The sequence below is a fragment of the Streptomyces sp. NBC_00996 genome (assembly GCF_045162675.1).
GTDB lineage: Bacteria > Actinomycetota > Actinomycetes > Streptomycetales > Streptomycetaceae > Streptomyces.
The window spans coordinates 7,043,389-7,270,663 of sequence record NZ_CP108723.1 but is presented as its reverse complement, the minus strand read 5'-3'; the positions used below and the strand labels follow the sequence as shown (position 1 = coordinate 7,270,663).

207 protein-coding genes and 8 pseudogenes (1 of these 215 cut by a window edge) are annotated in these 227,275 nt (G+C 69.9%); 82 read left to right on the top strand and 133 right to left on the bottom strand.

Annotated elements, in window-relative coordinates; translation table 11 throughout:
- Positions 1–691, bottom strand: the 5' portion of a protein-coding gene (locus OG390_RS34185; protein ID WP_399087461.1) for an SDR family oxidoreductase. 422 nt of this gene lie to the left of the window's left edge; 691 of the gene's 1,113 nt are visible here — the first part of the coding sequence; the start codon lies at positions 689–691; the stop codon falls past the left edge of the window.
- Between the two features lie 191 nt (positions 692–882).
- Between OG390_RS34185 and OG390_RS34180 the strand changes: the two genes are divergently transcribed.
- Together OG390_RS34180 and OG390_RS34175 are read left to right on the top strand one after the other, a co-directional pair.
- Positions 883–2,316, top strand: a complete 1,434-nt coding sequence (locus OG390_RS34180) for a zinc-dependent metalloprotease (RefSeq protein ID WP_406173197.1) — start codon at positions 883–885, stop codon at positions 2,314–2,316.
- Positions 2,313–2,828 carry an NUDIX hydrolase gene (locus OG390_RS34175; protein WP_406173196.1) on the top strand — a complete coding sequence of 172 codons (516 nt, stop codon included), beginning with the start codon at positions 2,313–2,315 and terminating at the stop codon, positions 2,826–2,828. Before OG390_RS34180 ends, OG390_RS34175 begins: the two co-directional genes overlap by 4 nt.
- 63 nt (positions 2,829–2,891) lie before the next feature.
- Here the strand turns inward: OG390_RS34175 and OG390_RS34170 are convergent, their stop codons facing one another.
- The 4 genes from OG390_RS34170 to OG390_RS34155 all read right to left on the bottom strand — a co-directional run bounded on the left by OG390_RS34170 (position 2,892) and on the right by OG390_RS34155 (position 6,798).
- Positions 2,892–3,647 (bottom strand): AIM24 family protein, encoded by a 756-nt coding sequence (locus OG390_RS34170; protein WP_406173195.1) that lies wholly within the window; start codon positions 3,645–3,647, stop codon positions 2,892–2,894.
- Positions 3,648–3,663: 16 nt separating this feature from the next.
- Complete coding sequence (locus tag OG390_RS34165; RefSeq protein WP_189189372.1) at positions 3,664–4,344, bottom strand: AIM24 family protein; 681 nt, start codon at positions 4,342–4,344, stop codon at positions 3,664–3,666.
- Between the two features lie 11 nt (positions 4,345–4,355).
- Positions 4,356–6,080, bottom strand: coding sequence for a TerD family protein (locus tag OG390_RS34160; RefSeq protein ID WP_406173194.1), 1,725 nt, complete (start codon positions 6,078–6,080; stop codon positions 4,356–4,358).
- A gap of 121 nt (positions 6,081–6,201) precedes the next feature.
- Positions 6,202–6,798, bottom strand: coding sequence for a M48 family metallopeptidase (locus OG390_RS34155; protein WP_406173193.1), 597 nt, complete (start codon positions 6,796–6,798; stop codon positions 6,202–6,204).
- Between the two features lie 219 nt (positions 6,799–7,017).
- On the opposite strand from OG390_RS34155, the gene OG390_RS34150 reads away from it, so the two are divergent.
- Positions 7,018–8,223, top strand: a complete 1,206-nt coding sequence (locus tag OG390_RS34150) for a TOMM precursor leader peptide-binding protein (RefSeq protein WP_406173192.1) — start codon at positions 7,018–7,020, stop codon at positions 8,221–8,223.
- Complete coding sequence (locus OG390_RS34145) at positions 8,216–9,580, top strand: ABC1 kinase family protein (protein ID WP_406173191.1); 1,365 nt, start codon at positions 8,216–8,218, stop codon at positions 9,578–9,580. The genes OG390_RS34150 and OG390_RS34145 overlap by 8 nt, the downstream gene beginning before the upstream one ends.
- Positions 9,581–9,598: 18 nt before the next feature.
- On the opposite strand, the gene OG390_RS34140 is transcribed toward OG390_RS34145, so the two are convergent.
- The 5 genes from OG390_RS34140 to OG390_RS34120 all read right to left on the bottom strand — a co-directional run bounded on the left by OG390_RS34140 (position 9,599) and on the right by OG390_RS34120 (position 13,546).
- Positions 9,599–9,823 (bottom strand): hypothetical protein, encoded by a 225-nt coding sequence (locus OG390_RS34140; protein WP_399087445.1) that lies wholly within the window; start codon positions 9,821–9,823, stop codon positions 9,599–9,601.
- Between the two features lie 118 nt (positions 9,824–9,941).
- Positions 9,942–10,265 (bottom strand): hypothetical protein, encoded by a 324-nt coding sequence (locus OG390_RS34135; RefSeq protein WP_406173190.1) that lies wholly within the window; start codon positions 10,263–10,265, stop codon positions 9,942–9,944.
- Positions 10,262–10,630 carry a WhiB family transcriptional regulator gene (locus OG390_RS34130; RefSeq protein ID WP_054228178.1) on the bottom strand — a complete coding sequence of 123 codons (369 nt, stop codon included), beginning with the start codon at positions 10,628–10,630 and terminating at the stop codon, positions 10,262–10,264. Before OG390_RS34130 ends, OG390_RS34135 begins: the two co-directional genes overlap by 4 nt.
- A 174-nt stretch (positions 10,631–10,804) precedes the next feature.
- Positions 10,805–11,131, bottom strand: coding sequence for a hypothetical protein (locus tag OG390_RS34125; RefSeq protein ID WP_406173189.1), 327 nt, complete (start codon positions 11,129–11,131; stop codon positions 10,805–10,807).
- Between the two features lie 162 nt (positions 11,132–11,293).
- Positions 11,294–13,546 (bottom strand): ATP-dependent DNA helicase UvrD2, encoded by a 2,253-nt coding sequence (locus OG390_RS34120; protein WP_406173188.1) that lies wholly within the window; start codon positions 13,544–13,546, stop codon positions 11,294–11,296.
- A gap of 137 nt (positions 13,547–13,683) precedes the next feature.
- Here OG390_RS34120 and OG390_RS34115 point away from each other — a divergent pair, with 137 nt between their 5' ends.
- The 6 genes and pseudogenes from OG390_RS34115 to OG390_RS34090 all read left to right on the top strand — a co-directional run bounded on the left by OG390_RS34115 (position 13,684) and on the right by OG390_RS34090 (position 15,745).
- A complete protein-coding gene (locus tag OG390_RS34115; protein WP_406173187.1) occupies positions 13,684–13,941 on the top strand; it encodes a mycoredoxin in 258 nt (85 codons plus the stop codon).
- 154 nt (positions 13,942–14,095) lie between these two features.
- Positions 14,096–14,311 carry a hypothetical protein gene (locus OG390_RS34110; protein WP_406173186.1) on the top strand — a complete coding sequence of 72 codons (216 nt, stop codon included), beginning with the start codon at positions 14,096–14,098 and terminating at the stop codon, positions 14,309–14,311.
- Positions 14,298–14,570, top strand: a pseudogene (locus tag OG390_RS34105) (DUF6879 family protein); the annotation flags it as partial. The gene OG390_RS34110 and the pseudogene OG390_RS34105, both read left to right, overlap by 14 nt.
- 100 nt (positions 14,571–14,670) lie before the next feature.
- Positions 14,671–14,814, top strand: coding sequence for a hypothetical protein (locus tag OG390_RS34100; protein WP_406173185.1), 144 nt, complete (start codon positions 14,671–14,673; stop codon positions 14,812–14,814).
- The gene (locus OG390_RS34095) at positions 14,796–15,080 is read left to right on the top strand and encodes a helix-turn-helix domain-containing protein (RefSeq protein WP_406178014.1); all 285 of its coding nucleotides are present in this window, start codon (positions 14,796–14,798) and stop codon (positions 15,078–15,080) included. The genes OG390_RS34100 and OG390_RS34095 overlap by 19 nt, the downstream gene beginning before the upstream one ends.
- A gap of 206 nt (positions 15,081–15,286) precedes the next feature.
- Positions 15,287–15,745, top strand: a complete 459-nt coding sequence (locus OG390_RS34090) for a helix-turn-helix domain-containing protein (protein WP_406173184.1) — start codon at positions 15,287–15,289, stop codon at positions 15,743–15,745.
- Positions 15,746–15,941: 196 nt separating this feature from the next.
- On the opposite strand, the gene OG390_RS34085 is transcribed toward OG390_RS34090, so the two are convergent.
- On the bottom strand, positions 15,942–17,645 hold the full coding sequence (locus tag OG390_RS34085) for a recombinase family protein (protein WP_406173183.1): 1,704 nt from the start codon (positions 17,643–17,645) through the stop codon (positions 15,942–15,944).
- A 44-nt stretch (positions 17,646–17,689) separates the two neighbouring features.
- Between OG390_RS34085 and OG390_RS34080 the strand changes: the two are divergent.
- A pseudogene (locus OG390_RS34080) lies at positions 17,690–17,794 on the top strand (NrdH-redoxin); the annotation flags it as partial.
- A 6-nt stretch (positions 17,795–17,800) separates the two neighbouring features.
- Here the strand turns inward: OG390_RS34080 and nudC are convergent.
- From nudC to OG390_RS34055, 5 genes are all read right to left on the bottom strand, one after another.
- Positions 17,801–18,748, bottom strand: coding sequence for an NAD(+) diphosphatase (gene nudC, locus OG390_RS34075; protein ID WP_406173182.1), 948 nt, complete (start codon positions 18,746–18,748; stop codon positions 17,801–17,803).
- 121 nt (positions 18,749–18,869) lie between these two features.
- Complete coding sequence (locus OG390_RS34070; protein WP_406173181.1) at positions 18,870–20,282, bottom strand: dipeptidase; 1,413 nt, start codon at positions 20,280–20,282, stop codon at positions 18,870–18,872.
- A 10-nt stretch (positions 20,283–20,292) separates the two neighbouring features.
- Positions 20,293–23,847 carry an ATP-dependent helicase gene (locus tag OG390_RS34065; RefSeq protein ID WP_406173180.1) on the bottom strand — a complete coding sequence of 1,185 codons (3,555 nt, stop codon included), beginning with the start codon at positions 23,845–23,847 and terminating at the stop codon, positions 20,293–20,295.
- A 122-nt stretch (positions 23,848–23,969) separates the two neighbouring features.
- The gene (locus OG390_RS34060) at positions 23,970–27,464 is read right to left on the bottom strand and encodes an ATP-dependent helicase (protein ID WP_406173179.1); all 3,495 of its coding nucleotides are present in this window, start codon (positions 27,462–27,464) and stop codon (positions 23,970–23,972) included.
- A gap of 302 nt (positions 27,465–27,766) precedes the next feature.
- Positions 27,767–28,132: an MGMT family protein gene (locus tag OG390_RS34055; protein ID WP_399087430.1), complete on the bottom strand. Its 366-nt coding sequence runs from the start codon at positions 28,130–28,132 to the stop codon at positions 27,767–27,769.
- A gap of 186 nt (positions 28,133–28,318) precedes the next feature.
- Between OG390_RS34055 and OG390_RS34050 the strand changes: the two genes are divergently transcribed.
- The 3 genes from OG390_RS34050 to OG390_RS34040 all read left to right on the top strand — a co-directional run bounded on the left by OG390_RS34050 (position 28,319) and on the right by OG390_RS34040 (position 34,524).
- Positions 28,319–31,144 carry a lysylphosphatidylglycerol synthase domain-containing protein gene (locus OG390_RS34050; protein WP_406173178.1) on the top strand — a complete coding sequence of 942 codons (2,826 nt, stop codon included), beginning with the start codon at positions 28,319–28,321 and terminating at the stop codon, positions 31,142–31,144.
- Positions 31,145–31,304: 160 nt separating this feature from the next.
- Positions 31,305–32,852 carry an alpha/beta hydrolase gene (locus OG390_RS34045; protein ID WP_406173177.1) on the top strand — a complete coding sequence of 516 codons (1,548 nt, stop codon included), beginning with the start codon at positions 31,305–31,307 and terminating at the stop codon, positions 32,850–32,852.
- Between the two features lie 115 nt (positions 32,853–32,967).
- Positions 32,968–34,524 carry an alpha/beta hydrolase gene (locus tag OG390_RS34040; protein ID WP_406173176.1) on the top strand — a complete coding sequence of 519 codons (1,557 nt, stop codon included), beginning with the start codon at positions 32,968–32,970 and terminating at the stop codon, positions 34,522–34,524.
- 185 nt (positions 34,525–34,709) lie between these two features.
- Here the strand turns inward: OG390_RS34040 and moeZ are convergent, their stop codons facing one another.
- The 11 genes and pseudogenes from moeZ to OG390_RS33985 form a co-directional block, all read right to left on the bottom strand.
- The gene (moeZ, locus tag OG390_RS34035; RefSeq protein ID WP_406173175.1) at positions 34,710–35,888 is read right to left on the bottom strand and encodes an adenylyltransferase/sulfurtransferase MoeZ; all 1,179 of its coding nucleotides are present in this window, start codon (positions 35,886–35,888) and stop codon (positions 34,710–34,712) included.
- A 63-nt stretch (positions 35,889–35,951) separates the two neighbouring features.
- Positions 35,952–36,701, bottom strand: coding sequence for a spherulation-specific family 4 protein (locus tag OG390_RS34030; protein ID WP_406173174.1), 750 nt, complete (start codon positions 36,699–36,701; stop codon positions 35,952–35,954).
- Positions 36,689–37,648, bottom strand: a complete 960-nt coding sequence (locus OG390_RS34025) for an NAD-dependent epimerase/dehydratase family protein (RefSeq protein WP_399087418.1) — start codon at positions 37,646–37,648, stop codon at positions 36,689–36,691. The genes OG390_RS34030 and OG390_RS34025 overlap by 13 nt, the downstream gene beginning before the upstream one ends.
- 442 nt (positions 37,649–38,090) lie before the next feature.
- Positions 38,091–39,530: a hypothetical protein gene (locus OG390_RS34020; protein ID WP_406173173.1), complete on the bottom strand. Its 1,440-nt coding sequence runs from the start codon at positions 39,528–39,530 to the stop codon at positions 38,091–38,093.
- Positions 39,530–41,302: a DUF3492 domain-containing protein gene (locus OG390_RS34015; RefSeq protein ID WP_406173172.1), complete on the bottom strand. Its 1,773-nt coding sequence runs from the start codon at positions 41,300–41,302 to the stop codon at positions 39,530–39,532. Before OG390_RS34015 ends, OG390_RS34020 begins: the two co-directional genes overlap by 1 nt.
- Before the next feature lie 272 nt (positions 41,303–41,574).
- Positions 41,575–42,739 (bottom strand): annotated as a pseudogene (locus OG390_RS34010) (ATP-binding cassette domain-containing protein); the annotation flags it as partial.
- Positions 42,723–43,448: pseudogene (locus OG390_RS34005) on the bottom strand (ABC transporter permease); the annotation flags it as partial. The pseudogenes OG390_RS34005 and OG390_RS34010, both read right to left, overlap by 17 nt.
- A gap of 283 nt (positions 43,449–43,731) precedes the next feature.
- Positions 43,732–45,180, bottom strand: a pseudogene (locus OG390_RS34000) (ABC transporter substrate-binding protein); the annotation flags it as partial.
- Between the two features lie 190 nt (positions 45,181–45,370).
- On the bottom strand, positions 45,371–45,418 hold the full coding sequence (locus tag OG390_RS33995; protein WP_406178012.1) for an Ms4533A family Cys-rich leader peptide: 48 nt from the start codon (positions 45,416–45,418) through the stop codon (positions 45,371–45,373).
- Between the two features lie 117 nt (positions 45,419–45,535).
- Positions 45,536–47,110 carry a DUF3152 domain-containing protein gene (locus tag OG390_RS33990; RefSeq protein WP_406178010.1) on the bottom strand — a complete coding sequence of 525 codons (1,575 nt, stop codon included), beginning with the start codon at positions 47,108–47,110 and terminating at the stop codon, positions 45,536–45,538.
- A 263-nt stretch (positions 47,111–47,373) separates the two neighbouring features.
- Complete coding sequence (locus tag OG390_RS33985; RefSeq protein WP_406173171.1) at positions 47,374–48,363, bottom strand: alpha/beta fold hydrolase; 990 nt, start codon at positions 48,361–48,363, stop codon at positions 47,374–47,376.
- 158 nt (positions 48,364–48,521) lie between these two features.
- Between OG390_RS33985 and OG390_RS33980 the strand changes: the two genes are divergently transcribed.
- The 4 genes from OG390_RS33980 (at position 48,522) to OG390_RS33965 (ending at position 50,688) form a co-directional block, all read left to right on the top strand.
- The gene (locus tag OG390_RS33980; protein ID WP_406173170.1) at positions 48,522–48,740 is read left to right on the top strand and encodes a hypothetical protein; all 219 of its coding nucleotides are present in this window, start codon (positions 48,522–48,524) and stop codon (positions 48,738–48,740) included.
- Between the two features lie 246 nt (positions 48,741–48,986).
- On the top strand, positions 48,987–49,628 hold the full coding sequence (locus OG390_RS33975) for a TetR/AcrR family transcriptional regulator (RefSeq protein WP_399087397.1): 642 nt from the start codon (positions 48,987–48,989) through the stop codon (positions 49,626–49,628).
- A gap of 135 nt (positions 49,629–49,763) precedes the next feature.
- Positions 49,764–49,991 carry a DUF3107 domain-containing protein gene (locus OG390_RS33970; RefSeq protein ID WP_028801993.1) on the top strand — a complete coding sequence of 76 codons (228 nt, stop codon included), beginning with the start codon at positions 49,764–49,766 and terminating at the stop codon, positions 49,989–49,991.
- A gap of 427 nt (positions 49,992–50,418) precedes the next feature.
- Entirely contained in the window at positions 50,419–50,688 is a 270-nt protein-coding gene (locus tag OG390_RS33965; protein ID WP_406173169.1) for a hypothetical protein, read from the top strand.
- A 95-nt stretch (positions 50,689–50,783) separates the two neighbouring features.
- Here the strand turns inward: OG390_RS33965 and OG390_RS33960 are convergent, their stop codons facing one another.
- Positions 50,784–51,545 carry a ferritin-like fold-containing protein gene (locus tag OG390_RS33960; RefSeq protein ID WP_406173168.1) on the bottom strand — a complete coding sequence of 254 codons (762 nt, stop codon included), beginning with the start codon at positions 51,543–51,545 and terminating at the stop codon, positions 50,784–50,786.
- Positions 51,546–52,021: 476 nt separating this feature from the next.
- Here OG390_RS33960 and OG390_RS33955 point away from each other — a divergent pair, with 476 nt between their 5' ends.
- Positions 52,022–54,358 (top strand): DEAD/DEAH box helicase, encoded by a 2,337-nt coding sequence (locus OG390_RS33955; RefSeq protein ID WP_406173167.1) that lies wholly within the window; start codon positions 52,022–52,024, stop codon positions 54,356–54,358.
- A gap of 248 nt (positions 54,359–54,606) precedes the next feature.
- Positions 54,607–55,473 carry an alpha/beta fold hydrolase gene (locus OG390_RS33950; RefSeq protein WP_406173166.1) on the top strand — a complete coding sequence of 289 codons (867 nt, stop codon included), beginning with the start codon at positions 54,607–54,609 and terminating at the stop codon, positions 55,471–55,473.
- A 413-nt stretch (positions 55,474–55,886) separates the two neighbouring features.
- On the opposite strand, the gene OG390_RS33945 is transcribed toward OG390_RS33950, so the two are convergent.
- Both OG390_RS33945 and OG390_RS33940 read right to left on the bottom strand, forming a co-directional pair.
- Complete coding sequence (locus OG390_RS33945; protein WP_406177445.1) at positions 55,887–56,969, bottom strand: IS630 family transposase; 1,083 nt, start codon at positions 56,967–56,969, stop codon at positions 55,887–55,889.
- A 52-nt stretch (positions 56,970–57,021) separates the two neighbouring features.
- Positions 57,022–57,918, bottom strand: coding sequence for an NYN domain-containing protein (locus tag OG390_RS33940; RefSeq protein ID WP_406173165.1), 897 nt, complete (start codon positions 57,916–57,918; stop codon positions 57,022–57,024).
- Positions 57,919–58,143: 225 nt separating this feature from the next.
- Between OG390_RS33940 and OG390_RS33935 the strand changes: the two genes are divergently transcribed.
- The gene (locus OG390_RS33935) at positions 58,144–58,296 is read left to right on the top strand and encodes a hypothetical protein (protein WP_105968294.1); all 153 of its coding nucleotides are present in this window, start codon (positions 58,144–58,146) and stop codon (positions 58,294–58,296) included.
- A 102-nt stretch (positions 58,297–58,398) separates the two neighbouring features.
- Here OG390_RS33935 and OG390_RS33930 read toward each other — a convergent pair whose 3' ends face one another.
- The 3 genes from OG390_RS33930 to OG390_RS33920 all read right to left on the bottom strand — a co-directional run bounded on the left by OG390_RS33930 (position 58,399) and on the right by OG390_RS33920 (position 60,810).
- The gene (locus tag OG390_RS33930; RefSeq protein ID WP_406173164.1) at positions 58,399–59,004 is read right to left on the bottom strand and encodes a MarC family protein; all 606 of its coding nucleotides are present in this window, start codon (positions 59,002–59,004) and stop codon (positions 58,399–58,401) included.
- Positions 59,005–59,141: 137 nt separating this feature from the next.
- Positions 59,142–60,008 carry a PHP domain-containing protein gene (locus OG390_RS33925; RefSeq protein ID WP_406178008.1) on the bottom strand — a complete coding sequence of 289 codons (867 nt, stop codon included), beginning with the start codon at positions 60,006–60,008 and terminating at the stop codon, positions 59,142–59,144.
- 160 nt (positions 60,009–60,168) lie between these two features.
- Positions 60,169–60,810, bottom strand: coding sequence for a DUF6758 family protein (locus tag OG390_RS33920; RefSeq protein WP_399087381.1), 642 nt, complete (start codon positions 60,808–60,810; stop codon positions 60,169–60,171).
- A 184-nt stretch (positions 60,811–60,994) separates the two neighbouring features.
- Here OG390_RS33920 and OG390_RS33915 point away from each other — a divergent pair, with 184 nt between their 5' ends.
- Complete coding sequence (locus OG390_RS33915) at positions 60,995–62,311, top strand: MFS transporter (RefSeq protein ID WP_406173163.1); 1,317 nt, start codon at positions 60,995–60,997, stop codon at positions 62,309–62,311.
- A 66-nt stretch (positions 62,312–62,377) separates the two neighbouring features.
- On the opposite strand, the gene OG390_RS33910 is transcribed toward OG390_RS33915, so the two are convergent.
- Positions 62,378–62,962: a suppressor of fused domain protein gene (locus OG390_RS33910; protein ID WP_406173162.1), complete on the bottom strand. Its 585-nt coding sequence runs from the start codon at positions 62,960–62,962 to the stop codon at positions 62,378–62,380.
- 562 nt (positions 62,963–63,524) lie between these two features.
- Between OG390_RS33910 and OG390_RS33905 the strand changes: the two genes are divergently transcribed.
- On the top strand, positions 63,525–64,637 hold the full coding sequence (locus OG390_RS33905; protein ID WP_399087377.1) for a magnesium and cobalt transport protein CorA: 1,113 nt from the start codon (positions 63,525–63,527) through the stop codon (positions 64,635–64,637).
- Positions 64,638–64,662: 25 nt separating this feature from the next.
- Positions 64,663–65,199: a hypothetical protein gene (locus OG390_RS33900; protein ID WP_406173161.1), complete on the top strand. Its 537-nt coding sequence runs from the start codon at positions 64,663–64,665 to the stop codon at positions 65,197–65,199.
- A gap of 9 nt (positions 65,200–65,208) precedes the next feature.
- Here OG390_RS33900 and OG390_RS33895 read toward each other — a convergent pair whose 3' ends face one another.
- On the bottom strand, positions 65,209–65,967 hold the full coding sequence (locus tag OG390_RS33895; protein ID WP_406173160.1) for a hypothetical protein: 759 nt from the start codon (positions 65,965–65,967) through the stop codon (positions 65,209–65,211).
- A 239-nt stretch (positions 65,968–66,206) separates the two neighbouring features.
- Between OG390_RS33895 and OG390_RS33890 the strand changes: the two genes are divergently transcribed.
- From OG390_RS33890 to OG390_RS33880, 3 genes are read left to right on the top strand one after another with little or no spacing between them, the layout of a single operon-like run.
- On the top strand, positions 66,207–67,484 hold the full coding sequence (locus tag OG390_RS33890) for a magnesium transporter MgtE N-terminal domain-containing protein (RefSeq protein ID WP_406173159.1): 1,278 nt from the start codon (positions 66,207–66,209) through the stop codon (positions 67,482–67,484).
- Positions 67,474–68,058, top strand: coding sequence for a DUF1003 domain-containing protein (locus OG390_RS33885; protein ID WP_406173158.1), 585 nt, complete (start codon positions 67,474–67,476; stop codon positions 68,056–68,058). The genes OG390_RS33890 and OG390_RS33885 overlap by 11 nt, the downstream gene beginning before the upstream one ends.
- 43 nt (positions 68,059–68,101) lie before the next feature.
- A complete protein-coding gene (locus tag OG390_RS33880) occupies positions 68,102–69,235 on the top strand; it encodes an Mrp/NBP35 family ATP-binding protein (protein ID WP_399087367.1) in 1,134 nt (377 codons plus the stop codon).
- A 335-nt stretch (positions 69,236–69,570) separates the two neighbouring features.
- Here the strand turns inward: OG390_RS33880 and OG390_RS33875 are convergent, their stop codons facing one another.
- From OG390_RS33875 to sigE, 5 genes are all read right to left on the bottom strand, one after another.
- Entirely contained in the window at positions 69,571–70,227 is a 657-nt protein-coding gene (locus tag OG390_RS33875; RefSeq protein WP_406173157.1) for a hypothetical protein, read from the bottom strand.
- A 267-nt stretch (positions 70,228–70,494) separates the two neighbouring features.
- Positions 70,495–70,944 carry a sec-independent translocase gene (locus tag OG390_RS33870; protein WP_406173156.1) on the bottom strand — a complete coding sequence of 150 codons (450 nt, stop codon included), beginning with the start codon at positions 70,942–70,944 and terminating at the stop codon, positions 70,495–70,497.
- Positions 70,945–71,135: 191 nt separating this feature from the next.
- Complete coding sequence (locus OG390_RS33865; protein ID WP_406173155.1) at positions 71,136–73,211, bottom strand: trypsin-like peptidase domain-containing protein; 2,076 nt, start codon at positions 73,209–73,211, stop codon at positions 71,136–71,138.
- 148 nt (positions 73,212–73,359) lie between these two features.
- Positions 73,360–74,334, bottom strand: a complete 975-nt coding sequence (locus tag OG390_RS33860) for an anti-sigma factor family protein (protein ID WP_406173154.1) — start codon at positions 74,332–74,334, stop codon at positions 73,360–73,362.
- A complete protein-coding gene (sigE, locus tag OG390_RS33855) occupies positions 74,331–75,029 on the bottom strand; it encodes an RNA polymerase sigma factor SigE (RefSeq protein WP_399087506.1) in 699 nt (232 codons plus the stop codon). Before sigE ends, OG390_RS33860 begins: the two co-directional genes overlap by 4 nt.
- A gap of 227 nt (positions 75,030–75,256) precedes the next feature.
- On the opposite strand from sigE, the gene OG390_RS33850 reads away from it, so the two are divergent.
- The gene (locus OG390_RS33850) at positions 75,257–75,955 is read left to right on the top strand and encodes an O-methyltransferase (protein ID WP_406178006.1); all 699 of its coding nucleotides are present in this window, start codon (positions 75,257–75,259) and stop codon (positions 75,953–75,955) included.
- 142 nt (positions 75,956–76,097) lie between these two features.
- On the opposite strand, the gene OG390_RS33845 is transcribed toward OG390_RS33850, so the two are convergent.
- On the bottom strand, positions 76,098–76,265 hold the full coding sequence (locus OG390_RS33845) for a DUF3117 domain-containing protein (RefSeq protein WP_003966491.1): 168 nt from the start codon (positions 76,263–76,265) through the stop codon (positions 76,098–76,100).
- A gap of 363 nt (positions 76,266–76,628) precedes the next feature.
- Between OG390_RS33845 and OG390_RS33840 the strand changes: the two genes are divergently transcribed.
- On the top strand, positions 76,629–77,432 hold the full coding sequence (locus tag OG390_RS33840; RefSeq protein WP_406173153.1) for an enoyl-CoA hydratase/isomerase family protein: 804 nt from the start codon (positions 76,629–76,631) through the stop codon (positions 77,430–77,432).
- A gap of 81 nt (positions 77,433–77,513) precedes the next feature.
- Here OG390_RS33840 and OG390_RS33835 read toward each other — a convergent pair whose 3' ends face one another.
- Both OG390_RS33835 and OG390_RS33830 read right to left on the bottom strand, forming a co-directional pair.
- On the bottom strand, positions 77,514–78,095 hold the full coding sequence (locus tag OG390_RS33835) for a DNA-3-methyladenine glycosylase I (RefSeq protein WP_406173152.1): 582 nt from the start codon (positions 78,093–78,095) through the stop codon (positions 77,514–77,516).
- The gene (locus tag OG390_RS33830; RefSeq protein WP_406173151.1) at positions 78,092–78,442 is read right to left on the bottom strand and encodes a DivIVA domain-containing protein; all 351 of its coding nucleotides are present in this window, start codon (positions 78,440–78,442) and stop codon (positions 78,092–78,094) included. The genes OG390_RS33835 and OG390_RS33830 overlap by 4 nt, the downstream gene beginning before the upstream one ends.
- A 152-nt stretch (positions 78,443–78,594) precedes the next feature.
- Between OG390_RS33830 and folP the strand changes: the two genes are divergently transcribed.
- The gene (gene folP, locus OG390_RS33825) at positions 78,595–79,455 is read left to right on the top strand and encodes a dihydropteroate synthase (protein WP_406173150.1); all 861 of its coding nucleotides are present in this window, start codon (positions 78,595–78,597) and stop codon (positions 79,453–79,455) included.
- Between the two features lie 191 nt (positions 79,456–79,646).
- Here the strand turns inward: folP and OG390_RS33820 are convergent, their stop codons facing one another.
- Together OG390_RS33820 and dapE are read right to left on the bottom strand one after the other, a co-directional pair.
- Positions 79,647–80,405, bottom strand: coding sequence for a TIGR00730 family Rossman fold protein (locus OG390_RS33820; RefSeq protein ID WP_399087349.1), 759 nt, complete (start codon positions 80,403–80,405; stop codon positions 79,647–79,649).
- Positions 80,406–80,512: 107 nt separating this feature from the next.
- Positions 80,513–81,592 (bottom strand): succinyl-diaminopimelate desuccinylase, encoded by a 1,080-nt coding sequence (dapE, locus tag OG390_RS33815; RefSeq protein ID WP_406173149.1) that lies wholly within the window; start codon positions 81,590–81,592, stop codon positions 80,513–80,515.
- 208 nt (positions 81,593–81,800) lie between these two features.
- Between dapE and OG390_RS33810 the strand changes: the two genes are divergently transcribed.
- Together OG390_RS33810 and OG390_RS33805 are read left to right on the top strand one after the other, a co-directional pair.
- Positions 81,801–82,784: a heavy metal transporter gene (locus OG390_RS33810; RefSeq protein WP_406173148.1), complete on the top strand. Its 984-nt coding sequence runs from the start codon at positions 81,801–81,803 to the stop codon at positions 82,782–82,784.
- 367 nt (positions 82,785–83,151) lie between these two features.
- Positions 83,152–83,721 carry an ATP-binding protein gene (locus tag OG390_RS33805; RefSeq protein WP_406173147.1) on the top strand — a complete coding sequence of 190 codons (570 nt, stop codon included), beginning with the start codon at positions 83,152–83,154 and terminating at the stop codon, positions 83,719–83,721.
- 83 nt (positions 83,722–83,804) lie between these two features.
- Here the strand turns inward: OG390_RS33805 and OG390_RS33800 are convergent, their stop codons facing one another.
- Positions 83,805–84,902 carry a bifunctional succinyldiaminopimelate transaminase/glutamate-prephenate aminotransferase gene (locus OG390_RS33800; RefSeq protein WP_406173146.1) on the bottom strand — a complete coding sequence of 366 codons (1,098 nt, stop codon included), beginning with the start codon at positions 84,900–84,902 and terminating at the stop codon, positions 83,805–83,807.
- A gap of 106 nt (positions 84,903–85,008) precedes the next feature.
- Complete coding sequence (gene fdxA / locus OG390_RS33795; protein ID WP_018089397.1) at positions 85,009–85,329, bottom strand: ferredoxin; 321 nt, start codon at positions 85,327–85,329, stop codon at positions 85,009–85,011.
- A 140-nt stretch (positions 85,330–85,469) separates the two neighbouring features.
- On the opposite strand from fdxA, the pseudogene OG390_RS33790 reads away from it, so the two are divergent.
- Both OG390_RS33790 and OG390_RS33785 read left to right on the top strand, forming a co-directional pair.
- Positions 85,470–86,450: pseudogene (locus tag OG390_RS33790) on the top strand (GNAT family N-acetyltransferase); the annotation flags it as partial.
- A 224-nt stretch (positions 86,451–86,674) separates the two neighbouring features.
- On the top strand, positions 86,675–87,526 hold the full coding sequence (locus OG390_RS33785; RefSeq protein ID WP_406173145.1) for a tetratricopeptide repeat protein: 852 nt from the start codon (positions 86,675–86,677) through the stop codon (positions 87,524–87,526).
- Positions 87,527–87,792: 266 nt separating this feature from the next.
- On the opposite strand, the gene OG390_RS33780 is transcribed toward OG390_RS33785, so the two are convergent.
- The 8 genes from OG390_RS33780 to OG390_RS33745 form a co-directional block, all read right to left on the bottom strand.
- The gene (locus OG390_RS33780; RefSeq protein ID WP_406173144.1) at positions 87,793–88,407 is read right to left on the bottom strand and encodes a response regulator; all 615 of its coding nucleotides are present in this window, start codon (positions 88,405–88,407) and stop codon (positions 87,793–87,795) included.
- The gene (locus OG390_RS33775; protein ID WP_406178004.1) at positions 88,404–89,615 is read right to left on the bottom strand and encodes a sensor histidine kinase; all 1,212 of its coding nucleotides are present in this window, start codon (positions 89,613–89,615) and stop codon (positions 88,404–88,406) included. The genes OG390_RS33780 and OG390_RS33775 overlap by 4 nt, the downstream gene beginning before the upstream one ends.
- A gap of 5 nt (positions 89,616–89,620) precedes the next feature.
- The gene (locus tag OG390_RS33770; protein WP_406173143.1) at positions 89,621–90,361 is read right to left on the bottom strand and encodes an ABC transporter permease; all 741 of its coding nucleotides are present in this window, start codon (positions 90,359–90,361) and stop codon (positions 89,621–89,623) included.
- Entirely contained in the window at positions 90,358–91,314 is a 957-nt protein-coding gene (locus OG390_RS33765; protein ID WP_406173142.1) for an ABC transporter ATP-binding protein, read from the bottom strand. Before OG390_RS33765 ends, OG390_RS33770 begins: the two co-directional genes overlap by 4 nt.
- A gap of 167 nt (positions 91,315–91,481) precedes the next feature.
- Positions 91,482–93,737, bottom strand: a complete 2,256-nt coding sequence (locus tag OG390_RS33760) for a hypothetical protein (RefSeq protein ID WP_406173141.1) — start codon at positions 93,735–93,737, stop codon at positions 91,482–91,484.
- Positions 93,738–93,897: 160 nt separating this feature from the next.
- Complete coding sequence (locus tag OG390_RS33755) at positions 93,898–94,317, bottom strand: DUF6113 family protein (RefSeq protein WP_406173140.1); 420 nt, start codon at positions 94,315–94,317, stop codon at positions 93,898–93,900.
- 31 nt (positions 94,318–94,348) lie between these two features.
- Positions 94,349–95,257, bottom strand: a complete 909-nt coding sequence (gene mshB / locus OG390_RS33750; RefSeq protein WP_406173139.1) for an N-acetyl-1-D-myo-inositol-2-amino-2-deoxy-alpha-D-glucopyranoside deacetylase — start codon at positions 95,255–95,257, stop codon at positions 94,349–94,351.
- A gap of 48 nt (positions 95,258–95,305) precedes the next feature.
- Entirely contained in the window at positions 95,306–95,500 is a 195-nt protein-coding gene (locus OG390_RS33745) for a hypothetical protein (protein WP_399087326.1), read from the bottom strand.
- A gap of 188 nt (positions 95,501–95,688) precedes the next feature.
- On the opposite strand from OG390_RS33745, the gene OG390_RS33740 reads away from it, so the two are divergent.
- Positions 95,689–97,806: a prolyl oligopeptidase family serine peptidase gene (locus tag OG390_RS33740; RefSeq protein WP_406173138.1), complete on the top strand. Its 2,118-nt coding sequence runs from the start codon at positions 95,689–95,691 to the stop codon at positions 97,804–97,806.
- A gap of 153 nt (positions 97,807–97,959) precedes the next feature.
- Here the strand turns inward: OG390_RS33740 and OG390_RS33735 are convergent, their stop codons facing one another.
- Genes OG390_RS33735 through OG390_RS33715 form a run of 5 tightly spaced genes read right to left on the bottom strand, consistent with a single transcriptional unit; the run spans position 97,960 to position 103,669 of the window.
- The gene (locus tag OG390_RS33735; RefSeq protein WP_406173137.1) at positions 97,960–99,021 is read right to left on the bottom strand and encodes an ABC transporter ATP-binding protein; all 1,062 of its coding nucleotides are present in this window, start codon (positions 99,019–99,021) and stop codon (positions 97,960–97,962) included.
- Complete coding sequence (locus tag OG390_RS33730; RefSeq protein WP_406173136.1) at positions 99,014–100,030, bottom strand: ABC transporter ATP-binding protein; 1,017 nt, start codon at positions 100,028–100,030, stop codon at positions 99,014–99,016. The genes OG390_RS33735 and OG390_RS33730 overlap by 8 nt, the downstream gene beginning before the upstream one ends.
- A gap of 5 nt (positions 100,031–100,035) precedes the next feature.
- On the bottom strand, positions 100,036–101,064 hold the full coding sequence (locus tag OG390_RS33725; RefSeq protein WP_406173135.1) for an ABC transporter permease: 1,029 nt from the start codon (positions 101,062–101,064) through the stop codon (positions 100,036–100,038).
- Entirely contained in the window at positions 101,057–101,980 is a 924-nt protein-coding gene (locus tag OG390_RS33720) for an ABC transporter permease (protein WP_406173134.1), read from the bottom strand. Before OG390_RS33720 ends, OG390_RS33725 begins: the two co-directional genes overlap by 8 nt.
- A gap of 57 nt (positions 101,981–102,037) precedes the next feature.
- Complete coding sequence (locus tag OG390_RS33715) at positions 102,038–103,669, bottom strand: ABC transporter substrate-binding protein (RefSeq protein WP_406173133.1); 1,632 nt, start codon at positions 103,667–103,669, stop codon at positions 102,038–102,040.
- Between the two features lie 490 nt (positions 103,670–104,159).
- On the opposite strand from OG390_RS33715, the gene OG390_RS33710 reads away from it, so the two are divergent.
- The 5 genes from OG390_RS33710 to OG390_RS33690 all read left to right on the top strand — a co-directional run bounded on the left by OG390_RS33710 (position 104,160) and on the right by OG390_RS33690 (position 110,289).
- Positions 104,160–105,191 carry an ABC transporter permease gene (locus OG390_RS33710; RefSeq protein ID WP_406173132.1) on the top strand — a complete coding sequence of 344 codons (1,032 nt, stop codon included), beginning with the start codon at positions 104,160–104,162 and terminating at the stop codon, positions 105,189–105,191.
- A 91-nt stretch (positions 105,192–105,282) separates the two neighbouring features.
- Positions 105,283–107,046: an ABC transporter substrate-binding protein gene (locus OG390_RS33705; protein ID WP_406173131.1), complete on the top strand. Its 1,764-nt coding sequence runs from the start codon at positions 105,283–105,285 to the stop codon at positions 107,044–107,046.
- Between the two features lie 103 nt (positions 107,047–107,149).
- Entirely contained in the window at positions 107,150–108,130 is a 981-nt protein-coding gene (locus tag OG390_RS33700; RefSeq protein ID WP_406173130.1) for an ABC transporter permease, read from the top strand.
- Positions 108,131–108,190: 60 nt separating this feature from the next.
- On the top strand, positions 108,191–109,228 hold the full coding sequence (locus OG390_RS33695; protein ID WP_406173129.1) for an ABC transporter ATP-binding protein: 1,038 nt from the start codon (positions 108,191–108,193) through the stop codon (positions 109,226–109,228).
- Between the two features lie 26 nt (positions 109,229–109,254).
- On the top strand, positions 109,255–110,289 hold the full coding sequence (locus OG390_RS33690; protein ID WP_406173128.1) for an ABC transporter ATP-binding protein: 1,035 nt from the start codon (positions 109,255–109,257) through the stop codon (positions 110,287–110,289).
- A gap of 168 nt (positions 110,290–110,457) precedes the next feature.
- Here OG390_RS33690 and OG390_RS33685 read toward each other — a convergent pair whose 3' ends face one another.
- The 6 genes from OG390_RS33685 to OG390_RS33660 form a co-directional block, all read right to left on the bottom strand.
- Complete coding sequence (locus OG390_RS33685) at positions 110,458–110,838, bottom strand: hypothetical protein (protein WP_406173127.1); 381 nt, start codon at positions 110,836–110,838, stop codon at positions 110,458–110,460.
- Positions 110,835–111,092 (bottom strand): hypothetical protein, encoded by a 258-nt coding sequence (locus OG390_RS33680; protein ID WP_406173126.1) that lies wholly within the window; start codon positions 111,090–111,092, stop codon positions 110,835–110,837. The genes OG390_RS33685 and OG390_RS33680 overlap by 4 nt, the downstream gene beginning before the upstream one ends.
- A gap of 229 nt (positions 111,093–111,321) precedes the next feature.
- Positions 111,322–111,714, bottom strand: a complete 393-nt coding sequence (locus OG390_RS33675; protein ID WP_406173125.1) for a VOC family protein — start codon at positions 111,712–111,714, stop codon at positions 111,322–111,324.
- A 3-nt stretch (positions 111,715–111,717) separates the two neighbouring features.
- A complete protein-coding gene (locus OG390_RS33670) occupies positions 111,718–112,221 on the bottom strand; it encodes a DinB family protein (RefSeq protein ID WP_406173124.1) in 504 nt (167 codons plus the stop codon).
- Between the two features lie 132 nt (positions 112,222–112,353).
- On the bottom strand, positions 112,354–112,740 hold the full coding sequence (locus tag OG390_RS33665; protein WP_406173123.1) for a VOC family protein: 387 nt from the start codon (positions 112,738–112,740) through the stop codon (positions 112,354–112,356).
- Between the two features lie 37 nt (positions 112,741–112,777).
- Positions 112,778–113,446 (bottom strand): HAD family hydrolase, encoded by a 669-nt coding sequence (locus tag OG390_RS33660; RefSeq protein WP_406173122.1) that lies wholly within the window; start codon positions 113,444–113,446, stop codon positions 112,778–112,780.
- A 104-nt stretch (positions 113,447–113,550) separates the two neighbouring features.
- Between OG390_RS33660 and OG390_RS33655 the strand changes: the two genes are divergently transcribed.
- Positions 113,551–114,291: a class I SAM-dependent DNA methyltransferase gene (locus OG390_RS33655; RefSeq protein WP_406173121.1), complete on the top strand. Its 741-nt coding sequence runs from the start codon at positions 113,551–113,553 to the stop codon at positions 114,289–114,291.
- 235 nt (positions 114,292–114,526) lie between these two features.
- On the opposite strand, the gene OG390_RS33650 is transcribed toward OG390_RS33655, so the two are convergent.
- The 7 genes from OG390_RS33650 to OG390_RS33620 form a co-directional block, all read right to left on the bottom strand.
- Positions 114,527–115,570, bottom strand: a complete 1,044-nt coding sequence (locus tag OG390_RS33650) for an ABC transporter ATP-binding protein (RefSeq protein ID WP_406178002.1) — start codon at positions 115,568–115,570, stop codon at positions 114,527–114,529.
- A gap of 98 nt (positions 115,571–115,668) precedes the next feature.
- Positions 115,669–116,733 (bottom strand): ABC transporter ATP-binding protein, encoded by a 1,065-nt coding sequence (locus tag OG390_RS33645; protein ID WP_406173120.1) that lies wholly within the window; start codon positions 116,731–116,733, stop codon positions 115,669–115,671.
- Positions 116,734–116,753: 20 nt separating this feature from the next.
- Positions 116,754–117,731, bottom strand: coding sequence for an ABC transporter permease (locus OG390_RS33640; RefSeq protein ID WP_399087287.1), 978 nt, complete (start codon positions 117,729–117,731; stop codon positions 116,754–116,756).
- Between the two features lie 81 nt (positions 117,732–117,812).
- The gene (locus tag OG390_RS33635; RefSeq protein WP_406173119.1) at positions 117,813–119,609 is read right to left on the bottom strand and encodes an ABC transporter substrate-binding protein; all 1,797 of its coding nucleotides are present in this window, start codon (positions 119,607–119,609) and stop codon (positions 117,813–117,815) included.
- 116 nt (positions 119,610–119,725) lie between these two features.
- Positions 119,726–120,754, bottom strand: a complete 1,029-nt coding sequence (locus tag OG390_RS33630; protein WP_406173118.1) for an ABC transporter permease — start codon at positions 120,752–120,754, stop codon at positions 119,726–119,728.
- Between the two features lie 620 nt (positions 120,755–121,374).
- Positions 121,375–123,282 carry a translational GTPase TypA gene (typA, locus tag OG390_RS33625; protein ID WP_399087281.1) on the bottom strand — a complete coding sequence of 636 codons (1,908 nt, stop codon included), beginning with the start codon at positions 123,280–123,282 and terminating at the stop codon, positions 121,375–121,377.
- A gap of 348 nt (positions 123,283–123,630) precedes the next feature.
- Positions 123,631–125,853 (bottom strand): ABC transporter family substrate-binding protein, encoded by a 2,223-nt coding sequence (locus tag OG390_RS33620; protein WP_406173117.1) that lies wholly within the window; start codon positions 125,851–125,853, stop codon positions 123,631–123,633.
- Between the two features lie 502 nt (positions 125,854–126,355).
- Between OG390_RS33620 and OG390_RS33615 the strand changes: the two genes are divergently transcribed.
- From OG390_RS33615 to OG390_RS33600, 4 genes are all read left to right on the top strand, one after another.
- On the top strand, positions 126,356–126,643 hold the full coding sequence (locus tag OG390_RS33615) for a hypothetical protein (RefSeq protein ID WP_406173116.1): 288 nt from the start codon (positions 126,356–126,358) through the stop codon (positions 126,641–126,643).
- A 110-nt stretch (positions 126,644–126,753) separates the two neighbouring features.
- On the top strand, positions 126,754–127,575 hold the full coding sequence (locus OG390_RS33610) for a hypothetical protein (protein ID WP_406173115.1): 822 nt from the start codon (positions 126,754–126,756) through the stop codon (positions 127,573–127,575).
- Positions 127,575–129,542: a fumarate reductase/succinate dehydrogenase flavoprotein subunit gene (locus tag OG390_RS33605; RefSeq protein ID WP_406173114.1), complete on the top strand. Its 1,968-nt coding sequence runs from the start codon at positions 127,575–127,577 to the stop codon at positions 129,540–129,542. The genes OG390_RS33610 and OG390_RS33605 overlap by 1 nt, the downstream gene beginning before the upstream one ends.
- Positions 129,539–130,309, top strand: coding sequence for a succinate dehydrogenase/fumarate reductase iron-sulfur subunit (locus OG390_RS33600; RefSeq protein ID WP_406173113.1), 771 nt, complete (start codon positions 129,539–129,541; stop codon positions 130,307–130,309). Before OG390_RS33605 ends, OG390_RS33600 begins: the two co-directional genes overlap by 4 nt.
- Here OG390_RS33600 and OG390_RS33595 read toward each other — a convergent pair.
- From OG390_RS33595 to OG390_RS33580, 4 genes are read right to left on the bottom strand one after another with little or no spacing between them, the layout of a single operon-like run.
- Positions 130,290–130,637 (bottom strand): hypothetical protein, encoded by a 348-nt coding sequence (locus OG390_RS33595; RefSeq protein ID WP_406173112.1) that lies wholly within the window; start codon positions 130,635–130,637, stop codon positions 130,290–130,292. The two genes, OG390_RS33600 and OG390_RS33595, sit on opposite strands and share 20 nt — an antisense overlap.
- On the bottom strand, positions 130,634–130,993 hold the full coding sequence (locus tag OG390_RS33590) for a hypothetical protein (protein WP_406173111.1): 360 nt from the start codon (positions 130,991–130,993) through the stop codon (positions 130,634–130,636). The genes OG390_RS33595 and OG390_RS33590 overlap by 4 nt, the downstream gene beginning before the upstream one ends.
- A gap of 9 nt (positions 130,994–131,002) precedes the next feature.
- The gene (locus tag OG390_RS33585; protein WP_406173110.1) at positions 131,003–132,076 is read right to left on the bottom strand and encodes a phosphotransferase family protein; all 1,074 of its coding nucleotides are present in this window, start codon (positions 132,074–132,076) and stop codon (positions 131,003–131,005) included.
- On the bottom strand, positions 132,073–133,278 hold the full coding sequence (locus OG390_RS33580) for a hypothetical protein (protein WP_406173109.1): 1,206 nt from the start codon (positions 133,276–133,278) through the stop codon (positions 132,073–132,075). Before OG390_RS33580 ends, OG390_RS33585 begins: the two co-directional genes overlap by 4 nt.
- 22 nt (positions 133,279–133,300) lie before the next feature.
- Here OG390_RS33580 and OG390_RS33575 point away from each other — a divergent pair, with 22 nt between their 5' ends.
- Positions 133,301–133,705: a hypothetical protein gene (locus OG390_RS33575; protein WP_406173108.1), complete on the top strand. Its 405-nt coding sequence runs from the start codon at positions 133,301–133,303 to the stop codon at positions 133,703–133,705.
- A gap of 252 nt (positions 133,706–133,957) precedes the next feature.
- A complete protein-coding gene (locus OG390_RS33570) occupies positions 133,958–135,553 on the top strand; it encodes a hypothetical protein (protein ID WP_406173107.1) in 1,596 nt (531 codons plus the stop codon).
- A gap of 162 nt (positions 135,554–135,715) precedes the next feature.
- On the opposite strand, the gene OG390_RS33565 is transcribed toward OG390_RS33570, so the two are convergent.
- The 6 genes from OG390_RS33565 to OG390_RS33540 form a co-directional block, all read right to left on the bottom strand.
- The gene (locus OG390_RS33565; RefSeq protein ID WP_406173106.1) at positions 135,716–138,322 is read right to left on the bottom strand and encodes a SpoIIE family protein phosphatase; all 2,607 of its coding nucleotides are present in this window, start codon (positions 138,320–138,322) and stop codon (positions 135,716–135,718) included.
- 244 nt (positions 138,323–138,566) lie between these two features.
- Positions 138,567–138,998 carry an ATP-binding protein gene (locus OG390_RS33560; RefSeq protein WP_406173105.1) on the bottom strand — a complete coding sequence of 144 codons (432 nt, stop codon included), beginning with the start codon at positions 138,996–138,998 and terminating at the stop codon, positions 138,567–138,569.
- Between the two features lie 131 nt (positions 138,999–139,129).
- Positions 139,130–139,537, bottom strand: a complete 408-nt coding sequence (locus OG390_RS33555) for a (deoxy)nucleoside triphosphate pyrophosphohydrolase (protein ID WP_406173104.1) — start codon at positions 139,535–139,537, stop codon at positions 139,130–139,132.
- Between the two features lie 91 nt (positions 139,538–139,628).
- The gene (locus OG390_RS33550) at positions 139,629–139,811 is read right to left on the bottom strand and encodes an SPOR domain-containing protein (protein ID WP_399087252.1); all 183 of its coding nucleotides are present in this window, start codon (positions 139,809–139,811) and stop codon (positions 139,629–139,631) included.
- A 447-nt stretch (positions 139,812–140,258) separates the two neighbouring features.
- Positions 140,259–141,011 (bottom strand): GntR family transcriptional regulator, encoded by a 753-nt coding sequence (locus tag OG390_RS33545; RefSeq protein WP_189190114.1) that lies wholly within the window; start codon positions 141,009–141,011, stop codon positions 140,259–140,261.
- Positions 141,012–141,158: 147 nt separating this feature from the next.
- A complete protein-coding gene (locus tag OG390_RS33540) occupies positions 141,159–142,382 on the bottom strand; it encodes a DUF4190 domain-containing protein (RefSeq protein WP_406173103.1) in 1,224 nt (407 codons plus the stop codon).
- Between the two features lie 350 nt (positions 142,383–142,732).
- Between OG390_RS33540 and OG390_RS33535 the strand changes: the two genes are divergently transcribed.
- Positions 142,733–143,839, top strand: a complete 1,107-nt coding sequence (locus tag OG390_RS33535) for a threonine synthase (RefSeq protein ID WP_406173102.1) — start codon at positions 142,733–142,735, stop codon at positions 143,837–143,839.
- Positions 143,840–144,000: 161 nt separating this feature from the next.
- Here OG390_RS33535 and OG390_RS33530 read toward each other — a convergent pair whose 3' ends face one another.
- Positions 144,001–144,447, bottom strand: coding sequence for a MarR family winged helix-turn-helix transcriptional regulator (locus OG390_RS33530; RefSeq protein ID WP_406173101.1), 447 nt, complete (start codon positions 144,445–144,447; stop codon positions 144,001–144,003).
- Positions 144,448–144,597: 150 nt separating this feature from the next.
- On the opposite strand from OG390_RS33530, the gene OG390_RS33525 reads away from it, so the two are divergent.
- Complete coding sequence (locus OG390_RS33525; protein WP_406173100.1) at positions 144,598–145,581, top strand: SMP-30/gluconolactonase/LRE family protein; 984 nt, start codon at positions 144,598–144,600, stop codon at positions 145,579–145,581.
- Positions 145,582–145,612: 31 nt separating this feature from the next.
- Here OG390_RS33525 and OG390_RS33520 read toward each other — a convergent pair.
- Positions 145,613–145,922, bottom strand: a pseudogene (locus OG390_RS33520) (helicase-related protein); the annotation flags it as partial.
- Here OG390_RS33520 and OG390_RS33515 point away from each other — a divergent pair.
- Together OG390_RS33515 and OG390_RS33510 are read left to right on the top strand one after the other, a co-directional pair.
- Positions 145,815–146,111 carry a hypothetical protein gene (locus OG390_RS33515; protein WP_406178390.1) on the top strand — a complete coding sequence of 99 codons (297 nt, stop codon included), beginning with the start codon at positions 145,815–145,817 and terminating at the stop codon, positions 146,109–146,111. The pseudogene OG390_RS33520 and the gene OG390_RS33515 overlap by 108 nt on opposite strands.
- A 1,381-nt stretch (positions 146,112–147,492) precedes the next feature.
- A complete protein-coding gene (locus OG390_RS33510) occupies positions 147,493–148,968 on the top strand; it encodes an ATP-binding protein (RefSeq protein ID WP_406173099.1) in 1,476 nt (491 codons plus the stop codon).
- Positions 148,969–149,055: 87 nt separating this feature from the next.
- Here the strand turns inward: OG390_RS33510 and OG390_RS33505 are convergent, their stop codons facing one another.
- The 7 genes from OG390_RS33505 to ychF form a co-directional block, all read right to left on the bottom strand.
- A complete protein-coding gene (locus tag OG390_RS33505; protein WP_406173098.1) occupies positions 149,056–149,469 on the bottom strand; it encodes a hypothetical protein in 414 nt (137 codons plus the stop codon).
- A gap of 260 nt (positions 149,470–149,729) precedes the next feature.
- On the bottom strand, positions 149,730–149,936 hold the full coding sequence (locus tag OG390_RS33500) for a hypothetical protein (RefSeq protein WP_406173097.1): 207 nt from the start codon (positions 149,934–149,936) through the stop codon (positions 149,730–149,732).
- A gap of 288 nt (positions 149,937–150,224) precedes the next feature.
- Complete coding sequence (locus tag OG390_RS33495) at positions 150,225–150,470, bottom strand: hypothetical protein (RefSeq protein WP_406173096.1); 246 nt, start codon at positions 150,468–150,470, stop codon at positions 150,225–150,227.
- Between the two features lie 263 nt (positions 150,471–150,733).
- Positions 150,734–151,540, bottom strand: a complete 807-nt coding sequence (locus tag OG390_RS33490) for a helix-turn-helix domain-containing protein (protein ID WP_406178000.1) — start codon at positions 151,538–151,540, stop codon at positions 150,734–150,736.
- 23 nt (positions 151,541–151,563) lie between these two features.
- Positions 151,564–152,073, bottom strand: a complete 510-nt coding sequence (locus tag OG390_RS33485) for a DUF6879 family protein (protein WP_406173095.1) — start codon at positions 152,071–152,073, stop codon at positions 151,564–151,566.
- The gene (locus OG390_RS33480) at positions 152,060–152,275 is read right to left on the bottom strand and encodes a hypothetical protein (RefSeq protein WP_406173094.1); all 216 of its coding nucleotides are present in this window, start codon (positions 152,273–152,275) and stop codon (positions 152,060–152,062) included. Before OG390_RS33480 ends, OG390_RS33485 begins: the two co-directional genes overlap by 14 nt.
- Before the next feature lie 364 nt (positions 152,276–152,639).
- A complete protein-coding gene (gene ychF, locus OG390_RS33475; RefSeq protein ID WP_406173093.1) occupies positions 152,640–153,728 on the bottom strand; it encodes a redox-regulated ATPase YchF in 1,089 nt (362 codons plus the stop codon).
- A gap of 175 nt (positions 153,729–153,903) precedes the next feature.
- On the opposite strand from ychF, the gene OG390_RS33470 reads away from it, so the two are divergent.
- Positions 153,904–154,500 carry a DUF6542 domain-containing protein gene (locus OG390_RS33470; protein ID WP_406173092.1) on the top strand — a complete coding sequence of 199 codons (597 nt, stop codon included), beginning with the start codon at positions 153,904–153,906 and terminating at the stop codon, positions 154,498–154,500.
- 78 nt (positions 154,501–154,578) lie between these two features.
- Here OG390_RS33470 and ppgK read toward each other — a convergent pair whose 3' ends face one another.
- The 3 genes from ppgK to OG390_RS33455 all read right to left on the bottom strand — a co-directional run bounded on the left by ppgK (position 154,579) and on the right by OG390_RS33455 (position 156,974).
- A complete protein-coding gene (gene ppgK / locus OG390_RS33465) occupies positions 154,579–155,328 on the bottom strand; it encodes a polyphosphate--glucose phosphotransferase (RefSeq protein WP_406173091.1) in 750 nt (249 codons plus the stop codon).
- A 29-nt stretch (positions 155,329–155,357) separates the two neighbouring features.
- The gene (locus tag OG390_RS33460) at positions 155,358–156,386 is read right to left on the bottom strand and encodes a 4-hydroxy-3-methylbut-2-enyl diphosphate reductase (RefSeq protein ID WP_406173090.1); all 1,029 of its coding nucleotides are present in this window, start codon (positions 156,384–156,386) and stop codon (positions 155,358–155,360) included.
- A gap of 171 nt (positions 156,387–156,557) precedes the next feature.
- Positions 156,558–156,974 carry a hypothetical protein gene (locus OG390_RS33455; protein WP_406173089.1) on the bottom strand — a complete coding sequence of 139 codons (417 nt, stop codon included), beginning with the start codon at positions 156,972–156,974 and terminating at the stop codon, positions 156,558–156,560.
- Between the two features lie 73 nt (positions 156,975–157,047).
- Here OG390_RS33455 and OG390_RS33450 point away from each other — a divergent pair, with 73 nt between their 5' ends.
- The 4 genes from OG390_RS33450 to OG390_RS33435 all read left to right on the top strand — a co-directional run bounded on the left by OG390_RS33450 (position 157,048) and on the right by OG390_RS33435 (position 159,745).
- Positions 157,048–157,503, top strand: a complete 456-nt coding sequence (locus tag OG390_RS33450) for a MarR family winged helix-turn-helix transcriptional regulator (protein WP_406173088.1) — start codon at positions 157,048–157,050, stop codon at positions 157,501–157,503.
- Between the two features lie 53 nt (positions 157,504–157,556).
- Entirely contained in the window at positions 157,557–158,765 is a 1,209-nt protein-coding gene (xseA, locus tag OG390_RS33445; RefSeq protein ID WP_406173087.1) for an exodeoxyribonuclease VII large subunit, read from the top strand.
- A gap of 9 nt (positions 158,766–158,774) precedes the next feature.
- The gene (locus OG390_RS33440) at positions 158,775–159,014 is read left to right on the top strand and encodes an exodeoxyribonuclease VII small subunit (RefSeq protein WP_406173086.1); all 240 of its coding nucleotides are present in this window, start codon (positions 158,775–158,777) and stop codon (positions 159,012–159,014) included.
- Between the two features lie 140 nt (positions 159,015–159,154).
- The gene (locus OG390_RS33435; protein WP_399087223.1) at positions 159,155–159,745 is read left to right on the top strand and encodes a malonic semialdehyde reductase; all 591 of its coding nucleotides are present in this window, start codon (positions 159,155–159,157) and stop codon (positions 159,743–159,745) included.
- A 76-nt stretch (positions 159,746–159,821) separates the two neighbouring features.
- Here OG390_RS33435 and OG390_RS33430 read toward each other — a convergent pair whose 3' ends face one another.
- Positions 159,822–160,340 (bottom strand): DUF4245 domain-containing protein, encoded by a 519-nt coding sequence (locus tag OG390_RS33430; protein WP_406173085.1) that lies wholly within the window; start codon positions 160,338–160,340, stop codon positions 159,822–159,824.
- A gap of 125 nt (positions 160,341–160,465) precedes the next feature.
- Between OG390_RS33430 and glpX the strand changes: the two genes are divergently transcribed.
- A complete protein-coding gene (gene glpX, locus OG390_RS33425) occupies positions 160,466–161,497 on the top strand; it encodes a class II fructose-bisphosphatase (RefSeq protein WP_406173084.1) in 1,032 nt (343 codons plus the stop codon).
- Between the two features lie 76 nt (positions 161,498–161,573).
- Here glpX and OG390_RS33420 read toward each other — a convergent pair whose 3' ends face one another.
- Together OG390_RS33420 and OG390_RS33415 are read right to left on the bottom strand one after the other, a co-directional pair.
- A complete protein-coding gene (locus OG390_RS33420) occupies positions 161,574–161,945 on the bottom strand; it encodes a WhiB family transcriptional regulator (protein ID WP_099499641.1) in 372 nt (123 codons plus the stop codon).
- 199 nt (positions 161,946–162,144) lie between these two features.
- Entirely contained in the window at positions 162,145–162,897 is a 753-nt protein-coding gene (locus tag OG390_RS33415) for a DUF1707 domain-containing protein (RefSeq protein WP_406173083.1), read from the bottom strand.
- 165 nt (positions 162,898–163,062) lie between these two features.
- Between OG390_RS33415 and OG390_RS33410 the strand changes: the two genes are divergently transcribed.
- The 9 genes from OG390_RS33410 to OG390_RS33370 all read left to right on the top strand — a co-directional run bounded on the left by OG390_RS33410 (position 163,063) and on the right by OG390_RS33370 (position 173,633).
- The gene (locus tag OG390_RS33410) at positions 163,063–164,754 is read left to right on the top strand and encodes a fumarate hydratase (RefSeq protein ID WP_406173082.1); all 1,692 of its coding nucleotides are present in this window, start codon (positions 163,063–163,065) and stop codon (positions 164,752–164,754) included.
- Positions 164,755–164,910: 156 nt separating this feature from the next.
- Positions 164,911–165,456 carry an SH3 domain-containing protein gene (locus OG390_RS33405; RefSeq protein ID WP_406173081.1) on the top strand — a complete coding sequence of 182 codons (546 nt, stop codon included), beginning with the start codon at positions 164,911–164,913 and terminating at the stop codon, positions 165,454–165,456.
- 217 nt (positions 165,457–165,673) lie between these two features.
- On the top strand, positions 165,674–166,483 hold the full coding sequence (locus tag OG390_RS33400; protein ID WP_406173080.1) for a DUF2690 domain-containing protein: 810 nt from the start codon (positions 165,674–165,676) through the stop codon (positions 166,481–166,483).
- A gap of 107 nt (positions 166,484–166,590) precedes the next feature.
- On the top strand, positions 166,591–167,994 hold the full coding sequence (locus OG390_RS33395; protein ID WP_406173079.1) for a class II fumarate hydratase: 1,404 nt from the start codon (positions 166,591–166,593) through the stop codon (positions 167,992–167,994).
- A 116-nt stretch (positions 167,995–168,110) separates the two neighbouring features.
- Positions 168,111–168,803 carry a DUF402 domain-containing protein gene (locus OG390_RS33390; RefSeq protein ID WP_406173078.1) on the top strand — a complete coding sequence of 231 codons (693 nt, stop codon included), beginning with the start codon at positions 168,111–168,113 and terminating at the stop codon, positions 168,801–168,803.
- Positions 168,804–168,922: 119 nt separating this feature from the next.
- The gene (locus OG390_RS33385; RefSeq protein ID WP_406173077.1) at positions 168,923–169,132 is read left to right on the top strand and encodes a hypothetical protein; all 210 of its coding nucleotides are present in this window, start codon (positions 168,923–168,925) and stop codon (positions 169,130–169,132) included.
- On the top strand, positions 169,129–171,321 hold the full coding sequence (locus tag OG390_RS33380) for a SpoIIE family protein phosphatase (RefSeq protein WP_406173076.1): 2,193 nt from the start codon (positions 169,129–169,131) through the stop codon (positions 171,319–171,321). The genes OG390_RS33385 and OG390_RS33380 overlap by 4 nt, the downstream gene beginning before the upstream one ends.
- A gap of 152 nt (positions 171,322–171,473) precedes the next feature.
- A complete protein-coding gene (locus tag OG390_RS33375; protein ID WP_406173075.1) occupies positions 171,474–172,937 on the top strand; it encodes a catalase in 1,464 nt (487 codons plus the stop codon).
- 126 nt (positions 172,938–173,063) lie between these two features.
- A complete protein-coding gene (locus OG390_RS33370) occupies positions 173,064–173,633 on the top strand; it encodes a DUF6461 domain-containing protein (RefSeq protein ID WP_406173074.1) in 570 nt (189 codons plus the stop codon).
- A 110-nt stretch (positions 173,634–173,743) separates the two neighbouring features.
- Here OG390_RS33370 and OG390_RS33365 read toward each other — a convergent pair whose 3' ends face one another.
- Positions 173,744–178,102, bottom strand: coding sequence for a hypothetical protein (locus OG390_RS33365; RefSeq protein WP_406173073.1), 4,359 nt, complete (start codon positions 178,100–178,102; stop codon positions 173,744–173,746).
- 398 nt (positions 178,103–178,500) lie between these two features.
- A complete protein-coding gene (locus OG390_RS33360) occupies positions 178,501–180,825 on the bottom strand; it encodes a transglycosylase domain-containing protein (RefSeq protein ID WP_406173072.1) in 2,325 nt (774 codons plus the stop codon).
- 329 nt (positions 180,826–181,154) lie between these two features.
- Here OG390_RS33360 and OG390_RS33355 point away from each other — a divergent pair, with 329 nt between their 5' ends.
- From OG390_RS33355 to OG390_RS33340, 4 genes are all read left to right on the top strand, one after another.
- Positions 181,155–181,403, top strand: coding sequence for a hypothetical protein (locus tag OG390_RS33355; RefSeq protein ID WP_406173071.1), 249 nt, complete (start codon positions 181,155–181,157; stop codon positions 181,401–181,403).
- A gap of 144 nt (positions 181,404–181,547) precedes the next feature.
- Positions 181,548–182,075 carry a PadR family transcriptional regulator gene (locus OG390_RS33350; protein WP_406173070.1) on the top strand — a complete coding sequence of 176 codons (528 nt, stop codon included), beginning with the start codon at positions 181,548–181,550 and terminating at the stop codon, positions 182,073–182,075.
- The gene (locus tag OG390_RS33345) at positions 182,072–182,761 is read left to right on the top strand and encodes an ABC transporter ATP-binding protein (RefSeq protein ID WP_399088935.1); all 690 of its coding nucleotides are present in this window, start codon (positions 182,072–182,074) and stop codon (positions 182,759–182,761) included. Before OG390_RS33350 ends, OG390_RS33345 begins: the two co-directional genes overlap by 4 nt.
- Positions 182,758–185,145, top strand: a complete 2,388-nt coding sequence (locus OG390_RS33340; protein WP_406173069.1) for an ABC transporter permease — start codon at positions 182,758–182,760, stop codon at positions 185,143–185,145. The genes OG390_RS33345 and OG390_RS33340 overlap by 4 nt, the downstream gene beginning before the upstream one ends.
- Before the next feature lie 80 nt (positions 185,146–185,225).
- Here the strand turns inward: OG390_RS33340 and OG390_RS33335 are convergent, their stop codons facing one another.
- The 4 genes from OG390_RS33335 to OG390_RS33320 all read right to left on the bottom strand — a co-directional run bounded on the left by OG390_RS33335 (position 185,226) and on the right by OG390_RS33320 (position 188,574).
- On the bottom strand, positions 185,226–185,654 hold the full coding sequence (locus OG390_RS33335) for a hypothetical protein (protein ID WP_406173068.1): 429 nt from the start codon (positions 185,652–185,654) through the stop codon (positions 185,226–185,228).
- 4 nt (positions 185,655–185,658) lie between these two features.
- A complete protein-coding gene (locus tag OG390_RS33330) occupies positions 185,659–186,039 on the bottom strand; it encodes a roadblock/LC7 domain-containing protein (RefSeq protein WP_406173067.1) in 381 nt (126 codons plus the stop codon).
- 83 nt (positions 186,040–186,122) lie between these two features.
- Positions 186,123–187,418, bottom strand: coding sequence for a hypothetical protein (locus OG390_RS33325; protein WP_406173066.1), 1,296 nt, complete (start codon positions 187,416–187,418; stop codon positions 186,123–186,125).
- A gap of 178 nt (positions 187,419–187,596) precedes the next feature.
- Positions 187,597–188,574 (bottom strand): LysR substrate-binding domain-containing protein, encoded by a 978-nt coding sequence (locus OG390_RS33320; RefSeq protein WP_406173065.1) that lies wholly within the window; start codon positions 188,572–188,574, stop codon positions 187,597–187,599.
- A gap of 158 nt (positions 188,575–188,732) precedes the next feature.
- Between OG390_RS33320 and OG390_RS33315 the strand changes: the two genes are divergently transcribed.
- A complete protein-coding gene (locus OG390_RS33315) occupies positions 188,733–189,287 on the top strand; it encodes a peroxiredoxin (protein ID WP_028804634.1) in 555 nt (184 codons plus the stop codon).
- Positions 189,288–189,293: 6 nt separating this feature from the next.
- The gene (locus OG390_RS33310) at positions 189,294–189,827 is read left to right on the top strand and encodes an alkyl hydroperoxide reductase (protein WP_406173064.1); all 534 of its coding nucleotides are present in this window, start codon (positions 189,294–189,296) and stop codon (positions 189,825–189,827) included.
- A gap of 237 nt (positions 189,828–190,064) precedes the next feature.
- Here the strand turns inward: OG390_RS33310 and OG390_RS33305 are convergent, their stop codons facing one another.
- From OG390_RS33305 to OG390_RS33290, 4 genes are all read right to left on the bottom strand, one after another.
- Complete coding sequence (locus tag OG390_RS33305; protein ID WP_406173063.1) at positions 190,065–191,498, bottom strand: AI-2E family transporter; 1,434 nt, start codon at positions 191,496–191,498, stop codon at positions 190,065–190,067.
- Positions 191,499–191,634: 136 nt separating this feature from the next.
- Positions 191,635–192,348, bottom strand: a complete 714-nt coding sequence (locus tag OG390_RS33300; RefSeq protein ID WP_399088946.1) for a transglycosylase SLT domain-containing protein — start codon at positions 192,346–192,348, stop codon at positions 191,635–191,637.
- A 439-nt stretch (positions 192,349–192,787) separates the two neighbouring features.
- Positions 192,788–194,113: a PhoH family protein gene (locus OG390_RS33295; RefSeq protein WP_388877841.1), complete on the bottom strand. Its 1,326-nt coding sequence runs from the start codon at positions 194,111–194,113 to the stop codon at positions 192,788–192,790.
- Between the two features lie 298 nt (positions 194,114–194,411).
- Positions 194,412–195,185, bottom strand: a complete 774-nt coding sequence (locus tag OG390_RS33290; protein WP_399088950.1) for an isoprenyl transferase — start codon at positions 195,183–195,185, stop codon at positions 194,412–194,414.
- Positions 195,186–195,360: 175 nt separating this feature from the next.
- On the opposite strand from OG390_RS33290, the gene mgrA reads away from it, so the two are divergent.
- Positions 195,361–196,398, top strand: a complete 1,038-nt coding sequence (gene mgrA, locus OG390_RS33285; protein ID WP_406173062.1) for an L-glyceraldehyde 3-phosphate reductase — start codon at positions 195,361–195,363, stop codon at positions 196,396–196,398.
- A gap of 432 nt (positions 196,399–196,830) precedes the next feature.
- A complete protein-coding gene (locus OG390_RS33280) occupies positions 196,831–197,166 on the top strand; it encodes a DUF192 domain-containing protein (RefSeq protein ID WP_406173061.1) in 336 nt (111 codons plus the stop codon).
- A gap of 204 nt (positions 197,167–197,370) precedes the next feature.
- Here the strand turns inward: OG390_RS33280 and OG390_RS33275 are convergent, their stop codons facing one another.
- On the bottom strand, positions 197,371–197,733 hold the full coding sequence (locus OG390_RS33275; RefSeq protein WP_406173060.1) for a winged helix-turn-helix transcriptional regulator: 363 nt from the start codon (positions 197,731–197,733) through the stop codon (positions 197,371–197,373).
- A gap of 95 nt (positions 197,734–197,828) precedes the next feature.
- Between OG390_RS33275 and OG390_RS33270 the strand changes: the two genes are divergently transcribed.
- Positions 197,829–198,980, top strand: coding sequence for a winged helix DNA-binding domain-containing protein (locus OG390_RS33270; protein ID WP_406173059.1), 1,152 nt, complete (start codon positions 197,829–197,831; stop codon positions 198,978–198,980).
- A 3-nt stretch (positions 198,981–198,983) separates the two neighbouring features.
- Here the strand turns inward: OG390_RS33270 and OG390_RS33265 are convergent, their stop codons facing one another.
- Entirely contained in the window at positions 198,984–199,757 is a 774-nt protein-coding gene (locus OG390_RS33265) for a class I SAM-dependent methyltransferase (RefSeq protein ID WP_406173058.1), read from the bottom strand.
- Positions 199,758–199,843: 86 nt separating this feature from the next.
- On the opposite strand from OG390_RS33265, the gene OG390_RS33260 reads away from it, so the two are divergent.
- The gene (locus OG390_RS33260; RefSeq protein WP_406173057.1) at positions 199,844–200,356 is read left to right on the top strand and encodes a DinB family protein; all 513 of its coding nucleotides are present in this window, start codon (positions 199,844–199,846) and stop codon (positions 200,354–200,356) included.
- A gap of 292 nt (positions 200,357–200,648) precedes the next feature.
- Here the strand turns inward: OG390_RS33260 and OG390_RS33255 are convergent, their stop codons facing one another.
- From OG390_RS33255 to OG390_RS33235, 5 genes are all read right to left on the bottom strand, one after another.
- Positions 200,649–201,521, bottom strand: coding sequence for an LLM class flavin-dependent oxidoreductase (locus tag OG390_RS33255; protein WP_406173056.1), 873 nt, complete (start codon positions 201,519–201,521; stop codon positions 200,649–200,651).
- A gap of 40 nt (positions 201,522–201,561) precedes the next feature.
- Entirely contained in the window at positions 201,562–202,137 is a 576-nt protein-coding gene (locus tag OG390_RS33250; protein WP_406173055.1) for a dihydrofolate reductase family protein, read from the bottom strand.
- Positions 202,138–202,390: 253 nt separating this feature from the next.
- Complete coding sequence (locus OG390_RS33245) at positions 202,391–202,729, bottom strand: helix-turn-helix domain-containing protein (protein WP_406173054.1); 339 nt, start codon at positions 202,727–202,729, stop codon at positions 202,391–202,393.
- Positions 202,726–203,100, bottom strand: coding sequence for a type II toxin-antitoxin system RelE/ParE family toxin (locus tag OG390_RS33240; protein WP_406173053.1), 375 nt, complete (start codon positions 203,098–203,100; stop codon positions 202,726–202,728). The genes OG390_RS33245 and OG390_RS33240 overlap by 4 nt, the downstream gene beginning before the upstream one ends.
- A 52-nt stretch (positions 203,101–203,152) precedes the next feature.
- Positions 203,153–203,656, bottom strand: coding sequence for an ATP-binding protein (locus OG390_RS33235; RefSeq protein WP_406173052.1), 504 nt, complete (start codon positions 203,654–203,656; stop codon positions 203,153–203,155).
- A 295-nt stretch (positions 203,657–203,951) separates the two neighbouring features.
- Between OG390_RS33235 and OG390_RS33230 the strand changes: the two genes are divergently transcribed.
- A complete protein-coding gene (locus OG390_RS33230) occupies positions 203,952–204,803 on the top strand; it encodes a helix-turn-helix domain-containing protein (RefSeq protein ID WP_406173051.1) in 852 nt (283 codons plus the stop codon).
- 10 nt (positions 204,804–204,813) lie between these two features.
- Positions 204,814–205,005, top strand: coding sequence for a hypothetical protein (locus tag OG390_RS33225; RefSeq protein ID WP_406173050.1), 192 nt, complete (start codon positions 204,814–204,816; stop codon positions 205,003–205,005).
- Between the two features lie 66 nt (positions 205,006–205,071).
- Here OG390_RS33225 and OG390_RS33220 read toward each other — a convergent pair whose 3' ends face one another.
- The 15 genes from OG390_RS33220 to OG390_RS33150 form a co-directional block, all read right to left on the bottom strand.
- Positions 205,072–205,980, bottom strand: coding sequence for a hypothetical protein (locus tag OG390_RS33220; RefSeq protein WP_406173049.1), 909 nt, complete (start codon positions 205,978–205,980; stop codon positions 205,072–205,074).
- 70 nt (positions 205,981–206,050) lie between these two features.
- Positions 206,051–206,686 carry a hypothetical protein gene (locus OG390_RS33215; protein ID WP_406173048.1) on the bottom strand — a complete coding sequence of 212 codons (636 nt, stop codon included), beginning with the start codon at positions 206,684–206,686 and terminating at the stop codon, positions 206,051–206,053.
- A 368-nt stretch (positions 206,687–207,054) separates the two neighbouring features.
- Entirely contained in the window at positions 207,055–207,705 is a 651-nt protein-coding gene (locus tag OG390_RS33210; protein WP_406173047.1) for an OmpA family protein, read from the bottom strand.
- A gap of 2 nt (positions 207,706–207,707) precedes the next feature.
- Positions 207,708–208,295: a hypothetical protein gene (locus OG390_RS33205; protein WP_406173046.1), complete on the bottom strand. Its 588-nt coding sequence runs from the start codon at positions 208,293–208,295 to the stop codon at positions 207,708–207,710.
- A 15-nt stretch (positions 208,296–208,310) separates the two neighbouring features.
- A complete protein-coding gene (locus OG390_RS33200) occupies positions 208,311–208,919 on the bottom strand; it encodes a pilus assembly protein TadG-related protein (RefSeq protein WP_406177998.1) in 609 nt (202 codons plus the stop codon).
- Positions 208,916–209,122: a hypothetical protein gene (locus OG390_RS33195; RefSeq protein ID WP_406178388.1), complete on the bottom strand. Its 207-nt coding sequence runs from the start codon at positions 209,120–209,122 to the stop codon at positions 208,916–208,918. The genes OG390_RS33200 and OG390_RS33195 overlap by 4 nt, the downstream gene beginning before the upstream one ends.
- Positions 209,123–209,224: 102 nt before the next feature.
- Positions 209,225–209,968: a response regulator gene (locus OG390_RS33190; protein WP_406173045.1), complete on the bottom strand. Its 744-nt coding sequence runs from the start codon at positions 209,966–209,968 to the stop codon at positions 209,225–209,227.
- Positions 209,961–211,367, bottom strand: coding sequence for a sensor histidine kinase (locus tag OG390_RS33185; protein WP_406173044.1), 1,407 nt, complete (start codon positions 211,365–211,367; stop codon positions 209,961–209,963). Before OG390_RS33185 ends, OG390_RS33190 begins: the two co-directional genes overlap by 8 nt.
- Positions 211,368–211,468: 101 nt before the next feature.
- Positions 211,469–212,359, bottom strand: coding sequence for a DUF5936 domain-containing protein (locus OG390_RS33180; protein ID WP_406173043.1), 891 nt, complete (start codon positions 212,357–212,359; stop codon positions 211,469–211,471).
- Positions 212,360–212,372: 13 nt separating this feature from the next.
- A complete protein-coding gene (locus OG390_RS33175; protein WP_406173042.1) occupies positions 212,373–213,314 on the bottom strand; it encodes a type II secretion system F family protein in 942 nt (313 codons plus the stop codon).
- A gap of 40 nt (positions 213,315–213,354) precedes the next feature.
- Positions 213,355–214,695, bottom strand: a complete 1,341-nt coding sequence (locus OG390_RS33170) for a CpaF family protein (protein ID WP_406173041.1) — start codon at positions 214,693–214,695, stop codon at positions 213,355–213,357.
- A 113-nt stretch (positions 214,696–214,808) separates the two neighbouring features.
- The gene (locus OG390_RS33165) at positions 214,809–215,276 is read right to left on the bottom strand and encodes a TadE/TadG family type IV pilus assembly protein (RefSeq protein ID WP_406173040.1); all 468 of its coding nucleotides are present in this window, start codon (positions 215,274–215,276) and stop codon (positions 214,809–214,811) included.
- A complete protein-coding gene (locus OG390_RS33160) occupies positions 215,273–216,889 on the bottom strand; it encodes a CpaE family protein (protein WP_406173039.1) in 1,617 nt (538 codons plus the stop codon). Before OG390_RS33160 ends, OG390_RS33165 begins: the two co-directional genes overlap by 4 nt.
- A gap of 81 nt (positions 216,890–216,970) precedes the next feature.
- A complete protein-coding gene (gene cpaB / locus OG390_RS33155) occupies positions 216,971–217,684 on the bottom strand; it encodes a Flp pilus assembly protein CpaB (protein WP_406173038.1) in 714 nt (237 codons plus the stop codon).
- A gap of 162 nt (positions 217,685–217,846) precedes the next feature.
- Positions 217,847–218,734 (bottom strand): hypothetical protein, encoded by an 888-nt coding sequence (locus OG390_RS33150; protein ID WP_406173037.1) that lies wholly within the window; start codon positions 218,732–218,734, stop codon positions 217,847–217,849.
- Positions 218,735–219,101: 367 nt separating this feature from the next.
- Between OG390_RS33150 and OG390_RS33145 the strand changes: the two genes are divergently transcribed.
- The 3 genes from OG390_RS33145 to OG390_RS33135 all read left to right on the top strand — a co-directional run bounded on the left by OG390_RS33145 (position 219,102) and on the right by OG390_RS33135 (position 222,756).
- Complete coding sequence (locus tag OG390_RS33145) at positions 219,102–220,793, top strand: chitinase (protein ID WP_406173036.1); 1,692 nt, start codon at positions 219,102–219,104, stop codon at positions 220,791–220,793.
- Positions 220,794–220,908: 115 nt separating this feature from the next.
- A complete protein-coding gene (locus OG390_RS33140) occupies positions 220,909–221,424 on the top strand; it encodes a SigE family RNA polymerase sigma factor (protein WP_369248888.1) in 516 nt (171 codons plus the stop codon).
- Positions 221,425–221,481: 57 nt separating this feature from the next.
- Positions 221,482–222,756: a hypothetical protein gene (locus tag OG390_RS33135; protein ID WP_406173035.1), complete on the top strand. Its 1,275-nt coding sequence runs from the start codon at positions 221,482–221,484 to the stop codon at positions 222,754–222,756.
- Between the two features lie 84 nt (positions 222,757–222,840).
- Here the strand turns inward: OG390_RS33135 and OG390_RS33130 are convergent.
- A pseudogene (locus tag OG390_RS33130) lies at positions 222,841–223,146 on the bottom strand (Nramp family divalent metal transporter); the annotation flags it as partial.
- Between the two features lie 250 nt (positions 223,147–223,396).
- Here OG390_RS33130 and OG390_RS33125 point away from each other — a divergent pair.
- Positions 223,397–224,767 carry a M14 family metallopeptidase gene (locus OG390_RS33125; RefSeq protein ID WP_406173034.1) on the top strand — a complete coding sequence of 457 codons (1,371 nt, stop codon included), beginning with the start codon at positions 223,397–223,399 and terminating at the stop codon, positions 224,765–224,767.
- Positions 224,768–224,851: 84 nt separating this feature from the next.
- On the opposite strand, the gene OG390_RS33120 is transcribed toward OG390_RS33125, so the two are convergent.
- Together OG390_RS33120 and OG390_RS33115 are read right to left on the bottom strand one after the other, a co-directional pair.
- Positions 224,852–225,421 carry a hypothetical protein gene (locus tag OG390_RS33120; RefSeq protein WP_406173033.1) on the bottom strand — a complete coding sequence of 190 codons (570 nt, stop codon included), beginning with the start codon at positions 225,419–225,421 and terminating at the stop codon, positions 224,852–224,854.
- Between the two features lie 229 nt (positions 225,422–225,650).
- A complete protein-coding gene (locus OG390_RS33115; RefSeq protein ID WP_406177996.1) occupies positions 225,651–227,135 on the bottom strand; it encodes a GntP family permease in 1,485 nt (494 codons plus the stop codon).
- Positions 227,136–227,275 lie beyond the last annotated feature (140 nt).

Genomic DNA, 227,275 nt, shown 5'->3' with positions numbered 1-227,275 from the left:
CGTACTCCAGAGCACTGCACAGGTCCTCGACGTGGCAGAACTGCCAGGCGGGCCTCGATCCCGCCACCACAAGCAGCCGAGGCGATTCGAAGTACCTGGTCAGAGCGGTATCGGTGCCACCGACGAGCACGGCGGGCCGCACGACGGTGACATTGAGCCCCGGATGCGCCCGCGGCGCCCGCCGTGCGAGCCGCTCGATCTCCAGGAGGTCGCCGACACCCGTGGCCTCGGCCGTCGCCCGCAATTCGGCGTCTTCGGAGAGGGGCAGTTCGTTGTCGGGCAGCGCCCCGTAGACCATCGCGGACGTGCACAGCACCACCCGGTGGATCCCGGCCGCGGCAGCGGCCGTGAGCACGGTCTGCGTCCCCCGGACGTTGTACGCCGTCCGAGCCGCCGCGTCCGTCTCCAGATCGAGGTCCAGCGCGAGATGCACCACGACGTCCGCCCCGCGCAGCTTCTCGGCGATCGCCGGGTCACGGACGTCCAGGATGTGCCACTGGGCGGCCGCGCACTCGCCGCGCCGCTCGTCGATGGCGATGACCTGCTTGATCTCCTCGCTGGCGGCGAGCCGCTCGGTGAGCAGCGCACCCACGCCGGACGCGGCGCCGGTGACCGCGACGACGGGCCCGCGCGGGGCTGGGCTGGTTGAGTGGTTTCGCGCTGCGCGAACCTGCGGATCTGGGGAACTCACCGGGCGTCTCCAGCGGTTGTCTTCAGTAACGGACGCGCGTGACGCGTGCGTACCAGGTGGCATCCATCCTGCCGCAGGCCAAGAGTCGGCGAAGCACCGAGGCCCAATCGGGCTGTGGTGTCTACGCTGGGTGGTGTTGTCGGGCAGCCGCCGTCGGAAAGAACCGGCGGCCTTACCAGCCGAGGAATCCCGTGAGTGACACCCCATTCGGATTCGGCCTTCCGCCGGAGGAGCCGGAGAACGGCGACGAGGGCAAGAAGAAGGACCAGGAGAGCGGCGGTGGTCAGGGACCGTTCGGTTTCGGGCTGCCCGGCGCCGGTGGTCCCGGAGCCGACAATCCCCTCGCAGCCATGTTCGGTTCCATGAACCCCAATGACCTGGGCGCCGCGTTCCAGCAGCTGGGCCAGATGCTCTCGTACGAGGGCGGACCGGTGAACTGGGACATGGCCAAGCAGATCGCCCGTCAGACGGTCTCCCAGGGCACCCCTGACGGCACCAAGGACGCGAGCATCGGTCCCTCCGAGCGCTCCGGGGTCGAGGAGGCCGTGCGCCTGGCCGACCTGTGGCTGGACGACGCCACGTCGCTGCCGTCCGGCGCCGGCTCCGCCGTGGCCTGGAGCCGCGCGGAGTGGGTCGAGGCGACCCTTCCGGTGTGGAAGGAGCTCGTCGACCCGGTCGCCGAGCGCGTCGGCGCGGCCATGGGCGACGTCCTGCCGGAGGAGATGCAGGCCATGGCGGGACCGCTCATCGGCATGATGCGCTCCATGGGCGGTGCCATGTTCGGCACGCAGATCGGGCAGGCCGTCGGCGTGCTCGCGGGCGAGGTCGTCGGTTCGACCGATATCGGCCTGCCGCTGAGCCCGGCGGGGAAGGCCGCGCTGCTGCCGCTGAACATCGAGTCGTTCGGCAAGGACCTGGGCGTCCCCCAGGACGAGGTGCGGCTCTATCTAGCTCTGCGCGAGGCCGCCCACCAGCGCCTCTTCGCACACGTGCCATGGCTGCGCTCGCACCTGTTCGGCGCGGTCGAGGGCTACGCGCGCGGGATCAAGGTCGACACGGCCAAGCTGGAGGACGTGGTCGGCCAGTTCGACCCGCAGAACCCCGAGGAGCTGCAGCAGGCGCTCCAGCAGGGCATGTTCCAGCCGGAGGACACCCCGGAGCAGAAGGCCGCGCTGGCCCGCCTGGAGACGGCGCTCGCGCTGGTCGAGGGCTGGGTGGACGCGGTCGTACACGCGGCCGCCAAGCCGCGCCTGTCGTCCGCGGACGCGCTGCGTGAGACCCTGCGCCGCCGCCGTGCCACGGGCGGTCCCGCCGAGCAGACGTTCGCCACGCTGATCGGCCTGGAGCTGCGCCCGCGCCGGCTGCGGGACGCCTCGCGTCTGTGGGCCTCGCTCACCGACGCGCGGGGCGTCGACGGCCGCGACGGCCTGTGGGCCCACCCGGACATGCTGCCGACCGCGTCCGACCTGGACGACCCGGACGGCTTCGTACACCGCGAACAGCTGGACTTCTCCGAGATCGACAAGATGCTCGGCGAGGCGGCGAGCGGTTCCGGTTCCGCCGAGAAGCCCAACCTGAAGAAGGACGACGACTCCAAGGACGACAAGGGCGACGGCACCGAGTGAGCCTCCACGACGACGCGGTCCTCGTACTGAAGAGCTACGAGGAGCAGGAAGAGCTGCGCCAGACCTACCTGGACCACCTCGCAGCACACCCCGACGGACTGTGGAAGGCCTGTCAGGACGGGCACATCACGGCGAGTGCCCTGGTGGTCGACCCGGCGCACGGGCGCGTGCTGCTGACCCTCCACAAGAAGCTGCGCATGTGGCTGCAGATGGGCGGCCACTGCGAGCCCGTCGACGCGACGCTGGCGGCGGCTGCCCTGCGCGAGGGCACCGAGGAGTCGGGCATCGAAGGGCTGACACTGCTGCCTGGCGGCCCGGTGCGCCTGGACCGGCATCACACGCCCTGCGCCTGGCACCTCGATGTGCAGTACGCGGCGCTCGCCCCGGCCGGGGCCGAGGAGGCGATCAGCGACGAGTCCCTGGACCTGCGCTGGTTCTCGTACGACGACGTGGCGGACGTGGCCGACGAGTCGGTCGTACGACTCGTGGAGGCGACCCGCGCACGGCTGTGAACGTGTAAGGGGCGTCCGCCAAAGCGGTCGCCCCTTACGTTCGCTTCCTGGACTGACGGGTGGTCAGCTCCAGACGTTGCCCTGGTTCTGCCCGTGCGCGCCGTGCTGGCCCATGCCGTACTGCGCGGCGAGGCCCTGTCCGATCACGGCGTTCTGTGGAGGCAGCAACTCACTGGGCTGGACGAGCGCGTAGCCCTGGCCCAGGAAGCTGAGCTCCCAGCCCTCACCGGTGTTGCCACGGCGCCGGAACACGCCCGAGGAGTGCGTCTGGGCCTGCATCTGCACGCGCAGGCCGGTGGACCACGCGACGATGGCGTCGGCGTCGCAGTTGACGTACTTGTCCGGTGTGACCTGCATCATCAGCGGCATCCCGGAGGTCATCAGCGCGACCTTGCCGCGTCCCGTGATGTTGAGCTGGTACTTGCCGGAGCCGGAGATGCCGTACTGGCTGTCCACGGCGATGACGTCGTAGTGCAGCGAGGAGTCCATCGCGAGCACATAGCTGCTGTCGACAGTGAGGCCGTCCTGCTCCACCTCCATGACGTGCACGTGCTGGGCGAGGTTGGCGAGGTAGACCGTCCCCTGCCCGTGACAGCGCATCAGGTCGAGGCCTTCACCGGTGTACGCGCGCGAGCGCTGCTGACTGGTGTTCTGGTACTCGGCGTCGAACTCGACGAGCCCCTGGTACGCGACCATGGTGCCCTTGCGAGCGAGGATGTCGTCGTGGCCCTCCAGGACGATGCGCAGCATCTGCGAGTTCTGCAGGCTGTAGCGCTCCTGGGTCTGCTGCTCGTTGTAGCCGAAAAGCGGGCTCTGCATGGTGTCGTGCTCCCCCTCAGCCCCGGACTCGGAGGCGGTCGGTGCTGTCCTCGCTGGGCTGGACGACGACGATGCCCTGCCCGGAGAACGCCATCTGGTACGCCTCGCCGCTGCCGCGTCCGATCAGCGACTGCGCCTTGAAGCTGCGCTTGCCCTTCACCTTGAGGTTCGGGGACCAGGCGACGAGCGCGTCCGGGTCGACGTACGTCTCGTCCTCACCGCCGCCGCAGTCGACGACGATCGGCTTGCCGCGGGAGGTCAGCGCGACCCATCCCTGGCCGGAGATCTTGGTGTTCCACAGGCCCTGTCCGGCGAACTTGGCGAGCCCCTTCACCCGCTCGACGCCCCACTGGAGGTGTGCGTCGAAGGCGAGCAGATTGGTGGCGTTGACGGAGATCGCGTCCCCGTTGAGGTTGATGACGACGACGTTCGCCCCGTAGTCGGCGAGGTAGAGCAGGCCGTCACCGGAGCACTTCATCAGCGGCGCGCCCTCGCCGGTGACCCAGTCGCGCGCGATCTGGCGTACGGCGGGCGGGTTGGGCTCGTACTGGACGAACCCTTCGTAGGCGACCATCGACCCCACGCGCGCGAGGAGGTCGTTTCCGGTCTGCATGGCGACCTTCAGCATGTGGTTGCCGTGGTTCTCCATGCGGGCGGTGACGGGTGCCGGGGCGAAGCCCGCGAGTGGCTGGTTCATGACGGGCTCCCTCAGACCTCGTACGGCTGGACGACGATGAAATTGCCGGGCGCGGCGCGGAACTGAAGGTTCACGCTCTCTCCGGTGTCGCCGGGGTAGGCGTTCCGGCGCATCCGCACCTGGCTGGAGACGATCACCTGTGCGGCCGCGGACCAGGCGACGACAGCGTTGCAGTCGGCGAAGGTCGTGGGCGTCACCGGCAGCACGACGGGGGCACCGTGCGTCTTCACGACGATCGTGCCGGTCCCCTGGAACTGCATGGTGAACAGCGCGCCTCCGGGGATGCCGTGTCCCTCGATCCGGCGCACCTCGTACTGGAGCGACTCGTCGAAGGCGAGCACGTTCTCCGCGGAGACACAGATCGCGTCGCCCTGGAGTTCGATGGGGTGCACGTGGGTGGAGTTCTCGGCGAGGAACACCTGCCCCTGGCCCGTACAGCGCATCAGCTGCATCTCCTGGCCCGTCGCATTGCCCACGATCCGCCCGGCAAAGCCGGCGCCCTTGTAGCTGAAGTCGACCTTGCCCTGGTAGAGCACCATGCTGCCCTGGCGGGCCAGTACGGGCTGACCGCCGATGCCGAGGTCCACCCGGATGAGCTTCTTGTTCTGCTGCGTCCACCGCTGGCCGGTGGGCGTCTCCTTGAAGGCCCCCAGCGCGGCGGCCACGCCCGCGCCGCCCTGCGGGGCGCCCTGGGGAGCGCCGTACGGAGAGGGTGCGCCGGGCTGGCCGGGGTACTGTCCGGGCCCCTGGCCCGGGACCTGCCCGTACTGCGGCTGCTGACCGTAGCCCGGAGGCGCGGTCGGCGCCTGCTGCTCGTAACCGGGAGGTGCGGACGGAGCCTGCTGGCCGTAACCGGGCGGCATCGGAGCCGTCCGGCCGGGAGGCTGCTGGCCGTATCCGGGCGGCGGACCGGGCTGCCCGGGCGGCTGCGCGTACGGCGCGGGGCCCGGCGGCGGAACGGGGCCGCCCGGCGGGGTGTGCAGGGGCGCGACGATGGTCGGTGCGGCATGCACAGAGGGCGCGGCGGGCGCCGGAGCGGGCGGCGGCGTGGCTCTCGGGGGCGGCGCGAAGCCCTGCGCGGCGGGCTGCGGCGCGGGCGCCGGGGCGGAGGCGGCCGGGGCACCGAACGCGGGCGGCGCGGTGGCCTGGGCCGGGGGCGCGAAGGACGGTGCGGCCGCGGCCTGCGGCTGCTGCGCGGCGGGCGGCTCCTCGGCGACCTCGCCACCGAAGTTCTTCAGCAGCGCGTCGAGACCGCCGTCGAAGCCCTGTCCCACGGCGGCGAACCGCCAGACGTCCTTCAAGTAGAAGTCGCCCAGCATCACGGCACGTTCCGTGGAGAACTCCGCGCCGCTGAACGAGTAGCGGGCCACCTCCTCGCCACCGGCGACAACGCGGAGGTATCCGGGGGCGATCTGCGACATCTGCCCGGAGCCGTCGATGGTCGCCGTGAAGGACAGCTTCTGGATCTGCGCCGGGATCCGGTCGAGGGTCACACGGAAGGACTCCGTGTCGCCCGACTGGGCGCCGAGGAGTTGGATGGACTCCTCAGGGGTCTTCGGCTGGTTGAAGAAGACGAAGTACCGGTCGTCCGACAGACGTTCGTCGGCGTCCAGACCGAAGCAACTGATGTCGAAGGTCAGTCCGGGGCCGGTGATCTGCACGCCTACGTACAGATCGGTGCCCGCGGTGAGGTCACTGATCTTGGCCTTGTGGCCGCGTTGGAATTCCCTGGCCATGCGTAACGACCGTCCCCCATCCCGAATGCGAGTGCGTCGCGTCAGGCTAACGGCAAACTCTGGGAGTGGACGAAGCCGGTACAGACCCGGTACACAATCGGCCCTTGAGGGCGGACCCGCTCTACTCGTCGCGTGCGGCGGGCAGATGGGGCAGCCGGTCGGCGGCGACCACCCCCTCGAGGTAACCGCGCGCCCGTTCGGTACGCGGATACGCCTCGAGAAGCCGCCAGAAGCGCGGCCCGTGTCCGGGCACGAGCAAGTGGGCGAGTTCGTGGACGAGAACGTAGTCGACGACGTACTCGGGCATGCCCTGCAACCGGTGCGACAGACGGATGCTGCCCTCGGACGGGGTGCACGAGCCCCAGCGCGTGTTCTGATTCGTGACCCAGCGCACCGACGTGGGCCGGGCCCGGCCGTTGAAGTACTGGCCCGACAGGCGCTCCGCACGCTCGGCCAGCTCGGCGTCGCCGAGCACCCTCTTGCTCTCCTGGGCGGCCAGTTTGTCGAGCATGACGGTCACCCAGCGCTGCTCCTCCGCCTCGGACATCCGAGCGGGGATGAGCACGACGGTGCGATCGCCCTCGCGGTACGCGGAGACCGTTCTGCGCCGTCGCGCGCTCCTGCGGACCTCGATCGCGCTCGCCCCCGAACCGCTTGGCGGCGGGCTCGTCGTGCTGCGCTGTGGTTTTCCGGCGCGGTGCAGTGGGTCGGCGGGCACGCCCCGACGTTACCCGCTGCACACGGGGGAAGTCCCGCCCCCGGGACGGTTCGATGCCGATCCGCACTCCGTGCGCTTGATTTGTATGACGAACGGTGCAGCCTGTGGACAACTTTCGGCACCGCTCGGCCCGGACGGGCATGCTGGCATTTGATCGGCGGGCGCAGGAGGCGCACCGCCGGCACACGGGGGACGCTCTATGGGCTACGGGGGTAGGTCATGCATCCGATGGTGAAGCCCGCGCTGCGGCGCGGTTGGCGGGATCTCAACACCGTGCAGTTCGGGATGGCACCGCCCCACGCGATGGTGCTGGGCCCGATGGACACGGCGACGGGCAGTTTCCTGGACCTGCTCAACGGAGCACGCGGGATGCCGCTCCTGCGTGAGGAGGGACGCAGGATGGGGCTGCCCGACGGCCATGTCGACGCCCTCGTGGAGCGGCTGGCCCGATCCGGCCTGCTGGACGACGCGACTGGAGGCGGCCCGGCCGCGGACGCCTTGCGCAAGAAGAAGGCGGTGCTGGAGCGGCTGCGCCCCGACCTCGCCTCCCTCTCCCTCGTCACGCGCGAACCGGGCGACGCCATCGAGCGGCTGGCCGCCCGCCGCTCCCTGCGCGTACAGGTGCGCGGCGCCGGCCGGGTGGGAGTGGTCCTGGCCTCGCTGCTCGCGGGCGCGGGCGTCGGCGAGATCGATGTGCGCGACGTCGGCCGCGTGGAGCCGTGGGACGTGGCACCGGGCGGGCTGCCCGCCGAGTCCATCGGTGAGCGCCGGGAGGAGGCCGCTCGCCGAGCGGTGCGCCGAGCAGCACCGGACCGTCCACCTCGGGCATCCTCGCAGGGGACATCCTCGAACGAGGAGGACAAGGACAAGGAACGGGGACTGGCACTGGTGATCCTCACCCCCCGGGACGGCCTCGGCACCCACGCGCCCGATCCAGCGGCGGCCGAGACTCTGATCGCTTCAGGGACGCCCCATCTCTACGCGGGTGTTGTGGAAGGCACCGGGGTCGTCGGCCCCATGGTCCTGCCCGGCGACACCGGCTGCGCGGGCTGCCTCGACCGGGAACGCGCCGACCGGGATCCGACCTGGCCTCGCCTGGTCGCACAGTGGCGCTCCGGGCGGCAGCGCCAGGTACCGGCGTGCGACCTCACACTGGCGGCAGGCGTCGCCGGTCTGGCCGCCGGACACGCGCTTGCCTTCCTGGACGGCACATTGCCCTCCAGCGCGGGGGCCCGCTGGGAGGTATCGGTACCGGGCCTCGACTGGCACGCGAGACCGGTCTGGCCTCATCCGGCATGCCCCTGCGGCGCAGCGGAGAAAGCTAAGGGGGAGCGCGCCTCGGAGGACGGCGAGCCGCACGAGACAATGGCGGGGCAACAGCCGTACGCGGCACGGCTGTCTGGGACTTGGAGGGCGCATGTCTGATCTTCCCCGGAAGGCGGTCACCCGTACCGCCAAACTCGCCGCGCTACCGCTCGGCTTCGCTGGGCGGGCGACCTGGGGGCTCGGAAAACGTATCGGCGGGAAGTCGGCGGAGATTGTGGGCCGTGAGCTCCAGCAGCGCACGGCGGAGCAGCTGTTCAAGGTGCTCGGCGAGCTCAAGGGCGGCGCGATGAAATTCGGGCAGGCACTGTCCGTCTTCGAGTCGGCGCTGCCCGAGGAGATCGCGGGGCCGTATCGCGCGGCGCTGACGAAGCTTCAGGAAGCAGCGCCTCCCCTGCCGACAAGCAGCGTTCACTCCGCGCTGGAGGAGCGGCTCGGCGAGAACTGGTCCGAGCTGTTCCTGGAGTTCCAGGACAAGCCGTCCGCGGCAGCCTCGATCGGCCAGGTGCACCATGCGGTGTGGCACGACGGGCGCGAGGTCGCCGTCAAGGTGCAGTACCCCGGGGCGGGCGAGGCGCTGCTGTCCGATCTGACCCAGCTCAGCCGATTCGCCAGACTTCTGGGTCCCCTGATCCCCGGCATGGACATCAAGCCGCTTATCGCCGAACTGCGCGACCGGGTGTCCGAGGAACTCGACTACGGACTGGAAGCCCAGGCCCAGACGGCACACGCAGAGGAATTCGCGGGCGACCCGGACGTCCTCGTCCCGGCGGTGGTCCACCAGTGCGACCAGATCCTCGTGACCGAATGGATCGACGGGACACCGCTGTCGGAGGTGATCTCCGACGGTACCCAGGAGCAGCGGGACCGCGCCGGCCAGTTGCTGGCCCGCTTCCTCTTCTCGGGACCGGCTCGCACCGGCCTGCTCCATGCCGATCCGCACCCGGGCAACTTCCGTCTGCTGCCGGACGAGAAGAACGGCTGGCGCCTGGGCGTTCTGGACTTCGGAACGGTCGACCGCCTCCCGGGGGGCCTGCCCCTGCCGATCGGCGACTCCCTCCGCATGACCCTCGACGGCGACGCCGAGGCGGTCTACGAACTGCTCCGCGAGGAGGGCTTCGTCAAGGAGTCCATAGACCTCGAACCCGACGCGGTCCTGGACTACCTCCTGCCGATCATCGAACCGGCCGCGGCGGACGAGTTCGCCTTCACCCGAACCTGGATGCGCAGCCAGGCCGCCCGAGTGGCCGACCCCCGCTCCCCCGCCCACCAGCTGGGCAAGCGGCTCAACCTGCCCCCGGCATACCTCCTGATACATCGCGTGACCCTGAGCACCATCGGCGTCCTGTGCCAACTGGGCGCCACGGTCCGCCTGCGCGATGAACTGGAGGAGTGGCTGCCGGGGTTCCTGCCGGACGAGGAACTGCTGGACGAGGAGGAATCGGCGGTCGAGGCCTGAGTGGACGGGCCTACCGGCCTACCACCACGCCGAGTCCAGGCGGCCCTCGATCGCTCTGAGGTTGGTGCGGGCGCAACTGTCGCAGAAGTAGTTGCGGGTGCCGTTCTCGACCGAACAGGTCCAGGTCGGCTGAGGGCACTCGGCCCGGGTGCCGCAACGGGCGCACACGATGTGCTGGGCCTCGCCCGCGTCACGCCGCGGTGCGGAGCCGGTGCTGTCACTGTCCCCGGGAAGACTCGTCACTCCGCGACGATAACGCCGTGGCCGACGGTTCGCTCGGCACAACGCACCGCGGGGGCCAGTCCGTTCGGACCGACCCCCGCGAGGATTCACTGCCTGGAACTGCCGCGACTGCAATGGGCTACTGCATGACCGCCATGGCCAGCGCGCGCCGGGCTCGCATCGAGGCGCGCTCGGCCCGGCGCTGCATGCGGCGAGCGGTCGCCAGGCGCATGGCCCGACGTTCCTGCTCGGCCTGGTGCAGTCGCTCGTGCATATGCGCACGAGCCAGGGCTTCTGGGATGAGTTGCATCTCTCGGGTCCTGTTCTGACGCGAGTCGTTCGCGCCGGTGGTGGTGAAGTCTGGGATCGCGGAGCCTGCGGGCTCGCTGGTGGACGGCTTCATCGGGGCCTGCTTCTTGGGGTCGTGCGTCAGGGGGCGATCGATCGTTCCTCGGGCGTTCATGCCGCAACCGGGTTCTTGCGCGGGCGGCCACGCGGCCGCTTGCGGGCCACGACAACGCCCTGGACGAAGAGCTCGCCACCCCAGACGCCCCAGGGCTCACGCCGCTCCTTGGCGCCGGCGAGGCAGGCCTCGATCAGCGGGCAGGTGCGGCAGAGGGACTTGGCGTACTCGACATCGGCCGGCGACTCGGCGAAGAAGACCTCCGGGTCGTAGGAGCGGCAGGGAACGGGTACGCCGAGGTTCTCGATGGCGTCGTCGAGCGCGGTGAGCGCAGTGAGCGGGATCAAGGTGGAGTCCTCCGTGAGGCCGGGCGGGGGGATCGTTTCGGAAGGCGGTACGGACGGGGCGTGCGCTTCGAGTTGCACGGTTCGTCTTCCTCGTCTGGTCGTGCCGGCCGGTTGGCCGGTTGGCGGCTGGTACCGGGTTCTTTTCTTGTCCCGAGGCCCCTTCGCTCTGCCGCCCCCGGTCGGGGACAAACAGAAGGGCCGCGGATCCCGGGTGGGGTTCCGCGGCCCTGAAGGCGCCGGCCTGATCGAGAATCAGGCTGGATCACTCCAGGGTTCAGGCCCACGGAAGGCCCACATCGTGTGGTGGTGCTGCGTTGTCTGCTTCAGGGCTCCGGCACCGGCCGCCGCAAAGGCATAGGCCTGCGCCTCTGCCACTACTGCTGCTTCCAGTGCCTGCGTCGGTCGCTCATTGCGCTCACGGATGGGAAGACCCGCGAGAGACAGGGAGGACTCCGGCCGGGCGGCAGGGATGCCGGACAGACCGCTGCCCAGGTTCGAGACGCCGAGCATGCACGTGGAGACGACCGAGCGATCGGTCATTTTGATGGTGCTGATGGAGCTGGTGGTGATGCTGATCACTGGAATCGCCTCCTCTCGGCGTCTAAGGGGACCGGGTGAGCCAGTCCGACGGTTATTAAGTACAGCACGGATCCAGGGCCTTGGAGAAGGCCGCCGTTTCCGTGCTTAGAACCTATGGGGATCGCTGGGGCATGCGCAAACTATTTTTTCGACGAGTTTGAATCAGTCACCATCGTCGCCTGCTCCAAGCTCTTGATCTGCACAGATGGCCAGAACGTCGGCTCCGAAGCGGTTCAGCTTGCGTACTCCGACGCCGGGGATCCGCGCCAGCTCGCGCTCGTCGTCGGGCACGGCCTCGGCGATCGCCATCAGCGTCTTGTCGGTGAAGACGCAGAACGCAGGCTGCCCACTGCGCTGCGCCTGCACCGCGCGCCACTCGCGCAGCCGCTCGTAGAGACCTTCGTCCATGTCGGAGGGGCAGTCCTCACAGCGCATCAGTTTCATCTCGCCCGCGTCGGTCAGCGTGCGGCCGCAGACCCGGCAGCGGGCCGGGGTTCGGCTCGTCCTCCGTACGACGGTGCCGCCGCTGCTTCCGACGCCGCGCTCGATGCCTCCCGAGCCGCCGCCGCTGCTGCGGCCCGCGATGGCGACGGAGCCCGGACGCAGCCCGTCGAGGAATCGGCTGGGCCTGCGGTTGGGCCTGCCGCCGGGCGAGCGGGACAGCGCCCAGGAGACGCACAGGTGCTCTCTGGCGCGGGTGACACCAACATAGAGGAGGCGGCGTTCCTCCTCGATCTGCTCGTCGGTCTTTGCGTAGGTGATCGGCATCATGCCCTCGGCGACGCCGACCAGGAAGACGACGTCCCACTCCAGCCCCTTGGCGGAGTGCAGCGAGGCGAGCGTGACGCCCTGCACGGTCGGGGCATGCTGGGCGCTCGCGCGTTCGTCGAGCTCCGCCACCAGGTCACCGAGAGTGGCGCCGGCCTTGGCGGCGGCGAAGTCCTGTGCGAGGTACACGAGGGCGGCCAGCGACTCCCAGCGCTCTCGGACCGCGCCGGAACCTGCCGGGGGCCGGCTGGTCCATCCTTCGCCGGACAGCACGGCACGGACCTGTGAGGGCAGGTCGACGGCGTCGTCGAGCAGGGAGTCATTGCCCCCGAAGCGAGCCGCGGCACGCAGGGCTGCCCCCGCCTTGCGCACTTCCGGGCGGTCGAAGAACCGCTCGGCGCCGCGCAACTGGTAGGGCACCCCGGCGTCGGCGAGGGCCTGTTCGTAGATCTCGGACTGGGAGTTCGTACGGAAGAGGATCGCGATCTCGCCCGCGGGGACGCCGGAGGCGACGAGGTCGCGGATACGGCGGGCGGCGCCCTCGGCCTCGGCGGGCTCGTCCGTGTACTCGGCGTAGACGGGCTCCGGTCCCGGGGCACGCTGGGAGATCAGCTCCAAGCGGTGCTCGGCGGCCCTGCCGCGGGCCTGGGCGAGCAGTCCGTTGGCGAGGTGGACGACCTGGGGCGAGGAGCGGTAGTCGCGGACGAGCTTGACGACGGTGGCTCCGGGGTGGCGGGTACGGAAGTCGAGAAGGTGGTCGGGAGTTGCACCGGTGAACGAATAGATCGTCTGGCTGGCGTCACCGACGACGCACAGGCTGTCGCGCTCACCGAGCCACAACTCCAGCAGGCGCTGCTGGAGCGGGCTGACGTCCTGGTACTCGTCGACCACGAAGTGCTGGTACTGGGAGCGGACCTGATCGGCGATGTCGTGCCGGTCCTGGAGGATGGCGACCGTCAGCAGCAGGACGTCCTCGAAGTCTATGACCGCGCGATCGCGCTTGAGGTCCTCGTACGTCGAGTAGAGCTGGGCGATCTCGGCCGGATCGCGAGGGGCGTCGCGGCCGGCCTTGGCGGCGGCGGCCGCGTAGTCGGCGGGGATGGTCTGCGTGACCTTGCACCACTCGATCTCGCCGGTGACATCCCGCAGTTCGCCCCGGTCGAGGCGAATGCGGCAGGCGACTGCCGCGTCCGCGACGAGCTGGATCTTGCGATCGACCAGCCGGGGCAGGCTGCCACCGACTGCTTTCGGCCAGAAGTAATGGAGTTGGCGGAGCGCGGCGGAGTGGAAGGTGCGGGCTTGGACTCCGCCCGCGCCGAGCTGACGCAGGCGGCCACGCATCTCGCCCGCGGCGCGGTTGGTGAAGGTGACGGCCAGCACGCTGGAGGGCTGCAGGATCCCGGCGCGCACCCCGTAGGCGATGCGGTGGGTGATGGCCCGCGTCTTGCCCGTGCCGGCGCCCGCCAGCACGCACACCGGACCGTGCAGGGCGGTGGCGACCTCGCGCTGCTCGGGGTCGAGCCCGTCGAGCACCGCGTCGGCCGTGTCCGGAACCTGCGGGAAGAGGGTGGAGTGCGTTGCTGCTGTCACCCCGCCATGCTGCCAGGTCGCAGGAGACGGACGAGCCGGTTGTCCACAGGGAGGCACGTGCAGTCGTACTAATGCGGCAGGCGTCACTTCCCGCCGGGGCACCCGGGGTACCCCCTACGGGAATGGCGGCCAGGTCACATACGTTGCACTGCCAGCGACCACGCACCCCGAAGCCGTGAAGGAGCGCAAACGACATGCAGGGCACTGTGACGATGTACAGCACCACGTGGTGTGGCTACTGCCGTCGGCTGAAGAGCCAGATGGACCGCGAGGGCATCACGTACAACGAGATCAACATCGAGCAGGACCCGCAGTCTGCGGCGTTCGTGGAAAAGGCGAACGGCGGAAACCAGACGGTTCCGACGGTCCAGGTAGTTCCCTCCAGTGGTGGCGCCGAGGTCGTGATGACGAACCCGAGCCTTGCCCAGGTGAAGCAGGCACTCGGCGTCTGATCCCCGCGATACGCAACCCCCGATCGGCCTGGAGCTGATCGGGGGTTTGCGCGCTCCGGGGACTTTCCCGTTTTGGAAAGCCGGGGATCTTGACCGTGCCGGCCGAAGGCCAGAAGCATCGAACGCGACAAGGACCGCCGACCTGAGGGGAAGCGTGGGCACACCGCTGCGGAAGCTGTCGGGAGACCCGGAGTGCAAGAACGGCACGTGCCCGACGCTGTGGGGTACGAACGATGGCAAGGACTACGTGGTGCAGGGTTACGTGATCACCGACCCTGCGCGGCTGGCACAGCTCGATCTCCCCGAGGGAGAGACGGCCGTCATGGTCCCGGCCGCCGCACTTGAGGAGTTCTTCCGTGCTCCGCGGTGAGGAGTTCGGCCGTCTCTTCGAGACCTTCGAGCGGACCGCGTTCCGGCTGGAGACGCTCGACGTGTATCACGTGAAGAAGGAGCGGGAGCAGATCGCTCGGTTCCTCGCGGGTGAGGACATGGGCCCGGAGTGGAGCGACAACCCATGGGTCCGCTCGATGACCGACGAGGGCAAGAGCGTGTCCCGCGTTCATGTCCTGCGCTCCCCTCTGACTGACTACCTGCGTTACGAGCTGTCGGCTTACCCCGGCAACATCAAGGCCGGGGAGTCCATCGGGATCATCGACCTTGCCGAGCAGAAGGTGACCGGCCTGCCCCGATCACGACTTCTGGCTCTTCGACGACCGCGGTGTGTACCGCATGCACTACAACTACACACCCGCCGGCGCGTTCATCGGCGGTCAACTGCTACCTGCCGACCGACTCGCGGAGTACCAGGGTTACCGCGACGTGGCGCTCACTCACGCCGTGCCGTTCGCGAACTACTGGGAGCGGCACCACTGACCACGGACTCGATCGGGAGCGCCCTGCGGGCACTACGTGATGCATCGGGACTGACCGGTGACGCGGTGGCCCGCAGGGCTTCCATGTCCGCCGGGAAACTCTCGAAGATCGAGAACGGCCGAACCCTGCCGACCGTGCAGGACGTCGTGCGCAGCCTGTCAGCCGCTCACGCGGGCGCACAGCCGTTCGCCTGCCATGCGGCACGGGCCGTTGGCCAGCCGCTCGACAACGGACGGAAGGCAACGGCGAAAGGGGGTGGGGTATGACCCCTTGAAGGGTCCTTCCTCGACCGCCGGGTCTTACCGGCTCAAATCCTGCCTCGGTTTCGGGCCCTTCTGAGGGCGCCTCACACCCCGATGACCTGCGCCTTTGCGCGTGGAGACCTGTAGATTTCGTGGTCCCGTGAGAGCTGAGAGAAGGGGAATCCGAGATACAGGAACACGTATGGCGCCGTGCGCTGGTGCGCTCGAACATGAAGCCCGCAGAGAAGTTGGTCGGCGTCGCCATGGCGTTGTACGCGGACTACGAGACGGGCGAGAACGTGTGCCCGTCCAACGGGACCATCGCCAGGGAACTCGGCTACGGTGGGAAGGCTCCAGAGCAGACGGTCAACAAGATCGTCGGCAGGCTGCGTAAGGCCGGCTGGCTCACGAAGACGGGCAAGGTGCCGGACGGCCCGGTGATCTACCGGCTCACGTTGCCGAAGGAGGGCGGTATGGCTGAGGAGCCATACAACCTACATACCTTCAAGAGCGACGGCGATGGAAGTAGCAAGCCGGTAGGCGAAGAGCGGCTCCCGACAGGGGGCCGACAGGGCAAAGACGAAGGGCGCAAGCAGCCAGCGAAAGTGGGCCGCGTGAGCGGCCCCCAGCAGGAGGACATAGGCGCTGGCTCTCTTGGGGGCCTTCGGCCCCCTCCTTGTCCTTCGTAGACCTGGCGACGGTCAAGCAAGAGGAGCGCCGCCGGAAGTGGTTCGGCGAGTCGTACACAGTTCCCCTGCCAGCCGACTTCGACTACGACAACTGAGCCAATCGGCTCCGCGAGGCAGAACACGAGCCGCCGCCCTTCTGACTCGGAACGACAGAAGGCCCCCAAGTCGAGGGCCTTCCTCGCCTGTTCATCCTGCATCAGGCGGACGTCGGAACCACCGTGGCTTCCCCTGCTCCCTGGGCTTCCTCCTGGCCCTTCACCCGCTGTGCTGTCCGCTCCGCTTCGAAGTCCTCCCAGCGGCTGACGATCTCCCACTCCACACCCGTAAGCGGCTTCGGCTTCGCGTACGGCTTTCCGTGCAAGGAGATCGGCGTGATCGGTGAGAGCACCTGAGAAGACTTGGAGGGCACATCCCAGTACGTGATGCCCTGCTGCTTGATGTTCTCGATCAGGTCGCCGGGATCGATGGCCAGGACGTCATGTCCGAAGTGCGCCTTGACCTTGTGCTTCTTCAGCCATTCACGCCGTTCGTCGACGCTCGACCGCTCCCACCACTCCGCGTAGCCCTCGCCCGTGCCCGTCCACACGGTCACCGGCTTCGGCCCTTCCTGGTTGGTGACCTTCTCTCGGTCCTGGGCAAGGCTGGCGACTTGTGAGGCGTACGCGACGGCGCTGATCTCGTCCTGCTGGAGTTCCTTCAGGAGCTGGTTCATCTTGCCGTCGATCACGGCGAGCTTCGCCGCACGACTGTCGTCGATGGTCGTCTTCGACTCCATCCGTTCCAGGTGGCCGATCTCGCCCAACAGGGCCGACTCCAACCAGGGGTACAAGTCCTCTGCCCAGAACCTCTGCTTCGGGCATGCCTGGATGCCCTTGCTCTTGTTGCCGTGACACCGATACCGCTCGCGCTTGCCCTTGGCCGGGTCCCCCTTCACGAAGTAGAGGGAGCTGCCGCACAGCATGCAGAACGTCACGCCCACGGTCGGCGATGTAGAACCCTGCTGCTTCTTGTACTTGACCGAGGCAACGGCGTCCGACAGCTTCGCCCACTCCGCCTCGTTCAGCACCGGCTCAGACCGCATGACGGGGGTGCCGTCGTCGTTGCGGACAACGGCGCCATTGGCGCGCACGTACTCCCCGAGCAGAGAGCGGCTGACCAGTACAGCTTGCACTGTGGTCGGCGTCCACCTGGCTCCCCGAGGCTTCGGGTCGGCCAGCCGAGTCGTGCTCTCGCCTGCCGCCGCGCGGATGCGAGCGATGTCCTGAGCCGTGGGTACACCTTGCTCGTTCAGCCAGTCGGCGACGGCCGAGAAGCTCGGCTTCTCGATGAAGCGCCGGATCATCTCGATCAGCGTCGGGCCGTACTCGGGGTCGAGTTCCAGAGTGAAGCCTGCGTCACCCTTCACCGCTCTGCGCCCGAACGGGACAAGGCCACCCGGCCACCGGCCCGTCTTCCGCATGGTCTCCCGGGAAGCCTTGTTGCGGGCCTTGATGGCGTCCAGTTCGGCTTCTGCGACCACGGCCAGGATCTTGGCGATGGTCTTACCCCACGGCTTCGAGAGGTCGAACCCCTCCTCGCAGGAGATGAGGCCCTTACCATTCGCCTCGCACCACTCGATGATGTCCGAGAGGTGACGGACCGACCGGGCAATGCGGTCGATCTTCAGGATGATGATGTGGTCGAACTGGTCTTTCTTGTTGTTGAGCCAGTCCCCAAGTGACGGGCGCACCCATGGCGAGATGGACGCCGACACGTCGATGTCGACGGCGAAGTCGACCAGCTCCATTTCCTCCGCGTCCGCCCGCTTGCTGATACGGGTCCGCTGCGTTTCCTCGCCCGTCTGGTTCTCGTTGCCTACAGACAGACGGACCACGCCAAGCGCCCTGGGCTTGTCGCTCACCCTTGCCCCTCCCCAAGACATGGGCGGCCTCCCCTGGCCGCCACAAGCAGGAGGGAAGCCTACAGACCGCTCCCACCGTTCTCTTCCCGGACGGTTCGACGCTCACGAAACCTTCGCTGGCACAGGTCAAGCAGAAGATCGGCGTCTGAGCGACGTCAGGCGGCTGCCCCCCGCGTCGGCAGGGGCTTGCCGTACCAGAGCTCGATGAGGCGGGCCGCGATCGAGATTCCGTAGGGAGGCAGCACCTCCCCGGACTCGAAGGCGGCCCGCAGGTCTTCCCGGGAGAACCAGCGGGCTTCGTGGATTTCCTCGCCGTCGACGTTGATCTCGGACGAGGTGGCGCGGGCCATGAAGCCCAGCATGAGGCTGGAGGGGAAGGGCCAGGGCTGGCTGGCGATGTATTCGACCTCGCCGACCGTGACGCCCGCCTCCTCGAAGACCTCGCGGCGCACGGACTGCTCGATGGACTCGCCGGGCTCGACGAAGCCGGCGAGCGTGGAGAAGCGGCCTTCGGGCCAGTGCACCTGGCGGCCGAGCAGGATGCGGTCCTCATCGTCCGTGACAGCCATGATCACGGCAGGATCGGTGCGCGGGTAGTGCTCGGCTCCGCAGGCGGGGCAGCGGCGGATGTGACCGGCGGCCGCGATGACCGTGCGTTCGCCGCAGCGCGAGCAGAAGCGGTGCAGTCGCTGCCAGTTCTCCAGGGCGACCGCGTGCACCATCAGACCCGCGTCACGCGGGGACAGCAGCAGCCCGGCCTCGCGCAGACCTGCGGGGCGCGCGGACTGGTCGATACGGCCAGGAAGCGCGTCCTTCTGAAGTGCGAAATAGCTCACACCGTCGTCGTCCGTGCCAAGGAAGTAGCGGTGCGCCTCGGTGAGCGGGGCCTCGAAGGAGGGGGTCATCACGAGTTCGGTGGTGCCGTCCGCCGTCTCATCGATGAGCACCTGACCGCCGGAGACCACGAAGACACGGGTTGTGGGGTGGCTCCACGCCGCCGCGAGCCAGGCCTCGTCGAGCCGGTGGTGGGCGGCCCGGTCGATGCCGCTCGGAGCGGTGAGCGAGATGGGACGGTCGGCGGTGCGGTCGGTCCAGGTGGTCACGGGTGCTTCCAACTCCCCCGGTGGAACGGTTATTTCGGCGGGCGGTTCAGCAGGACGTACGGCGGTGCGGTGGTGCGGGGCGCTCGTCAGGACGTGGGTCGTCTTCTTCGTGGATGCCTGTTCAGTGTGCCTCGCGCCAGTTTTCGGCCAGATCGCCCCACAGGTGGGCGGTGGTTTCGACGCCCTTCATGAGGAGATCGAGCTCGACTTTCTCGTTGGGGGCGTGCCAGCCGTCCGAGGGGACGGAGATGCCCAGGAAGAGCACGGGGGCACCAAGGACTTCCTGGAGGTCGGCCGCGGGTCCGGAGCCGCCCTCACGGGTGAAGCGGACCGGCTGCTCGAAGGCCCGTCCCATCGCCCGTACGACGGACTGGAGGGCCGGGTGGTCCAGTGGCGTCAGACACGGGCGCGTGGCCGCGCCGAACGTGATCTCGTACCGGATGCCCGCGGGCACCTGCTCGGCGGCCCAGGCGCGTACGGCCTTCTCGATGTGCTCGGGGTCCTGTCCCGCGACCAGCCGGAAGGAGAGCTTCACCATGGCCGAGGACGGGATGATCGTCTTACTGCCGGGGCCCTGGTAGCCGCCGCCGATGCCGTTGACCTCGGCGGTCGGGCGGGCCCAGATGCGCTCCAGGGTGGTGTGTCCGGCCTCTCCGTGGGTGGCTGTCGACTTGGCCGTACGCAGCCACCGCTCCTCGTCGAAGGGCAGCTCGGCGAAGAGCTCGCGCTCCTGGTCGGTGAGTTCGGTGATGCCTTCGTAGAAGCCGGGTACGGCCACGCGCGCGTGCTCGTCGTGCAGGGCCGCGACGAGTCGGGCGGCGACGGTAGCCGGGTTCTGCACGGCACCGCCGAAGGATCCGGAGTGGATGTCCTGGTCGGGGCCGTACAGCTCGATCTCGCACTCCGCGAGGCCGCGCATCCCGGTGCACACCGTGGGGGTGTCCTCGGACCACATGCCGGTGTCGGAGACGATCACGGCGTCGGCGGCCAGCCGCTGCGCCTTCGCTTCGACGAGGTCACGGAAGTGCGGAGAGCCGGATTCCTCCTCGCCCTCGATCAGGAGCTTGAGGTGGACGGCCGGGGCGGTGCGCCCGGTGGCGGCGAGGTGGGCGCGGACGCCGAGTGTGTGGAAGAACACCTGGCCCTTGTCGTCGGAGGCCCCGCGCGCGTAGAGGCGGTTTCCGCGGATCACCGGCTCGAAGGGCTCCGTGTCCCAGCCGTCCTCACGGGCGGCGGGCTGCACGTCGTGGTGCCCGTAGACCAGGACCGTAGGCGCTCCCGGGTCCTGTGAGGGCCACTCGGCGAAGACGGCCGGGGCGCCCGCGGTCGGCCAGACCTCGGTGGTCGGGAAGCCGGTCTCCCGGAGCTTGGCGGCAAGCCAGTCGGCGCTGCGCGCCACGTCCGCGGCGTGGTCGGGCTGCGCCGACACCGAGGGGATGCGCAGCCACTCCGCGAGGTCGTCGAGGAAGGCGGTGCGGTGGTTCTGGATGTACGTGCGGACGGTGCTGACGGCGCTGTCAACGGGCTTGCTCATGCTCACGAGCCTATCCGCCCACAGGGGCGTGTTCGTCCGGCGGTTCCCCGGGAGCCCCTTCTTGTGGGCCTGCTGGGTCTTCGATGAGCAGCCGCTCCAGGGCGGCACGGTCCGGGAGGTGGCCCGGTCGGACGACCTCGCCGCTGCGGACGTACAAGAACGCGGCCTTGACGGACTCCAGGGGCACGCCGTGCTGCTCGGCCCAGGCGAGACGGTAGAGCGCGAGCTGAAGGGGGTCGGCGGTGCGGCCGCGGCCGGTCTTCCAGTCGACGATCTCGTACGTCGTCCCGTCGCCGTCGCCGTTCCGGTAGACGGCGTCGATACGGCCGCGCACGACACGTCCCGCGATCGCGAGCTGGAAGGGCGCCTCGACGCGATACGGAGTCCGGTGCGCGTACGGAGTGCGCTCGAAGGCATCCTTGAGGGCCTCCAGGTCACACTCGTCGGCGATCTCGGCCTCGCTGCCGGGCAGCTCCTCCGGCTCCAGCATGGGCAGCCGCAGCTCTTCGAAGCGGGACTCGACCCAGGCGTGGAAGCGGGTGCCCTGGCGCGCGGCGGGCTGCGGGGGGCGCGGCATGGGGCGGGCCAGCTCCTGCGCGAAGCCGTCCGGGTCGGCGGCCAGGCGCAGCACCTGCGACGCGGTGAGCGACGGTGGCAAGGGTACGTCCGTGACGCTCGCGCGGGCGCGCAGGAGCTCTCCGGTCAGCGCGTCCAGGTCACGGTCCCAGGAGGCGAGGGTGCGGGCCTCTTCGGGGGTGAGGTGTGAGGGCTCCTCGGGCTCCTCGGGATGGGGACGAGCCTCCGGGGCGGGCGCCTGGTGCGGAACCGTCGGGCGGGCGGTCGCGCGGTCCGTCGGGCCGTCCGTCGCGCGGTCCGTGGTCCAGGTGTCCCAGTCGGAGTCGTCTTCGTCGGGGAAGCCGTCCTCCCCGTAGGGGGAATCGTCGTAGGGGAAGTCGTCGCCCTCCGGCGGAGGCGGCCAGTCCGGATCGTCGTACGGGGACGGGTCGTGGGCAGCCCTGGGCCGGCCCCCCGCGGCCCCGGGGTGGGCCTCCTCGTGCGAAGCCACCCGCTCCAGGTGGGCGAGTACGGTCTCCGCGGCCGCGCGGCGGCGCGCGAGTGCCGTGTCGTCGAGCGGGAGCGGCCACGCGTGGTCTGCGGCCGCCTCGCGCAGCGCGGGATTCTCCTCGTCCTCCGCGGGCTCGTCCGCCCAGACCTCGATCTCACCGTGTCCGGCCGCGCAGTGCTCGTGCAGTGCGTGCAGGAAGTCCGAGGGGCCGCGGGGTTTCTTCTGGGAGGGGCCCCACCAGTGGCCGGAGCCGAGCAGGAGCGAGCGGGGGCGGGTGAAGGTGACGTAGCCGAGGCGGAGTTCCTCGGTGCGCTGATGCTCCTTCATGGCCTCGTGGAAGGCCTTGATGCCCTTGGCCTCCCAGACCTCGATGTCGGGCAGCGTGTCGGCGTCGCCGCGCAGCTCGTGCGGCAGGACCTTGCCCTGGGCGGTCCACTTCTCGCGGCCCTGGGTGCTGGGGAAGGTGCCGGTGACGAGGCCGGGGACCGCGACGACGTCCCATTCCAGGCCCTTGGACTTGTGCGCGGTCAGTACCTTGACGGTGTTTTCGCCACCGGGCAAGGCATTGTCGAGGCCCTTCTCGTACTGCGCGGCGGTGCGCAGGAAGCCGAGAAAGGCCAGCAGGGTCGCCTCTCCGTCGCCCGCGGCGAAGGACGCGGCGATGTCCAGGAAGTTCGACAGGGTCTCGCGGCGGCGGGCGGCCAGGGCGTGCGGCGACGCGGAGAGCTCGACCTCCAAGCCGGTGACGCCGAGCACCCGGTGCAGGACGTCCATCAGCGGGTCGGCGAGGGAGCGGCGCAGGTCGCGCAGCTCGGCGGCGAGCCGCGCGAACCGCACCCGGGCGTCCGGGGAGAAGGGCAGCCCGTCGTCGTCCCCTTCGGCCTCGATGGGCATCTCCAGGAACGTGTCGAGCGCGTCGGCGAGCGATATCACCTCCGACGGATCGACCCCTTCGACCGCTGCGGCGAGCCGGCGGTCCGGGTCCTCGTCGGACCCTACGCGCGCGTGGGACACGAGGAGGCGAGCACGCCGCCCCAGCAGGGCGAGGTCGCGCGGGCCGATCCGCCAGCGCGGACCGGTGAGCAGGCGTACCAGGGAGGCGTTGGCTCCCGGGTCCTGGAGGACCTCACAGACTGCGACGAGATCCGCGACCTCGGGAAGGTGCAGCAGCCCGGAGAGGCCCACCACCTCGACCGGGATGTCGCGGGCCACGAGTGCTCCCTGGATTTCGGCGAAGTCGGTGGCCGTGCGGCACAGGACCGCGATCTCGCCGGGCGCCTTTCCCGTGCGCACGAGATGGGCGAGGGAGTCGGCGAGCCAGTCGATCTCCTCGGCATGGGTGCGCAGCAGCGCGCAGCGGACCACGCCGTCGCGCTCGGCTCCAGGGGCGGGGCGCAGGGCCTCCACGCCCGCGTGCATGGCGCGCAGGGGCTCCGCGAGGCCGTTGGCGAGGTCGAGGAGGCGGCCGCCGCTGCGGCGGTTCTCGCTCAGCGCCTGGCGGGTCGCGGGGCGGCCGTCGGGGTGCGCGAAGTGCTCGGGGAAGTCGTCGAGGTTGGCGACGGAGGCACCGCGCCAGCCGTAGATCGCCTGGCAGGGGTCGCCGACCGCGGTCACCGGGTGACCGGTGCCGGCGCCGAAGAGACCGGCGAGCAGGACGCGTTGGGCCACCGAGGTGTCCTGGTACTCGTCCAGCAGGACCACGCGGAACTCGTCGCGCAGGATCTCTCCGACTTCGGACCGGGTGCGGGCGAGGGTGGCCGAAAGGGCGATCTGGTCGCCGAAGTCGAGGAGGTCGCGCTCACGCTTGGCCGTGCGGTAGCGGCCCACCAGCTCGGCGAGTGCACGTCGGGCCGCGGCCGCCTCGGGGACCTTGCGCAGGTCGGCGTTGGTGAGTTTGGCGCCCTCCAGGGAGCGCAGCAGCTCGGCGTCGTACGCGCGCAGGTCCTCGGGGCGTACGAGGTGTTCGGCGAGCTCGGAGTCGAGCGTGAGGAGGTCGCCGACCAGGTCGGGGAAGGAACGGGTCAGCGCCGGGTACGGCCCTGGCGCCTCGCGCAGCACGCGCGCGGCGAGCTGGTAGCGGGTGGCGTCGGCGAGCAGGCGGGACGTCGGTTCGAGTCCTATGCGCAGCCCGTGGTCGGTCAGCAGGCGGCCCGCGAAGGCGTGGTACGTGGAGATGACGGGCTCGCCCGGCGGGTTGTCGGGGTCGATCACGTCCGGGTCGGTGACACCCGCCTTGATGAGCGCTTTGCGGACGCGCTCGGCGAGTTCACCCGCGGCCTTGTTGGTGAACGTCAGGCCGAGCACCTGCTCGGGAGCGACCTGTCCGGTGCCGACCAGCCACACCACACGCGCCGCCATCACCGTGGTCTTGCCCGAACCGGCTCCGGCCACGATCACCTGCGGGGCGGGCGGTGCGGTGATGCAGGCCGTCTGCTCCGGGGTGAACGGGATGCCGAGGAGCTCCTTGAGCTGCTCGGGATCGGTGATACGGGCGGACACCTCAGAGAGGCTAGCGGCGCCCACTGACAGCGGGGGCCACATCGGCCGTCGAGGCGAAAGAACCGCTGGTCAGCACACGTGGTGCCGTACATCACTCGACCACGAGAGGTCCCGCGGGCACCTCAGTCGACCACGTGCCGCCCCTCCGGTCGAGCACTGCACGACGCCCGAAAAGCGCAGTGTGTGCAGTGTTGTCCCGCAGTCGGCGAGAACCGTTCGTCGAGGACCTTGCCGGCGGCCGTGGCCAGGAGATCGCCCACCCACTCGCCCTCCAGGGGCTCCTGGGCCTGCACCTTGGGGAGGGTCTCGCCGCCGTTCTTCTTGGCGGCGCCCTGGCGCAGCTGGACGAGTTCGGCGCCGCCCGGTTCAGGGCGTACGCCGTCGAAGGCGTCGTCGACCGCGCCCTCGCCGACAGCAAGCTGGTAGACGGCGAGCTGCGGGTGGTGCGCCACCTCGGCGGCGCTCGGCGCCTGCTTGCCGGTCTTGAAGTCGACCACGTAGGCGCGGCCTTCGGTGTCCGCCTCGACACGGTCCATGGAGCCGCGGATGCGTACTTCGTATGACCCCGCTTCGAGGGTCACGTCGAAGTCGTGCTCGCTGGCCACCGGCGTACGGCCCGTGCGATCCATGACGTGCCACTTCAGGAAGCGCTCGAGCGCCACGCGCGCGTGCTCCTTCTCCTGCAACGACTTCCAGGGGGCGTCGAAGGCGAGGGCGTTCCACACGGAGTCGAGGCGCTCCATGAGGACGGCGAGGTCGGCGGGGGTGCGTCCGGACGCGACCTCGTCGGCCAGGACGTGCACCACATTGCCGAATCCCTGGGCGGCCGTGGCCGGCGCGTCGGCCTTCACCTCGCGGCCCAGGAACCACTGCAGGGCACAGGTGTTGGCGAGCTGGTCGAGGGCGCTTCCGGAGAGCACGACCGGCTGGTCGCGATTGCGCAGCGGGACCTTGCTCTCGGTCGGCTCGTACATGCCCCACCAGCGGTAGGGGTGCGCGGACGGGACCAGGGGCCGACCGTCCTCGTCGGCGAGCGCGGCGAGCCGGGCGAGGCGCTGTGCCGCGGCCTGCCTGAGGGTGTCCGAGACGCGCGGGTCGACGGTCGTGGCGCGCAGCTCGGCGACCAGCGCGGCGACGGACAGCGGGCGGCGCGGACGGCCGGTCACGTCCTTGGGTTCGACGCCGAGTTCGGTGAGGAAACGGGAGGGCTGGTCGCCGTCGTCGGCAGGAGCCTTCACCGCGGTGACGACGAGGCGTTCTCGCGCGCGCGTGGCGGCCACGTAGAACAAGCGGCGCTCTTCGGAGAGGAGTGCTCCGGGCGTAAGAGGTTCGGCCAGCCCGTCGCGTCCGATGCGGTCCGCCTCCAGCAGGGAGCCGCGGCGACGAAGATCCGGCCACAGGCCCTCCTGGACGCCCGCGACAACGACGAGGCGCCACTCCAGGCCCTTGGAGCGGTGCGCGGTCATCAGGCGTACGGCGTCGGGGCGTACGGCTCTGCGGGTGAGCGTGTCGGCGGCAATGTCCTCGGCCTCGATCTCCTCCAGGAAGTTGAGGGCGCCCCGGCCCCCGGTGCGCTCCTCCGCGCGCGCCGCGGTCGCGAACAGCGCGCACACGGCGTCGAGATCCCGGTCGGCGTTGCGCCCGGCCGCGCCGCCACGGCGGGCGGCCCGCTCCAGGCGCTGCGGCCACGGTGTGCCCTCCCACAGATCCCAGAGCGCCTCCTCGGCCGTCCCGCCACCCGCGAGGCGCTCCCGCGCCTTGCGCAGCAGCGCGCCGAGGCGCTGGGCCCCTCGGGCGTACGCCGGGTCGTGCGCGACGAGCCGCTCCGGCTCGGCCAGCGCGCGGGCGAGCAAAAGGTCGGACGGCGGCGGTACGAGGTTGCCTGCGGCGCGCTCCTCCTCGCGCAGTGCGCGGCCCAGGCGCCGCAGGTCGGCGGCGTCCATGCTCGCGAGGGGCGAGGCGAGCAGGGTCAGCGCGGTTTCGGTGTCGAGCCAGGGTGGCGCTGCGGACGCTTCGGAGTCGGCGCTCTCTTCGGGCTCGTCCACGGCACGGGCACCGGGGCTTTCCGCGAGTACAGCGGGCCCGGCCTCCACCGATGCATCGGGCTCGACCTCCACCGATACGGCGGGCTCGGTGCCGGAGCCCTCACCCGGCTCTGCTCCCTCCCTGGGCTCTGCTTCCTCCCCGGGGGCTGCTTCCTCCCCGGACTCCTTTTGCTCACCCTGCTCTGCTTGTGCCACCGCCCGCAACGCCGTCAGCAGCGGCGCGACCGCGGGCTCGTGTCGCAGCGGCAGATCGTCGCCGTCGATGTCGAGCGGCACCCCCGCCGCGGTGAGCGCCCGCCGGATTGTGGGAATGGTGCGGGAGCCCGCGCGCACCAGGACGGCCATATCTCCCCAGGGAACCTCGTCCTCCAGGTGGGCGCGGCGCAGGATGTCCGCGATGTTGTCGAGCTCCGTGCCGGATGTCGGATACGTGTAGGCCTCGACGCGGCCACCGTCCCGTACCGGAGACAGCTCGCGGTGGGCGCGTACCTTCTCCGCCGGAAGGCGGGTCAGCGGCATGCGCTGGGTGAGCAGGCGGGTGGCGGACAGCAGGGCGGCTCCCGAGCGGCGGGACGTCCGGAGGACCTCGACCGGCGCCGGGCGGCCGTCCGCGCGCGGAAAGGCGTCGGGGAAGTCCAGGATGCCGTTCACATCGGCGCCCCGGAAGGCGTAGATCGACTGGTCGGGATCGCCGAAGGCGACGAGGGTGCGCCCGACGCCCGCGAGGGCTCGCAGCAGCCGTACCTGCGCGGGGTCGGTGTCCTGGTACTCGTCCACGTAGACGGCGTCGTACTGGGCGGCGAGGCGCTCGGCGACCTCGGGACGCCGGGCGAGGAGCACCGCGCGGTGGACCAGCTCCGCGTAGTCGAGCACTCCTTGCATGTCCAGGACGTCGAGGTACTCGGCCAGGAAGGCGGCCGCCGCTCCCCAGTCGGGGCGGCCGATGCGCCTGGCGAAGGCGTCCAGGGCGTCGGGGCTCAGTCCCAGTTCGCGACTGCGGGCGAGCACCGCGCGGACCTCGTCGGCGAAGCCGCGGGTGGTCAGACAGGCGCGCAGCTCGTCCGGCCAGCGCACATGAGCGAGGCCGAGGCGCTCCAGGTCGGGCTGGCCCGCGAGCAGCTCGCGCACCGCCACGTCCTGCTCCGGACCGGACAGCAGTCTCAGGGGCTCCACGAACAGATCGCTGTCCTGGTGGGCGCGGACCAAGGCGTAGCAGAAGGAGTGGAAGGTGGTGGCCTGGGGCGCGCGGGCGGCCCCTATGCGCAGCGCCATGCGGTCGCGCAGCTCGACGGCAGCCTTCCTGCTGAACGTGAGCACCAGGACCCGCTCCGGGTCGCCGTCCCGTGCGATCCGAGCGGCCACGGACTCGACGAGCGTGGTCGTCTTGCCAGTGCCCGGACCTGCGAGAACGAGCAGCGGACCGCTCCTGTGGTCAACCACCGCGCGCTGCCCTGCGTCAAGACGAGGGGGATCCACCCGGGCCGACGGGGTACGCACCAGTCGGTACGCGCCGCGGGCCCCCTGGCGCACCTGGGGGTGCGTCAGGCGCCTGGTGGAAGAAGAGGAGCTCACGTGGTTCGCCGGTCCTGGTGGTTGTGCGGTTTGTCACTGCCGGCGCGGAGCGCCGTGGTTGAGGGGTGGTGGTCGGGCGACGACTGGGAGGACTGCCGCGTGTGGAGGGCGGTGGCCGCGGGGTGAGGAGGATGCGCGTCGACGACGCTACGCCGGTGGGCTTCCTGGAAGGAGGGCTTCCCCTTCTTCCCTCAGGCCACGTGCGTCCCTCGCTCCACGAACGTACGGCATGTCACGGATGTGCCTCATTTCCCTCGTACGGGCCACAGGTTCCCCTTCCGCACGTCCGATGCCGGAAGCTGTCAGGTGTGACCTTCCGCGCGCTCGCCGCCGTCCCATCGCGCCCGTCTCATGTCGACGCGCGGCAGATGCCCCTCGGAGGCCCTGCTCGCCTCCTTCAGAGGCGTGCCCTCGTCGCGGTAGTGGGCCAGCGCCTCCAGTTCGTGGCCCGGGAGCAGCACGCCGTCGGCGCGTATGACACGCCACCAGGGCACCGCTCCTCCGTAGAGGGCCATCACACGGCCCACCTGGCGCGGCCCACCCTCCTCCAGCCATTCGGCGACGTCGCCGTACGTCATGACGCGTCCGGGCGGGATCAGCTCGGCGACCTCAAGCACCCGCTCCGCATACTCCGGCAGGGCGTCCACCGGAAGACTCTCCTCGCTCATCCGCCCCATCCTGCCCCACCCCACCGACAACGTGACGCGGTCACGACTGTGTGCATCCCTCGCCCCGCGGCGACACTTGGGGCAGACTGTGCGCCCCCGCATTTGCACCCTGATGCCCCCGTGTGTCGGTCAGGCATGCCACCATCGTGCGGGCGGTGACTGGTGATACGAGATCAAGAAGAGACGATGAGGCAGCAGGGCGTGCACCCCGAAGACGCGGAGGGCACCTCCAAGGCCTCGTCGCGCCCGGACACCGACGGCGTCGGCGACAAAGACGCGGGCGGGGCGAAGGCCGAGCCCATGACCGCCAAGACGAGCGAGTCCGCCTCCACGGCGTCCACAAAGCGCGCCCCTAAGACGTACGAAAACGAGAAGCAGCAGGTCAAGCAGGGTTCCGATTGTCCCGAGGAAACCCCGGCCGACGAGGTCGAGGGCGACGAACCGCTGCTCCCCGCGCGCGTGCACCGTCCGTCCGACCTGATGCGGCTCCTGGTCGGCTTCCTTGCGATCGTCGTGCTGCTCGCGATCGCCGCGTTCGCGCACGGCACCACCTCGGGGCTCGAACAGGACATCAACAAGGGCACGGGCCAGGCGCCCGATCTGCTGATCAAGATCGCGGGTCTGGCGTCCAGCATCGCGATCCTCCTGGTGCCCGTCGCCTTCGCCATCGAGCGGCTGATCAAGCGGGACGGGCTGCGTATCGCCGACGGTGTCCTCGCCGCGGTGCTGGCGCACGGAGTGACACTCGCCACGGACCTGTGGGTCGCGAAGGCCGCCCCGGACTCCATCCAGGAGGCGCTCACCCAGCCCTCGCCGGGTGACATCCACGCCCTCACCGACCCCGTGCACGGCTATCTCGCGCCGGTCATCGCGTACATGACGGCCGTCGGCATGTCCCGCAGACCGCGCTGGCGCGCGGTTCTGTGGGTGGTGCTGCTCCTGGACGCCTTCTCCATGCTGGTCACCGGCTACACGACGCCGTTCTCGATCATCCTGACGGTGCTGATCGGCTGGACCGTCGCGTACGGGACGCTGTACGCGGTCGGCTCGCCGAACGTGCGACCCACCGGACGGACGCTGATGGCGGGCCTGCGGCATGTGGGCTTCCACCCGGTGAGCGCGGCCCGCGAGGAGGCGCCGGAGTCCACGGAGAGCGGCGACCGCGGCCGACGCTACTTCGTCACCCTGGAGGACGGCCCGCCGCTGGACGTCACGGTGGTCGACCGTGAACAGCAGGCGCAGGGCTTCTTCTACCGTGTGTGGCGCCGGCTGACGCTGCGCGGCATCACCACGCGCCGCAGCCTCCAGTCGCTGCGTCAGGCCCTGGAGCAGGAGGCCCTCCTCGCCTACGCGGCCATCGCGGCCGGGGCGAACGCGCCCAAGCTGATCGCGACCTCCGAACTCGGTCCGGACGCCGTGATGCTCGTCTACGAGCACACCGGTGGCCGCACGCTCGACTCGCTGCCCGACGAGTTCATCACCGACGATCTGCTGCGCGACACCTGGCATCAGGTGCAGGCACTGCAGTCCCGGCGCATCGCACACCGCAGACTCGCGGGCGACGCCATTTTGGTGGATCGTTCCGGCACGGTGGTCCTCACCGAGATGCGCGGCGGCGAGATCGCGGCCGGGGACCTGCTGCTGCGCATGGACGTCGCCCAGCTGGTCACCACGCTCGGACTGCGCGTGGGTGCGGAGCGCGCGGTGGCGTCGGCGGTGGGCGTACTCGGCCCGGACGCGGTCGCCGACTGCCTGCCGATGCTGCAGCCGATCGCGCTCTCGCGCTCCACGCGCGCGACGCTGCGCAAACTGGCCCGGGAGCGCGCACAGCGCGAGCGGGACGCCGTGCTGGAGGCTTCCCGGCAGGACAAGCTCGCTCGAGCCGAGGAAGCCGAGGAAGACACCGCGGTCGCACTGGAAAAGCCTGGCAAGAAGGCCGTACGCGCCGAACAGCGGGCCGAGAAGCGGGCGATCGACGAGGCTCTGGACGAGGCGCGCGAGGAGGATCTGCTCACCCAGATCCGCCACCAGGTACTGCTGATCAGGCCGCAGGCGCCGGTCGAACCGGCCCGCCTGGAGCGCGTCCGGCCGCGCACCCTGATCAGTTTCATCGCCGGCGCGATCGGCGCGTACTTCCTGCTGACGCAGCTCACCCATATCGAGTTCGGGACCCTGTTCGACAGCGCCGAGTGGGGCTGGGTCGCCGCGGCGGTGCTGTTCTCGGCGGTCAGCTACCTAGCGGCGGCGATGAGCCTGCTCGGCTTCGTGCCCGAGCGGGTGCCGTTCCTGCGGACCGTCGCGGCGCAGGTCGCCGGCTCGTTCGTGAAGATCGTGGCCCCCGCGGCGGTCGGCGGCGTCGCCCTGAACACGCGCTTCCTGCAGCGCGCCGGGGTGCGGCCGGGGCTCGCGGTGGCGAGCGTCGGCGCGTCGCAGCTGTTCGGGCTCGGCTGCCACATCCTGATGCTCCTGTCCTTCGGCTATCTGACCGGCACCGAGAAGACGCCGTCCTTGTCGCCGTCCCGCACGGTCATCGCGGGTCTGCTGACGGTCGCAGTGCTGGTTCTCGTGGTGACGTCGGTGCCCTTCCTGCGCAAATTCATCGTCACGCGCGTGAGGTCGCTGTTCGCGGGCGTCGTACCGCGCATGCTCGATGTGCTCCAGCGGCCGCAGAAACTGGTCACCGGCATCGGTGGCATGTTGCTGCTCACCGCCTGCTTCGTGATGTGCCTGGACGCCTCGATCCGAGCGTTCGGCCACGAGGAGACCACCACACTCAGCCTCGCCAGCGTCGCCGTCGTCTTCCTCGCCGGCAATGCGCTGGGCTCGGCGGCGCCGACCCCCGGCGGCGTGGGCGCAGTCGAGGCCAGCCTCACGCTCGGTCTGATCGCCGTCGGCCTTCCCAAGGAGGTCGCGGCGCCCGCGGTGCTCCTTTACCGGCTGCTGACTCTGTGGCTTCCGGTGCTGCCGGGATGGCTGTTCTTCAACCACCTGACACGTAAGGGCGCGCTTTAGGCCGCGCACGGAGCCATTCGCACGAGTCCACGGGCCGTCGTCCGCGTCCACTGGCCATCCCGACGGACCCACTGGCCATCCTGTACGGCTCCACGGCGGGCCCTCACCCACACGGCTCGTGCCCCGAGCGTCCCGCCCCGCACGCCCGCAGGATGGGAACATGCCGAACCCTCCCCAGCTGCGCGCCGCTGCCCTGACCGTCACCGCCGTCGTGCTGTTCACCTTGATGGCGGGTTGCAGCGACGGCAGCTCCAAGGAGGAGGATCTGACGGCTCAGAAGTTGAACTGGAAGGAGTGCCCGGCACCGTCCGAGTCCGAGGGCGGAGGCAACGCTCCCTCACCCCTGCCGGGCGGTACGGAGTGGCAGTGCGCCACCCTGAAAGCGCCTCTGGACTGGGCCAAGCCCAAGGGCAGCACGATCGGGCTCGCGCTGATCCGGGCGAAGACGAGCGGCGACCCCAGCAAGCGCATCGGCTCGCTGATCTTCAACTTCGGCGGGCCGGGCGGCTCGGGCGTCACCACACTGCCCGCCTTCGGCGAGGACTACGCCAAGCTGCGCACCCGCTACGACCTGGTGAGCTTCGACCCGCGGGGGGTCGGCCGCAGCGCAGGCGTGAAGTGCGAGGACGACAGCCAGCTCGACGAGTTCTTCCAGCAGGACGCCACCCCGGACGACACCGCCGAGCAGCAGAAGCTCCTGCAGAACACCAAGACGTTCAACGCGGCCTGCGAGAACAACTCCGGCAAGACGCTCCCCCACGTACGCACGACCGACGCGGCCCGCGACATGGACCTGATGCGGCAGGTGCTCGGCGACCCCAAGCTGTACTACTTCGGTATCTCGTACGGCACCGAACTGGGCGGCGTCTACGCCCACTTGTTCCCCAAGAAGGTGGGACGCGCCGTCTTCGACGCAGTCGTCGACCCGACGCAGAACCCCGAGCAGGGCTCGCTGGGTCAGGCCCAGGGCTTCCAGCTCGCCCTGAACAACTTCGCCGAGGACTGCACCTCGAAGACCGAGGACTGCCCGATCGGCGACACCCCGCAGGACGTCAAGGACCGCATCGCCAAACTGCTGAAGGACCTCGACAGCAAGCCGATCCCCGGTGTCTTCCCCCGCCAGCTCACCCAGACCGCGGCGACGAACGGCATCGCTCAGGCGCTGTACTCCAAGGACTTCTGGGAGTACCTGACGGAGGGCCTTGAGCAGGCGTACGGCGGCGACGGCAAGGTGTTGATGCTGCTGTCCGACTCGATGAACGGCCGCAGCGAGAACGGCCAGTACAGCAACATCGTCCCGGCGAACATCTCCATCAACTGCGCCGACGACAAGCCGCGTTACACCTCGAGCTTCGTGGAGTCGAAGCTTCCGGAGTTCCGGGCCGCCTCGCCGCTGTTCGGCGACTATCTGGCCTGGGGCATGCTCAGCTGCACCGACTGGGCCGTGGCGGGCGCGGCCGACCACCCGAACGTCAGCGCCGCCGGTGCGGCGCCGATCCTCGTCGTCGGCAACACCGGCGACCCGGCCACACCGTACGAGGGTGCGAAGAAGATGGTGGACGCGCTGGGCAAGGGAGTCGGCGTCGAGCTGACGTACAAGGGCCAGGGGCACGGGGCGTACGACAGCAAGAACAAGTGCGTGCAAGGCGCAGTGAACGGCTACCTGCTGGAGGGGACCGTACCGCCGGCCGGGACCGTCTGCCTATAGAAAGATGCAGGTCAAAGCGTTATCCACAGGGCTCGGCGGCGGCTGACCGCCGACGCCTAATATGGCTTGCATGTGATCCGCGACTTCGAGCGGATCACGGGCGAGGGGGAAGCTCATGACACGTTTGGCACGGTGGACAGCCGCGGCGGCCGCCGCATTGCTGGTGGCCGGCTGCGGCAGCGGCTCGTCGGGGGATGGCACGGACGAGGGGAAGAACAGCGATACGCCGTCGGCCGCCGCGCCTTCTTCGGGTACGGCCTCGGGTCTGCCCGCCTCGCTCACCTCGCAGAAGCTCGACTGGGGCCGCTGCAAGGGAAGTTCGAACTCCCCCGCACCGGGCAGCGGCTGGCAGTGCGCCACGCTGAAGGTGCCCCTGGACTACGCGAAACCGGACGGCGGGACGATCGGCCTCGCGCTGATCCGTTCGAACGCCACCGGCGGCCAGAGCAAGCGAATCGGCTCCCTGCTCTTCAATTTCGGCGGCCCCGGCGGCTCGGGCGTCTCCACGATGCCCGCGTACGAAAGCGTCGCGGGTCCGCTCCACGAGCGGTACGACCTGGTGAGCTGGGACCCGCGCGGCGTCGCCGCCAGCGAGGGTGTGCGCTGCCGCGGCGACAAGGCGATCCAGGCAGCCGAGTCGGTGGATGCCACACCGGACGACGCGACCGAGGAAGCGGCGTACTTCAACGACGCCGCCGACTTCGGCAAGGGCTGCGAGAAGGCCGCGGGAAAGCTGCTGTCACACGTCTCGACGACAGACACGGCCCGCGACATGGACCTGATGCGCCAAGTTCTCGGCGACCAGAAGATGCACTACTTCGGCATCTCCTACGGCACCGAACTCGGCGGGGTGTACGCCCACTTGTTCCCCAAGAACGTGGGCCGTCTCATCCTGGACGCCGTCGTCGACCCGAGTGCCGACACGGTGGGCCACGCCAAGAACCAGACCCTGGGCTTCCAGCGCGCACTGGACGACTACCTCAAGTCCACGGGCCAGGACCCGAAGCAGGGTTCCCAGAAGATCGTGGACCTGCTGAACCGGATCGATGCCAAGCCGCTGCCGACATCCAGTGGCCGCAAACTCACTCAGACTCTCGCGCTCACCGGCATCGTCCTGCCGCTGTACAGCAAGGAGGGCTGGCCACGCCTGACCAGCGCCCTCAAGGACGCAGAGGACGGGGACGGTTCGCAGCTGCTGGAATTCGCCGACGGTTACAACGACCGTGACTCCACGGGGCACTACGGCACGACGACGCATGCGCAACGGGTCATATCGTGCTTGGACGACAAGCAGCGGCCGACACCCGAGGAGACGAAGAAGCTGCTTCCCGAGTTCGAGAAGATCTCGCCCGTCTTCGGGGACTTCATGGGCTGGGACACGGCGGGTTGGTGCCACGACTGGCCGGTGGCCGGTCAGTACGACAACCCGGAGGTCAGCGCGCCGGGAGCCGAGCCCATCCTGGTCGTCGGCAACACCGGGGATCCGGCGACGCCGTACGAGGGCGCCCGCAGGATGGCCGACGAGCTGGGCAAGGGCGTCGGAGTCGAGCTCACCTGGAAGGGCGAGGGCCATGGGGCGTACGGGAGCGGCAGCGACTGCGTCGACTCGACCGTGAACAGCTATCTGCTGAAGGGGACGGTGCCGAAGGACGGCAAGGTCTGCGCGTCGTAGCAGTCCCTGCCGGTCGGCGGCACCTGCCCGGAGCCACCCGGATCGCCCCGCGCACAACGGCGCGGGGCGTCGTGCGGGCAGCGCCGCGCGTCGCACGACGGGGCATGGCGCTCATGGCCCCGCGGGCAGCGGAAAAGGGCCCGGCACCTGCAGTGCCGAGCCCCTCCTCCGAAGAAGGTGTACGCCTAGTACACCGGCTTCTCCGGCTCGATCTGGTTGACCCAGCCGATCACGCCGCCGCCGACGTGGACCGCGTCCGAGAAGCCCGCGGACTTCAGGACGGCGAGGACCTCCGCACTGCGGACACCCGTCTTGCAGTGCAGGACGATCTTCTTGTCCTGCGGCAGGGTCTCCAGGGCGGTGCCCATGAGGAACTCGTTCTTCGGGATCAACCTGGCGCCGGGGATCGAGACGATCTCGTACTCGTTGATCTCGCGGACGTCGATGATCTCGATGTTCTCACCGTCGTCGATCCACTCCTTGAGCTGCTTGGGAGTGATCGTCGAGCCGGCGGCCGCCTCCTGAGCCTCCTCGGACACGACACCGCAGAAGGCCTCGTAGTCGATGAGCTCGGTGACGGTGGGGTTCTCGCCGCAGACCGCGCAGTTCGGGTCCTTGCGGACCTTCACCTGGCGGTACTGCATCTCCAGGGCGTCGTAGATCATCAGACGGCCGACGAGCGGCTCGCCCGTCCCGGTGAGGACCTTGATCGCCTCGGTGACCTGGATGGAGCCGATGGACGCGCACAGCACGCCCAGCACGCCGCCCTCGGCGCAGGAGGGAACCATGCCCGGCGGCGGGGGCTCCGGGTAGAGGCAGCGGTAGCAGGGACCGTACTCGGACCAGAAGACCGAGGCCTGACCGTCGAAGCGGTAGATCGAGCCCCACACGTAGGGCTTGTTCAGGAGCACGCACGCGTCGTTGACCAGGTAGCGGGTCGCGAAGTTGTCCGTGCCGTCGACGATCAGGTCGTACTGGCTGAAGATGTCCATCACGTTCTCGGCTTCGAGCCGCTCTTGGTGAAGGATCACGTTCACGTACGGGTTGATGCCCAGCACGGAATCGCGGGCCGACTCGGCCTTGGAGCGGCCGATGTCCGCCTGGCTGTGGATGATCTGGCGCTGCAGGTTCGACTCGTCGACCTCGTCGAACTCCACGATGCCGAGCGTGCCCACGCCAGCGGCGGCCAGGTACATCAGCGCCGGCGATCCGAGGCCGCCGGCGCCCACACAGAGCACCTTGGCGTTCTTCAGCCGCTTCTGCCCGTCCATGCCCACGTCGGGGATGATCAGGTGGCGGGAGTACCTGCGGACCTCGTCTACGGTGAGCTCAGGAGCTGGCTCGACCAGGGGTGGCAGCGACACGGGGGCTCCGTTGGTCGGTCAATCACTACAGTTGTTCTCCCCGTAACACTGCCACGCCCTTCTTCATTCCGAGACACCCGTTCCGATCCGCGAGACGATTTCGTCCCAGTAGCCGGGCATCGTCTCCCAGGGGTCGACTCGACCGCCGTGGTCCGTGCGGTCGGTGAAGTAAATCGTCGAGGCGCCCTGCCAGCGGGCGATGCGCAGCGCCTCGTCCAGGTGGCCGCGCGGCACACCGTGGACAAAGTGGCAGAAGCGCCCGGGCGGATAGTCGGCGGTCCACTCGGCGACCTGCGACCAGCGGTAGTCGCTCCAGGGGCCGGAGAAGGTCACCAACTGGTCGGCGTTCTCCGCATACCCGGGGTAGGGGTGACCGCCGTGGCCCAGCACGATGTGCGCGCCGTCACGGAGCGCACGGAGCGTGGTGATCGTGCGGCGGACCTCGGGGAGCGCGGCCCGCTCGGTGGGGCATCGGCCCAGGAGGAAGCCGTCGGCCCGGTACCAGTCGAGATACCGGTGGGCGTCGGAGATCAGCTCGCCGAAGCTGCGTGCGCCGTAGGTGGTGTCCAGGTGCCCGAGGATCCGCACCCCCGCGTTGCGCAGCCGTCCGGCGGCCTCCAGGCAGTGCGGGTCGGGGCGCGTTCCGGGGCCGCCCGCCACGTTCAGGACGACCCAGTGCAAGGGGGTGCCGGGGCGGGCGAGTTCGCCCCACTCCACGGGAGCGACGAGGGGGTGCGCGTAGCCGGGAATGCCGAAACCGAGGCCTAAGTCGGTGCTCGCGGTGCCTGCTGCGGTGCTGGTCAGATACGGCATGCCGCCTCCATCCAGATGTCGGCGAGGGATTCCTCGAGGTTGATCCGGGGCCGCCAGCCGAGCCGGTCGCGCGCAGTGCGCACGTCGGCCTGCTGCCAGCTGCCACAGCCGTCCGGATAGGGGTACGCGACCGGGGCCGCGTGGTCTGGTTCGGTGCGGGGGTGGCCGATGGATGGCCTCATGGGTCCGGGAGGCCCGTCGAGTTCGTGCAGGGCCCCGCCGTAGCCGGCCACGCGGGCGAGGACGGCAGCGGCGTCGCGGAGACGTACGGCACGGCCCGAGCCGATGTTGATCACGCCTTGTGCGGCGGAGAGCGAGGCGGCATGCACGGCGCGGGCGACGTCGCGTACGTCAATGAAGTCGCGCTGGACGCCGAGGCCGCCGAGCTTGAGTTCGCCGTCGCCCGACTGCATGGCGCGGCGCAGGGCCTCGGCGAGGCGGCCGAGCGGGGATCCGGCGGGGGTGCCGGGACCCGCGGGTGAGAAGACGCGGAGCACGACGGCGTCCAGGCCGGAGCCGAGGACCAGTTCGGTGGCGGCGAGCTTGCTCACGCCATAGGGGCCGCCCGGGCGCGGTACGGCGTCCTCGGCGGTGGAGGAGCCGGGCTGGCTGGGCCCGTACTCTGCGCCGCAGCCGATCTGGACGAGCCGTGCCCCGCAGCCGCTGCGGCGCAGGGCCTCGCAGACGGTGGCGACGGCGACGGTGTTGTGCCGGGTCAGGTCGCGGGCGCCGCCGCGGGTGGCGCCCGCACAGTTGATGACGACTCCGGGGTGCACCGCGTCCAGGAAGCGGGTGAGTGCGCCAGGGCTGCCCGAGGCGAGGTCGAACCGTACGTCGGCGTCGTCGCCCCGGCCGAGCGCGGTGAGCTGTACGGCCGGGTCGGCGAGCAGTCTGTCGGCGACGAATCGGCCCAGATATCCGTTGGCTCCGATCAGCAGGACCCTCATCGGGCGGCTCCCGGGGCGGATTCTCCGGTTCGGGAGGTGATCATCTGGCGTTCTCCTTCGAGGTGTTGCCGTAGGTCGGGGAGAGGGCCCGCGGTGTCGGCCCCGCGGGAGAGGGGTGCGGGCGCCTCCGTGGTGGGCCGCCTGCGAGCTTGTGATTGCGGCCGCCCGGCGTTCCCCCGGCCGTGGTGGGACGCCATGCGGTCGGCTGGGGCATCGTGCGTCCTCGCCGCCCTCGCAGGGTGCGTGCGGGCGGGAGTGGGGCGGGGTCGTGCCGGTACATCCGCCCGTTGTGGGGCGGGCGCTTCTGCCCCGCTCAACTCGGCTGAGGTGAGCAACGGGCACTCGATGTGCCCGCACGGCCCCCTCCGCCGGTTCGATGACTGCGGGTGCGTGGGGCTTGCGTCCGCGGCAACAAGGCGCGTGCCTGCGCTCCGGTGGCCCGTCACAGCGGCTCGCCCGGCCGCGTCGCGTGGGCCGAGGCCCGGGTCAGGGTGCGCGTCGAGTGGATGAGGAGGACGAGCGCTGCCGCGCCGCACACCAGGGCCGGTACGGCGCCCGGCCCCCAGGCGCCGACGACGGTGTCGACGGGGGTGACCAGGAATGAGCAGCCGGGGAGGCGGCCCGCGAAGACCGTGGCCAGGGCCGTCGCCTCGGCCGCGCCCGCTACGGCGAGCACGACCGCCGGGGCGTGCGTGAAGCCTCGCGCTGTGAGCAGCCGGGCGAGCAGGAGCAGTGCGCCGAGGGCACCGGCTCCGGCGTACGCCGCGGGCTCGCCCAGCGCGGCGCCGCACAGCGCGAGCAGCCCGACGAGGGCGCACAGGAACAGGCCGAACACCCCGAGGAGCAGGGGCTGTACGGAGGCGGCGAACTCCTCGAGGCCGCGGCTCGCGGTCAGTCGTCGGCTCGCGCGTACGGCGAAGAGATGGGCGCACCAGGCTGCCGGGGCACAGGCCAGTGCGAGGGCCAGTACCGGTGCGGTGGCCAGGGGCCAGGGGCCGTCGGGGCCGCCGTCGAGGCCGGCGCTCAGCAGTCCGTCACCGAGGAGGGCGTATGCCATGAGCCAGCACGTCCACGCGCGCGTGGCACCCGTTGTGCGGTGGCCGGAGCTCAGGGGGCCGCGACGGAGGGCGCCCCGGAGGCCGAACGCCACGGCCAGGGCACCGACCGCTGCGACCGCGAGGCGCGGTCGGCCGTCGGTGATCCGCAGCCCCACCTCGACTGCCACGCAGAGGGCGCCCGGCACCAGAGCGAGCACCGCCCAGTCGGCGCGCGCGCCGGGGAGCTCCGGGGTGTCCGGGCGGGGCGCGGGCTCCCCGTCGCGTGCCACGCGCGCGTACATCTCCTCGGCGAGCGAGAACACGTCCCGGTGCCGGAAGCGCGCGGCGGTCCTGTCGGTCACCCCGTGCGCCTCCAGGCCCGCCGCGATCTCCAACGGGTCCACGGCCCGCTCGCAGAGCTCACGGTGTCGATGCATCAGGGCTTTCACGGGGTCCACGGCACCACGACGCCCCGGGGAGGCCGGAGAGGAGGAGGGAGAGGTAGTGGGGGCGGGAAAGCCGGTGGAGGCGGTGGGCTTGCGGGCGCCATCACCAGTGCGGCCCGCACCACCAGCTCCACCTGCATCGCCCGTATCGCCCGAGCTACCCGCACCGGCGTGTCGACCACCCGCGCCACCCGCGCCGGCATGCACAGCCTCCACATCGTCGCTCGCCTCTCGGGACGGGGCCCCGGCCCGGCCTGCGATGCCGGCCCCCTCGAACATCCCTTCCGCCGCTGCGTCCATCTCCCCGACCCCCGTCACAAGCCACTCCTGCGATCGCGCGTCCCAGGCGCCGGGGCTGTTCGGCCTCCCTGGGTGGTCCAGTGCTCCGAGTTCGCTCATCACGCGCCCTCCCCCGCGACCTGGGGAACCGTGGCCCGCACCGGCGCCCCGGCCGCCCAGCGCGGTCGGCCCGCGGTCATGAGGCGGGTCTCGGTCCAGCGGCCCGGGATGTGGGCCTCGGCCGGCACTCCGAAGGGCAGCGGCTCACCCCCGTCGTCCACGACCTCCCGGCGTACCGGGGAGTGCGAGACGATCTCCAGGTAAATGCTGTGAAATGCCGCGATGTTCTGCTCGACCGTGAAGAGTTCGAGGGCGCGTGCGCGGGCAGCCGCACCCAGGCGCTCACGGCGCTCCGGGTCGCGCAGCAGCGCCACGCACGCCTCGGCGAGCGCCCGCGGATTGCGTGGCGGTACGACAAGACCCGTACCGCCGATGACTTCGACGACGGCGCCCACGTCCGTGGAGACCGTGGCGCGGCCGCAGAACATGGCCTCGACGAGGCTGATCGGAAAACCCTCGACCACGCTGGACAGGACGATCACCGCTCCGGAGGCGTACGCCTCCGCGAGGCTCGGGACCTCCGGGCCGCCGATCTCCTCGAAGGACACCGGGTTGTCGCCGACCGCGTGCACGCCCTCCGCCTCGTCGGGGAAGAGTTGAGCGGCCAGCGCCTTGCAGTGAGCCAGATAGGTCGCGCCCTCCGGCCCGTCGGCGGGCGCGCCGACGATCCGCAGCCGGGTCTTCGGTTCCTCCTTGCGGATCTCCGCGAAGGAGTGCAGCAGCGAGATCAGGTCCTTGGCCGGTTCGATGCGGCCGACCCACACCAGCGTGTCCGGGTCCGCGCACCTGCTGCCCTCCGCGCTCTCCCCCACCTCCGCGAAGCGGGACGCCTCCATGCCGGGATAGACGATGCGCAGTTTGGCGCGGTCGGCGCCGCAGCGCTCCTGCCAGCGACGGGCGTGCGTGTTGCCGGGTGTGATGAGCGCGGCCGCTCGGTAGACCTCGGCGGCGAGCCTGCCGTGGAACGCGGCGAGCAGCGCCCGCACGGCGGGGACCTCCCCGACTGTGGCGGCGGCCAGGTAGTGCGCCCGCAACTGCACCCCGTACTCCGTGACCACCAGTGGTACGCCGGAGAAGTGCCGGGCGAGAAGGCCGGGCAGCGCCGCCGCGCCGCCGGCCGCGGCGTGGCACAGGTCGACCGAGTCGAGCCCGTCGTCCTCGTACCAGTCCAGCGAGAGGGGGCGCAGCGCGCGCTCGACATGGGAGGCGACGGCGAGCAAATCGGGTACGCGCGCGGTGCGGGCGGCGCGTTGTGCGCCGGGCGCGCGACAGGCGCGCTCCAACGCGCGCACGGCTCCCTCGGAGCGCAGCGCTCCGACCAGGCCGCCCTCGTCCCGGGCTAGTTCGGCGAGCCCGTACAGCGCACTGCCGAAACGGTCCGCCTCAACACCGCCGGATGCCGCCGAGCCGCCAGGAGCTCCCGCACGACCCGAAACCCCCGGTCCGCCGGGTGCCCTCACGTCGGCGTCGGAAGTCCCCGGACCCTCGCAGATCGCCGCGGCCAGCTCCCCGTACGCGTCGGCGAACCGCCTGCGCGCCCGCCGCCCGTACACCACCCCGTCGCCCTCGGCGGTCCACAGCGGTGCCGTCCGCACCCGGCTGACCTGGGGCGGCAGCTGGATCCAGCCCTCGTCCTCCTGCCGCTCGCTGCGGCTGAGCGCGTAGATGTCGAATTCGTGCTGCCCGAGCCCGCGCACGAGCCGGTCGCACCAGAGTCTGGCGTCACCGCTCACATACGGATAGCCACCCTCCGTTAACAGTCCGATGCGCACGATTACACCCCCGATCTCCCGTATGGGGAGCCGCCGTTGACCCGGCGGCTCGCAGCGGGACGAACGTATGCGGACATGACGGTGGCGCGACGGACGGTTGTCCATCGCGCCACCAAAAGGGGTGAACGGTCGTAACTTTCCCGTGCGGGCCGCGTTCCGTCGCGCTAGGGGATCAAGCAGTTACGTTTCGTTAGGTTCAAACGCCGGTCGTCCTCCTCAGAGACCCGCGGACCCGCTCACACCGTCGGCCCCGCTCACACCGTGGGGGTGGCTCACGCCGCGGTCAGCTCCCTTCGGGCTGTGCGGCGCCGTGCCGCGACCTCCGGGTCGAGAGCCGGTACGGCGGCCAGCAGCTGCTTGGTGCAGGGGTCCCGCGGGGATTCGTACACCTCGTCGGCGGGCCCGTACTCGACGATTCACCCGCGCCGCATCACCGCCACCCGGTGGCTGACCTGGCGTACGACCGCGAGGTCGTGCGCCACGAACACCAGCGCGAACCCCAGCTCCCGCTGCAACTCGCCGAGCAGGGCTACCGCTTGGGCCTGAGTGGTGACGTCGAGCGCGGAGACCGGCTCGTCGCACACGATGACGCGCGGGTTCGGCGGCGAGCGCCCGCGCGATGCCGACGCGCTGACGCTGTCCGCCGCTGAACTCGTGCGGGTAGCGGTCGTAGTGCGCCGCTTCGAGCCCCACGCGCTCAAGGAGTTCCCGTACCCGCCTCCGAATGCGCCCCTCGTCCCGTTCGCCGCGCGCCCGCAGCGGGTCGGCGATGGACTCGCCCACGGTGCGCCGGGGGTTGAGCGAGGAGATTGGGTCCTGGAAGACCATCTGCACGGAGGGGCTTACGCCGGACTGCGCGCGCCCCTCGTAGCGAACCGCGCCGGCCGTGGGCTCCAGGAGCCCCACGAGCATCCGGCCCAGCGTCGTCTTCCCGCTGCCGCTCTCACCGACGATGCCGAGGGTCTCGCCCCGGTGGATCGCGAGCGTCACGTCGTCGACTGCCGCGAACTGCCGGTTCCCGTGCCCGACTTCGCGTCGCAGGTCCACCGCTTCGAGGACGGCCTCGTCCGAAACACCACCCTCCGACACGCCACCCTCCGACACGCCACCGCCCGACTCACGCCGCGCGTCCACTCGCGGCACCGACCCCAAAAGCTCCTGCGTGTACGTCTGCCGGGGCGCCCCGAGAACCGTTGCGACCGGCCCGTGTTCGACCGTGCGGCCGTGGCGCATGACGAGGATCTCGTCCACGCTCTCGGCGGCGACTCCGACGTCGTGCGTGACCAGCAGCAGGCCCATCCCGGTCTCCTCCCGCAAGGTGTGCAGGAGGTCGAGGATCTGGGCCTGGACGGTCACGTCGAGGGCGGTGGTCGGCTCGTCGGCGATCAGCAGGTCGGGTTCGCAGGCCAGGGCCATGGCGATGGGTGATGACGGGCGCGGCAAGGCCGGGCAGCAGCTCACGGCGGGCGATCCGCCAGGCGCCCCAGCCGCTGAGCCGGGCGGCGGAGACGTAGTCGAGCTCCTTGATGGTGAGCGTCTGGGCGCGCACGATCTTCGCGATGTTGCCCCAGGCGATCGGACCGATGCCGAGAGCGACCAGCACGGGCCGCGGGAAAGTGCTGGGAACGATGGCCAGCAGCGCCAGCGACATGATCACCAGTGGCATCGTGACGATGATGCCGGTGGCGCGACTCAACAGTTGATCAACCCATCGGTTCCCGAGCGCGGCCGCGACGCCCACCACGACACCGATGAAGACCTGCACCGGTGTCGCCGCCAGTGCGACACCCAGTGCGACACCCAGGGAGACCCGGGCGCCGTACACGAGCCGTACGAACAGATCGCGCCGGGTCTGCGGTTCGACGCCGAGCCAGTGGTCGCCGCCGATGCCGCCGAGAGATCCGACGGGCACGCCGCCACGCGCCGAGTCGATCAACAAAGGGTGGTACGTGGTCGGGTCCTGGCCCTCGATCACCGTGAGCAGCGGCGCGGCGAACGCGACCAGGACGAGCAGCGCGATGATGCCCGCCGCGACCAGGGCGGCACGCTGCGCGCGCAGCCGCCGCCAGAACTGACGAGCCCCCGAGGCCACCGGAACGGACGTGTCCGTCCCGGGGGCCCGCGAGGCGACAAGTGCCTCGCTCACGGTGCTGCTTCACCGCGACCTGGGAGATGTCCAGAACACCGGTCCAGTCGCTGATGACGATGTTCTTGACGGCGCTGCCGTACAGCCGCTTGTAGACGGGGTGGAACAGCGGCACGGTCAGGGCCTGCTCGCCGATCTTCTTGTCCAGTGCACCCCAGCGCTTGGCGGCCTCGTCAAGATTCGTCAACTTGTTGATCGCGTCAATCTCGTCATTGACCGACTTGTCATTGAGGAAGCCGGTGTTGAAGTTGGCGCCGGCCTTGACGATCTGCCGGCCGTCGAAGATCGGGGCCAGGAAGGGGCCGCCCGAGGGCCAGTCGGCGCCCCAGTGGGCGAGGAAGAAGCCCGGCTCGGTCCTGACGCTGTGGATCTTGTCCTTGTAGTCGTTGATCTCCAGACCCTGGAGCTTGACCGTGATCCCGGCCTTTTTCAGGGCGTCCTGGATGGCGGTCGCGATCTCCGGGCTGGTCTCGAAGTCCTTGTCGCTGGAGTGCGTGAGCGTGATGGTGAGCCCGTTCTTGTAACCGCTTGTAACCGGCCTCCTTCAGCAGCTCCTTGGCCTTGGCCGGGTTGCCGGACTTGCCCGCGGGAAGAGGTCGTACGGCGTGTATCCGAAGGACTTCTGGTCCGGCAGGTACGTCGTCGCGGGCTCGGCGAGCGACGAGCCGCCCGCCGCGTTGATCACCGACGTACGGTCGAGGGCGTACGAGATCGCCTGGCGCACCTTGGGGTTGTTGAAGGGCTTCACCTTCGGGTTGAAGGCGATGTAGTTCGTGTAGCCGAAGTGTCCGGTGCCGACGCGCGAAGCGAGCTCCTTGTCACCCGTCACCTTGGCGAGCTCGGCGGGGCCGAGGTTGGTGTCCGTCGTGACAGCGGTGGCGTCCGCTCCCTGGGACGCGGACAGCCGCTGGTTGATCACGGACGAGTCCAGACCCGACCGTACGTCGATCTTGTCCGGGTAGACCTTGCGCTCGGCGTCGGTCGACGCGGACCAGTACGTGTTGCACTCCAGGGTCAGCCGCTCGCCGTCGTTCTCGTTCTTGACGACCTTGTAGGGACCCGACGAGATCGGGTGCTCCTCGTACTTGGTGCCGTTGCCCTTGGCCTTCGGCACGGGCGTGAACTGCGTCTGCGTGGCCAGGTAGGGAAACTCGCCCTCGGGCTTGTTGAGGTGAAAGACGATGGTCAGGTCGTCCGGCGTCTCGATCGAGTCGAGGCCCTTCTTGTCCCCGTACGGGCCCTGATAGTCGGCGCCGCCGATCAGCCAATCCCTCAAGTAGGGGGCGCCACCGGAGAGTTCGGCGGCCAAGGAGCGCTCGATGCCGTACTAGATGTCGGCGGAGGTGATCGGCGTGCCGTCCTCGTACTTGAGCCCCTTCTTCAGGGTGTACGTCCACACGGTCCCGTTCTCGCTCGGGCGGCCGGTGTCCGTGGCGAGGTCGGGAACGACCTCGGCGCCGGCGGCACCGCTCTCACGGTTGCGTGTGGTGAGCGTGCGGAAGACGAGGGAGGGGACGTTGCCGCCGCCGGAGGTGTAGAGCCGCGCCGGGTCGAAGTCCTCCTGCGGGTTCGCGTTCAGGACGGTGAGCGTGCCGCCCTTCTGCGGCTTGGCGTCGCCACCGGAGCTCTTGGCATCGTTGTCCTTCGGCCCGCAGGCGGCGGCGCCCGCTGCCACGACCAGGCTGACGGATGCCGCGGCCACGCGGCGCGCTATGACGGACGGATGACGCATCGGAAGACGACCTCTCGGATGGTGAGACGGATGACGCAGAGTGAGACGGAAGAGCGCAGAGCTCGCCCAAGGCGTCAGGCGTCGGCATCCGACCGAGAGAGACCAGGATCGACCGGACCGAAAGAGCGCGCGCCGCTACGGGGCGCACGGACAGCACGGGAGAAAGCGACGCACTCGCCAGGGGCGTGCGTCAGCGACAGTGAATGTCGGCCACGCAGAGCGCGGTCACGCCGATCAGCGGTCACGCCGATCAGCGCCAGCTCAATGGCGGCGCGGGCGGAGACGTGACGAGGCGACATGCGGAGAAATATGAACGAACTTTCGCCGCATGTCGACGTGACCTGTGGGGCCTCTGTCAACTCCCGGGATACGGCCAGGGGTTGGCCTTGCAGTGGATCCCGTCGTGGTCGAGGAACTTGGTCTGCTGCTGCATGACGGGGGCGAGTTCGCCGTCCTTGTCGCAGGTGACGTGGCCGTATCCGAGCCGGTGCCCGACCTCGTGGTTGATCAGCATCTGCCGGTACGCGTGAATTCGGTCACCGTAGGTCTTGGAGCCCTGGGCCCAGCGGTACGCGTTGATCATGACGCGGTCGGTCGACGCAGAGTCGCACGACACGTTGTCCTCCGTCGTGTCGAGCCCCGACTTGGCGCACCACTTGGCGGTCGTGCCCGGGCTCGCCAGCGTGATCACGAAGTCGGGCTTGCCGGAAGAGATCCGCTCGAAGGTGCGGCCGCCGTTGTGGGCCCAACTCCGGTCGTCGTTCAGGGTCTTCTGCACGGCCTGCGCGAAGAGGGCCCCGTCCAGGCCGAGCCCCTGCTCCACGTCGACGCGATAGGTGTACTTGCGGCCCTTGCCCGGCGCCTTGTCGAAGCCGAGGACCGCGTCGAACTTCCCCGACCCCATGAGCGTCGCGCCGAGCGCGTACTTCTTGGCCATCTTCTGGTCGTACGTCAGTGTCGTCGCGCCCGGTGTCCCCGACTGGGTCGGCCGGTCGTCCCCGCGCGAGGCGGAGTCGTGGGTCTCCCGGCCGTTGCCGCCGGCGGACCGCGCGCTCGCATCGGCGTCCTGCCGCCCGGTGGCGACCTGCCCGGCGACGACGACGGCCAGCACCGTGGTGACGGCGGCCGCCGCGATCCCGGTGAACGCCCGCCCCTTGACCGCCTTGCCCTTCGGCGGCTCCTCGACCTCGGGCAGCGGCTTCTCGTCGGCCTCGGTGCCCCAGTCCGTGACGGAGCTGTACGGGTCGGTGCGGTGACCCGCCGCGTCGCGGGGCGCGAAGACGTCGACGTCCTCGTCCGCGTCGCGGTCGAAGGCGTCGACGTAGGACTGCCGGGGGCCCTGCCCGGGCTCCTGACGCTGACGGGGGATCCGGGGCCCGGGACGGCCGGGCGGCACGCCGTACGGAGCGCCTTGCGGCGCCCCCGGCGGCGCGGTCTGCGGCCCACCGCCGCTGAACTCGCCCCAGCCGCCGCCCGGTTCACGCTGCTCGGGGTGACCGCCGCGCACTCGGGGGACGCCGTGGGCGGGGGTTCCGTCAGGGAAACGGGGGACGCCGTGCGCGGGCGTCCCGTCCGGGAAGCGGGGCACACCGTGCGCCGGTGTTCCGTCCGGGAGACGCGGCACCCCGCGTGCGGGGGTCCCGTCGGCCATGCGCGGGATGCCGTGTGCGGGCGTCCCATCGGGAAGACGAGGCACACCATGCGCCGGAGTGCCGTCCTGGAAGCGAGGCACGCCGTGCGCGGGCGTCCCGTCCGGGAAGCGGGGCACACCCTGTGCCGGTGTTCCGTCCGGGAAACGCGGCACCCTGCGCGCCGGCGTCCCGCCCAGCGGAGGCCGCGGATCCGGCGCGCCCGGAGGCGGAGTCGCCGTACGACGAGAGGGGGCGGGTCCCGGCGCCCGCGCCGGAGTGCCGTCCTGGAAGCGAGGCACGCCGTGCGCGGGCGTCCCGTCCGGGAAGCGGGGCACACCCTGTGCCGGTGTTCCGTCCGGGAGACGCGGCACCCCGCGCGCCGGCGTCCCGCCCAGCGGAGGCCGCGGATCCGGCGCGCCCGGAGGCGGAGTCGCCGTACGACGAGAGGGGGCGGGTCCCGGCGCCGGGGCCCTTGCCGCGTCCTGCGCCGGAACCGCGGGTATCTCGGAGGTATCGGTCTTGCCTGCCCGCCCCCGACGGCTGTGACGTCCCACGCCCCGCCTCAGCTCCCCGCGCCGGCAGCGGACGAAGAGGCCGACTCGCCCGTGTCCGCGAGGAGTTCACGGAAGGCCGTGGCCACGGTCTCCGGATACTCCATCATCGCGACATGCCCCGCCTCCGGCAGGGACAGCAGTCGGGCGTCACGGAAGGCGCGGGCCGCGCGCTGGGCCATGCGGTAGCCGACGAGTTGGTCGCGGCCGCCGTAGATGAGCAGGGTCGGCGCGAGCACGCGCTCGGCCTGACGCCACAGCCCGTGCTGGCCGCCCAGCGTGTACGCGTTCACCAGCCCGCGCGACGAGCGCGTCATGGCGTCCCAGAAGTACGGGAGGGCGAGCCGCCGCTCCAACTCCTCGACCGCCTCGCGGAACGCCTCGGGCGTCACAATGCTGGGATCCCCGTAACAGAGCGCCATGACCCCGCGTACGCGCTGCTCGGCGCTCCACTCCTTGGTGAGCCTGGTGAACAGCCGCGCCACACCGGGCACCGCGAGCAGCGCGGTCGGCCAGGCGGTCCGCTGTGCCCGGATCTCCGGGAGCGCGGGCGAGATCAGCGTGAGCGTACGGACGAGATCGGGGCGTACGGCCGCGACGCGCGTCGCGACGGCCCCGCCGAGCGAGTTCCCGAAGAGGTGCACGGGACCGCGCCCGGCCGCGTCGAGATAGCGGATGACCGCGCGCGCGTGGCCCGTGACCGAGTAGTTCCCGTCGTCCGGCGGCGGCGAGTCCCCGAAGCCGGGCAGGTCCACGGCCTCACTGTCCAGGATCCCGTCGAGCAGCGGCATCAGCCCCGACCAGTTCTGCGAGGAACCGCCCAGGCCGTGCACGTACAACGCGGGCGGCAGTCCCTCCCGCTCCGGCGGTCTGGACCGGATCGTCAGCGTGATCCCCGGCAGCCCCACCGATCGCAGCCGCTCCCCCGCCGCGACCCTGACGGCACCGACCCTCGGTGTGACAGCGGTGGCCAGCACGGGCGGCAGCTCGGTCGAAGACATGCGGCAATGTTACGAGACGATCACGCGGTGGCTCATGTGTTCGCCGTCACAGATCGCGAGCGGATGGCATAGCGCCCCGATCGGGTGTCTCCTAGGCTTCAGACGAGGGCACTCGTACGCATACAGGAGCGCACTCGCCCCGCTCGGGAAGAGGAACCATGACAGTCGACCCGACAGACCCCGAGACCTTCAACGACCAGTTTCGGCAAATTCTCGACGCGGAGGCTCCGGAAGCCGCCGCCGCCGAGCAGGTCACCGAACTGGACCCCGTCGAGGACGTCGACCCCCAGCCCGCCGGCGACCCCCTGAACGCCAACGAGGCGGATCTCGCCGAGCAGGCAAGGGTCGTACGACTCAACGAGGACGACTACCGGTGATCAACGGGACCGCATACCGTTGATCCGTATCGTTGATCAACAAGGGCGACCGCCCGCGACGGGACGCCGCTGATCAGGCCAGTGGGGGCGGCGTAGCGCCCCTCTCACCCCGTTCTGCAGGCATTGCGCCACTATCGCCCGCGTCCGGTCCGTGAAATTCTGCGCTCGCACCGCGCACACCGGGGTTACCGAAAAGTACGATGGCCGCGCGGCGCACACCGCATGTGGACAATTTTGGGAGGCGGCGTGACAGCCATCGAGCAGACAGAGGCGGCACGCCCGCGGGGCACTCGCCTGCCGCGCCGTGCCCGACGCAACCAGCTCCTCGGCGCCGCCCAGGAAGTTTTCGTTGCGCAGGGGTACCACTCGGCCGCCATGGACGATATCGCCGAGCGCGCGGGCGTCAGCAAGCCGGTCCTCTACCAGCACTTCCCGGGCAAGCTCGATCTGTACCTCGCCCTGCTGGACCAGCACTGCGAGTCGCTGCTCCACGCGGTGCGAACCGCGCTCGCGTCCACCACGGACAACAAGCTGCGTGTCCGAGCGACGATGGACGCCTACTTCGCGTACGTCGAGGACGACGGCGGCGCCTTCCGTCTGGTCTTCGAGTCGGACCTGACCAACGAGCCCGCGGTCCGCGAGCGCGTCGACAAGGTGACGCACGAGTGCGCGGAGGCGATCTGCGAGGTCATCGCGGAGGACACGGGTCTGTCGCGCGCCGAGTCGATGCTGCTCGCCTCCGGCCTCGGCGGTCTCGCCCAGGTGGTGGCCCGCTCCTGGCTGCACAGTGACCGCAGCGTCCCGCGCGACCAGGCGGTCCAGCTGCTGACCTCGCTGGCCTGGCGGGGCATCGCCGGTTTCCCGCTGCACGGCACGGATCATCACTGACCGCCACTTTGTTCCCGTCCGCTGTTCGCTCCTGGCGTTCTTGGGCGGAGCGTGTACGTCCCCTCACCGGGCTAATGTGTGCTGCGTACGGCGCGGACACACGCGCACATCACTGACCGTCGGAGGGACAAAGCCGTGGAGGTCAAGATCGGCGTGCAGCACGCGCCCCGCGAGATCGTTCTGGAGAGCGGTCAGACCCCGGAAGAGGTCGAGCGCGCGGTGTCCGAAGCGCTGGCCGGCAAGTCGCAGCTGCTGAGCCTCGTGGACGACCACGGCCGCAAGGTCCTGGTTCCGGCCGACCGCCTGGCGTATGTGGAGCTCGGTGAGCCCACGCAGCGCAAGGTGGGATTCAGCGCGCTGTAGGTGGAGCGAGCGACAGCAGAAGCGTGAGGGCCCGGTGGCACAGCCACCGGGCCCTTCGCATGCACGGCGCGGTCGATACTTCGCATGCACGGCGCGGTCGGTCTCTCGCATGCACGGCGCGCGGCCTCCCCTTCGCTCACACGGCGGGGCGACGCCTCGCTCGCAGTGGGCCTGCCCCTCGCCCGCACAGCGGAGCGGCCCCTCGCTCGCAGTGGGCCTGCCCCTCGCCCGCACAGCGGAGCGGCCCCTCGCCCGCACAGCGGAGCGGCCCTCGCCCGCAGGTCGGGGCGGCCCTTCGTCCGCAGCGAGCCCCTTGGCGCACACAGACGGAGTACAGATCGGCCACAGGGGAGGATTGCATTCCGCACGTCACGGGTAAGACCGGCTACGACCGATTTGCACCGGCCGTGCGGGAGGGACCCCCACCATGTTCTTGGAAGCGCTCGGCTCCGCGTTGCTCGGTCTCGCGCTGGCGTGGGCCGCTGCGTTCCGGCTGCCGCATCGGCTGCCGGCCCGCAGCCTGGTCCTGTCGACCGGAGTGGCCGGAGCCCTGTTCGGTGCCTTCCTGACGCACACCGCACTGGGCACCGGCCACTTCCTGGTGATCCTGCTCGGCGCCGCGGCGGTCTCCGCGGCCCTGCTCTCCCTGCTGCTCCGTCCGGAGGAACGCTTTCGCCGCCGCTCGGCGACCGCGTAACCCGTTCCCTAAGACCCCCAAGACCCCCGAGACCCCCAAAGGCCACAACGGCCCCAACGGCCCCAAGCCGAGCGCTTAGGCCGCCAGCCGCGCGCTTAGGCCGCCAGCCCCAGTGCGGCCATCCGCTTCGTGTGCGCCTCGGTGATCCGCGAGAACATCCGGCCGACCTCCGCGAGGTCGAAGCCGTCCGCGACACCGCCCACGAGCATGGTCGACAGGGCGTCACGGTCGGCGACCACGCGCTGCGACTGGGACAGGGCCTCACCCATCAGACGGCGCGCCCACAGCGCCAGCCGGCCACCCACACGCGGGTCCGCGTCGATCGCGGCCCGCACCTTCTCGATGGCAAAGCTGGCGTGCCCGGTGTCGTCGAGGACGGCGAGGACGAGCCGCCGCGTGTCGGAGTCGAGCCGCGCCGCGACCTCCCGGTAGAAGTCACTGGCGATCGAGTCGCCGACGTAGGCCTTGACGAGGCCCTCCAGCCAGTCCGAGGGCGCCGTCTGCTTGTGGAAGCCGTCCAGCGCGGCGACGAACGGCTCCATCGCCTGCGTCGGCTCCGCGCCGATCGCCGCGAGGCGGTCCCTGAGCTGCTCGAAGTGGTGGAACTCGGCCGACGCCATCTTCGCCAGCTCCGCCTTGTCGCTCAGCGTCGGCGCCAGCTTGGCGTCCTCGGCGAGCCGCTCGAACGCCGCGAGCTCGCCGTACGCGAGCGCTCCGAGCAGGTCCACGACCGCGGCGCGGTACTGAGGGTCGGCGGAGGCCGTGTCCCAGTCCTGGGCGGCGACTCCGGTGGCCGCGGGAGCGGTGTCGTCGGCGGCCTCGGCGGGTGTGTCAGCGGCGTTGTCAGGCGTCGTCATGAAGCGCACAATAGCCCGCTCACCGCGGCGGGGAAGTCCCTGGTCAATCAGTGTGACGACGAGTACGTGACCAAATCGGCCATCGCATGTGCGCGATTCCAGGGTATGGTGGTAATGCGCCCGGCGAGTATTCGACGGGCCGCACGAATGAGGATGCCCGGTCGGTGGCCCGATCGGCTCCGACCCGACAGCCCTCCTCGTCCGTACGGCACATTGCGTACTGACGATACGGAGGGACCCTCAGCGGTACGAGCGCTCGAGCGTCGGCAGTGGTCCCATGCCACCCCGGCCCGCTGGTCAAGAGCGGCCGACGTCCCCCCGGCACGGTCCCGACACGACCCCCCGCGCTCGCCTCGCACCGCGTACACAGAAGAGGCAGCACCCTGACTACGACTTTCCGAGAGCTCGGGATCCTTTCCGAGACGGCCGAGGCCCTTGAGGCCGTCGGCATCATCAACCCCTTCCCCATTCAAGAGATGACGCTTCCCGTTGCCCTGTCCGGCACCGACGTCATCGGCCAGGCCAAGACCGGCACCGGCAAGACGCTGGGCTTCGGCCTTCCGCTTCTGGAGCGCGTCACCGTCCCCGCGGACGTCGAGGCGGGCCGGGCCAAGCCCGAGCAGCTCACCGACGCCCCGCAGGCCCTCGTCGTCGTCCCGACGCGCGAGCTGTGCACCCAGGTCACCAACGACCTGCTGACCGCGGGCAAGGTCCGCAACGTACGCGTTCTCGCCATTTACGGCGGCCGGGCGTACGAGCCGCAGGTCGAGGCCCTCAAGAAGGGCGTCGACGTCATCGTCGGCACCCCCGGGCGGCTGCTGGATCTCGCGGGCCAGAAGAAGCTCAACCTCAAGCACATCAAGGCGCTCGTCCTCGACGAGGCCGACGAGATGCTCGACCTGGGCTTCCTGCCCGACGTCGAGAAGATCATGAACATGCTGCCGGCCCGCCGTCAGACGATGCTCTTCTCGGCGACCATGCCGGGTGCGGTCATCGGTCTCGCGCGCCGCTACATGTCGCAGCCCACACACATCCGCGCAACGGCGCCGGACGACGAGGGTGCGACCGTCGCCAACACCGCGCAGTTCGTCTACCGCGCGCACAACATGGACAAGCCGGAGCTGGTCGCCCGCATACTGCAGGCCGACGGTCGCGGACTCGCCATGGTGTTCTGCCGCACCAAGCGGACGGCGGCGGACCTCGCCGACCAGCTGCAGCAGCGCGGCTTCGCCTCCGGCGCGGTCCACGGCGACCTCGGCCAGGGCGCCCGCGAGCAGGCGCTGCGCGCCTTCCGCAACGGCAAGGTCGACGTCCTCGTCTGCACCGACGTCGCCGCGCGCGGCATCGACGTCGAGGGCGTCACCCATGTCATCAACTACCAGTCCCCCGAGGACGAGAAGACGTACCTGCACCGCATCGGCCGTACGGGCCGCGCGGGCGCCAAGGGCATCGCGATCACCCTCGTCGACTGGGACGACATCCCTCGCTGGCAGCTGATCAACAAGGCGCTGGACCTCGGCTTCAACGACCCGCCGGAGACGTACTCCACGTCCCCGCACCTCTTCGAGGAGCTGGGCATCCCGGCCGGCACCAAGGGTGTCCTGCCGCGTTCCGAGCGCACCCGCGCCGGGCTCGCGGCCGAGGAGGTCGAGGACCTCGGCGAGACCGGTGGGCGCGGCCCGCGCGGTCGCGGTGGCCGCGGTGATCGCAGTGATCGTGGTGACCGCTCCTCGGCGCCGTCCGCCGAGCGCGAGCGCGCGCCGCGTCGTCGCCGTCGTACGCGCAACGGTGCGCCGCTGGAGGAGACGTCCGTGTCTCCGGCTCCCGAGGCAACGACGGAGTCCGCCTCCGCCGAGGCCAACGAGGCCGTCGAGTCCCGTGCGCCGCGGCGTCGTCGCCGTACGCGCGCCGGGGCGGCTTCGGAGGCGGTCGCGTCGGTGCCCTCGGTGAACGAGGCCGCGGACGCCGCCGTGGCGACGGCCGAGGGTGTCGTCGACGAGCCGGCCAAGCCGCGCCGTCGTCGGACCCGCAAGACGGCGGAGCCGGTCGAGACGGTGCAGTCCGTGGACGCCACGGAGACCGTGGAGACCGCCGCGCCCGTCGCGGTCGAGACCGTCGCCGCGGATGTCGCCGAGGCTCCGGCCAAGCCGGTGCGTCGCCGGACCCGCAAGGCCGCGGAGGCCGTTGTCGACACGGTCGAGGCCGTGTCGGAGGCCGCGGAGACCGTGGCCAAGCCGGTGCGTCGCCGGACCCGCAAGGCCGCGGAGGCCGTTGTCGACACGGTCGAGGCCGTGTCGGAGGCCGTGACCGAGGCGGAGGCCAAGCCGCGCCGGACGCGGGCCAAGGCCGCCGCTGCCGTGGACACCGCCGAAGCCGCCGAGGCCAAGCCCGTGCGTCGCCGCACCCGCAAGGCCGTCGACGCCGAGATCCCCGCTCAGCCGACTGCCGACGACACCGAGGCCAAGCCGGTGCGTCGCCGCACCCGCAAGGCCGCGGAGGCTGCCGTGGAGACCGCGGAGGGCGTTGCCGAGGCTCCGGCCAAGGCCCGTCGTACGCGCAAGGCCGCGGTCGCCGTCGTGGACGGGGCCGAGGTCGCGACGGAGGCGGAGGCCAAGCCGCGCCGGACGCGGGCCAAGGCCGCCGCTGCCGTGGACACCGCCGAAGCCGCCGAGGCCAAGCCCGTGCGTCGCCGCACCCGCAAGGCCGTCGACGCCGAGATCCCTGCTCAGCCGGCTGCCGACGACACCGAGGCCAAGCCGGTGCGTCGCCGCACCCGCAAGGCCGCGGTTGCCGTGGAGTCCGCGGAGAGCTGATCCTCTGTCCGATTGGCCCGGTCCCGCCTTTTGGTGGGGCCGGGCCATTGGTCTTCCGCCCCCGCCGCCCCTACCCGTCCCGTATCTGGGGGGGCTTCGCCCCCCCAGCCCCCCTCGGTCGTTCTTTTGGTGCGGGCCTGTGGGGGCTTGTCGCGCAGTTCCCCGCGCCCCTTTCAGCGGGGGCGGAAAACCACCCCCCACGCCCACCCACAGAGCGCTCGCCAACTCCGCCCGATAGCCTCGGGGGCATGAGCAGGCCGCCCAGCTTCATCCCGCCCACCGGAGTCCGTGCCTACCGGCTCCGCACCGCCCGCGGTGAGTTCGCCGTGCTCGACGCCGCCCCTCAGGGGCACCCAAAGGGAACCGTCCTCCTGCTGCCGGGGTTCACCGGGAGCAAGGAGGACTTCATCGCGCTGCATGAGCCGTTGGCGCGTGGGGGGTATCGGACGGTCGCCGTGGACGGGCGCGGGCAGTTCGAGACCGAGGGGCCCAAGGACGACGAATCGGCGTACGTGCAGGGCGAGTTGGCGCAGGACGTGCTCGCGCAGACCGCCGCCCTCGGCACTCCCGTGCACCTCGTGGGGCACTCCCTCGGCGGCCAGATCTCCCGCGCCGCCGTGCTCCTGGACTCCTCCCCCTTCCTCTCGCTGACGCTCATGTCCTCGGGCCCCGCCCAGATCTCCATCTCCCAGCAGCAGCGCGTCAAGCTGCTGCGCGACGCGCTCGCCGTGATGAGCATGGCCGAGGTGTGGGAGGCGATGCGGTCGATGGAGCCGCCCGAGGAGACCGACGCCGGCGGGCTCGACCCGGGCCTCGACGACCTCGACGACCTGCGGCGCCGCTGGCTGGCCAACAGCCCGGCCCAGCTCATCGCCACGGGCCGCCAACTGTGCACCGAACCCGATCGCGTCGCCGAACTGGCCGCCGTCCCCCTGCCGAAGCACGTGCTCTCCGGCGCGCTCGACGACACCTGGCCGATCACCCTGCTGGACGAGATGGCCGTACGACTCCAGGCCAAGCGCACGGTCGTACCGGGAGCGGAGCACTCCCCCAACACGGACAACCCGCCGGAGACGGCGCGCGCCCTGATCGAGTTCTGGAACGCGAACCAGTAGCGAGCGGCGGTGACGAGCACCCCGGTGGCCACCGGTTACTAGTGCCCCAGCAGGCGACGTTCGCCCCGTCGCGACGCCCGGCACGCTCCCCCACTGCCTCAAGGGCGTGGGAGGTGCCCCCACTCGCCGCACCGGCCGAAAGCCCAAGTACATCCAGTACGAGGACTTCCGGCCGGCACTCCCCCAGCCTTCGGCCGGGGGGGGACCCCCAGAGCACGCACCGGACGCCGCTCCTTGACGGGCGAACGTTGCCTGCCGGGGCACTAGTGTCCTGCGCCATCAATTCGTCGTTAGTTCTTGGTGCCCCACTGCCGCCGACTTGGCCGAATACTCGCAGGCCGGGGCTGGATGGGCGGACAACCAACCCGGCCGGGCAAGGCGCGAATCCACCGACGAACTTCTGGCGCAGCGCACTAGTGTCCTGCGCCAGGAATTCGTTCAAGATATGAGGCAAGTCGTTCCAGGATCTCGTCCGCGGTCCTCGTCCAGGTGAAGGGGCGGGGGTTCTCGTTCCAGGTCTTGATCCAGTCCCGGATGTCCTTCTCCAGCGCGCGGACGGATTTGTGGACTCCGCGTCGGAGCTGCTTGTCCGTCAGCAGGCCGAACCACCGCTCCACTTGGTTGAGCCAGGACGAGCTGGTGGGAGTGAAGTGCAGGTGGAACCGGGGGTGTGCGGCAAGCCACTTCTGGATCGCTGGGGTCTTGTGGGTGGCGTAGTTGTCACAGATGAGATGTACGTCGAGGTCTACGGGTACTTCCTTGTCGAGTTTGGCGAGGAACTTCTTGAACTCCGCGGCCCGGTGCCGGCGGTGCAGCGAGCCGATGACTTCACCGGTCGCCACGTCCAGTGCCGCGAACAGCGTGGTCACGCCGTTGCGGAGGTAGTCGTGCGTGCGACGCTCGGGCATGCCCGGCATCATCGGGAGCACCGGCGCGGACCGGTCCAGCGCCTGGATCTGGCTCTTCTCGTCCACGCAGAGCACCAGGGCCCGCTCCGGCGGGTCCAGGTAGAGCCCGACCACGTCGCGGACCTTCTCGATGAACTGCGGGTCCTTGCTGAGCTTGAAGGTGTCCACCAGGTGCGGTTTAAGACCGAACGCCTTCCAGACCCGGCCGACCGTGGACTTCGACAGCCCGCTCTCGGCGGCCATGGACGCCCGCGACCAGTGGGTGGCGTCCTTGGGGGTCCGTTCCAAGGTGGCGACGACCAGGTCCTCGATCTGCTCGTCACTGACCTTCCGCGGGGCGCCGGGGCGTTGCTCGTCGGCCAGGCCCTCCAGCCGGCCGGCGAGGAACCGCCGCCGCCACTTGCCCACGGTCTGGGGCCACACCCCGATCTCGGCAGCGACCTCCTGGTTCGACTTCCCGTCCGCGCAGCCGAGGACGATCCGGCAGCGTTGCGCCAGCGCCTGCGAGGATTTGGCCCGCCGTGACCAGCGGACCAGCGTCTCGCGTTCCTCATCCGTCAATGTCAGCTCGGCCATCGGCCGTCCCATACGCGCCACAGCCCAAGGCTACACATCTACATCGAATTCCTGGCGCAGGACACTAGTACTGCGCCTGCAAGTGCTCCCAGAAGCCGTCCCGGAGCGCCCGACGCAGGTCCGCCTGTCCGCGCAGGGAGTACTGGAGGAGCCCCTCGGCCTCGACCAGCAGATCCTGGTCGACCGAGCCGGGGAGATAGGGGTGCCCGGGCAGGAGTTCAGCCAGTGACTCCCGCCCCCGCGCGGCCAGCCACTTCGCGGCGACCTGCGCGCCCACGAAGCGCACGTCGTCGCGCGTGGGACGGCTCGCCGCCGCCGCGTCGTACGAGAGGGCGGTCCGCCGTGACACATACGGCTTGAAGAAGTCGAGGTCGAAGGTCCGCTGGCTGTCGACCTCCCAGAGCAGTGGCTCGGCCTGGTTGCGGCCCTCGGGTGCCTCGATCCCCCACAGGTGGACCCGGGCCCCGTACCCCTGCGCCGCCTCGACCGCCGAGACCAGGTCCTCGTCTCCGCCGAGCAGCGCGGCGTCGCTGATGGCGCGGTGCCGGGCGAGGGACTCCAGGTCGGACCTGATGAGTGAATCGACGCCCTTTTGTTGGTTGTTGGCGTTGAGGTTACCCAACCGCACCTTCACGTCCGGGAGTTCGGCGATCGTCTGCTGTTCCGAGGTGTGGATGCGGCGGCGGGCGCCGTCGTACCAGTAGACGCGCAACAGCCTGCTGTCCGCGAAGATCGTGCGGGCCCGGTCGATGAGCGCCTCGATGAGGCCTTCGGTGTCCAGGTCGAAGGAACGGCGGTCCTCCGTCCCGGCGACGAGCCGCCCCGCGGCCGCGTACAGATATCCGGCGTCGACGAAGATCGCGTGGGTCGAGGGCGTCTTCGCCACCTCGGCGAGCATGCGGTGCAGCAGCTCGTTCGTGCGGTCGATGCGGGCGCCGAGCGCCGCGAGGTCGTCGTTCATCGCCTCCATTGTCCCGGCGGTCACGCTGCGAACACAACTGGCCCCGTTCAGTCTCCGCCACACCGCTTACCAGTCGGTAATTAGGTTCTCGAAAAATTTCCTTAGCGTAGGGAATGTTTGTAACACGCACCCCGTTGAATACGTACGGAAGCGGGGGCACCGATGCCCTGCGCGCCACCACGAGTAGTTCTCCGCAGGAGGATGACCAGACGAAGGGAGAAGCCCATGCGCTTCGAAATCATGCGACTCGACGATGTCGACGGCACGCCCGTGGACAGCACCGTTGTAGACGCCGCCTCCGTCAACCGGATCGTTCAGCAAGCCGCCGCCATCGGGCAGCGACTGTGGATCCGCCCGGCCGACTCGTCCGCCTCGTAACAGCGCGGACGCATTTTTCGGACTGACGCGTCTTTCAGACTTCGGAGCCCCGCACGGCAACGGTTGCCGTGCGGGGCTCTGCGTGTGCCTGGGCCATTCGGCTCACGCGGTCCGGATCACCTGCATGACGCCGTTGATGATCTGCTGCACCGCGATCGCGGAGAGCATCATGCCCGCGAGCCGGGTCACCAGCACGACGCCGCCGTCCTTGATGACACGGATGATCAGCAGCGAGTAGCGCATGACCAGCCACAACATCACATGGATGGCGAGGATCGCGGTCCACACCGACACCTGCGTGGCGACAGTGTCGGCCTTCTGCACCGCAAGGATCACGGAGACGATCGCGCCCGGGCCGGCGAGCAGCGGCATACCCAGGGGCACGAGGGCGACGTTCACATCCTTGGTCTGCTGGGGCTCGTCCGTCTTGCCGGTCAGCAGGTCGAGGGCGATCAGCAGGAGCAGCAGCCCGCCCGCGATCATCAGGGCGGGCACGGAGACGTGCAGGTAGTCCAGGATCTGGTGCCCGAGCAGCCCGAACACTGCGATCACGCCACCCGCCACACAGACGGCCTGGAAGGCCATCCGCTTCTGCACCTTGGCGGGGCGCCCGGCGGTCAGCGCGAGAAAGATCGGGGTGATCCCGGGGGGATCCATGATGACAAAAAGGGTCAGGAAGAGGGAGCCGAAGACGGCGACGTCGAACACAGGTGTGGCCTTGCTGGGGTGATGAAAGCGGACGGCAGCAGGGCAGTGGATGCCGCTACCGCTGTGGGCGGTCGTTCCGCGGGGCGGAACAGATGGGCACAGCCGGCAGCGCCGGGTGCCTGGACAGGAGTGGGGAACTACACGCGGGCGCTGCCACCGGCGCCCGGCACCGGAAACGCGCCGGTAGCCCGTCGAGTGATCTCCCCGTACACCTCGGGATCGGTCGTGAACTCCCCGAGCACGCACGTCTTCCGGCTGCCGTGGTAGTCGGACGACCCCGTGGTGAGCAGTCCCAGCTCGGCCGCGAGCCCGCGCAACCGCGCCCGGGTCTCCGGCTCGTGGTCCATGTGGTCGACCTCGATGCCGTCGAGCCCCGCGGTAGTGAGTTCCGCCATGACGGACTCCGGCACGGTCCGGCCCCGCTTGGCGGCGGCCGGGTGCGCGAAGACGGCGACGCCGCCCGCGCCCTTGATCAGCCGGATCGCCTCGAACGGGTCGGTCTCGTGCTTGGGGACGTAGGCGCGGCCGCCGTCGGCCAGCCACTCCTCGGTGAAGGCGTCGGAGACGCTGTCCACGACACCCAGCTCGACCAGCGCGGAAGCGACGTGCGGCCGCCCCACGGAGCCGTCGCCCGCGATGCGCGCCACCTGCTCCCAGGTGATCGGCACGCCGAGCTCCTGGAGCTTGGCGATCATGCCCTGGGCGCGCGGCACGCGGTCGTCCCGCACCAGCTCGCGCTCGGCGAGCAGCGCGGGCTCCTCGGGGTCGAACAGGTAGGCCAGCATGTGCATGCCGATGCCGTCGATGCGGCAGGAGAGCTCGGCGCCGGTGACGAGGGTGAGCCCCTCGGGCAGTGCGGCGATCGCCTCGGCGTAGCCGCGGGTGGTGTCGTGGTCGGTGAGCGCGACGACGTCCAGCCCCGCGGCGGCAGCGTTCCGCACCAGCTCGGCCGGGGTGTCCGTGCCGTCGGACGCCGTGGAGTGGGTGTGCAGATCGATGCGCACGACGTGACTCCAGGCGGTGACGGGAAGGGTGGGGACGCTCAAGGATAACGGGAATCCGAGGGTCCCCCGTCACACCCTCTCCTGCGGAGCGCCCCCTACGGGATTCCTGTGAGGGGCCTCCACGTTCCGGCGCGGGCCTCCGCGCCCGACATCACGCGCCCTACGGTTCCAGGATCCGCGGCGACAACGCTCCGCACGGCAGCAGGTCCACCTCCGCCCCCGCGTCCCGCAGATCCGTCAGCACCAGCTCGTCGTACATCAGCAGACCCGTCTGCTCGGGCCAGACCACCGCCCACAGCCACAGCCCGAGCGCCTCACCCGCGAAGACGGCGCGGTCGTCGGGGGCGCCGGAGACATGCCAGAGCGGGGTCGGACGTCCGGCCGCGAGGACCTTCGCCTGGGGCGGTTTCTCGACGCTCATGTACGGTCCGGGGTCGGGCCCGTCGATGCCCGCATACCGCGCACCGAGGCCGACGCCGAGCTCCTCGGCGACCAGCAGCAGTTCACCTATGCCGCCGAGCGGCCCGGGACCCGAGCACGCGACGGCGGTCGCGCGACCGCCGCTGCGGTCGTCACCGGCGAACGTCGCGCCGGTGAACAGCCAACCGACCGGCAGCGGCCATGGCATCCACACCGGTACCCGCGCGTGGTGCACGACCACGCCGAGGGCCTCGACGCTGGGCGGGATCACGGGCTGCAGCGGATGCACAGTGCCGTGCACATCGCACTGCCAGGAGTCGGCAAAAAGGCCGGGAGCCCTGACCCGGCCACCACACTTCGGGCAACTGGGTTCGCCCCTCATAGGGCCCAACGGTCCTCCCCGTCCTGCGCCGCGTCAAGGACGATCACCCGTCCGGCGTGTGCCTGTCATGTCGTATCACCCCCCACAAAATAGATGCAGCTTGCATTAATTAGCTCTCCTAACTTATTATGTGCATACGACAACGATCTCGATCGCGCACCGCAGTCGCAGTGAAGGAGCGAGCATGATCAACAGCACCGGAGGGCCCACGGAGGGCGACGCATTCGACGCGGGCGCGGGCAGCATCCTGCGTCAGCCGAAGGCCGTCTGGGCGACCGCGGGAGCCTCCGTCGTCGCCTTCATGGGCATCGGGCTCGTCGACCCGATCCTGCCGTCCATCGCCAAGGGCCTGGACGCCACACCCAGTCAGGTGTCGCTGCTCTTCACCTCGTACTTCCTGATCACCGCCGTCGCGATGCTGGTGACCGGCTACGTCTCCAGCCGCATCGGCGGCAAGAAGACCCTGCTGCTCGGCCTCGCGCTCGTCGTGGTCTTCGCGGGGCTCGCGGGCACGTCCGGGTCGGTCGGCGAACTCGTCGGCTTCCGGGCGGGCTGGGGCCTCGGCAACGCGCTGTTCGTGTCCACCGCCCTCGCCGTCATCGTCGGCGCCGCGGCCGGCGCCAGCGCGGCGGCCATCCTGCTGTACGAGTCCGCCCTGGGCCTCGGCATGGCATGCGGGCCCCTGCTCGGCGCGCTGCTCGGTGACGCCAGCTGGCGCTACCCGTTCTTCGGCACGGCGTTCCTGATGGCGGTCGGCTTCCTGTGCATCACGGCGTTCCTGAAGGAGCAGCCGAAGCCCGCGAGGAAGACGGCCCTGCTCGATCCGATCAAGGCGCTCGGCCACGGCGGCCTCGCCTCGGCGGCCGTCTCCGCGTTCTTCTACAACTACACGTTCTTCACCGTGCTCGCCTTCACGCCGTTCGTGCTGAACATGACCCCGTACAAGTCGGGCGCGGTGTTCTTCTGCTGGGGCGTCCTGCTCGCCGTCTTCTCGGTCGTCGTGGCGCCGCGCATGCAGCGGCGGTTCGGCTCACTGAAGGTGCTGGGCGCCTCGCTGGTACTGCTCGCCGCCGACGTGCTCGTGCTCGGCTACGGCGACCACACCACCGCCGTCGTCTGCACGATCCTGTCCGGCGCCTTCATCGGCGTGAACAACACGGTCTACACGGAGTTGGCGCTGGGCGTCTCGGACGCTCCCCCAGACTCCGTCCGGGGGTACCCCCAGCGCCCGGTGGCGAGCGCGGGCTACAACTTCGTGCGCTGGTTCGCGGCGGCCGCCGCACCGTACTTCGCGCCCAAGATCGAGGATTGGAGCGACATCCACATCCCGTTCGTCGTCGCGGCCGTCACCGCGGTGGTCGGCGCCGTCGTCGTCTTCGTACGCCGGAACGCGCTCGCCCTCCCCCACTCTCGGCTTCGCTCGAGCGGGGGGACCCCCATGGCCGAGGAGCTGGAACCGCGGTACGCAGCCCAAGACAGCGTCACCGTCTCCGCCAACTGACGGGCTTCGGCCGGACTCTGACCGGGAGCCAGAAAGTGAGATGCCCCACTCGGCGCCCGGGGCCGATCAGTCCAGCGGAACGGACTTGCGCAGCGGATCACGCAGGTCCGTTCCGCCGTTCAGCCAGCGCTCCTGGAGGGCGCCCGCACCGTGCACGCGCTTCCACGCGGCCTCGTTCGGCGTCATCGGGAGCAGCGGCAGGAAACGTACGGGGTCGGCGGGCGCGTCCAGCTCCAGGTCCTCGACCAGGCCGCCGGACTCCGCGACCAGGACGGAGCTGAACGGCGCGCCGGGCCACAGGGGTTCACCCACGTCGAGCGAGGCGCCCGGAGCCACCACCAACCCCTCGACCTGTGGGGACGCGGCGAGCACGGCGAGCGGGCGGAACGCCTTGTCGGTGTCGGCGCCGCCTGAGCGCACCGAGAGGATCAGCTCGGCTCGGGGGCCCTTCACCGGGTCGGCAAGGACGGCCGTGGGGTCCGCCATCGGCTGGGCGGACATGCCGAGCGTCGCGTAGCGGACGATGTCGCCCTCCGTGAAGCGCAGCACTTCGATGCGGTCGGTGCCGAGGAAGGTGACCGCGGCCCGCGCGTCGGGTTCGCCCAGCGCAGAGCGCAAACGGGCCTCGACCAGAGGAAGAACATCAGCCATGCGCCGAGCATAGGCCGCGTCAATTCCGCTGGAGCGCACCGGACCCCGCGGTCAACAACGGGCAAAGCGGCGCGTTGACGCTTCAGTGCGCTGATAGTCTTGGCCGCTGGTCGGGGCAGCACGCAGAAGCGTCGCTCTCGAGCTCCGACGCACTGAGACTGATCTGACTCCCCAAGGCGGGAGACAGACTCCCCTTCGGGGGATGGATCGTCCCTCACGGGGGACCGACCGGAGGAGGTGGGGCTGCAATGGACCGAAGTCGACCGTGCAGTACCACCCGCTCTTCCGGTCGCTGAGTTCCGTAGCTGGTTCCGCTGGTTTCCCAGCTCTGCTGGCTGCTGCCTCCTGCAAATGTGTGCATACGTGTCAGCGTTGTCCGGTGCACCACGGAAGAGCGCTTCGTTTCCGCCTGATCTGTCTGATCTGAATCAGTAGCGAAGCTGCCACCGCGACGGTGCGGTGCTCCCCGCTTTGTGGACGTGCCAAACATCCGCAGTCAGGACGTCCCCATTCCGGGTAGTTCCAACCGTCGCCGGCCGCCTCCGTTGCAAAGGAGCCTGCCATGTCGATGATCCGTGACCTGCGTGCCGCGGTCCGCCCCCGTCCCTCGCTGCGCAAGGAGAGTGGCTCGTACGACACCACCCGCGACCCCGCCACCCCGTCCGCCGTGGTCGACTGCGCCGTCTACCGCGACGGCGCCCGCGTCGAGAGCCGCGAGCCGCTGACGCCGCACGAGGCGATGCGTCAGGTGCACCGCGACGGCGGCTTCGTGTGGATCGGTCTGCACGAGCCGACGGAGGCCGAATTCGCCGGTATCGCCCGGGAGTTCGGGCTGCACCCGCTGGCCGTCGAAGACGCCGTCCAGGCCCACCAGCGGCCCAAGCTGGAGCGCTACGACGACTCCCTGTTCACCGTCTTCAAGACCATCCACTACGTCGAGCACGACCGGCTGACCGCCACCAGCGAGATCGTGGAGACCGGCGAGGTCATGTGCTTCACCGGACGGGACTTCTTCATCACCGTCCGGCACGGCGGGCAGGGCTCGCTGCGGGCGCTGCGGCACCGGCTGCAGGACGACCCCGAGCTGCTCGCCAAAGGCCCCTCCGCCGTGCTGCACGCGATCGCCGACCACGTCGTCGACGGGTACATCGCGGTCGCGGACGCCGTGCAGGACGACATCGACGAGGTCGAGACCGAGGTGTTCTCGCCGGGCCGCAAGGGCACGCCACGCGGTACGGACGCCGGGCAGATCTACCAACTCAAGCGTGAGGTCCTCGAGTTCAAGCGAGCGGTGTCGCCGCTGCTGCGCCCCATGCAGTTGCTGAGCGAGCGGCCGATGCGGCTGATCGACCCCGACATCCAGAAGTACTTCCGCGACGTCGCCGACCACCTCGCTCGGGTGCAGGAGCAGGTCCTCGGCTTCGACGAGCTGCTCAACTCGATCCTCCAGGCCAACCTCGCCCAGGCCTCCGTCGCGCAGAACGAGGACATGCGCAAGATCACGTCCTGGGCGGCGATCATCGCCGTACCGACGATGGTCTGTGGCGTGTACGGCATGAACTTCAAGTACATGCCGGAGCTCCACTGGCGGTACGGCTACCCGGTGGTCATGGGCATCACCGTCGGCCTCTGCCTCTCGATCCACCGCATCCTCAAGCGCAACGGCTGGCTGTGAAGAGAGGCTGGATAGTCTTGGCCCCATGACGGTACAGCTGCTCGACCAGGCCCTCATCGAGGAGGCCACCAAGAAGTCCGGGCTGATCTGGGTGCGGGGCAGCGGCGTACCCATGCCCGAGGGCCAGGAGGTGCCCACCCGCGCCCTGTGGCACGTGTGGCACGACGGCGCGGCCTGTCTGGTCGGCGACGGGCCGGGCGAGCAGCCGCTGCCGAGCCTGGTCGACGGCGGCGACGCGATCGTCACCGTCCGCAGCAAGGACAAGGGCGGACGCCTCGTCTCCTGGTCCGCGAAGGTCGTGGAGCTGACCCCCGCCTCCCCGGAGTGGGAGGCCGCCGTCGCCGAACTCAAGGGCAAGCGCCTGAACGCCCCCGACGGTGAGGCCATGCCCGAACGCTGGGCCCGCGAGTGCCGGGTGCTGCGCCTGGAACCCTCGGGCGGCACGGCCGAGCTGCCGGACGGCTCACTCGCCGAGCGGCCGCTGCCGACGCCGGCGACCACTCGCCGGCCCATCCCGGCGGGCCTCCCCCGCCTCCTCCTCAAGAAGCGCAAGCGCCGCTGAGGCAGCGGACTACGACGCGGGCAGTTGCTGCCCGTAGTCCACCGTCTCCTTCTTCGAGGGCTCCTCCAGGGCGAAGTCCTTGCCCCAGTCGGTGAGGCGAAGGGTGCCCGCGTTGCCCGCGCGGACCAGCAGCAGGGGGTACGGGGTTCCCTTCAGGGAGACGTCGAGCGATCCGCCGGAGCCCCTGTCGCCAGTGATGCGGATGGTGCGGACGCCGGACTGCTCGTGGTGGCCGTCCGTGGCGAGCGCGCCGTGCAGTGTGAGCAGACCGTCGAGGAGGACGTCCTTGTCGGTGAAGCCGCTGAACCGCTTGTAGGCGGGGTCGGCGGTGGGCACCTTCACGTACATGCCCTCCAGCTTCTTGGCCGCGGCGGTGTCCGCGGAGGAGCTGTCGCTCTTGCCGTCCTGGTGGGTCCAGAACTCCGCGTCGGCCTTGAGGAAGAGGTGCTTACCGACGCGCAGCAGCCGGAAGCTCGCCCCCTTCGAGGTGACGGAGCCGGTGCCGCCGTCGGCCTTGAGGCGCATGTCGAGGGTGTACGTCGTCCCGTTGCTGACAACGGTTCCGGCGAGCCGTACGGTGGGCGCCGCCTCGGCCGCCTTCTTCGTCTTCGCCTGGATCGTGGCGGCGGGCAGCTTGCCCACTCCGTTGGTGCCCGCGTCCGGGTCCTCACTACTGCACCCCGTCAGCCCCGTCCCCGTCACGACCAGTGCGCACATCGCGCTCACCAGTGCGGCCCGGCGGGTTCGGCCCTGGGGAATTGCAGTCACGGGTGGGGCTGCCTTTCGTGCGGGGGTCCTTGGCGGCGTACGGCAGCGTACCGGTGCCGCAGGCGCCCGGCGGAGGCAGTCCGTCCGGACCGCTCACCAGGGCGTATCCGACCGGGACGGGCTAGCCTGAAGCCCACCCGAGCGGACAGAGCGGGACAGAACGCGCGTACGTCGCGCGCGCACGGAGAGTCGTACAGGAGCGCCAGTAAGAGCGCGTACGAGGAGAAGGAGGCGCGGGCATGGCCGCAGCCGCCCCCCGGGTCTTCGTCTCGCACCTCGCCGGTGTCGCCGTCTTCGACCCGAACGGCGACCAAGTGGGCCGGGTGCGGGACCTCGTCGCCATGCTCCGCGTCGGACGGCGGCCGCCCCGGTTGCTGGGCCTCGTCGTCGAACTGTCCACGCGGCGGCGGATCTTCCTGCCCATGACCCGGGTGATCGGCATCGAGTCAGGCCAGGTCATCACCACCGGCGTCCTCAACGTGCGGCGCTTCGAGCAGCGGCCCACCGAACGGCTTGTCTTCGGCGAGCTGCTCGACCGGGTGGTACGCCTCGTCGAGACCGGCGAGGAGGTGACCGTGCTCGACGTGTCGATCCAGCAGCTGCCGGCCCGCAGGGACTGGGAGATCGGCCGGGTCTTCGTCCGCAAGGGCCGCAGCGGGGCCTTCCGGCGCACCAAGGGCGAGACGCTGACGGTCGAGTGGTCCGCGGTCACCGGGTTCTCGCTGGAGGAGCACGGACAGGGCGCCGAGAGCCTGCTCGCCACCTTCGAGCAGTTGCGCCCGGCCGACCTCGCCAACGTCCTGCACCACCTGTCCCCCAAGCGGCGCGGGGAGGTGGCCGCCGCACTGGACGACGACCGGCTCGCCGACGTCCTCGAAGAGCTCCCCGAGGACGACCAGATCGAGATCCTCAGCAAGCTCAAGGAGGAGCGCGCGGCCGACGTCCTGGAGGCGATGGACCCGGACGACGCGGCCGACCTGCTCGCCGAACTGCCCGCCGAGGACGTGGAGCGGCTGCTGAAGCTGATGCAGCCGGAGGAGGCGGCCGACGTGCGGCGGCTGATGGCGTACGAGGAGAAGACCGCCGGCGGGCTCATGACCACCGAGCCGATCGTGCTGCGGCCCGACGCGACGGTCGCCGACGCGCTCGCCCGGGTCCGCAACCCCGACCTCTCCCCCTCGCTCGCCGCCCAGGTGTACGTGTGCCGCCCGCCGGACGAGACGCCGACCGGAAAGTACCTCGGTACGGTCCACTTCCAGCGGCTTCTGCGCGACCCTCCGTACACCCTGGTCAGCGCGCTCCTCGACGCCGATCTGCAGCCGCTCGCGCCGGACGCCGCGCTGCCCGTCGTCGCCGGCTTCTTCGCGGCGTACGACATGGTCGCGGCGCCCGTCGTCGATGAGAGCGGCTCCCTGCTCGGCGCGGTGACCGTGGACGACGTACTGGACCACATGTTGCCCGAGGACTGGCGGGAGACGGAGTTCCACCTCGTGGAGGAGGAGCCCCATGCCACCTGAGCGCGACCCCCGCGACCGCACCCCCGCGGGGGCGACCGCCACCACGAGGCCGCGCACCCGGCTCGACCAGCCGAAACCGCCACGGCGCAGACTGCTGCCCGAGTGGGACCCGGAGGCCTTCGGACGGCTCTCGGAGCGCATCGCCCGCTTCCTCGGCACCGGGCGGTTCATCGTCTGGATGACCGTCGTCATCATCCTGTGGGTGGTGTGGAACGTCTCCGTACCGCGCGATCTGCGCTTCGACAACTACCCGTTCATCTTCCTGACGCTGATGCTGTCGCTGCAGGCCTCGTACGCCGCCCCCCTGATCCTGCTCGCGCAGAACCGCCAGGACGACCGCGACCGGGTCAACCTCGAACAGGACCGCAAGCAGAACGAGCGGTCCATCGCGGACACCGAGTACCTCACCCGCGAGATCGCCGCACTGCGCGTGGGCCTCGGCGAGGTCGCCACCCGCGACTGGATCCGCTCCGAACTGCAGGACCTGGTCAAGGACGTGGAGGAGCACCGGGGGGACGGCCATGTCGTATTCCCGGCGGAACGGTCGCACGGACGTGACGTAGACGACCGGTGACGGGGCTTCGGGGCCCTGGGCCCGTCGCCGTACCATCGACCTTATGGCTACGGAAGACGCGGTGCGCGAAGCACTGGCGACGGTGAACGATCCCGAGATCCAGCGACCCATCACCGAGCTGGGGATGGTCAAATCGGTGGAGATCGGCGCGGATGGTGCGGTCGCGGTCACCGTCTATCTGACCGTCTCCGGCTGCCCGATGCGCGAGACCATCACGAAGAACGTGACGGAGGCGGTCTCGGCGGTCGAGGGCGTCACGCGCGTCGACGTGACCCTGGACGTGATGAGCGACGAGCAGCGCCGCGAGCTGGCGTCCGCGCTGCGCGGCGGGCAGGCCGAGCGCGAGGTCCCCTTCGCCAAGCCCGGCTCGCTGACCCGTGTCTACGCGGTCGCCTCCGGCAAGGGCGGCGTCGGCAAGTCCTCGGTGACGGTGAACCTGGCCGCGGCGATGGCGGCCGACGGCCTCAAGGTCGGTGTCGTCGACGCCGACATCTACGGCCACTCGGTGCCCCGGATGCTCGGCGCGGACGGCCGTCCGACCCAGGTCGAGAACATGATCATGCCGCCGTCGGCGAACGGCGTGAAGGTCATCTCGATCGGCATGTTCACCCCGGGCAACGCGCCGGTCGTCTGGCGCGGCCCGATGCTGCACCGCGCCCTCCAGCAGTTCCTGGCGGACGTCTTCTGGGGCGACCTGGACGTCCTGCTCCTCGACCTCCCGCCCGGCACGGGCGACATCGCGATCTCGGTGGCCCAGCTGGTCCCGAACGCGGAGATCCTGGTGGTCACCACCCCGCAGCAGGCGGCAGCCGAGGTCGCCGAGCGGGCCGGCTCCATCGCCGTCCAGACTCACCAGAAGATCGTCGGCGTGGTCGAGAACATGTCGGGCCTGCCCTGCCCGCACTGCGGCGAGATGGTCGACGTCTTCGGCACGGGCGGTGGCCAGTCGGTCGCCGACGGCCTGACCCGCACCACCGGCGCGACCGTCCCGGTCCTCGGCTCCATCCCCATCGACGTCCGCCTCCGCGAGGGCGGCGACGAGGGCAAGCCGGTGGTCCTCACCGACCCCGACTCTCCGGCCGGCTCGGCGCTGCGCGCGATCGCGGGCAAGCTGGGCGGCCGCCAGCGCGGCCTGTCGGGCATGTCGCTGGGCATCACGCCGAGGAACAAGTTCTAGGACGTTCACGCCGGGGGAGCCGCGCCTCGTAAGGGCGCGGGGAACTGTGCCCGGTAAGGGCGCGGGGAACTGTGCCCGGTAAGGGCGCGGGGAACTGTGCCTGGTAAGGGCGCGGGGAACCGTGCCCGGTAAGGGCGCGGGCAACCGTGCCCGGTAAGGGCGCGGGCAACCGTGCCCGGTAAGGGCGCGGGCAACCGTGCCCGGTAAGGGCGCGGAGAACCGCGCGACCAGCCACGACGTACCCGCAGTGGCGCACGGTCCGCAACAAGCCGTCTCGCACAGGAAGGGGGGCGCCGTCACACCGACGGCGCCCCCCTTCTCCGTGACCCCGCCGGCTAGGCGTATGCGCCGATGTCCTTGATCATGGCGAACGCCAGCCCATACGCACTCATCCCCCGCCCGTACGCCCCCACATGCACGCCCTCCTGAGTGGACCCCGCGAGGATCCACCCGAACTCGGACTCGCGGTAGTGGAAGGGCGTCGGGACCCCGTCGACGGGGAGCGACAGCGAGGACCAGTCCGGTCCGTCGAGGTCGTCCGCGAGCACCCACGCGGTCTCGGTCTGCTGGTCCAGCCAGTCGTCCCGCAGGGTGTGGTCCATCTGGCCGGGCCAGGTGAAGGACAGCAGCCCCACACCTGCCAGCCAGGCCGCGGAGGACACCGAGGTGGCCTCCAACAGGCCCGTACCGTCCGCGCTGCGGCGTACGGGGCTGGCCGCGACGGTGACCACCACCGCGAAGCGTTCCTTGTCCTCGGTCGACTCGGGGCGCACCGAGGGCTCGTCGCCGTGCCCGATCGAACCGTGCTCGACGGCGCCGTCCGCCGAGGTACCCACCTGCATCAGCCAGCGCGGCCCCGTGAAGGCCTCGTCGAGGCCGTACCACGGGAAGGGCGCCAGCAGGTAGCCGTCGACCGTACGCCGGGCGGAGGAGACCTGTTGTCCGCCCTCCGCGGCCGGCGCCTGCGCGCCTACCCGACTTGTCGTCTCCATCTGCCCGGACGCCTCCTCGCTCTCGTCGGACCGGGCGGCCCGCCCCCCTCGGGCGTCCTTATCGGTCCGCACAACAACTGGGCAGCATAGCCACACCGCTCCGAGCGGCAGGGAAACCGCCCGGCGCGTGGGTCGCGAACGCGCCGGTTTCAGGCCGCGAGGCGTCGCTCTGATGTGCGGGTACACGGGCGGCCATGCGGATCCGGTGACGTCCGCCACGGCCAAGGGGATACGCCCGGTCGGCCTCCGCCGAGTGGGACGTACGACTCAGGTGGCGTCCGCGTCGTACGGCGGGCGCTCGTCCGGGTCGAGCTTCTCGCGCTTCTTCGTCATGTCGACGGAGCCGCCCGTCGAACCGGACGAAGACGCAGACGAAGACGAGGAGGTATCGGCGTCGCGACCGTGGACCGCGTCCGTGACCTCCGCCATCTCCTTCTTCAGGTCGAAGCCGTTGCGGATCTCCTTGAGCCCCAGCTCGTCGTTGTCCAGCTGCTTGCGGATGAACGTCTTGGGGTTGAGGTCCTCGAACTCGAAGTCCTTGAACTCCGGGCCGAGTTCATCACGGATGTCCGCCTTGGCGCTCTCCGAGAACTCGCGGATCTTGCGAATGGTGCGCGTGACGTCCTGGATCATCTTCGGGAGCTTCTCCGGGCCGAAGACGAGCACGGCGAGGACGACGAGCGTCACCAGCTCGAGCGGTCCTATGTCATTGAACACCTGAAGCTCCTTGCGATGTCCTCGGTCCTCGGCCCTCGGCGGGTCTTCCGTGGTCCGGGCCGTGTCCACGGTACCCGGCGATCCCGTCCGTCCGGAACTGTCCCGGGGCTTCCGGGTTCATGTACACGACGGGTTTTCCGCGTTGTTTGCCGTTCGGAGCTGCGGCGATGCGCCCACCTGTGAACTTCATGTCAGTCGCCGTCGGCGGAACCGAGGACCAGGGTGACCTTCTTCTGCGTGTCGCCCCGCCGGAGGGTCAGCTGGAGCCGGTCGCCCGGGCGGTGCGCGCGGGTCTTCACGATGAGTTCCTCACCGGAGTGGACGCGCTGGCCGTCGACCTCGGTGATGACGTCGCCCGCCTTGATGCCCGCCTCGGCGCCGGGGCCGCCCGCGGTGACGGGTGGGCCGCCGCCGTTGCCCTTCGTCCCGACGCGGGCGCCGTCGCCCGTGTAGTTCATGTCGAGCGTGACACCGATCACAGGGTGGGTGGCCTTGCCCGTGTTGATGAGCTCCTCGGCCACGCGCTTGCCCTGGTTGATCGGGATGGCGAAGCCGAGCCCGATGGAACCCGCCTGACCGCTCTCCAGGTCGGAACCGCTGTCGGCGGAACGGATGGCGCTGTTGATGCCGATGACGCGGGCCTTGGAGTCGAGCAGCGGGCCACCGGAGTTGCCGGGGTTGATGGGCGCGTCGGTCTGCAAGGCGTCGACGTACGAGACGTCGCTCCCGTCGCCCGTCTCCCCGCCCGCGGTGATGGGGCGTTCCTTGGCGCTGATGATGCCGGAGGTGACGGTGTTGGCGAGGTCGAAGGGCGCGCCGATGGCGACGACCGGGTCGCCCACCTGGACGTTGTCGGAGTTGCCCAGCGGCATGGGGTCGAGGCCGCTGACCCCGGAGACCTTGACGACGGCGAGGTCGTACCCGCTGTCGTGTCCGACGACCTTGGCCTTGGCGGTCTCTCCGCCGCTGAACGTGACGGATATCTCGCCGCCGCTGCCGGCCGGTTCGATCACGTGGTTGTTGGTGAGGATGTGCCCCTGGCCGTCGAGCACGAACCCGGTGCCGGTGCCTTCCTCCTGGGAGCCGCGCACATGCAGGGTGACGACGCTGGGCAGCGCGTGGGCGGCGATCCCGGCGACGCTGTCCGGGGCGCGCCCCGGCGCCTCCCTGCCCGCCTGCGGCAGCTCGACGTCCCCCATCCCCCCGTTCCGCTCCAGGTAGGCCCCTACGGCACCGCCGACGGCCCCGGAGACCAGCGCGAGCACCACGGCCCCGAGCACCAGTACCTTCTTCGCCCGCTTGCGCCGCTGCGTCACGGTCGCCACGGCCGCGCCGTTCTGCTGGAGGGGGCCCGGGGCGGCCCAGGGGTCGTAGTTCTGCCAGGGCGCGGGGGGCCGGGAGTTTTGCACAGGTGCTTCGTGGGCCGTTCCCGCGTACGCGGCCGGGGGTCCGCCCGCCGGGGCGTGCGCCACGGGCGCGGTGCCGTTCGGCGAGGCATCGAAGGGTGTGCCGAGGGCCGGTGCGTTCCCCGGGACGTGTGTGCCCTGGGCCGGTGTGGGCGCCGACAGGTGCGTCCCGTGTGCGGGGGTGGCCGCGGGGTGCTGGACCGGCGGGGCGGGCGCCCAGGGGCCGGGCTGACCGTAGGGCGGGGTGCCGTAGGGGTCTGGATCGTGCAGGGGCTTGGCGCGCTCCGAGGCGGCACGGGGGTGCGTGCTCACCTCGTCCTGCGTGACCTGCGCGAGGTCACGCTCCGAGGCGGCACCGGGGCGCGTGCTCACCTCGCTCTGCGTGACCTGCGCGAGGTCACGCTCCGAGGCGGCACCGGGGCGCGTGCTCACCTCGCTCTGCGTGACCTGCGCGAGGGCTTCCGTGATCTGTGTGGGGATCGACGGCACGGGCGCCTCTCCGCCGTCGACCGGGGCCGGGACACGGTCCGCCGGAGCGGTGTCGCCGCCCTGCGCACTCGCGGGCCGAACCGGCGCGGGCCGCTCCAGCTCGAAGTCGCCGTCGGTGCCCGCACCGGACCCGCCGGTGGCCGGAGCCGGCGAGGGGCGGTCCAGCTCGAAGTCACCCCCGGTGTCGCCTGTCGCACTGCCAGGCGTCTCGACGTCACCCCCGGTGCCAACGGCACCGCCGGGCGTACGGACGTCGGCGACGCCCCCGGGCCCGTCGGCGATATCGGACGAGCCCACCCCGGCATCCCCCGGAGAGACCGGCGGCCTGGGCCGACTCCACCACTTCGCCTTCGTGGGCTTCCCCTCGTTCATGTTCTCCCCACACCTGGCCCGCGGCGCAACTCGCCGACGGTCACCGCAGATTGTCGACTCCGCGTCCGGGATCCCTCCTGCGGACGCGGCCCACCCTGGATTCAACCAGGTTCACGGGCCGCCGCGCAGAGGACGGGGTCAGCGGACGCTACGGGAGGAGGGGGAGGTGGGGGGACGGGGAAGAAGCGGGGGACGGGGTGGCCACGGGGGCGGCGAGCAGGCCCGGAGTCGTGACGTCCGGGGCCGCGGACCACGAGGTCAGCGTGAGCGGCTGGGCATCGGTGAGCGGACGTATCAGTGGGGACATCGCGGCGGCCCCGGCGACCACCGGTGTCGTCAGCGTGTGCATGGCGTCCGGGCCGCGGTCCGCCGGAGTGGGGACTCCGGGCAGCAGCGGCGCGGACACCTCGGTCGGCGCCACGGGACCGTCGCCCAGCGCCCGGCGGCCCTGCGCGAGCAGCGGTGCGTCGGACCGGCGACGTTGCGACTCGGGAGCCGTCGAGGACCCTGTGCCGGGCGAACGCATCGGCGTCACATTGCTTCCGGCCCCGGAACCGCCGCGTGCGTCCGCGGTGTCACCCGGCACCCCGGTCGACACCCCGCCGAGCGCGACCGCGGCCAGCGACACCGCACCGGCGGCGGCGAACGCGAACCGCAGCCCGCGCGAGGCCGATCGCTCGGCCTCGTGACGGCTGACGTCATGGATGCGGAAGCCGCGGCCCGACGAAGGGGGCAGCACATCGGCGTGCGGTCCGGCGGGGACGTAACCGAAAGGCTCGCCCCTCACTGCGAAGAATCCGGTGAGGCCGGAGGTCCGGTCGGTTCCGGGCAGTGTGCCGCCGAATGCTCCCCCGCCCAGCGGCGAGCCGGGGCTGTCGGAGTCCCCTCCCCCGGGAAGCCCCTGGAGGCGGGCCAGGAAGCTCTCGGAGGGAGGCGGAGGGGCCACTTCCGCGAATACGTTCTTCAGTCGGCGTTGGGCGTCCGCCTCGGCCTTGCACTTCGCACAGGTGGCGAGGTGGGCCAGGACGCGGTCGCGCGACTCATGACCGAGCTCTCCGTCCACCAGGGCGGAGAGTCGATCGCCGAGGTGCTGCTCAGCGGGCGTAGGACGGGATCCACTCACGCGGTCGCGCCCCCTCCCCCCAGCACGGGCACACGGGCCACGAACGAGCGGCGCTCGGCGCGGGCCTCGGGAGACCGGTGGGCAAGGGCCTTGCGCAGCTGGGAGCGACCACGGTGGATCCGGGAGCGGACCGTGCCGAGCTTCACGCCCAGGGTCGCGGCGATCTCCTCGTACGAGAGCCCCTCGATGTCGCACAGGACGACGGCGGCGCGGAACTCGGGCGCGAGGGTGTCCAGCGCCTGCTGGACGTCCGCGTCGAAGTGCGCGTCGTTGAAGACCTGCTGCGGGGACGGCTCGCGGCTGGGCAGGCGCTCGGCCGCGTCGTCGCCGAGGGCGTCGAAGCGGATGCGCTGCTTGCGGCGCACCATGTCCAGGAAGAGGTTCGTGGTGATGCGGTGCAGCCAGCCCTCGAAGGTGCCGGGCGTGTAGGTCGACAGCGAGCGGAAGACGCGGACGAAGACTTCCTGGGTGAGGTCCTCGGCGTCGTGCTGGTTGCCCGTCAGGCGGTAGGCGAGGCGGTAGACGCGTCCGCTGTGCGTGCTGACGATCTCCTCCCAGGTGGGCGGAGTCCACGCCTGCGACTCCGCGTCGGTGGTGAACGTCGCGGTCTGCGCGGGGGCAGCAGCGTGGAACTGGTCAGCGATGTCGGTCACGGATTTCGGCTCACCCGCCGATCTGAGTAGGCGCCGCAGCACCCGTCCCCGATCCACAGGCGCAGCCGCACCTCCCCTGTCGGCTCTGGTGGTGTCCAGTGGAGCCCCTACCATAGCCACCTCGCCCGTTAGCTCCGGATAAGCGGTTTTACGAGAATTTGATACGTGCTCATATGGCTGCGTCAGTACTTGCTCGCCGCCCCGCTCCGCTTCCTGGTTCATCGGCTTCCCCCCGCTCTGTTTCCCCACCCCTCTAAACGCCTGGTCCCATCTGCGGGTTCCCGGCACCAACGGATACAGTCACGCCCAGGCAACCACGGGGACAGGTGAGGGTCATTACCGGCAACCGGCAGACGAGCTGGGCGTTCGCCGACGCCTTTGTCGCCGAGGACGAGGCGCTGCGCTGGGCCCGCGACCGGGCTCGCGAGGCAGGCCTGCGCTCGGTGTCGCCCGGCACGGGCGCCGCGCTGCGGTTGCTCGCCGCCACCGTGGACGCGAAAGCAGTGGCGGAGATCGGGACCGGGACCGGCGTCTCCGGAATTCATCTGCTGCACGGCATGCGGCCGGACGGGGTACTGACCACCGTCGATCCAGAGCCGGAGCGGCAGCAGTTCGCCCGCCAGGCCTTCCGCGCGGCCGGTTTCGCCAGCAATCGCGCCCGCTTCATCCCGGGCCGCGCGCTGGAGGTCCTGCCCCGGCTCGCGGACGCCGGCTACGACCTCGTCTTCTGCGACGGCGACCGTCTCGAGTGCCTGGACTATCTCGCTGAATCGTTGCGCCTGCTGCGCCCGGGCGGGCTCGTCGTCTTCGAGGGCGTCTTCGCGGACGGCCGCACGGTGGACTCGGGACCGCAGCCTGCGGAGGTCGGCCGGCTGCGCGAACTGCTGCGCGCGGTCCGCGAGAGCCAGGATCTGGTGCCCTCGCTCCTGCCGGTGGGCGACGGCCTGCTGTGCGCGGTCAAGCGCTGACTGCGCCCCTGCTCGCACCCGTCTGACCTGTACGAATACCAAAGGGGTACGTCGCTGACGTACCCCTTGACGCGCTGGAAGACCACTGCCCCGGCACCGATGACGATGCCGGGGCAGCTGAAAAGGTATGGTCGCTTCCGCGTCAGCCGACGACCTTCTTGAGGGCGTCGCCGAGCGCGTCGGCCTCGTCAGGGGTCAGCTCGACGACGAGCCGACCGCCGCCTTCGAGCGGAACGCGCATGACGATGCCCCGCCCCTCCTTGGTCACCTCGAGCGGGCCATCGCCCGTCCGCGGCTTCATGGCCGCCATGCTCGTTCCCCTTCCTGAAACCAGCTCATCGTCGCCGACGGCCCCTTGAAGGGCACGCACGTCCCCTCATAGGACACACGTCACCGGCATCGAACACATTGCTTCCAGGCCATTATCCCGCATCTCAGGACCCGATGACCAACATCAGTCGGCATCGCTTGCGCAACGCGCTTGAGCAAAACCACTCAATTCGGCGATGTGACTGCGATACTGCGCCGCCGCATGGTCTTCCGGAGCCCGGAATTCTTTGACGCAGGTCACATGTCCGGTCCGCGCCACCACCGGTGATCTCCGCCATGCTGTCATCGGACACAGGACGTACCGAACGGTACGACGGAGCCGCGACCCCGGAGGGGACCCACCATGGCCGACACCGTGCTCTACGAGGTGAGCGACGGACTCGCGACAATCACGCTGAACCGCCCCGAGGCGATGAACGCGATGAACGCCGAGGCCAAGATTGCCTTCCGGGACGCGGCTCAGGCGGCCGCGGCGGACGGGGAGGTACGGGCGATCCTGCTGACCGCCGCCGGTGACCGGGCGTTCTGCGTCGGCCAGGACCTCAAGGAGCACATCGGGCTGCTGGCCGCCGTCAAGCAGTCGGGGTCCGGCCAGACGATGAGCACCGTGCGCGAGCACTACAACCCGATCGTGCGGGCCCTGACCGGCGCCGCGAAGCCCGTGATCGCCGCCGTGAACGGCGTCGCGGCCGGGGCGGGATTCGGCTTCGCGCTCGCCGCGGACTATCGCATCGTTGCCGACACTGCCGGCTTCAACACGTCGTTCGCCGGGGTGGCGCTGACCGCCGACTCGGGGATCTCCTGGACGCTGCCCCGGGTCATCGGGCCCAGCCGGGCCGCCGACCTGCTGCTCTTCCCGCGCAGCATCACCGCGCAGGAGGCTTACGAGCTGGGGATCGCGAACCGTCTGGTGCCCGCGGCGGAGTTGCGCGCCGAGGCGGAGAAGACGGCCCGGGCGCTGGCTTCGGGACCGACGCTCGCGTATGCCGCGCTGAAGGAGTCCCTCGCGTTCGGGCTCTCCCACTCTCTTGAGGAGACCCTGGAGAAGGAGGATGAACTCCAGACGCGGGCGGGCGCCTCCGAGGACCACACCATCGCGGTGCAGGCGTTCGTGAACAAGGAGAAGCCGAAATACCTGGGGCGGTGACGCTTCGCCGGATTCGGCGGTCGTAGGTCGGTACGGGAACTGCGCGGTCTGTGACCGGTCGCGCGCAGTTCCCCGCGCCTCTTAAGGGGCGCTCCGGGCCGCGCAGTCCTCCAAGTGATCGTTCACCAGGCCGCACGCCTGCATCAGTGCGTAGGCCGTCGTAGGACCGACGAAGCGGATGCCGCGCTTCTTCAGTGTCTTGGACAGAGCCGTCGACTCGTCGGTGACCGCCGGGACGTCGGCCGGCCTCTTCGGGACCGGCCGAGTGGCCGGGTCGGGGGCGAAGGACCAGATCAGCTCGTCCAACTCGCCGGGGGCCCAGTCGGCCAGCACGCGCGCATTGGCGACCGTCGCCTCGATCTTGGCGCGGTTTCGGATGATGCCCGGGTCGGCGAGCAGGCGCTCCTTGTCCGCGTCCGTGAAGGTCGCGACCTTGGCGATCTCGAAGCCGGCGAAGGCGGCGCGGAAGCCGGGGCGGCGGCGCAGGATGGTGATCCAGGACAGGCCCGACTGGAAGGCCTCCAGGCACAGCCGCTCGTACAGCGCGTCGTCGCCGTGGACCGGGCGGCCCCACTCCTCGTCGTGGTACGCCACGTAGTCGTCGGTCGACAGCGCCCAGGGGCAGCGCAGCGCGCCGTCCGGGCCGGCGAGGGTGTCGCTCACTGGGGGTCCTCCTCGGTCCGCTTGCGCAACGAGGTGGCGGCGCTCGCGCGGGCGCCGGCCAGCGCGTCCTCCAGGTCGGCGATCCGGGCGTCCCGCTCGGCGATCTCGGCGCCGAGTCGGCCGAGGGCGTCGTCGACGTCCGCCATGCGGTAGCCCCGTACGGCGACGGGGAAGCGCAGCGCCTCCACGTCACCGCGGTTCACCGGCCGGTCGTACGGCAGCGGGTCCTGCAGCCGCTCCGGGCCGGCCTCGGGAAGGGGGGCGCTCTCGCCGCCGCCCACCACGGACAGTGTCACCGCGGCGACCACGACGGCGAGCGCGACGACCAGGAACAAGAACATGAACATCGCTGAGGTCCCCACGCTCTGGTGCCGACGCGTGCGCGTCGGCGCTGAAGTACTGAAGCTGAAACTGTCAGGGTCCGATCGTGCCATGCGAATCTGACAGTTAAGGTCGCAGGCGGCTTATCGGCGGGACTTACTAGGAGAGGTCACAGGGGATGCTCAGGCTGGGCAAGCGTGAATTCGACCCGCACGAGCCGGTGATCATGGCGATCGTGAACCGGACCCCGGACTCCTTCTACGACCAGGGGGCCACCTTCCACGACAAGCCGGCGCTCGCCCGCGTCCAGCAGGCGGTGTCGGAGGGCGCCGCCATCATCGACATCGGCGGGGTCAAGGCGGGGCCGGGGGAAGAGGTGACCGCCGAGGAGGAGGCGCGGCGTACGGTCGGTTTCGTCGCCGAGGTGCGTCGGCGCTTCCCCGACGTGATCATCAGCGTCGACACCTGGCGGCACGAGGTCGGGGAGGCGGTCTGCGAGGCGGGAGCGGATCTGCTCAACGACGCGTGGGGCGGGGTCGACCCGCGGCTGGCGGAGGTGGCCGCGCGCTACGGGGTGGGGCTGGTGTGCACCCACGCCGGCGAGTCCGAGCCGCGTACCCGTCCGCATCGCATCGCGTACGACGATGTCATGGCCGACATCCTGCGGGTCACCGTGGGGCTGGCCGAGCGCGCGGTGTCGCTGGGTGTGCCTCGTGAGTCCGTGTTGATCGACCCCGGGCACGACTTCGGGAAGAACACCCGGCACAGCCTGGAGGCGACGCGGCGGCTGGGCGAGATGGTGGCCACCGGCTGGCCGGTGCTGGTCTCCCTCTCCAACAAGGACTTCGTCGGGGAGACGCTCGACAAGCCGGTGATGGAACGGGTGGTCGGCACGCTGGCGACGACGGCCGTCTCCGCCTGGCTGGGGGCCCAGGTCTACCGCGTCCACGAGGTCGCGGAGACCCGGCAGGTCCTGGACATGGTGGCGTCCATCGCGGGCCACCGCCCACCGGCCGTGGCCCGGCGAGGGCTGGCGTAGCGGGTTCCTCGCCCCCTCCGCCCCTGACCGTCCCGTAACCGGGGCTCCGCCTCGAATCCCGGGTGCTCATTCGGCTCCGGGCGGGTGGGGGCTTGTCGCGCAGTTCCCCGCGCCCCGTCAGGGGCGCGGCTCCCAGGCACGGGACGGTAGGGGCGGCGGGAACGAAGAAAACGAAGGAGCCGACGCAGGGCCTAGCGGCCCGCCTCCTTCGACACCAATGCCACTGCCTCCTCCACGTCGTCGGTCAGGTGAAACAGGAGCAGATCCTTCTCCGAGGCCTTGCCCTGGGCGATCAGGGTGTTCTTGAGCCAGTCGACGAGGCCGCCCCAGTACGCGGTGCCGAAGAGGACGATGGGGAAGCGGGTGACCTTCTGGGTCTGGACGAGGGTCAGCGCCTCGAAGAATTCGTCGAGGGTGCCGAGACCGCCGGGCAGGACCACGAAGCCCTGCGCGTACTTGACGAACATCATCTTCCGGACGAAGAAGTAGCGGAAGTTGAGGCCGATGTCGACGTAGGGGTTCAGACCTTGTTCGAAGGGCAACTCGATGCCGAGGCCTACGGAGATGCCCTTCGCCTCGCAGGCACCCTTGTTGGCGGCCTCCATGGCGCCGGGGCCACCCCCGGTGATCACGGCGAAACCGGCTTCGACGAGACCACGGCCGAGGGCGACCCCCGCCTCGTACTCGGGCGAATCCACCGGCGTACGCGCGGATCCGAAGACACTGATCGCGGGCGGGAGTTCGGCGAGGGTACCGAAGCCTTCGATGAACTCCGACTGGATGCGCAGCACCCGCCACGGGTCGGTGTGCACCCAGTCGGAAGGACCGCCCGCGTCCAGAAGTCGCTGATCCGTGGTGCTCGCCTGCACCTGACTCCGCCTGCGCAGCACCGGTCCGAGCCGCTGCTCGTCGGGTGGCACCTTCTTGCCCTCGGGGTTGCCGGTAGCCATGTCCGCTCCCTTCCCACCGCTCGCGTCGTTCCACCCCAGCGTAGATCTACGCGGGTTACGGAGGGGGGACGTGAGTATGTCCGCCATGAACCGCCCCGAGATACGGCTCAGGCGGTCAGCCAGGCGCGCAGCCGCTCCTCGCCCGCAAGGACTTTCGCCGTCTCCACACGCTCGTCGCGCTTGTGCGCCAAGTGCGGGTTGCCCGGGCCGTAGTTGACCGCCGGGATGCCGAGCCGGCTGAAGCGGGAGACGTCCGTCCAGCCGTACTTGGGCTGCGGGGTCCCCCCGACCGCCTCGATGAAGGCGGCGGCCGCCGGGTGGGAGAGGCCGGGGAGCGCGCCGCCGCTGTGGTCGTCGACGACGAACTCCTCAACGCCGCAGTCCGCGAAGACCTCACGGACATGGGCGATGGCCTCCTCCTCGCTGCGGTCGGGCGCGTAACGGAAGTTGACGGACACGACGCACTCGTCGGGAATGACGTTGCCGGCGACTCCGCCCGAGATGCCCACCGCGTTCAGGCCCTCGCGGTATTCGAGGCCGTCGATGACGGGGTGGCGCGGCTTGTACTCGGCCAGCCTGGCCAGGATCGGGGCCGCCGCGTGGATCGCGTTCGAGCCCATCCAGCTGCGCGCGGAGTGGGCGCGCTCGCCCTTCGTCTTCAGCAACACCCGCAGCGTGCCCTGGCAGCCGCCCTCGACCTGGCCGTCGGAGGGCTCCAGGAGGACCGCGAAGTCACCCTCCAGCCACTCGGGGTGGGCGTCGGCCACATGCTTCAGACCGTTGAGGTGTGCCGCGACCTCTTCGTTGTCGTAGAAGACGAAGGTGAGGTCGCGGTTGGGGGCGGGCACCGTGGCCGCGATGCGGAGCTGGACCGCGACGCCCGCCTTCATGTCGCAGGTGCCGCAGCCCCACAGCACACCGTCCTCGTCGAGGCGGGAGGGGACGTTGTCGGCGATGGGGACGGTGTCGATGTGGCCGGCGAGGATGACGCGCTCGGCGCGACCCAGGTGCGTCCGGGCCACCACGTTGTTGCCGTACCGGTCGACCGTCAGGTGCGGCAGGGCGCGCAGGGCGGCCTCGACGGCGTCCGCGAGCGGCTTCTCGTTGCCGCTCTCCGAGGGGAAGTCGACGAGCTGGGCGGTGAGATCGGCGGCGTCCAGCGTGAGGTCAAGGGAGGTGTCGGCCATGCCCTCGACCCTAGCGCCCTGGGTACCCGAACCCGCTGACGGCCGGATGCACTGACGCCCGAACCCGCTGACGCCCGGTCCCGCCGGGGGCCCGGATGCGCTCAGAGAGGGACGGATGGAAGGGGCGCTGTCCCGAAGTCCCGGCCGGCCTCCGGGTTGTCCACAGCCCCAGGCGCCGCCGACAGTGGCCTCCAGTACCTTGTACGACGTGCCAGAGCCGTCCCCCACTCCTGTCCGGCGCGGCCGCCTCCTCCGTTTCGGGGGGGCCGTCGTGGTCCTGCTCGCGCTCGCGGGCTATCTCACCGTGCAGTACCTCACGGGAGGCACCGGGGCACCGAGATGCACGGTCGTCTCGGGCAAGGGCGACGGGGCGTCGTACGAGTTCACACCGGAGCAGGCGGTCAACGCGGCGACGATCTCGGCGGTCGGCACCTCCCGTGGCATGCCCGAGCGCGCCGTGACCATCGCCCTCGCGACCGCTCTCCAGGAGTCGGGGCTGCGCAACATCCAGCACGGCGACCGAGACTCGCTGGGCCTGTTCCAGCAGCGGCCCTCGCAGGGCTGGGGGACGACGAAGCAGATCATGGACCCGACGTACGCGGCGGGGGTGTTCTACGAACACCTGGCCAAGGTGCCCGGCTATTCGCGCCTTCCCCTCACCGTCGCCGCGCAGCGTGTGCAGCGCAGCGGCTATCCGCAGGCGTACGCGAAGCACGAACCGGACGCCACGCTGCTCGCCGCGGCTCTGACCGGGCGCGCGGCGGCCACGCTGACCTGTGAGGGGCGCCCCGACGCCACCCCGGCCGGCGGCGCGGACTCGGTGCGGGCCGCGCTCGTACGGGACTTCGGACGCGAGGTGCTGCAGGAGGCGGGGGCCGACGTGGGTGCCGAGGGTGCCTCCACCTCGCCGTCGGCGGCTGCCTCGCCCTCGCCGACGGGCGGCGGGGGCCGGACCGTGACCGTCCCCGTGCGCAAGGAGGCCACCTCCGGGACCGGCGTCCGGCAGCGCGGCTGGGAGCTGGCGCACTGGGCCGTGGCCAACTCCTCGGCACTGCACATCGAGCGGGTGTCGTACGCGGGGCGGCAGTGGACCGCCGGGAGCACCGAGAGCGAGTGGCGCGCGTCCGACGCGCAGGGGGGCTCGACCGCGCGGGAGTCCGCCGCCGAGGTCCGAATCGTCACTGGGCAGTAGAGGTCCGAATCGTCACTGGGCAGTAGTACGGGTCCTCACCCGTTGGGGGGACCCGCCCCTCGGCGCGTCGACGATGTGCGCAGGTATTCGCGTGCTCACTCCTCCATCCGTCGAATCCCTTGAAAACAAAGAGCCGTAAGGATTCGGCAGACTTTCCGACCGGGTACCCTTTGCCCGTTTTTGTCCGCAGATGATAATGCGACGCATTGCCAACTCTTTACGTCGGGCCACCGCAACCTTCGTGGGCCTCGAGCGGTAGTCACTGCGTCCGAGCCCGGAACGATCACCTTCGGTCGGTCGACAGCCAGTCGGTCAACTGCCGGGCGCGGTCGGACACTTCAACGTTCTCTCCCGTCTAAGGAGCATCATGTCCCTCCCCCTGACCCGCCGGATCGCCCGTGCCGCGCTGCTCGTCGCAGCGGGAGCGGCAGCCGGGGTCGGTGCGGCCGGCTCCGCCAGCGCGGCGGCCGAATTGCCGGCCACCCCCAACCTCGGCGGATTGACCGCCCTGGACGGGGCGAGCGTCGGCAACACCGTTGACGGAGCGGCTCAGAACGCCACCGGGCTGGCGGGCACGGCCGGCGGCAATACGGTCAAGAAGGCGGTGCCGGCTGCGGGCAAGACCGGTGACAAGATCGCCAAGACGGCAACGCCCGCCGCGCAGAAGATCGCCAAGACGGCGACGCCCGCCGCGCAGAAGGTGGCCGGGGAGGCGGCGGGGCAGGCCGGGGGTCTGCTCGGTGACGCCACGAAGACTGCCACCAAGGGTGGGCTGCCGACGGGCACCGTCGCCAAGGGTGGCCTGCCGACGGGCACCGTCGCCAAGGGTGGGCTGCCGACCGACACCGTCACCAAGGGTGGCCTGCCGACCGACACCGTCACCAAGGGTGGCCTGCCGACCGACCAGCTGCCGCTGAAGACTCTGCCGCTCGGCTGACACCGGGTCTGTACGGCTACGGGGGTCCGAGGAAGCTGTTCCCTGGGCCCCCGCTTCGCTTTCCGTTCCCGGGTGGAGCGCGGCTACCGCGCCAGGCGCTCCACCGCTGCCGCTACGCGCTCGTCCGTCGCCGTCAGGGCCACGCGTACGAACGTGTCGCCCGCCTGGCCGTAGAAGTCGCCGGGGGCCACCAGGATGCCCCGCTGTGCCAGGTGCGCCACCGTGTCCCAGCAGGACTCGTCGCGGGTGGCCCAGAGGTAGAGGCTGGCTTCACTGTGTTCGATGCGGAAGCCGTGCTTCAGGAGGGCGTCGCGCAGGGCGGTGCGGCGGGCGGCGTAGCGCTCGCGCTGGTCGCGGACGTGGGTGTCGTCCGACAGGGCGGCGACCACCGCGGCCTGGGTCGGTGCGGACGTCATCATGCCGCCGTGCTTGCGGATCTCGAGCAGGTCGCCGAGGACGGCGGGGTCGCCCGCCAGAAACGCGGCGCGGTAGCCGGCCAGGTTCGAGCGCTTCGAGAGGGAGTGGACCGAGACGATCCCCTCGTACGAACCGCCGCACACGTCCGGGTGCAGGACCGAGACCGGGTCGGCCTCCCAGCCCAGCTCGATGTAGCACTCGTCGGAGAAGACCAGGACGTCGTGCTCGCGGGCCCAAGCGACGATCCGGGTCAGTTCGTCCTTCGACAGCACCTTGCCCGTGGGGTTGGAGGGCGAGTTGAGCCAGAGGAGCTTCAGGTCCGTCGGGTCCAGCCGCGTCGGGTCGTCGTAGGCCTCGTACTCCGCGCGGGCCAGGCGCGCGCCCACCTCGTAGGTCGGGTACGCCAGGCGCGGGTAGGCCACCTTGTCGCCCGGCCCCAGGCCCAGCTGCGTCGGGAGCCAGGCGACGAGCTCCTTGGAGCCGACGATCGGCAGGATGTGGCGGTGGGTCACGTCGCGGGCGCCGAGGCGGCGCCCGACCCAGCCGGTGATCGCGTCGCGCAGCTCAGGTGTGCCCCACACGGTCGGGTAGCCGGGAGAGTCGGCCGCCGCGATCAGCGCTTTCTGGATCAGCTCGGGCACCGGGTCGACCGGGGTACCGACGGACAGGTCGACGATGCCGTCCGGGTGGGCGGCGGCCGTCTTCTTGTACGGCTCCAGCTTGTCCCAGGGGAAGGTGGGCAGGCGGTCGGAGACTGCGGACACGGTTCTGGCTCACTTTCTCGTACGTACGAGCCGTCGTACGGCAAACGCCTCGGTCCCGTACGGCGATCGTGCCGTACGGGACCGAGGCGGCGCGTGTGCGGGCCGCTTACTGGTTCTGCGGCGGCAGCGCTGCGATGAAGGGGTGGTCGCGCTCGATCAGGCCGAGCTTGCTGGCGCCGCCGGGCGAGCCGAGCTCGTCGAAGAACTCGACGTTCGCCTTGTAGTAGTCCTTCCACTCTTCCGGAGTGTCGTCTTCGTAGAAGATCGCCTCGACCGGGCACACCGGCTCGCAGGCTCCACAGTCGACGCATTCGTCCGGGTGGATGTACAAGGACCGGGAGCCCTCGTAGATGCAGTCGACCGGGCACTCCTCGATGCACGCCTTGTCCTTGACGTCGACACAAGGCTGCGCGATGACGTAGGTCACGCTGTCGTTCCTCCTCGATAGGGCGCTGGCGGGCCTCCGTAGGCTCCGCCGCCTGGCGCGCGGGAGCGCGGCGTCGTCGATGCCCGCCCCTAGTATCTCCGTTCTTGGGCATGATCCGAACAGGAGGGGTGAACTGACCTGTGGAAATCTCTGCGTCCGGCCGCCTTGAGGTCCGTATCACCCCTGCTGACGTGGGCAAACGTGTCTCTGTTCGGCGGATGATCAAAGATGCCGCCGAGGGTGAGAAGTTCACCGACACGGTTGGTGTTCTCACATCATGGAACGAAGGTGTGCTGCTGATCACACGCCGGACCGGCGAGCGTGTCCAAATTGCGGAATCCGCGCTGGTCGCGGGCAAGGTCGTGCCGTCCGCTCCGGCGCGTCGGCGGGGCCCGACGGCCTCGTACGAGGAGCTGGCACGGGTCGCCGCGCGTGCGTGGCGCCCCGTGGAGAGCGAGCGGCTCGGCGAGTGGGAGCTGCGGGCGGCATCCGGTTTCACCCGGCGCGCCAACTCCGTCCTGCCGCTCGGCGACCCCGGCGTGCCGCTGGACGAGGCGCTGACGTACGTACGGGACTGGTACGCCGCCCGTGACCTGCCCGCGTACATCCAGACCGCGACCGGGGCCGAGGGTGCGCAGGAGCTGCTGTGCGCGGAGCTGGAGGCGCGCGGCTGGACGCGTGAGGTGACGGCCGAGCTGTGGATCGGCTCGCTTGCGCCGATCGGGGACCGGGAGGCGCCCGAGGTCGTGCTCTCCCGCGAGGCGGACGACGCGTGGCTGGGCCGGTATCAGCGGAAGGGGCTGAGCGAGGTGGCCCTGAAGGTGCTGGGCAGTGGACCTTCGGTGTGGTTCGCGACGGTGCCCGGTGCCGAGGGGGAGGCTCCGGCCGCGATCGGACGCTGCGTGGTCGACGGCCGCTGGGCCGGTTTCGCGGCGGTCGAGGTCGATCCCGCCCACCGTCGCCAGGGACTCGCCACCGCCGTCATGGCCGCGCTGGCCCGACGGGCCCTGGACGAGGGTGCCTCGGCGGCCTGGCTCCAGGTGGAGGACGACAATGCGGGGGCGCGGGCGATGTACGCGAGGATGGGCTTCGGGCCGCATCACGCGTACCACCACTACCGGTGGGCGCCGGGCGCCGACGCCGGGGAGGGCGCTGCCGAGCGGCCGGGCGCGCGGGGCGTCGGCCTGCACGCCGACAGCGCCGCGGGCCGGACCGACGAGCCGACCGGTGACCGGAGCGGGCCGAACGACCACCGAGACGGGTCGAGCGGCCACCGGAACGGCACGAGCGGCGGTTTCGGTGTCGGCGACTCGTATCGATCGGTGTAAAGGGGCACGAGCCAGTTATGCGTTCCCCTCAGCCACCGGAGCCGGAGCGGGCCGCCGAGGTGCGGCGGCGGTTCGCCGATGAGGCGCGGGCCGAGCGGCCCGATCTGGCGCTGCTGTGCCTGCTGGTGGGGGCCGCGGCGGACGGGACGCTGGACGAGGCCGGGATGGACGCGGCGCAGATCGAACTGGACCGGCTGGCGGGGCAGCTGCCGTTCCGCCCGGGCGGGCCGCGATCCTGGGCGGCCGCGCTGGGTGAGCTGCTCGGCGGGCGCTGCGGGTTCCGGGGGGCGCCGGCCGACTACCAGCGTCTGGAGTCCTCGCTGCTGCACGAGGTGCTGCGGCGACGGCGGGGGCTGCCGATCCTGCTCTCCGTGGTGTGGATGGAGGTCGCTCGGCGGGCCGGTGCGCCGGTGTACGGGGTCGCGCTGCCCGGGCACTTCGTGGTCGGCTTCGGGCCGACCGAGCAGCAGGTGCTCGCCGATCCCTTCGACGGGGGGCGCGTCCTCACCGGGTCCGATGCGGAGCTGCTCGTCGCGGGGGCGACCGGTGCCCCGCTCGACCCGTCGATGCTCTCCCCCGCCGACCCGCTCGACGTGGTGCTGCGCATCCTGAACAACATCCGGGCCTGGGCCGCCGCCCGGCCGGAGCGCTCCGACGTGTCCCTGTGGGCCGTGGAGCTGTCCCTGCTGCTGCCTTCGCATCCGGCGCGGCTGCGCTACGAGCGAGCCCAACTCCTCGTCCAGCGTGGTGACTTTCTCGGGGGTGCCGCCGAACTCGACGCGTACGCCGATGTGGTGGCCGCCGTCGACGAACCGGCCGCGGCCCGGGTGCGCCGACAGGCCCATGCCGCACGGGCGATGCTCAACTGAAGCCGGGGAAGGGATTTTTCGCCCCCTCCGACCCCTGCTCGTCCCGTAGCAGCCTTGCGGCTGCGGGGGGGGGCTTGTCGCGCAGTTCCCCGCGCCCCTGAAAGGAGCGGCAGCCCCAGGGACGGGCAGGGGCAGGGGCAGGGGCAGGGGCAGGGGCAGGGGCAGGGCGGGTCGGAGGGGCAGAACGGGGCGGGCGGGGCGGGCGGGGCGGGCGGGGCGGGGCGGGGCGGGGCGGGGCGGGAGCGCAACGACGCTTGGCCGCTGCCCTACAGCCAGCCTTTCTCCCTCGCCGTGCGGACCGCTTCCGCGCGGTTGCGGACTGCCAGCTTCTGGATGGCCGTGGAGAGGTAGTTGCGGACGGTGCCCTGGGACAGGTGCAGGATCGTGGCGAGCTCCGCGTTGGTGGAGCCGTCGGCCGCCGCGCGCAGGACTTCGCGTTCGCGATCGGTCAGGGGGTTGGCACCCCCGGCGAGGGCGGCGGCCGCCAGGGTGGGGTCGATGACCCGCTCGCCGGCCAGTACCTTGCGTACGGCTTCGGCGAGTTGGGCGGCCGGGGCGTCCTTGACGAGGAAGGCGTCGGCGCCGGCCTCCATAGCGCTGCGCAGATAGCCGGGACGGCCGAAGGTCGTGAGGATGACCAGCTTGAGGAGCGGAAGCTCCTTGTGGAGTTCGGCCGCCGCCTCGATGCCCGTCCGGCCGGGCATCTCGATGTCGAGGAGCGCGACATCGACGTCCAGGGCACGGGCCGCGGCCAGTACTTCGTCGCCGCGCGCCACCTGGGCGACCACGTCGATGTCCGGTTCGAGGCCCAGCAGCGCGGCCAGCGCCTCGCGGACCATCGACTGGTCCTCGGCGAGCAGGACCTTGATCGTGCGGCTCATTCCCCGGATCCTACGGGGTGGCCGCCCAGGGCAAGAGCGGCCTTCGTCGGTACGCGCGCGACCAGCCGGAAGCCGCGCCGCGCCCTACCCGCTTCCAGCGATCCGCCCGCCTGCTCCAGGCGTTCGGTCAGCCCGGTCAGACCGTTGCCATGGGTGCCCCCCGAGCCGCCTGAGCCGTCGTCCTCCACGGACAGTTCGAGCACCGGACCGTCCAGCGTCTGACGCCGCACGACCTCCACCGCGCAGCGCTGGGCCCCGCTGTGCCGAACGACATTGGTGACCGCCTCGCGCAGCGCCCAGGCCAGCGCGGACTCGCTCTCCTCGGGGACGCCACCCAGGTCCGGTTCGGCCGGAAGGTCGGCGGTGACGCCTGCGGCGGTCAACGCGACCTGCGCGCCCGCGAGTTCGCCGGCCAGCCGGGGCCGCCGGTAACCGGTGACCGCCTCGCGTACGTCCACGAGGGCCTGGCGGCTGACCTGTTCGATGTCCGCGACCTGCTGAGCCGCCTTGTCCGGGTCGCCGGGGAGCATCCGGCCCGCCAGCTCGCTCTTCAGGGTGATGAGGGAGAGAGAGTGGCCGAGCAGGTCGTGCAGATCGCGGGCGAGGCGCAGGCGCTCCTCGTTGGCGGCGAGCTGGGCGACCGTGGCGCGGGCCTTGCGCAACTCGATGGTCGTACGGACCAGTTGGCCGACCCCGGTCATGGCGAATCCGATGAGCAGCACCAGGAGGGCCAGGTTCTCGGCCTCCTCCTGGTCGACCCGGCTGCCGACGAGCAGCATCACGCCGGTCGTCGCCGGGATCGCGCCGTAGGCCAGCCGCAACGGCAGGGTGGACCCGCAGGCGACGGACACGTAGCAGTAGAGGCCCAGCCACGCGCCGCCGAGTGTGAGGCACAGCAGGGTGGCGAGCGCACCCAGGACCAGGATGAGGCCGACGACGAGCCGTCCGGTGAACGGCTTGCCCATGTTCCGGAAGACCAGCGACAGATACACCCCGACGAAGGCCGCGAGGCCGAGCCAGCCCGCCACGGTGCCGCCGGTGGTGTGGTGCCCGGAGACGAGGTCCTTCACCGGTGAGCTGAGGAACACGAGCCAGACGCCGATCCACAGCACCTTGCGCCGCAGCTCGGCCCGGTTGCGGGGCGGCTGCCCCATGCGCATCAGCTGCTCCGACCGGACTTCGTCGTCGCACCGCGCGTCTTCCGTCATGGCACTCACGCCTTCAGCGTGTCCTTCCGGTACAGCCAGGCCGCGCCTCCCGCGAACAGCACGAAGAAGGCGGCGAGGATGGCGATGTCCTTGGCGTGCGGGGCCTGGCTCTGTTCGATGGCCTGCCCCAGGGCAGCGTACGCGTGCGTGGGCAGCCACTTCGCTATGTTCTGCAGCCAGTCCGGGAAGGTCGTCGCCGGCATCCACAGGCCCCCGAGCATCGAGAGGCCGAAGTAGGTGATCATGGTGATCGGACGGACCGCGTCGCCGCTGGCGAGGTAGCCGATGGCGACGCCGAGCGCGGCGAAGACGAGGCTGCCGGCCCAGATCGCGCCGGTCAGCGCGAGCCACTGCCAGGCATCCAGGCGTACGTGCTTCACGGCCGCGGCGACGACGAAGACGATCACGATCGACGGCAGGCTGACGACGGCGGCGCCGGCGGTCTTCGCCAGGACATAGCCGCGGCCGGGCAGGGTGGTCAGCCGCAGCTGCCGTACCCAACCACTCTCGCGCTCCTTGGCGATGCGCTCGCTGTTGCCCATCAGGACGGCCGTCAGGGCGCCGAAGGAGGCCATCGAGACCATCATGTAGGTCGGGATGGTGAGGCCGGTGCCGTCGACCTCGGCCGTGCTGTCGGCGTTGCCCGCGATGAGCAGGAACAGGGCCGAGGGGTAGACCACCGAGAAGAACAGGAACTTGCGGTTGCGCAGCGCGCGGGCGAGTTCCAGCTTGATGAGGCTGTTCACTTCGACTTCGCCTCCTCGGCGGCCGTGATGGCGACGAAGGCCTGCTCGAGACCGAGCCCGGCCACTTCGAGATTGCGGGGGTAGACACCGAGCCCGTACAGCGCGTGCACGGTCGCGTCGGCGTCGGAGGACTGGATACGGACGGTCTGCCCCGACCCCTCGGCGGAGCCGCTGTTGGACACTGTCATCGACGTCAGGAAGGGCAGCGACCGCAACGATCCCTCGTCGATCGGGCCCTCCAGGTCGAAGGCGATGCGGCGGGCGCCGGCCTTGGCCTTGATCTCGGCGGCGGTGCCGTCGGCCAGCAGACGGCCTCGGTGCAGCACCAGCACGCGGTCCGCGATCGCGTCGGCCTCCTCCAGGTAATGCGTGGCGAACAGGACCGTACGCCCCTGGTCGGCCTGCTCGCGCATGGTGGCCCAGAAGGCCTGGCGGGCGGAGACGTCCATGCCGGTGGTGGGTTCGTCGAGGACGATCAGGTCGCTGTCACCGGCCGTGGCGAGGGCGAAACGGACCCGCTGGGCCTGGCCGCCGGAGAGCTTGTTGACCTTGCGGTCGGCTATCCCCGAGATGCCCGCACGGGCCAGTACGTCGGTGGCCCGGAACGGCTTGGGGTGCAGATCGCAGGCGAGCTTCACCAATTCACCGACGGTGACCTCGTCCATCAGCCCGCCGCTCTGCAGCATGGCGCCCACCCGGCCGGCGACGATCGCCTCGCGCGGGCTGGTGCCGAACACCCGGACCGCGCCGCTGTCGGCGTGCTTCAGGCCGAGGAGCAGGTCCAGCGTGGTCGACTTGCCCGCGCCGTTGGGCCCCAGCAGGGCGACGGTCTCGCCCGGGTGCAGGTCGAGCGTCAGCCCGTCGAGGGCCCGGACGCTCCCGTAGGCCTTGGTCACCGATTCGAACCCGACCACCGAGGTGGTGGCCGTCCCAGTCGTTGTCATGTGATCCATCGTGGCGGCGCGGGAGGGGCCGTCGGCAGTGCCGGGTGTCCTCAGTCGCGGATGACAGATGTCATACCGCGCGTCTCCCCCGTCCTGTCCCGGCGTACGACAGGAGGGCACCCGGCCAGGGAGACCATGGCCGGGTGCCCTCCTCAGAGCGACAGCGCGGGCGCCCGCTAGCTGGGGTTGGTGGAAATGGTGACGATGCGGTCGGCGGGCGTCTTTCCGAGCAGCGCCTGCCCCAGAGCCGAGGCCACGTCCTCGGGGCTCACGGCCTTCTTGCTGCCGTCGCCCTTGGTGATCGTGACCCCGTCGAAGGCACCGCCGTACAGCTCCTTGAGGACCTTGAGGTCGTAGTGCTGGACGAGCTTGCCGTTGACCGCCTGCACGCTCAGGAACTTCCAGATGGAGTTCTGCGGGCTGAAGGAGATGGTGTGGACGGCGTCCGTGCGCACCGTGACGTTCGCGGACATCGCCGGCTTCGCGAACTTCGTCATCATCCGGTCGACCTCGGCGTTCGACACCGTCGGCTGACGGGTCTTGGTGGCGACCTTGACCGGCGTGGCCGTGCCGGTCTCCACCTGGGTGCGGTACGCGTCCTCCACAGCCTGCATCGAGGACGCGACGTCGATGCCCTTGCCCGCCTTGCCGTACACGGCGACGGCCTTGCCGGCCTCGAACTTGATCGTGCCGTCGCTCGCCGAGCCGGAGCCGCCCGCGGCGCCCTCCAGGGCGGCCTGCAGCTTCTCCTCGTCGACGGGCATGGCGGGCTCGACGACGCGCTCCTGGCCGAACAGCGAGCCGATCACCGAGACGGGGTTGTAGTCACTGCCCGCGGCGGCGCGGACGGTGGCCTGGCTGTCGAGCTGGAGCCCGGCCTGGTCCGGCTTGAGCGAGACGGTGTCGTCTTCGACCGACAGCTTGAGGGCCTTGTTCGTACGGGCACCCAAGGCGTCGTCGAGCTTCTTGGCGGCCTCGTCCCGGGTGCCGCCGCCGATGTCGACGCCGAGCACGGTGGTGCCCTTGGGCACGTCCGAGTGGTTCATGAGCAGCCCGGCGCCATAGGCGCCACCGGCGACGACGAACAAGCCGACGCCCAGGAGCTTCAGCTTGCTGCGGCCCTTCTTCTTCGCCGGCTTGGACGAGGCGGGGGGCTGCTGGACCGGCTCGGGCAGCTTCGGCGGGGTGTGCGGCAGCGGGCCGTCGGTGTGCGCGCCCGGCCCGAACGGGGAGTTCTGGGCGGGCGGTACGACGGGGATGCCGCTGGTCAGGGTGTGCCCGGAGACGTTGTCCGCGGGGCCGCCGCCGTAGCCACCGGCGCCCGGCTCAGGGGCCGGTTTCTGTGGCGTGAGGATCGCGGTGTCGTCGCTGAGCCCACCGCTGAGGCCGCCGCGCGGGGTGACGCCCGGCGCGCCGGGAGCGCCGCCGGGAACACCTCCCGGGTATCCCGGGCCCGGGCCCGGGCCCGCGGCCAGGCTGCCCGGTGCCGCGCCCGGACCGGCCGGCGGCGCCAGCGGGCCGTCTCCGGTGACCGGACCGCCGGTCGGGCCGGCGGGGCCGCCCTCCGAGAAGTACGGAAGATCGTCGCGGCGCGGTTCGCCGCCGTTGCCGGATCCGACGGACGGGAAGGATCCGGTGTTGTTCAGCGCCGCGGAGACGTCGAAGGAACCGGTGCCGCCGCCGTGGCCGGGCGCCACGGGTCCGGCGCCGGTGGCACCGGGCAGCCCGGCACCGTTCGTACCGCCGCCGCCCCCGCCGGGGCGGGGGGCGTTCGCGCCGCCGGGCCGGGCGCCGCCGGTGACACCCAGTGGACCGGCACCGTTCGAGGAGCTCGGACGCGCACCGCCCGGCGCGCCAGGACGGCCGCCCTGCGCTCCCGTGGAGTCGGCCGCGCCCGCGGGACCCGAACCGCCCGGCAGGCCCGCCCCGTTGGTGGAGCCGCCGCCAGGGCCGCCCTTGGGCGCACCGGACTTGCGGGGTGCGAACCAGTCGCTCGTCTTCTCCTCGGCCGCGGCGGGCGCCCCGACGGGACTGCCCGCGGGGGTGGACGCGCCCATGGAAGTGGACGTGGTCGTGGACGGGGTGGAGGACGCGGTGGCCGTCGTCGCGGACGCGCCCGTGGGCGAACCGACGCCCCGCGGCGCCTCCGTGCCTGCGCCGGCGGCACCCTCGGTGGACGCGTCCGCGTCCCCGACCGGTGTGCGGACGACGACGGGCGGGATGGGCCGCGATCCGGGGATGTTGATCCGGATCCGTGTCGTCAGCGTGGTCTCGGTCTTGCGCTCCTCCGGCGGGTTGCCGGTGGCCGAACGGCCCGCGTCGGCACCGCTTTCGGAAGCCTTGGGGGTCCCGTACGGCGGCGTCCCCGACGGGTACGCGGCTCCACCGCGCCCGTTGGGCCCGGAGGACGAACTGTCAGTTTCACGACTCAAGGCAAGTTCTCCCGGTTGGCTCCGCCGCCCGTTTACTCGACCTCATCTCGGGCAGCTCGGCGGCGCGCACCACCATACTGGCCGCGTCCGGCGCGCAAACCTCGCCCGGGAGGGAAACCCCCACGGGACCCGCACCTGTTGGATACGGCGAAGTGGTACGTCACTTGCCAAGTCGGACGTCGGAGCCGTCCGGTTGCCGCCCCCGCCCAAGGGTGGCGCACATCACAGCGATGGCCATGCCGCCGAGCAGGAAGAGGTACGAGACGACTCCCGCGCCGAAGAGGAAGTCCCCTTCGGGGCGGCTGGCGGTGAGCAGGACGACGGCGACCATCCAGCCGGCCGCGGGCGCCACGGCCCCGGCCCGGGACCCGGCCGCCCGCGCGCCGCCCAGAAAGAGTCCGGCCGCGCCGGCCAGCGCGAGCAGCAAACCGCCCGGGAACCAGCCGGATTGCACCAGCGCCCCGGCGGCCCCGACCACCACGCCGAGCACAAAGAGTCCCAGGTAGGCGGCCATCCTCGGGCCCGAGGGCCGCGTCAGCGGCTGGGCGAGCATGTTCCCGCGCTGTCCCGTCGTACTCATCGCACATCCGCCTCTCGCCGATCGGTCGTCGTCATCGCACGCCCGCCTCTCCCCGACCGGTCACAATGCCCGCGAACAGGTCCGTCTCCCGCGTCGCGGGCCGCTCCCCGCGCACCAACTCGTAGTACTCGGTGGTGAAGAGGGGCTGCGCGAGCCGGTTCGAGAGGGCGAACCAGGGCTCGGTCACCTCGATCTGGGTGGCGTGCGCCCGCATCGCGGCGGCCTTGGCGGCGGCGTACGCGGTCCCGTCGATCTCGGTGGTGATCACCGGCTCGTCCACGACGCCCGGTACGTCGTCGACGGTGGCGGACTCGGTGAACGGCAGCCGCGACAGCGCCTCGCGCAGCCGGGCGAAGCCGTCCTCGGCCACCGGGCGCGGCACCCGGTTCCAGTAGATCTTGGCGATCTCCCAGGGGTCTCCGAGATCCCGGCGGAGGGCGGCCCGGGCGGCCAGCTCGGCGGCGCGCATGGCCACTCGGTGGGCCTGGATGTGGTCCGGGTGCCCATAGCCGCCGTGCGGGTCATAGGTGACGAGCACCTGGGGGCGCACCTCGCGGATCACCTCCACCAGGTACTCGGCGGCCTCGTCGACGTCGGCGGACCAGAAGGAGCCCGCGCGGTGGTTCTGCTCGACGCCCATCATCCCGGAGTCGCGAAAACGTCCGGGGCCGCCGAGGAACCGGTGATCGGTGACGCCCAGCTCCTTCATGGCGGCGGTCAGCTCACCGGTCCGGTGCGGTCCGAGCCCGCCGCCGCGGTCGGGCGCCAGATGCGCGAGTTCGGACGGGATGACCTCGCCCTCCTCGCCGAGGGTGCAGGTGACCAGCGTCACATGGGCACCCTCGGCCGCGTACTTGGCCATGGTCGCGCCATTGTTGATCGACTCGTCGTCCGGATGCGCGTGCACCAGGAGCAGACGCCGGTCGGGCAGTTCCGTCATGGAACCCACCCTACGAGGCGAGCGCCCGGGCACTCGGCCGGGCGCGGGTCAGAACTTGATGCTGCCGATCATGCCCGCGATGTTCGTGGTCAGCTCGTTGATCGTGGGGGCGACTGTGGAGGAGGCGAGGTAGAACCCGAGCAGGACGCACACGATGGCGTGCCCGCCCTTCAGTCCTGACTTCCTGATCAGAAGAAAGACGATGATCGCCAGCAGCACCACCGCCGAAATCGAGAGTGCCACGGCGGCTCACCTCCAAAGGTCCCAGGGACTTGGGGTCCGGTATGGGGGTCGGACATGGGGGGTCGATAAATCCATACAACAGCCAGCAGGTTGATACCCACGCAGCGCTAGTGATCATAACTATCCGTACGCGCGCATCGATCGGCGCACGGCCGCACAAGGGGGCGCATGGCCAATATGGTCAGGGCATGACGACCGAGCCTCTTTCCTTCCCGCGCCGGTACGCCCGCACCCAGCGGTTCACCTCCGGCGCGCCCCGCGCGTTCACCGTGTCTCCCGACGGTTCCCGTGTCGTGTTCCTGCGGTCCCGCTCCGGTACGGACCGGGCGAATCAGCTGTGGGTTCTCGATGTGGCGGAGGGCGGGGAACGGGTCGCAGCCGATCCCGCGGCGCTACTCGGGGGCGCCATCGAGCATCTGCCGCCGGAGGAGCGGGCGCGCCGCGAGCGCAGCCGCGAGGGCGGTGCCGGGGTCGTCGGCTACGCCACCGACACGGCGGTCGAGTTGGCCTCTTTCGCCTTGTCAGGGCGGCTTTTCACGGCGGAGCTGCGGGCCGGCACGGCACGTGAACTCCGGGTCCCGGGACCGGTGATCGACCCGCGCCCCTCCCCCGACGGACGGCTCGTCGCGTACGTCGCGGGGGGCGCCCTGCGCGTGGTCGGCGCCGAGGGCGAGGACGACCGCGCGCTCGCGGAGCCCGAATCGGAGTCGGTTTCCTATGGATCGGCCGAGTTCATCGCGGCCGAGGAGATGGGGCGTTCGCGTGGCTTCTGGTGGTCGCCGGAGAGCGACCGGCTGCTCGTCGCGCGGGTCGACGACGCGCCCGTACAACGCTGGTGGATCTCCGATCCGGCGCATCCGGAACACGATCCGCAGCGGGTCGCGTATCCGGTGGCGGGCAGCGCCAACGCGGACGTACGACTCTTCGTCATCGGCCTCGACGGGGTGCGCACGGAGGTCGTGTGGGACCGGGCACGCTACCCATATCTGGCGCATGTGCACTGGTCGGCGTCGGGTGCGCCGCTGATCCTGGTGCAGGCCCGGGACCAGCGCAGCGAGCTGTTCCTGGCCGTGGCGCCGGACACCGGGGCGACCCGGATGGTGCACGCGGACGAAGATCAACAATGGCTGGATCTTTTCGCCGGCGTGCCGTGCTGGAGCCCCGGCGGACAGCTCGTGCGGATCGCCGACGAGGGTGGCGCGCGGGTGCTCGAGTTCGGTGAACGTCCGCTGACGGGACCGCAGTTGCATGTGCGCGCGGTGCTCGACGTGTCGGACGACGACGTGCTGATCTCGGCGTCGGCGGGCGAAGCCGCGGCCGCCCCGGAAACGGGCGAAGTGCATGTGTACCGCGTCAACGAGCTCGGCATGGAGCGCGTCTCACAGGATCCCGGCGTGCACTCGGCGGTACGCGCCGGGGGCGTGACCGTGCTCGTCTCCTCGGTGATCGACCAGCCGGGGACCCAGGTGCAGGTGCTGCGCGAAGGAAAGCGTGTGGCGACCGTGCCTTCGTACGCCGAAAATCCCGGTTTGTCCCCGCGCGTGACCCTCACACAGGGGGGCGCACGGAAAATCCCATGCGCCGTGCTTATGCCCACTGACTACCACGGTGACAATCCCCTCCCGGTCCTCATGGACCCCTACGGCGGCCCGCACGGCCCCCGGGTGCTCGCCGCGCACAACGCGCACCTCACCTCGCAGTGGTTCGCCGACCAGGGCTTCGCGGTGATCGTCGCCGACGGCCGGGGCACCCCCGGCCGCTCCCCCGCCTGGGAGAAGGCGATCCGCGACGACTTCACGCTCTCCCTCGACGACCAGGTGGACGCGCTCCAAGGGCTTGCCGAGACCTTCCCCCTCGACCTGTCCCGGGTGGCCATCCGCGGCTGGTCGTACGGCGGCTGGCTCGCGGGGCTCGCCGTGCTGCGCCGCCCCGACGTGTTCCACGCGGGCATCGCGGGCGCCCCGGTCGCGGACTGGCGGCTGTACGACACCCACTACACGGAGCGGTACCTCGGTGACCCGGCGGCGAGCCCGGACACCTACGCGAAGAGTTCGCTGCTCACCGACGAGGGGCTCTCCGCGCCCGCCGAGCCGCACCGCCCGCTGATGATCGTGCACGGCATCGCGGACGACAACGTGGTGGTGGCACACGCCCTCCGGCTGTCCTCGGCACTGCTGGCCGCGGGCCGCCCGCACGAGGTACTGCCGCTGTCGGGCGTCACGCACATGACCCCGCAGGAGCAGGTCGCGGAGAACCTGCTGCTGCTCCAGGTCGACTTCCTGAAGCGGTCCCTGGGCCTGGCGTAGCCGGTACAGCAACGGACCGGGGCGACATGGCGCGCCCCGGTCCGTTTACGGCACCCGCACGGCCGTACGTTGTTCAGACTGACGCGTCCGTATATCGGGATCGGGTCGGCCGAGTTGCTTGCGTGTTAACGCAGTTGGTGCCCATTTGTACGGCTATTTCGCCCCGCTGCCATGATCGTCCGGTGGCTCCTCCGGCGGTACCACCTGCTTCTCCTCGGCGAAGTGGCAGGCCGAGTCGTGCGCGGCCGGGCCCTCGGTGAGCCGGAACTCCGCGGGCACCGCGAGCAGCGGCACCTCCAGCGTGCACCGCTCCTGCGCCTTCCAGCAGCGGGTGCGGAAGCGGCATCCGGACGGGATGTTCGCCGGCGAGGGCACGTCCCCGGTGAGGATGATCCGCTCCCGGTGCTCGCGGGCGTCCGGGTCGGGCACGGGCACGGCGGAGAGCAGGGCCTGGGTATAGGGGTGCGTCGGATGGTCGTAGATCTCGGCGTCCCTGCCGGTCTCCACGATCCGCCCGAGGTACATCACGCCGACCCGGTCGGAGATGTGCCGCACGATGGAGAGGTCGTGCGCGATGAAGACGTAACTCAGGTCGAACTCGCCCTGGAGCCGGTCCAGCAGGTTGATCACCTGGGCCTGTACGGAGACGTCGAGCGCGGAGACCGGCTCGTCGGCGACGATGATCTCGGGGCGCAGCGCCAACCCCCGTGCGATGCCGATGCGTTGACGCTGGCCGCCGGAGAACTGGTGCGGATAACGGTTGATGTACTCGGGGTTGAGCCCGACCACGTCGAGCAGGTCCTGGACCCTGCGCCTGCGGTCGCCCTTCGGCGCGACCTCGGGATGGATCTCGTACGGCTCCCCGATGATGTCGCCGACGGTCATGCGCGGGTTGAGCGAGGTGTACGGGTCCTGGAAGACCATCTGGATGTTGCGGCGTACGGCCTTCAGCGCCTTGCCGGACAGCCGGGTGATGTCCTCGCCGTAGTACTTGATCGTCCCGGCCGTCGGCTTCTCCAGGTTGACCAGCATCTTGGCGACCGTCGACTTGCCGCAGCCGGATTCGCCGACGATGCCGAGGGTCTCGCCCCGGCCGAGGTGGAAGTCGACGCCGTCGACCGCCTTGACGGCGCCGACCTGCTTCTTGAAGAGAATGCCCTGGGTGAGGGGGTAGTGCTTGACCAGGCCGCTGACCTCGAGAATCGCCTCAGGCATCGGATTCTCCCGCCGCGCCCGCTCCCCCGCCGCTCCCGGAATCCAGCGTCTCTCTCCAGAAGAAGCAGGCGCTCCTGCGGTCCTCGTCGACCTCAGCGAGCGGCGGCACATCGGTCCGGCAGACGTCCTGGGCCATCGGACAGCGCGGGTTGAAGGCGCAGCCCGGCGGGATGCGCATCAGGTTGGGCGGCAGGCCCTTGATCGCGTAGAGCTCCCTGCCCTTCTGGTCGAGGCGTGGAATCGACTCCAGGAGCCCCTTCGTATAGGGGTGCGCCGGGGCTTTGTAGATGTCGTGGACCGGCGCCGACTCGACGATCCGGCCCGCGTACATCACCGCGATCCGGTCGGCGACGTCCGCGACCACCCCGAGGTCGTGGGTGATGAGGATGAGTCCCATGCCGAGCTCGCGCTGCAACTCGGCCAGTAGATCCATCACTTGGGCCTGGACGGTGACGTCGAGCGCGGTGGTCGGCTCGTCGGCGATGATCAGCGCCGGTTCCAGGGCCAGCGCCATGGCGATCATGATGCGCTGGCGCATACCGCCGGAGAACTGGTGCGGATAGTCGCGCACCCGGTCGGCGGCCCCCGGGATCCGCACCCGGTCCATCAGTTCGATCGCCTTGGCCCGGGCTTCCTTCCGCGACATCCCGCGGTGCACGGTGAACATCTCGCCGAGCTGGTCGCCGACGCTGAGCACGGGGTTGAGGGAGGACAGCGCGTCCTGGAAGATCATCGCCATCTCGGCGCCGCGGACCTTGCGCCGCTCGTCCTCCTTGAACTTCAGCAAGTCCTTGCCCCGGAAGAGGACTTCACCACCGGTGATCTTGCCGGGCGGCATGTCGAGGATGCCCATCACGGCCTGTGCGGTGACCGACTTGCCGGAGCCCGACTCGCCGAGCACGGCGAGCGTCTCGCCCTCGTCCACGCCGTAGGTGACTCCGTTGACGGCCTTGGCGACCCCGTCCCTGGTTCTGAACTCCACGTGCAGATCACGCACTTCGAGCAGCACGGTGGTCACCTCAGCTTCGGGTCGAGGGCGTCGCGCACCGCGTCGCCGAGCATGATGAATGCGAGCACGGTGATCGCGAGCGCTCCGGCCGGCCACAGCAGCATGTGCGGGGCGTTGCGGATGTAGGCGGAGGCCGACGAGATGTCGATGCCCCAGGACACCGTGGGGGGCTTCAGGCCGACCCCCAGGTAGGAGAGCGTCGCCTCCAGGGAGATGAACGTACCGAGCGCGATGGTCGCCACGACGATCACCGGCGCGACGGCGTTGGGCGTGATGTGCCGCAGCAGCAGCCGTGAGTGGGAGGCGCCGAGAGCGCGGGCGGCCTGTACGTAGTCGTTCTGCTTGGTGGTGATGACGGAGCCGCGCGCGATGCGGGAGACCTGCGGCCAGCCGAGCAGCACCATGAACCCGATGACCGGCCAGATCGTATTGCTGGTCACCACGGAGAGGAGGACAAGACCGCCGAGCACGACGGGGATGGCGAAGAAGATGTCGGTGATCCGGGACAGGAACGAGTCCCCCAGCCCGCCGAAGAACCCGGCGAGGCCGCCGAGCGCCGAGCCGAGGATCGCGACGCCGAGGGTCGCGCAGACGCCGACGCTGATCGAGACGCGGGTCCCGTACACCGTCCGGGTGTAGACGTCGCAGCCCTGGCCGTCGAAGCCGAAGGGGTGCCCCGGTTGCGAGCCTTCCTGGGCCTTGGAGAGGTCGCACTGGAGCGGGTTGCCGGAGGTGATCAGGGAGGGCCAGATCGAGATGATCACCAGGAAGAGGATGACGAGGCCGGAGATGATGAAGACCGGGTTGCGCCGCAGGTCCCGCCAGGCGTCGGACCAGAGGCTTCTGGGCTTTTCCTGCGGCCCCGTGCCTTCCGGTCCGCCGGGAGTCTTCTCCAGGGTCTCCGCCTCGCCGGTACCGAGGTCCATGGTGCCCCCCATGCCGGTCGGGGCGATGGCGAGGTCTTCCGGGGGAGGCCCCACCGACCCCCCAGGCCCCCGCAGTGCCTCTGGCTCGTACGGCGGCTGCTCAGGCATAGCGGATCCTCGGGTCGAGTACGGCGTAGAGGAGGTCGACGAGCAGGTTGGCGACCAGGAAGACGAGGACGAGGACGGTCACGAAGCCGACCACGGTCTGCGTGTTCTGACGCAGGATCCCCTGGTAGAGCTGGAAGCCGACGCCGTGGATGTTGAAGATCCGCTCGGTGACGATCGCACCGCCCATCAGCGCGCCGATGTCCGTGCCGATGAAGGTGACGACGGGGATCAGCGAGTTCCGCAACAGGTGCTTGGTGATCACCCGGTGCCGGGGCAGGCCCTTGGCGGTCGCGGTGCGGACGTAGTCGGACCGCTTGTTCTCCGCGATGGAGGTCCGGGTCAGCCGGGTCACGTAGGCGAGGGAGACGGAGGCCAGCACCAGGCCCGGCACGATCAGTTCGCCGAAGGTGGCCTCCGGGGAGACGGACGGTTTGATCCAGCCCCACTCGACGCCGAGCAGCAGTTGGAGCAGCAGACCGGTGACGAAGGTCGGCACCGAGATGACGACGAGGGTGAGCAGCAGCACGCTGGTGTCGACGGGCCGGCCGCGACGCAGCCCGGTGATGACGCCGAGGGCGATGCCGATGACGATCTCGAAGATGATCGCGACGATCGTGAGCCGGATGGTGACGGGGAACGCGCTGGCCATCAGCTCGGTGACCGGCTGCCCGTTGAAGGCGGTGCCGAAGTCGCCGGTGAAGACATTGCCCATGTACGTCAGGTATTGCTGCCACACGGGCTTGTCGAGGCCGAACTCCTTGCGCAGCTGGGCAGCCGTGGCGGGGTCGCACTGTCTTTCGCCGCACAGGCCCGCGATGGGGTCGCCCATCACGTTCACCATCAGGAAGATCAGCAGTGTGGCGCCGATGAAGACCGGGATCATCTGCAGCAGACGCCGGATTACGTACCGTCCCATGAGGGCTCCGGAGGTAGTACGGGGCGAGCCCTGGCGTGGGCGCGCCCCGTGGACGGTTCAGCTGACCTTGATCTCGTTGTAGACGGGCACGCTGAACTGGTTGAGCGCCACGTTGGAGACCCGCTCCGAGTAGCCGGCGCTGCCGTTCTGGTACCAGAGCGGGATGGCGGCCATGTTGTCCCGTACGACCCCCTCGGCCTGCTGGAAGATCGTGACGGCCTTGGCCCGGTCGGTCTCGGCGTTCGCCTGGTCGACGAGCTTGTCGAAGTCCTTGTCGGACCACTTGCCGTCGTTGGAGGAGGCGTTGGTGTAGTACAGCGGCTGCAGGAAGTTCTGGATCAGCGGGTAGTCCATCTGCCAGCCGGCCCGGAAGGGACCCGGCATCTTGTGCCGGCCGATCTGGTTGCGGAAGTCGGCAAAGGTGCCGATCGGGTTCCCGACGCACGCCTTGTCGTTGCCGAGCGCGTTGTTGATGGAGTTGCAGACGGCGTCGATCCATTCCTTGTGGGAGCCGGTGTCCGCGTTGTACGAGAGCTTGACCTGGCCACCGGGCAGGCCGCCACCCTCCTGGATCAGCTTCTTGGCCTCGCTCGGGTTGTACTTGCAGGAGTCGCCGCACAGCCCGTCCTGGAAACCGCCGTCCGTGCCGAGCACCGGGGAGGTCCAGTCGGAGGCCGGGGTGCGGGTCTTCTGGAAGATCGTGTCGGTGATCTGGTCGCGGTTGATGGCCATGGACAGGCCCTTGCGGACCTTCGCCGCCCCGCTCGTGTCCCAGTTCTTGTCATAGAACGGGAAAGTGATCGTCTGGATGATCCCGGCCGGTGTATTGATGTAGCGATCGCCGAGGTCGTTCTTCACGTTCTTGAGCTGAGAGGCGGGCACGTCGTCGACGAGGTCGAGGTTGCCGGCCAGCAGGTCGGTGTAGGCGGTGTTGTTGTCGGTGTAGACCTTGAGGGTCACGCCACCGTTCTGCGCCTTGTCGTCGCCGGGGTAGCCGTCCCACTTCTTGAGGGCCATCTGCGAGCCCTTGGTGTAGGAGTCGATGGTGTAAGGCCCGTTGCCGATCGGCTTCTTCACCCAGGCCGCGTGGTCGTCGAAGAACGCCTTGGGCAGCGGCGCGTAGGCCACATAGCCGAGGGTGTCGGGGAACGTCGAGAACTTCTGGTTGAGCTTGACGGTGAAGGTGTTCGTGCCGGTCACCTTGAGACCGGAGAGGGTGTCGGCGCTCTGGCTGCCCGAGTCGGGGTGGACCTTGTCGTAGCCCTCGATGTACCCGAAGAAGTACGCGTTCTTCTGGTTGTTCTTGAGGCTGGCCCCGTAGTTCCACGCGTCGACGAAGGACTGCGCGGTGACGGCCTCGCCGTTGCTGAACTTCCAGCCGTCCTTCACGGTGATCGTGAAGTTCTGCGAGTCCGTGGTGTCGATCTTGTCGGCCAGCATGTTCTCGGCCGCCCCGGTCTTGGCGTCGTACCGCTTCAGGCCGCGGAAGATCATGTCGAGGACCTTGCCGCCCTGCACCTCGTTGGTGTTGGCCGGCTCCAGCGGGTTCTGCGGGTCTCCCCAGGAGGAGGAGACGACTCCGGAGCCGTTGCCGCCACCGCCGCTGCCTCCTCCGCCCCCGCAGGCGGTCGCCGCGAGGGCTACCGCCGCCGCGCATGCGGCCCATTTGGCGTGCGTGGCTCCACGCATGGAGTGCCTCCTCGAAAGTGCGCTGTGACGCCGGCGCCGGGGCGTGGGAATTCGGCTCCGGTGCACTGCGCCCTTAGCGCCCAATATCGGTCCATACGGGGCGTATCGCTATTTCACCCCACCCTTCCGGGTGGCGGCACCACCCGGATGCATCTGGACCGGGCCACCGAAGATGATCAACGCAATGGATCTTTACCGTTCGATGCGGAACCGTTGGATTCCGTGCACCAGATGTACGCATTCCGAGACTCTGGCGTCCGCATATCGAACCCCTTGCCCGATTGGCGTAGTTGGTCCGATTCTGGACACGGAACGGCCACAGTGCGCTACACGCGTAGTTACGCTAAGGTCAAGCCAAGGCAAAGAAGGTAAAGAGAACCCCAAGGGGGTCGAGAATTTATTGACCTTGAATGAATTGCGTTGAAAAAGTCCGGCGTAGCCCGTAGGGAGCGCCCTGCGGAGTCCTTGACCGCATCGGGCCTGGAGCACCATGACCCCCCCAACTCCATCTGCGGCTGCCCCGCTAGAGGTGACCGACGAGAGCGTCGAGAAGTCGGCCTCTCCTACCCTCGCCAAGGGCTCCGAGAGTCGCTCTCCGGGACGACTCGCCTGGAACCGTTTCAAGCGGGACCGCACGGGCGTCATATCGGCGTATGTCGTGATCTTCTTCTTCGTGATCGCGACCTGCGCCCCACTGATCGCCAAGTTGTACGGAAAGAACCCGTACACCCTGTACGGGCAGGACATGCCCGGCCTCCTCAATGAGGCGGGCTTTCCCATCAAGCCCAACGGCGGCATCTCCGGCGACTTCTGGTTCGGCATCGAGCCCGGTGGTCTGGGACGCGATGTCTTCACCTTCCTGCTGTACGGCATCCGCACGTCCCTGATGCTCGCGACGGCCACCACGATCCTCGTCACCGTCGTCGGAGTCGTGGTCGGTATCACCGCCGGCTACCTGGGCGGCAAGGCCGACTACTTCATCGGCCGGATCATCGACATCCTGCTGTCGTTCCCCTCCACGTTGTTCTTCATCGCCTTCATGCCGGTCGTCTACGGACTCTTCGTCGCCCCGGACGAGGACATTCCGACCTCGCTGCGCGCCACCGCGCTGATCCTGGTGCTGTCGGCCTTCGGCTGGGCATCCATCGCACGTCTGCTGCGCGGCCAGGTGCTGGCGCTGCGCGAGCGGGAGTTCATCGAGGCCGCGAAGGTGACGGGTGCGTCACCCGCCCGCATCATCTTCAAGGAACTCCTGCCCAACCTCTGGACGCCGATCCTGATCCAGTCCACACTCGCGCTCCCGATGTTCGTCACGGCGGAGGCAGGCCTCGCCTTTCTCGGCGTGGGCATCATCGACCCCACCCCGGACTGGGGCGTCATGATCCAGCGCGGTGCCCAGTACTACACCGACGACATCACCTTCATGATCTTCCCGGGCGTGTCGATGGTCCTCTTCGTCCTCGCCTTCAACCTGCTCGGCGATTCGGTGCGCGACGCGCTCGATCCCAAGTCCAAGCGCTGAAGTTCCAGGCGCCTGTCCCGCCCCAGCCCGGTCGCCGTCGCCCGGCTGGCTGCTCCTCCCTCTTGTCCATCCACCCATAGGCAGGTAAGCCATGTCCTTTTCCCGCAGAAACTTCCTGATCGCCACCGGTGTGGCAGCGGGAGCGACCACCGTCCTGAGCGCGTGCAGCAGCGGCAACGCGGGCGGCAGCAGCGGCAACGGCTCCAGCACCAAGGCTCCCAAGGGCAAGGCTGCCGAGATCGCCATCGGCACGAAGGCCGACTCCCAGGGCCCGGCTCCCGAGATGCCCGGCGCGGTGAAGGGCGGCACGATCTACACGCTGGACCAGATCGACTGCGACCACCTGGACCCCGCCCAGATCTACTCCTCGTACACGGGTGCGGTCTCGGTCCTCTTCCTGCGCGGTCTCACCGGCTACCGGCTCGACTCCAAGGGCAACACCACGCTGGTGGGCGACCTCGCCACCGACGCGGGCACCATGAAGGACAACGGCAAGACCTGGAGCTTCACCCTCAAGGAGGGCGTGAAGTGGGAGGACGGCGCCGACGTCACCATTGAGGACGTCCGGCACACCTTCGAGCGCCTCTTCGCCACCTTCGTCACGGAGGGCCCGCGGTACCCGCAGAGCTGGCTCGAGGGCGGCGACAAGTACAAGGGCCCCTACGAGGGCAAGCACCTCGACTCCATCGAGGTCGACGGCAACACCGTCACCTTCCGGCTGAAGGAAGGCCACAGCGACTTCAACTTCATGCTGGCCATGCGCGGCTTCGCGATCGTGCCGAAGAAGCACGACACCCAGAAGAAGTACGACAAGCGCCCGTACTCCTGCGGCCCGTACAAGATCGACAGCCGCAGCATCGACAAGTCGATGACGCTGGTCCGCAACGAGCACTGGGACGCCGACAAGGACCCGGTCCGCAACGGCTACCCGGACAAGTTCGAGCTCCGCTTCGGCTACCAGTCGCTGGCCTCCACGGACCGCTACATCGCCGACTCCGGCAGCGACCAGTTCGCCGTCTCCCTGCTCAACGAGGTCGCTCCCGAGCGCGTCACCAAGGTGCTCGGCGACGCCACGCTGAAGAAGCGCGTCATGACCAAGGTCGACACGACCTGCTACTACTACGCGATCAACACGACGCGCATCAAGGACGTCAAGGTCCGCCAGGCGCTCAACTGGGCCTGGCCGGCGCAGCAGCTGAAGCAGCAGCGCGGTGGCTCGGCGGTCACCGAGACCGCCACCACGATCATCGCCCCGCTCACCCCCGGGCACCTGGACTTCGACCTGTACGGCAAGAAGACCAAGCCGATGGGCGACCCGGACAAGGCCAAGGCGCTCCTGAAGGAAGCCGGCAAGGAGGGCCAGAAGGTCGTCATCGCCTTCCAGGCGTCCGACCGGGCCATCAAGGAAGCCGTCACGATCAAGAACGCGCTGGAGAAGGCCGGCTTCTCCGTGGTCACGAAGCAGGTCGACAAGACCTCCTTCTACAGCCAGATCGGCCAGCTCGACAACAAGTTCGACCTGTTCGCCGCGGGCTGGGGACCGGACTGGCCGTCCGGCTACGCGACCATCCAGCCCTGCTTCGACGGCAGCCAGATATCCGACGGCGGCGTCAACTGGCCGCAGCTGGACAACAAGAGCGTCAACAAGGCGATCGCGGCGGCCACCGTCGAGACCGACCCCGACAAGGCCAACAAGATGTGGGGCGAGATCGACCGCCAGATCATGGAGCTGGCGGCCGTGGTTCCGGATTACAACCCGATCCGCAACTACTTCTACGGCTCGAAGGTCGGCGGCATGATCTACAACTCGGGCGACACCTGCGTCGCGCTGGGCAAGCTGTACGCCAAGGCCTGATCCTTGCGCAGGGGCGGCGGCCCATCGGGTCGCCGCCCCGCCTCCCGTCCACGCTCCACCCCAGCCCCCGGCGACGGCGCCCCGTCCGGAAAGTCACCCCCTCATGCTCCGTTTCCTGATCCGTCGAGTGCTCGGCGCACTCGTCATTCTGCTGATCATCAGCGCCGTCACCTTCTTCCTCTTCTACGCCGTGCCGCGCGACCCGGCACGGATGGCCTGCGGCAAGGTCTGCACCCCCGACCTGCTCGCGCAGGTGCGGCAGAACCTGGGCATCGCCGATCCCATGCCGGTCCAGTACTGGCACTGGCTGTCCGGCATCTTCGTCGGCCGTGACTACGCAGGCATCGGCCACTGTCCCGCCCCCTGCCTCGGCTACTCGTTCAACAACAGCCAGCCGGTCTTCGGCACGATCATGGACCGGCTGCCGCTCACGATCTCCCTCTCCCTGGGTGCCGCGTTCTTCTTCCTGATCATCGGCATCGGCACCGGCATGCTCGCCGCCGTCAAGCAGGGCAAGGCGCTGGACAAGCTGGCCAGTTCGTTCTCCCTGATCGGCTCGTCGCTGCAGATCTACTTCGTCGGCTACATCGCCATGTTCTTCCTGGTGCAGCAGCTCGGCGTACTGGACCCGCCCTCGTACACGCCGTTCACCGAGAACCCCGCCGCCTGGGTGTCCGGACTGCTGCTCCCGTGGATCGTGCTGTCGATCATCTTCACCGCGAACTACACTCGTATGACCCGTTCACAGCTGGTGGAGCAGCTCAGCGAGGACTACGTCCGCACGGCACGCGCCAAGGGCCTGTCACGCCGCAGCGTCTTCTTCCGCTTCGCCTGGCGCGGAGCCATGGGACCGATCGTGACGATCTTCGGCATCGACATGGGCACCCTGATCGGTGGCGCGATCATCACGGAGTCCGTGTTCAGCCTCCAGGGGCTGGGCACGCTCGCCGTCCGCTCCGTCCTCAACAGCGACCTGCCCATGCTCCTCGGCGTCACGGTGGTCGCGGCCGGCGCGATCGTCGTCGCCAACATCATCGTCGACGCCGTCTACGCCCTCATCGACCCGCGGATCCGGCTCGCCTGACCCCGGGCCACCCCGCCCCCGACAGCTACCCCCGGCATCACCCCCCTCAGGAGCGTCCCCGTGACGAGCACCGATCAGCAGCCCTTCCTGTCCGTCAGGGATCTGAAGGTCCACTTCTCCACCGAAGACGGCGTCGTCAAGGCCGTCGACGGTCTCACCTTCGACCTGGCCAAGGGCAAGACGCTCGGCATCGTGGGCGAGTCGGGCTCCGGCAAGTCCGTCACGAACCTGACGATCCTCGGCCTGCACGACCGCGACCGCACCGCCATCGACGGCGAGATCCTGCTCGACGGCAAGGAGTTGCTGACCGCCTCCGAGCGGGAGCTCGAGCAGCTGCGCGGCAACAAGATGTCGATGATCTTCCAGGACGCGCTGGCCTCGCTGTCGCCGTACCACACCATCGGCAAGCAGATCAGCGAGACGTACCGCAAGCACACCGGCGCCTCCAAGAAGGAGGCCCGGGAGCGGGCGATCGAGATGCTCAAGCGCGTCGGCATCCCGCAGCCGGACATCCGCGTGGACGACTACCCGCACCAGTTCTCCGGCGGAATGCGCCAGCGCGCGATGATCGCGATGGCGCTGGTCTGCGACCCCGAGCTGCTGATCGCCGACGAGCCCACGACGGCGCTCGACGTGACGGTGCAGGCCCAGATCATGGACCTCCTGAAGGACCTCCAGCAGGAGTTCGGCACCGCGATCATCTTCATCACCCACGACCTCGGTGTCATCGCCGACATCGCGGACGACGTGCTGGTGATGTACGGCGGCCGGTGCGTGGAGCGCGGCACCAAGAGAGAGGTGCTGCGCGAGCCGCAGCACCCGTACACCTGGGGCCTGTTGAGCTCGATGCCCAGCCTGGACGGTCCGGTCGACGTACCGCTGAACCCGATCCCCGGTTCGCCGCCGTCGCTGCTGAACCCGCCGACGGGATGCCGCTTCCACCCGCGGTGCACCTTCACGGAGAAGATCGAGGGCGGCCTCTGCTCCACCGAGCAGCCGCCGCTGAAGGTCACGGACGGGCGCGGTGCCGCCTGTCACCTCACGGCGGACCAGCGCCGCGAGTTCTTCGCCGACTTGGCCGCGACGCGGTCGCACTGACGTAACCGAGACGGGATTTCACGATCATGAGCAACACGAACCCCCTCCTGGACGTCACCGGACTGACCAAGCACTTCCCGGTGATGGGAGGCTTCCCCTTCAAGCGGAAGATCGGCGCGGTCCAGGCCGTGGACGGACTCGACTTCCAGGTCGCCGAGGGCGAGAGCCTGGGGCTGGTCGGCGAGTCCGGCTGCGGCAAGTCGACGACGGGCCGGCTGATCACGCGCCTCCTGGAGCCCACCGGCGGCAAGATCAGCTACCGCGGCCAGGACATCACGCACGCGGGCCGCAAGCAACTGGCGCCGGTCCGCGCCGAGATCCAGATGATCTTCCAGGACCCGTACGCGTCGCTGAACCCGCGCCAGACGGTCGGCAAGATCATCTCGGGTCCGATGGAGATCAACGGCATCAACCCGCCCGGCGGCCAGGAGAAGCGCGTACGCGAACTCCTGGAGACGGTCGGCCTCAACCCCGAGCACTACAACCGCTTCCCGCACGAGTTCTCCGGCGGCCAGCGTCAGCGCATCGGTGTGGCCCGCGCGCTGGCCCTCGAACCCAAGTTGATCGTCGCGGACGAGCCGGTCTCCGCGCTCGACGTCTCCATCCAGGCGCAGGTGGTCAACCTGCTCCAGGACCTCCAGCGGGACCTGGGCATCGCGTTCGTCTTCATCGCCCACGACCTCGCGATCGTGCGCCACTTCTCGGAGCGCGTCGCGGTCATGTACCTCGGCAAGATCGTGGAGATCGCCAACCGCGAGGACCTGTACGAGAACCCGCGCCACCCCTACACGCGCGCGCTGCTGTCCGCCGTTCCCGAGGCCACCGCGGACGAGGTGCCGGCCCGCGAGCGCATCCTCCTCAAAGGTGACGTGCCCTCTCCGCTCAACCCGCCGTCGGGCTGCCGCTTCCGCACCCGCTGCTGGAAGGCCACGGAGAAGTGCGCGACGGAGGCCCCGCCGCTGGTCCAGGTCGAGGGCAACCGTGAGGGCCACCTGACGGCGTGCCACTACCCGGAGACTACGGCGGAACTGGCGGTTCCGGCGGCCCGCAAGTCTCTGTAGGACCCCCGGCGACGCCCTGACACACCCCAATTCGTCGGGGTGCCGCCTCACGGGACCGACTTTCGACGGCCCATTGACCCGAGCCCAACGAACGTCCGGTTCCCGGGGAGCAGAAGACCCGTACGTCCCCGAGGGGCGTACGGGTCTTCGTCCGTCGGGCCCGACACCTCAGGGATTGAGGTCGAGGACGCGGACCGGGCGCCCCTTCCAGTCCTCCGGGTGAGCGGTGGCGACGACCGCCCCGTCGGGCCGTTCCGGCGTCGGCTGAGCTGCGTGCTCGATCTGGGCCGGAGCCCAGGTGATCTCGCGGGCGACGGCGAGAGCGGCAGGCAGGTCCAGGTCGAGGATGGTGATGCTGGGCAGTGCGGCGATGTGCTCAGCCGTACCGGGCCGGGCCCGGTCGGCCTCGACCAGCGCGCACGTCGGCGCATACAGGAACCATTCCGGCGCAGCGTGCGCGCGGTGGATCAGACGGGAGGCCAGCACGTTGCCGGATCCCGCGGCGACCATGGCAGTGGCGTCGAGGATCACGTGCAGTGCTTCGGTCACGCGTTGGCCGCCTCGGCCAGCCGCCGGTCCAGCTCGGCATCCAGGGCGGCCTGCTCGTCCTCGCTGGGGTCGTAACCGTTCCATTCCCTCAGCACGGCACGGGCCTGCTCGGCCCGCTGGGCGCGCTCGGCGGACGTGAGCAGCGAGTCGGCAAGCCGCGCGAGGTAAGCGCGCAGCGACAGGCCCTCACCAGCCGCTATCTCGGCAAGCCGGTCGCGGGCCTCTGCGGGGATACGGATGTTGGCGTCAGACATGACGGGACTCCTTCCACTCACCCGCTCAGGATATGGGTACGCACCCGTACCCACATGCCGTTCTCGGATGCTGTCAGCGCAGCTGGACTGGCGCGGCAGCGCCCCGCTCGGCGATTGGTGACTTTGTCCCGCCCTCCCACCCCGCGACCTGCAAAGACACTGGGACAATTCACCAATCGGGGCTACCGGCCAGGCGGAGGCCTCAAGGGCGCACGAGCCGTTCTCGGGCTCAATCCAACTCCCCGCGTTCCACGCAGAATTCGTTGCCCTCGGGGTCCGCGAGGACGACCCAGCCGCCGCCGTCGGGGCGGGTGTGGTCGGCGACCTGCCGGGCGCCGAGGGTGAGGGCCCGCTCGACCTCCGCCGCCCGTGTGCGGCGGCGTGGTTGCAGGTCGAGGTGGATGCGGTTCTTGGCCGCCTTCTCCTCCGGGACGTGCACGAAGAGGAGGGTCGGGCCGCCGGAAGGGTCCCGGATCACCGCCTCCGGGTCACCGGGCTTGTCGTCGTCGGCCAGCGGACGGCCGAGCAACTCGCTCCAGAAGAGCCCGAGATCGTACGGGTCACCGGTGCAGTCGAAGGTGATCGTGCGGATGGTGGGGTGCAACGGCCCTTGCTCTCCCATGCGCTAGTCCCCTGTCCGGCCGTCGGCCAGTTCGCGGAGGATGTCGATGTGGCCGTTGTGGCGGGCCGTCTCCTCGATCAGGTGGAGGAGGATCCAGCGGAGGTCGACGTGCCGGCCGTCGCGGATGGGGCGCCGCGCCTTGGCGTCCAGGTCGTGGTCGGCCACCAACTTGCGGTAACGGGCGGCCTGTTCCTCGTACTCGTCGAGGAGTCGGGCCAGCGGGATGTCGACGGCGATGCGCATCTCGCGGTCGGGGTCCTCGTCCGTCCAGGGCCCCTCGTCCTCCTCGCCGAGGAAGACCACCTGGAACCAGGAGTACTCGACCCAGCGCAGGTGGCTGATCAGCCCGCACAGAGTCATCAGCGGGGACCCTGGCAGCGGTGCCTTGACGGCGTCCTCCGCCGAGACACCCTCGCACTTGGCCTGAGCGGTGGCGCGCGCGTAGTCGAGGAAGGTGGTCAGCTGTGTGCGCTCGTCCCAGGCGGACGGCGTGTCGGTTCGAGTCATCGGGGTGAAGCATCCCGGCCCGCCTGTTCGATGTCGAGCGATTAACGGCTCTCCTCCCGTCCGGGGTTGTCGAGGCCGGCGGCCCGGCGTCAGGCTGTCGCGCCATGGTCTACCACCTGCGCAAAACCGTCCTCACCTCTCTTTCGCCACCAGCTCCACCTCGAACCCGTCGCTGTTCTCCAGGTAGGCGGCGCAGTGCTCGGGCCCGCCGGCGTACGGGTGCCGGTCCGCGAACAGCAGCGACCATCCGTACGCCGGTGCCTCCTCGACCAGCGCGTCGAGCTCCGCGCGGCTCGCGACGTGGAAGGCGAGGTGGTTGAGGCCGGGGCGCAGCCGGTCGTGCCGGTCTCCGGTCAGCGCGGGCGACTGCTCGACCACCAGGTACGTCTCGCCCAGGCGCCAGCTACGGCCGTCCGGCCAGTCCTGGTGGGGGGCGTACCCGAGCCGCTCCAGCAACCAGCCCCACGCCCGCACGGCCCGTCCCAGGTCCGGCACCCACAGCTCGATGTGGTGCAGCATCTCGTCTCGATTCTCATGGGCAGCGTCTCAGAGCCTCTCACCCCTCCGGCGAGCACGAGGGCATCAGTTCACGGGCCGCCTCGCGCAGCGAAGGAAAGCAGGCGTGTGCGTGGCCGAGTTCGTGGGGGCTGAGGGTGGATGCGACTGCGTACACCGTGCAGCCGGCGGCGAGGCCCGCCTCGATGCCCGCCGGTGAGTCCTCGACCACCACGCAGTGTGTCGGGTCGACGGACAGCCGGGCGGCGGCGGTGAGGTAGCCCTCCGGTGACGGCTTGCCCCCGGTGACGTCCTCGGCGCAGATGCGGACCTCGGGCACGGGGAGGCCGGTGCGGGCGAGACGGGCCGCCGTGGGGGCCGCGCGGCCGGAGGTGACGACCGCCCATCGGTGGGGCGGCAGGGCCCGCAGCAGCATCCCGGCTCCGTCGAAGGCTCGGAATCCGGGCTCCTCCGCCGCCATCAGCCCGTCCAGGACCCGGTGTTCCTCGGCGGGATCGAGCTCCGGAACCAGCAGACGCAGGATGTCCGTCCTGCGTCTGCCCTGTGTGGCCCGCCAGACGTTCTCGGGGTCCAGGCCGCGCCGTCGCGCCCAGGCCCGCCACACCCGGCCGTGCGCGTCCGCCGTGTCGATCAGTACGCCGTCCACGTCGAAGAGGACGGGTGTCACCGTCCCGATGTCGTCGGCCTCGCCCATCAACGTCCCGTCCATTCGGAGCAGTTGCCAGTGACACAGGTGATGTCGCTCTTGTTTCCTTCCCGAATTCCTTCCCGATCACTGGTTCGATCGACCCCCCGGACTGAGACACTGCTGCGATGGCTGACCGTTCGTTCAGTGACGTCTCACTCGCTGCCCTGTACGACGCCCTCAATCCGTGGGGGCCGAGCGACGACTTCTACCTGGACCTGGTGATGTCCGCGCGGTCCGTGCTCGACGTCGGGTGCGGGACGGGGCGGCTGTTGGGGCGGGCCCGGGAGGCCGGGCACCAGGGGCGGCTGTGTGGGCTCGATCCCGCCGCGGCCATGCTGGTGCAGGCGCGGCGCCGGGCCGCCGTCGAGTGGGTGCTCGGGGATCTCGCCTCCGCGCGCTGGGAGCGTCAGTTCGACCTCGTCGTGATGACCGGGCACGCCTTTCAAGTGCTCATCGGCGACGAGGAGTTGCGCTCCTCGCTGGCCGCGGTCCGCGAAGCCCTCACCGACGACGGCCGGTTCGTCTTCGAGACGCGCAATCCCGCCGCCCACGCCTGGGAGTCCTGGACGCCGGAGCGCGTGCGCGAGGTGCGCGACGCCCACGGCGATGTCGTACGGGTCCGGCACGAGCTCGAGACGCCCGTGCTCGGGGACCGCGTGACGTTCACCGAGACGTTCGAGCACCCGGGGTGGGAGCGGCCGCGGGTCAGTCGCAGCACGCTGCGGTTCCTGGGCGCGGACGAGCTGTCCGGGTTCCTCGGCGACGCCGGGCTCGCCGTCCACGAGCAGTTCGGCGACTGGGGGCGGGGGCCGCTCTCCCCCACCGCCCCCGAGATCATCACCGTGGCCGGGCCCAGCGACCGCTGAGCGGCTCCGGGGAAGTGCGGGTGCGTTCCCGCGCCCGCCGCGACGGGGGTCCCCCCGCTCGAGCGGAGCCGGGAGTGGGGGAGGCTTGTGTCGCAGCCGGTGCGTGCTCTCGGCGTGCCGGACGAAGGTCCTCGATGGGGGTCCCCCCCCCGCTCCAGGAGTACCTCCCAGGCCCTTGAGGCAGTGAGGGAGCGTGCTGGGCGGCGTGGGCGTGCCCGAACTTCCCCGGGGTCGCTCAGTCGTCGTCACCCTCCAGCGCCGCCAGCGCCGGATCCAGCACGATGTCCTCCGCGCGGGCCTCGATCGTCGGGTCCTCCGGGAAATGGCAGGCCGTCAGATGCCCCTCGACGTTGCCCGACAGCTGGATCAGCGGCGGCTCCTCCTGCGCGCACTTGTCCTGCGCTTTCCAGCAACGTGTACGAAAGCGGCAGCCGGAGGGCGGGGAGATGGGGGAAGGGACGTCGCCCTCCAGGCGGATGCGTTCCTTCTTCTCGGCGTCGATGTCCGCGTCGGGAACGGCCGACATGAGGGCGTGGGTGTAGGGGTGGCGCGGGCCGGTGTACAGCGACGTACGGTCCGCGATCTCCACGATCTTGCCGAGGTACATGACCGCGACGCGCTGCGAGAAGTGGCGGACGACCGCCAGGTCGTGGGCGATGAAGACGAACGCGATGCCCATCTCCCGCTGGACTTCCTGGAGCAGGTTCACCACCTGCGCCTGGATGGAGACGTCCAGGGCCGATACCGGCTCGTCGGCCACGATGAGCCTGGGCGCGAGCGCCAACGCCCGTGCCACCCCGATGCGTTGGCGTTGACCGCCGGAGAACTCGTGCGGGAAGCGGTTGTAGTGCTCGGGGTTGAGACCGACGGTCTCCAGCAGTTCGCGCACCCGGGCCTCGCGGCCGCCGGGCGGATTGATGCCGTTGATCTCCATCGGCGAGGAGATGATCGTGCCCACCGTCTGGCGGGGGTTCAGGGAGGCGTACGGATCCTGGAAGATCATCTGGATCTCGGAGCGGATCGGGGACAGCTGGCGCCGGGTGGAGCGGCTGATGTCCTTTCCGCGGTACGAGATCGTGCCCTGCGTGGGCTCCATGAGACGGGTCAGCAGTCGTCCCGTCGTGGACTTGCCACAGCCCGACTCGCCGACCAGGCCCAGTGCTTCGCCGGGGAAGACGTCGAACGACACGCCGTCCACGGCCTGCACCGCGCCGATCGTGCGCTTGATCGGGAAGCCTCCCTTCACCGGGAAGTACTTCTTCAGGTCGCGTACCCGCATCAGCGGTTCGGCCGGGTCCACGCCCCGCTGACCGGGGATGGTGTCGGCCGCGACCGCGGTCTTCTCGTCGCTCACAGCGTCGCTCACAGTCAGTCCCCTCAGCCCAGCCTGGGCCGAATCGTCTCGGTGAAGATGCGGCTCTTTTGATCCAGCGTCAGATGGCAGGCCGCTCCCCGGCCCTCGGGCAGTTCGGGCCGGACGTCGACGCACCGGTCGGAGCCCTCGACCTCGCTCCGGAAGGCGCACCGCGGATGGAACGGGCACCCCGAGGGCGGGTTCAGCAGCGACGGAGGCGCGCCCGGAATGGGGGTCAGCGGCTCGTCCACGTCCGCCGAGAGGCGCGGCATCGATGCCAGCAGGCCCCAGGTGTACGGGTGTTGCGGGGACTTGAGGACCTCGCGGACCGTACCGCGCTCCACCGCGCGGCCCGCGTACATCACGAGTAGGTCGTCCGCCATGTTCGCGACCACCCCGAGGTCGTGGGTGATCATGATGATCGCGGAGCCGAACTCCTGCTGGAGGTCCTTCAGGAGGTCCAGGATCTGTGCCTGGACGGTCACGTCGAGGGCCGTCGTCGGTTCGTCGGCGATCAGGAGGTCCGGGTTGCAGACCAGGGACATCGCGATCATCGCGCGCTGGCGCATACCGCCGGAGAACTGGTGCGGATAGTCGTCCACGCGCCGCTGGGCGTGCGGGATGCCGACCTTCTCCAGCATCTCGATGGCCCGCTCGCGCGCCTCCTTCTTGGAGGCCCCGGTGTGCTTGCGGAACGGCTCGCCGATCTGCCGCCCCACGCTGTGGTACGGCGACAGCGCGGTCAGCGCGTCCTGGAAGATCATCGCCATCTTGTTGCCGCGGAGCTTCTCCAGCTCGGCCTCGGTGGCGGTGATCAGTTCCTTGCCGTCGAGGAGGATCTCGCCCTCGATCGTGGTGGTCAGCGGGTTGTGCAGGCCCAGGATGGTCAGGTTGGTGACGGACTTCCCCGATCCGGACTCGCCGACGATGCCGAGCGTCGTACCGCGCTCCAGGTCGAAGGAGAGACCGTCGACCGCCTTGACGACGCCGTCTTCGGTGGAGAACCGCACATGCAGGTCACGGACCGACAGGAACGCGTCGGATCCGGCCGGCGCCGGGGCGTCCTCGGGCTTGGTGAGTGTGGTCACTTCAGAGGGCTCCTCAAGCACTAGGACAGCCGCACACGCGGGTCGATCACGGCGTACAACGCATCCACGATGACGTTGAGCAGGAGGATGAACGCGGCGCTGAAGAGCATCACGCCCATGAGTTTCGGCAGGTCCTTGCCGACCACGGACTCCACGGCGAGCCGGCCGATGCCCGCGAGACCGAAGGTGAACTCGGTGACGACGGCGCCACCGAGCAACGCGGAAAGGTCCATGCCGAGGATGGTGAGGATCGGGATGAGCGAGCCGCGCCAGGCGTACCGGAAGAAGACGTATCTGCCGGTCATGCCCTTCGCGCGGGCCGCGCGCACATGCTCTTCCTGAAGCTGCTCGATCATCGTCGAGCGCGCCATACGGGTGTAGTTGGCGGTGAAGATCACGGACATGACGACCCAGGGGATGAGCAGGCCCATGAACCACTGCGCGGGATTCTCGCTGAACGGCACGTACTTGGGCTTGTCCAGCCAGCCGGTGCTGTAGACGAAGATGCCGAGGACGATCGGGCCGAGGAAGTAGATCTGGAACGAGCTCAGCACCAGCGAGATGGAGCTGAAGACCTTGTCCAGCCAGGTTCCCCGGTAGCGGGCGGCGATCATGCCGGTGCCGAGGCCGACGATGAGGAAGACGATCAGGCCGCCGATCGTGAGGGACAGCGTCAGCGGGAAGCGGTCCATGATCGTGGACCAGACCATCTGCTGGTCACGGAAGGAGACGCCGAAGCAGGGGGCCGGGCAGTGCCCCACGGCGAAGTCCCGTCCGACGAAGATGCCGGAGAGGAACTTCCAGTACTGCACGGGGATCGGATCGTCGAGCCCCAGGTTCTTGTGGATGATCGCCAGCGCGTCCGGGGTGCAGTTCTTGCCGCACGCGAGCGTGGCCGGGTCCTGGGGGATCGCGTAGTACATGAAGAACGTGAAGGCGCTGATCAGCAGGAGGATGAGCATCGCGCCGAACGTCCGGCGAAGGATGAATCGAAGCATGGCGGAACGCTGCTCTCAGGACGGCGGCCAGGGACAGGAGCGCCCGGGGCGCACTCCGCTGAGTGCGCCCCGGGAGGGTGGTCAGCTCTTGAGGAAGACCCGGGTCGGGTCGGTGTAGCTGGTCACCGTGGAGTAGCGCAGGCCACCCACGTTGGTGCCGGCGATCTGGAACACCTTGGTGTAGTAGATCGGCGACGCCGGGTTGACCTTCTCGCTGATGTACTGGTTGAGCGCGGTCCAGGCCTTGGTCGCCTCGGCGGTGTCCGTGATCTTCAGGATGCGCTTGATCTCGGAGTTCACGTGGTCGTCGTTGATGTGCGCGTAGTTCGACGCGCCGTCCTGGATCTGGGTGCCGTCGTACAGCGGCGGGAAGACGGTGCTGGCGGAGGACCAGTCCTGGCCCCAGCCGGTCATGTAGATGTCGAAGCCGTTGTCGACCTTGCCGATCTGCTCGTACCAGGTGGCGGCGTCGACTTCCTTCTTCTGGACATCGAGGCCGATCTTGGTGAGGGCGTTCTCAACGAGGACGGCCTGCTGCTGGCGGACCGGGACGTTGGCGTAGGCGTAGACGATCTTCTTGCCCTTGGCGCCGGCTTCCTCGATCAGCTTCTTGGCCTTGGCGATGTCACCGTTGGGGTGCTTGCTCCGGTCGAAGGGGTCGTAGTTCTTCTGGTAGCCCGGGGTGGTGGGCGACATCAGGCTGTTGGCGACCTCACCGCCGTACGCGCCGCCGTCCGCCTTGTAGACCGCGGTGGACGGCATGGCGTAGGTGATCGCGTCGCGGATCTTCTTGTCCTTGATGCGGTCCATGTTGAAGTTCATCTGCCACACGTACGGGGCGTAGCCCTGGATCGTGCGCTTCATCGCCGCGGCGTCGGAGACCACCTTCTGGACCTGGGTGGTGGCGACCTGGCCGGTCATCATGATGGCGTTCTTGGCCTCACCGCGGTCGGCGAGGATCGTCTTGGTCTGGTCCTCGTCGTCGTGGTTGATGTCGATGTTGAAGCCGTCGACGTACTGGTGACGCATCGCGTCCGACTTCGGGTCCCAGTTGGTGTTCTTGACCAGCTTCACGCTCTTGCCGGCCTTGAACTCCGAAATCTTGTACGGGCCGACGGCGACGGGCTTGGTGTCGTACTTGGCCTTCGTGTCCGTCTTCTCGGGGACGACGGAGTAGCCGGCCATGGCGAGCGCCTGCGGCAGGTCGGGCTGCGCGTCCTTGAAGTGGAAGACGACCGTCTTGTCGTCGGGCGTGGCCAGGACCGTGTCCGGCAGGTGCTTGCCCTTGAACGGGCCCTCGTACGCCTTGCGGTAGGTGGTGCCGGCACCGGACAGCCACTGCTGGATGTACGACGGGCCGTCCGTGATGAACGGGTCGTAGAGCCGCTCGAAGGTGTGGCGGATGTCGGCCGAGTCGATCACATGACCGGTCTCGTCCTTGACCCCGTCCTTCAGCGTGTACGTCCAGGTCTTGCCGCCGTCCGAGATCTTGCCGGGGTCGGTGGCGAGGTCACCGACGACGGTGAGGCCGCCCTTGGCGTCCTCCTTGTACGTGGTCAGACCGCGGAAGATGAGCTTGGAGAGCAGACCGGCGTCGCTGACGTAGATCTGGCCCGGGTCGAGGTGCGAGAAGTCGTCCTCCTCGTACACCTGGACCGTGCCGCCGGGCTTGGCGCCGGTGACCTCTTCGGCGGGACCGGTCGAGTCCGCCGCGGTGCCCATCTTCACCGCCGAGGCCTGGGACGCGGCCTCTTCCTTGTTCTTGCTCTTGTCCTTGCCGCTGCCGTTGTCACTGCTGCTGCAGCCGGCCAGCGCGAGGGCGCCGGCCGCGACCGCGACGACGGCGGTCCGCGCTCTGCGGGAACTGAGGATGCTCATGGAGTCGAGTCCACCTGCCTGTGAGTTGTGATCAGTGATCCACTGGTGCTGCTTGGCAGTGCACGGCCGGTCGTCGCCGGCTCCCGGGTGGCAGCGGCACCCCCCTGAACTCGGGGTCAGCGGCCCGTCTTGGGATCGAAGGCGTCCCGGACCGAATCACCGAGGAGGTTGAACGCCACGACGAAGACGACCATGGCGACACCCGGGAAGAACATGTAGACCGGGTCCTGTTCGTAGATGTTCGACCCGATGGCGAACATCCGGCCCCAGTCGGGGGTCGGTTCGGAGTAGCCGACGCCGACGAAGGAGAGAAAAGCGACCGACAGGATGGTGTTGGGCAGCATGTAGGTGCCCTGCACCAGGATCGGTGTGACGAGGTTGGGCAGCAGTTCCTTGCGGATGATCCGCCACGGAGAGGCGCCCGCGACCTTCGCGGCCTCGACGAACTCCCGTTCACGCAGGGAGAGCGCGACCGCCCGGATGAGCCGGGCGAGGCCCATCCACCCGAGGAACCACAGCACGCCGATGATCGCGAGCGCGTGGATGTAGGTGGGCGTCTCCTCGTCGGGGGCGACGAACACCGCGGTGATCACCGGCATCGCCGCGATCATGAACAGCTGCTGCGGGAAGGCGAGCAGGAAGTCCGTGAGCCGGCCGAGCCAGTAATCGACCTTGCCGCCGAAGTAGCCGCCGACCAGGCCGATCAGCACCCCCATGAACACCATCGCGACCGTCGCCGCGAGCGCCGTGTACAGCGAGGTGCGCATGCCGTACAGGAGCTGCATGAACACATCGCGCCCCAGCGTCGGTTCGATCCCGAACCAGAAATCCGACGTGATGCCGCCGTTGGGACCGGCGGGCATGTTGAAGTCGTTCAGGAGCGTGGGGTCGTCCTGCCCGTAGAGCGTGTACGGATTCTTGCCGTACAGCTTCGAGATCAGCGGAGCGAGGGCGGCGATCAGGAAGAAGAAGATCACGATGTACGCGGAGACGATACCGCTGCGGTCGCGCTTGAACCGGCGCCACATCAGCTGGCCGGGCGATCGGCCCGCCGGCTTCTCCGGCTCGCCGGAACGCTTCTGCTCGGTCTGCTCGTCGACCTCGGTGGAGGCCTCCGCGCCCTCGATCTCGATCGGACTCGTCATGATTCGTCCATTTCATGGGTACGCCGAGCCGGCGGCCGCCACAGGGTGTGGGCGGCCACGGTTCGGACCATGCGGATCAGGAGAGACGTATGCCTAGTGGTCGCTGTGCGCACGGGCGCGACGTGCGACAACTCGCAGATGAACACGCGTAGTTGGCATCTGGTGCCTCCTCATGACTCAACCGGTGCACGGACAGGAGGGGCCTCTGACTTACCTCCGACACCCCTGACGGAGGGTCAAACACCCCACTGTGCTCGTGAGTCGGCACTGTCCCCACAGCGCATGACCCATTGACCCGAGCGTTACGCGGCTAACTATCTGACATGAGCCAGATAACCGACCACAGCCTTTAGGTCTCGGTTCCATCACAGCTGACGCGTACATCTTCCAAAATCTGGACAAAGTGATCCGAGAGAGAAGCCCGCGAAACGGACGTGTTACATGCGTATCGGGCGGGGGGTACCGCATTTCGGACGACGAGGAGCCCGAAAATGGGTTGCAAAAAGCCCGGGTCCCCCCATCCTGGGGAAACCCGGGCTCAGTTGCCGATGATCAGCCGTACGGGACGGCGAGAATCAGCCGCACCGGACGACCGTGATCAGCCGAACCGGCGACCGTGATCAGCCGTGCTTGGCGCGGCTCGCGGCGCGGGCGCGCTCGCGGCCGTCCAGGTTGACCTTGCGGATGCGAACGGCCTCCGGGGTCACCTCGACGCACTCGTCGTCGCGGCAGAACTCCAGGGACTGCTCCAGAGAGAGCTTGCGCGGCGGAACGATCGCCTCGAACGAGTCGGCCGAGGACGACCGCATGTTCGTGAGCTTCTTCTCCTTGGTGATGTTCACGTCCATGTCGTCGGAGCGCGAGTTCTCGCCGACGATCATGCCCTCGTACACCTCGGTGCCGGGGTCGGTGAACAGCACGCCGCGCTCCTGAAGATTCGTCATCGCGAACGCGGTGACGGCGCCGGCGCGGTCGGCGACGAGCGAGCCGTTGTTACGGGTCGCCAGCGTGCCGAACCACGGCTCGTGGCCCTCGTGGATGGAGTGGGCGATACCCGTGCCGCGCGTGCCGGTCAGGAACTCCGTACGGAAGCCGATGAGGCCGCGGGACGGGACGACGAACTCCATACGGACCCAGCCGGAGCCGTGGTTGGACATGTTGTCCATCCGGCCCTTGCGGACGCCCATGAGCTGCGTGACCGCGCCCATGTGCTCCTCGGGCACGTCGATCGTCATGCGCTCGACCGGCTCGTGGACCTTGCCGTCGATCTCCTGGGTGACGACCTGCGGCTTGCCGACGGTCAGCTCGAAGCCCTCGCGGCGCATCTGCTCGACCAGGATGGCGAGCGCGAGCTCACCGCGGCCCTGGACCTCCCAGGCGTCCGGGCGCTCGGTGTCGAGCACGCGGAGGGAGACGTTACCGATCAGCTCGCGGTCCAGACGGTCCTTGACCTGGCGGGCGGTGACCTTGCGGTCCTTGACCGCGGCCTTGGCGTCCGCACCCTTGCCGGTGCCACCACGGCCGACCAGCGGCGAGGTGTTCGTACCGATGGTCATGGAGATCGCCGGCTCGTCGACCGTGATCAGCGGCAGCGCGATCGGGTTCTCGGGGTCGGCGAGGGTCTCGCCGATCATGATGTCCGGGATACCGGCGACGGCGCAGATGTCACCGGGGCCCGCCACCTCGGCGGGCTTGCGGGTGAGCGCCTCGGTCATCAGCAGCTCGGTGATGCGGACGTTGGACATCGTGCCGTCGCGCTTGATCCACGTGACGGTCTGGCCCTTGCGGAGCTCACCCTGCTCGACGCGGAGGAGCGCGATACGGCCGAGGAAGTTGTCGGCGTCCAGGTTGGTGACGTGGGCCTGGAGCGGCGCGGTCTCGTCGTAGGACGGGGCCGGGACGGACTCCAGGATCGTGGTGAAGAACGGCTCCAGGCTGTCGCTGTCGGCCGGGACGGTGCCGTCCTCCGGCTTGGTCAGCGAGGCCACGCCGTCACGCGCACACGCGTAGACGATCGGGAACTCGATCTGGTCCTCGTCGGCGTCGAGGTCGAGGAAGAGGTCGTACGCCTCGTTCACGACCTCGTCGATGCGCGAGTCGGGGCGGTCCGTCTTGTTGATGCACAGGATGACGGGCAGGCGGGCCTGCAGCGCCTTGCGCAGCACGAAGCGGGTCTGCGGCAGCGGGCCCTCGGAGGCGTCGACGAGGAGGACGACCGCGTCCACCATCGACAGACCTCGCTCGACCTCGCCGCCGAAGTCGGCGTGGCCGGGGGTGTCGATGATGTTGATCGTGATGGCCTCGCCGCCATCCTTGGGGTGGTACTTCACGGCCGTGTTCTTGGCCAGGATCGTGATGCCCTTCTCACGCTCCAGGTCATTGCTGTCCATCATGCGGTCGTCGAGCGACTCGGCGGCGTGCGCGGCGAAGGCACCGGCCTGCTTGAGCATGGCATCGACCAGGGTGGTCTTGCCATGGTCGACGTGGGCGACGATGGCGACGTTGCGGATGTCGTGGCGCGTGGCCATATTGAGGCGCTTCTCCCGGGGTGAGTGGACGGCCTCCGCTGCGCGGGGCCTGCCGGGCTGAACACGCCACGGCCTTACCCCATGGTACGTGCACCCGACAGCCTCGACCTCCGCAGGGCGACAGCCCCGGTCTCCGCGGGGCTGTGACCACGGCCTGAGCTGGGGCCCTGCGCACCACCCCGGCCGCCCGCACCGCGGCCCCGCGCACCGCCGCCGCAGCCGTCCCCCGGCCATGGGCACGCGTGCCCATGGCCGCCGTCCCAGCTGGGGGCATCCGCGCCGCCGCCCGCCGTCTCACGTGGGCACAGCGGTAGCGGGAGCCGGTCAGCGGTGGAGAGAGCTGGGGCACTAGTTCTGTGAGGGGCCGGCCGAAGGCTTCGCGGAGGGTTTCAGGTAGCCCATGTCCTCGTAGATCGGGGTCTGGAAGCCGAAGGCGCCGGTGTTGGCGAGATTCGTGCGAGCGGCGGTGAGCTGGGGGCGCTGGTAGAGAGGGATGGAGCCGGCCGCGGCCCAGATGCGGGCGTCGGCCTTGCGGACCAGCGAGCGCTCCTCGTCCTCGTCCAGCGTGGCGATGGCCTGGTCGAAGAGCTGATCGACCTGGTCGGTGCCGACCCGGGTGTAGTTCTGCTCGACACTGAGGGACCCGTCGGCGGCCGGCACCGGCTTGGCGAAGATGGGGCGGGCGTCGGTGGCCGGGAAGGCGGACGCCGGCCACGAGTACAGCGCCAGGTCGTACTGGCCCGAGGCGATGTGGTCCTTGAAGTAGCTGTCGTCCGAGACCTTCGAGATCTCGGTGTGGATACCGATGCGCTGCAGCATCTGCGAGATGCGGTCGGCGACGGCGTGCAGGGACTCGGAGCCCGGGCCCGAGGGCAGCACGAAGCGGAGCGTGAGCGGCTTGCCGTCCTTGGCGAGCACACCCGCCGCGGCGCCCACGGGAGCCGCCGTCCCCTTGGGCGCGTACGCCCCCGGCGCCCCGCCCCTTCTGACGTACCGCTTCCCGTCCAGGTGATTGCCGGCCTGCTCGTCGGCGTACTCCCCCGACTGCTGGCGCTGGTGCCGTTCGCTGTGGTCCTTGGGGTCCTTCTTCTTCTCCCGGTCGGCGTCGGAGGGCTTGTCGTCCTCGCCGACGATGTACGCCCCGTCGTCGCCGGTGCCGTCGGAGTCCGCCTTCTTGCCCTGGGAACCGGCCGCCTTCTCCGTCTTCTTCTGTTCCTTGACCGGCCCGCCGGGCACCCACCCGGCGTCGGTCAGCAGCGCCTGGGCCTCCGCGGTGTCCTGGCCGCCGAGGGCGCCGCTGTTGTCGGCGTAGGCCTGCTGACCCGAGAGGGCGAGATGGCTGCCGACCGGCACGGCCGGCAGGCCCAGCGGCTTCAGCACCACCTGGGCGAGCTCCTGCCGGTCGAGGGCGCGGGCCACGGCACGGCGGACGCGCTCGTCGGCGAGCGGGCCCTCGGAGCCGTTGAGAGCGAGCTGGGTGTAGGCGGGTTCGAGGGACTTGCGGACCACGAAACGACGCAGCGCCGACTGCTGCTCGGCGGCCTTCGCCATCGTCTTGCGCAGCTTCTTGCGGGCACTGGCCTCGTCGGAGGCGGCGTTCGCGTCGGAACCGTGCGCGAGGGCCCAGGACCGCAGCGCCATCGCCGGTGTGATCACGGCGTCGGCCCCCTGCAGGGGGGTGCTGCCCTGATCGCGGGCGGCGAGCGTGATCCGTTCGGCCTCGGAGGGGTCGATCTCGGCCAGATCGAGCTTGTCATCGGCGAGCGCGGTGGCCCGCTGGTCACGGGCGACAGCGATCAGATCGATCTCGGAGAGCTTGGTGGGATGGCCCCACCAGCGCGGGTTGCGGGTGAGGCGGACCTGGCCGCCCGTGCGGTCCACCTCCTTCAGCGCGAAGGGTCCGGCGGTGACCTTCAGCTTCCTTCGCGCCCCGTCGTTGAAGGTGTCCGGGGTGCCCATGACGTCCTTCGGGTACAGCGGTGAGAACAGCGACTTCCAGTCGGCGTAGGGCCGGCTGAAGGTGACCCTGACCTCAAGGTTGTTCTTGCCGCGCTCGATCTTCTCGATCCGGTCGTAGCCGGCGTTGCGGGCCGTCCAGTACGCGGTGTCCTTGCCGGACAGGGCGCGCCACTGGGCGGCGAAGTCGGCGGCGCCGATCTCGCGGCCGTCGCTCCAGACGGCCTGCTGGTTGAGCTTGTACAGCACGACCTGCTTGGGCTCGGTCTCGACGATCTTCGCGGACTCCAGGTAGTCGGGGTTGACCTGCGGCCGCCCGTTCCGGTCGAGCCGGTACATCGACGGCAGCACGGCCCCGGCGACCCGCGAGGTCGCGGCGTCGGCGTCGGCCTGGAAGGTGTTGAGCGTCTCCGGTACGGCGTCCACGGCCCAACGCAGGGTGCCGCCGTCGGCGACCAGGTCGCGGGCCGCGGGCGCGATGTCCTGCCCGGCCAGGGGCTGACCCGCCTCGTCCTCCGCGCTGCACGCGGTGAGGGCGGGTACCGCGAGCGCGCCCGCGGTGAGGAACGCGACCGAGCGCATCACCGCGCGCAGTCCGACGCCGTCGTGGGACATCACTGCAACCTCCGGGGGCGCTCCGCTGTGGGGCAGGTCGGTTTCTGATCACGTTTGGCGGTATATGGAGTTGATCAGATGTATGCGCCCACTGAAGGGGAGGAGGACGGCCGGCGGGCGGCGACACGACGGTGCGGGCCGCGAAGTCACCCATGCGGCCCAATGGCACCCGGCGGTGGTGGTCGGCCCGGAGAGGACTTCGCCCCCTCCGCCGCTCCCCGGAGTGGGCTTGTGGCGCAGTTCCCCGCGCCCCTGACAGGGGCGCGGGGAACTGCGCAGTCTTTCGAGCGGGGATCTGGGGCGCAGCCCCAGGCACGGGACGGGCAGGAGCGGAGGGGGCGAGAAACCCCGGCGCGCGCAGGCGCGTGGCGGCGCGTTCGGGATGGTGCGATCCTGGAATCCGTGCAGATCTCTTCACACGGCCCGGCGTGACGCGCAACACTCGCAGGCGCATGAACGTTGCCGCCTTGGGCCGGAGGGTCCGCGGAAGTGAGGGCAAGTCATGTCCGTGCACGACGACTTGACGTCCGTACAGCGCTGTCTCGACGACCTCACGAGGTCGGTCGGACGGCTGGAACAGCAGATAGGCGCAGGCCTGGAGATGCGCCGGGTGCGGGTGGACTCCGACCACCTGCGCGAGAGCGTCGCGCTGCTGCGCGAGGCCGCCGACCAGCCGGCCGCGCCACGTCGGCCCGACCTGGTCGCCATCCCCGACACCCCGTACGACAACTCCCTGTGGACGGACTCGGACGACGAGGGCCTCGGCGCCCGCGACCGCCACGCCCCGTGAGCACCCCCGGCGAGCAAGCCGAAGGGTCGACACCGCCACGCGCCGGGGGGGCGCACATCCATGCGGTTGCGGCCCGGTGGCGAACCGAGCCCTGAAGAGGAGCAGCAGCGTTGGCCACTGGTACGGAACCCCATCTGAACAGCGGCGGCGTACGGTCCGCCTCGCGGGCCGCGATCACCGCCCCGCATCTGCGGACGGACCGCTGGTGGCTGGCGCCCGCCGCCACCGCGGCCGGGCTGCTGGCCTTCGTCGTCTACTCGACCTGGCGGGCCTTCGCGGACACGAACTACTACGCGGCGCCGTACGTCTCGCCGTTCTACTCGCCCTGTCTGGCCGAGCGGTGCGAGACCATGCACGCGGGCCCCAACGCGGCCCTCTTCGGGAGCTGGTGGGCCATCTCCCCGGCGATCATCATCCTGATCTTCCCGCTGGGCTTCCGGCTGACCTGCTACTACTACCGCAAGGCCTACTACCGCGGCTTCTGGGCATCGCCGCCGGCCTGTGCGGTCCCCGAGCCGCACAAGAAGTACACCGGCGAGACCCGCTTCCCGCTGATCCTGCAGAACATCCACCGGTACTTCTTCTACGCGGCCATCATCGTCGCCGGGATCCTCACGTACGACACCGTGCTGTCCTTCCGCGACGAGCACTACAACTGGGGCCACATGGGCCTGGGCACCGTGGTGTTCCTGGTCAACATCGTGCTGATCTGGTCGTACACCGTGTCCTGCCACTCCTGCCGGCACATCGTCGGCGGGAAGCTCAAACACTTCTCCAAGCACCCCGTGCGCTACCGGATGTGGCAGTGGGTGGGGAAGCTGAACGCCCATCACATGCTGCTCGCCTGGGCATCGTTGGTGAGCGTGGCGCTCGCCGACTTCTACGTGTACCTGGTCGCGTCCGGCGCCTTCGACGATCCGAGGTTCTTCTGATGTCCGTGGTCGACCGGCAGGAGTGGGACGTTGTCGTGGTCGGCGCCGGGGGTGCCGGACTGCGCGCCGCCATCGAGGCGCGGGAGCGCGGCGCCCGTACGGCCGTGATCTGCAAGTCCCTGTTCGGCAAGGCGCACACCGTGATGGCCGAGGGCGGCATCGCGGCGGCGATGGCCAATGTCAACGAGCGCGACAACTGGCAGGTCCACTTCCGCGACACCATGCGCGGCGGGAAGTTCCTCAACCAGTGGCGGATGGCCGAGCTGCACGCCCAGGAAGCGCCCGACCGGGTATGGGAGTTGGAGACCTGGGGCGCCCTCTTCGATCGTACGAAGGACGGGCGGATCTCGCAGCGCAACTTCGGCGGCCATGAGTATCCGCGGCTCGCGCACGTCGGCGACCGGACGGGCCTGGAGCTCATCCGGACCCTGCAGCAGAAGATCGTGTCCCTCCAGCAGGAGGACATGAAGGAGACCGGGGACTACGAGAGCCGCCTGAAGGTGTACCAGGAGTGCACCGTCACCCGGATCCTCAAGACTGTGTCCAACAGCGGCTCCGCCGCGGGCAGCCGCGTCTCCGGGGCCTTCTGCTACGAGCGCGAATCGGGCCGTTTCTTCGTCCTCGAAGCGCCCTCGGTCGTGATCGCCACGGGCGGCATCGGCAAGTCCTTCAAGGTGACGTCGAACTCGTGGGAGTACACCGGGGACGGTCACGCGCTCGCCCTCCTTGCCGGGGCGCCGCTGCTGAACATGGAGTTCGTGCAGTTCCACCCGACGGGCATGGTCTGGCCGCCGTCGGTGAAGGGCATCCTCGTCACCGAGTCGGTGCGCGGCGACGGCGGAGTGCTCCGGAACTCCGATGGCAAGCGGTTCATGTTCGACTACATCCCGGACGTCTTCAAGGAGAAGTACGCGCAGTCCGAGGAAGAGGGCGACCGCTGGTACGAGGACCCGGACAACAACCGCCGTCCCCCCGAGCTGCTGCCCCGGGACGAGGTCGCCCGGGCCATCAACTCCGAGGTGAAGGCCGGCCGCGGCTCCCCGCACGGCGGAGTCTTCCTTGACGTCTCGACCCGTATGCCCGCCGAGGTCATCCGGCGCCGGCTGCCGTCCATGTATCACCAGTTCAAGGAGCTCGCGGACGTCGACATCACCGCCGAGTCGATGGAGGTCGGCCCGACCTGCCACTACGTGATGGGCGGCATCGCGGTCGAGTCGGACACGGCGGCGGCACGCGGCGTACCCGGCCTCTTCGCGGCCGGCGAGGTCGCCGGTGGCATGCACGGCTCCAACCGGCTCGGCGGCAATTCGCTCTCCGACCTGCTGGTGTTCGGGCGGCGGGCCGGACTGCACGCGGCCGAGTACGCGGCGGGGCTCTCCGAGGACCGTCCGGCCGTCGACGACACCCAGGTGGACACCGCCGCCGCGGAGGCGCTGCGCCCCTTCTCGGCCGAGGGACCCCAGCCCGGCGAGGAGAACGGGCGGCCACCCGAGAACCCGTACACCCTGCACCAGGAACTCCAGCAGACGATGAACGACCTGGTCGGCATCATCCGCCGCGAGGCCGAGATGGAGCAGGCCCTGGAGAAACTCGCGGACCTGCGGGTACGGGCGCGCCGGGCGGGTGTGGAGGGCCACCGGCAGTTCAACCCCGGCTGGCACCTCGCCCTCGACCTGCGGAACATGCTCCTGGTCAGCGAATGCGTGGCACGGGCCGCGCTGGAGCGTACGGAGTCCCGCGGCGGCCACACCCGCGAGGACCACCCGACGATGGACCGCGCCTGGCGCCGTATCAACCTGCTGTGCCGACTGACCGACCCGACGGGCGGATTGGCGGCGACCGACCCCGTACGCGGCCAGATCGACCTCGTACGCGAGGCCACCGAATCCATCCGCCCCGACCTGCTCTCCCTCTTCGAGAAGGAGGAGCTGGTCAAGTACCTCGCCGAAGAGGAGCTGTACGAGTGAGCAGCTATGAGGCCCGCTTCAAGGTGTGGCGCGGGGACGTCAAGGGCGGCGACCTGGAGGACTTCAAGGTCGAGGTGAACGACGGTGAGGTGGTGCTGGACATCATCCACCGGCTCCAGGCGACCCAGGCCCCCGATCTGGCCGTGCGCTGGAACTGCAAGGCGGGCAAGTGCGGTTCGTGTTCGGCGGAGATCAACGGGCGGCCGCGGCTGATGTGCATGACGCGGATGTCGGTGTTCACGGCTGAGGAGACGATCACCGTCACACCGCTCCGCGCCTTCCCCGTCGTACGTGATCTGGTGACGGACGTCGGCTTCAACTACACGAAGGCGAGGGAGGTCCCGGCCTTCGTGCCCCCGGCGGGCCTCGGCCCCGGCGAGTACCGGATGCAACAGGAGGACGTCGACCGCTCGCAGGAGTTCCGCAAGTGCATCGAGTGCTTCCTGTGCCAGGACACCTGCCATGTCGTCCGCGACCACGAGGAGAACAAGCCGGCGTTCGCGGGCCCGCGCTTCCTGATGCGGGTGGCGGAGCTGGACATGCACCCGCTGGACGCGGCGGCGGAGTCCGGCCTGGACCGCAAGCGCGCCGCCCAGGACGAACACGGCCTCGGCTACTGCAACATCACCAAGTGCTGCACGGAGGTCTGCCCCGAGGGCATCAAGATCACCGACAACGCCCTGATCCCCTTGAAGGAGCGGGCGGTCGACCGCAAGTACGACCCGCTGGTGTGGCTGGGCTCGAAGATCAGGAGGCGGGAGACGTAGGGCCGGACGCGGGGCCGCCGGGGCGTCGGCGGTCGCGGGTCGCGCGATGCATCACGGCGGCGCCGGTGATCATCCCGGCGCCGCCCACAAGGGTGGCGGTGAACTGGAGAGCACCGGGGCCGAGCGTGCCCAGGGCGAGCAGGGGAAGCGCGAGCGATCCCGTCAGCACCAGCGCCCCCTGGCCCCACAGCCGTCGCCGGACGACCGGGTGACGCTTCCAGCCGGGCACCCGGCCTCCGCGCACCGCGGCGATCCCGACGGCGGCCGCCAGGCCCAGGACCACACCTTCGGCCAGGCCGAGCGCGTAGTGCCAGTCGGGAGCCATCATCGGTCCGTCGTCGCGGGCTGCACGGCGGTGCGGCCGGGGCGCTGCCCGGCCATCTGCAGCACCGTGCCCACGAGGAAGACGGCCAGCCCGGTCATCGCGTAGGGCGTCATCTCGGCGTCCGGACCACGGAACGGCCCGAGGAACATGAACAGGGACATGCCGACGGCGCCCACCAGCGCGCCGTAGCCCCACAGTTTCGGCCTCAGGACACGGTGGCGGCCCCACGGCGGCACCCATCCGGTCGTGATCCCCGCGATCCCGATCGCCGCGAGGCCGCTCACGGCGAGGGCGGCCAGGGCCACCAGCATCCAGTGCATCTTCGTCCCCCACTTCCCGGTGCGGGCCGAACACGGCACGCCCGCAGATCATGGCACGCGGGGAACGGGGTCTTCCAGAAACATGACCGTCTGTTGAAGGTTGTACTCCGCGATCCCGCGCATGAGCTCCGGCTCCGGGAAGTCGCCGTCGAGCAGCCGCAGCGGGTCCGCGACGAGGGAGAGGTGCATCGCCAGGCGGTAGAGGCGCAGCCGGTCCTCGTCGAGGCCGTCGGCGCGCAGGGCCGCGTAGTGCTCCTGGAAGCGCAGGCGCAGGAACACGTGCTCCCACTCCGCGTCGAAGTACATCAGGCCCTCGATGTCGATGAGGACCGGATGGCCGTCGGCGTCCACCAGGACGTGGTCCGGACCGAGTTCGCCGTGGATGAGGCTGTGGTGACCGCGCGGCCGGATCGCGGCGGCGAGGGCCTGCACGCGGTCGTGGAGCGCCCCGCGTACGGCGGCGATCCGGGCGTCCCGCGCCGCGGCCTCCGCCAGGTCGACCAGGGCCCGGTCCCGCACCACTTGCTCGCACGAACCGCCGTACGAGACACCACCGTTGTCGACGAGGGCGACCTTGCCGAAGCCTGGGGCGCGGTGGCCGCGCAGGGTGTGCAGGGCGTCGGCCAGCTCCCGCAGGGGCGCCGCTGCCGCGGCCGGATCGCGGTTCAGCAACTCCGCCAGGCTGCCGCCGCGCACGTCCTCGACGACGGCCGCGTCCGCCGGGAGGTGCGTGTGGGAGCGGTCGGCGACGAGGAGGCGCGGGGTACGGATGCCGAGCGCGGTGAGGCGGTCGTGCGAGGCCGTGAAGAGATCGATGCCGGTGGCGTGGGAGAAGGGGTCGCGGTGATCAGTGGCGGCCGAGGGATCCCCCAAGGGTTCCTTCGCGGGTTCCATCGGGGGTTCCATCAGGGGTTCCATCGGGGCCGTCGGCCAGAAGTCCTCGTCCGGGGACCAGACGTACGCGATCGCCGTGGAGTCGCTGTCGAAAGTGAGGCGGTAGACGCCCTTCTTGCTGCCGCCGCGCAGGCGTTCGGCGGCGGTGAGGGTGCGGCTGGGGCCGACGGCGGCGCGGGCGAGGGCGGCCAGGTCTTCGCGGGTGAGCGGGGTGCGGGTGCCGGTCATTCGACCCACCCTTCCCGATAGGCCGTCCAGTCCGCTTCCGTGGCGGCGAAATCCACGTACAGGGCGACGCCGAAGTGTGCACGGTGGCGATCCGTGCGGGAGAGGCCGAGCCGGGTACCGCGTACGGCGGCCGCGACGGTCTCCGCCGAGCCGTGGTGGCTCAGGTCGTCCTCGTGGAAGAACGGCAGGCCCATCAGCAAGTCCGTGGACTTCGGGGTGACTTCGAGGGCGAGGGAGGTCTGCTGCGCGACATAGCCGCCGTACAGGCTCTCCAGCGGCATGGCCGTGTCGTACGACATGACGGCGATCTGGTCGACGCGGCGGGCGACCTGGCCGAAGTACCACTGGGACCACCACTTGGGGTGTCCCGTGAGGGTGCCGCGGAGGGAGTGGGCCGCCGGGAGCGGGTCGATCTGGTGGGCGGCGATGGAGAGGGGAACGCCGCGGGCCTTCGTGACCCGGTGCAGGTCGTCGAGGAGGGAGAGGTAGTCGCGGTCGCCGGAGTGGAGGGGTTCCAGGTCGAAGTGGACGCCGTCGAAGCCGACATCGAGGATCTGGCGGGTGGAGCGCACGACGGCGTCGCGGGTCGACGCGCGCTCCAGCCGCAGCCCGTCCGGCCCCTCGCCGGCCAGCTTGTCACCGAGCCAGGCCTGGACCCGTACGCCGGGCAGCCGGCGGTGCACGGTCGCGATCAGCCAACGGGCCGACGGGTACGCCGTCTCGGGCAGCGTCCCATCGTGCTCCAGCGGTCCCGCGTGCACATACAGATCCCGGATACCCGTACTCCGCAGCCGCGCCGCCAGCGCCTTGACGTCCGCGTCCGCCTTCCGCCCGTCCACCCAGGCGTGGCCCAGCCAGATGGCGTCCCGGTTTCTGGTCTGTGTGCCGGGTGCCGGGTCTCCGGCGTAGTTCACCCGGAGGGCGATTCCGGCGGCGAGGGAGGGGAGAAGAAGGGCGAGAAGGAGCGTGAGAGCTATGCGTTTGGGCCAGCGGAGGCGGGGGTGCCGCCAGGTCCGGGCGATGCGGCGGATCGGGGCAGGGACGGCACGGCGCGGGGGCTCCTCGGGGGCAGCCGTCAGGCCTTCTCCGGCCGCCTCGGAGACCATCGCGGAAGCCGTCCCGGGGGCCGCGTCGGAGGCCGCCTCGGAAGCCGTCCCCGAAGCTGTCCCGGACGCCGCGCCGGACGCCGCGCCGGAGGCCATCCCGGAGGCTGCGTCCGAGGCCGTGTCGGAAGCAGTCCCGGAGGCCGCGTCGGAAACCGTCCCGGAGGCCACGTCGGAAACCGCCTCGGAAGCCGTCCCGGAAGCCGTGTCGGAAACCGCCTCGGAAACCGTGCCGGAGGCTGCGTCGGAAACCGTCCCGGAGGCCGCGTCGAAAGCGGTCTCGGAGGCCGTGCCGGAAGCCGTGCCGGAAGCCGCCTCGCAAACCGTCCCGGAGGCCGCGTCGAAAGCGGTCTCGGAAGCCGTCCCGGAGGCCGTGCCGGAAGCCGCCTCGGAGGCCGTGCCGGAAGCCGTGCCGGAAGCCGCCTCGGAAGCCGTCCCGGAGGCCGCGTCGGAAAGCGCCTCGGAAACCGTGCCGGAGGCCGCGTCGGAAGTCGTGTCCGTGGGGTGCACTCCGGTGGTGCGGTGATCGCCGGGCTCGGGCTCTCCCTCGCGCCCCGGCTGCGTCCTTCCCGTGCTCCCCGTCGGCTCGGTGTGGGCCACGGAGGTTTTTGCCCCCGGTTCCGTCCCGTCCGCACGGCCTTTCCTCGTGGATTCCGTGCGTCCCGTATCCATCCCCCGTGCCCCTCCCGTACGCCCCCGTATCCCCCCGTACCTTAGGCGCCCCCGCCTCGGCGCACCCCGGTCGCGTCGGCGCGCAAGCGGTCATACGCTCCCAAATGTGACGTCGCCCCAGAGCCGAAACCGATCGCGCCGAGCCACGTCCCACATAGCCGTGCGGGTGGCGCATGCCGTGCTCGGGGGGCTGGTGGCGGTGGGGTGGCTGGTGCTGCCTCTGGCGACAGTGGGGGTCGGGGACGCGGCGACCGTGACGCGGAGCGTGCGGATCGCCGACGAGATGGGGGCCACCCAGGAGGCCGAGGGTGCTCCGGGTCAGAACGGGACGGCCACCGGGGATCTTGTACTGCCCCTCGTCGCGGTGGGCGCCGCGGCGGCGCTGGCGGCGTACGGGTACGCGCGGCGCAAGCGGCGGGCGAGGACGCGCACGACACCCGGCGGCGCCCCGCACGGCACAGCGTCGGTCCACGAACTGGACGTGCAGACACGGCAGTTGCTGGCCGACACCGACGACTGCGTCCGCACCAGTGCCGAGGAACTCGGCTGCGTCACCGCCCAGTTCGGGGACGAGCCGGTCAAGCCGTACGCGGAGGCACTGGCGTACGCGAAGTCCGAGCTGGCGGCCGCGTTCCGGCTGCGGCAGCGGCTCGACGGCGCGGCACCGCAGGACGGCCGGAGCATGCTGGAGGAGATCGTCCTCCGCTGCACCGATGCGGGGCGGCGGCTGGACTCGGAGGCGGCCGGGTTCGACCTGCTGCGCGCCCTGGAGCGCAACGCGGCGGCTCCCCTGGAGAGAGCGGAGACCCGCTTCCGTGAGCTCGCCACGCGCACCCCGGCCACCCAGACGACACTCGGCGACCTCCACAAGCGGTACGCCCCCTCCGCGTCCCTCCCGGTCGCCGGCCACGTCGAACAGGCCAAGGACCGGCTGGTGTTCGCCACCGTCCATCTCAACCAGGCGCGGCAGTCCCTCGACCGGGGCGAGAGCGGGAAGGCGGCCGCGTATCTGCGCGCCGCGGAGGGGGCCGTCGACCAGGCGGCCGCCCTCGTGGACGGTGTCGAGCGACTCGCCGCCGAACTCGCCTCGGCTACCGAACAGTTGCCCGCCGCGCTCGCCGGGGTGGAGGGCGACCTCGCGGAGGCCCGCGGCCTGCTGGCGACCGCGGGCGCCGGCCGGCTGCCCGGGCGTGTCGCGCACGCCGAGTCGCTGCTCGCCCACGTGCGCCGGGAGACGGCGGCCGGTCCGTACGACCCCCTCGACGCCCTTCGTCGTATCGCCGAGGCGGGCACGACGCTCGCCGAGGCGGGCGACAGGGACCTGCCCGACGAGCGCGTGCGCGCCCTGCTCGGGCACTTTCTCCTCCCTGCCCGCAGCGCCGCTGCCGTCGCGGCGGATTTCGTCACGACGCATCGGGCCGCTGTCGGATGCGCGGCGCGGACGCGGCAGGCGGAGGCGGAGCATCTGCTCGCCGCCCCGTCCCCCGGCCTCTCCGAGGTTCAGCGGGCCGATGACCTCATCCGTCAGGCGCGGGAGCTGGCGGAGCGGGACGTGCGGGCGTACGGGAACCCGTCCGGAGGCGACGAGGGCGTCGGAGTGGGCGGGGCCGTGCTGGGTGGGATCCTCCTGGGGCACGGTGACGGGCCCGCGAGCTTTGGCGGGCCCCGCACGCGGGCGCGGCGGGCGACACCGGCCGCCTGACCCTGACCCGGTAACCGGTGCCGGTGCCGGTGCCGGTGCCGGTGGTTTTCGCCCCCTCCGCCCCTGCCCGTCCCGCCCCTGGAGGCTGCGCCCCCGGACCCCCGCCAAAAGATCGCGCAGTTCCCCGCGCCCCTGAAACAGGCGCGGGGAACTGCACTGTGCTCAGAACAGACTCAGCAACGCCTCCGCCGGATCCCTCAGCCCCGTCTCCCCGTCCGGCAGCGGGAGTTCGAACCACACGGTCTTCCCCCGGGGGGTCCGTCGCGACCCCCAGGCCGCGGACAGCAGCCCCACGAGCTGCAATCCCCGCCCGCCCTCGTCCGTGTCACGGGCCCGTCGCCGCCGCGGCTGGACGAGCCCCGCGTCCCAGACCTCGCAGACGAGGGTCCGGTCGAGAAGGAGCCGCAGCCGGATCTCGCCCTCGCCGTAGCGCAGCGCGTTGGTCACCAGCTCGCTGACCAGGAGCTCGGCCGTGTCGACGAGGGGCTCCAGGCCCCAGGACACCATCTGCGTACGCGCGTACTCGCGGGCACGGCCCACGCTGCGCGGCTCGCGCGGCAGCGTCCAGTCGCCGACGGACTCGGCGGGCAGCCCCTGGACACGTGCCATGAGCAACGCGATGTCGTCCTCGCCGTGGTGGGTGTCGAGGGTGTTGAGGACGTGGTCGCAGACGTCCTCCAGGGGGCTGGACGGGTCGGTCAGGGCGCCGACGAAGGCTTGCAGGCCCTCGTCGAGAGGATGGTCGCGGGATTCGACCAGTCCATCCGTGTAGAGCGCCAACAGCGCGCCTTCGGGCAGTTCGACCTCCACCTCCTCGAAGGGCTCGCCGCCCACCCCGAGCGGCATCCCCGGCGGTACGTCGAGCATCAACGCGCTCTCGCCGGGTTCGACCAGCACCGGCGGCAGATGGCCCGCGTTGGCGAAGGTGCACCGGCGCGTCACGGAGTCGTAGACGGCGTAGACGCACGTCGCGAGGTACACCTCGGACAGGTCGGCGTCGCGCGGCTGGCGGGCCGCGCGGGTGGCCTGCTGGACGCCGCCGGGTGTGCCGAGGCCGCGTGCGATCTCGTCCAACGCCGAAAGGACTTCCGCGGGTTCCAGATCCAGGAGCGCCAAGGTTCTTACGGCCGTACGGAGTTCACCCATCGCCACCGCGGCGCGCAGGCCGCGTCCCATCACGTCTCCCACCACCAACGCCGTGCGGTGGCCGGGGAGTTCGATGACGTCGAACCAGTCGCCGCCGACCTCCGTCGCCGCGTTGCCCGGCAGGTAGCGGCAGGCGATGTCCAGGCCGGATGCCTCCGGGTCACCCGGCGGGAGGAGGGACCGTTGCAGGATCAGCGCGCGCTCGTGCTCACGGCGGTAGAGCCGCGCGTTGTCCATACAGACGGCGGCGCGCGCGGCCAACTCCACCGCGAGCGACCGGTCGCGGTCCCCGAACGGCTCGCTGCCCTTCGCACGGGAGAACTGGGCGAGCCCGACGACGGTGTCGTGGGCGACCATCGGGACCGCGAGCGTGGACTGGATGAGGCCGCCGTCTTCGGCGGGGATGCGCTGGGGGCGCGCGGTGCGCAGGGCGTCCGCGCAGAGCGAGTTGAAGGGGTAGTGGTGGACCGCGCCCACGGCCACGGGTGCCGGTCCGCCGACGAAGGGCGCGTCGGAGACGGCGCTGGCGAAGGCGACCCGGCGAAGTTCGGCGCTGCCGTCGGCCAGGCCCGGCGGGGTCTCGTCGCCGGCCAACAGGCCCTGATACAGATCCACCGTCGCCAGATCGCAGAAGCCGGGGACCACGACGTCGAGGAGTTCGCGTGCGGTGGTCTCCAGGTCCAGGGAGTTGCCTATGCGGGCGCCGGCCTCGTTCAGAAGGGCGAGATTGCGCCGGGCGGCGGCCGCTTCGCGGGCGGCGGCGCGACGGGCCGTGATGTCGGTTCCGAGCCAGGCGATGCCGATGGGGCGCCCGCTGCCGCTGTGCACGCGGTAGAGGTTGACGGACCAGTGGCGGCGCTCGTCGGAGCCGGGCACATTGCCGGTGATGTGCATGTCCGTGATGGAGTCGCCGGTTTCCAGCACGCGCCGCAGGGTCGCGGCGACGCGCTCGGCCTCGGCGCGCGGCAGATAGTCGTGGACGCCCTTCCCGCGGTGGTCGTCCACGGTGCCGCCGAAGGTCGAGGCGAACCGCTGGTTGGCGCGCCGGACCCGCAGATCGGTGTCGATCAGCAGGAAGCCGAAAGGAGATTGGCCGAAAATCGCCTGCGAGGCGGCGAGGTCCGTCTCGATGCTGCGCAGGGTACGGACGTCCACGACGATGCATACGGCGGCCCGCTCGCCGTCCTCCGTAGTGGTGGGCATCACGTAGACCTCGGCGAGTCCCTCGGCGCCGTCGCCGCCGTCGCCGGGGGCGGGCATCCGGAAGGGGACCACGCCGGTCCACTCCCGGCCGTCCAGGATCTCGGCCATCTTGCGCTGACCGAAGTCACGTCGGTCGGGGGCGACGAAGGCCTCGATGGGGTCCATGCCGACGGCCCGCTCGGAGGAGATACCGAAGAGCTGCTCGGCCCGCAGGCTCCACTGGTCGACGAGCCCGTCGGCACCTATGGAGAACGAGGCGACCTTGATGTAGTCGTAGATCGAACCGGGCGGACTGCTCTGCCACATCGTGTCGCCCGCGCCCTCGCCGGCCGTCATGCGCGCGGAATCTCCCGCGGCGTCAGTCCTCGCGCCGTCCGACGGGTCCTCGGACTCCGTGGCCTTCGCTGGTATCTCGCTCACGCGAACCGTCCCCTCCAGCTCACCGCGTCCGGCACCGGTCACCGGGGGCGGCTGCCCGCAGTATCCAGCACTACGGCGCCGCACAACACGGTGTTCACGATCACAGCACGGTCCCGATGGTTTTTGGACCGGCCGCGACATACTCCCAGTCTTCTAACCAGGTGGAGCCCCATCGAATCAAAGAGTCCAGTCAGCACCAGTGGCCTGAACCAATCGGTCGCACGGCCCCCCGGCCGACGCGCCGTCAGCCGGGCACCGCCAGCTCGAACCAGACCGTCTTTCCGGTGTCCCCGGGGCGGGTCCCCCAGCGCCGGGAGGAGCTGGCCACGAGCTGGAGTCCACGGCCGCTCTCGTCGTCCACGTCGGCGGCCCGTTCGCGGGGCGGATCCGGCAGCGGGTCGGAGACCTCCACCAGCAGGGCGCCGGGCAGCCCGACGGGACGCACCAGCCGTACGCCGATCGGGCCTGCGGCATGCCGCAGGGAGTTCGTCACCAACTCGCTGACCAGCAGCGCGGCGATGTCACCGAGGGAATCCAGCTCCCAGGAGCGCAACTGGCCCCGGACGACGGCGCGGGCGGTACGGACGGCACCCGGTTCCGCGGGAAATGTCCACTCGGCGCAGCCGCCTTCGGTGTCGATCAAGCCGATCACTTCCCAGGCCAGGAACCCGCACATGTCCGGTTTCGTGGGGTTAATGGGCACATACCCGATATCCACGAGGCCTTACCGCGCATGAAGGCGCGCTGTGGCGCGAACGGCGCACGAGACCCGCCATCCCGTCCACACATACGCCCCGAAGGGCCCCTCTACGCCCCCGCGTCCAGCCTCAGCAGCGCGCCCTTCACCGCCGGCACATCCGCGTCCAGCCAGTCCACGTCCCAGATTTCGCCGGGGGTCAGCCAGCGCAGTTCGTCGTGGTCCTCCAGGGGCCGCGGCTCAGCGGAGCCGGGGAGCAGCCGTGCGGTCCACACCCTCAGGACATACCCCGGCTTGAGAGTCCACTCGCCGGGGACCCTCTCCAGCGGCTCCGCCTCGACGCCGAGTTCCTCACGCAGTTCCCGTACGAGGGCGTGCTCGGGATTCTCGCCCGGTTCGACCTTGCCGCCCGGCAACTCCCAGCGCCCGGCCAGTGCGGGAGGCGCGCTACGGCGGGCGGAGAGCAGACGCCCCTCGCTCAGCAGGGCGGCTCCGACCACCACGATCCGTTCCGTCATGCGCCGGAGCCTACGGGAGCGGCGCGAGGCTCCGGCGGCGCGGATCACCACCTGACGGCGGCAAGGGCGATCACTCCGGAGGCGAGCACGATCACCTGGATCCGTTCTGCCCGATCCGCTCGACCCAGTAGAGCTGCTTGTGCCTGCGGTCGTCGAGGCTGTCCGCGATCTTCTGGGCCTCGGCCCGGGTCGCGTACCTGCCCACACGGTAGCGATTTCCGTTGTCGTCCTGCCGTATGACGAGCCAGGGAAGAGTGATCGTGCCGTCGTTCATCGCGCCCCTCCACTTCCCGCCCCGGGCCCCCGTCGCGCCCCGCTCTCTAAGGAAACCGCAATCCGCATATGCCCGAGCCTACGCCTAACCTTCACGCAGCGAATACGGCTTTTCACAAAGAGGTACGCAAGCGGTACGCCGTAGGTGCGCAACCAGCCAGGACGGCAGGGGACGCACGCCGCCGAACGCGCTGTCGACCGCCCTCCGCGCGCTCCCGAGCAGCGCGAAGTCCCGCCCGGGAAGGGCTCTTGAGAAAGGCCAGATTCCAACCGGGCTTCCCACGCGGTCCACTTGGCGGACGCCGCGGGTCGGTCCATGGATGGCGTCGGCCACTTCACGGCCTGCGACGCCCGGTCGCCGCACGGACAGTGCTGCATGGTTACTTCACGGACAGGCGAGGCACGGACAGGTGATTACTTCACGGACAGGCGATGCACGGATACGCGGCTACTTCACGGGCAGGTGATACGCGATCCGGTACCGGTCCGCCGGGACGACGACGTCGGCCGTCTCGACCGGGCGACCCGAGGCGTAGAAGGTCCGCTGGATGACGAGGACGACATGCCCGGGTACACCGCCCAGCGCGAGGAGTTCTTCGGCGAGACCTGGGCGCGCTCCCACTTCCTCCGTGACGTTGTCCACGATCACGTCGATGGCCGCCATGCGCTCGACGACGCCCATGCCGCCGAGCGGGCCCTCCTCGGGGAGCATCACCGGCGTACGGCCGGTGACGGCGAGGGGCTCCCAGGACGTGGAGAGCATCATCGCCTCGCCGCCGTCCCGGTAGACGTAGTGCGTGCACATCACGCGGTCGCCGGGCTGGACCGACAGACGCTCGGCGATCTTGCCGCTCGCCTCGACCTGCCGGCTGTGGGACTCCCAGGTGCCGCGCGCTGAGATGTCCGCCTGTTCCTGACGGAACGGGGTCGCTCCGCTGTCCGGCCGGTACCCGGAGCGGGCCACCCGGCGCGGCACCGGCCGCTCGCGCACATACGTGCCCGACCCGGAGCGGCCCTCGACCAGGCCCTCGGCCATCAGCACCTTGCGCGCCTCCAGAGCCACCGTGTCCGAGACGCCGTACTCCTCGCGGATCCTGGCCTGCGACGGGAGGCGGGTGTGCGGTGGCAGCGAACCGTCGACGATCTTCTTGCGGAGATCGCCCGCGACGCGCAGGTACGCCGGCTGCTCACCGAAAGTCACTGGCCGCTCCCATCAGGTTGTACAGACAGCAACAGCGTGGCAACCGTGGGTTGTGCCATGCAAGCGAAGGCCAGGGAATCACTCGATGTGATGAGTTGTGGCCCCCGAGGGCTTTACGCAGGCACTTTCTCCCCGGTATGGCCGCCGTCACACCTCGAAGCCGGTGCCGCTTCCTCCGCCGTCCTGGCCACCACCGTTCCGGTCGGACGGGGGCGGGGTGGCGGTGAGGCCCAGAGCCTTGCGTGTGGTGACCGTCTTCTCGGGGTCGATCAGCTTCATGCCCCTCTCGTAGTGCGCGTAGAAGGTGTCCGCGTCCTGCGCGTCCGCCGCCTTCGCCCACTCCTTCCGGGACAGCCCCATGTCCTTCACGAGGGCGTCGACCGGCGTGCGGACCGAGGGGGCGAACGCGTAGCCGCGCAGAATGCTCGCCTGCGTCGTGAGCGCCTCCGAGACCCTGGTCGCCCACTTCTTGTGGCCGGGCAGGTCGTCCTCGACGTACTCCTCGTCGGGCGCCGAGTCCATCGCCGCGTTGATGCCCTGTGCGGCCCGCAGATAGGCGAGTTGGTCCGCGTCGAGCGTGGTCGCGTCCTTGCGCAGCGAACCCGTCAGGTTGCCCTTCTCATCGGTGTTCCCGAACATGCAGGTGATCTCTCGGTCACCGAGGCGCCAGCTCTGCCGCGTCGGCGTGAAGTAGTACACGTCGACGTTGTCCGGGACGGCCCAGGCGTCCATCGCGTACTCGTCCCGCAGCGCGTAGCACTTCTCGTCCGCGGAGTCGGTGATCACGCCGTCGCCCGGGTAGGCGCCCTTCTTGGCCAGGTGGAAAGCGGCGAAGACCTCGGCGTCGTGCTCCCCCGCGCACGGCACCTTGTCGACGTCGTAGGCCATGCCCTCCAGGGCGCCGCCCGGCGTGTCGAAGCACTCGCCCTTCTTGAGCGAGAAGGCGGCGCCGCCCGAGCCGTTCGCCCCGTCCTTGAAGCCGTCCCAGAAGTCGCGTGCACCGCCGGTGGCGACCGCGACGGCGAGCAGCACGGCGCCGATCGACGACATGATCACGCCGCCCACCGCCATCCCCTTGCCGCGCTCGCCCCGCTTCTTGATCTGCGCGAGCGCCACGATCCCGAGCACCAGCCCGACGGCGGGCAGGAAGCAGAGGATGCCGAGCACGAGCGCGGAGATCGCCAAGCCGTTGACGGGCGCCGGACGGTTGTACGGGGAGTAGCCCTGGCCCCAGGGCTGGTACGGCCCCGGATAGGGGGTCTGCTGGTACGGGTACGCACCGGGCGGCATCCCCGGAGTGCCCGGCGGCAGTCCTGGAGGGGGGTACTGACCCTCGGGCTGCTGCGGCCCGGGCGGCGGGGGTATGACCACGAGTACCTTGCTCCTAGTCCAGGCGAGATGGAACCTACGTACGACTGCCACATGGCTGCGCGCATCGTAAGCGCGACACGGGCGGGGACGTAATGGAGGTTACGAACGCGACGATTCGGACGGTCAGCGACCTGACGGCGCGTTGGGCGGCCATGGCGTCGCAGGGCACGGTTTTCTCGGCGGCCGGAGTGTGGCCCCTGCCCGGCGAGGAACGGATGGGCCCGGGGCAGGTGTCGAGCGCAGCATAAGGGTCCTGCAGCGCCGCAACGCGGCTGCTCTGTACCGGTCATGACACAACGTCGCCACCCGGCACATCCACCCCCTGCTCCACCTGCGCATAACCTGCGCACATGACACCACTGCCGGATTGCTTCTGCCCCACGGACGGCACCCGCGTCCCGGCCGGCTCCCTCACCTGGTGCTGTCCGGTCTGCCGCGGACCGCTCGATCTGGACTTCGCGCCGACGCCCGCGCCCCTCAAGTCCCTTTCCGGGCGGGTGAATTCACTGTGGCGCTACGCCGAGTGCCTGCCACTGGCCGCACCCACGGTCAGCCTGGGTGAAGGCCGCACCCCCCTTGTCCCCCTCCGTGACGGCATCTCCGCGAAGCTCGACTTCCTCATGCCGACCCTGTCGTTCAAGGACCGCGGGGCGGTGCTGCTGGCCGAGCTGGCGCTGCGGCTGAAGCCCCGGCAGGTGCTCGCGGACAGCAGCGGCAACGCGGGGACGGCGATCGCCGCGTACTGCGCACGGGCCGCACTGCCGTGCACGGTGTACGTCCCCGAGGGCACCTCACCGAAGAAGCTGGAGCAGATCGAGGCGCACGGGGCGCGGCTACGCGTGGTCGAGGGCGACCGGGAGGCAACGGCACGGGCGGCGCGCGAGGCGGCGGACGAGGACGGCGTCTTCTACGCGTCGCACGTCTTCAACCCGTACTTCCTGCACGGTACGAAGACCTACGTCCACGAGCTCTGGGAGGACCTCGACGGACGGCTCCCCGATGTCGTCGTCGTGCCCGTCGGCAACGGCACGCTGCTGCTCGGCGCCGCCCTCGCCGTCGCCGAACTGCACGGCGCGGGCCTCATCGATCGCCGGCCCGCCCTGTACGCCGTCCAGTCCGCGGCGGTCGCTCCGCTGGCCCACGCCTGGTCCGAGGGCGCGGACGACCTCGTCGGCGACACGCCCATGGCGCCCACCTTCGCCGAGGGCATCGCGATTCCGCGGCCGCCGCGGGTACGGCAGATCCTGCGGGCGGTGCGGGAGTCGGGCGGCTCGTTTCTCACGGTGACGGAGGACCAGATCCGGCACGCACAGATGGACTTGGCTTCGCGGGGGCTGTACGTGGAGTCGACGGGGGTGGCTTGCTGGGCAGCTGTTCGGGAGGGGGCGTTGGGGGAGCGTACGGCGGTGGTGCCGTTGTGCGGGGCGGGGCTGAAGACGGGGCTGGCGCGGGGGTAGAGGGTTTCGCCCCCGCCGCCCCTGCCCATTCCCGTACCGGCCTTTCGGCTGCGGACCGGTGGGGGCTGATCGCGCAGTTCCCCGCGCCCCTTTCAGGGGGCGCGGCCCCCAGGGGCGGGACGGGTGGGGGCGGCGGGGGCGGACTCGACGTGTGGCGCTGATCAGACCTGCGGCCGTTCCCTTTCGAGGAGCGCGACGCACCGGCCCAGCAGCCCGACCAGCGCGTCCCGCTCCTCGTCCGTGAACTCGGCGGCCAGGGCGCGCTCGACCCGTACCGCACGGCCGTCCGCGTCGTCCGTGACGGTGCGGCCGTCGTCGGTGAGCCGGGTCTCCAGGACGTTCTTGTGCCACTCGTGCGGGGTGCGCTCGATGAGGCCGCGGTCCTGGAGGTTGTTCAGGATCGTGTTCATGGTCGGGGGCGTGACCACGCAGAGGCGGGCCAGGGCGGCGGCCGAGATGCCGGGGTTGGTACTGAGGTGGAGCAGCGCCGAGTACTGGGCGACGGTCACGCCCGCCGGTTTGAGGACCGCGGTCTTGGTCGCGTTGAGAGCCTGCTCGGCCCGCTTGAGGTGGGAGCCGAGGCGCTCGGACACGGGCATGGACGTCATCTCCGCATGGTAGCGGCGCACGGTATGGGCGATACGAGGATGAGCCCTCACGCATACATAAATACATTGACGATGATTAGAGCTCTAACTTAGATTCCTACTCGTTGCTCTTCCTCAGGAAGTTCGAGAAGCCGACCGAGAGGCACCGTCGTGTCCCGTTCGATCCAGCGCCGCACCTTACTGACCGCCGCCGCCCTGACAGTGGCGGCGACCGCCGTGGGCACACCGCCCGCGACCGCCGCAGCTCGCATCTCCACCGCCTACGAACTGCCCGGCGACCGCGCCTACCCCGAGGGGATCGCGGCCGACCCGCGTACGGGCGACCTGTACGTGGGCTCGTACACCACCGGCGCCGTCTACCGGGCGACACCCGGCCGGCGTACGGCCGAGGTCTTCCTGCCCGCGGGCACGGACGGCCGGAACACAGCCAACGGTCTGAAGGTCGACCGGGCGGGCCGCCTCTGGGTGACCGACTCGGTGTCCGGGGTCGACGTCTACGACCTGCGCTCCCATGCCCTGCTGGCCCGCTTCGACGTACCCGGCGACGCGCCGCACTTCGTCAACGATCTGGCGATCACCGCGGACGGCAGCGCCTATCTGACGGACAGCGTGCGGGAGGTCATCTACCGGGTGACACCGGCCGACCTGGCGCGGGCGGTCTCACACGGCGGCCGCTCCTCGCTTACCACCGCCTACGACCTCAGCGGCGTCGTCGCCCCGCACCCTTCCGGCACCTTCACCCTGAACGGGATCGTCGCGGGGGGCGGCCTGCTGCTCACCGTCGACATGACCGCGGGCGACCTCTACCGGATCGACCTCGCCACCGGTGACGTACGTCAAGTCGCCCTGTACGGCGGCGACCTGGTGAACGGCGACGGTCTGGAGCTCGTCGGCGGCACGCTGTGGGCCGCCCTCAACAGGACCAACACGATCACCCGCTGGCGCCTGTCGGCCGAGGGAACCGCGGCCCGTCTGGAGCGGAGCGTCACCGACACCGCGCTCCAGATCCCGACGACACTCGTCCGCCGGCACGGGCGCACCCTCGTCGTCCGCTCGCAGTTCGACAAGGGCGGGCCGATGGGGCCGGGCACGCCCGAGACCCCGTTCACCGTGGCGTGGGTGCACGGGATCTGACCCACGCTCAGCCCTCTGCGGCCAGCCGTCGCTACTCCTCCTCGACGATGCGTCGGGCGAGCCCGGCGTCCGACACATCGACCGCGTCCGGTGTCGCCTCCGCCGTGTCGCTGCGACGGGCGTAGGCGTCGAAGAGCCGGTCCTTGTTCCGCAGGATGTGCAGAAGGCGGTCGTCCACGCTGTCGGTCGCGAGGAGGCGGTGCACCTGAACCGGGCGGGACCTGGCCCATGCGGTGGGCACGGGCCACGGCCTGGTGCTCCAGGGTCGGTTTGACCTGGGGCTCGCAGAGGACGACGACGGACGCCGCCTGCAGATTGAGGCCGACGCCGCCGGCCTCGATGTGCGGCTGACCCCGCGGGGCCGGCAGCGCCGCGATCCGTTCCACCGTGGCCGCGTCGGCGCGGTCCAGCAGGACGAGAACCTTCACGCCGAGCTTCCCGGCCTCCTCCGTCAGCCGCAGCAGCACGTCCTCGCCGTCCGCCGCGTCGACGATGACCAGTGCGTAACGGCCACCGCGCAGCACCTCTAAAGCGGTCGCCACATCTCCGTGCGGTTCCACCGGGCGCGGCGGATCCAGACGCTCAAGCATGTTGCAAATATCCCAGCGTACGATCTCGCTCGACAAGGAGACGAGAACGCCTTTTGACGCCGCCGATTCCGTGGCGACGGCATCGTATTCCTTGAGCATTACCGAATCCGCAGTTCCGACGCGGCGCGGGTCACGTCCAGCACGAGCGTCCAGGACGCACGCCCCGCCTCCAGCATCGAGACGGCCCACGCCTATCGCACGCTGCTGAAGGAACGGGTCGGCACACGCGGAATGGAAGCCGACCATGGATGACCTCTCCACGATCGACCACCAGGACATCCTCGCCCAGGCGGAGAAGCGCACCAGCATGGTCCTAGATCACAGCCGCGCTGACTGCTCCCACACAACGGGGCGGCAGGGCTTCCGGCGTCGGCGGGCACGTGGCTGCCGGTGGCGTGGGTGAGGCCCGGTGCGTTCAGCGCTCGGTCCGGACGGGGCTGGAGGCGTCCGTCGCGATCAAGGGAATGCCCCGGCCCCGGTGGTTCGCCGGCGCGGTGTGGCACGCGTCGACCGGGGCCTCGTATGGGGGGCTGACGAGATGAGTCTCGCCACCTCCCCAGCGCTCGCCCACCGGCATCATCCAGCAGCATTTCCGTGTGCGCCTCGACGAGGCCCTGCACATCAGCCTCGGTCTCAGCTAGACACGGCGTGACCTCAGTCGTGCCGCCTTTCGCCGTGCGGAACAGGTTCAGGCCCAAGACCTGCCCCTCCTCGGCCAAGACATCGACAACGCCGGGCGGGCGTGAAGACGGGGCGCTCGTCCCAGCCACTCCCTCTCGCCAAGCACCTCACGATCCACGACCCAGCACGGGCGCTTCATGTCATCCCAGCACAATCCCAGCACGGTAGGGATGACCAGGGATGACCAGGGATGATGACAGGTGACGACGGGTCAGCGATCCCAGCACCATCCCAGCACGGGAAACAACAAGGGGCCCGACCCCGAAAGGCCGGACCCCTTCTGACCTGCATGTTTGCCAGATCAGAGACGTGGTGGTAGGTCACCCGCTACACATTGCACCGGAACATCGATCGCACCGCCCCGGCCTGCGGAAACGCAGATCCCGGGCGACGGATCCAGCCACCGCTGCACACCCGGCCGACGCTGCCGAGTCCGGCGAACTCGACCTCACCCACGACGCCGAGACGGGCAAGGCGCCGCGTGCGCGAGCCCCACCGCATCGCCAACTCCGCACCTCAGCACCGGCCCCGCCCGCGCACATCCAGTTAGCGGCATCGCGCACACGTTGACGTAAGTGGAGTTACCATAACTTCACCTATGCAAGCTGCTGTCAGGATCGGCTTCACAAGGAGATCCGGTATGCGCGCCCTTCCCCGTCCGCCCGAGATGTTCGACCGCAGCCGCGAGTGGGCGGCACTGTCCCACTTCGCCACCGATCCGGCCGCAGGCGCCACCCTCGGTGTCGTCTCCGGGCGCCGCCGCCAAGGCAAGACCTTCCTCCTGCGCGCCCTGTGCCAGGCCACCGGGGGTTTCTACTACGCGGCAGAGGAAGCCACCGACGGAGAATCGCTGCGGCAGATCGGCGCCGCGATCGCCGACCGCCTCGGCTCACCTGCGCCGCTCGCGCTCGACGACTGGCATCAAGTCGTCGACACCCTGCTCGCCCTGGGCCGGGACAAGGCGGTGCCGGTGGTCATCGACGAGTTCCCGTATCTGGCCCGCGCCAATCCGCGCCTGCCCTCGATCATCCAAAGTGCGCTGGCCCCGCTACGGACCGAGCGCGACGAGAGCCGCACGCGGCTGTTCCTCTGCGGTTCGGCCATGTCCTTCATGGGGCGGCTCCTGTCAGGCAACGCGCCCTTGCGCGGGCGAGCCGGCCTCGAACTCGTCGTGCCCACCCTCGATCACCAACTGGCCGCCGAATTCTGGGGGATCGATGATCCGGTCACCGCTCTGCGGGTCAACGCGATCGTCGGCGGCACCCCCGCCTACCGTCGCGAGTTCGCCCGCGACGACGCCCCGGCCGACCCCGAGGACTTCGACCCGTGGGTATTGCGCACGGTCCTCTCCCCCACCAGCCCGCTGTTCCGCGAAGCCCGCTACCTCCTCGCCGACGAGCCCGAACTCCACGACACCGCCCTCTACCACTCGGTGCTCGCCGCCATCGCGGCCGGCAACACCAACCGAGGAGGCATCGCCTCGTACCTGGGCCGCAAATCCGGCGACCTCGCTCACCCCCTCACCGTCCTGGAGGACTGCGGCCTGATCACCCGCGAGCCGGACGCCTTCAAGGGCAACCGCACCCGCTTCCGCATCAACGAACCGCTGGTCGCCTTCTACCACGCGATCATGCGCCCCATCTGGTCCGACCTGGAGCACACCCGCGATGCCCGGCGCCTGTGGCAACGCGCCGAGCGCCGTTTCACCGGCAACATCCTCGGCCCCCACTTCGAGCACCTGTGCCGCCACTGGACCCGCCACCTGGCACCCGACGACCTCTTCGACGACTACCCGAACCGAGTCGCCTCCGCCACCGTCAACGACCCGGCGGCCCGCACCAGCCACGAACTCGACGTCGTCGCCTTCGGCCTGGACGACAACGGAAGCTCCCCCGTCCTCGCCATCGGCGAGGTCAAATGGGGCGAGACCATGGGCATCCGCCACATCGAACGCCTCGCCCACATCCGCGGCCTGCTCACCACCCAGGGCCGCCTCGGCGCCGCCGAAGCCCGCCTGGCCTGCTACAGCGCCGCCGGCTTCACCGACGAACTGTGCGAGCGAGCGGAGGCGGACCCGGAGCTCGTACTCATCGAGGCCGCCGACCTGTACCGCTGACAACCTCGGATACGGGCATCGGCACTCATCGCGGCTCGGCCGTCGAACGCCGAAGTGTCCGCCCCCTCCCCGCCTCTGACTTGCGGCCTACTTCCAGGTCGCCTTCAGCCACTTCAGGTCGGTTTCCGCAGTGCGCCGTGCCCGCCGCTCGCGCGTGAACAGCTCATCGGTCTTGGTCAGGACGAGCGTGTACGGGCGGCCCTGGCGCCGGGTCACATGACTCACAGGGAGGCCCGCCAGGTCGATGGCGCTGTGCACGTGCCGCCGTCCGTCCTTGGCCAGCGGCCACTCCACGACCCGCTCGGTGACGGAGGCAAGGAACGCCGCCAGCGGGGCGCACAGATCGCACCCGCACGTGCCCGCACCCGCCCGCCCACTCCCGGCCCCGAGCCCATGGCCCCTCCCGCAGCCGGCCCAGGTGATCGACCAGTCGCCCTCGGTGCGCTGCGGCCCGGCAAGGAACGTGTCCAGGCGCTCGGCGCAGTCCTGCGCGAGCGTCACTAGCTGGACCTGTGGTGCCCCCTGGCGCGGGCCGAGGAGCGCGGGCCGCGCCTGGCCTGACTGCCGGCCACGTCCGCCAGGCCCTCGACGGCACGCTGGGGATCACTCCCCTCAGATCGCCCCTGAAACCGTGGCGCAATCTTGGCCGCTAAGACCCGGCGGTGCGCGCCGGCCGCCCAAGGGGGCATACCCCCACCCCTTCGCCGATCTCGGCTTCCAGGGCACTGGCGCGGCCGACTCCTGCCTGACGTCGCGCGGCGTCAGCGAACGGGTGGGTCCTCGAAGCCCGGCAGGCCCTTGAAGAGAATGCGAGCAAGACGGAGCCGCTCCTCCTCCGACCACTTGACCCTGCGCCACTCCACCGTTATCTGGGGGTTGGTCGTCGACCGGTAGCTGATGACCCCAGGCCGCTCGGCCAGCGACTCTCCTTCGGGTTCATCATGCTCCGGTACCGGCATCTGCACCATGAGTTGGCCTCCCGCCTTTCCGTTCGTCCATCGCTACGTGCGGGGCTTCGTCCAGCACGCACCACACCGGTGTTCAACGAGCCGAGGCGGCTTCCGTACCGACCCTGGTCACCGTGGCGAAGGAGGTACAGGTGCGCCGAAACTCCGGGTGTCCTGTCCGGCCGGTATGGCTCATGCACTCGATGTCCACCGCTGCGCCATCGGCCGACGGCGTCACCTTCCACTCGCACGCCATGCACTCGGCCGCGAAGGTGACGTCAGTGCCTGGCTGCTGTGTGATCCGGTGCTTCACGAATCGCAGGACGGAGCGGGGCACGAAGCGTTCTCCGGTGCCCTCAAGGCCTTTGCCATCTGTTCCGCCACGTCCGCTCGCACCATGCCGATGTGCACGTACGCCGCGCCCTTGTGGGTGACCATCGGGCGGACGCTGCCCCACACGCTCTCAGGGGCGCCGAGGGCGGCAAGAGCCGCCCGCAGTGCCTCGGTTGCCACAGTGGCCCTTGCTCGGCTGTCCCGCCACGTCTGCATGTCCATCACCGGCGCCCTCGCGTCTTGTGCGGGTGGCTTCGGATCTCGACGTCGGCGTCCGTGGCCGCGGACAGGTCTCCCCTGTCTCGCGCCTCCTGCCGTTGTCCTACGAGTGCGGCGCATACATCGCACCCCCGTACCGGTTCCGGAGGCGTCGGTGGAAGTGGCAGGTTCACGGGTCCTGACTGCGTGGTCACGGTCGTTGGCATGGCTACTCCCCGGCTTGGATCTCGCTGCCAATCCATCCTTGGGGCTCTGGCCGAGCATCCCTACCGTCTTTCCTGTTGCCGCAAGAACTCGTCCCTGATGCCCTCGACGAGGCTGCGCATGTCGTCGCCGTAGAGCGCCACCGCGGCGAACCTGTCGAACGTGTCGACGTACGTCTGGACGTCCCGCGGGTCCCGTGTCGTCACCTCCGAGTGGAAGGTCTCGACGATGACGAGGCTGTCGTCGTGGATGCTGAAACAGGTCATGGGGAAGTCCGGCTTCCGGCCCGCTTGAGGGACGACGCCGACGGACACGGCGGGGAGCCTAGACAGGGACGCGAGCCGGTCGAGCTGTACGGCCATGACAGTGGGCTCGCAGATCAGCCACCGCAGTACGTGCTCGCAGATGACGAAGTGGAACGACCGCCCGTCCTCGTACAACGCGGCCTGCCGCTCCAGGCGGGCCGCCACCGTCCGTGCCTTGGTCTCGTCCGGCAGGGCCGGCGGCAGTGAGAAAACCGCCGTGGCGTACTCAGGGGTCTGGAGAAGGCCAGGGATGAGCTGCCCCTGGAACAGCCTGAGCGCCTTCGTGTTGGCCTCGATGCCCTTGATCGTGTTCTGGTGCTTCCACGCCCCCATACGGCGCAGCAGGCGCCACGCTGTGGCTTCCGTGGCCTCGACTCGGGCCGCCGCGAGGAACTGTTCCTTGGCCTCCTCGGACACCCCGAGGGCGGACAGGACGAGGTCGACGTCCTGCACCGTGGGCATGGTCCGGCCGTTCTCGATCTTCGAGAGCTTGGCTGCGGACATGGAAGCCCTACGGGCCACTGCGCTGCCGGTCAGCCCCGATGCCTCGCGCAGTGTCCGCAGTGCTTTGCCGAGGGATTCCGTGGTCAGTGGTGCCGCTCTCGGTAGGTCGCGAACGGCACGGCTCGGGAGAGCGCCAGGTCCCGGTGTCCCCGGTACTCCGGGAGGCGGTCGGCGGGCAGGCGTTCGCCGCCGAGGAACCGGCCCTCGGGTGTGTAGTGCATCCGGTACACGTCGCGGTCGTCGAAGAGCCAGAAGTCATGGTCGGGCAGACCGTCCACGTCCTGTTCGGCCAGGTCGATGATGCCGATCGACTCACCGGCCTTGATGTTGCCGGGGTAGGCCGCCAGCTCGTAGCGCAGGTAGTCGGTCAGCGGGGAGCGCAGGACGTGGACGCGGGACACCTGCTTGCCCTTGTCGGTCATGGACCGCACCCATGGGTTGTCGTCCCACTCCGGCCCCATGTCCTCGCCGGCCAGGAAGCGCGCGATCTCCTCGCGCTCCTCCTCCACGTCGTACTCGGCCAGCGTCTCCAGCCGGAACGCGGTCCGCTCGAACGTTTCGAAGAGGCGCCCGAACTCCTCACCGGTGAGCACGGAAGTACTCCTCCAGAACGGCCACGGGGACCATGACCGCCGTCTCACCCTCGGGCAGGTCGAGCTGCGCCAGCCGCTCAGGGTCGTTGATCACGTAACCCTGTACGACGTACTCCTTGCCGTCGGCCGTGCCCCACAGGGTGGGGCAAGTGCCGTTCTTGCAGTCCGGGTCTCCCGAGAGCTTCCGCAGCGGTGCACCCACGGCTTTCCCCCTCCTGTCGACAGGCTTGGTCAGGGCGATGCTCCCGACCTGCCAACTCTCGGGTCAAGCTCCCCGGCTTTCCAGAACAGGAAACCCGGCAGGCACGGTCGTCAGAGATCCGGCACCCGGGAGCAGCCCCGACCGAAGGCGTTCGCAGGTCTCTGCGCTGCTCTCACGGCCCGGCTGTAGCCCCAGGTCAGGACCGGTACGGGCACCGTCAGCGAGTCAGCACCAAGTCAGCACAGGCCCCGGAAACAGCCTGAAACAGCCTGAGAAAACAAGAAGGGGCCAGACCGTGAGATCTGGCCCCTGACCTGGGGTTTCATGCTCTGACCAGCGGTTCAGCCGATCAAGGAATTACCCGCTACACGTTGAAGCGGAACTCGACCACGTCGCCGTCCTGCATGACGTAGTCCTTGCCCTCCATACGGGCCTTGCCCTTGGCGCGGGCCTCGGCGACCGAGCCCGTCTCGACGAGGTCGTGGAAGGAGATGACCTCGGCCTTGATGAAGCCCTTCTGGAAGTCGGTGTGGATGACACCGGCGGCCTCGGGGGCGGTGGCGCCCTTCTTGATGGTCCAGGCGCGGGATTCCTTGGGGCCGGCCGTCAGGTAGGTCTGCAGGCCGAGGGTGTTGAAGCCGACGCGGGCCAGGGTCGCGAGGCCGGGCTCCTCGGCGCCCACCGACTCCAGGAGCTCCATCGCGTCCTCCTCGTCGAGCTCGGCGAGGTCCGCCTCCAGCTTGGCGTTGAGGAAGATCGCCTCGGCGGGGGCGACCAGGGCGCGCTGCTCGGCCTTGAAGTCGTCGTCGACCAGCTCGTCCTCGTCCACGTTGAAGACGTAGAGGAACGGCTTGGTGGTCAGCAGGTGCAGGTCGTGCAGCAGCTCCTCGTTGCCGGAGCCCTGGACGATGCCCTGCGAGAAGAGGGTGTCGCCCTTCTCCAGGATCTCCTTCGCCGCCTCGACCGCCACGACCTTGGGAGCGACGTCCTTCTTGATGCGCGACTCCTTCTGGAGGCGCGGCAGGACCTTCTCGATCGTCTGGAGGTCGGCGAGAATCAGCTCGGTGTTGATCGTCTCGATGTCGTCCTTGGGCGAGACCTTGCCCTCGACGTGTACGACGTTCTCGTCCTTGAAGGAACGGATGACCTGGCAGATCGCGTCGGACTCGCGGATGTGCGCGAGGAACTTGTTGCCCAGGCCCTCGCCCTCGCTCGCGCCGCGCACGATGCCCGCGATGTCGACGAAGTCGACGGTCGCCGGGAGAATGCGCTGCGAACCGAAGATCGCGGCGAGCTGGGTGAGACGCGCGTCCGGGACGCCGACCACGCCCACGTTCGGCTCGATCGTGGCGAACGGGTAGTTGGCCGCGAGCACGTCGTTCTTGGTCAGGGCGTTGAACAGGGTCGACTTGCCGACATTCGGCAGACCGACGATTCCGATCGTGAGCGACACGTTGCGACTTCCCGTACGTGAGGATGGGCGAAAGGCCCTCGGAGAGCGCGGGCCGATCCACCAGTCTACGGCGTGACCGGGCCCGCAACGGCGACGCATCGAACGCATGGCCAAGGTCTGCTCATCGGCGTGTCTGAGGGGCTATTCCACACATAAAACGACCTAAGTTGGTCCAGTGGAGCAACACAGGACGCGTCCCCCTCGGCCGAGATCGCGACGTGGCATGCCCGTTCCCGCACAGGGCGGGCGCGGCGGGCACGTCGACGTCCGGCGGGGCGCCCCGGTGCCACGGCGGCCCGCGCCGCCGCTGGTCCATGCGGCGCGCAGGGTGCCGAACCCCCGGCTCACCGGGCTGGGCAGCGGGCTGTTCTGCGGTGCGTCGATGTTCGCGCTCGGCTGCCTCGACCAGTTGCTGTTCGGGGCATCGCTGATGGTGTACGGGATGCTGTTCCTGCCCGTGTGTGTGCTGACCGCGGTGTGGGTGCGGCGGGGGGACCTCGTGACCGCGCCCGTCGTCGTACCGATCGCGTTCACCTTCGGGCTGCTGGCGGTCGCCGACCACAGCGGGGGGATCGCGGGCCGTGTCATGGGGCTGTTCACCGCGCTCGCCACCCAGGCGGGGTGGCTGTACGGGGGGACGCTGATCGCGGGGCTGATCGTGACCGTCCGCAAGATCGCGCTCATGAGCCGCCGGGCCGCTCAGCGCAGGGCCCAGGCCGCCGCTTCACGCCGAGCCTTCCCTCCTTCCCGACCGTCTCGGCCGACCGGGTAGCCGGGCTCGAGACGACACCGGGGAGGCCTGGGCCCCATCAGGTCCGGGAGGCCTGGCCCTCGGTCCTCGGAGCCGCGGCTACTGCGCCGTCTTCGCGGCTCTCATCGCCGCTCCCACGATCCCCGCGTTGTTCCGCAGCTGGGCCGGGACGATCTCCGCCTTGATGCCCTCGATGAGGGGCAGGAACCTGTCGGCCTTACGGCTGACGCCGCCGCCGATGATGAAGAGCTCGGGCGAGAAGAGCATCTCCACATGGGTGAGGTACTTCGTGACGCGGCGGGTCCAGTGCTCCCACGTGAGCTCCCCGTCGTCCTTGGCCTTGGTGGAGGCGCGCTTCTCCGCGTCGTGGCCGTTCAGCTCCAGGTGGCCCAGCTCCGTGTTCGGGACCAGCTCGCCGTCGATGAAGAGCGCGCTGCCGATGCCCGTGCCGAAGGTGAGCAGGATGACCGTGCCCCGGCGGTCGTGCCCGGCGCCGAACTGCATCTCGGCGACGCCCGCCGCGTCCGCGTCGTTCAACACGGTCACCGGAAGGCCGCCCAGCCGCTCGCTCAGCAGGGCCCGCGCATCGGTGTCGATCCAGTTCTTGTCGACATTGGCCGCCGTACGGATGGTGGCACCGCCGGTGACCACCCCGGGGAACGTGATGCCGACCGGACCCGTCCAGCCGAAGTGGCCGACGACCTCCTTCACACCGTCGGCCACCGCGTCGGGCGTCGCCGGATGCGGAGTGAGCACTTTGTAGCGCTCCTCCGCCAAGTCGCCGCGGTCCAGGTCCACAGGAGCGCCCTTGATCCCGGAACCGCCGATGTCCACACCGAAGATCTGCATGGCCCTACGTTACGTCGTACGACTGACAGTCACTTCTCGGAGGATGCCTCGGAGAGCGCCGTGCCCGTGCGCTGCTCCACCAGCGCTGCCGCCTCCGCGCGCAGATCGCGGCGCAGCTCCTTCGGCAGCGAGAAGGTGATGGACTCCTCGGCCGCCTTGACGATCTCCACGTCCTCGAAGCCGCGCTGCGACAGCCATTCCAGGACCTGCTCGACCAGGACCTCCGGGACCGAGGCGCCCGAGGTGACGCCGACCGTCGTCACACCCTCCAGCCACGCCTCCTCGATCTCGTCGGCGAAGTCCACGAGGAACGCGTCGCGCGCGCCCGCGAGCTTGGCGACCTCGACGAGCCGCTTGGAGTTGGAGGAGTTCCGCGAGCCGACCACGATCACCAGGTCCGCCTCCGCGCCCATCTGCTTCACGGCCAGCTGTCGGTTCTGCGTCGCGTAGCAGATGTCGTCGCTGGGCGGGGAGATGAGCTGCGGGAACTTCTCCTTCAGCGCGTCGACCGTCTCCATGGTCTCGTCGACCGACAGCGTGGTCTGGGAGAGCCAGACCACCTTGGAGGGGTCGCGGACCTCGACCTTGGCGACGTCCTCTGGACCGTCGACCAGAGTGATGTGCTCCGGCGCCTCACCGGAGGTGCCGATGACCTCTTCGTGGCCCTCGTGCCCGATGAGGAGGATGTCGAAATCCTCGCCGGCGAAACGGACGGCTTCCTTGTGGACCTTGGTGACCAGTGGGCAGGTCGCGTCGATGGTGGCGAGCTTGCCGACCGCGGCCTCGTCATGGACGACCGGGGCGACGCCGTGCGCGGAGAACATGACGATGGACCCCTCGGGGACCTCCGCCGTCTGCTCGACGAAGATCGCGCCCTTCTTTTCCAGGGTCTGCACGACGTACTTGTTGTGGACGATTTCGTGGCGGACGTAGATCGGGGCCCCGTACTGCTCGAGGGCCTTCTCGACGGCGATCACGGCGCGGTCCACGCCCGCGCAGTAGCCCCGGGGAGCGGCGAGCAGGACACGGCGGCCAGGCGAAGCAGTCATGCGTCCCATCGTAAGGCCGCGCTCGGCAGGTCAAAGATCGCCTCCTTGGGGAGACTGATGGGGAGCCGGGAGGGGTGGGGCCCTGCGCGACCCTCGGGAGACACGATGTCCGCCAGTCCTGGGGACCAGGCCCGCTCCGCCGGGTGCGATCCAGGCCGGTACCGCTGCCGCCGGGTGCGATCAGGCCGACACCGCTGGCGGAGTGCGCCGCTTCCCCCACCGGGCCGCGGACGCGAGGTGCAGCGCCGCGGCCACCGTTCCCCCGACGGCCATCCCGGGGATTCCCGACGTCGCCCCGATGAGCGCGTCGCCGGCCTGCACGATCCCGCTGACCAGGAGTACGGGCACCAGGTGCCGGCGGTACCTGCCGGTCAGGCAGGCCAGGACGGCCGCGGTGAGCGGGAGCTGCCGTACGGCATAGGCCTGAACGTAGAGATCGATGCCGCCGCCCGGCGTACCTCCCTGGAGAAGTACGCCGGGGTCGGCCAGCGCCACGACGCAGGAGGCCGCGGAGACGGTCGCGGCGATGGCGTTGGCGATCACGACCCACTTCTCCGCCCTGGGAGCCGTCTTCGAAGCCGCCTGGAAAACAGTCATGCCCTCGCCCATATTCACTCACTCCCCGAATCATTCGAGCTGAGAACGATTCATTGAAGTTAGCATTGGAGTCGTGAACGATGTCAAGGCTTCTCAGGAACCCGACGGACTGACCGGCACACTCGCCTTCCGGCTCGGCACCGTGGGCACGCTGGTCACCGCGCGCTTCGCCGCCGCCGTCGAGGACCTCGGCGTGAAGCCCAAGCACGTGGGGCTGCTCTCCGTCATCGGCTCCGGCGCGCCCGCGTCGCAGCAGGACGTCGCCCGGACGATGGGCGTCGTGCCGAGCCTGGTGGTGACGCTCGCCGACCAGCTCGAAGAGCTGGGCGCCATCGACCGAGTACGCGACCCGGACGACCGGCGCCGCCACCGGCTCGGGCTGACACAAGAGGGGCGCGCCCTGCTCGCGGAATGCACGGCACGCGCGCGCGCCCTCGACGAGGAGCTCACGGCAGGACTGAACACGACGGAACGAGACGCGCTGGCCCGCGCGATGGGCGTACTGGCGCGCGGGGCCGGGCTCCCGTAAACCGTGCCTCAGGAGTGCGGGCACTGTCGGTGGTGGCCGTTACGCTCGGGCGCATGGCTCTCAACACGTCCGCGGACGCTCCGCTGCCCGTCGGTGAGGTGTCGCGGCTCATCGGGGGGTGGATCGACCGGCTCGGCGCGGTGTGGGTCGAGGGGCAGATCACCCAGTTGTCGCGGCGCCCGGGCGCGGGTGTCGTCTTTCTGACGCTGCGCGATCCGTCGTACGACATCTCGGTGAGCGTGACCTGCTACCGGCAGGTGTTCGACGCCGTCGCCGACGTGGTGAGCGAGGGCGCCCGTGTCGTCGTCCACGCGAAGCCCGAGTGGTACGCGCCTCGGGGACAGTTGTCGCTGCGGGCCGCCGAGATAAAGCCCGTGGGTGTCGGTGAACTGCTCGCCCGGCTCGAGCAGTTGAAGAAGTCTCTGGCCGGTGAGGGACTGTTCGCGGCCGAGCGCAAGAAGCCGCTGCCCTTCCTGCCGCAGCTCGTCGGGCTGGTGTGCGGGCGGGCCTCGGCGGCGGAGCGCGATGTGCTGGAGAACGCGCGGCACCGCTGGCCGGCCGTTCGCTTCGAGGTCCGCAACGTCGCCGTGCAGGGCGTGCACGCGGTGCCCCAGGTCGTGCAGGCCGTGAAGGACCTGGACGCGCTGGACGACGTCGACGTGATCATCGTGGCGCGGGGCGGCGGCAGCGTGGAGGACCTGCTGCCGTTCTCGGACGAGCAGCTCGTGCGGGCGGTCGCCGCCTGTCGTACGCCGGTCGTGTCGGCCATCGGGCACGAACCCGACAACCCGCTGCTCGACCACGTGGCCGACCTGCGCGCGTCCACGCCGACCGACGCCGCCAAGAAGGTCGTGCCGGACGTCGGCGAGGAGTACGAGCGGGTGCGGTTCCTGCGGGACCGGGCGCGGCGCAGCGTCCAGTCCTTCATCGAGCGGGAGGAGCGCGGGCTCGCGCACGCGTTGGCCCGGCCCTCCATAGAGGATCCGCACCGCATGGTCGACGAGCGGGCGGACCAGGTGGCCGCCCTGCTGGACCGCGGCCGGCGCACCCTCGGGCACCTCCTCGACCGCGCCGACTCGGAGCTGACACACACCCACGCGCGCGTGGTGGCCCTCTCCCCCGCCGCGACCCTCCAGCGGGGGTACGCGGTGCTGCAGAAGACCGACGGCCATGTCGTCCGAGGGCCGGACGAGGTGGCGGCGGGCGAAGAGCTGCGGGCGCGGGTCGCCGAGGGTGAATTCTCCGTACGAGTCGATGCATAGGGTGGGCGCATGACCAGCAAGGTGGACGAGGCGCTCGGGTACGAGCAGGCGCGGGACGAGCTCATCGAGGTGGTACGCCGCCTGGAGGCGGGCGGTACGACCCTGGAGGAGTCCCTCGCCCTGTGGGAGCGGGGCGAGGAGCTGGCGAAGGTGTGTCGGCGGTGGCTCGAGGGCGCACGGGCGCGGCTGGACGCAGCGCTGGCCGAGGAGGAGCAAGAGGGCGCGGGCGGCTCGGCCGACTCCGAGTAGCGGCAGTTCTTGAAAGTTGAAGCACGTGTGAAGTGGATCACTTCGGGCGAGTTTTGGTTGAAGCTTAAACCTTCATGTCATACCTTCGGGAGCGCAATCCGATCCCCCCGGATCCCCGCTCGTCCCGAGAAGGTTTCACCATGTCTCTCGTTCTTGACCCCACCGCCCAGGACCTGCTGTTCCGCGAGGCCCGCACCGCGAACACGTTCACCGACGAGCCGGTGACCGACGAGCAGGTGCAGGCGATCTACGACCTGGTCAAGTACGGCCCGACCTCCATGAACCAGTCGCCGCTGCGCGTGACCCTGGTCCGCTCCCCCGAGGCCCGCGAGCGTCTCGTGCAGCACCTGGCCGAGGGCAACCAGCAGAAGACCGCCGCCGCCCCGCTGGTCGCGATCCTCTCCGCGGACAACGAGTTCCACGAGGAACTGCCGGAGCTCTTCCCGCACTTCCCGCAGGCCAAGGACCTTTTCTTCGGCGAGCGCTCGGTGCGTGAGGGCAGCGCCGCCCTGAACGCCGCCCTGCAGGCCGCGTACTTCATCATCGGCGTCCGCGCCGCCGGCCTCGCCGCCGGCCCGATGACCGGTCTCGACTTCGCCGGCGTCCAGAAGGAGTTCCTGGACGACGACCACACCCCGCTGATGGTCGTCAACATCGGCAAGCCGGGCGAGGACGCCTGGTTCCCGCGCTCCCCGCGTCTGGAGTTCGACCAGGTCGTCACGACGGTCTGATCCTTTCCGCAGGTACGATGAGGGCCCCCGGCAATGGCGCCGGGGGCCCTCATCGCGTTTCCGTACGGTTCACGGTTCAGGACGTCTTCAGCGCCTGCGCCAGCTTCGTCAGTTGGGCGAACGACGCGGTGCCGGTCACCACCGTCGTGGAGCCCTTGCCCTTGAGCACCAGGGCGTCGTAGCGACCCCCCGTGTACCGCTGCCACGTCTGGTCGCCGATCCGCTGGGTGGTCTTCGTTTCCTCGGCGCCCTGGCTGGCCGTGTCGATGAAGACGGCCGGCTTCTGAGTGGACTGCTCGATCGCCACGTACTGGCCGTCGGGGTCACGGAAACCCAGGTGCCAGGTGTCGAACTGAGAGCCGTCGTACCGTACGGACGTCGCCTTCCACGTCCCGGGCAGACCTTCGGGTGCCGCGACGGGATAGCTCGCCGCGCGGCGCGCCGTGAGGAGCTCGACACGGTAGTCGACACGCTTGAGGGGAGGCTCGGAGTCGTCGTGCGGGATGAAGATGTAGATGACGCCCGCCATGAGCCCGATGAGGCCCAGGGAGAGAATCATGTCCCGGACCGACTGCTTGCCTTTCGTACCTGCCACGTACCTATCGTCGCAGGTGCCCTGGCCTGCTCATCCGTGGGGCCCCCTGCTCATTTTGTCGGTCTGACGATAGAGTCGGGACACACCCTCATCCGGCCGTCGTCGTATCAGAAAGGTGCGCTCCGATGACCGAGCATCACTTGCCGTCCGAACTCGAGGTCCCCTCCGAGGCCCCCGACCGAAATCTCGCCCTGGAACTGGTCCGCGTCACCGAGGCCGCCGCCATGGCCGCGGGCCGCTGGGTCGGCCGCGGCGACAAGAACGGTGCCGACGGCGCCGCCGTCAGGGCCATGCGGACCCTCGTCTCCACCGTCTCGATGAACGGCGTCGTCGTCATCGGTGAGGGCGAGAAGGACGAGGCCCCGATGCTCTTCAACGGGGAACGCGTCGGCGACGGAACCGGTCCCGAGTGCGACATCGCCGTCGACCCGATCGACGGCACCACGCTCACCGCCAAGGGCATGTCGAACGCGATCGCCGTGCTGGCCGCCGCCGACCGCGGCACCATGTTCGACCCGTCCGCGGTCTTCTACATGGACAAGCTGGTCACCGGCCCGGAGGCCGCCGACTTCGTCGACATCAACGCGCCCGTGTCGGTGAACATCCGGCGCGTGGCCAAGGCCAAGCGCTCCACGCCCGAGGACGTCACGGTCGTCATCCTCGACCGGCCGCGTCACGACGGGATCATCAAGGAGATCCGGGAGACCGGCGCGCGCATCAAGCTGATCTCCGACGGCGATGTCGCCGGCTCGATCCTGGCCCTGCGCGAGGGCACCGGCATCGACCTGCTGCTGGGCATCGGCGGCACCCCCGAGGGCATCATCTCGGCCTGCGCGGTCAAGTGCCTCGGCGGCACCATCCAGGGCAAGCTGTGGCCCAAGGACGACGAGGAGCGGCAGCGGGCGATCGACGCCGGTCACGACCTGGACCGCGTGCTGACCACGAGCGATCTGGTCTCCGGCGAGAACGTCTTCTTCGTCGCCACCGGCATCACCGACGGCGAGCTGCTGCGCGGGGTGCGGTACCGCGCCGAGACCGCGACGACCGAGTCGATCGTCATGCGGTCCAAGTCGGGCACGGTCCGGCAGATCACCTCGGAGCATCGGCTCAGCAAGCTGCGGGCCTACAGCGCGATCGACTTCGACCGGGCGAAGTAGCTCCGGCCGGGTTCGCCGGGCAACGGGAAAGGGGCGCCCCCTGTGCGGAGGGGCGCCCCATTCCCGTACATACCGGTCAGCCGGCCGCCGCTATCGTCCCCCGCGCGGCCTTCTTGAGTTCCAGTTCGCGCCGGCGGCGTCGGGCGAGCACCACGCGGCGCTCGGCGGCGGTGAGGCCGCCCCAGACTCCGTACGGCTCGGGCTGCAGCAGCGCGTGTTCGCGGCACTCGACCATCACCGGGCAGCGGGCACAGACGCGTTTCGCCGCCTCCTCACGGGACAGTCGGGCGGCAGTGGGCTCCTTGGAGGGGGCGAAGAACAGGCCGGCTTCGTCTCGTCGGCACACGGCTTCCGTGTGCCATGGGGCCTCCTGATCCCTGTCCCGCACTGGCGCCCGCTGGGCCGGAACGGCAGCTACCTGCAGAGACTGATGCGGCGGTTGCAGCACGGTCTACTCCTGACGACGGCTTCGCGAGCGTGCCGGGCACCGCGGAAAGGTCCACAGCGCCCTCCAAGAGACGATGCAGCAAGGCCTACCCGCTGTGCGCGCGCCTATGCACTGAGTTCCGAAGCCCAGGATTTCTCGTACGCGCCACGGCCCCTACCACTGGACCAATCCGCTGTCGGAGCCGCCGGATTCACAAGCGTCAACGGTCCAGGTGCTTGCGCAAACTCCTGTCCACCCGGTCGGCCACCCGTTCGGTCACGCGGCCCGTCACCCGGTCGAGGATGTCGGCGACCAGCTTGCCCCGCTTGGGCCGTGCCTCGACATTGCCCAGCACGGCCAGACCGTCGACATAGACGACCGGTGCGTGGGGGTCGCCCGAATCCAGCGTGTCCACTTCGAAGTTGCCCAGTACCCCGCCGCCGTTGCCCCGCAGTGAGACGTTCTCCGGGACGCGGATCTCCACGTTGCCGAAGACCGAGATCGCCTTGATCACGACCTGCTGGTACTCGAAGATCGCCTCGCTCAGGTCTATCTCGACACTGCCGAAGACCGAGTACGCGTGGATACGGCGCCCGGCGCGCCAACGGCCCTTGCGGACGGCGGCGCTGAAGACCGCCACCACGTTCTCGTCGGCCTCCACCGGCATCGCGTCGGCGGTGGGGCGGTTGGGCGCGGAGGTGTACGCGGGAGTCGCGCGGCCCGTGTGGGCGGCGGGCAGGTCTCGTACGAAGTGGTCGAGCTCGCCCACCGTCTTCGTGGCCAGCACCCCCTCCACCCGCTCGGCGTGCTCCTCCGGGGTCAGGCGCCCCTCGGCGAGGGCCTCGCGCAGGATGTCGGCGATCCGGTCACGGTCGGCGTCGGAGGCACGGAGCTCGGCCGGCTCCGCCGCCATGGATGCGGTCGGCTTCGCCGACATGGGCGCGGTCGGGGCGGGGCTCTTCTGAAGGTCCACGGCAGCAGCGTACCCAAACGCGATAGATCGCGACTAGGGGTGTGGACGACTATCGGACGAGCAACTGAGCCTTACCTCACAGACTCCGTGTCCGTGCCAGGTTCTACGCTGGTGGACGCTGCCAATGGAGGCCAGCCGCTGTCTGTCGAGTGAGGAATGGGCGAGATGCCTGAGTTCGCGTACACCGATCTGCTCCCCCAGGGAGAGGACACCACCCCCTACCGGCTGGTGACCTCCGAGGGTGTCTCCACCTTCGAGGCCGACGGGCGCACGTTCCTCAAGGTCGAGCCGGAGGCGCTGCGCAAGCTCGCCGAGGAGGCCATCCACGACATCCAGCACTATCTGCGGCCCGCCCACCTGGCCCAGCTGCGGCGGATCATCGACGACCCGGAGGCGTCCGGCAACGACAAGTTCGTCGCCCTCGACCTCCTGAAGAACGCGAACATCGCCGCCGCGGGCGTCCTGCCCATGTGCCAGGACACCGGCACGGCCATCGTCATGGGCAAGCGCGGCCAGAACGTGCTCACGCAGGGCGGCGACGAGGCGGCCCTCTCGCGCGGCATCTACGACGCGTACAAGAACCTGAACCTGCGCTACTCGCAGATGGCTCCGCTCACCATGTGGGAGGAGAAGAACACGGGCTCGAACCTGCCGGCGCAGATCGAGCTGTACGCGACCGACGGCGGCGCCTACAAGTTCCTCTTCATGGCCAAGGGCGGCGGGTCCGCGAACAAGAGCTTCCTGTACCAGGAGACGAAGGCCGTTCTGAACGAGGCCTCCATGATGAAGTTCCTGGAGGAGAAGATCCGTTCACTCGGTACGGCCGCCTGCCCGCCGTACCACCTGGCGATCGTCGTCGGCGGCACGAGCGCCGAGTACGCCCTGAAGACCGCGAAGTACGCCTCCGCGCACTACCTGGACGAGATTCCGGCCGAGGGCTCCGAGCTCGGGCACGGCTTCCGGGACAAGGAATTGGAGGAGAAGGTCTTCGAGCTCACGCAGAAAATCGGGATCGGCGCGCAGTTCGGCGGCAAGTACTTCTGCCACGACGTGCGCGTGGTGCGGCTGCCGCGGCACGGCGCGTCCTGCCCGGTCGCCATCGCCGTGTCCTGCTCCGCCGACCGCCAGGCCGTCGCGAAGATCACGGCCGAGGGCGTCTTCCTGGAGCAGCTGGAGACCGACCCGGCGCGCTTCCTTCCGGAGACGACGGACGCTGAGCTCAACAGCGGCTCCGCCGCGGGCCTCGACGAGTCGAGCGACGTCGTCAAGATCGACCTGAACCAGCCGATGGACGACATCCTCGCCGAGCTGACCAAGTACCCGGTCAAGACCCGGCTCTCGCTCTCCGGCCCCCTCGTCGTGGCCCGCGACATCGCGCACGCCAAGATCAAGGAGCGGCTCGACGCGGGCGAGGAGATGCCGCAGTACCTGAAGGACCACCCCGTGTACTACGCGGGCCCGGCCAAGACGCCCGAGGGGTACGCGTCTGGATCCTTCGGCCCGACGACCGCCGGCCGTATGGACTCCTACGTCGAGCAGTTCCAGGCCGCGGGCGGCTCCAAGGTGATGCTCGCCAAGGGCAACCGCAGCAAGCAGGTCACGGACGCCTGCGACGCGCACGGCGGCTTCTACCTCGGCTCGATCGGCGGGCCCGCCGCCCGGCTCGCCCAGGACTGCATCAAGAAGGTCGAGGTCGTCGAGTACGAGGAACTCGGCATGGAGGCCGTCTGGAAGATCGAGGTCGAGGACTTCCCGGCGTTCATCGTGGTCGACGACAAGGGCAACGACTTCTTCCAGAACCCCGCCCCGGAGCCGACGTTCACCCACATTCCGGTACGGGGTCCCGGGCCGGCGTAACGTCCCGGGACACCACAGCGTCGACACTCCGCCTGGACGCTGTCCCACTTCGTCCCAGGAACGAGTGGGACAGCATCTTTGAGAACTATGCCGGAAAAGCTCCGTGCTGACTGGATCACAGCCTGTGATCCGTAGGTCAACTCGGAGGGAAATCCCATGATTCGACGCACCTTGCGCAACGGTCTGGTGGCCGCGATCGCGGCCGTCGCCGTCTTTCCGGTGACGGCCGTCGCCTCCGCCGCCCCGGCACCGCAGGCTCCCGGCTGGGTCACGCCCACGCAGATCTCGACGCCGAGCTGGTACCCGACAGCCCCGCAGTCCTCGATTCCGGGCCTGCCCGGCGCCCGGCACGCCCAGCGGAAGGCGCCGAAGCGACACGCCCGACGCCACGTGACGACCCACGTACGGCACCACGTCACGACGCACTACCGGCGGTACCCGATGACGCACGCCCGGCGTCACGTCACGGCCCACACCTGGGGCCGCGTGGCCACCCACTACCTGCGGCTGAACGTCCGTTCCGGACCGGGGACCGGCTACCGGGTGATCGGCTCGCGCCCCATCGGCCACGTCGTGGCCATCACCTGCAAGAAGCAGGGCTCCTACGTCCTGGGCAACCGGCGCTGGTACAAGCTCGCCCACCACAAGGGCTACGTCTCCGCGCGCTACGTGCACAACCGCAGCGCCGTCCGCTGGTGCTGAAGGGCGCCGCTCCGCTCGGCCCCTGACATCCGGAACCTCCTGACGGGGTGTCCGTCACCCCGTCAGGAGGTACTACCGGTCAATCAGCCGATCGCACCGCCTTCCGGTGGCAAAACAGCAGGTCAACTCCCCTTCATATTCCAGTGATCCTGGTGTGGCCCGGCGCCTTGCACGGGAAAGCATCACGGCGGTCACCCCGGCACGGCGAGGGAGCGAGATGGAGAGCCACGTGATGGTCAAGAGGCAGCCGCCGCCCCACTCGTCGGGCGACACGGAGCAACTCCTGGTGGAGCGACTGCGCGTCCTCAAGCAGCGAACGGGGCTGAGTCTGGCCGCGCTGGCCACGGCCACCCCGTTCAGCAAGTCGACCTGGCACCGCTATCTGAACGGCGACCAGTTCCCGCCGCGCGCAGCGGTCGACGCGCTCGGCCGACTCGCGGACACCGACCCCGGTCCACTCCTCGACCTGTGGGACGCCGCCGCCCGGGCCCAGTCCAGTGCGGCGAGCGCGCCGCAGCAGCCGCCGGGCCCGGAAGCATCCACGCCGGAGGGCGCCCGGCGCCCCCGCCGGGGGAATCGCGCCTTCGTCGCCCTTGCGGCGGTGGCCGCCACGGTGGCCGTCACCGCCGGTGCGGCGGACATCCTGGACTTCGACGAGGCCCCGGCGCCCCGGGCGGCCGCCTCCTGTCGCGGCAGCGGCTGCCAGGGAGAGTTCCCGACCGCCGAGACCTGCGGTCGGGACGCGCGGACGGAGAGCAGCGTCGCCGAGGCCGCCCAGGTCGTGCTGCTGCGTTTCTCCCCGTCCTGCGCCACGGTCTGGTCCGAGGTGCGCACCCGGGCCGGTGGCGCGCGGGAGATCTCGATCAGGTCGGGCCAGGACGAGCTGTCCGCCACCTACGAGGGCGACAAGTCGGACGGATACACCAGCCCGATGCTGGCCGCCTCGAGCCCGCGCGGGGCGCAGGCGTGCGCCAAGGTGGGCGGAAAGCCCGCGTGCACCGGCCTGTTCGGCGTTCCGCGCCGCTGACTCCCAGCGGGAGGACACCGTATGACGCAGGACACTCCGTTCCGGTCTCCCTGCCACGGGAACACAGGACAGGTCCGCGATGCTGTCCTCACTGGAGGTGATCGGCAATGGCCGATGAACAGGCAGAAGCCCCGTACCGGATCGAGCACGACTCCATGGGTGAGGTCCGCGTCCCCGCCGACGCGAAGTGGCGGGCCCAGACACAGCGGGCCGTGGAGAACTTCCCGATCTCCGGGCAGCAGCTGGAGCGCGCCCACATCGAGGCCCTCGCCCGGATCAAGGCGGCCGCAGCGAAGGTGAACGGCCAGCTGGGGGTGATCGACAAGGACGTCGCGGAGGCGGTCCAGGAGGCGGCCGGTGAGGTCGCCGAGGGGCGCTGGGACGCGCACTACCCCGTCGACGTCTTCCAGACGGGATCCGGCACGTCCTCCAACATGAACACCAACGAGGTCATCGCCACGCTCGCGACCGAGCGGCTCGGCAGGGACGTACACCCCAATGACCACGTGAACGCGTCGCAGTCGTCGAACGACGTCTTCCCCTCCTCGATCCACATCGCCGCCACCGCCGCCGTCACCCGCGATCTCATTCCCGCGCTGGAGCACCTGGCCGACTCGCTCGCGCGGAAGTCCGAGGAGTTCGCCGACGTCGTGAAGTCGGGGCGTACGCACCTGATGGACGCGACGCCGGTGACGATGGGGCAGGAGTTCGGCGGGTACGCGGCCCAGGTGCGCTACGGGGTGGAGCGGCTCCGGGCCTCGCTGCCGCGATTGGCCGAACTGCCGCTCGGGGGGACGGCCGTGGGCACCGGGATCAACACCCCGCCCGGGTTCTCCGCCGCCGTCATCGCGGAGGTGGCCCGGGACACCGGGCTGCCGCTCACCGAAGCGCGCGACCACTTCGAGGCGCAGGGGGCGCGCGACGCGATCGTCGAGACCAGCGGCCAGCTGCGCACCATCGCCGTCGGGCTCACCAAGATCGCCAATGACCTCCGGTGGATGGCGTCGGGGCCGCGGACCGGACTGGCCGAGATCAGCCTTCCCGACCTCCAGCCGGGGTCCTCGATCATGCCCGGCAAGGTCAATCCCGTCATCCCCGAGGCCGTGTTGATGGTCGCCGCCCAGGTGATGGGGAACGACGCGACGGTCGCCGTCGCCGGGGCCGCGGGCAACTTCGAGCTGAACGTGATGCTGCCCGTCATCGCCAAGAACGTGCTGGAGTCGATCCGGCTGCTCGCCAACGTCTCGCGGCTGCTCGCCGACCGCACCGTCGACGGGATCGTCGCGCACCGCGAGCGGGCCCGCGAGTACGCCGAGTCGTCACCGTCCGTGGTCACCCCCCTCAACAAGTACATCGGGTACGAGGAGGCCGCCAAGGTGGCCAAGAAGGCGCTCGCGGAGCGGAGGACGATTCGCCAAGTCGTCCTGGAGTCGGGGTATGTGGAGCGCGGTGACCTCACACTGGAACAGCTCGACGACGCGCTGGATGTCCTGCGGATGACGCATCCGTAACGGCGCTCGTCCCTTCGGCAGACGCCTGATGACACCTCCGTAACGTCCTGTGTCCGGCGCCGAGAACCGTGACGCGCGCCGCAGCGTCGTATGCCCGGGGCACCTAATATCTGGTCATGGCAGACGGTGGAGCGGTGAGAGATGTGGAAGCGGGCGGGTCGACGGCGCACTGGGCCCCCGGGAGTCAGATCCTGTGGCGGTACCGGGAGAACGCCGGCCCGCGCTTCCACATCTGCCGCCCCGTGACCGTCGCACGGGACGACGACGAGCTGCTCGCGGTGTGGATGGCGCCCGGCACGGAGTGCGTGAAGCCGGTGCTCGCCGACGGTACGCCGGTGCACGGGGAGCCGCTCGAGTCGCGCTACACCAAGCCACGCGCGGTGCGACGCGACCGCTGGTTCGGCACCGGGGTGCTGAAGTTGGCGCGGCCCGGCGACGCCTGGTCGGTGTGGCTGTTCTGGGAACGGGGCTGGCGTTTCAAGAACTGGTACGTGAACCTTGAGACCCCGCTGGCCCGTTGGGAGGGCGGGGTCGACTCCGAGGATCACTTCCTGGACATCTCCGTCCACCCGGACCGGAGTTGGCGCTGGCTCGACGAGGACGAGTTCGCGATGGCGCAGCGGGCCGGTCTGATGGATGCTCAAATGGCGGCACGGGTAAGGGAAGCGGGGTGGTCGGCGGTGGACGTGATCCGCGCCTGGGGCGCGCCGTTCGCGGACGGCTGGCAGCACTGGCGCCCGGATCCGTCGTGGCCGGTTCCCGCCCTGCCCGATGACTGGGACCGTACGCCCGCGCACGTGTCCTCATGAGACCCTTGATGCGCCCCCGTGGTACAACCGTAGGATCGTCTTCCGCAAGGGCGCACGGCAGCAACAACTCCCGCAGTATGAGCCGGGCTTGACCATACGTCACCGAGGGGCGGCAGGACGTGAGCGAGGGGTACGAGGGCTACGACGGCGCGGCCCGCAGACGGCCGTGCCGACCGCGCGGGCTCGCCTGGGCGGCCGCGCCCGTCGTAGGGCCGGGCCCCGACGACGCGCAGATTCCGTTCCTGGGACACACATTCCGGGTATCGGGGCTGCGGGACGAACTGCACGCACGGCGTGCAGCCCCGGACGGATGGATTCGACACGCGTGACGGAGCACCCCACCTCGCACGAGCGCCGCCAGCCCGGCGCCGGCCGGCCACCAGCCCCCGCGGACCCCCGCGGGGCGCTCCTGCGTACCCCGGAGCAGCCGTCCACGCTGCCCGGCGGCACCGCGTTACCCGTCCAGGCCCGCACCGGCGACGCACCCAAGGGTCCCGGTACGACCACGTCGTACGGCAAGCACGGCCCCACCGGCGGTCAGACCTCCGCCGGCACCGACATGTCTCCTTCCTCCGGCTCCACTGCGTCCCCCGGCTCGGCCTCGGCCACCGGCACCGGCGCGCCCACACCGCCGCCCGCCTCCCCCGGCTCCGAGCACTCCCAGCCCTCGACCGCCGAGCCCGATCCGCACCGCCCGCGCCCCGTTCCCGAGGCCATCCCGGCACAGCCGGCCAACGAGCAGGACCGGGCGTCGGGGAGCCCCGGCGGCAAGGACCGGCGCACCGGTCAGGGGCTGCCGCCGGGTGGCCCGATGCCGATGCGGCGCGACGGGGACCGGCTGCGCTTCGTGGGCGCCGCGACCCGCCGTATCGCCCGGGGCATCGACCTGGACGAGATCGTGATGGGCCTGTGCCGGGCCACCGTGCCGACGTTCTCCGACGCGATCCTCGTCTATCTGCGCGACCCGCTGCCCGTCGGCGACGAGCGGCCCACCGGGCCCGTCGTGCTGCGGCTGCGGCGCACCGACCGGATCCCCGAGGAGCGGGACACCGACGGCGGCTTCATGCCCGCGCTGCAGCCCGAGCCCAGCGAGCTGCAGGCGATGACCGCCGAGCTGTGCGAGGTGCGCCCCGGCGGTGCCCTCGCCGAGGTGCTGCGCGGCGTCCGGCCGGTGTTCGCGGACGCGCCCGCCGCCCGCGCCGCGCTGCCCGAGCTGCTCGGCGACGACCTGGTGGTGCCCGGCGGGCAGCGCGCGATCCTCGCCCCGCTGCGCGGTCGCCGCCGGGTGATCGGCGCGGCACTGTTCCTGCGCCGTCCGGAACGGCTCGCCTTCGAGGCCGACGACCTGCTGGTCGCCGCCCAGCTGGCCACGCACAGCGCACTCGGCATCGACAAGGCGGTGCTGTACGGGCGCGAGGCGTACATCGCCGACGAGCTGCAGCGCACGATGCTGCCCGAGACGCTGCCGCGGCCCACAGGCGTACGGCTGGCGTCCCGGTATCTGCCGGCCGCGGAGACCGCACGCGTCGGCGGCGACTGGTACGACGCGATCCCGCTGCCGGGCAGCCGCGTCGCCCTCGTTGTCGGTGACGTCATGGGCCACTCGATGACGTCGGCGGCCATCATGGGCCAGCTGCGGACGACCGCGCAGACCCTCGCCGGGCTCGATCTGCCGCCGCAGGAGGTGCTGCACCACCTCGACGAGCAGGCGCAGCGGCTCGGCACCGACCGCATGGCGACCTGCCTGTACGCCGTCTACGACCCGGTCTCGCACCGCATCACCATCGCCAACGCCGGCCATCCGCCGCCGGTCCTGCTGCATCTGGGCGGGCGGGCCGAGGTGCTGCGCGTGCCGCCGGGTGCCCCCATCGGCGTGGGCGGGGTGGATTTCGAGGCGGTGGAGCTGGACGCGCCCGCGGGCGCCACGCTGCTGCTCTACACGGACGGTCTGGTCGAGTCCCGCCTTCGCGACGTGTGGACCGGCATAGAGCAACTGCGGGAGCGGCTCGCGGCCACCGCGCAGCTGACCGGCCCCGACCATCCGCCGCCGCTCGAGGCGCTGTGCGACGAGGTGCTCGACATGCTCGGCCCGGGCGACCGGGACGACGACATCGCGCTGCTCGCCGCCCGCTTCGACGGGATCGCGCCGAGCGATGTCGCCTACTGGTTCCTTGAGCCGGAGGACGCGGCTCCGGGGCGGGCTCGCCGGCTGGCCCGGCGTGCGCTGTCCCGCTGGGGCCTGGAGGACATGACCGACTCCGTGGAGTTGCTCGTCAGCGAGGTCGTGACGAACGCCGTGCGCTATGCGTCACGGCCGGTGACGCTGCGGCTGCTGCGGACGGATGTCCTGCGCTGCGAGGTCGGCGACGACGTGCCGCAGCTGCCGCGGCTGCGGCAGGCGCGCGCCACGGACGAGGGCGGGCGCGGGCTCTACCTGGTCAACAGGCTGGCCAGGCGGTGGGGCGCGACACGATTGAGCACCGGAAAGGTGGTCTGGTTCGAATTGAACCGCGGCTGAGGGGTACCCACGCGGGGCGCCCCCCAGCAGTCGTTCAGAATCGTGCCGGAGTTGGACCCAGTCCAAATGTTGCCGACATCCTGTCGGCGGAGTTGACTGCTGGGGTGAGCGAAGCGACCTAACCGACCCTCTTCTTCGACGGGAGGACGCTCGTGACGCAGGCACCCCAGAAGGCTCCGTACACCACGAACAACGTCGGAATTCCGGTGGAGAGCGACGAACACTCGCTCACCGTCGGACCCGACGGCCCGATCCTGCTCCAGGACCACTACCTCATCGAGAAGATGGCCCAGTTCAACCGGGAGCGAGTACCCGAGCGGGTGGTGCACGCCAAGGGCAGTGGCGCGTACGGATTCTTCGAAGTCACCAACGACGTCAGTCAGTTCACCAAGGCAGATCTCTTCCAGCCGGGCAAGCGCACCGAGATGCTGGCCCGCTTCTCCACCGTCGCAGGTGAGCAGGGCTCGCCCGACACCTGGCGCGACCCCCGCGGCTTCGCGCTCAAGTTCTACACCGGGCAGGGCAATTACGACTTGGTGGGCAACAACACCCCGGTCTTCTTCGTCCGTGACACGATCAAATTCCAGGACTTCATCCGCTCGCAGAAACGCCACCCCGCCACCGGGCTGCGCAGCAACGACATGCAGTGGGACTTCTGGACGCTCTCGCCCGAGTCGGCGCACCAGGTGACCTGGCTGATGGGCGACCGAGGGATCCCCAAGACGTACCGCCACATGAACGGCTACGGCTCCCACACCTATATGTGGATCAACGGCGCCGGTGAGCGGTTCTGGGTGAAGTACCACTTCAAGACCGACCAGGGCATCGACTTCCTCACCCAGGCCGAGGCCGACGAGCTGGCCGGGACGGACGGGGACCTGCACCGCCGGGACCTGTACGAGTCGATCGAGTCCGGGAACGCGCCGACCTGGAGCCTGAAGGTCCAGATCATGCCGTTCGAGGACGCGGCGGACTACCGCTTCAACCCGTTCGACCTGACCAAGGTCTGGCCGCACGGGGACTACCCGCTGATCGACGTCGGCCGGATGACCCTCGACAGGAACCCCGAGGACTACTTCATCCACATCGAGCAGGCCGCCTTCGAGCCCTCGAACCTGGTGCCGGGCATCGGGCCGTCTCCGGACAAGATGCTCCTCGGCCGACTGTTCTCGTACCCGGACACCCACCGGTACCGGATCGGCCCCAACTACGCCCAGCTGCCGCCGAACCGGCCGCACGTTCCCCTCAACTCGTACGCCAAGGACGGCCCGATGCGCTACGAGCCGTCGAACGCGTCCCGTCCGTACGCGCCCAACTCCTACGGTGGTCCCGCGGCCGACTACGGGCGCTTCGGCGACCCGGCGAGCTGGCAGACGGCCGGTGAAATGGTACGCGAGGCGTACAAACTGCACCGCGAGGACGACGACTGGGGCCAGCCGGGCACGATGGTCCGCCAGGTCCTCGACGACGCGGCCCGCGACCGGCTCGTCTCGAACGTCAGCGGACACCTGAAGGCCGATGTGTCGCGCCCGGTCCTGGACCGCGCGGTGCAGTACTGGCGCAACATCGACAAGGAGATCGGGGACCGGATCTCCCAGAACGTCAACGGAGGCTGAGCACCAAGGAATTGGTCGTGCGCCCGGGGTGAGTCGACTCGTCACGGGCGCACGACCGTGCGTCACTCCCACCGTGTACCGTGCCGGGGCACCGGAGTTGTGTGGGCCGAAGGGTGGGAAAGTGTCGTGGACGGCATCGCGTGGATTCGGGAAGCCCTGGACGCCTACTGCGTCACGTTCGCCCGCGGGCTGAGCGTGGATGAGCTGGTACGTCGCCTGGGCACGGACCCCGCCCGGATCCTGCCCTCCGTGTCCGCGCACGAGGCGGAGCTGCTCGCCAGGGACGAGGGACCCGTCGCCCGACTGGGTACCGGCAACGGCTGGGCCTTCGCCCTGGAGTCCGCGAGCGCCGAGGGAACCGACCGGCGCACGCTGCGGCGGGTCTCCGAGGGCACGGAAGCCGTCATGCTGCTGGACAGCGGCATGCCGCCGTACTGGTTCGTGCACGCCCGCAACGGCGAGATCGCGGCCGACTTCGAGCCCGGCGTGGAGGCGGAGCAGATCGGTGGCACCGATCCGTCGTTCCTCGTCCCGGCCATGCAGACCGCGGGCATGCTGCTGGCGGACGGCACGGCGAACCCGGAGGACTGGGAACCGGAGCAGCGGATCATCACCGTGGCGGAACAGGTCTTCTCGCTGGACCTGCCCCGCGCGGCCGTGGAAAGCGGGACGCTCCCGGCCGTCGTTCTGGTTTAGAGGGCCCGGACGCGCGGAGCCTGTCCGGGCGGCGTGTGCCGCCCGGACAGGCTCGGGTGGTGACGAGCGTGGCCTCGGCCGCGCCGAGTGCCGCCTACCTGCCCGCCGCCCTATCGCGTACGGACGAAGCAGATCTGTGAAAGGTCCGTGCACTCCTCGAATCCCGGGACGCTCACATAGAACGCGTCCTTGTCGAGCATCCGGTTGGTCGGCACGAAGAACAGGCCGATCCGGTTGGCCGCGCCCGAGTTCTCGTCGCCCGGGATGCTCGCCCGGCCGCAGATCTCGTTCCAGGTGTTGACGCGGGCGTAGTTGGGATCTTCGAGCAGCGTCCATCCCGTGCTGATCGGCTTGGCGTAGAGCTGGGTGCACTCCTTGCCCGTGTTCACTGCCTGCGGAGGCATGCCACCGCTCTGATAGGTCGCCGCGAACGGGTACTCGTCGCAGCTCGACGTGCTGTTCGGCGGCTTCGATTCCGGGTTGGGCACCCACTTGTCCGGGCCGCTCTTGGGACAGATGACGTTGCGATTCGCCTTCTGCCGGTCGGAGCTCGCCAGATAGTTCAGCGGCGACTTGTGATCCCGGCTGCCCGGGTGGTACGGCAGCTTCTGCATGAGGATCCAGTAGAACGCCGCCGCCGACGGGTTCGCCTCGGTGTTGACGACGTATGTCGGGACGTAGTCCGGGAAGACACATCCCACTGTGCTCTTGCCCTTGGCCTCGCGGTCGCAGCGGATGCCCAGCTTTCCGCTCGGTGGCTGGTAGTCGGCCCCACCGTTCGGGGCGCCGTCCATGGTCGAGGAGAGGATCCAGTTCAGGTGCACGGTCTCATTGCCCGCCGTACCCGACCAGGTGTGGTCGATCCGGCCGACGGCCGTGTGCGTGTCCACGCCCGACCACTCGGGCAGGCTGGACCAGGTGATCCCGGCCGACGAGCAGTTGGACTGGCAGAAGGACTGAATGTTGACCGTGACCGGCGGAACCTTGGGGTCGACCGTCGTCGGCTGGATCGTGACCGTCTGCTTGATCGTGGGGCTGTCGATGTCCAGGTCGATCTCGTGCTTGTACGCGTAGATGTTCTGCGCGATGGGTGTGTTGTTCTCGTACAGCGTGGCCGAGAAGCTGTCCTGCAGACACGCTCTGGTGCGCGTGTAGAACATGTCCTCGCCGCTCTTGGAGCAGAACGCGGTGCTGCCCGCCGCCAGTTGCTGCCGCTTGGTCTCCTTGACGGGCTTTCCGCGGAACTGCAGACAGACCTCGGAGTCCTTCTTGCCCTTGACGGCACGGCAGTCGAAGGCGCGCGGGTGTTCCTCGGCCGCGGCCCCGGACTGGGCGGCCTGCACCCCCGGCCGCGGGAAGACATGCCCGGGCAGGGTGCTGATGGGCTCCACCGGTGCCGGCTCGGGAGCGTCGGGGTTCCACTCCGGCAGCCGCATGTCCGTGATCAGGTCGTACGAGCCCGGTACGAACGCCACCGCGTCGAAGGCGATGTCCTCGTCCCCGGTGCCGTCCGGCGTGATCGTGTTGAGCCGCACCTCGGGGGTGTTGTCGAACCGGTAGGCACCGAGCGACACCCAGCGGTTGCCGTCACCCGGCTGCGCGATGGTGCGCTTCTCGGTCCCGTAGGCGGTGTCGATCTCATAGGTGGCGTACTTGGTCTGTGCCCCGTGATCGGGCAGGTGGACCATCACCTTGGCCTGGCTCTTGAGCGACTTGTTCAGCTTCCAGGTGCCGGTGATCTTCAGACGCTGCCCCTTGGCATCGTCCTGGCGGGTGTGGCCGAACCAGAAGTGGCCGCCGAAGCCGGCGCCCAGCTGGTGGAGGTCGACCTTGGAGGGGTAGACCGTCTCGACCGCGTTGTTGGCGAAGTTGAAGCTGAAGGACCCCGAGTTCGTCCAGGAGTTGGTGCAGCCGGACCGGACCACGGGGGTGCCCGCCGGGACGTCGTCGACGATGAGGGCGTTGTCCGGGAGGCCGCTGGTCGTGCAGGCGGGCGGGTAGGCGGTACCGTCGGGCTCCTCCGGCGAGGTGTCGCCGAAGCGGATGAACTCGTATCCGCAGGTGTCGACGCAGTCGGTCTTCCAGGTCACCGGCTTGTTCCACCAGCACTTGACGTCGTCTCGGCCGCACGGCCCGCTGGCCGCGGTGTCGTTGGAGGCGCTGTCGGAGATCCGGCTCGGGTCGCAGCTGTTGGAGGAGTCGCAGAACGCGTCCTCGGGCGCCTTGAGGTGGGCCCGGTTGTAGAGCGCGCTGCCCTTGACCGTGACGGCCGAGTTGGTGCCGTTCCAGGTGGAGGGGCGGAAGGCGGGGACCATCACGCCCGGGGACTCCAGGAAGGACGGCGGGTGCGCGGCGAAGCCGAGGACCTTCTCCTGGTAGGGCCAGTTCTGCGGGCGGGCGGCGGCGCTCGCGTCCTCGCCACCGGCGGCGTTCTCCATGAACGGCAGCCGCCCGGCGTCCCATTCGGGGTTGGCGGGGTTGTTGGCCCAGCCGAGGCCCCACGGCGAGCCGTCACCGGCGTTGGGGTGGAAGCCGGAGTTGTACGACCACAGCGCGAAGTACCAGTTCTCGGGCCGCCCGGTGGTGCCGTGGTTGGCGATCATTCCCGCGGCGCGGGTCTCGTTCCACTTGGCGATGAGGATCTGCAGGCCCGCGGCGATGTTCGCGGTGTAGTCCAGCGCGGCGGCCCGCTGCTTCTGGTAGTCCCAGGCCGTGCCGCCGTGCCCGTCCTCGCGGCCGGCCATCCGCATGTGGTCGGTGATCTGCGTGATGCCGTAACCGCAGTCCGCCTTGGCGAAGTTGACGTCCCAGTCGTTGCTGGTGTCGCCGTCGTAGAGGTTGATGCCGTAGTAGTTGCCGATCAGCGGGTTGGCGGTGACCCCGGGCACGGCCTCCCGGCCGGCCTGCCACATGTTCGACTCCTGGGTGGTCACGCCGAGCATGACCTGAGCCATCGCCCGGCCGCCGCCGTCCAGCGCGGGGTTCAGGAACAGCGACTGCGGCATGTACGCGGGCATGCCGAGGTTCTTCCAGTCCGCCGGGCGCGAGATGTGCGTGTTCAGCAGACCCTTGACGGCCATGTCGACCGCCCACTCCACCTGGCGCGGCTTGGGCTGCATGGCTTGGTTGCGCACATCGTTGCGCGGCACGGAGCAGGTGCGCTCCGCCTCCACCGGATCGCTCGGGTCACCGGCGGCCGCCGCGGTCGGCGACGCCTTGCCCGGGCCCCAGGAACCGGTCAGCAGACCCGGCGACGCGTCACGGCCCTGGCCCGCGTACGTCGACACGCGCCGGGCCGGGTCCACGGTGAAGGACGCCGTGCGCCCCGTGGCACGGGTGGTCAGGGACATCTTCACCGTACGGGCCTTGGCGGCCTCGCCGGGCAGCAGCAGCGTGCCCTTGCCGTCGGCCCACGCCGTGTGGGTCAGGACGGCCTCGCCGCGTGTGGAGACGGTGACATCCTTCGGCACGGACGCCAACCGCCGTACGGTGGAGGGAAGTCGGTCGACCATCGGCCGCGTGGTGCCGGTCACGTACACGGTGCGGGCGCTACGGGTCAGACCGGTCTCGGTCGCGAGCCCCTTGGCCAGTACGGCAGCACGCGTACCGCGCGCGTTCGGGTGCGCCACGGCGCCGGCCGTGATGCGCTTCACCTGGGATATGGCGCCACGCTTGTCGAGGAAGGCGAGCCCGCCGTCGCCGTCGGGCGTGAGCCGGTAGGGCACACCGTCGGTGCGGACGAGAGGCTTGCTCCCGCCCCGAGCGTCGATCTTGATGACCTCCGCGCCGGAGGCCGCGACCATGGAACCGTGCGCGGCGGGGACGGCCGAGGTGACTTGTCCCCTCATCGCGATCGGCTTGCCGAGCCTGCCCGTTGACGCGTCGAGCCGGAACAGCCGGGTGCCGGTCCGGTCTTCGCCCCCGGACTGGGTCAGGATCACCGACTCATCCGGCCCGCAGCCCGGGTTGTAGTACGACAGCGACGCCTTCAGCTTCAGCTTCGTGACCTTGCCGGAGGTCAGATCGACGACCGCGGTGAACCCGCCTCGGGCCATCAGCTGGGGCTTGTTGGTGAAAGTGCGGGGCGCGTAGACCACCACCGCCCGCTTGCCCGAACCGGTGACGCAGATGTTGCCGATCCAGGCGTCGGCGTCGAATCCCGGCTCCGAAAGCGACGCCGTACTGCGCCAGGTGTAGCCGTCCTTCTTCCGGGCCGTGAGGATGTGGAATCCCTCCGCGTCACCCGATGTGGTCCACGCCAGGTCGCCCGAATTCTGCCAGGCCTTGCCCAGCACCGCGGCCCGCTCGGCCGAGGGCACCGCGTCGCGCCGGTTCTCGGCGGCCGCCTTCTTCGCGGGAGCCGCCGGTGCCGGCGGGTCGGCCCAGGCCACGGCCTGCGTCAGCCCCGCGAGCACCGCCCCTGACGCCATGGCGGCCAGCGGTGCCCGCATTCGTCTGTGGAATCTCAACGGTTCTCCTTCTCAGATGGCTCCCGCGGCACGGGAGTCCCGGAAGGGAATGGGCGCCCTGACCGCAATCCGGGCATGCCTGACAGCCCGCGCACCCATGTCGGAATTCGCGGAATTCAGGCAGCAATGGAACGCGATCAGCTGGTCAGCGCGCGGCGCAGGATGCAGCCATGATCCCCTCCCCGTTTACCGGGAGGATGGTCCAGTCACGCGGCCGGAGTCAACGAATTTCTCATGGGGATTTAAACTTCCGGACTCGGTGGCCGATAATCGCCGACGGTAAGACCCCGACCGAAAAGAATCGGCCAGGGTCGGCTGTAAGTGCCACTCGTATCGAGGAAAAGGGGCGCCCGGTGGATTACCGGGCGCCCCTTTTTGCACGCTAAATGACTGTCTCGCTATTGACTGTTCGGATCCAGCGGATTGTCCGGGATTCCTTCGGTCGGCGTGCCCGTCGGCGTGGTCGGCTGCGTGGTCGTCGGCTCGGTCGTCGTCGGCTCCTCCGTCGGAGTCGGCGGGCTGCTGCTCGTCGGCGGCTCGGTCGACGGCTCCTCGGTGGTCGGCGTCGACGAGGGGGTACTCGAAGGCGTCCGCGTGAACGTGGGCGTCTCGGTGGGCTCCACCGCCGCGCCCGACGTGGTGTTCAGGTCGAACTCGCTGACCTTGCCCATCGCGTCGAAGGTGTACGCCGCCCAGATCTGGGCCGGGAAACCACCGCCGTTGACGCGGCCGTTCTCCGCGACGAGGCCTGTGGCGCCCTTCATGGAGACGTGCTTGCCCGCGTTGGCGGTACCGACCGCCCCCTCGCCGAACAGGCCGACCGAGGTGACCAGGTTCGGCGTGTAGCCGGTGAACCAGGCCGACTTGTTGTTGTCGGAGGTACCGGTCTTGCCGGCGACCTGCTGGCCGTCACGGGACGGGTTGTCCCGCACCGCGACCCGGGCCGTACCGTCGTCGACCACACCGGTCAGCACCGACGTGACCGTGTCGGCGGCCTCCTCGCTGATGACCCGGTCGCCGATCGGGTCGGGGAACTCGACCGCACGGTCCTTGTGCTCGGCCGAGGCGATGAGGGCCGGGGTGACCTTCTTGCCGTGGTTGTCGAGCGTGGCGTAGACGCCGGCCATCTCCAGCGGGCTCGCGCCCATGGAGCCGAGGGTCTGCGCGGGCACCGCCTGCAGGCCCTTGGTGTCCATGCCGAGATCGCCCGCGACCTTGAGGACCTCGTCCATGCCCACGTCGACGCCCATCTGCGCGAAGACGGAGTTGATGGACTTGTTGGTCGCGGTCTGGACGGTGACGTTGCCGTAGCTGTGCTCGTCCTCGTTCGGCGGCGCGAAGGCGATGTCGCTGCCCACCACCGGGCGCCTGTTCGTGCCGTCGTAGATCGTGTTCGCCGTGATCGGCTTGCCGCTCTGGGTCTCGGCCTGCTTGTCCAGCGCGGCCGCGAAGATCAGCGGCTTGAAGGTCGACGCGACCTGGTAGTCACGGCGGGTCGCGTTGTTGTAGTAGTGCTTGACGTAGTCCTGACCGCCGTACATCGCCAGGACCTTGCCGGTCTTCGGGTCGACGGACGCGGCACCGGCCTGGATGTCGGCGTCGACCTTGCGCTTCTTCGGGTTCAGTTTGCTGGTCAGCTGCGCCTTGACGGTCTTCTCGAGCAGCGCCTGCTTCTTCTTGTCTATGTTGAGCTTCACGGTCCAGCCGCCCGCATTGACCATCGCCTGAGCGTCGTCGAGGCTGGCGGCCGTGCCCTGCGCGAGGAGTTGCTTCGCCAGCGCGCTCTCCGCCGCCTTCACCAGATAGCCGGTCTGTCCCTCCATGCCGGGCGCGGCCTTGGGGGGCTTGGGCACCGGGAACTTCATGGCCTGGCGCTCGGCGGAGTTCAGCCAGCCCTCCTCGACCATGTTGTCGAGGGTGTAGTTCCAGCGGGCCTTGACGAGCTTCTTGCCGGTGTCCGTGGCGTTCGCCCAGTCGTACTGGCTCGGGGCCTGCAGCAGCGAGGCGAGGTACGCGCCCTGCGCGACCGTGAGTTCGCTCGCGTCGACTTGGTAGTACGCCTGCGCCGCGGCCTGGATGCCGTAGGCGCCCTCGCCGTAGTAACTGGTGTTGATGTAGCCCGCGAGGATGTCGTCCTTGGACTTCTGGCGGTCCACCTTCAGCGAGATGACCAGCTCCTTCAGCTTGCGCGTGACGGTCTGGTCCTGGCTGAGGTAGTAGTTCTTCACGTACTGCTGGGTGATCGTCGAACCACCCTGCTTGCCCTTGCCGGACAGGGTGTTGATCAGACCTCGGGCCGTGCCCTTGAGGTCGACGCCCGCGTCCTTGTAGAACGACTTGTTCTCCGCGGCGACGAAGGTCTTCTGGACCCCCTTGGGCACCTTGTCCAGGTCCACGATCTCGCGGTTGACGTCACCGGTGCGGGCGAGCAGCTTGCCGTCGCTGTACTGGTAGATGTTGCTCTGCCGCTTCGCGGCCGCGTTGCCCTCGGGGACGCCGACGACCATGTAGAGCACGATGAAGGCGCCCATGCCGAGCAGGCAGAGGCCGAAGAACGTGCCGAGGGTCGTCTTCCAGTTGACGAACCGGCGTATGCCGCTGCGGCGGGTCTTCCCCCCGGCCTTTCCCCCGGCTGACGCTCCGGCCGTCGCTCCGGACGAGCGCTTGGGCGCCGCGCGGCGGCCCTGCGCCTGCCGCGCTCGTCTCTCTTCCGCTCGTCCCATGGGTCGATCCGCTCCGCTTCACTCTCGTGTGGCACACAGGTTCGTCGCTCAGGTCAGCTCAGAAAGCTAACACCGCGCGCTATGACAAAGGGCCGCCGATCCGGCCTTTCCGGACGTGACAATCAGCACGCCACGCTCGCCCGCCCCAACAAAACCGACGAGCAAGAGGGGTGGAAGGTTGCTGAGCCGGGTAAAGCGTTATCACTTAGATAGACCTATGCTATGTCGCAAGGAACGATCGAAACGGGCGACCACCTATGTCCACGCACGACTCGCACGCCTCGTCACCCACGGCAGATGTGCCCGAGACGCCCGCTCCACGGGTCCGAGTGACGGCTCCTTCCGAGGGGGCCTCGCCCCGGCGGCGGCCGCAGCAGCGCAAGCAGGTGCTGTTGCGGCTGGATCCGCTGATGTACGAGGCGCTGGCCCGCTGGGCGGGGGACGAACTGCGCTCCGCCAACGCCCAGATCGATTTCCTGCTGCGCAGGGCCCTGGCCGAGTCCGGCCGTCTGCCCGGCGGGGCCGGACCGATCCCCCGCCGGGGACGCCCACCGGCCTCCGGCGAACCCGAGGCCTAGGGGACTGCGAGTTCTGTCGCCCCCGCCAGAGGCCGGTGACAGAACCGTGACAATCGGCCCTGACCTGCGGGACCGCGAGGCCCTCCATGATCTATGCGTTCCGTGTATACGCGAGGTGTATACGCCCTGTGTAGAGTGCTCCGCATGTCCATCGGTCACACCCTCCTAGGGCTCCTGGAGTCCGGCCCCCGACACGGTTACGACCTGAAGCGGGCCTTCGACGAGAAGTTCGGTCACGACCGGCCGCTGCACTACGGCCAGGTCTACTCGACGATGTCGCGACTGCTCAAGAACGGGCTCGTCGAGGTCGACGGAATAGAGGCGGGCGGCGGCCCCGAGCGGAAGCGGTACGCGATCACCGAGGCCGGGATCACCGACGTACAGCGGTGGCTCGCGACGCCGGAGAAGCCCGAGCCGTACCTCCAGTCGACCCTCTACACGAAGGTCGTCCTCGCACTGCTCACGCACCGCAACGCGAGCGAGATCCTCGACACGCAGCGCTCGGAGCACCTGCGCATGATGCGCATGCTGACCGACCGCAAGCGCAAGGGCGACCTCGCGGATCAGCTGATCTGCGACCACGCACTCTTCCACCTGGAGGCGGACCTGCGGTGGCTGGAGCTCACCGCCGCGCGCCTCGACAAACTCGCCGAGGCGGTGACGACCCGATGACTCCTCCCCCCGGCTCCCTGCTCGCCGCGTCGGAGCTTCGCAAGACGTACGGACCGACCACCGCGCTCGACGGCGCGGAGTTCTCCATCCATCCCGGCGAGGTCGTCGCCGTGATGGGCCCCTCCGGCTCCGGCAAGTCCACCCTGCTGCACTGCCTCGCCGGGATCGTGCCGCCCGACTCGGGATCGATCACGTACAACGGCCGGGAGATGGCCGGCATGAGCGACGCTCAGCGCAGTGCGCTCAGGCGCAGCGAGTTCGGGTTCGTGTTCCAGTTCGGGCAGCTCGTGCCCGAGTTGACCTGTGTCGAGAACGTCGCGCTGCCGCTCCGGCTGAACGGCACCGGGCGCAAGGAGGCCGAGCGCACCGCCCTGTCGTGGATGGAGCAGCTGGAGGTCGACGACCTCAAGGGCAAGCGGCCCGGCGAGGTCTCCGGCGGTCAGGGGCAGCGCGTGGCGGTGGCCCGTTCGCTGGTCACCAACCCGCGCGTGCTGTTCGCGGACGAGCCGACCGGCGCGCTCGACTCGCTCAACGGTGAGCGTGTGATGCAGCTGCTGACCGACGCGGCCCGGTCCACCAACGCCGCCGTCGTGCTCGTCACGCACGAGGCGCGGGTGGCCGCGTACTCGGACCGCGAGATCGTCGTGCGCGACGGCAGGTCGCGGGACATGGAGCGCATCGTATGAGCGCCCGCCCGTCGCCCTCCACCCCCCTGCCCGAGGCGCGTCGCGCCGCCCGCGGAATCCCCCAGTGGTCCCGTGACTTCGGCATGGGCGCCAAGTTCGCGCTGACCGGCGGCCGTGAGGCCTGGGTGCGTGTGCTGCTGACGGCCGTCGGGGTCGGTCTCGGGGTGGCCCTGCTGCTGCTCACCACGGCGATACCGAGCGCGTTGGCCTCCCGGCACGATCGCGAGCGCGGCCGCAACGACATGACGTACCAATCGGTGGTCGAGAAGAAGTCGGACCGTACGCTGCTCATCGGCACCGCGGACACCACCTTCCGCGACCTGGACGTCCGCGGGCGGGTGGTGCAACCCGAAGGAGCACGGGCGCCGCTGCCGCCCGGGGTGAAGAAGTTTCCCGCGGTCGGCGACATGGTGGTCTCGCCCGCCCTGGACCGGCTGCTGAAGTCCTCCGACGGCAAGCTGCTGCGCGAGCGGCTGCCCTACCGCGTCGCCGGGACGATCGCCGACGCCGGTCTCGTCGACCCCCATGAACTCGCCTTCTACGCGGGGACGAAGGACCTGAAGGCGACCACGCACACGACCGGCCGGATCGAGCGCATCGACGCGTTCGGGTCCAGCAGCCAGGGCGAGCAGATGGACCCGGTCCTGCTCCTGCTGGTGCTGATCGTCTTCGTGGTGCTGCTGATGCCGGTCGCCGTCTTCATCGCCGCGGCCGTACGCTTCGGCGGCGAGCGGCGCGACCGCAGGCTGGCGGCGCTCCGGCTGGTCGGCGCGGACGGGCGGATGACCCGGCGGATCGCGGCCGGCGAGGCGCTGGCCGGAGCGCTGGTCGGGCTGGTGCTCGGCGCCGGGTTCTTCCTGATCGGGCGCCAGATCGCGGGCATGATCTCGGTGTTCAGGATCAGCGTGTTCCCCAGCGATCTCAACCCGGCGCCCGCGCTGGTGGCGCTGGTCGCCGTGGCCGTCCCGGCCGCCGCCGTCGCGGTGACGCTCTTCGCGCTGCGCGGTGTCGTCATCGAGCCGCTCGGCGTGGTCCGCACGGCCCGGCCCTCGCGGCGCCGGCTGTGGTGGCGGCTGCTACTGCCGCTGGGCGGCCTCGCGATGCTGTACCCGATGATCGGGCAGGGGCGCAGCAACGGGAACTTCAACGAGTACCTGGTCGTCGGCGGCGTCATGCTGCTCCTGGTCGGCATCACCGCGCTGCTGCCCTGGGTCGTCGAGGCGGTCGTCAACCGGCTGAACTCCGGCGGAGTCGCCTGGCAACTGGCCATCCGCCGCCTCCAGTTGAGCAGCGGCACCGCCGCCCGCATGGTCAACGGCATCGCGGTGGCGGTGGCCGGCGCGATCGCACTGCAGATGCTGTTCGCCGGGGTCGACGGCGACTACACCAAGGCCAGCAAGAACGACCTCTCGCGCGCCCAGATGTCGATCCGGGTGCCGGACGGGGTCGCGATGAGCGAGGTCGTCCGCCAACTGTCGACGACCAAGGGCGTCAGGCACACGAGCGCCCTGGGCACCGGTCAAATCGGCGACGGGAGGAACGAACCCGAGCGTCAGGCGAGCGTGACCGTCGGCGACTGCACGGCGCTTCGCGAGGCGGCCAAACTGCCCTCCTGCCACGACGGCGACGTCTTCGCCGTGGAGGACGCCAAGTGGGACCAGCACACGGCGAACCTCGACATGGCCGGCAACAAGCTCTTCATCGACCCGTCCTACGGCACCTCCGAAAAGGGCAAGGAGATCCCCTGGACGGTACCGAAGGGCATCAAGATCGCGGACTCGCGCGAGGATCCGACGGGCTACGAGCGCGGGGGCTTCCTGTTCACTCCCGGTGCGCTGCCCGAGAAGGCCGCGTCGACCGTGGAGGGGACCGTCTACCTCCAGCTCGACGAGTCGGTGCCGGACGTCCGTGAGTTCGTACGCAACAGCGCCGCGAAAATCGACCCGCTCGCGGACCCCGACAACTGGGCGGCGACGACGCAGTCCAAGCGCTTCACCTCCATCCGCACCGGCCTGTTCGTCGGCGCGACCTGCGTGCTGATCCTCATCGGCGCGAGCCTGCTCGTCTCCCAGTTGGAGCAGCTGCGCGAGCGCAAGAAGCTGCTGTCGTCGCTGGTCGCCTTCGGCACCCGGCGCCGGACACTGAGCCTGTCGGTGCTGTGGCAGACCGCGATCCCGATCGCCCTGGGCCTGCTGCTGGCATCGGTCGTCGGTCTGACGCTGGGCACGGTCCTGCTGAAGATGACCGACACCCCGGTGGCTGTCGACTGGGCCAGCATGCTGTCGATGACCGGCATCGGCGCGGGAGTCGTGGCACTGGTGACGGCGCTCAGTCTGCCGCCGCTGATCCGCCTGATGCGGCCGGACGGGCTGCGTACGGAGTAGGCGGACACGTGGCGGCTCCTTCCCCCGCCGGGGAAGGAGCCGCCACGTCGCGCGCTGTCGCGCCCCCGACCCGGTGGCGGTCAGACGGTGTACTCCCGTACGACACGCCTGACCTGCGCGAAGAGCATGCCCACGTTCACCGATTTGCGACAGACGACCACGGCGACGACGTCCTGGTGGTCGTTCATGCGCACGAACAGATGGGTCAGGTTGTCGCTGTTCACCAGGATCTCCTGGAAGAAGTGCTGATCGCTGCTGACGCCCCGGCGTTCCTTGAAGACGTCCTCGATCATCACGACCGTACGCCCCTGGAACAGGTCGAGGGTCGCGCCCGCGAGCAGGTCCAGGACCTCGGGCGGGTGGCTGTCCACGGTCTCGTAGGCCAGCAGCATGCCGGTCGACATATCGACCGCTCCCGAGGCCACACAGTCCGGTGCCTCGGTGCGGAGGGACTTGACCAGGCTCATGACCTGGTCCGAGAACCCCGTCGTCATCCTCTTCGTCGCCATGCGGTCAGGTCCCTTCGGTCGCGGTGAGAATCGTTCCGATGCGTCCCAGGGCGGGCCGGGTCTCCTCGTGGAGCCGGTCGAGGTCGATGCCCTCGTCGCCCAGGACCACCATCAACGCGGTGTCGCCGACCGCGTAGAAGGCGGCGCAGCCCTGGCTGCCGTACGTCACCGTCTGCCGGAAGGCTCCCCGGCCCGTCGTCTCGGTCGCGCGTCGGGCGATGCCCAGGCCCGCCGCCGCGATCGCGGCGAGTCCCTCCGGGTCGATGGTGTCCGCGGTGTCCGCAGCGATGAGCAGTCCGTCGGCGGCCGCCACCGCCGTATCGGTAATTCCGGTCACCTGCTCCCGCAGGCCTCTCATTTCCATGGCCAGTGCCTCGTGATCCATGTGCTGAACTCCCTGATGCCTGATCACACTTGTTCGTTCTCGCGCGGAAGAACGCTGATCCACTTCGCGGTTCCCCGGGAATGTCAGGTACCGGAATCCGGGGTCCAGATCCGGTTGCGCAGACGGAAGAACCCTTTCCAACTCGCCCCGGCTCTTTCCGGGGCGAGAGTTTCGGTCATCCCGCTCGCCCCGGGTTTGCGCCGGGGGAGCTCTGAGGTGGTGGGGCGTGGGGGTGTGGTGGGGGTGTCGGCCTCGGACGAAGGGGTGCGGGCCGCGTCCGCAGCCGTGGAGGTGCCGGCCCCCGTGCCCACCGCGGAGGCCGGCGCCGAGAGCACCTCGGGAGCCATCCGAGAGGCCTGTTCCACCGACTGGAGGGAGGGCTCCACCGCGGAGACGGGCCGCCCCTCGGCACCCGCCGGTCCGGACGCCGCAGCCACCGGCTCCCCGACGCCATCCGGTGCGGGCGTCGCTGCCCCGAGTGCGTCGGTACCGGCCGGGCGGGGCCCTTGCCGGGTTATGGCCCCTCCGCCACCGTCCGCTTCGGGCCGCTCCCCCATGAGCCCCGCACCACGATCCGCTTCGGGCCCGCCCTCCGCCGGACGAGGTGCGGACGGCGGTCTGCGGTGCAGTGCGCCCGTGGGCGGGAGGTGAAAGGTGACCGGGGTGGCCAGCTCGGTTTCGTCCGTCCATTCCAGGAGGCCCTCGCCGATCATGCGGGCCATGCCGACCGTCACGGTGTAGACAGCGCGACCGGTCACAAAGGCGATGTCGCGGGCGGTGCGCCGGCCATCGGCGTGCGCCAGCAACTCCCGCTGCGCGCAGGAGAGTCGGACACACAGGAGGTCCGCTCCGGAGGCGGGCGCCGGCCGTTCCCGGTCGGGTCGTACGGGGTACGGGAGCGCGGCGACCGCGGCCAGCTTGCGAGCCGCGTCCTGCAGCAGCCGCCCCGGCGCCTCGCCCACGGCGACCGGCGCCAACGGCTGGGAGGCGCCGAGCCGTTCGCAGCCGTCCACACGCCCCGCGACGACGGCGAAGACGGCGTCCTGCAGCGCCATCATGCAGACCACCCTGAGCTGGGCAGCCCCCATATAGCCGCGCGCGACCAGTTCGGGCTCCGGCCAGCTCGCTCCCCCGGCTTCCCGGACCAGCTCCGCCCACTGCTCACCACTGATCCGGCCGGTGCGCAGCATCCGCGCCTCGGGCCCCGGGGCACCGGGGCTCTCGACGGCGACGACAAGGCCGTCGCGGAAGTGGAAGACTCCCCCGGGCTTCCCGGAGACCCGCAGCCCCCCGGTCGCCTCCTCGCGATGGCATTCGTCCAGCGCGCGTGAGAGCAGGTCGTATCCGACCCGGCCAAGGGAATCCCGAATGCCCGACATCACTCCCCTTGAAGCCTCTGGAGCCTCGTACAGACGCCTGATGCGTCACACTGAGGGGGCATGTGTATCAGTCCGGGCGCATATTTCAGCGAGAGTCGCACTACCTGACGGAAGTTGAATTCTCCCGCCCCTCAAAAGGCTCCATCGGTCGCCCAAATGACCGACTGTGCCAGGCAGTTCAGCCCTCCGGGCCCAACGCCCTTACGGGCAGAGGCCGCAGCGCCTCGCGCAGCGCCGAAGCCAGCTCCTCGTACTCCGCCCCGCGGGCCGCGCCGGAGCGCATGGCCAGCGCAATGCGCCGCGTGGGCGCGGGATCCGCGAAGTACCCGGTGAGGAGCTGGTTGCTGCGCGTCGTCTCCACCTTGACGGCGGTACGCGGCAGGAGGGTCACGCCGAGGCCGCCGGCGACGAGTTGGACGAGGGTGGACAGACCTGCGGCGGTGGTCGTGACGGGGGCGTCGGCACGGCCCGCCTCCCGGCAGATGTCGAGAGCCTGGTCGCGCAGACAGTGGCCCTCGTCGAGCAGCAGCAGATTCAGCTCCCGCAGGGCCTCGCGGGGAATCCCCTCTCTGCCCCCCAGCCAGTGGTCCAGCGGGGTCACGAGCACGAAGTCCTCGTCGAACAAAGGGAGTTCGGTGACAGTGGGCACACCGAGCGGCACGGCGAGGAGCAGCAGATCGAGGCGGCCGACGGCCAGCCCCTCCAGCAGATTGGCCGTCTGCTCCTCGTGGACCTGGAGGTCGAGGTCGGGGTAGCGGTCGTGGACGAGCTTGAGGACGGTGGGCAGGAGGTAGGGCGCGACGGTGGGGATGACGCCGAGGCGGAGAGCTCCGGTGAACGGCGCACGGACGGCCTCGGCTTCTTCCATGAGCGCGCCGACCGCCTCCAGTACGGCCTTCGCTCGCACGGCCAGACGCTCGCCGGCGGGCGAGAGCAGCACCTTGCGGGTCGTACGCTCCAGCAGGGTCACCCCGAGCGTTTCCTCAAGGGCGGAGACCGCGCCCGACAGCGCGGGCTGGCTCATGCCGATCGCCGCGGCCGCGTCACGGAAGTGCAGATGCTCGGCCACGGCGGCGAAGGCGCGCAGCTGGGCGAGGCTGGGCCGGCGGTGCCCGTTCCCCTTGGAGCTCGCCTTGCCGCCCATCGGGCTTGCCATGGCCGTACCTCTTACTCATAGTCACTGATAGCTGTAGCCGATCAACATGACCGAGTGTAGCTATTTCCCTAATCAATGCAGCGTGTGCCAACATCAATCGCGTCCAACCCATGGGAAAAGCCCCCAAAAGGGGTAATTCCTCGCTGCAAGGAGAGCGTGTGCTCACTGTCGGTGACAAGTTCCCCGAGTTCGATCTGACTGCCTGTGTCTCGCTGGAGAAGGGCAAGGAGTTCGAGCAGATCAACCACAAGACCTACGAGGGCCAGTGGAAGATCGTCTTTGCGTGGCCCAAGGACTTCACCTTCGTGTGCCCGACCGAGATCGCGGCCTTCGGCAAGCTGAACGACGAGTTCGCCGACCGTGACGCCCAGGTGCTCGGTTTCTCCGGCGACTCCGAGTTCGTGCACCACGCCTGGCGCAAGGACCACGACGACCTGCGTGACCTGCCCTTCCCGATGATGGCCGACTCGAAGCACGAGCTCATGCGTGACCTCGGCATCGAGGGCGAGGACGGCTTCGCCAAGCGCGCCGTGTTCATCGTCGACCAGAACAACGAGATCCAGTTCTCCATGGTGACCGCCGGTTCCGTCGGCCGTAACCCCAAGGAGGTCCTGCGGGTCCTGGACGCCCTGCAGACGGACGAGCTCTGCCCGTGCAACTGGACCAAGGGCGAGAACACCCTCGACCCGGTGGCGCTCCTGGCGGGTGAGTAACCCTCCATGGCTCTCGCCGAACTGAAGTCCGCCCTACCGGACTACGCGAAGGACCTGCGCCTGAACCTGGGCTCGGTCATCGGCAACTCGGAGCTCCCTCAGCAGCAGCTGTGGGGCACCGTGCTGGCCTGCGCCATCGCTTCGCGCTCGCCGCGCGTGCTGCGTGAGCTGGAGCCCGAGGCGAAGGCCCAGCTCTCGCCCGAGGCCTACACCGCCGCCAAGTCGGCTGCCGCGATCATGGCGATGAACAACGTCTTCTACCGGACGCGGCACCTGCTGTCGGACCCGGAGTACGGGACGCTGCGGGCCGGCCTGCGGATGAACGTCATCGGCAACCCGGGCGTGGAGAAGGTCGACTTCGAGCTGTGGTCGCTCGCCGTCTCCGCCGTGAACGGCTGTGGGCAGTGCCTCGACTCCCACGAGCAGGTGCTCCGCAAGGCGGGGGTCGACCGGGAGACCGTCCAGGAGGCCTTCAAGATCGCGGCCGTGATCCAGGCGGTGGGCGCGACGCTGGACGCCGAGGCGGTCCTCGCGGAGTAACCTCCGCGGGCGTTCCCGCTCGGGCCCCGTCCACCTCCGCTGGGGGTGGGCGGGGCTTTGGGGTGTTTCGCCCCCTCCGCGCCTACCCATTCCCGTACCTGGGGCTGCGCCCCAGACCCCCGCCAAAAGATTGCGCAGTTCCCCGCGCCCCTGAAAAGGGGCGCGGGGAACTGCGCGAACGGGGTCTGGGGCGGAGCCCCAGGGACGGGAATGGGTAGGGACGGAGGGGGCGAAGAACTACGGCCGGTGGGCCGGGGACGCGTCCACGGCTGTGGCGCCGCGGGGCTCGGGCGCGTGGCGCAGGCCCGCCTCGCGAGCGTAGGAACGCAGGTACACGACCACCGTGTTGGTGACCGCGACCAGCGGCACCGCTACCACGGCACCCCCGATCCCGGCGATCATTCCCCCCGCGGCGACCGAGAGGACCACCGCCAGAGGGTGGACCCGAACCGCCCGCCCCAGAATGAACGGCTGCAGAATGTGTCCCTCGATCTGCTGCACCGCCAGCACCACGACCAGCGTCATCACCGCCGTGAACACACCCTGCGTCACCAGCGCGACCACCACCGCCAGCGCCCCGGAAATCACGGCACCCACGAGTGGGATGAACGCCCCCAGGAAGATGAAGACAGCCAGCGGGACGGCCATGGGGACGTCGAGGAAGTAGATGCCCAGCCCGATGAAGGTCGCGTCGATCAACGCCACGATCACCGTCCCGCGCACATACGCCGTCAGCGTGCGCCACGCCCGCGGCCCCGCGCCCGCGACACCTTGCCGGGCAGCGGCCGGGACGAGCTTGAGTGTCCACTCCCAGATCCGCTTGCCGTCGTAGAGCAGGAAGAGAGTCGAGAACATCGTCAGGAGGATGCCGGTCAGCGCCTCCACGATGACCGTCACGCCCTCGAGACCCGCCGACGTGATCTGATCCGTGTTCGCGCCGATCGCGTCGCGCAGATTCTTGGCGATCTCGTTGATCTGCTTGTCCGTCACATGGAACGGGCTGTTGAGGAGCCACTTGCGCAACTCGTCGATGCCGTCCTGGACTTGGTCGGAGAGATTGTCGATGTTCTCCTGGACCTGCCAGACCACGAACCAGCCGACCAGCCCCATGATGACGAAGCCGAGGATCGCGGTGAGCGCGGTGGCGAGCCCGCGCGGCACTCCGTAACTCTTCAGCCGGGCCACCGTCGGCTGCAGCAGCGCGGTGATGAGCAGTGCGGCCACGAAGGCCAGCACCACCAGCTGTACGGCGCTGATGACCCGCATCAACACCCAGACGGTGCCCGCGAGGACGAGCAGCCGCCAGCCGGCCTCGGCCGCGACCCGCACACCCCACGGCACGGCGAGGGCGGGGTCGGGGCGATGGGCCGCCACCGGCACGTACGCGACGGGAGGCGGGAACGCACCTTCCCGGGGACGGCTCTCGGAGGGGTTCCCAGGACGGTTCTCGGAAGGGTTCTCGGGAGAACTCCCGGCGGCGGTCGCGGATGTCCCGGCGTCCGCGACCGGCGAGTCCTGTGGTGTCTCGTCCTTGAGGATGCCGAGCGCGCCCTCCGAGTCGAGGGAGTCCTGCGACTCCTTCTCCACCTCGGCGCGGCGCTCGTCCAACCGCTCCCCCAGCTCGGTCAGTCCGGCGCCCAGCCGGCCGAGCCACCCTGGCACTCGCGACATGATCCGTCCTTTTCCCCCGTTGCTCCCCACCACTCCCCCCTGGAGTCGTCGGTTCCGACCGTACATGGCTGAAGCCCCTCTCCCTAGGACGGGGAGGGGCTTCAGAAGGTTGAGCGGCCGGTGTACGCCGTGGGGCTCAGTACCAGCTGTTGGCCTGCCAGAACGACCAGGCCTCGCACGGGCTGCCGTAGCGGCTGTTCATGTAGTTGAGGCCCCACTTGATCTGTGTGGCCGGGTTCGTCTGCCAGTCGGAACCGACGGACGACATCTTGGAGCCGGGGAGGGCCTGGAAGAGACCGTAGGCGCCCGAGGAGGCGTTGACCGCCTTGTAGTTCCAGCTGGACTCGTGGTCCACGATGTTGCTGAAGCACTGGAACTGACCGCTCGGCACCATCTGGCGTGCCATCGCCTGGATCTGCGCGGTGCTGTACGAGGACTGGACGGAGAAGCTGGAGGCGTCACGCGTCGCGGAGCGGCTGGCCGCTTCCTGCGCCGCCTTGCGCGCCTTGGCTTCCTTCTCGGCCTTCTCCGCGGCCTTCTGCTTCGCGATCGCGTCGTCGGCCGCCTGCTTGCGGGCAGCCTCCTCCGCGTCCTTCTTGGCGCTCGCGTCCGCGGCGATGGCCTGTGCGTCGGCCTGCTGCGTCAGGGACGCGGTCTGCACCTGGGCCTGCTGGCCCGCAGGTATGTCCGCGAGGAGGGTCGAGTCGCTTGCCGTCGCCTCGGCATCGTTCGGCTGAGCGGTGCTGCCCGAGGCAACTCCGACGACGCTTCCGACAGCGGTGACCGCGGTGGCAGAGGCCACTGCGAATCCCCGGACCGAAATCCGGCTCACACGGTTTCCTTCCAGCATCGCCCGCTTCGGTGACCCTGGCGGACGCAATCGTGCCCCTGGCTCTGGTCTCCCAACTGCGGGGTCACGGGAGACACGGGCCCGGTGGGCAACTCTCGCGAGGAGAGCGCCGCGTGGTGCTCGGGCGGCATACGACGGCTCTATGGAGTTCTGAGGTTCCTGTGGTGCCGTACCTCCCCCAGTGCCTTGAGGGCCTGGGAGGGGCCCCCAGGGGGTACAGGTGTGTCGTATGCGGGGCCTGACAGGAGTGAGACTCTGCCGTAACCCCACACCGCAAGGCAATTCTGCGTTGCGTGTGAAAGCTCACACCTCGTTTGCCTCGGGAGTTTTCCGGAAACGAGCACACGCCAAGACGCCGCCCGGCTAGGCTCTTCGCCTTTGCCGGACGGCGCCAACTACCGTGTATGCACCACCCTTTGACCAGGTGGGGCGAGTCGGGTCAGATCTGACCGTCCTCCAGCATTTCGGTCACAAGGGCAGCAATCTGGGACCTCTCGGACCGATTGAGGGTCACATGCGCGAAGAGCGGATGGCCCTTCAACTTCTCGACGACGGCGACCACTCCGTCGTACCGGCCGACGCGCAGATTGTCCCTTTGCGCCACGTCATGGGTGAGAACAACCCGTGAATTGGCGCCGATTCGGGACAGAACGGTCAGCAGTACATTCCGTTCCAGCGACTGGGCCTCGTCCACGATCACAAAGGCGTCGTGGAGGGAGCGGCCGCGGATGTGGGTGAGCGGCAGAACCTCCAGCATGCCGCGCGCGGTGACCTCCTCGATGACCTCGCGGCTGGTGACCGCGGAGAGGGTGTCGAAGACCGCCTGCGCCCAGGGGCTCATCTTCTCGGACTCGGAGCCGGGCAGATAGCCGAGCTCCTGCCCGCCCACCGCGTACAGCGGCCGGAAGACCATCACCTTCTGGTGCTGGCGCCGCTCCAGGACGGCTTCCAGGCCCGCACAGAGCGCGAGCGCGGACTTGCCGGTGCCGGCCCGGCCGCCCATCGACACGATCCCGATGTCGGGGTCGAGGAGCAGATCAAGGGCGATGCGCTGTTCAGCGCTCCTCCCCTTGATGCCGAACGCCTCGCGATCGCCGCGTACGAGACGGACGTTGCCCTCGGACGTGACGCGCCCCAGCGCCTTGCCGCGCTCCGACTGGATGGTCAGGCCCGTGTGCACCGGCAGCTCGGCCGCCTCGGGGACATAGGCGTGGCCCACGTCGAAGAGGACGTCCACCTGCTCACCCGAGAGGGTCAGCTCGGACATTCCGGTCCAGCCGGAGGAGCCCGTGATGGCGAGCTCCGCGCGGTACTCCTCGGCGAGGAGCCCGACGGACGAGGCCTTGATCCGGAGCGGCAGGTCCTTCGACACCACCGTGACGTCGTACCCCTCGGCCTGCAGATTGCGGGCGACCGCGAGGATCCGGGAGTCGTTGTCCCCCAGGCGGTACCCGCTGGGCAGCACGCTGGGGTCCGAGTGATTGAGCTCGACGCGTACGGTCCCGCCGAGGTCCCCGATCGGGATGGGCGAGTCGAGGCGGCCGTGCCGCACCCGGAACTCGTCGAGCAGGCGCAGTGCCTGCCGGGCGAAGTAGCCGAGTTCGGGATGGTGCCTCTTGGCCTCCAGCTCCGTGACCACGACGATCGGAAGCACGACCTCGTGCTCGTCGAAGCGGCTCAGGGCATTCGGATCGGCCAGCAGGACGCTGGTGTCGAGAACATAAGTGCGCCGGTCTGGCTTGTGGCGCTTTGTGCTGGTCACCACGGAAGGACGTACCCCCTCGGATGAGGTCGGGGAGCGACGGAGAGGAGCTGGACCGGTCCTGGCCGCAATGCGCGGGCCGGAAACCGGCCCCCCGTCTCGTCCGTACTGACTGCACGGTCGGGCTGGTGCAAAGGGCCTCCCGGGCGGACGGCCCCGTGCCGTCCGCTGAGATCCGACACCCGTGGTTCGGGCGTCGACCTGGAAGGCTTATGCCCTCGAACAGGCCACGCCATGCCACGGCATATGACGGCGCGTTCGTTAACTCCTGGTGACGTACGGTCCCCGGGTGCCGGTGGGATCAGCCACCGTAACGACGGTGTCGCGCCGCGTAATCGCGCAGGGCACGCAGGAAGTCGACCTTGCGGAAGGCCGGCCAGAAGACTTCGCAGAAGTAGTACTCGGAGTGGGCGGTCTGCCAGAGCATGAATCCGGACAGCCGCTGCTCGCCGCTGGTCCGGATCACCAGATCGGGGTCGGGCTGGTCGCCGGTGTAGAGGTGCTTGCCGATGAGGTCGATGTCGACCGTGTCGGCGAGGTCCTCGATCGAGGTGCCCTTCTCATGGGCGTCGAGGAGCATCGAGCGGACCGCGTCGGCGATCTCCTGCCGGCCGCCGTAGCCGATGGCGACGTTGACGAGTATCCCGTCGACGTGCGCGGTGGACTCCTCGGCCTCCTTCAGTACCGTCTGCATCCCCGAGGGCAGCAGGTCGGGCGTGCCCACGTGGTGCACTCGCCAGCGGCCGTCGGCGGCGAGGGTGCGGACGACGCCCTCGATGATGCCGAGCAGCGGGCCGAGCTCCTCCTGCGGGCGGTCGAAGTTGTCCGTGGACAACAGCCACAGGGTGACGACCCCGACATCGGTCTCCGAGCACCAGCCGAGGAATTCCTCGATCTTGTCGGCGCCGGCGCGGTGGCCCTGGGCCGTGGTCGAGCCCGCGGCCTTCGCCCAGCGCCGGTTGCCGTCCATGATGACCCCGATGTGCTTGGGCACCTGGTCGTGGTCGAGGTGGCCTTCCACCCTGCGTGCATAGAACCTGACCAGCAGACGGCGCAGGTTGTCGCGCAAGGTCACGTGTTGTCAGCCCCTCCGTGCGGGTCGGACAGGCGCGAGCGAGCACAGTCCCTGTCCGTATGGCGGTCCCCCGGGGCGAAGCCTACCCCCGGAGCGCGTCCTCCCGGGGAGCACCCCCGGGCCCCCGGCCGAGCCCTTGCACGGGGTGTCAGTGACTTGTCGTAGTTTCCTCTGCATGAACGACACGTCTGTATACCGCGCCGCAACGGACCGGTACGACTCCATGGAATACCGGCGTACGGGCCGCAGCGGACTCAGGCTGCCCGCCGTCTCGCTCGGCCTGTGGCACAACTTCGGCGACGACCGCTCGCTGGACGCCCAGCGCGCGATCCTGCGCCGCGCCTTCGACCTGGGCGTCACCCACTTCGACCTGGCGAACAACTACGGGCCGCCGCCCGGCTCGGCCGAGCTCAACTTCGGCAAGCTGCTGCAGCAGGACTTCGCGCCGTACCGTGACGAACTGGTCATCTCGACCAAGGCGGGCTACCTCATGCACCCCGGCCCGTACGGCGAGTGGGGCTCCCGCAAGTACCTGCTGTCCTCTCTGGACGCGTCGCTGAAGCGGATGGGCGTCGACTACGTCGACATCTTCTACTCGCACCGCTTCGATCCGGACACTCCGCTGGAGGAGACGATGGGCGCGCTCGCGTCCGCGGTCCAGCAGGGCAAGGCGCTGTACGTCGGCGTGTCGTCCTACACCAGCGAGCAGACCGCCGAGGCTGCCCGGATCCTCACCGACATGGGTGTACGTCCGCTCATCCACCAGCCCTCGTACTCCATGATCAACCGCTGGACCGAGGACGACGGACTGCTCGACACGCTCGAGGACGCCGGCATGGGATGCATCTCCTTCGTGCCGCTGGCGCAGGGCCTGCTGACGGGCAAGTACCTCAAGGGCATCCCGGAGGGCTCGCGCGCCACGCAGGGCAAGTCGCTGGACCCGAACCTGCTGAGCGACGAGGTGGTGCGCCGGCTGAACGGGCTGAACGACATCGCGGCCCGCCGCGGTCAGTCCCTCGCCCAGCTCGCGCTCACCTGGGTGCTGCGCGACGAGCGGATGACCTCCGCCCTCATCGGCGCGTCCAGCGTGGCGCAGCTGGAGGAGAACGTGGCGGCACTGGCGGCGCCGAAGCTCACGGACGAGGAGCTGAAGGAGATCGACACGTTCGCGGTGTCGACGCCGGGCACGAACATCTGGGCCGGTCGCAGCTGACACAGGTCGGCGCACCCGCCGCAGGTGGGCACTGAGTCACCGGGGTGGGTGTCGCCGGGGGCGAGGGCGCACGGGGGCGCCCGTCGGGCCACCGCGTGCGGGCACAAAAAACGGGCCGGTCCGTGGGGGGGGAGACGGACCGGCCCGAGGGGGGGTTTCCACCATAACCCTTCGTAAGTGATGCTGCGTGCATCGGCGTGCCACAACTACTCTCCGAAATCGCCCGGCGACGCCCCGATGGGCCCGGAAGCCGGGATTCAGGGCCCGATCATGGCCGAATCGCAGCGGATTCAAAGGGAATCGCGGAGGATGCGGGAAGATCCGATGGGTTTGCCCCCGGTTGCGATTTCCTCGCCGACTCGCCCTGCCGTACTCCAGGCGGGTGACGCTCGCGGCGTACGCCCCCTTGACGCCACCGCTAACTTCGCAGCCATGGCCACGTTCACCACACCCGAGACGCCGGGGCCGGTGCCCCTCGAGCGCGCCGAGTCGGCGCGCACCCGGCGGCGCGGACTGCTCGGACGCGACGGGATCGAGGGCGCGCTGCTGCTGAGTCCGGCGAGCTCGGTACACACCGTGGGGATGCGGTTCGCGATCGACGTGGCCTATCTGGACCGGAAGTCGCGGGTCCTGGCGGTGCGGACGATGCGTCCGGGCCGGGTGGGGCTGCCGCGACCGCGGGCCCGGTGCGTCCTGGAAGCGGAGGCCGGGGCGATGGAGCGGTGGGGTGTACGGCGCGGGGTGCGGGTCACGGTCCACGAGGTGTGACGCTCTGTCAGAAAATGGGCGCAGCACCGCGCAACCCCCTCCACTGCGCGGTGCCACACGCGCAGCTTTGCTCACGCGAATTACCTTGGTCTGAACTTACGTGAGCCGAACAGTCGAGGCGAGCCACCCTCGATAACGATGTGGAAACCCTATGGAGATGGGGCCCGTGATGCCCGGCACACGTCCGCGATACGGACGGCCGTCTCACGCCGAGTGGGCCCCATTGGGATGTTTTCGGTCAATCAGCTCACGCATGTGTCGATCACCCCATTCGCCCAGTGGTACCAGGGCCGTATTGAGTGTCTCGCCGAGGTCGCTCAGCGAGTACTCCACCCTGGGCGGCACCTCCCCGTACACCTCCCGGTGCACGATCCCGTCGGCCTCCAACTCGCGCAGTTGCCGGCTCAGTACCTTCTCGCTGACCCCCGCGACATGGCGGCGCAGCTCTCCGAAGCGCAGCGTCCCGCCCGCGTGCAGCGCCCACAGGATCATCGGCTTCCACTTGCCGCCGACGACATCCACGGCGGCGTCGAGACCGCAGGCGTAGGGGCCCTTGCCCTTCGACATGGTCAACTCCTCGTCAGGTTCGGCAGGATGGCGCGCCATGAGGATGCCCGGCACAGCGGACAGGATCTGACCTCTTTGCGGTCCAGCGTCGCCCCATGACCTTGAGGATCACATGGGACGAGGCGAGCGCGCGGCGCATGGAACGGCAGTTCCTGGCCGTTCCCGCGAAGGCCGGAACGGCGGTCGCCGAAGTGGTCGGGGCGATGCTCGGCGCGCACGCTCAGGTGCTGTCGGCGGCCGAGGTGTCAGTGGGGGTCCGGGTTGACGGGGTGACCCGGGCGGACGTGCGCGCGGCACTGTGGGAGGACCGCTCGCTGGTGAAGACATACGGCCCGCGCGGCACGCTGCACCTGCTCCCGTCCGCCGAACTCCCGCTCTGGACCGCCGCGTTGGCGGCCGTCCCGACCGGCCCCAGCCCGTTCCGGCCGGAGGTACGGCTCACCGACGCGCAGGCGGACGAGGTCGTCGCGGCGATCGGTGACGCTCTGGACGGCGCATCCCTCACCATCGACGAGCTGGGCGACGAGGTCGTGGCACGCACCGGGCCGTGGGCCGGTGACCTGGTGATGCCCGCGTTCCAGGGCATGTGGCCGCGCTGGCGCCAGGTGATGCACCGGGCGGGCCGGCGGGGCGCGCTGTGCTTCGGCCCGAACCGGGGGCACAAGGTGACGTACACGCGCCCCCCGCGTTTCGAGCCGCTCGCTGCCGACCAGAGACTCTCCCTGCTCGTACGGCGCCATCTGCGCGCCTACGGACCCGCGACGGCTTCGCACTTCGCCAAGTGGGCGGCGGCGCCCCGGGGTTGGGCTGCCGAACTGTTCGCTTCGCTGGCGGACGCGGGGGACATCGAGGAGGTCGACTTCGCGGGCGGTCCGGCGTGGGTGGCGGCCGGCGACACGGAGTTTCCCCAGGAGCCGGTGCGCGGGGTGCGGCTGCTGCCGTACTTCGACGCGTACGCCATTGGCTGTCAGCCGCGTGAGGCGCTGTTCCCGGGTGCGGCGTACGAGCGCGCGCTCGCCGGCGGGCAGGCCGGGAACTACCCGGTGCTGCTGGTCGACGGCGTGGTCGCCGGGGTCTGGCACCAACGGCGCCAGGGACGCCGCACAACGGTCACGGTGGAGCCGCTGGGACAGCTGACGCCCGCGCGGGAGCGGGAGTTGGCACGGCAGGTGGAGCGGGTCGGCGAAGTTCTCGAGGCGAAGCCGGAGTTGGTGGTGGGGAAGGTGAAGGCGGGACCCCATGCGTGACCCTCACGCCGCCGGCCTGCGCGCCTCGATCAGGAAGCGGGTGCTGTGGGCGACGAACCGGCCCTTCGCCTCGATCTCCTCGTGCAGCGCGCGGAGCGTGGGCCGGTACTGGTCGACGGTGAAGCCCGGCACCATCCAGATCACCTTGCGCAGGAAGTGGACGACGGCTCCGATGTCGTAGAACTCGATGCGCAGCCGCTCCGCGCGCAGGTCCACGACGTCGAGCCCGGCGGCCTCCGCGGCGACGCGGGCGCGGTCGGGGTGACGGGCGTTCTTGATGTCGTCCCGCTGCGGGCCGAGGAAGTATTCGACGAGTTCGAAGACGCTCGCGGGGCCGATCTGCTGCGAGAAGTACGTGCCTTTGGGGCACAGTACGCGGGCGATCTCGTCCCAGTAGGTCCGTACCGGGTGCCGGCTGGTGACCAGGTCGAAGGCCTCGTCCGCGAACGGCAGCGGCGCGTCCTCGGGGGAGGCGACGACCACGACGCCACGCGGGTGCAGCAGGGCGGTGGCCTTGGCGACGTTGGGTGGCCACCCCTCGGTGGCGGTGGCGAGCGGGGGCAGCTTCGGGGCGGAGTCGAGGACTTCGCCGCCGCCGGTCTGGATGTCGAGCGCGGCGGACGCGCGAGCCAGCCGCTCCCCCATCGCCCGCGCATACCCCCACGAGGGCCGCTCCTCGGTCGCCCGGCCCTCGAACCAGGAGAAGTCCCAGCCGTCGACGGACGCCTCCTCGGCTTCGGCGACGAGCTCTTCGAAGGTGCGGGCGGTGGCGGTCATGGCGGCGATCGTCTCAACGGCCGCGCACGGGCGCGAGGGATTTTCCTTCGCCGGGCATTGTCGGTGCCCGCTGCTACGTTCCGGGCATGACGACGAGTCCAGGGGCCGTCCGGGTGCCGTACACCGGTGGCGAGAAGGAAAGTCTGCACGCGAGTCTCGACCGGCATCGGGACGCGGTGCTGTGGAAACTGGAGGGCCTCGACGACGAGCAGGTACGACGCGTGATGACGCCGTCGGGCACCAACCTGCTGGGCCTGGTGAAGCACCTCGCATCCGTCGAGTACGGGTGGTTCTGCACGACGTTCGGGCGCGAGACCGAGCCGCTGTGGTTCGACCCGTTCGCCGGGGAGGACATGAAGGTGGGCCAGGGCGAGACGACGGCCCGGATCGTCGAGTTCTACGGCCGCGCCCGCGCCGCCGCCGACCGCACCATCTCCGAGCTGCCCCTCGACGACCTGGGCACGTCGTGGAACGGCACGACTGTCTCCCTGCGCTGGGTCCTGATCCGCATGGTCGAGGAGACGGCCCGGCACGCGGGGCACATGGACATCGTGCGGGAGCTGATCGACGGGAGTGCGGGGGATCACCGGCCGGGGTGATCGGGGCGCTGCGGATCCTCAACGACCGCCCGTCCGGTGGTGGGTCGGGGCCGTGCCGGTACATCCGCGCCGCCGCCGGTGAATCAGACGTTGGGTGGTGGTGGGCCGCTTCCAGATCCGAACGTAAGCGACGGGGCGTGCGATGTACCGGCACGGCCCCTTCCGTGCGTCGGCGGCTGCGGGCGCTTCCAGATCGGCCTCGGTCACGTCCCTCAGACGTACGTCCTCATCCATGCCCACCGAGTCCGGCACCGGCCACTGACACTCACCCTCGGCCGGAGCACTGGGCTGCTCAGGGGATCAGCGGGCGCACTTCCTCGGCCACGAACCGGACGAACCCCTCGGGATCCGGTTCGTCGGCGGTGGGCTGGACGACTACGGTGTCGGCCCCGGCGTCCGCGAGCCGCTGGACGGCTTTGGCCACGGCGCCCGCGTCACCGGCGACACCGTGCTCCGGGACCGGATCCTCTCCGTTGGCCTCGATCTCGGCACGCAGCCGGGCGGCGGCGTCGGGGCCGGTGGCGGCGTGGAGGTAGACGACAACGCGGTGGCGGTCGGTCCGCCCCGCCGCCTTTCGCCCCTCATCGATGAGTCGGCGTGCCCGCCGTACCCCTTCGGGCGCGGTGGAGGCGGTGAGGATGGTGCCGTCGGCGGCCTCGCCGGAGAGCCGGAGCGTACGGGGCCCGGTGGCGCCGGCGAGGACCTCGGGCGCCCCGGCGGGCGGCCAGTCGAGGGCGACACCGTCGAGCTTCACGTACCGCCCGTCGGTGGTGACCCGCTCCCCCCGCAGCAGCGCACGCAACGCGTCGAGGTGCTCGCGCAGCAGCGTCACGGGCGACTCGGCCCGCGCCCCGACCTGCCCCATCCAGTCCTGCACGCCGTGGCCCGCGCCCACGATGGCCCGCCCCGGGAACAGCCGGTGCAGCGTGGCGGTCTCCATCGCGGTGACGGCGACGTTCCGCAGCGGGACGGGCAGCAGCCCCACCCCGACGCGCACGCGTTCGGTCCAGGCGAGGGCGGCCGCGGCGGCGGAGATCCCTCCTTCAAGGAAGCAGTCCTCCCACAGCCACAGCTCCTCGAGGCCCGCGTCGTCCGCGACGCGCGCGAGGGCACGGAGCCGTTCGGGAGGAAGTTGGGGTCGGAACACAGCGCCGAGTCCAGTCATGCGCAGTTCCTACCCAGGGCCCGCCTCCAGAACAACCGCTTTACGACGCGGCGACGTTGGCACGTTCGTACCGCAGCTGTACGACACCGTTGCCGAAGACCCTCGCCTCGATGAGCCGGAGCCGGGTCAGGGCGTCCGCCTCCGGGAACAGCGGCTTGCCACGGCCGAGGAGCACCGGATGGACGTACACCCAGAACTCGTCCACAAGATCGTGCCGCATGAACTCGGCGGCGAGGTCGGCCCCGCCGAGCCCCAGATTCCCGCCCGGCTGCTCCTTGAGCGCCCGGATCTCCTCGGGCACGACCTCCCGCACAATGGTGGTGTGCCCCTCGCCGCGCTCCAGCGTGCGCGAGAACACCACCTTGGGCATGTTCCGCCAGATCCCGGCGAACTCGACCACCTCGGGCGTACTGTCCGGATCCTTGTCCGCCGTCGGCCAGAACCCGGCCATCAGCTCGTACGTCACCCGCCCGCTCAGCAGAGCACCCATCTGCCGGATCTCGCGATTGAAGTGCCGGTGCAGCTCGGCGTCGACCATGTGCCAGTCGATCTCACGGTTCGGTCCCTCGATGTACCCGTCGAGGGACACCGACATCATCAGCACAATCTTTCTCATAACGAACCTCCGACGTCGCGTGCGAGCCATCCCGGGGCATGGTGACACCAGGCCCCCCGCCCGACCAGGACGCGAGGAACCGTGTCGCTCGGCCAGCACCGCCGCTGCCCTGGGGTCGCACCCGCCGCAACACAGGGGGCAGGGGCGCTCGGGAGCATCCGGACGATGTCCGCCCGCTGCGACCGCGAGTGCGGGCGGCCCCTGGGGTCACTTCGCGACTCCGATCACCGGCACGCCCACCACAAGCCCCCGACTACGCCGCGTGCCCCCCGAACGCCACCGTGTTGTGCCCGCCGGACACCACATGCACATCCACGGTGACCTCAAGCGCGGTCGCCAGTCGGACCAGGAGGTCGGCGGTGACAGGGAGCATTCCGCCGAGCTCGATCGCCTCCACATCGTCGGACGTCATTCCAAGCCGCTCACCAAGTCCGGACTGTGTCAGCCCCAAAGCCACCCGCCGGTCGTACACCAGCTGTCCCAGGTCGTGCGCCAGCCGGATCTGCTCGCGCTCGGCGACTACCTCCGGGGGCTCGACGTACCCCTCCCTGGCCTCCCGCTCGCGCGTCAGCTTCCAGTGGGTGTGGTTCACAGCTCCTCCCGGAAATCGCGGGTGAACTCCTCGTGTGCCGGACCATGCTCCGCCTCGCACAGCACCTTCGCCTGCTTGGCGCGCTTAACCTCGGCTACTTCCCGCATCGCTGTCTTCCTGAAGACCGTCAACAAGATGATGCGCCGACCGGGCGCCAGCCAGTAGGTGACCCGTATGGCATTGCCGTCCAGGATGAACCGCAGCTCGCGCACGCCCTCACCCAGGTTACGGGAGTGCGGCTCACCAAGAGTGGTCGGAGACGACGCCAGAAGCTCAGCCTTCTCCTCGGCCTGGCGGTAGTGCCGCGGGGGCAGGATTTCGAGCCAACGCCGCACCTCAGGCTCCAGCTCGATCACGTACGACTCGATCACGTCGAAACCGTAGACAGCCGCACTCGCAGACAGCCCCGTTTCCCGACCGACGTCACCCACGAGGGTGGTCCGACTCGCCATAAGCCCGAGCGCCCCCGCGTGGCAGCACGGCCCACATGCGCGTACCACCGCCCGGTTCGCGGGCCTCGCCGAAGCCCCAGTCCCCGTCACACTCCCGTACGACGCAGGCCAGGACGCGGAGCGCCGCGCGGCGGCGGGTGTCACAGGCCGCTGCGAGGCGGGGGTTCGTATGACGGGGGTGGCTGTCGTAGAGGATCACGCGAAGGGCTCCGTCCCGGTATCGCAGGGACACGTACACCTCGGCGGTGGGCGCGAACTGGCAGGCACAGGCGGCCAGTTCGGACACCGTCTGGACCGCCGCGTCCGCGATGTCGGACAGGCCGTGCGCCCGCAGGATCGTACGGGTCGCGGCGCGGGCGATACGCGGTGTGGTGCAGCTCGCGGGGAGCGTGAGGCTGTATGCGAGTGTCTCCGGGGCGGGCGGGGTGGGGCGGTCTTCGGTGCGGACCAGGCATGCGGCGACGGCTCCGGGCATGGGTAACTCCCTTATTTTGCACCGGCGTTCGAGAGCGATGCGACGTGATGTGAAGTAACCGCACGACCGGTGTGCCTGTCTCCCCGGCGCGGCCCACCCCTCCCGGGGCAGGAGGCTGCGGGCAGGCTCGCGCGATGCGCTTCCGACTGTGCCGTGCGTAAGCGTTGCGTCACCGAATGTAGGGAGCTGGAGTCACTGTGTCCACCCAATTAGAGATAATTACCCCCTCTCCAGATGGACCTGGGCTGCCTTGCACGGGCAGACTGACGGCCATCACGGCACGAGAAGGGGTGGCATGGCGACGAGAACCACGCCGACAGAGCGGCAGAAGAGGCTGGGCGCCGAGTTGCGCAAGATGCGCACGGCAGCGGGTGCCACGACGGAGTACGCCGCCGGGCTCCTCGGGATCGACCGGACGAGACTGTCCAACATGGAGTCGGGTATCCGCCCGTTCTCACCCGAACGCGTGCGTACGCTCGCATGCAACTACGCCTGTTCGGACAAGAGTTACATCGACGCACTGGCTGCCATCGCCGAGAGCAAGGAGCGCGGATGGTGGGAGCGACACCGGGGCACCCTTCCCTCAGGGCTACTGGACATCGCCGAGTTGGAGTGGCACGCCAAGCGCGTCAGGACCGCCCAGGTCATACACGTGCCGGGGCTGCTCCAGACCGAGGAGTACGCCCGCGCGGTCTTCGCCGCCGTACTGCCGCCGTTGACCCGACTTGAGGTCGAACTGCGTGTCGCCCACCGCATGGAGCGCCAGCAGGTCTTCGAGAGGCCGCAGCCCCTTCCGTACGTCGCTTACGTACACGAGGCCGCTCTACGGATGCCGTTCGGCGGCACCAAGGTGACACGGGAGCAACTCACATATCTGGCGACCGAGTCAGAGCGCGAGACGATCGAGGTGCGGATCATCCCCACCAGCGTGGGCGGATTTCCCGGCGCGGGTCACGCACTGCTGTACGCGGACGGACCCTTGGCCCAACTCGACACCGTGCAGCTCGACTCGGCCCACGGGCCCGAATTCACCCATGCGGAGGCGCAGCTCACAAAGTACCGTTCCCACCTGGAGTGGATGGACGACGCGGCGCTGGCGCCCTCGGCGTCCCGCGACATCATCCGCAAGATCGCCCGCGAACTCTAGGGGAGTCGCCGTGACCGCCATCAACTGGGAAGACCCGCACTGCGGAGAAGGCAACAACTGCTTCCGCATAGGCACCGACACCAACGGCAACGCCTACATCGCCGTCGCCGGCCAGGAAGACCACCACCTCACCGACACCCGCGAGGCCCTCGCCAACCTCATCCGGGACATCAAGGCCGGGAAGGCCGATCATCTGCTCTGATCGATCGGCGTCGCCAAGGAAGCCGAGGCCCTCCAAGAGCCTGCCTGCTCACTACCTTTCGCGGGCTCAGTCGTGCGGGACTTCCTCGACCACGGTCTCTCCGAAGCGCCACGACCCCCGGTTGCCCGCCGCCTCCGCGCGCAGGCCCATCTCCCAGGCCATCCGGGCCGCCCGCTGCTGCAGCACATCCGGGTACTCCTCGGGGTGCACTTTGATGTAGCCGCGCCGGTCGGCGGGGTAGGCACGCAGGGCCTCACGCAGCTTCTCCTCCTGCTCTTGCTGCGTGGAGTGATCGCCAGTGACGGCCTTGTACGCCTTTCGCACGGCGGCCGGCCGCTTCCGTACGTCGCGCCGCCTCGCAGCGTCCGACCCCCGCCATGTCATCCAGCCGACGGCGCCGAGCGCGGCGAGCGCGAAGGCCCCCGAACCGAGCGCATCGCCCGTGGCGTCCGCCTGGCCCGGAGTCTGGGGACGGAGTTCGCCCTGGGAGTCCTCGATCACCGTCACAACCTGGCCGACGTCGTAGAGGTCGGACGTCGCTCTCATGGCAGGTCCCGGGACCGCGGTGCCGTCCCGATGCTCCAGTGCGTAGTTGTAGTCACGGGCCTTGCGCCCCTGTGCCGGGTCGCGCCACTCCTTCACGACCGTGGCGCTGACCTTCCTGCCTCGCTGCTGAAGCGTGAGGTCGTCGCGCGCCACGCCGGCTACGTACACGGACATCAGGGACGTGCACACGATGAAAAGCATCGCGTAGGCACTGGACTCCCTGGCCCCCAGTTTTCGGATCAGCACGACGAGAAGTACCCCATGCACGATCCACAGGGGTATCAAGCGGCCGGGACCGAAGTCGTCCGCCACGAGGAGCAGCCCCGCGATCACGGCGAGGACGTAGCAGCTGATGCCGGCCGCCAGCAGGACGGGGTACCGGATGCGCCTCTTGCGCGCCTCGTCCACTGCATCGGCAAGACTGCTCATGCTTGTTTCTCGAAGTCGAGTTCGAGGGGCACCTCTTCGAACTCGGCAGGCGCCGAGAAATCGACCCGCATCACTGTCCACCCCGTTCGTCACCGCGTCGGTCGACGGGTCCTGGCGGGGGCGGAGGTGGTGGCCCCACCTGACCGGCCCGCTGTTGGTCGTAGAGCTCCACCAGGCGCCTGTTCTTCTCGTACCAGCGCTTCCTCCATCCTGGCGTCAACGCTGCCACCACAGCCAAGAGGATGCCCATCACCACCATGAAGAGGGCAACGCCCAGCGTGTCTCGTCCCGCCCAGGCGAGGGCGAAGCACCCGAGGCCGAGCAGGCCGATGAAGGCGGCGAAACCCTTCACCCCGTTGGTCTCATAGGCGGCAAGCCCCTGTCGCGCCGACGCCATCTCAAGGGAAGTGACGGGCCTGGTCGTACCGGGCTGCGCACCTGGGGCCATCCACGTGGGAAGGAGCGGACCGCCCGTGTACAACCGCTGGTGGGTCTCCTGAGCACGCCGGCGAGCCGTCGGAGAGTCGTTCCGTACGTAGATCAACCGGAGCGCGCTCTTGCTCGGCACCTCGGTTGCCTGCAGGTCATAGCCGAATTCGAAGGCCATCGCCGTGATCTTGTTGGAGTCCATGGCCTCGAAGCCTCCGAGGAGGAACTCCGCCCGGCCCCTACCGTCGAACCGGGCCAGGATCTCTGCGTCCTTCATCGTACGGCTCACTCTCCCTGCCGGGCGGCCCGGTCCTTCTCGCTGCCGGCATTCCGGGCGACACCCAGAGCGTCCTGACCCGGCGTCCGGTTGGACACCACGGACTCACCACCGACAGTACGGGCCGTGCGTCCCCCAGTTGGCCGCCTAACAGTTGATGGACTGAATCTCCTGCACGTTCATGTCCTGGGTGGTCTCGAAGGTGCCGTCCGGAAGGTCGCCTATCGCGCCGCCGGAACCTTCCCGATCAGTACGCATTGCCCTCCGCTCCGTGTGGCCAGCAGGTACGCGCCGAGTGACCTAAGGCACGTCTGCCGGTCCTCGTGGACGACCGGCAGCCAAGAGCTGTTCGCCCACGCGTGCTTCGCTCAGCTCTGGGTTCCCGATGAATCGCCGCTCGACGCCCCGCGCGGGAAAGTCACCTCCACACGGCGGTTCTTGCGGCGGCCCTGTTCCGAGGTGTTGTCCGCGATCGGGTAGTCCTCGCTGTAGCCGCGGACCTCGAAGGTGATGTCCGTCGAGCCGAGGGCTGCGGCCAGTTGGTCGTGGACCGCTTCCGCGCGCTTCTTGGAGAGCGTCAGGCCGTGCGCGTACGAACCGAGGTTGTCGGTGAAGCCGAAGACTCGGACCGTCGTCGCGTTCTGGGCCTTGATCTCGTCCGCGATCGCCTGGATGCGGGAATGGGCCTCGGGGTTCAGTTTCGAGCTGTCCTTGGGGAAGAGAACCTCCGCTTGCAGCGCGAAGGTCACATCCGAGTTCGTGTCCTCGCGGCGTTCCTCGCCACCGAGGTCCTCTACCACCGACTTGATGTCCAGGACCTTGGCGGGGGCCAGGGTTGCACCGTCGGCGAGCTTGAGGCCAGGGCTGTTGGCGTCCACTTCGGGGGGTGGGGAGGTGGTGATGCTGCCCGGTGGGGCGCTGGGATCGCCGTCGGCGTGCACTGGGCCCGCTGTGAGGCTGAGGGTGGCCAGCACGGCCAGGGCCGTGAAGGTATGAGTGGCACGCGGAGTGAGGGCCATGGCTACTCGCCCTCGGTGAGATTGATGACAGTGGGTGGCATGGAGCCCACTTGGAAGTTGACCGCGTTGGTGCCCTCAGGTGGGGCGGGGAACTGTGCGAACCAAGATGCCGAATCGCCCGGCCTCACCCGCGAGAACTTCGTGCAGAGACAGCGTCCGGATGTGTCCCTCAAGACGAGGTACTTCTTCTTGCCCTTCTCGTCCACCAGGCTGGCGCCCGACAACGAGCCGCCGTTGCCGGCCAACTCCGTCTCATTGCTCTGCCAGTCAGCGCCCAGCCAGGAGCCGCTTCCCCCGTTCGTCACCTGACCCGACACGGTGACGAAGCCTCCCTGGTCACGCTCGGCGGAAGTGATGGTGACGGTGATGTCGCCGTCCTTCGCCGTCGCCAGCACGTTGTCGGCCGACGGTGTCTGCGACTGGCTACTTTTGTCATCCTTACTGGACTTGGGGGAAGAAGTGGCCGAGTCCTCCTTCGACTTGCCGTTGTCGCCGCCCCCGCCGCAACCGGCTACCGTGAGGAGCAACCCAGTCGTGATCGCCACCGCGCTCAGCGCCCTGCGGCCCTTCATGGTGTGCCGAAAGTCCATCAGTGCGGCTTCCTCTCACTCGGCCAGATGCACGGAGAACAACACGGAGGCGTCCGGAAGGTCGTCCTGGTTGAAGTCTCCGGGGTCGATGTTCACGATCTCGCCGTCGCAGTCCAGCTCGACGGGCTTCGCGGGATCCGCGTCCAGATCGAAATCGCAGCGCGGCTGGATGACGGCGACGGCATGGGCTTTCGCCCGCATGCCCTCCGTACCAGGAATGATCGAGTCGCCGACCGTGTAGTTGGTCTGGATGTCGGCCTGATACCCGGGAAAGCCGTTCCTCGTGACTTGCAGTACGCCCTGGAGAGACGAGTCGTTCTCGGCGGCCAGCTGCTGGGCCGCGGCCGTCGTTCCCGCCCCCACAGGGTTCTGTTTGCCGTCGAGCCAGTCCAGCCAGTTGTCGTCCTGGCCGATAGCCGCTCCCAGGCGATCCATCACTTCGTCCCGGGCGTCCTGCGCCGCCGCCAACGCCGCAGCGTCCGCCGCAGACTGAGCTCCATTGCGGGCGGACGCTGCCTGGGCGAACGCAAAGAAGGCGAACGCAGCAAAGAGCAGAATCCCTGTCAACCAAATGTAGATCGGGAGAGTCTGCCCTCGGTCGTCGCTGAGTAGATGGGTGGTCAGCCGCCTCCGCCGATCACCCGGTCGACCGCGTCGCCGATCGCACCGGAGATCAGCCCGTCCAGCCCCAACTGGTCGATCAACGTAAAGATCCCCGCAATGATGATCATCAGGCCCGCATACTCCACGAACCCGGCCCCCGCGTCCCGGCCCTCGCCCCGCATCCGGGAGACAACCGTCCGCGTCCACCTCTCGAACCTGTTCACGGCCCCTGCCCTCCCACCCGACGCCACTACCGACCTGTGCACCGTACGTGAGAACGCGCCTACTCCGGGTGGGCCCTGGGGCCCAACTTCCGGTGGGTGGAGTCATCGGCTCCACCCCTCGTGGGTCGTGCCCAGCCAGTGGGCGATGGCTTCGCTGCGCGAGGAACTGTGCAGCTTTGCGAAGATGCGGTTGATGTGGTTCTTGACGGTCTTCTCGCTGATGAAGCAGGTGGCGGCGATTTGGCGGTTGTTCATGCCGGCCGCGATGAGGTCCATCACCTCCACCTCCCTTGAACTCAGGCCGAAGTCGGGCCGGTTGGGGTGCCCGCGGCGCAGCCCCGTCGCGTAGGCGGGTCGAGCCTTTGACGACTGTGCCATAGATGGTTGCAGATGCGAAGCGAGTTCGTTCGGTTCGTGCGAAACTCCGAGTGAATCCGACATAGTTGGCCGGCCAGTCGGCCTTCCGTGCCGCAGGTCGCGTACGGCCGTGATCAGTTGGGCGGCTGTGAACTCGCCGTGGACCAAGTAGCCGGACGCGCCTCGGCGCAGGGCTTCGGCCACGACCTCGGGTTCGCGGCTGTAGGTCAGCATCATCACGGGGGCCAGGCGCGCCAGTTCGGGGAGGGCGGTCAGGCCGTCCGTGCCGGGCATGCGGACGTCGAGGAGCACGACGTCCGGGGTGAGGCGGGCGGCGGCCTTGAGGGCCTCGTCGCCGTCGGGTGCCGCCGCGACCACCTCGATGTCCGGGTGGCCGCCGAGCAGCGCGGTCAGGCCCGCCCGGACGACCGGGTTGTCGTCGGCGACGAGTACACGCAGGGGCGGGCCGGTAAGTGCCTGGTCAGGCATGAGCGGCCTCCTCTTGGGGAGTGGGGGGCGGGTGGGCGGCGGCCGAGGAGAGAGGGAGGGTCAGGTGGACCTCGGTGCCGCCCTGCGGGGGGCGGTTCAGGGCGATGCGACCGCCGAGCGAGGCGGCTCGTTCCGTCATGCCGAGCAAACCGAAGTGGCCGGTTCTCGTCAGGTCGTGGAGGGTGAGGGAGGGGGGCGGACCCACTCCGTCGTCCTGGACCCGTAGCGTGAAATCGGCCTCCGAGACGTCGAGTTCGACCGCGATCCCGCTCGCGTGCGCGTGGCGATGGGCGTTCTCCAGGGCCTCGGACGCGATCGCCAGGACGTGGTGAGCCTTGGCGTAGGGGAGGATCGGGCGCCCGCCCCGGTGTCGTACCACCGTGGTGAGGCGCGTGCGGGACTCGAACTCCGCCGCGTGGGCGTGGAGTTCGGACAGAACGTCCGTGTCCGGGGTCGTGAGGTCCGTGTGGCGGCGCAGGTCCGTCAGGAGCGCGCGGGACTCCATCGCCGCGCGGCGCGCCGCGCCCGCCACCAGCGCCGCCTGGCGTTTGAGCACCTGCGGGTCCGACGCGTCCGCCGACGTCGCCAGTGCCTCCGCCGCCAGGGCCAGGCCATGGAGGGTCTTCGCCACGGAGTCGTGCATCTCACGGGCCAGACGGGCCCGTTCGGACTCCACGGCCTCCGCCACGGCGAGGCGGGAGGTCGCCTCGGACAGCGCCTGGCTGGCCGTGCCGAAGCGGAACATCAGGTTGCGGAGGGTTACGCCGATGATGCCGGCGCCGACGCAGAAACCGGCGATGAGGAGGGTGCTGGCGCCCGCTCCCGGGTGGTGTTCCCACGCCCTGAACACCGTGAGGAGGACGATCAGTTGCAGGCCCGTGAAGACTCCCGTGGCCCGCCAGCCGTACAGCAGGCCCGACAGGAGCGGGGTGCAGACCGTCGCGTACGCCAGCGGCGAGGCCGGCGATGCGGTCAGGAGCAGTACCGCGCCGAACAACAGGTCTACGGCCATCAGCGTGGGGTGGGCCAGGAGGCGGGGGCCGAAGCGGTCCCAGTCCCTGAGCATCGCGTACGAGCCCATGACGCCGAGGACGGCGGCGGCGAGGACCGCGTAGCGGGCGGCGCCGTCCGTCGCGTTCGTCATCGCGAAGGGGGCGCCTATCGCGATGGCGGCGAGACGTACGGCGAAGGCCTGGCGGCAGAGGGCCTGGAGGGCGTTGAGCTGGAGGCGGACGTTGCCGGGGGCGGGGGCATCGTCTGCGAGATACCCGGCGGTGCCGTCTTGGGGCCAACCTGTGCCGGTGCCTGCGTCTGTCGCCGGTTGGCCGGCGCCTGCGTCTGTCGCCGGTTGGCCGGTGCCCGGGTTGCCGTCGGGGCGGATGAGCTGCTCGGCGCTCATGAGGTGCCGCTTTCTTGGGGACGGGTGCCGCCCCAGCGGCACGAATGCCCACAGCTGCGAACGTCCCAGCGGCACGATGGCCCTCAGCTCACGGCGGCCCATCATCGACCCAAGATCGAGCCGAAGTTCGTCCCCGAGCCCAGGAACATGCCTGTCGCGATCAGGATCATCGTCGCCGGGAGCATGAAGACCAGCGTGACCATGGTGGCTTTGGGGATCGTCTTGGCGGCGCGGCGGCGGGCGTTCTGGGCGTCCGTGCGGCGCATGTCCGTGGCGAGTTGGATCAGGGTCTCCGCGATGGGGGAGCCCAGCTCCTCGCCCTGCTGCAGGGCCGAGACGAACTGGGCGACCTGTTCCGAGGAGTTGCGCCTGCGGAGCTCGTCGAAGGCCTGGCGACGGCTGACGCCCATGTCCATCTGGCGCAGCGTGATGCGCAGCTCGTCCGCCCAGGGGCCCTCGTACTTCTCGGCGACGCGGTCCAGGGCCTGGCGGAAGCCGAGGCCCGCCGAGACGACGACGGCCAGGACGTCGAGGAAGTCCGGCAGCGTGCGGTCGATGACCTCCTTGCGTTCGCGGACGGCCTGCCAGATGGCGGCGTCGGCGGCGAGGAGGCCGAAGGCCAATGCCAGCGCGGCGAAGAGGAGTTGGCCGTTCGAGAGGAAGATGAAGGCCAGTACGACGCCGAAGATGCCGTACACCGCGCGGCGGGCCGCATAGCGATTCAGTGTCAGGCCCCCCGGGTTGCCCGCCATGTCGATGCGGCGGCGCTTGGCGTCCACGCGGCGGGGGCCCATCAGGCGCAGGACCGTGGGCGCGAAGCGCATACCGAGACGGTCGACGGCCGAGTCCGCCGTGGAGACACGGGTTCCGCCGACCTCCAGGGCGAGCGTGAGGTCGCTGGGGAGTTTGGCGTCGGCGCGGATCATACGGACGCCCAGGAGGACGCCCGCGACGGCCGCGCCCATCAGGACGGCGAGCAGCAGCGGCAGCAACGTAACCCCTCCCTCATACTTCGATCTTGCCGAGGCGGCGGATGACGAAGAAGCCGACGGTGTAGAGGCCGAGGGCCAGCAGGACCAGGCCCTGGCCGAGCGGGGAGCCGGTGACGCGGGCCAGGGCTCCCTCGTTCGATGAGTTGATCAGCACGAGTGAGCCGATGCCGAGGAACGGGACCGTGAAGGCCGTCGCGTTCACCTCGGAGAGCATGGTGCGGACCTCGCGGCGGGTTTCCTTGCGGTCTTCGAGGGTCTGGGTGAGGTTGCGCAGGGAGCTGACGACGGAGCCACCCGCCTTGTTGGCGAGGACGAGCGTCGTGACGAGAACGATGAGCTCGCGCGAGGGCAGGCGTTCGGAGAGTTCGCCGAGCGCGTCGTCGATGGTCCGTCCCAGCATCAGCTGGTCGGCGACATGGGCGAGTTCCTCACCCGCCGGGGCCTCCAGCTCCTCCGCCGCCATGGCCAGGGCCGTGCGCAGGGCAAGGCCTGCCGCCGTGGCGTTCGCCAGCAGGCGGGCCACGTCTGGGAGCTGGTTGATGAAGGCCTCGATGCGCTTCTGACGTTGCCAGTTGAGGAAGATGGCCGCGCTCCAGACGCCCAGGACGGCGGCGATCGGGCCGAAGAAGGGGGCGAGGGTCGCGGAGGCGATCAGCCACAGGGCCACGACCATCGCCGTGACGTAGGTGAAGAACTCCCCCGCCGTCACGTCGAGTCCCGTCGCCGACAGGCGGAGGTGGATGGTGCGGCCGAGGCGGGTGCGGCGCAGTCGGCGGTCGATGCCGGCGAAGCGGCGCACGCGGCCGGCCGCCGTACGCAGTGGGCCGCCGCCGGAGAGGCGGTCGACGAGGTCCTGTCGCTGGGCACGCCCCGAGGCGTACGTGTGCACGCCCGCGACGGCGAGCGTGCCGCCGAGGAGGGTCGCGCCGAGGGCGAGGAGGGCGGGGTTGTTCATGGCTGCCTCCCTTCGGAGGAGGAGTCGGAGGTGGGGGAAGTCATCCGATGGCCTGCCTCGTGTTCAGTACGTCGATGGCCTCCGCGACGCCGAAGGCGGGCGGCAGCGGCTCGTTGGCGACGTACAGCTTCTCCGCGATCCGGCGGGGCAGCGGCAGGTGCTCGAAGTGGCCGTGGACGATGCGGTCGGGACCGACGGGGCGGGGGACGAAACGGGTGACGGGCGCGATACGGAACTGTTCGCGGCCGTGCGAGACGAGCAGGGCGATCTCCGTGATCTTGCGGGAGCCGTCGGCGTGCCGGGCCAGCTGGACGACGACGTCGACCGCCGAGTTGATCTGGTCCTTCAGGGCCTCGAAGGGGATCTGGACCTCGGACATCGAGCCGAGGGTCTGGAGGCGCATCAGGGCGTCCTCGGCGGAGTTCGCGTGAACGGTGGCCAGGGAGCCGTCGTGTCCGGTCGACATGGCCTGGAGCATGTCGAGGGTCTCCCCGCCGCGGACCTCACCGACGATGATGCGGTCGGGGCGCATGCGCAGGGAGTTGCGGACCAGGTCGCGGATGGTGATCTGGCCCTTGCCCTCCACGTTCGGGGGGCGGGATTCGAGGCGGATGACGTGCTCCTGCTGGAGCTGCAGCTCGGCCGAGTCCTCGATGGTGATGATGCGTTCGTGGGACGGGATCAGGCCGGAGAGGGCATTGAGGAGCGTCGTCTTCCCGCTGCCGGTGCCGCCGCTGACGATGACGTTGAAGCGGGCCCTGACGAAGGCCGCCAGCAGCATGAGCATCTGCTCGTCGAGCGAGCCGAGGCCGATCAGCTCCGGGAGGGTGTACGCACGCGGGAAGCGGCGGATCGTGAGCGTCGGGCCGGTCAGGGCGAGCGGCGGGATGATGACGTTGACGCGCTCGCCGGTGGGCAGGCGGGCGTCGACCATCGGGTTCGACTCGTCGACACGGCGGTTGACCGTCGAGACGATGCGTTCGATGGTCTGCATGAGCTGCTCGCTGGACGCGAAGCGCAGGGGGAGCTGCTCCACGCGGCCGGCCCGCTCCACGAAGATGGAGTCGGGTCCGTTGACCATGATCTCGGTGATCGACGCGTCGGCGAGGAGAGGTTCGAGGACGCCGAGGCCAAGGGCCTCGTCGACGACCCTGCGGATCAGCTGGGAGCGTTCCGCGGAGGAGAGGACCGGACCCTCTCGGCTGATGATGTGGCCCAGTACGCGCTCCAGGCGTACGCGGCGTTCGGCTGCCGCCAGGCTGGACATCTCGGCGAGGTCGATCTCTTCGAGGAGCTTCGCGCGGTAGACGGCGACGAGGTGTCCGTCCTCACGGGCGGGGCCCGACTCGTCGGGGGTGGCCCTGCGAGAACGCAGGCTCATGACATCGGCTCCTCTCGGTCGGTCGTCGGTCGGTCGTCGATGGGGCATCGGTCGGTCGTCGGTCGGTCGTCGTCGGTCGGTCGTCGGTCGGTCGGTCGTCGATGGGCCGTCGGTCAGTCGTCGGTGGGCATGGTGGCGTGGCGTGTCACATCCCAGCCCCCGAAGAGGGGGATGACGGGGGGAACATGGACCTTGACGGTCGCGGTGGTGAGATCGGGGCCTTTGTCGGGCGACACATTCGGGTGGAGCCATCCGCTGACGGCGGCCTGCCCGGCCGCCGTGCCGTCGCCGCCCTGGGACTCGATCCGCGCGGCGGCTCGCGCCGCTGTGCCCGCCTGGTTGATGCCGTAGCCGACGAGGCCGAGTTGGATGGCGGCCATGCCGATGACCAGCAGGATGGGCAGGAATCCGGTGAACTCCAGGATGGAGACGCCACGGTCGTCCCAGCGGCGCCGCCGCGGCCGGGTCTCGCGACTCGGCTTCGCCGCAGCGACGGCGGATTCGGCACCGTCGGACCGGGCCGCCGGGGTTGCCCGCCGGCGTGGCGGAGCCCGATGACCGAGCAACGGGAGAACGCTCATCCCTCGTCCCCCTCCAATGCCGCGCCCGCGTCTCCGTCCACATGCCAGTCCGCGTTGAATCCCGGGAAGAACAGCGGCACGTCGACCTTGACGGTGGCCTTCATCACCGAGCCCGCCGGGGTGCAGTTGATCTCCGCCCCGCTCCAGGCCCCCGGCAGATGCTTGCTCCCCGCCGCCTGGCACGCTCCGGCGAAGTCGCCGTGGACCGCGTACGCCGCTGTCGCCGCCCGTGCCGCCTCGTCCGCCGCGTTCCCGGCCAGCGAGTACGAGTAGCCGTACAGCACGCACTGCCACAGGATGGTCATGACGACCAGGAGCAGCGGGAACATGCCCGCGAATTCGAGCGTCACGGCTCCCCGGTCGCCGCCCCGTCGGCGCAGGGTCAGTGCGCCCCGGTCCGACGACGTCTTGCGGCGTCGGCCTCCGCCGCCGCTCTCCTGGGCGGCCACCAGGCCGAGTTCGCCGGCCAGCGCCCACAGGGCCTGTTTGACCGTCGAGCGGGTGTCCAGGTCCTGGAGCCGGCCGGCGTCGACCACGGACTGGAGTTCCTTGAAGGCGGCGGGAACCGCGGAACGGGCGACCTTGGTGCCGGTGACGCGTTCGACGAGGGAGAGCTGGATCTCGGTACCCCTCGAAAAACGGTTCACGACCGTCGTCGTCTCCTCCGCCTTGCGGATCTGGAGGCGGTCCCACATACGGACCATGCGTTTGGCGGCGCGGACGGCGACGACGTCCGGGGTCACGAGGAGCAGCGCCTGGTCGGCCATCTCGACGGCGGCGGCGGTCGCGGCGTTCATCTGGGAGCCGCAGTCGACGACCACCACGTCGTGGCGGGAGCGCAGGGCGGCCAGGACCTGGCGGGCCACCCGGTCGGTGACCTCCTCGCCGCGTTCGCCCTCTGCGGGGGCGAGCAGCAGGCCGATGCCGCTGTCGTGGGTGTAGATCGCGTCCTGGAGGACCCGTGGGTTGATGTCGCTGATGCCGGCGAGGTCGGCGACCGACCGCCGGAACTGCACGTCCAGGTACGACGCCACGTCCCCGGACTGGAGGTCGAGGTCGACCAGCGCCACGGTGCGGGCCGACGCCGCTGCCGCCAGGGCCAGTTGGACGGCGGTTAGCGTCGCGCCGACGCCGCCCTTCGCGCCGGTCACCGTGACGACGGTGCCGCCGGGCCCCGTGTACAGCTCGGGTGTACCGCTGCCGAGGTGGCGGCGCATGCCGGCGGACCACGTGGCGGCCGCCTGGACGCGTTCGGCGAGGGCGTCGTAGCCGAGCGGCAGGCCGATGATGCCGCGGGCGCCGGAGTCCATGGCGGCGGTGAGGACACCGGTGCTGGTGTCGGCGGTGATGAGGACGACACCGACCGCCGGGAAGCGCATCACCAGGTCGCGGATCAGGTCCAGCGCCGGTACGGGACCTATCCGTTCGTGGACCAGGATCACTTCCGGCAGTTCGTCGAGGGACTCGGCGGCCAACCTCGCCAGTGTGTCAAGCAGCGCCGTCGAGTCGGGGACGGGCGGGGCCGGTTCGGCGTCGGCGAGCTGGCTCAGCAGGGTGGTGAGCGCGCGGGCCGAGTCGATGTCACCGACGGCGGGGAGAATACGGATGGTCATCGACGGCACCTTTGACGGCTCTGGCGACGTTCACGCCTCTTGCGACGGGCCCCAGCGGGAGCGGTCGTCATGCGCGGCCTCCTACTTGTCCTCGTCGAGGGTGTACGTACGGTCGCCGGGCGCGACGGTCGCGCCGGAGCCGCCCGCGACCAGGGCGAGTCGGACGTGTTCGGCGAACGACTCGGCGTACGCCACGCGTTGGGCGTCGGCGGTGTCGAGCGCGAAGGTGATGGGGACGGCCTGGGTGGCGCTGTTGCGGCGGTCGGAGCTGGACTGGCCGGGGTCGAGCGCGGTGAGCTTGCCGACGTCGATGACGCGGGCGTTCTCGACGATGACCTTGGACTGGTCGGTGCCCTTGTCGTTCTCGGCCTTGAAGGTGGCGTAGATGTTGACCCGGGAACCGGGGTTGATCTTGCCCGCGACGCCGGTCGCCGCGTCGATCATGATCGCGATCTCCTGCTGCCCGGCGGCCAGTCGGGGCCGGTCCACGATCATGTCGGTCTGCAGCAGGGAGCCCTTCTCCAGCTGGGTGACCGCGATCTTGCCGCGGATCTGGGCGAGGCTGGTGACGGCCGTGGCCGACAGCCAGCGTTTGGGCATCGAGATCTTCTGGAACTGGTCGGCCGACAGCTCCTTGTAGGGCGCGATGTCACCCTTCAGGCGGTACGCCGCCACCTCCGGGCCGACCTTGGAGTTCACGTCGCGGATCACCGAGAGCACTCCGGCGAAGGCGCCCAGGGCGCACAGGGCCGAGAGGACCAGCAGGATGACGCCGCGGCGCTGGCGCGAGTTCACTGAATCTCACCTCGTAGGAACGTGCCGGGGACTGAGCGGAGCTGCTTTTCCTGCCGGGGGTCCGGGGGTTGTCCCCCGGGGTGATGCAGCATGACGCGGACAACCTCGATCTGCGGGGGACGGCGGGGTCGAGCGGTCGTGCCTGCTGTTGTGGAGTTGTACTTACGTGGCGCCTCGGGGCAGGGCACGTACCGAAGAGGCTGCCCGGGCGGCGGTGGCCGGAAGCCCCTGCGAAGGTGAAGGCGGCGGTGGCAGCGGAGCGGCGCAGAACCCGCAGCGGTCCCCGATGAGTTCGAGGCCGCACCAGTGGCACTCCTCCCGCCGGACGGACGAGACGAGCTGGTAGAGCACGGAGACGTCGTACAGGCCGGCGGCGAACTCCACGAGCCGCGGCGTGCCCCACCAGCGCGCCGACTCCTCCGGCAGCGGTACGGTCGCGACGCCCTGCACACGCCAGGCGGGCGCGAGCTCGGTGGTGACCCAGTCGGAGGGCGGCTGACCCGAGGCGACGAGCAGCCGGGTGCCGAACTCGGGCCCGGGCAGCTCCTCCTCGCCGACTCTGACGAGCTGCGGTCGCGGATTGGCCAGTACGGCGAACTGGGCGCCCGGTACCCAGGACTTGGCGTGCGACTTCAGGGACACCGGGACCCGGTCGAGCTTGGCGACCGAGCCGAGCAGGGCACCGGCGTAGATGTAGTGGGCGAGCAGCCGGGCGGAGGAGGCGAGCACGCCCGGGCTGAAGTCGCAGACCGACAGCTGGCGTAACTGCTGGGCCAGCAGGGCGAGTCCGAGCGGCGGCAGGTCGATGCCGAGCAGCGCGATGCGGTCGCTCTCGAGGACGGAGCGGACGGTGTGCAGTCGCCGCGTCACGTCGTCGGAGACGGAGGACGGGTAGAGCGAGATGACGTACCCGTGCTGCTCGATGAGCGCGTGCATCCCGGTGAGGGAGCTTTCGAGGGTGTCGAGCGGCTGGACGACTGCGGGCGGGGTCTGCCGGTCGTGCGGTGGGAGCACCAGGTCGGGACTGGTGACGGCTATCGCGGTCGGCACGCTGCACACACCCCGTTCGCTGTGGCGGGGTGGTCAACCACCGCCTCAGATCGCCCCTGTTTCGCCATGGACCGTCACAGATGGCCACAGATCGTCACTGTGACGTCCTCTTGCATCAGCACCATATCCACGGCATGCCCCGCTCAACACCGACTTCCCGAGATCAACTCACCGAAGGTGTGGGCATGATCAACGGAGAGTGAGCCGCACATGCCGCAACTCAACGTCCGGACAAGGGCGTTGGGAGCTCCAGAGGTCTTGACAACCGAATTGGTCTGGACCAACTTGTACATCCAACGGTGGCCACCGATCCGTATCCCCCCTCCCCTCCCCCTCACCGGAGGTCCCAGTGGACCGCGTATCAGGCATGCCCGGACGCAGACGCACCTGGGCGGGACTCCTCGCCGCCGCACTCGCCGCGTCCGCCCTCACCCTCACCGGCCTCGCCACCGAGGCCTCGGCCGCGGATGTCAACAACGCCAAGAACGGCGGCTACGAGTCGGGCCTGAGCAACTGGAGCTGTTCCGCCGGCAGCGGTACGGCCGTCTCCTCCCCCGTGCACGGCGGTTCGGCCGCGTTGAAGGGCACGCCCGCGGGGCAGGACAACGCCAAGTGCACCCAGACCGTCGCGGTCAAGCCCAACTCGACGTACACGCTGAGCGCCTGGGTGCAGGGCGGCTACACCTACCTCGGCGCGACCGGCACGGGAACGACGGACGTGTCGACGTGGACGCCCGACTCCTCCTCCTGGAAGCAGCTGACGACCACCTTCACGACAGGCGCGTCGACGACCTCGGTGACGGTGTACACGCACGGCTGGTACGGGCAGGCCGCGTACTACGCGGACGACCTGTCGGTGTACGGGCCCGACGGCGGCGGTGGCGGCGACCCGGCCCCCACGGTCCCCGCGACGCCGGCCGGACCGGCCGTCTCCTCCACGACCTCCTCCTCCGTCTCGCTGTCCTGGAACACGGTGTCGGGCGCGACCGGCTACAACGTCTACCAGGGCGGTACGAAGGTCCAGTCGGTGACGGGAACATCGGCGACCGTCTCCGGGCTCGCGGCCTCGACGTCGTACTCCTTCCAGGTCACGGCGACGAACTCGGCCGGTGAGTCGGCGAAGTCGTCGGCGGTCACCGGCACGACGACCGCGTCCTCCGGCGGCGGTGGCGGCACCGTGCCGAAGCACGCCGTCACCGGCTACTGGCAGAACTTCAACAACGGCGCGACGGTCCAGAAGATCTCCGCCGTGCAGTCGCAGTACGACATCATCGCCGTCGCCTTCGCCGACGCCACCGGCACACCCGGCGCGGTGAGCTTCACCCTCGACTCGGCCGGGCTCGGCGGCTACACCGTCGACCAGTTCAAGGCCGACATCAAGGCCAAGCAGGCTGCGGGCAAGAAGGTCATCATCTCCATCGGCGGCCAGAACGGCACGGTGTCGGTCAGTGACTCGACTTCCGCGACGAACTTCGCCAACTCCGTCTACTCCCTGATGCAGACGTACGGCTTCGACGGCGTCGACATCGACCTGGAGAACGGTCTCAACGCAACCTACATGTCGCAGGCCCTGCGGTCCCTGTCGTCGAAGGCCGGGTCCTCCCTCGTCATCACGATGGCCCCGCAGACCATCGACATGCAGTCGACGTCGAACGCGTACTTCCAGACGGCCCTGAACATCAAGGACATCCTGACCGTCGTCAACATGCAGTACTACAACAGCGGTTCGATGCTCGGCTGCGACGGCAAGGTGTACTCGCAGGGCTCGGTCGACTTCCTGACCGCGCTCGCCTGCATCCAGCTGGAGGGCGGCCTCGCTCCGTCCCAGGTGGGCCTCGGCCTCCCCGCCTCCACCAGCGGCGCGGGCAGCGGCTACGTATCGCCGACGATCGTGAACAACGCCCTCGACTGCCTGACCAAGGCCACCAACTGCGGCTCCTTCAAGCCGTCCAGGACCTACCCGGACCTGCGCGGCGCGATGACCTGGTCGACGAACTGGGACGCGTCGGCGGGCAACGCCTGGTCGAACGCGGTGGGACCGCACGTGCACGCGCTGTAGCAGGAAGGAACAGGCTCACCCCGCTCGCCGCGCCGTGGCGAGCGGGGTGAAACATTTCCGGGCGTCCACCGCATCAATGAAGTGAGGACGGTGGCAGCGACCGGGGGGAAAGCGCATGAGACAGGTCCGTGCGGACGACTACGCGGAGTTCGCGGCGGCCCGCGCGGGACACCTGTACCGGTCGGCATGTCTGCTCACCGGCGGTGACACGCATCTCGCCGAGGACCTCGTGCAGGAGGCGCTCGGCAGGATGTACGTCAGTTGGGGGCGGGTGTCCCGGAGCGACAATCCGGCGGCGTACGCGCAGACCGTCCTGACGCGTACGTTCCTCGCCCACCGGCGGCTGCGCAGCAGCGGGGAACGTGCGACCGACGTGATCCCGGACGTCCCCGACCCGGGTACCGCCGACGGTGACACGCCGCTGCGGCTCACCCTGGTCGAGGCGCTGCGCCGGTTGCCCTCGAAGGACCGGGCCGTGGTCGTCCTTCGCTACTGGGAGGACCGCAGCATCGAGGAGACCGCCGACGCGATGCACACCAGCTCGGCCGCCGTGCGCACTCGCTGCGTCCGCGCGCTGGCCAAGCTGCGGGCACTGCTGGGCGACAGCCTCAGCGAGCACGCGACACCTTGACCGCCCTCTTCCCTCGCTCGTCCTTCACTCACTTCTCTTCAGGAACGGTGGTTCCCCATGCATGCCGAAAACTCCCCCGTCGAAGACCCTTTCGAGGACCCCTTCGAGGACCGGCTGGGCGAGGCCCTGCGCCACGCGGGCGACACCTTCGACACCGACCGGCGGGCCCTGGCCGCCGCCGGGCAGACGCGCGGCCGCAGGCTGCGACTGCGGCGCCGGATGGCGATCACCGGGAGCGTGGCCGGGCTCGCACTCGTGGGTGTGGGCGGGGCGCCGCTGTTGCCGGGGGCGGACGCCGGGCAGCCGCAGCAGTCGGCCGCGAGCCCGTCGAAGGTGCGGACGGGCAGCCAGGCGAGTGAGGTGTCGGGAGCCGAGCTGCTCCGGACGCTCAAGGGGCTGCTCCCGTCGGGCAGGTTCAGCGGAGAACAGGCGCGCTCCACCAGCCATGTCCTCGGCCCGACCGCCCATCTCGTCTACGACGACGGTGACGGTAAGGCGGCCGTCGAGGTGGGACTGGGGCGCATCGAGCCGGGGAGCCAGATGGCCCGGGAGTCGACCACGTGCCCGGACAAGAACCTGGTGCCCTACGACGCCTGCACGACGAGCAAGCTGGCCGACGGCTCCGCCCTCATGATCCTCCAGGGGTACGAGTACCCGGACCGCCGCGTGGACACGAAGAACTGGTACGCGCAGCTCGTCACCCCGAAGGGCCAGCAGATCAGCGTGTACGAGTGGAACGCGCCCGCCGAGAAGGACGCTCCCGTCAGCAGGGCCAACCCGCCGCTGTCGCCTTCGCAGTTGAAGAAGGTCGTCACGGCCACGGCGTGGCGTACCGCTGTCGACGCCATCCCGAAGAAGGCGAAGGGCAAGGAGCCGGCGTCGTCGACGGCCCCGCGGCCCTCGGCCGACGGCAAGGCGGTCTCGTCCGCCCTCGTCTCCCTCCTGCCCAAGGACGTCGAGGTGAAGGCGAAGGGCGGCCAGGAGAGCGAGTACGCCTACGTGATCGTCGACGACGGCAGGGGCAGGAGCCTCGTCCAGATCAATGTGCAGGCCGACATGTCCGACGTCCAGGGCCGGCTCTTCGGCTCCGACGCCGAGACCCTGCCCGACGGAACGAAGGTCACCACACGCAAGACGCCCGGCGAGAAGGGCGGCAAGGGGGTCGTGATGTGGACCGCCGACACCATCAGGACCGACGGTATGCGCGTGGTCGTCAGCGCGTTCAACTCCGGGAATCAGGAGAGCGCCGCGACCCGCGCCACCCCCGCGTTGACCATGAAGGAGCTGAGGACGATCGCGCTCAGCCCGAAGTGGCGCGAACTGCTCAAGTGACCCGCACGGAAGCGGGCGGCCGCTGGGCCGCTCAGAAGAACTCCGCCCACGGCTGGTCCCAGATCTGCTTCACGCACAGAACCAAAAGAAGTACGTCGTCCACCGGCCGAGACTCGCCCAGCCGTCGAAGAGGGTGCGTCCGGTGGACAGATGCCAGCGTCCGGCCGCCTCGGCCAGCGAGATCTTGACCACGCAGCCGAGCACGGCGGCCCAGAGCAGGGTGTATCCGAAGTTGCTGCCCGCGATGAGCGTCGCGACGAGGTCCCCGGCGCCGACGCCGGTCGCGGCGACCACGATGCCGGGACCGATGCATTTCCAACTGGACTTGCGGGGACCGGAGATGGCCTCCCCCGACGCTGACTTCCCGGACTTCCCAGCGGTCTCCGTCATGCGGTTCAAGAAAGCGTAAAGGGAGCGGGGACACAAGGGAGCGCGCGGCAATCACCACGCGACGCACACATGGTCAGGCCGATTTTCGGCCGATTCCCGCCCCTCGCCGCTTTGGCATCTCTTGACCTGCCCATGCCACGGCCTCACGATGAGCGCCACACCCGCATCAGGCACGTCGCCATGAGCCACCCCCCGCTCCACTCCCCACATTCCGGAGATCCCGGAATTCCTGGAGAAACAAGGAGACTTCATGCGACTTCGCATACGCGGCAACGGCACTCCCGACGACAGAGGCAGAAGCGGGCGGCGCACCGCCGCCCTCGCCGTGCTCGCCGCCCTCGCCCTCGCGGCGCCCCTCACCGCCACCGCCACCGACGCCACGGCGAGCGCGACGAAGGCCCCCACGCCCTCGTCCGACGACATCCGCCAGTACGAGATCCACCAGAGCACGACCCCCGTGACCCGTACGGCGATCCAGCAGGCCGGCGTGACCGTGGACGAGGCCGACGAGGAGACCGTCGTCGTCTCGGGCCGCGCGGACCAGATCAAGAAACTGCGCCGACTCGGCTACGAGGTCACCCTGCTGGGCTCGGCGCCGAACCGTTCGAACGGCGCCCACGACGTACGGATCCTCGACTTCCCCTCGGCGGACTCGAAGTACCACAACTACGCCGAGATGAACACGGAGATCGATCAGCGGCTGGCGGCGTACCCGAGCATCATGAGCAAGAAGGTGATCGGCAAGTCGTACCAGGGCCGGGACATCGTCGCCATCAAGGTCAGCGACAACGTGGCGACCGACGAGAACGAGCCCGAGGTCCTCTTCACCTTCCACCAGCACGCGCGTGAGCACCTGACGGTGGAGATGGCGCTGTACCTGCTGCGCGAGCTCGGTGCCGGATACGGCAGCGACTCCCGCGTCACCAACATGGTGAACAGCCGCGAGATCTGGATCGTCCCGGACCTCAACCCCGACGGCGGCGAGTACGACATCGCCACCGGTTCCTACCGCTCCTGGCGCAAGAACCGCCAGCCCAACTCCGGTTCGTCGTACGTCGGCACGGACCTGAACCGCAACTGGAACTACAAGTGGGGCTGCTGCGGCGGCTCTTCGGGGTCCAAGTCGTCCGAGACCTACCGGGGCGCGTCCGCCGAGTCGGCGCCCGAGGTGAAGGTCGTCGCCGACTTCGTCCGCGGCCGGATCGTCGGCGGCAAGCAGCAGATCACCGCCGGGATCGACTTCCACACGTACAGCGAGCTGGTGCTCTGGCCGTTCGGCTACACCTACTCGGACACCGCCACCGGCATGACGGCGGACGATTACAACGCCTTCAAGGCCGTCGGCCAGAAGATGGCCGCCGGCAACGGCTACACGCCCGAGCAGTCCAGCGACCTGTACATCACGGACGGCTCGATCGACGACTATCTCTGGGGCACCCAGAAGATCTTCAGCTACACCTTCGAGATGTACCCGACGTCCAGCTCCGGCGGGGGCTTCTACCCGCCCGACGAGGTCATCGAGCGGGAGACCTCACGCAACCGGGACGCGGTGCTGCAACTGCTGGAGAACGCGGACTGCATGTACCGGTCCATCGGCAAGGAGGCGCAGTACTGCTCGTGACGAGCGAACGGCCCGTTGCGAGCGAATGAGGCGGTCGGGGAACCGCGGGCCGGTCATGGCCGGTCCCGCGGTTCCCCGCACCTCTTACGGCGCGCTTTCCTCGGCGGGCTCCTCTTCGTCCGCGCCCTCTTCGAAGTACGCGTCCAGCACCTCGTCCAGCGCGGCCTCCCACTCCTTGTGCTGGGACTTGGCCTTCGCCTCGATCTCGACCGGGTACCAACGCCGGTCCGGCGTGTGCACCGTGACGGTGAACCGCTTGCCGAAGCGTGGCGCCTCCGTCTCGACGGCGCCGATCTCCTCCCAGCGGAACTCGCACTCCTGGTCGTCCAGGCGCAGTCGTACGCCGTGGTGGTCGGCCGTGATCGAGGCACGCCGGTCGGACGCCTCGAAGACGGGGCCGTCCGGGTCCGCCTCCTCAGCGGCCTCTTCGGCGGCCTCGTCCGTGGCCTCGTCGGAGGCCGCCTCTTCGGTGGCGGTGTCCTCGGTCGCGGACTCGGCCGTCGTGGCCTCCTCGGTCGCGGTCTCCTCGATCGCGTCCTCCGGCTCCGCCGGGGCGGGTGACGTGAGCCCGGGGATGTACGCCGGATCGACCGCGGCGGCGGGGACCACGGGAACGTCCAGGGGCTGGCTGCTCGAACCTATGCGCTGCTCCACAGCGGGCAGTATGGTCGACGATCCTGTGTCGGGAACAGTCGCCCCCCACGCCTCTTGCGACTCAATCGGGTCGCGGTGGACGATGCCGCAGGCGTGAACGGCCCGGATGGCCTCGGCGAGCGCCGCACCGGGACGCCGCAACTCCCCCTGCCCTGCCTGCGGATGGATCCGGTGCTGCCGATCCGATCAGGCCTGGCCGGGGGAGCCGAGAGGTGCGGTCCCAGCGGTCCTAGACGAACAGGCTCAGCACCGCCGCGACCGCGAAGCCCGCCACCGACAGCACCGTTTCCAGGACGGTCCAGGACTTGAGGGTGTCGCGCTCGGAGATGCCGAAGTACTTGGCGACCATCCAGAAGCCGCCGTCGTTGACGTGCGAGGCGAAGATGGAGCCCGCGGAGATCGCCATGATGACGAGGGCGACGAAGGCCTGGGAGTGGTGGCCCTCGGCGAGCAGGGGCGCCACGATACCGGCCGTGGTGACGATCGCGACCGTCGCCGAACCCTGGGCGACCCGCAGGACCACGGAGATCAGGTAGGAGAGGACGAGCACCGGAAGGCCGACGTCGTTGAAGGTGTCGGAGAGGGCCTGCGCGACACCGCTCGCCTTCAGCACGGCGCCGAAGATGCCGCCCGCGCCGACCACGAGCAGGATGTTGCCGACCGGCTTCAGGGACGAAGTCGACACCGTCTCGAGGGACTTGCGGGACCAGCCGCGGCGGATGCCGAGGAGGTAGTACGCGAGGAGCAGCGCGATCGTGAGGGCGACGAAGGGGCTGCCGAAGAACTCGATGACCGAGCGGACGGTGGAGGGGTCGAGGGCGATCGAGGAGAAGGTGGCCGCGAGGATCAGCACCAGCGGCGTACCGATGATGCCGAGGACCGTGCCGAGCGGCACCGGCTTCTCGCGCGGCTCGACGCCGGCCGCGCGCTGTTCCTCGATGACGGCCAGCTTGGCCTCGGCCGCCGACTCGACCATGTCCTGCGGTACGGCGACGAAGATCCGCTTGCCGATCCAGGCGGAGTAGACCCAGGCGGCGAGCACGGCGGGGATGCCGCAGACGATGCCCATGAGGATGACCCAGCCGAGCTGGACGTGGAGGAGACCGGCCGCCGCCACCGGGCCGGGGTGCGGGGGCAGGAACGCGTGGGTCATCGACAGGCCGGCCAGCAGCGGCATGCAGTAGAGCAGGATCGACTTGCCGGAGCGCTTGGCGGCGGCGTAGACGATCGGCGCGAGGACGAAGATGCCGACGTCGAAGAAGACCGGGATACCGAAGATCAGGCCGGTGAGGCCCATCGCCAGCGGCGCCCGCTTCTCGCCGAAGAGGTTGAGCAGCCGGGACGCCAACACCTCGGCGCCGCCGCTGACTTCGAGGATCGCCCCGAGCATGGTGCCCAGGCCGATGATGATCGCGACATGGCCGAGGATGCCGCCCATGCCGGACTCGATGACGGAGACGGCCGTGGACCGCTGGACCGTGCCGAAGAGCTCCGTGACCGAGAGTCCGGCCGCGAGGCCGACGGCTATGGAGACGGCCAGCAGGGCGACGAACGGCTGGAGTCTGGCCTTGATGATGAGGACCAGGAGGAGGGCGATGCCGAGGGCGGCGACCGTGAGCAGGCCCGCGGTGCCGTCGACGAGGAGGAGCAGGCCACCGGTGTGGGGTGGGGTCTCGGGGGTGGCTGGGGCTGTCGCTGCGAGCGGATACGACAACAAGGGGGACGGCATGGAGGGCCTCTGTTTCGTAAGTGCATGGTCCGGGGGGTTGGGGGGTGGGCGTCCCCCCACTGGGCACAGCCAGGGCAGGGGGGATCGCGGCGCGGCGCCCCGGGATGACGGGCGCCGCACCGTGC

Excerpts from the sequence above, each read along its gene's own strand:
- OG390_RS34170 (WP_406173195.1), bottom strand. The coding sequence starts at position 3,647 with ATGCAGAGCCCGCTTTTCGGCTACAACGAGCAGCAGACCCAGGAGCGC.
- OG390_RS34165 (WP_189189372.1), bottom strand. The coding sequence starts at position 4,344 with ATGAACCAGCCACTCGCGGGCTTCGCCCCGGCACCCGTCACCGCCCGC.
- OG390_RS34160 (WP_406173194.1), bottom strand. The coding sequence starts at position 6,080 with ATGGCCAGGGAATTCCAACGCGGCCACAAGGCCAAGATCAGTGACCTC.
- OG390_RS34150 (WP_406173192.1), top strand. The coding sequence starts at position 7,018 with ATGCATCCGATGGTGAAGCCCGCGCTGCGGCGCGGTTGGCGGGATCTC.
- OG390_RS34145 (WP_406173191.1), top strand. The coding sequence starts at position 8,216 with ATGTCTGATCTTCCCCGGAAGGCGGTCACCCGTACCGCCAAACTCGCC.
- OG390_RS34135 (WP_406173190.1), bottom strand. The coding sequence starts at position 10,265 with ATGAACGCCCGAGGAACGATCGATCGCCCCCTGACGCACGACCCCAAG.
- OG390_RS34115 (WP_406173187.1), top strand. The coding sequence starts at position 13,684 with ATGCAGGGCACTGTGACGATGTACAGCACCACGTGGTGTGGCTACTGC.
- OG390_RS34100 (WP_406173185.1), top strand. The coding sequence starts at position 14,671 with ATGCACTACAACTACACACCCGCCGGCGCGTTCATCGGCGGTCAACTG.
- OG390_RS34090 (WP_406173184.1), top strand. The coding sequence starts at position 15,287 with ATGAAGCCCGCAGAGAAGTTGGTCGGCGTCGCCATGGCGTTGTACGCG.
- OG390_RS34070 (WP_406173181.1), bottom strand. The coding sequence starts at position 20,282 with ATGAGCAAGCCCGTTGACAGCGCCGTCAGCACCGTCCGCACGTACATC.
- OG390_RS34055 (WP_399087430.1), bottom strand. The coding sequence starts at position 28,132 with ATGAGCGAGGAGAGTCTTCCGGTGGACGCCCTGCCGGAGTATGCGGAG.
- OG390_RS34050 (WP_406173178.1), top strand. The coding sequence starts at position 28,319 with ATGAGGCAGCAGGGCGTGCACCCCGAAGACGCGGAGGGCACCTCCAAG.
- OG390_RS34045 (WP_406173177.1), top strand. The coding sequence starts at position 31,305 with ATGCCGAACCCTCCCCAGCTGCGCGCCGCTGCCCTGACCGTCACCGCC.
- OG390_RS34040 (WP_406173176.1), top strand. The coding sequence starts at position 32,968 with ATGACACGTTTGGCACGGTGGACAGCCGCGGCGGCCGCCGCATTGCTG.
- OG390_RS34030 (WP_406173174.1), bottom strand. The coding sequence starts at position 36,701 with ATGCCGTATCTGACCAGCACCGCAGCAGGCACCGCGAGCACCGACTTA.
- OG390_RS34025 (WP_399087418.1), bottom strand. The coding sequence starts at position 37,648 with ATGAGGGTCCTGCTGATCGGAGCCAACGGATATCTGGGCCGATTCGTC.
- OG390_RS34020 (WP_406173173.1), bottom strand. The coding sequence starts at position 39,530 with ATGAGCGAACTCGGAGCACTGGACCACCCAGGGAGGCCGAACAGCCCC.
- OG390_RS33985 (WP_406173171.1), bottom strand. The coding sequence starts at position 48,363 with ATGTCTTCGACCGAGCTGCCGCCCGTGCTGGCCACCGCTGTCACACCG.
- OG390_RS33980 (WP_406173170.1), top strand. The coding sequence starts at position 48,522 with ATGACAGTCGACCCGACAGACCCCGAGACCTTCAACGACCAGTTTCGG.
- OG390_RS33965 (WP_406173169.1), top strand. The coding sequence starts at position 50,419 with ATGTTCTTGGAAGCGCTCGGCTCCGCGTTGCTCGGTCTCGCGCTGGCG.
- OG390_RS33960 (WP_406173168.1), bottom strand. The coding sequence starts at position 51,545 with ATGACGACGCCTGACAACGCCGCTGACACACCCGCCGAGGCCGCCGAC.
- OG390_RS33955 (WP_406173167.1), top strand. The coding sequence starts at position 52,022 with ATGACGCTTCCCGTTGCCCTGTCCGGCACCGACGTCATCGGCCAGGCC.
- OG390_RS33950 (WP_406173166.1), top strand. The coding sequence starts at position 54,607 with ATGAGCAGGCCGCCCAGCTTCATCCCGCCCACCGGAGTCCGTGCCTAC.
- OG390_RS33945 (WP_406177445.1), bottom strand. The coding sequence starts at position 56,969 with ATGGGACGGCCGATGGCCGAGCTGACATTGACGGATGAGGAACGCGAG.
- OG390_RS33940 (WP_406173165.1), bottom strand. The coding sequence starts at position 57,918 with ATGAACGACGACCTCGCGGCGCTCGGCGCCCGCATCGACCGCACGAAC.
- OG390_RS33935 (WP_105968294.1), top strand. The coding sequence starts at position 58,144 with ATGCGCTTCGAAATCATGCGACTCGACGATGTCGACGGCACGCCCGTG.
- OG390_RS33920 (WP_399087381.1), bottom strand. The coding sequence starts at position 60,810 with ATGAGGGGCGAACCCAGTTGCCCGAAGTGTGGTGGCCGGGTCAGGGCT.
- OG390_RS33915 (WP_406173163.1), top strand. The coding sequence starts at position 60,995 with ATGATCAACAGCACCGGAGGGCCCACGGAGGGCGACGCATTCGACGCG.
- OG390_RS33910 (WP_406173162.1), bottom strand. The coding sequence starts at position 62,962 with ATGGCTGATGTTCTTCCTCTGGTCGAGGCCCGTTTGCGCTCTGCGCTG.
- OG390_RS33905 (WP_399087377.1), top strand. The coding sequence starts at position 63,525 with ATGTCGATGATCCGTGACCTGCGTGCCGCGGTCCGCCCCCGTCCCTCG.
- OG390_RS33900 (WP_406173161.1), top strand. The coding sequence starts at position 64,663 with ATGACGGTACAGCTGCTCGACCAGGCCCTCATCGAGGAGGCCACCAAG.
- OG390_RS33890 (WP_406173159.1), top strand. The coding sequence starts at position 66,207 with ATGGCCGCAGCCGCCCCCCGGGTCTTCGTCTCGCACCTCGCCGGTGTC.
- OG390_RS33885 (WP_406173158.1), top strand. The coding sequence starts at position 67,474 with ATGCCACCTGAGCGCGACCCCCGCGACCGCACCCCCGCGGGGGCGACC.
- OG390_RS33880 (WP_399087367.1), top strand. The coding sequence starts at position 68,102 with ATGGCTACGGAAGACGCGGTGCGCGAAGCACTGGCGACGGTGAACGAT.
- OG390_RS33875 (WP_406173157.1), bottom strand. The coding sequence starts at position 70,227 with ATGGAGACGACAAGTCGGGTAGGCGCGCAGGCGCCGGCCGCGGAGGGC.
- OG390_RS33865 (WP_406173155.1), bottom strand. The coding sequence starts at position 73,211 with ATGAACGAGGGGAAGCCCACGAAGGCGAAGTGGTGGAGTCGGCCCAGG.
- OG390_RS33845 (WP_003966491.1), bottom strand. The coding sequence starts at position 76,265 with ATGGCGGCCATGAAGCCGCGGACGGGCGATGGCCCGCTCGAGGTGACC.
- OG390_RS33840 (WP_406173153.1), top strand. The coding sequence starts at position 76,629 with ATGGCCGACACCGTGCTCTACGAGGTGAGCGACGGACTCGCGACAATC.
- OG390_RS33830 (WP_406173151.1), bottom strand. The coding sequence starts at position 78,442 with ATGTTCATGTTCTTGTTCCTGGTCGTCGCGCTCGCCGTCGTGGTCGCC.
- folP (WP_406173150.1), top strand. The coding sequence starts at position 78,595 with ATGCTCAGGCTGGGCAAGCGTGAATTCGACCCGCACGAGCCGGTGATC.
- OG390_RS33820 (WP_399087349.1), bottom strand. The coding sequence starts at position 80,405 with ATGGCTACCGGCAACCCCGAGGGCAAGAAGGTGCCACCCGACGAGCAG.
- dapE (WP_406173149.1), bottom strand. The coding sequence starts at position 81,592 with ATGGCCGACACCTCCCTTGACCTCACGCTGGACGCCGCCGATCTCACC.
- OG390_RS33805 (WP_406173147.1), top strand. The coding sequence starts at position 83,152 with ATGTCCCTCCCCCTGACCCGCCGGATCGCCCGTGCCGCGCTGCTCGTC.
- OG390_RS33785 (WP_406173145.1), top strand. The coding sequence starts at position 86,675 with ATGCGTTCCCCTCAGCCACCGGAGCCGGAGCGGGCCGCCGAGGTGCGG.
- OG390_RS33780 (WP_406173144.1), bottom strand. The coding sequence starts at position 88,407 with ATGAGCCGCACGATCAAGGTCCTGCTCGCCGAGGACCAGTCGATGGTC.
- OG390_RS33775 (WP_406178004.1), bottom strand. The coding sequence starts at position 89,615 with ATGACGGAAGACGCGCGGTGCGACGACGAAGTCCGGTCGGAGCAGCTG.
- OG390_RS33765 (WP_406173142.1), bottom strand. The coding sequence starts at position 91,314 with ATGGATCACATGACAACGACTGGGACGGCCACCACCTCGGTGGTCGGG.
- OG390_RS33755 (WP_406173140.1), bottom strand. The coding sequence starts at position 94,317 with ATGAGTACGACGGGACAGCGCGGGAACATGCTCGCCCAGCCGCTGACG.
- mshB (WP_406173139.1), bottom strand. The coding sequence starts at position 95,257 with ATGACGGAACTGCCCGACCGGCGTCTGCTCCTGGTGCACGCGCATCCG.
- OG390_RS33740 (WP_406173138.1), top strand. The coding sequence starts at position 95,689 with ATGACGACCGAGCCTCTTTCCTTCCCGCGCCGGTACGCCCGCACCCAG.
- OG390_RS33735 (WP_406173137.1), bottom strand. The coding sequence starts at position 99,021 with ATGCCTGAGGCGATTCTCGAGGTCAGCGGCCTGGTCAAGCACTACCCC.
- OG390_RS33725 (WP_406173135.1), bottom strand. The coding sequence starts at position 101,064 with ATGCCTGAGCAGCCGCCGTACGAGCCAGAGGCACTGCGGGGGCCTGGG.
- OG390_RS33720 (WP_406173134.1), bottom strand. The coding sequence starts at position 101,980 with ATGGGACGGTACGTAATCCGGCGTCTGCTGCAGATGATCCCGGTCTTC.
- OG390_RS33715 (WP_406173133.1), bottom strand. The coding sequence starts at position 103,669 with ATGCGTGGAGCCACGCACGCCAAATGGGCCGCATGCGCGGCGGCGGTA.
- OG390_RS33710 (WP_406173132.1), top strand. The coding sequence starts at position 104,160 with ATGACCCCCCCAACTCCATCTGCGGCTGCCCCGCTAGAGGTGACCGAC.
- OG390_RS33705 (WP_406173131.1), top strand. The coding sequence starts at position 105,283 with ATGTCCTTTTCCCGCAGAAACTTCCTGATCGCCACCGGTGTGGCAGCG.
- OG390_RS33700 (WP_406173130.1), top strand. The coding sequence starts at position 107,150 with ATGCTCCGTTTCCTGATCCGTCGAGTGCTCGGCGCACTCGTCATTCTG.
- OG390_RS33690 (WP_406173128.1), top strand. The coding sequence starts at position 109,255 with ATGAGCAACACGAACCCCCTCCTGGACGTCACCGGACTGACCAAGCAC.
- OG390_RS33680 (WP_406173126.1), bottom strand. The coding sequence starts at position 111,092 with ATGTCTGACGCCAACATCCGTATCCCCGCAGAGGCCCGCGACCGGCTT.
- OG390_RS33675 (WP_406173125.1), bottom strand. The coding sequence starts at position 111,714 with ATGGGAGAGCAAGGGCCGTTGCACCCCACCATCCGCACGATCACCTTC.
- OG390_RS33670 (WP_406173124.1), bottom strand. The coding sequence starts at position 112,221 with ATGACTCGAACCGACACGCCGTCCGCCTGGGACGAGCGCACACAGCTG.
- OG390_RS33665 (WP_406173123.1), bottom strand. The coding sequence starts at position 112,740 with ATGCTGCACCACATCGAGCTGTGGGTGCCGGACCTGGGACGGGCCGTG.
- OG390_RS33660 (WP_406173122.1), bottom strand. The coding sequence starts at position 113,446 with ATGGACGGGACGTTGATGGGCGAGGCCGACGACATCGGGACGGTGACA.
- OG390_RS33655 (WP_406173121.1), top strand. The coding sequence starts at position 113,551 with ATGGCTGACCGTTCGTTCAGTGACGTCTCACTCGCTGCCCTGTACGAC.
- OG390_RS33650 (WP_406178002.1), bottom strand. The coding sequence starts at position 115,570 with ATGCGGGTACGCGACCTGAAGAAGTACTTCCCGGTGAAGGGAGGCTTC.
- OG390_RS33640 (WP_399087287.1), bottom strand. The coding sequence starts at position 117,731 with ATGCTTCGATTCATCCTTCGCCGGACGTTCGGCGCGATGCTCATCCTC.
- OG390_RS33635 (WP_406173119.1), bottom strand. The coding sequence starts at position 119,609 with ATGAGCATCCTCAGTTCCCGCAGAGCGCGGACCGCCGTCGTCGCGGTC.
- OG390_RS33630 (WP_406173118.1), bottom strand. The coding sequence starts at position 120,754 with ATGACGAGTCCGATCGAGATCGAGGGCGCGGAGGCCTCCACCGAGGTC.
- typA (WP_399087281.1), bottom strand. The coding sequence starts at position 123,282 with ATGGCCACGCGCCACGACATCCGCAACGTCGCCATCGTCGCCCACGTC.
- OG390_RS33620 (WP_406173117.1), bottom strand. The coding sequence starts at position 125,853 with ATGTCCCACGACGGCGTCGGACTGCGCGCGGTGATGCGCTCGGTCGCG.
- OG390_RS33615 (WP_406173116.1), top strand. The coding sequence starts at position 126,356 with ATGTCCGTGCACGACGACTTGACGTCCGTACAGCGCTGTCTCGACGAC.
- OG390_RS33605 (WP_406173114.1), top strand. The coding sequence starts at position 127,575 with ATGTCCGTGGTCGACCGGCAGGAGTGGGACGTTGTCGTGGTCGGCGCC.
- OG390_RS33595 (WP_406173112.1), bottom strand. The coding sequence starts at position 130,637 with ATGATGGCTCCCGACTGGCACTACGCGCTCGGCCTGGCCGAAGGTGTG.
- OG390_RS33585 (WP_406173110.1), bottom strand. The coding sequence starts at position 132,076 with ATGACCGGCACCCGCACCCCGCTCACCCGCGAAGACCTGGCCGCCCTC.
- OG390_RS33580 (WP_406173109.1), bottom strand. The coding sequence starts at position 133,278 with ATGGCCTCCGGCGCGGCGTCCGGCGCGGCGTCCGGGACAGCTTCGGGG.
- OG390_RS33560 (WP_406173105.1), bottom strand. The coding sequence starts at position 138,998 with ATGTGCGGGTTCCTGGCCTGGGAAGTGATCGGCTTGATCGACACCGAA.
- OG390_RS33555 (WP_406173104.1), bottom strand. The coding sequence starts at position 139,537 with ATGACGGAACGGATCGTGGTGGTCGGAGCCGCCCTGCTGAGCGAGGGG.
- OG390_RS33550 (WP_399087252.1), bottom strand. The coding sequence starts at position 139,811 with ATGAACGACGGCACGATCACTCTTCCCTGGCTCGTCATACGGCAGGAC.
- OG390_RS33535 (WP_406173102.1), top strand. The coding sequence starts at position 142,733 with ATGACACCACTGCCGGATTGCTTCTGCCCCACGGACGGCACCCGCGTC.
- OG390_RS33530 (WP_406173101.1), bottom strand. The coding sequence starts at position 144,447 with ATGACGTCCATGCCCGTGTCCGAGCGCCTCGGCTCCCACCTCAAGCGG.
- OG390_RS33510 (WP_406173099.1), top strand. The coding sequence starts at position 147,493 with ATGCGCGCCCTTCCCCGTCCGCCCGAGATGTTCGACCGCAGCCGCGAG.
- OG390_RS33500 (WP_406173097.1), bottom strand. The coding sequence starts at position 149,936 with ATGGTGCAGATGCCGGTACCGGAGCATGATGAACCCGAAGGAGAGTCG.
- OG390_RS33495 (WP_406173096.1), bottom strand. The coding sequence starts at position 150,470 with ATGGACATGCAGACGTGGCGGGACAGCCGAGCAAGGGCCACTGTGGCA.
- ppgK (WP_406173091.1), bottom strand. The coding sequence starts at position 155,328 with ATGCAGATCTTCGGTGTGGACATCGGCGGTTCCGGGATCAAGGGCGCT.
- OG390_RS33460 (WP_406173090.1), bottom strand. The coding sequence starts at position 156,386 with ATGGGACGCATGACTGCTTCGCCTGGCCGCCGTGTCCTGCTCGCCGCT.
- OG390_RS33455 (WP_406173089.1), bottom strand. The coding sequence starts at position 156,974 with ATGACTGTTTTCCAGGCGGCTTCGAAGACGGCTCCCAGGGCGGAGAAG.
- xseA (WP_406173087.1), top strand. The coding sequence starts at position 157,557 with ATGGCTCTCAACACGTCCGCGGACGCTCCGCTGCCCGTCGGTGAGGTG.
- OG390_RS33440 (WP_406173086.1), top strand. The coding sequence starts at position 158,775 with ATGACCAGCAAGGTGGACGAGGCGCTCGGGTACGAGCAGGCGCGGGAC.
- OG390_RS33435 (WP_399087223.1), top strand. The coding sequence starts at position 159,155 with ATGTCTCTCGTTCTTGACCCCACCGCCCAGGACCTGCTGTTCCGCGAG.
- glpX (WP_406173084.1), top strand. The coding sequence starts at position 160,466 with ATGACCGAGCATCACTTGCCGTCCGAACTCGAGGTCCCCTCCGAGGCC.
- OG390_RS33410 (WP_406173082.1), top strand. The coding sequence starts at position 163,063 with ATGCCTGAGTTCGCGTACACCGATCTGCTCCCCCAGGGAGAGGACACC.
- OG390_RS33405 (WP_406173081.1), top strand. The coding sequence starts at position 164,911 with ATGATTCGACGCACCTTGCGCAACGGTCTGGTGGCCGCGATCGCGGCC.
- OG390_RS33400 (WP_406173080.1), top strand. The coding sequence starts at position 165,674 with ATGGAGAGCCACGTGATGGTCAAGAGGCAGCCGCCGCCCCACTCGTCG.
- OG390_RS33395 (WP_406173079.1), top strand. The coding sequence starts at position 166,591 with ATGGCCGATGAACAGGCAGAAGCCCCGTACCGGATCGAGCACGACTCC.
- OG390_RS33390 (WP_406173078.1), top strand. The coding sequence starts at position 168,111 with ATGGCAGACGGTGGAGCGGTGAGAGATGTGGAAGCGGGCGGGTCGACG.
- OG390_RS33360 (WP_406173072.1), bottom strand. The coding sequence starts at position 180,825 with ATGGGACGAGCGGAAGAGAGACGAGCGCGGCAGGCGCAGGGCCGCCGC.
- OG390_RS33350 (WP_406173070.1), top strand. The coding sequence starts at position 181,548 with ATGTCCATCGGTCACACCCTCCTAGGGCTCCTGGAGTCCGGCCCCCGA.
- OG390_RS33345 (WP_399088935.1), top strand. The coding sequence starts at position 182,072 with ATGACTCCTCCCCCCGGCTCCCTGCTCGCCGCGTCGGAGCTTCGCAAG.
- OG390_RS33340 (WP_406173069.1), top strand. The coding sequence starts at position 182,758 with ATGAGCGCCCGCCCGTCGCCCTCCACCCCCCTGCCCGAGGCGCGTCGC.
- OG390_RS33335 (WP_406173068.1), bottom strand. The coding sequence starts at position 185,654 with ATGGCGACGAAGAGGATGACGACGGGGTTCTCGGACCAGGTCATGAGC.
- OG390_RS33330 (WP_406173067.1), bottom strand. The coding sequence starts at position 186,039 with ATGGATCACGAGGCACTGGCCATGGAAATGAGAGGCCTGCGGGAGCAG.
- OG390_RS33325 (WP_406173066.1), bottom strand. The coding sequence starts at position 187,418 with ATGTCGGGCATTCGGGATTCCCTTGGCCGGGTCGGATACGACCTGCTC.
- OG390_RS33320 (WP_406173065.1), bottom strand. The coding sequence starts at position 188,574 with ATGGCAAGCCCGATGGGCGGCAAGGCGAGCTCCAAGGGGAACGGGCAC.
- OG390_RS33310 (WP_406173064.1), top strand. The coding sequence starts at position 189,294 with ATGGCTCTCGCCGAACTGAAGTCCGCCCTACCGGACTACGCGAAGGAC.
- OG390_RS33305 (WP_406173063.1), bottom strand. The coding sequence starts at position 191,498 with ATGTCGCGAGTGCCAGGGTGGCTCGGCCGGCTGGGCGCCGGACTGACC.
- OG390_RS33300 (WP_399088946.1), bottom strand. The coding sequence starts at position 192,348 with ATGCTGGAAGGAAACCGTGTGAGCCGGATTTCGGTCCGGGGATTCGCA.
- mgrA (WP_406173062.1), top strand. The coding sequence starts at position 195,361 with ATGAACGACACGTCTGTATACCGCGCCGCAACGGACCGGTACGACTCC.
- OG390_RS33280 (WP_406173061.1), top strand. The coding sequence starts at position 196,831 with ATGGCCACGTTCACCACACCCGAGACGCCGGGGCCGGTGCCCCTCGAG.
- OG390_RS33275 (WP_406173060.1), bottom strand. The coding sequence starts at position 197,733 with ATGTCGAAGGGCAAGGGCCCCTACGCCTGCGGTCTCGACGCCGCCGTG.
- OG390_RS33270 (WP_406173059.1), top strand. The coding sequence starts at position 197,829 with ATGACCTTGAGGATCACATGGGACGAGGCGAGCGCGCGGCGCATGGAA.
- OG390_RS33265 (WP_406173058.1), bottom strand. The coding sequence starts at position 199,757 with ATGACCGCCACCGCCCGCACCTTCGAAGAGCTCGTCGCCGAAGCCGAG.
- OG390_RS33260 (WP_406173057.1), top strand. The coding sequence starts at position 199,844 with ATGACGACGAGTCCAGGGGCCGTCCGGGTGCCGTACACCGGTGGCGAG.
- OG390_RS33255 (WP_406173056.1), bottom strand. The coding sequence starts at position 201,521 with ATGACTGGACTCGGCGCTGTGTTCCGACCCCAACTTCCTCCCGAACGG.
- OG390_RS33250 (WP_406173055.1), bottom strand. The coding sequence starts at position 202,137 with ATGAGAAAGATTGTGCTGATGATGTCGGTGTCCCTCGACGGGTACATC.
- OG390_RS33235 (WP_406173052.1), bottom strand. The coding sequence starts at position 203,656 with ATGCCCGGAGCCGTCGCCGCATGCCTGGTCCGCACCGAAGACCGCCCC.
- OG390_RS33230 (WP_406173051.1), top strand. The coding sequence starts at position 203,952 with ATGGCGACGAGAACCACGCCGACAGAGCGGCAGAAGAGGCTGGGCGCC.
- OG390_RS33220 (WP_406173049.1), bottom strand. The coding sequence starts at position 205,980 with ATGAGCAGTCTTGCCGATGCAGTGGACGAGGCGCGCAAGAGGCGCATC.
- OG390_RS33215 (WP_406173048.1), bottom strand. The coding sequence starts at position 206,686 with ATGAAGGACGCAGAGATCCTGGCCCGGTTCGACGGTAGGGGCCGGGCG.
- OG390_RS33210 (WP_406173047.1), bottom strand. The coding sequence starts at position 207,705 with ATGGCCCTCACTCCGCGTGCCACTCATACCTTCACGGCCCTGGCCGTG.
- OG390_RS33205 (WP_406173046.1), bottom strand. The coding sequence starts at position 208,295 with ATGGACTTTCGGCACACCATGAAGGGCCGCAGGGCGCTGAGCGCGGTG.
- OG390_RS33190 (WP_406173045.1), bottom strand. The coding sequence starts at position 209,968 with ATGCCTGACCAGGCACTTACCGGCCCGCCCCTGCGTGTACTCGTCGCC.
- OG390_RS33185 (WP_406173044.1), bottom strand. The coding sequence starts at position 211,367 with ATGAGCGCCGAGCAGCTCATCCGCCCCGACGGCAACCCGGGCACCGGC.
- OG390_RS33175 (WP_406173042.1), bottom strand. The coding sequence starts at position 213,314 with ATGAACAACCCCGCCCTCCTCGCCCTCGGCGCGACCCTCCTCGGCGGC.
- OG390_RS33170 (WP_406173041.1), bottom strand. The coding sequence starts at position 214,695 with ATGAGCCTGCGTTCTCGCAGGGCCACCCCCGACGAGTCGGGCCCCGCC.
- OG390_RS33165 (WP_406173040.1), bottom strand. The coding sequence starts at position 215,276 with ATGAGCGTTCTCCCGTTGCTCGGTCATCGGGCTCCGCCACGCCGGCGG.
- OG390_RS33160 (WP_406173039.1), bottom strand. The coding sequence starts at position 216,889 with ATGACCATCCGTATTCTCCCCGCCGTCGGTGACATCGACTCGGCCCGC.
- OG390_RS33145 (WP_406173036.1), top strand. The coding sequence starts at position 219,102 with ATGCCCGGACGCAGACGCACCTGGGCGGGACTCCTCGCCGCCGCACTC.
- OG390_RS33140 (WP_369248888.1), top strand. The coding sequence starts at position 220,909 with ATGAGACAGGTCCGTGCGGACGACTACGCGGAGTTCGCGGCGGCCCGC.
- OG390_RS33135 (WP_406173035.1), top strand. The coding sequence starts at position 221,482 with ATGCATGCCGAAAACTCCCCCGTCGAAGACCCTTTCGAGGACCCCTTC.
- OG390_RS33125 (WP_406173034.1), top strand. The coding sequence starts at position 223,397 with ATGCGACTTCGCATACGCGGCAACGGCACTCCCGACGACAGAGGCAGA.